Source organism: Streptomyces sp. 3N207 (assembly GCF_052246355.1).
Classification (GTDB): domain Bacteria; phylum Actinomycetota; class Actinomycetes; order Streptomycetales; family Streptomycetaceae; genus Streptomyces.
Window position 1 is genome coordinate 1 of the sequence record NZ_JBQQBV010000011.1, and the last position, 225,975, is coordinate 225,975.

The window sequence follows — 225,975 nt, forward strand, 5'->3', positions numbered from 1 at the left end:
ACAGAGTTTCGGTGGTCATAGCGTGAGGGAAACGCCCGGTTACATTCCGAACCCGGAAGCTAAGCCTTTCAGCGCCGATGGTACTGCATGCGGGAGCGTGTGGGAGAGTAGGACACCGCCGAACAATCTTTATGGCCCTTGGCCTTCAGCGTGCATGCGCTGAAGGCCAAGGGCTTTTTTGTTTTCCTCTCGCTTTCCGAAGAGCGTTGTTCCACCGCCTGCGCGAGAATTGTGCGCAGGCATGCAGACAGGAGTCATCATGTCCCCCAGCTCCTCCGACGACCGCGGCCGAGCCGACCGTCGGCCACGACAGTCCGCCCCGCGTAGCAGCGACGGCCGCGAGCGTTCACGCGCACCCAGGCGGGAGGACGGTGGCCGGGCCGGCGGGGGCTTCCGGCGCGACGATCGAGGCGGCTCCCCGGGCGGTTTCCGTAGGGATGAGCGCCGCGGGGACGAGCGTCGGCGGGACGACCGTCCGCGTGGTGAGCGGGCGCACGACAATGGGCGCGACGACCGTGGACGTGACGACCGTCGTGGGCGCGATGGCCAGCGCGGGCCCGGTTTTCGTCGGGACGAGCGGCGGGATGACCGTCGGGATGAACGGCGGGATGACCGTCGAGATGAACGGCGCGGTGATCGGGGCCGGGACGGTTCCGGTCGCTCGGACCGTCGTCCGGACGAGCGCGGCGGGGATGCCCGGGGCCGTGACTCCCGTGGACGTGGGGAGTTCCGGCGCGATGACCGGGGGCGTGGTGAGCGCAGGGACGATCGGCGTGGCGGGTATCGGGGGGACCGGCCGCAGCGGGACGACCGGGACCGTGAGCGGGCGCCGTACCGTCGGGATGACCGGGACGGCGGGCGGCCGCAGGGTGGCCGGGGGCCGCGTCGGGATGACGAGCGTGCCGGGCGGCGGCCGTACGGGCAGGGCGGTGGCGGCCGGGGACGTGACGACCGGCGCGACGAGCGCGGTGGTGGCGGCTTCCGGCGGGAGGACAGCCGTGGGGGCGGTGGCTTCCGGCGTGGTGGTGACCGCGACCGGCCGTACGGGCGCGGCGACCGGGACCGGGACCGCGGTCGGGAGCGGCCGGAGCGGGAGCCGCTGCGCCGGTTGCCGATCGATGAGGACGTCACCGGCGAGGAGCTGGACAAGGACGTCAGGCAGGAGCTGATGAGCCTGCCGAAGACGCTGGCCGAGGATGTCGCGCGCAACCTGGTGATGGTGGCGCGGCTGCTGGACGAGGACCCCGAGCAGGCGTACGCGTACGCGAAGGTGGCGCTGCGGTTGGCGTCGCGGGTGCCGTCGGTGCGGGAGGCTGCCGGGTTCGCCGCATACGGGGTGCAGAAGTACTCCGAGGCGCTGGCCGAGTTCCGGGCGGCCCGGCGGATGACCGGGCTTCAGCATCTGTGGCCGGTCATGGCCGACTGCGAGCGTGGTCTGGGGCGGCCCGAGAAGGCGCTGGCGATGGCGGGCGAGCCCGAGGTGCAGAAGCTCGACAAGGCGGGGCAGGTCGAGATGCGACTGGTCGCGGCGGGGGCGCGCCGCGACCTGGGGCAGCCGGACGCAGCTGTGGTGACGTTGCAGAGCCCCGAGTTGGCGTCCAACTCTGTGCAGCCCTGGACGGCGCGGCTGCGGTATGCGTACGCCGACGCGCTGTTGGAGGTCGGGCGTGAGGACGAGGCCCGTGAGTGGTTCGCCAAGGCGTTGGAGGCGGATCAGAGCGGGGTGACCGATGCGTCCGACCGGCTCGCCGAGCTGGACGGTGTCGAGTTCATCGACGCCCTCGCGGAGGACGAGGATGAGGAGAAGGACGTCGTCGACGAAGTAGGGGACGGGGGCGAGTCGTCTTCGGAGGGCTGAGCTCTCGTTGGGGCAGTGAGTGAAGGGCGGACCCCCTGCGGGGGTCCGCCCTTTGTGCTGCTTGCTGACTTTTACCTGTGGGCGCTCAGGGGGTTTTTCAGGGTGCCGGTCAGCTGGAGGGCGCCGGCGGGGTCCTGGAGGTCCACCATTTGCTGGTTGTTGCGCAATTGGAGGCGGTTGAGGCAGGAGAGGGCGAACTCGTCGGCGAAGAGGTCGTACTGGGCGTGGCGGGCTGCCAGGTGGGGCGTTGCTTTTTGGTAGTCCTTCGTCACGTCGGCCACGGTCGACCAGAAGCTCGTCTCGTCCAGGACACCTGCCGCGTCGAGGGTGGGGGCCAGGAAGCGGAAGAAGCAGTCGAAGACGTCGGTGAAGAGGGAGAGGATCTTCATGTCCTCGGGGACGTCGGCGCGGATGCGTTCCACCTCGGGCGGCAGTTCGGCGTCTTGGCTCATGACGGCGATTTCCTCGGCCAGGTCCTTGAAGAGTGCGCGACGCGGGACGCCGTGTTCGTCAAGGACGAGGATGACGTTCTCGCCGTGCGGCATGAACACCAGCTCGTAGGCGTAGAAGCAGTGCAGCAGCGGGGTCAGGTATGCGTGCAGATAGGCGCGCAGCCACTCCGTGGGCTCCAGGCCGGAGCTGTGGATGAGGGCTGCGGCCAGCGAGTTGCCTTCGCGGTCGACGTGCAGGAGCGAGGCCATGGTGGCGGGCTTCTCGCCCTCTTCCAGGAACGGTATCGGGCTCTCGCGCCAGAGGGCCGCCAGCATTTTGAGGTAGGCGGAGCCCTTGGGGGCCGCGGCCTCGTAGGGGGCGGGGTGGTAGCCGACGGCGGCGCGTTCGCGGAGGACGCCCAGGCCGGTGTCGCGCAGGACGGCGTCGCCTGCCACCAGGTCGGCCAGCCAGTCGTTGATGGCGGGGGTGGCTTCCATGTAGGCGGCGGACAGACCGCGGACGAAGCCCATGTTGAGGACCGAGAGGGCGGTCTTCACATAGTGCTTGGCGGGGTGGGTGGCGTTGAAGAAGGTGCGGATGGACTGCTGGGCCAGGTGTTCGTCGTCGCCATGGCCGAGGCAGACCAGATGGCGCTGGGCGATCTCGGCGGCGAAGGTCACCGAGAGCTTGTTCCACCACTGCCAGGGGTGGACGGGGATGAGGTAGTAGTCGTCCAGGTCCAGGCCCTGCTCGGTCATGGCGGCCGAGAAGCGGCGCAGCGTGCCGGCGGAGAGCTCGGAGAGCAGCAGCTTGTCGTAGCTGAGGTCCGTGCAGGCGGTGAAGGTGGCACGGTCGCGGCGGGCGGCGACCCAGATGAGGCGTACGGGCGAGCCCGTCTCGGGGGCGTAGGCGCGGTACTCGGCGATGTCGAAGCCGAGCCGGCCATTGTTGGCGACGAAGCACGGGTGGCCCTCGGTCATCCCGGACTCGATGGTCTGGAAGGAGGCTGCGGCCAGCTGCGCCGCAGTGACCGGCGGGGCCGCGAGTTTGTAGGCGGTGCTGGCCAGGGTGGAGCTGATCTCCTCAAGATAGACGGGGAGGATCTCCTCGCCCAGGCCCAGCGTGTCGCGCAGCTCCGTGATGAACGCGAGGGCGTCCAGCGGGAGTTCGGTTCCGTCGCGGTGCCGGGTGACGCTGTCGGCGTCGACCTGCCAGTGGTCGAGGGCGAAGCGGCGGGCCGTGAAGCGGTATTCGGTGGTGCCGTCGTCGGAGCGGACCGCGTACCGGTTCTCGCCGTCGTCCAGTGGGGCCGGTCTCAGCAGCCGCTCGTGGCTGAACTCGGCCAGCGCCTTGCGGACGAGGAGCCGGGTGGCCTGGGCCCAGCGTTCGGGCGTGAGATGGCTGACGGACTCGTGCGGCGGGGTCGGCTGGGGCGTGCTGGGGAGGGTCATGCGGGGGTCACTCCTGTGGCGGTCCGGAACTGCTCGCGGGTGCAGAAGCTGAGCAGGGCTTCCTTCTCCGGTTTGGTGAGGGTGGAGTCGACGCGGAAGCCGACCGCCTCGTTGAGGGCGTGCACGGCGGTGTTGCGGACGTCCGGTTCGACGACGACGCGGCGGGTGTCCGGGTCGGCGAAGAGCATCGCCATGACGGTGGTGATGACCGCGCGGGTGAAGCCGTGCACCGGCTGCTCGGTGGGCGCGCACAGGAAGTGCATGCCGACATCGCCGGGCTGGTGCGGGTAGAGCCCGGCCAGTTCCACGTAGCGGGGGTCGTAGCGTTCCATCAGGAAGGCCGGCTCGCCGTTGTGCAGACCGAGGAAGGCGTCGTGGTGCGGGGAGGCCGCAATACTCATGAACTCCCGCTCCACGTCTGGCAGTGTGGCGTCCTGGAGCAGGTAGAACGCGGACTTGGGGTGGGTCACCCAGCGGTGCAGCAGTTCGGCTTCGGTCAGCGGGTCGACGGGGCGGAGGGCGAAGGTGCCCAGGGCCTCGTCGGGGCGGGTGAAGATGGTGGCGTCGGCGGTCGTCACAGCGCTGCCTCCAGGCCGTCCGTTCCCGTCGCGGCGGCGTCGTCCGTCCTCGCGGCCGTCGGGTCGTCCGTGGGCGCGGTGAACTCCTGGAAGGCGATGGACTTCTCGACCGGGTAGACCTCGCGGCCGAGCAGCTCGCGGATGATGCAGGAGTTGCGGTAGGCGGCCATACCCAGGTCGGGGGCTACGAAGCCGTGTGTGTGCAGCTCCGCGTTCTGAACGTAGATCTCCTGGCCGGCGGTGTCGATGCTGTAGTCGCGGCGTACGGCGAAGCGGCCGCGGGCGTCCCACTCGATGCGGTCGGCGATCGGGTCGAGGAACGCGGGCGGCTGGTAGCGGTAGCCGGTGGCCAGGATCAGTCCCTCGGTGGTGAGGCTGAAGTCACGCTTCTGCTCTTCCTGGCGCAGCCCGAGGGTGTAGGTGCCGCGGGACTCGTCGTACGAGGCGTCGGTGAGCGCGGTGTTGGTCATCAGCCGGGTGGGGCAGGGCGCGAGGCGGTTCTTCTGGTAGAGCAGGTCGAAGATGGAGTCGATCAGCTCGGAGTTGATGCCCTTGTAGAGGTTCTTCTGCGCGGCGACCAGGCTGTCCCGGGTGTCGGGCGGGAGGGAGTGGAAGTAGTCCACGTACTCCGGGGAGGTCATCTCCAGCGTCAGCTTGGTGTATTCGAGGGGGAAGAACCGGGGGGAGCGGGTGAGCCAGGTGAGGGAGTAGCCGTGGCTGTCGATGTCCTGGAGGAGGTCGTAGTAGATCTCCGCCGCGCTCTGGCCGCTGCCGACCAGGGTGATGCTCTGCTTCTTCTGGAGGGCTTCCTTGTGCTCCAGGTAGTGGGAGTTGTGGATCAGGTCGCCGCCGAGATCCTGGCAGGGCTCGGGGAGGTACGGCGGGGTGCCGGTGCCCAGGATCAGTTTCCGGGTGCGGAATGTGCGGGTCACCGGGGGCTCTCCGCCCGGCAGGTGCTCGGCGTGGACGGTGTAGAGGCCCTCGCCCTCGTCGTACTCGACGCTGGTGACGCGGTGGCTGAAGCGTACGGTCTCGCCGAGGCGGTCCGCGGCCCAGCGGCAGTAGTCGCTGAACTCGGCGCGGAGCGGATAGAAGCTCTCGCGTATGTAGAACGAGTACAGCCGGCCGGACTCCTTGAGGTAGTTGAGGAAGGAGAACGGCGAGGTCGGGTCGGCGAGGGTGACCAGGTCGGACAGGAACGGGGTCTGCAGGGTGCTGTCGTCCAGCATCATGCCCGGGTGCCAGCTGAACTCCGGTTTGTCGTCCAGGAAGACGCCGTCGAGCTCCGCGATCGGTGCGGTCAGACAGGCGAGGCCCAGGTTGAAGGGGCCCAGGCCGATGGCGACGAAGTCGTGTACGGGCGCGTCGGCCGGGTGAGCGCTGGAGGGAGTCACGTGCGGGCTCCGTGTGGGGTCGGTCAGCATGCCTGGGCGGCGCTGAGGGCGGACGGGTGGGCGGCGTTGTGCCGGGCTGCCTGCTGCTGGGCGTACTGCTCGGCGTGTGCGGCGATCAGATCGAGGACCGTGGCGATGTCGGCCGGCAAGGTCTCCGGGTTGAGCAGGGTGAACTTGAGGTAGTGGCGGCCGTCGACCACGGTGCCGGCGACGATGGCCTCGCCGGAGGCGAACAGCGCCTCGCGGGCGTACAGATTGGCCCGGTCGGTCAGCGTCCCGTCGTCCGGGTGCCCGTCTCCGGGCAGGTAGCGGAAGACGAGCGTGGAGAGCCGGGGCTCGACGACGACCTCGAACCGTTCGTCGGCGTCCAGCAGCCGCCAGGCGTCGGCGGCGCGGTCCACGACTTCGTCGAACAGTTCGCCGAGCGCGTCGGCTCCCATCACGCGCAACGTCATCCAGAGCTTGAGCGCGTCGAAACGGCGCGTGGTCTGGAGCGATTTGTCCACCTGGTTGGGTATTTCCTGTTCCACGCTGCGGGCCGGGTTGAGGTAGTCGGCGTGGTAGGTGACGTGGCGCAGGGTGTCGCGGTCCCGGACCAGGACGGCGCTGGAACTCACCGGCTGGAAGAAGGACTTGTGGTAGTCGACGGTCACCGAGTCGGCCCGCTCCACACCGTCCAGCAGTGCGCGGCGGCGCTGCGAGATGAGCAGCCCGCAGCCGTAGGCGGCGTCCACATGCAGCCAGGTGCCCGTACGTTCGCACAGGTCGGCGATGGCGGGCAGCGGGTCGATGCTGCCGAAGTCCGTGGTGCCCGCCGTGGCGACGACGGCCATCACCGTCTCTTCGGCACGCTCGCAGCGCGCCAGTTGCTCGGTCAGCGCGTCGATGCGCATCCGGCGCTGCTCGTCGCAGGGGATCGAGAGGACGGCCTCGGGGCCCAGGCCCAGCAGGACGGCGGCCTTCTCGATGCTGAAGTGGCTGCACTCTGAGGTGAGGATGCGCAGCCCGGGCAGGATCTGCGGAGTGGTCAGCGCTGTCTCGGAGTTCTTCCGCACGAGGCGGCAGGTCTCCTCACGGGCGAGCAGCAGCGCCTGGAGGTTGGACTGGGAGCCGCCGCTGGTGAAGATGCCGTCCGCGGCGGTGTCGAAGCCGATGCGCTGTGCCGTCCACTCGATGAGGCGGCGCTCGATCAGGGTGCCGCCCGCGCTCTGGTCCCAGGTGTCCAGCGAGGAGTTGACGGCCGCGATGACGGCTTCGCCGAGCACGGCCGGGATGACCACGGGGCAGTTGAGGTGTGCGAGATAGCGCGGGTGGTGGAAGTAGACGGCGTCGCGGAGGTACACACGCTCCAGTTCGTCCAGTGCCTCGCGTGCGGTGCCCAGCGGTTTCTCCAGGTCCACAGCGGAGACGGTGGGGGCGAGCTCGGCGGGCGAGACGCCGGTGAACGGCCGTTCGGCGCCGGCGAGTTTCGCGGCGACCCGCTCGACGCCGTATGTGAGGGAGCGCCTGTAGTGCTCCGCTGTCCTGTCGTTGAGCAGGTGGGACCTGCTGCTCATCGGGGGCTACCTCCGGGGATGGGGGGTTGCTGTTCACCGGCAAAGGGCCATGGCTCGGGAGGAGTTGGCCTACCGGGAGTGAAGTGATGTCCGGCCGACGGGGGGCTCGGGCCGGCCGGGTCTGCTTGCCGGGCCGGCGGGAGGAGACGTCGGGAGAGAGGTCAGAAGTGTCCTCCTGGCATGGGCGGACGTGACCCACCGCGCGGAGTGCCGCGCAGTGAGGTAAGGCTACCCTAACTTGGACGTCTCGGAGGAGTGCAAGAGGGCTCCCCGGACAGCCGTACGAGGGGAAAAGCAGCCGGAAACGCGACAGAATGCCCCGCCCGGCGCGGGGGCCCGGGCGGGGCACCAAGGGCGCGGCCCAGAGCGGCCGCGCAGGTCAGCGAGGCACGTCGGCGATCGTGCGGAGCACCAGTCCCGTGGCCGGTTTCGGGCCGAACGAGGTTGACTTGCGCGGCATGGTGACGCCCTGTTCGGCCAGCTCCCGCACCGTCGCCTCCGGAACGGCCCGCAGCAGTACCGCCGTACCGCCGTACGCCGCGGCCTGCTCGATGGCCGCTTCGGTGTGGTGCAGATAACTGATGTCCTCGGGACGGTCAGGCACCTGCCAGACAGCGTCCAGCAGCGTCGAGTGCAGCACCGTGGCGTCCAACTCCCGCCATGCCGCGGGCCGCCCAGCGGCGACCGTACGGGCCACCAGCGTGGGCGAGGGCCGGTCGAGCAGATGGAAGACGCCTTCGCCCTCGGTCAGCAGGAAGGCGTTTCCCGCCGTGTCCTCCAGCTCCTCCAGCGCCTCGTCCAGCGGAGCCTCCAGCGTGCGGATGCGGAAAGCGCCCTCCTCCCCGTACTCCGCGCCCGTCCGGTCGAGCAGGTCGAGCGCCCTCTTCAGCGGAAGTCTGGGCAGCACCCGGTGGATGGCGCGCACCTGGAGGGGATAGCGCGCGGTGTCGACCAGCAGCACCAGGCCGTAGTTCCAGGGGGACTCCTGACCGGGGCCGGAGCCGGAGTCGGAGCCGCCCTGCTCGGCGCGCAGTCGCAGATACGTCGCCCACCGGTGGTGGCCGTCGGCGATCAGCGCGCTGTGCCGGGACAGCTCGGCGTCCACCTCGGCGAGTTCGGCCGGGTCCGTGACGGCCCACAGCCGGTGCGCGAAGCCGTTCTCGGTGGTCGTCGCCGCCAGCGGTGTGCCGCACGTGGCCCGTTCGATGACGGCGGTCGCGCCGGTACGGGTGCCGTCGCCGCGGTAGGAGAGCAGCAGCGGCTCGGGGTTGGCGGCCATCTCGCGCATCAGATCGGCGCGATCGGCGACGACATGGTCTATCACGTCTTCGTGCGGCAGGACGACCCCCTCCTCGGGAGCCGAAAGCCGCAGGGCGCCGATGAGGCCGCGTTGCAGCAGTTCGCCTTTGCGCTGCTCGTAGACGTACAGCGCCGGCCGGGGGTCGCGGGCCAGTACTCCGTCGGCCTGCCAGCGGTGCAGTGTCTCGGCAGCCTTGTGGTGCCGGGTCCGGGGGTCCTCGGCCTGCGGGAGGATGAGCCGCACGATGTTGTACGGGTCCGCCGTCTCCAGATCCCGCAGTCCGTCCGGTGTGACCACCACGTCGTACGGCGGCGAGGTCACCGCAGCGAGGCTGCTGACCCTCTCCGGCGCGTAGCGCAGCCCCCGGAACGGGGCGAGTCTCAGTCCTCGGACGGTCATCTGTGCATGGTAAGCCGGTGCCCTGTTCCCGGTGGAGCGGGGCACAGGGGGCGCAGGGGTGCGGAGCGTGCGGCGGTGTACGAGAGGATCGGTACGGCGCGAAGACCCGCGACGGCCCTTTGCGCGCCCCAGGAGAGAGCACAAGGAGCAAGCCCTCATGCACCACAGCCCCGCCGCCGACACCGCCGCGACAGCCCCGCTGTCCAGCCCGCGGGCCAGCGACAGCGCGCTGCACACCGCGTACGACACGGCACTGCTGGACCTGGACGGGGTGGTGTACACCGGGGGAGAGGCGGTGCCGCACGCGGTCGACGCGCTGGCCGCCGCGCGGGAGAGCGGGCTGCGGCTGGCGTATGTGACGAACAACGCGGCCCGCACCCCGCAGACCGTCGCCGCGCAGCTGAGGCAGCTGGGTGTGCCCGCGGCGGCGGACGAGATCATCACGTCCGCGCAGGCGGTCGCCCGGCTCATCGCGGAGCACGTTCCGCAGGGCGCGCGGGTGCTGGCCGTCGGCGCCGAGGGGCTGCGGGTCGCGCTGGAGGAGCGGGGGCTGACCGTTGTCGAGACGGCCGACGAGGAGCCCGCGGCCGTGGTGCAGGGCTACGGCGGACCTTCCATGGAGTGGGGGCGGTTGATCGAGGCGGCGATCGCCGTGCAGCGCGGGGTGCCCTGGTACGCGTCCAACACCGATCTGACCATCCCCAGCGGGCGCGGCATTGCGCCCGGCAACGGCTCGGCCGTCGAAGTCGTCCGCATCGCCACCCGGTGGATGCGCACACCGCCGGAGCCCCGGATCGCGGGCAAGCCGTTGCCGCCGATGCACCGGGAGTCCATCCTGCGGACCGGCGCACGACGGCCGTTGGTGGTCGGCGACCGGCTCGACACCGACATCGAGGGGGCGCACGCGGGGCGCGTGGACTCACTGCTCGTACTGACCGGGGTGACCGACGCGACGCGGCTGCTCGCCGCCCGGCCTGTCCACCGGCCGACCTATGTGGCCCGCGACCTGCGGGGTCTGCTGGCGGCCCAGCCGGATGTGACAGGGGACGCCAAGAAGGGCTTCCGCTGCCGCGGCTGGACCGCGCACGCCGGTGCGGACCGGCTGACGCTGGAGGGCGACGGCGAACCGCTGGACGGGCTGCGCGCCCTGTGCGGGGCGGCCTGGTCGGCGGCGGGGGACGCGGAGTGCCGGTTGGACGCCGGTGACGCGCTGACCCGGCTGGGGCTTTGAGGCCCGGCCGGGTCAGCGCTGCTGCGCCTCAGCCGGCCGCGCCCGCAAGCGCCTCCGCAACCAGCTGCTCCTCGGTCGCGCCCAACCGCCAGTACCCGGTGAACTTGACGGCCCGGCGGTCGAAGCCGCGCTCGGTCACCAGATGCCGCCGCAGCGCCTTGACGGTGCCGGCCTCGCCCGCGAGCCACGCATAAGGCGTGCCCGGGGGAAGCTCGGCGGCGCGCACGGAGGCGACCATCCGCTCCAGCCGGGAACCGGTGGCCGCCTCGTCCCGCACCAGCCAGCTGAACCGCGCGTCCGAGAGGGTCGGCAGGTCCTGGACGTCCTCCCGGTGCGGGACCTCCGCGAACACCCGTACCGGCATCCCCGCGGGCAGCCACTCAAGGATGGCGCCGATGGCGGGCAGTGCCGTCTCGTCGCCGCTCAGCAGCACCCAGTCGGTGCCCTCGGGCGGCCGGAAGTCGACGCCCGCGTTGTCCTCGACGACCGGGCCGAGCAGGGTGACCCGGTCCCCGGGCATCGCCCGCAGCGCCCAGCGCGAGGCGGGGCCGCTCTCGCCGTGCAGGGCGAAATCGACGTCCAGTTCGTCCGCCCCCAGCCCGCGGCCGGCAGGTACCCCTGTGCCGTACTCGCTGCCTCTGCGCAGCGCCCGCACGGTGTAACTGCGCATGATCCCGCGGACGTTCTCGTCCATCGCGCGCCACTCGGTGAACCAGTTCTCGCCCGCGTCCGTGGGCACCACGGGCGCGGTCTGTCCCGGCTGCGGCAGGAAGAGTTTGAATCGCTGGTCCCGGCCGCCGGAGGCGAAACCATCCAGCCCGTCGCCTCCGAAGGTGACCCGCAGCATGGTCGGACCCAGTCGACGGGTCCGTACGACGCGCAGCTCGAAGAACTCGAACGGAACGGTGGAGGGTGCGGGCGGCGCCGTGCTGACCGTGCTGCTCATCGTGTCTGCTCCTCCCGAAAGGGACGGGTTCGGCTGTGCGGGGGTACGGGAACGTGCCGGGCCGTCAGGCGCGGCAGCGGATCAGAGGCTCAACCGACCTTCTTGGCCTTCTCGATCGCTTCCGCGAGGTCCTCCAGCAGGGGTGCGGCACCCGCGTACGAGAAGCGCGGTTCGGCCGCCCACGAAGCGACCTGGCCCTTCTTGACGGCCGGGAGGTCGTTCCAGGACGGCTTCGACTTGAGGGCCTTGGGCTGGAGGGACTGGGTGCGGTTGTCCAGAATGATCAGGTCCGCCTGGTACTTGTCGGCATTCTCCCAGCTCAGCTCCTCGAAGAAGCCCTGCTGGCTGACCTTCTTGGGCTTCACCAAGTCGACACCCAGCTGCTTGAAGTACTGAAGGTCGGAGTTGGCGTCCGGGTCGGAGACATAGAGCAGGTCGGCAGCGCCGGAGGCGGCCATGACGCGGATGCCGCTCTTCGCGGCCTTGCGCAGCCGCTCGGCCGCCTTCTCGAACCGGGCCTTGGCGTCCGTGACGGACTTGGCCTTCACGTTCGCGCCCAGCGACTCGGCGAGCTTCGCGTACTGCTGGATGACCTCGACCATCGGGACTCGCGACGACTTGATGCCCACCTGGGGCGCAAGCTTGGAGATCTTGTCCTTGCTCTCGTCCGGGACGTAGAAGAGCGCGTCCTTGAGGTACATGTTGCTGATCAGCAGCTGGGGACGGAGCTTGGCGTACTTCTCCAGGTCGAACTCGCCGAAGGCGTTTCCGATGATCTTCACCTTGGAGATGTCAACGTCGCCGGCGAGCACATCGGGCTTGCCGTTCTTCTGCTTCGTCGGGCCGAAGACGCCGACGATCTGGTCGCGGACACCGAAGTCCCACAGGGCCGCTGCCGCGCCGATGTAGGCGACGATCCGCTCGGGAGCGGCGTCCAGGGTGACCTTCTTCTTGCGGCCGTCGGTGAAGGACCAGCCGTCGCCCTTGGAGCCGTCACCCGAACCGGATCCGGTCTCGTCGCTTCCGCAGGCGGCGAGCAGCGCTCCGAGACCGACGGCGCCGCCCGCGGCCAGCAGACCGCGGCGCGAAAGGTGAGGGAGTGGGGAAGAGCTGGGCATTTCTCCGGCCTTCTCTCGACGTGCTGAGACGCGCCGCGGGCATGCTGCGGGCGTACATACGGGGCGGCCATGGGGCGGCCGAGTTCGTGGTTAGGTTAACCTAACCAAAGTTGTTGTTGTCCAGTGGCCGGGCGCCCCGATCTCCCGGCCCCGACCGGAGCGCGTACGTGACTCTCACCAAGTCCCCGCAGGTCCAAGGGGGTTCAGCGGCGGTACGCCGTGGACAGGGACAGCCGGCGGCCGGGCAGGAACAGCCCGCACGTGCCCGGGCCCCGCTCGCCCGGGCCACCGGGCTGGCGGCAGCCGTGCTCGTCCTGTTGCTCGTCGTCTTCCTCAGCCTCGCCTTCGGCGCCCGCCCGCTCTCGTTCGGCGAGGCGTGGTCGGGGCTCGTCGACAGCAGCTCGGCGAGTTACACCGTCGTCCACGAGATGCGGCTGCCCCGCACCCTCCTCGGCCTGCTCGCGGGTGTCGCGCTCGGCCTGGCGGGCGGCGTCATGCAGGCGCTCACCCGCAACCCGCTGGCGGACCCGGGGCTGCTGGGCATCAACGCGGGCGCGGCGGCAGCCGTCGTCACCGCCATCTCGTTCTTCGGCGTCGCCGGGTACACCGGCTACATCGGCTTCGCCTTCCTCGGTGCCGCCGCCGTCTCCGTACTCGTCTACGCGGTCGGCGGCGGTCGCGGCGCCACCCCGGCCCGGCTCGCCCTCGCGGGGACCGCACTGAACGCCGCGCTGATCTCGTATGTGAGCGCCGTTCAGCTCCTGGACACCGCCTCGCTGGACCGGATGCGGTTCTGGATGGTCGGCTCGCTCGCCCGCGCCCAGGACTCGACGGTCCTCTCGGCCCTGCCCTTCATCGCCGTCGGCACCCTGCTCGCGCTCGTCCTGTCCCGGCCGCTGAACGCGCTCGCGCTCGGCGACGACGCGGCGCGTTCCCTCGGCTCCCGGCCCGCCCGGACCCGCGCCGCAGCCATCGTGGCCATCACCCTGCTGTGCGGCGCAGCGACCGCCGCCTGCGGGCCGATCGTCTTCGTCGGGCTGATGGTGCCGCACATGGTGCGTGCGCTCACCGGTCCCGACCAGCGCTGGATGCTGCCGTACTGCGCAGTGCTGGCACCCGTGCTGCTGATCGGCGCCGACATCATCGGACGCGTGGTGGGCCGGCCCAGCGAACTCCAGGTCGGCATCGTGACCGTCGTGGTGGGCGGGCCGTTCTTCCTCTACTTCGTACGGAGGCGAAGGGTGGCACACGCATGAGCCTCACCGGAATCCGTACGCGTGTCATACGCACCCCCGGCGGCCTCTCCGTCAACTACCGCCCGCGCGCCCTGCTCGTCGGGGTCGGCTGTGTGGTGCTCGCGCTGGTCGCCGCCGTGTTCGCGATCGGCAGCGGCGAATACCCGATGGCGCCCGACGACGTGATCCGCACGCTGCTCGGAGAGGGCGACCCCGCCGACGCGTTCATCGTCAACGAACTGCGGCTGCCCCGCACCGTGACCGCGCTGCTCGTCGGGGCGAGCCTGGGGCTGTGCGGCGCCGTCTTCCAGGCGGTCGTCCGCAACCCGCTCGGCAGCCCCGACATCCTCGGCTTCACCAACGGGGCTGCGACCGGGGCGCTGTTGGTCATCTTCGCCGCGGGCGGCAGCAGCGCACTGCTGGCGGGCGGCGCCGTCGCCGGAGCCGTCGTCACCGGCACGCTGATCTACGCCCTCGCCTGGAAGCGCGGTATGCACGGCTACCGGCTGGTGCTGGTCGGCGTCGGCGCCACCGCCATCCTGACCGGCGTCAACAGCTACCTCATCACCCGCGCCGGCATCACCGAGGCGTCCCGGGCCGTGCTGTGGATGACCGGCAGCCTGGACGGGCGCGGCTGGGGCGACGTACTGCCGCTGGTCTTCGGCATGGTGGTGATCGTCCCCCTGGTGCTGCTCGGCTGCGGACGCGCCCTGCGGATGCTGGAGATGGGCGACGACGCGGCCGGGGCGCTCGGTGTCCGCGTCGAACGCACCCGGCTCGCGCTGCTGGCCGCCGGAGTACTGCTGGTGGCGCTGTCGGCCGCCGCTGCGGGGCCCGTCTCCTTCGTCGCGCTGACGGCACCGCAACTCGCCCGGCGGCTGACCAAGGCGCCGGGTCCCAATCTGCTGCCCTCGCTGTGCATGGGCGCAGCGCTGCTGGTCTGCGCCGACCTGATGGCCCAGCGGGCCTTCGGAGAACATCAGCTCCCCGTCGGCGTGATCACCGGTGTAGTGGGCGGCGGCTACCTGGTGTGGCTGCTGGAGAGCGAGCGCAGGGCGGGACGGATATGAGGGAGTCGAACGTGGTGGTTGCGGCCGTCCGGCCGGTGATCACGGAAGAACGCAAGCACGTCGAGCAGCCAACGGAGGCGGGGACACGATGAAGACCGCGACGGACAACAAGGAGCCGACCTCCGACGGTGCTGCCACAGCGACTGGCGAGCCCCGGCTGACCGGGCATGGACTCACCCTCGCCTACGACCAGCGCACCATCGCCGCCGAGCTCGACGTCGCCGTGCCCGACCAGTCGTTCACGGTCGTGGTCGGCCCCAACGCCTGCGGCAAGTCGACGCTGCTGCGCGCCCTCTCGCGGATGCTCAAGCCCGCCGAGGGACAGGTGCTGCTGGACGGCAGCGACATCGCGGGCATGCCGGCCAAGGCGCTGGCCCGCACTCTGGGCCTGCTGCCCCAGTCGTCCACGGCCCCCGACGGGATCACCGTCGCCGACCTGGTGGCCCGCGGCCGCTACCCGCACCAGGGGCTGCTGCGCCAGTGGTCGCGGGACGACGAGCGGGTGGTGGCCGAGTCCATGGCGGCCACCGGGGTCGAAGAACTCGGCGACCGGTTCGTCGACGAACTCTCCGGCGGCCAGCGGCAGCGCGTATGGATCGCCATGGCGCTCGCCCAGCAGACGCCGCTGCTGCTGCTGGACGAGCCCACCACCTACCTGGACATCGCCCACCAGATCGAGATCCTCGACCTGTGCGCGCGGCTGCACGAGGAGGAGGGCCGGACGCTCGTCGCCGTACTGCACGATCTCAACCACGCGGCCCGCTACGCCACGCACCTGATCGCCATGCGGGACGGCCGGATCGTCGCGCAGGGGGACCCCGGCGAGGTGGTGACGGCCGAGCTGGTGGAGGAGGTCTTCGGTATGCCCTGCCGCGTCATCGACGACCCGGAGACCGGCACCCCCCTGGTGGTGCCCGCCGCGCGGCGCTGAGCCGTCGGACCCGGGGGTCTGTCAGACCCGGGAGGTAGCGTCGGGGCATGAGCGAGTTCGCGCAGGGACCCGGGCCCGGGCACGCCCCCAACCCCGAGCAGCACCTCTCGGCAAGCGGCACCGAGTGGTACGACGAGACAGCGCAGCCCGAGGAGCCGCACGGGCAGGCCGAGCCGGACCACGAAGCGGGCGCCGGAGCCGCCGAGCCCGACGACGGCCCGCGGCCCCTCGGCGTGGGCGTGCGCCCTACCGGATACGCCCCGGTCGACGCCCAGCTGAGGCGGCTGGAGGACGCCGACCACCTCGCCGTCTCCGGCCATCTGGAGGTGTACGAAGATGTCCACCGCGGCCTGCGCGAGGGCCTGGCCGCGCTGGACCGACCCCACACCCCCCGGAGCTGAGCCGTGGCACGACGCCGACTCGACGCGGAGCTGGTGCGCCGCAACCTTGCCCGTTCCCGGGAGCACGCCGCCCAGTTGATCGCCGCGGGGCGGGTCACGGTCGGGGGCAATGTGGCGGCCAAACCGGCCACCCAGGTCGAGACGAGCGCCGCCCTGGTCGTCAAGGCGGACGAGAGCGATCCGGACTACGTCTCGCGCGGCGGCCACAAGCTCGCCGGGGCACTGGACGCCTTCGTTCCCCGCGGGCTGCGGGTGGCGGGCCGGCGTGCGCTGGATGCGGGCGCCTCCACCGGCGGCTTCACCGATGTGCTGCTGCGCGCCGGCGCGGGCCATGTCGTCGCCGTGGACGTGGGGTACGGGCAGCTGGCCTGGTCCTTGCAGAGCGACTCCAGGGTCACCGTCAAAGACCGTACGAATGTCCGGGAACTGACGCTGGAGGCGATCGGCGGCGAGCCGGTGGAACTCGTCGTCGGTGATCTGTCGTTCATCCCCCTGGGGCTCGTGCTGCCCGCGCTCGTCCGGTGCGCCGTACCCGAGGCGGATCTGGTGCTGATGGTGAAGCCACAGTTCGAAGTGGGCAGAGAACGGCTGGGCAGCGGTGGTGTGGTCCGCAGCCCGAAGCTGCGTGCCGAGGCCGTATGCACGGTCGCGGGACAGGCGGCTGCCCTGGGTCTGGGCGCGCTGGGTGTCACCTCGAGTCCGCTGCCCGGGCCCTCGGGAAACGTCGAATACTTTCTGTGGCTGCGTGCCGGGGCCGACGACCTCGACCCGGCCGAAGTCGAGCGAGCGGTGGCGGAGGGGCCCAAGTGACCGAGGACAGCCGAGCGAACGAGCCCTCCGGGATCCGCCCGGTCAGCGCGGAGGTTCCCGTTGCCGAGACCGGAGACCGTACGGTCTTCCTCCTCGCCCACACCGGCAGACCCGCGGCCGTGCGCAGCGCCGAACTGGTCGTCCAGGGGCTGCTGCGCTGCGGGATCGGGGTGCGGGTGCTCGCGGAGGAGGCGGTCGACCTGCCGCTGCCCGACCGGGTGCAGACTGTGACGGCCAAGCCGGACGCCGCAGAGGGCTGCGAGCTGCTGGTCGTGCTCGGCGGGGACGGGACGCTGCTGCGGGGCGCCGAGTTCGCCCGCGCCTCGGGCGTACCGATGCTGGGCGTCAACCTCGGCCGGGTCGGCTTCCTCGCCGAGGCCGAGCGGGACGACCTGGACAAGGTCGTGGACCGGGTGGTCTCCCGCGCCTACGAGGTCGAGGAGCGGATGACCCTCGACGTACTCGTACGCAACGCGGGCTACAACCCGCAGAGCCCCGGCAGCGGCCACATCGTGCACGCCGACTGGGCGCTCAACGAGGTTTCCGTCGAAAAGGCCGCCAGGGAGCGGATGCTGGAGGTCGTCATCGAGGTCGACGGCCGTCCCGTCTCCAGCTTCGGCGGTGACGGAGTGGTGTGCGCCACCCCCACCGGATCCACCGCGTACGCCTTCTCCGCGGGCGGGCCCGTGGTGTGGCCCGAAGTCGAGGCGCTGCTGATGGTGCCGATCAGCGCGCACGCGCTGTTCGCCAAGCCCCTGGTGACCGCGCCCGATTCGGTGCTGGCCGTCGAGGTGCAGCCGCAGACTCCGCACGGGGTGCTGTGGGCCGACGGACGGCGCAGCGTCGAACTGCCCGCCGGGGCCCGGGTCGAGGTGCGGCGCGGCGCGGTGCCGGTACGGCTGGCGCGGCTGCACCATGCCTCGTTCACGGACCGCCTGGTGGCCAAGTTCGCCCTCCCGGTCACAGGCTGGCGCGGGGCGCCGCGGTAGCCAACGAGGGAGAGGCGGAGGCTACGGCGGGACAGGTGGGAGAAAACGGATAAGACACCGCAACCCCCTGCGGATCGGCACACGGCACCGCCCCACGATCCGGCTACCACCCGGACCACAGGTGTGGCCGACGCAGGCAGACCTCGTATGGTCGTATCCGTGTTGGAGGAGATGCGGATCAAAGCCCTGGGCGTGATCGACGACGCCGTTGTCGAGCTGTCCCCCGGCTTCACCGCGGTGACCGGTGAGACCGGGGCCGGCAAGACCATGGTCGTCACGAGCCTCGGGCTGCTGCTCGGCGGGCGCGCCGACGCCGGGCTCGTCCGGGTCGGCGCCAAGTCGGCCCTCGTCGAGGGCCGGATCGCGCTCGCGCCGGAAGCACCGGCCGCGCGCCGCGCCGAGGAGGCGGGCGCGGAGCTGGACGAGGGGGCGCTGCTGGTCAGCCGCACCGTCTCGGCCGAAGGCCGCTCGCGCGCGCATGTGGGCGGGCGCTCGGTGCCGGTCGGGCTGCTGGCGGAGCTGAGCGACGACCTGGTGGCGGTGCACGGCCAGACCGACCAGCAGGGCCTGCTGCGTGCAGCGCGGCAGCGCGAGGCGCTGGACCGCTACGCGGGTCAGGCCGTGTCCCGGCCGCTGGCCGCCTACCAGGAGGCGTACCGCAGGCTGCGTACCGTCGCCGCCGAGCTGACCGAGCTGACCACCCGCGCCCGCGAACGGGCCCAGGAAGCCGACATGCTGCGGTTCGGCATCCAGGAGGTCGAGGCCGCCGAACCGCAGCCCGGGGAGGACGCCGAACTCGCGGCCGAGGCCGAACGGCTGGGCCACGCCGAGGCGCTGGCCTCCGCGGCCACCACCGCGCACGGCGCCCTGGCCGGCGACCCCACCGACCCGGAGGGCGTCGACGCCGCCACCCTCGTCGGGGGAGCCAACCGCGCCCTGGAGGCGGTGCGCAGGCACGACCCGGCGCTCGCCGCGCTCGCCGACCGGCTGGGCGAGGTGCACATCCTGCTCTCCGACATCGCGGGCGAACTGGCCGGATACGCCGACGACCTGGACGCCGACCCGCTCCGCCTCGCCGCAGTCGAGGAACGCCGCGCCGCACTGGTCCAGCTCACCCGCAAGTACGGCGAGGACATCACCGCCGTGCTGGCCTGGTCCGAGCAGAGCACCGAGCGGCTGGCCGAACTGGAAGGCGACGACGACCGGATCGGCGAGCTGGGCGCCGAACGCGACGCGCTCCGCACCGAACTCGCCTCGCTCGCCCGTACGCTGACCGAGGCGCGCGCGGACGCCGCCAAGCGGTTCGCGGACGCGGTCACCGAGGAGCTGTCCGAGCTGGCCATGCCGCACGCCCGGGTCACCTTCGAACTCAAGCACGCCGAGGACCCCGACGGGCTGGAGATCGACGGGCGCACCCTCGCCTTCGGCCCGCACGGCACCGACGAGGTCGAACTGCTGCTCGCCCCGCACCCCGGCGCCCCGCCCCGGCCCATCGCCAAGGGCGCCTCCGGCGGCGAGCTGTCCCGGGTGATGCTCGCCGTGGAGGTCGTCTTCGCCGACTCCGACCCGGTGCCGACCTACCTCTTCGACGAGGTGGACGCGGGCGTCGGCGGCAAGGCGGCCGTCGAGGTGGGCCGCAGGCTGGCGCGGCTGGCCAAGTCGGCGCAGGTGGTCGTGGTCACGCATCTCCCGCAGGTCGCCGCGTTCGCCGACCGCCACCTGGTGGTGCAGAAGACCGACGACGGCACGGTGACCCGCAGCGGCGTCCAGGCCATGGAGGGCGAGGACCGGGTACGCGAGCTGTCCCGGATGCTCGCCGGTCAAGAGGACTCCGAACTCGCCCGCGCCCACGCCGAGGAACTTCTCGAAGCAGCCCGCACCGGAACGTGACGTTCTGCGGCACGCGCGCTGTCACTCGTGTGAGTGAGAGCGTCGGGCGTGCGCCCCACCGTGGCGGCACTCCGGGCTTTACGGCGGCACGGCGGGCCCCCGCGCCTGGCATCCTGGGCAGACCCCGCCCCCACCGCCAGCCAGGGAGCCCGCCTGTCGTGAGCCCGAGCCGTACCCACGCGCCGCGTCGGCCCGCGGTCGGCGCGCGACCGCCGCACGTCGTCCACGTGCTCGGCGGCGGCCCGGCGGCCGAGGGGGCCGAGGCGCCCTCGGCACGGACGGCAGTCCACGCGTGCTCCCTCGCCCGGGGGCTGACCGCACGCGGGGTACGGGTGACGGTGTGCACCCGGCACGACGGCGCGCTGCGGCACGCCTTCACGGAGACCGGCGCGGAGTTCACCGCCTTGCCGGGCCGTACGGAGACGGACGCTGTGGCCCGGCTGCGTACTGTCTGCGCCGACGCCGACCTCGTCCACGCACACGGCCTGCGCGCGGGGCTGCTGGCGGCCTCCGCGCTCGGCAGGCGGCGCGGTGAGGTGCCGCTCGTCGTCACCTGGCACACGCTGCCCACGGCCCGGCCGGAGCACGTCTCCCGCACGGACGCCGCCCGCGAACTGGTGGCCCGGCTGCTCGCGAGGCGGGTGGCCCGCGCCGCCACCGTGGTGCTCGGTACCACCACCGAACTGGTCGACATGGCGCGCCGCAGCGGCGCCCGCGACGCACGGCTAGCGCCGGCTCCCATCCCGCTGGCCCGCGCCGGGACGAGCCGGCCGGGGGACGAGGGCGAGAGCGAGGCCGAGGCCGAAGCGCTGCGGCACAAGGCACGCGCCGGCATCGGCGCCCTCGACCGCCCGCTGGTCCTCACCATCGGCCGGCTCGACGGGCAGCGCGGCCACGACACCGCGCTGACCGCCTCCCGCGGTTGGCGCCACCTCACCCCGCCGCCGCTGCTCGCCGTCGCCGGGGAAGGCCCGCAGCGGGTGGCGCTCCAGCACCGGATCGACGCGGAGAAACTGCCCGTACGGCTGCTGGGGCGGCGGGACGACGCGTTGCGGCTGCTGGCGAGCGCCGACATCGCGCTGCTGCCCACCCGGTGCCGGGGGCGCTCGCTGGTCGCCCAGGAAGCCCTGCGTGCCGGTGTGCCGCTGGTTGCTGCGGACGGTGGCGGCGTTCCCGAACTGGTCGGCACCGCCGCCGTGCTGGTGCCGAGCGGCGACGCGGACTCCCTCTCCGCCGCCGTCCTCGCCCTCCTCGCCGACCCGGCCCGCCGCGCCGCACTCGCCGCCGCGGGCCGCGAGAGGGCCCGCACCTGGCCGACCGAGGACGACGCCGCGGCCCAAGTGCTCAGCGTCTACGACGAAGTCAGCGGCTCGGCCGCAGGTGCCGGCTGAGCCGGTCGGACTTCGTCTGCCGATCGCGCTTGGACGACTGCGTCCGGAGACGGCTCAGACCCCGTACGCTCCCGACGCCGTCAGACGCAGTGCGGTGTCGATCAGCGGGACATGGCTGAACGCCTGCGGGAAGTTGCCGACCTGCCGCTGGCGCACGGAGTCCCACTCCTCCGCCAGCAGACCCACGTCGTTGCGCAGGACCAGCAGCTTCTCGAACAGCTTCCTGGCCTCGTCCACCCGGCCGATCATCGCCAGGTCGTCGGCCAGCCAGAACGAGCAGGCCAGGAAGGCCCCCTCCTCGCCCGCGAGCCCGTCCACGTTCTCGGCGGTGCCGTGCTCGCCCGCCTCGCTGCTGGTGGGGTAGCGCAGCACGAAGCCGTCCTCGGTGGTCAGCTCGCGCTGGATGGCCTCGATGGTGCCGATGACCCGCTTGTCGTCCGGCGGCAGGAAGCCCATCTGCGGGATCAGCAGCAGCGAGGCGTCCAGCTCCTTGGAGCCGTAGGACTGGGTGAAGGTGTTCCGCTCCTTGTCGTAGCCCTTCTCGCAGACCTGGCGGTGAATCTCGTCACGCAGGGCCCGCCAGCGCTCCAGCGGCCCGTCCACGTCGCCCGACTCGATGAGCTTGACGGTACGGTCGACGGCCACCCACGCCATCACCTTCGAGTGCACGAAGTGCCGGCGCGGGCCGCGCACCTCCCAGATGCCCTCGTCCTTCTCCTCCCAGTGGTTCTCCAGGTAGCCGATCAGCTTGAGCTGGAGCAGCTGGGCGTAGTCGTTGCGCGCCAGGCCCGTCATATGGCCCAGGTGCAGCGCCTCGACCATCTCGCCGTACACATCCAGCTGGAGCTGGCCCGCGGCGCCGTTGCCCACCCGGACCGGCGTGGAGCCCTCGTACCCCGGCAGCCAGCTCAACTCGGCCTCGGACAGCTCACGTTCGCCCGCGATGCCGTACATGATCTGGAGGTTCTCCGGGTCGCCGGCGACCGCGCGCAGCAGCCATTCGCGCCAGGCGCGCGCCTCTTCGCGGTAGCCGGTGCGCAGGAGGGAGGAGAGGGTGATGGCCGCGTCCCTCAGCCAGGTGAAGCGGTAGTCCCAGTTCCGCACCCCGCCGATCTCCTCGGGCAGCGAGGTGGTCGGCGCGGCGACGATCCCGCCGGTGGGCGCGTAGGTCAGCGCCTTGAGCGTGATCAGCGAGCGGACCACGGCCTCCCGGTAGGGCCCGTGGTAGGTGCAGGTCTCGACCCACTCGCGCCAGAAGTCCTCGGTGGTGCGCAGCGCCTCCTCCGGCTCCGGAAGCTCCGGTGCCTCCCGGTGCGACGCCTCCCAGCTGATGGTGAACGCCACCCGGTCGCCCGGGCCGACGGTGAAGTCGGAGTAGGTCGTCAGGTCCTTGCCGTAGGTGTCGGCCTCGGTGTCCAGCCAGACCGAGTCGGGCCCGGCGACGGCCACCGTGCGCTGCCCCACCTTGTGCACCCACGGCACGACCCAGCCGTAGGAGAACCGCATCCGCAGCGCCGAGCGCATCCGCACCCGCCCGCTGACGCCCTCCACGATCCGCACCAGCTGAGGTGCGTGGTTCTCACGCGGAGGCATGAAGTCGATGATCCGGACGGTACCCCGCGGGGTGTCCCACTCCGATTCGAGAACGAGAGAGTCCCCCCGGTAGCGGCGGCGGTCGGCCTGCGGTGGGTCACCGCCGGCCGGGTGGGCCGGGCCCACCCGCCAGAAGCCGTGCTCCTCGGTGCCGAGCAAGCCGGCGAACACCGCATGGGAGTCGAAGCGGGGCAGACAGAGCCAGTCGACCGTGCCGTCCCTGCCGACAAGGGCCGCGGTCTGCATATCCCCGATGAGTGCGTAATCCTCGATGCGCCCAGCCACGTGCATCTCCAGTCGAACGAACTACGACGCCCCCGCGGGACGTGCTGGATGACCTGTGTGTTTCTGCCTGTCCCAGGGCGATTGTCCGTGCTGTCCCAGGCAAGTGTCCGTGAAGGATACGACGCAGTGAACCCTTCCGCTCGACGGTCGGCTTGGCGCAGCTGCGCCGTTGAGGTGACCTTCGCTGCTGCGTTCTGCCGACGCTTACCTGCTGCGACTCCTCCCTCACGCTGGGACGCGCCCAGTCGCTCACCGACCCGGCAGGGGCCCTCGGCAGCCGCACCGCTCCGGAGGCACTGTTACGCTGGTAGCCCGTGGAGCGGTGGGCACGCGAACGCGATCTGTTCGAGACGACAGCCCCCCGAACCGCAGCGAGGCCACCTCGGACACCCGACCCAGGATGCAGCCTCCGCACCCCACCAAGCGACCACGGGAGCCCCCTCTTGGCCATGCCGCCTACGTCCATGACGACCAAGCACCTCTTCGTCACCGGGGGTGTCGCCTCCTCGCTCGGCAAGGGGCTCACCGCCTCCAGCCTGGGCGCGCTCCTGAAGGCGCGCGGCCTGCGGGTCACCATGCAGAAGCTCGACCCCTATCTGAACGTCGACCCGGGCACGATGAACCCCTTCCAGCACGGTGAGGTGTTCGTCACCAACGACGGCGCCGAGACCGACCTGGACATCGGCCACTACGAGCGCTTCCTCGACGTCGACCTCGACGGCAGCGCCAACGTCACCACAGGGCAGGTCTACTCCACGGTCATCGCCAAGGAGCGGCGCGGCGAGTACCTGGGCGACACCGTGCAGGTCATCCCGCACATCACCAACGAGATCAAGCACCGCATCCGCCGGATGGCCACCGACGATGTGGACGTCGTCATCACCGAGGTCGGCGGCACCGTCGGGGACATCGAGTCGCTGCCCTTCCTGGAGGCCGTCCGCCAGGTGCGGCACGAGGTCGGTCGCGACAACGTCTTCGTCGTGCACATCTCGCTGCTGCCCTACATCGGCCCCTCCGGCGAACTGAAGACCAAGCCCACCCAGCACTCCGTCGCCGCGCTGCGCAACATCGGTATCCAGCCGGACGCCATCGTGCTGCGTGCCGACCGCGACGTGCCGATCTCCATCAAGCGGAAGATCGGGCTGATGTGCGACGTGGACGACGCCGCCGTGGTCGCCTGCAAGGACGCCCGCTCCATCTACGACATCCCCAAGGTCCTGCACTCCGAGGGCCTGGACGCCTATGTCGTCCGCAAGCTGGACCTGCCCTTCCGCGACGTGGACTGGACCCAGTGGGACGACCTGCTGCGCCGCGTCCACCAGCCGGACCACGAGGTGACGGTCGCGCTGGTCGGCAAGTACATCGACCTGCCCGACGCCTATCTGTCGGTCACCGAGGCACTGCGCGCAGGCGGCTTCGCCAACAAGGCCCGCGTCAAGATCAAGTGGGTCACCTCCGACGACTGCCGCACCCCGGAGGGCGCCAAGCGCCGGCTCGGTGACTGCGACGCCATCTGCATCCCCGGCGGCTTCGGCGAACGCGGCGTGGACGGCAAGGTCGGTGCCATCACCTACGCCCGCGAGAACCGCGTCCCGCTGCTCGGCCTCTGTCTGGGCCTGCAGTGCATCGTCATCGAGGGCGCCCGCAACCTGGCGGGCATCAAGGACGCGAACTCCACCGAGTTCGACCAGAGCACCGCGCACCCGGTCATCTCCACCATGGAGGAGCAGCTCGACATCGTCGCCGGTGAGGGCGACATGGGCGGCACCATGCGGCTGGGCATGTACCCGGCCAAGCTCGCCGAGGGCTCCATCGTGCGCGAGACCTACGGCGGCGAGCCCTACGTCGAGGAGCGCCACCGCCACCGGTACGAGGTCAACAACCACTACCGCACCGAGCTGGAGAAGAAGGCCGGTCTGGTCTTCTCCGGCACCTCGCCCGACAACAAGCTCGTCGAGTACGTCGAATACCCGCGGGACGTCCACCCCTATCTGGTCGCCACCCAGGCCCACCCCGAGCTGCGCTCCCGCCCGACCCGCCCGCACCCGCTCTTCGCCGGCCTGGTCAAGGCCGCCGTCGAGCGCCGGCAGGGGGAGTGAGCACCATGGCCAGCCGCATTGCCGACACCCCCGAGGAGTGGGAGGTCACCGCGACCTCCGAGCCCTTCCGGGGCAACAAGACCGGGGTCCGTACCGACCAGGTCGTCATGCCCGACGGCTCCGTCGTCAGCCGCGACTACCAGACCCACCCCGGGTCCGTCGCCATCCTGGCCCTCGACGACCAGGACCACGTCCTGGTCCTCAGCCAGTACCGGCACCCGGTCCGCGAGAAGCTGTGGGAGATCCCGGCCGGGCTGCTGGACGTGCCCGGCGAGAACCCGCTGGCGGCGGCCGTGCGGGAGCTGTACGAGGAAGCCCACGTCAAGGCCGAGGACTGGCGGGTACTCGTCGACGTCTACACCACCCCCGGCGGCAGCGAGGAGGCCGTACGGATCTTCCTGGCCCGCCAGCTCTCCGAGATCGAGGGCGAGCGCTTCGAGGTCGCCGAGGAAGAGTCCGAGATGGAGCTGGCCCGGGTGCCGCTGGAGGAGCTGGTGCGGGGCGCGCTGGCCGGGGAGCTGCACAACAACTGCCTCGTGGTGGGGGCCCTGGCGCTGAGCGCCGCGCTGTCGAGCGGTGGCGGGCTGGGCGCTCTGCGGCCCGCCCAAGCGCCATGGCCCGCGCGGCCGTTCGACCCGATGTAACGGCAGCCCACCACCCCGTCCGCCTGTCCCTGTGAAGAGGGCGGGTGGACGGGGACGGTCACCTGAGCCGATGTGGTGATTTTCGGGACGGGCGCGGCAACCAATGGCGGCTGTCCCCCCTACGCGGTGAACTACGCTCGCAACCATTCCTCCGCGCACACACCAGGTGAACAGCGAACGGGAGCGTAGCCCGTGACAGATCAGGCGGTGCAGCCCACGACGGCGGGGCCGGCCCCGCGCCCTTTCACGGGACCCCACCCCTTCACAGGCCGCGACCGCGAACTCCGCGCCCTGCACGAGGACATCGAACGCGCGGGGCTGCACACCATCTCCGGCCGCCCCCTCCCGCAGAGCCGGGTGCTGCTGATCGCCGGGGCGCCCGGCTCCGGCCGTACCGCTCTGGCCGAAGAGTTCGTCCGCCGGATCGCCGACCGCTACCCGGGCGGGGTGCTGCGGGCCCGTCTCACCGATCCCGGCGGCACCCGGGTCCCCGCCGAACGCACCGCGCGCGACCTGCTGGCGGCCCTCGCCCCGCAGGACGGGACAACCGGGACAACCAGGACAGCCGGGGAAACCAGGGCGTCCGTGGCGACGGCTCCTGGCACACCGCCGCCCGGCGCCGACGAATCCGTCGTCACCGAGACGCTGCGCGCCGCTCTCGTCCGCCGTGGCCGCGTCATCCTGCTGCTCGACGACGTGGCCGACTCCGACCAGGTGCTCGACCTGGCGCCGGAGAGCCGGGACTGTCTCGTGGTCGCCGTCTCCTCCGGACCGCTCACCGATGTGCCGGATGTGCGCCCCTGCACTCTGGGCGGTCTCGACCGGGCCGCGGCCGTCGCTCTGCTGGCCCGGTACGCAGGCTCCGCGCCCCGCATCACCGTGGATCCGCGCAGCGCCGAGGCGTTGGCCGAGCTGTGCGGCGATCTCCCCGCGGCGCTCACCCTGATGGGCGGCTGGCTCGGCGCACACCCCAAGCTCTCGGTGCTCGACGCCGCCACGAGGCTGGCCGGGAGCGAACAGGTCGCCCCGGACGGCGAGGAGGCAGCTCAGCCCTCGGCACCCCGGCCCCCGGCGCCGCGAGCCCCGGCGCAGCCCGCATCTCATTCGTCCTCCGCACCCCTCGCGCGGGCCTTCCGGCTCGTTCACGATTCGCTGACCCGCCCGCACGCGCGCCTGCTGCGGCTGCTCTCCCTCGCGCCGGCCGGCGTCGTCGACCCGCAGCTGGCCTCGGCGCTCGGCGGCTGCTCGGTGAGTACCGCGCACGCGGCCCTGGACGCGTACGTACGGCTCGGTCTGCTGCGTCCGCTCGACGGTGAAGGCGATGAAGGCGGCGACGGCGGTGGCAGCAGTGATCGCTATCAGGTGCCGGGCTGCCTGGATCCGCTGCTGCGCACGGAATTGGCGGCGCACGAGCGTCCGGGCGAGGTGCTGCTGGCCCGGGCGCGGATGCTGGAGCGGCTGGTACGTCAGCTCCAGGCGTGCCGCGCGGTGTGCGAACCGGCGGGGTCCGAGGCGCGCAAGGAGCTGGCGGGAATGCCGCGGGCGCTGCGCTTCCTGCACCCGCTGGAGGCGCGGGCCTGGCTGGAGGCACGGCGGCCCGCGCTGCTGTCGGCGGCCCGGATGGCCGTCGCGGAGGGGGAGGGGGAGCTCGACACGCTCGCCCGCCGGCTGGTCTCCGCGCTGGCCCGGGCCTTCGACGCGCACCGCGATCCCGAGGAGGCGGCGCCCGAGCTCTACCGGCTGCACGAGCTGGTGCTGCGGGTCGCCGAGCGTAACCGTATGCACCGGGAGCGTGCCGCGGCGCTGCTCAACCTCGGGGATCTGGACGCCCGGACGGACCGGTTCGAGGGAGCCCTCGTCCGCTACCGCACGGCGCTGGACGCGGCCCGTCAGGGCAACGACGAGCGGGCGGCGGGCCGGGCCCTGGAGTCGCTGGGCGACAGCTATGCGGAACTGGACGACTGCGACCGGGCCGCCGACTGGTACGGCAGGGCGCTCGCGCTGCGGCTGGCCCGGGACGAGCGGGCCGACCGGGAGGCCACGGCACGGCTGCACGGCCGGATCGGCACCGTTCACGCACAGGCGGAGCGCTGGGAGGAGGCGCTGCGGTCCTGGCGGGCCGCGGCGGCGGTCTTCCGCAGGCTCCGGGAACCCGGCGCCCAGGCGCGGGCGCTGGCGGAGGCCGCCCAGGTGCAGGAGCGCGCCGGGTGGCCGCAGGACGCGCTGCGTACCTGGGGGCAGGCGCTGGAGGTCTCCAGGGGAGCGGAGGACGTGGGGCTGGAGACGGCGCTGGAGCTGCGGGCGGCGGACGCCTGTGCGCGGGTGGGCGACCTGCGTGCGGCCCAGCGGCACCGTGCGGCAGCCGCGCGTCTGCGGGGCTCGTCGGCGCGTGCCGCCACGGCGGACCCCGGGCCGGGACGCCGGGAGGAAGCGGAACCGGTTCTTGGGTACCCGGCGGGCAGTGACGAGGGCCACTGAGCGACTGTCCGGAGCCTCATCTGCGGTGCTGGCAGGGGCTTTGTCGCGCCGCACCACCTGCAGCCTGCGAAACGAATAGCAATCTCGGAAAAGATCGACCCTTTGTAAGGCTGGACAGCTCAGCTTCCTTCATTAGACTGGTCGAGCCGCGGTCCCCCCGGTGTGTTCGAGCATGCGCGACCCGGCTTTCTCTGCCTTCTGCACCCTGAGTGAAGGACCGTGATCGACGTGAAGGTCGGTATCCCCCGCGAGGTCAAGAACAACGAGTTCCGTGTCGCCATCACCCCGGCCGGGGTGAACGAGCTGGTGCGGAACGGTCACGAGGTGTTCGTGGAGAAGGACGCCGGAGTCGGCTCCTCCATCCCGGACGCCGAATACACCGGTGCCGGTGCCACCATCCTGGGCACGGCGGACGAGGTGTGGGCCACCGCTGACCTGCTGCTGAAGGTCAAGGAGCCGGTGGCCGAGGAGTACCACAGGCTCCGCAAGGACCAGACACTCTTCACCTATCTCCACCTCGCCGCCTCCCGCGAGTGCACCGACGCGCTGCTGGAGTCGGGCACCACGGCCATCGCCTACGAGACCGTCGAGCCGGCCAACCGGACGCTGCCGCTGCTCGCGCCGATGTCCGAGGTCGCGGGCCGGATCGCCCCGCAGGTCGGTGCCTACCACCTGATGGCCTCCGCGGGTGGCCGCGGCGTGCTGCCCGGCGGTGTGCCCGGCGTGAACCCGGGCCGCGCGGTCGTCATCGGCGGCGGTGTCTCCGGCTGGAACGCCACCCAGATCGCCGTCGGCCTCGGCTTCCACGTCACGCTGCTCGACAAGGACGTCAACAAGCTCCGCGAGGCCGACAAGATCTTCGGCAACCGGGTGCGCACCATCACCTCCAACGCCTTCGAGCTGGAGCGTGCGGTGCTGGAGGCGGACCTGGTCGTCGGCGCCGTCCTCATCCCGGGCGCCAAGGCCCCGAAGCTGATCAGCAACGAGCTGGTCTCCCGGATGAAGCCGGGAAGTGTTCTTGTCGACATCGCGATCGACCAGGGCGGCTGCTTCGAGGACTCGCGGCCGACCACCCACGCCGAACCGACCTTCCGCGTCCACGACTCGGTCTTCTACTGCGTCGCCAACATGCCCGGCGCCGTGCCCAACACCTCCACGCACGCGCTGACCAACGCGACGCTGCCCTACATCGTGGAGCTGGCCAACCGCGGCTGGCGCGAGGCGCTGCGCCGCGACCCCGCGCTGGCCAAGGGCCTCAACGCCCATGACGGGGAGGTCACTTACGGCCCCGTCGGCGAAGCGCACGACCTGCCGGTGCGGGACATCACGACGCTGCTGGGCTGAGCCCGGAACCCACCGGCGAGCTGATGTGCGGGCTGGGACAGAGCCCGCGGCCGGGGTCAACGCCCGGCGTCAACGTCAGCAACATCACGTCACCGTCCGGACCTTGGAGGGAAGGTCCGGACGGTGACGTCGTCGTGTCCGCGGGACGGCGACCCAACTTGCCCTTAACGTAACTGTCCAACCTTTTTGTCCACCCGGGAAACTGCCCGGACGTCACTCGGGAGCCTCTTGACATCAGGGGGCCCGCATACCGACACATCGGGCCGTCTGAGGCGGATTGTGTTGCTGCGGACCGCCGACACGCCATAGAGTCGCCAACCGTCGGCATGGTGTCACGCTGACCTGTTGAGAAATTTCCTGGTCACCAAGGAGGTACGACGACTTGTGAACGAGTCGACATTTTCTCCCGGGGGTGGTCAACCAGGAGCGCCTGTACGAGGCCAGGGGTCCTCAGGTCCCACAGGACCCGAGGGTGTCGGCTCCGTCGCTGTCCGCACCTTCGCAGCCCACCAGAACCCGACGCCCACCATGACAGCCAACCAGAGCACGGACGGCCAACACGTGAACGCCACGGCCGGCGACGCTACGAACGGTCAGTCCGCCGAGCGTTTCGCCGACTACAGTGACCCGCAATACGACCCCACCTACGGCGAACTGCCAGAGGGTCACTTCTACGACCCGGACGCGGAGTACGAACCCGATCCGGAGTACGCGGCCACGCTCGCGCCCGACGCCGCGCGCCAGCGCCGTGAGCGGATCGGCCCGACCGGGCGCCCGCTGCCGTACTTCCCGATCCCCGGCCCGGTGAACGAGCACGGCCCGGCCAAGATCATCGCGATGTGCAACCAGAAGGGCGGGGTCGGCAAGACGACCTCGACCATCAACCTGGGCGCGGCACTCGCGGAGTACGGACGGCGCGTACTGCTCGTCGACTTCGATCCGCAGGGCGCCCTCTCGGTCGGCCTCGGCGTCAACCCGATGGAGCTGGACCTGACGGTCTACAACCTCCTGATGGAGCGCGGACTGGCACCCGACGAGGTGCTGCTGAAGACCGCGGTGGCCGGGATGGATCTGCTGCCCAGCAATATCGATCTGTCGGCAGCCGAGGTGCAGCTCGTCAGCGAGGTGGCCCGCGAGTCGACACTTCAGCGCGCGCTGGGCCCGCTGCTCAACGACTACGACTTCATCGTCATCGACTGCCAGCCCTCGCTGGGACTGCTCACCGTCAATGCGCTCACCGCGGCGCACAAGGTGATCGTTCCGCTGGAGTGCGAGTTCTTCGCGCTGCGCGGTGTCGCGCTGCTGACCGAGACGATCGAGAAGGTCCAGGAACGGCTCAACCCGCAGCTGGAGCTCGACGGCATCCTGGCGACGATGTACGACTCGCGGACCGTGCACAGCCGTGAAGTGCTCGCCCGCGTCGTGGAGGCGTTCGACGACAACGTCTACCACACCGTCATCGGACGCACCGTCCGCTTCCCCGAGACCACCGTCGCGGGCGAGCCGATCACGACGTACGCCTCCAACTCCGTGGGTGCCGCCGCCTATCGCCAGCTCGCCAGGGAGGTGCTCGCCCGGTGCCACGCCGAGTGAGTCTCCCGGCAGCCGACGAATTGTTCCGTACGACCGGCGGTGCCGCCGTACAGCCCTCGGCACCGCAGCAGGAGCCGTCCGCACAGGTCGGCCAGGCGAACGGGGAGCCGCCGTCGGCCCAGCCCGCGGCGGGCCCGCCGCCGGGCGCCTCGCCGTCCCCCGGACCCAAGGTGCCCGCGCCCGCCTCCGAACCCGACCCACAGGCCGACACCGCCGACCAGGCGGCCGCTGCCGAGCTCGGCGAGTTCGGCAGCGAGGCGGTCAACGGCGGCCGTCGTACGGCCCGCGGGACGCGCGCCGGAGCCAAGACGGACGAGCAGCGCACCCCCGCGCCACCCCAACAGGCGGTTCCCGCACCGGCCGAGCGGACCGGCCGGCGCGGCAGCGCCGCCAAGAGCCGTCAGTCGACCGGCTCTTCGGCCGCGACGTCCGCCGCGTCAGCGTCCGCTGCCGCTTCGCAGGGCCGCCGCGGCCGGGCGGCCCGCCGTCCCAGCGGGCGCGAACGGCACGACGAGAAGATCACGGTCTATGTCTCGGCCGAGGAACTGATGGACCTCGAACATGCCCGGCTGGTGCTGCGCGGTGAGCACGGACTCGCCGTCGACCGCGGGCGGATCGTGCGCGAGGCCGTGGCCGTGGTGCTGGCCGATCTCGAATCACGGGGAGACGCGAGCATTCTCGTACGGCGGTTGCGCGGGCGCTGACCTGCTTGCCAGTACGCTGCCTGCGATGCCCACTCCTGACGACGCACTCCGCAGCCGGGGCTCCCGCCGACCGCTGGGGCGGGGGCCCGGAGCGGCGTACGAGTCGGAGTCGGCGCCCGTACCGGAGGCGGAACAGGCCCCGTCGCCACCATCGCCGGTCGCGTCGGTGCCCGTACCGGAACAGCCTGTTGCCGAGCCGCAACCGGCGCCGGACGCGGTCTTCGAGGGCGCACCGGACAAGCCGGCCGAGGCCGAGCCCGAGCAGCACAGCGCCCAAGAAGGCGGCGAAGAGGCCGCGCAGGAGGCCGACGACGGCCGTTTCCGGGTCGTCCTCGACAACTTCGAGGGCCCCTTCGACCTGTTGCTCCAGCTGATCTCCAAGCACAAGCTGGACGTCACCGAAGTCGCGCTCTCCAAGGTCACCGACGAGTTCATGGCCCACATCCGTGCCATGGGCCCGGAGTGGGACCTCGACCAGACCACCGAGTTCCTCGTCGTCGCCGCCACGCTGCTCGACCTGAAGGCGGCGCGGCTGCTGCCGCAGGCCGAGGTGGAGGACGAGGCGGACCTGGCGCTGCTGGAGGCCCGGGACCTGCTCTTCGCGCGGCTGCTCCAGTACCGCGCTTACAAGCAGATCGCGAACATCTTCGCGGCCCGGCTGGAGGAGGAGGCCCGACGCTTCCCCCGTACCGTGGGCCTGGAGGAGCAGCACGCCGAGCTGCTGCCCGAAGTGGCGCTCAGCGTGGGTCCGGAGGGCTTCGCCAAGTTGGCCGTCAAGGCGATGCGGCCCAAGCCCAAACCACAGGTCTACGTCGAGCACATCCACGCCCCGCTGGTCAGCGTCCGCGAACAGGCCGAAGTGGTCGTGGCGCGGCTGCGGGAGCGGGGCGAGGCCAGCTTCCAGGAGCTCACCGAGGACGCGCCCGACACCCTCACGGTCGTCGCCCGCTTCCTCGCGCTGCTGGAGCTCTACCGCGAGCGGGCCGTCGCGCTGGAGCAGGACGAGGCGCTGGGCGCGCTCCTCGTCAGATGGCACGGCACGGCGGACACCGAACCGCTGGTGACCGACGAGTTCGACCAGGAGCCAGGGGAGCGCAAGGATGACTGAGATCACCAGGCCCGACGAGGCACCCGAGAGCTACGAGGTGCAGGAAGCCGCAGCCGAGACGGACCAGGCGTCCCCGGACCCCGCCGGAGCCTCCGAGGTCGCCCAGCTGCCGCTGAAGCCCGCGCTGGAGGCCGTCCTGATGGTCGTCGACGAGCCCGCCACCCCCGAGCACCTGGCCAAGGTGCTCGAACGGCGCCCACGCGAGGTCTCCGACGCGCTGCGTGAACTGGCCGACGAATACACCACCCAGGGCCGCGGCTTCGAGCTACGACTGGTCGCAGGGGGTTGGCGCTTCTACACGCGCGGTGACTACGCGGACGCGGTCGAGCGCTTCGTACTGGACGGGCAGCAGGCCCGGCTGACCCAGGCGGCGCTGGAGACCCTCGCCGTCGTCGCCTACCGGCAGCCGGTCAGCCGCTCACGGGTCTCGGCCGTACGCGGCGTGAACTGCGACGGCGTGATGCGCACCCTGCTCCAGCGGGGTCTGGTGGAGGAGGCGGGCACGGAACCCGAAACAGGTGCGATCCTTTACAGGACGACGCATTACTTTCTGGAGCGGATGGGCCTGCGCGGCCTGGACGAGCTTCCGGAGCTGGCGCCCTTCCTTCCGGAAGCGGAGGCCGTTGAGGGGGAGACCCAGGAAGGTATGCCGTCGTTCGACGTAGACGATCCTTCCCCCGACTCCCAGACGGAACATTGATGCGAAGCAGCGGCAGGAACACCGGCGGAAACCGAGGCGGCAAGCAGGGCGGCGCGGGCCGAGCCGGCCAGGGGGGCCAGCGCGGGCAAGGCGGCCAGCGCGGCCAGGGCGCCCCCCGAGGCCAGCGGGGCCAGGGCGGGCAGCGAGGGCGGCAGCAGTCCTCCGACGCCCGGCCGCTCCGCCCCGAGGAGCGCCGCTACACCCAGGGCGGCGCCAAACCTGGTGGCGGTAAGCCTGGCGGCGCCAAGCCCGCCGGCGGTAAGCCCGCCGGCCCCAAGGCGGGCGGGCCCAAGGCGGGCGGCGGCCGGCCCGGAGCCCCGAAGGGCTCGGGCGGTCAGCCCGGCGGCGCCAAGAGCAACGTCCGCAAGGACGTGACCAAGAGCGGCGCCCCCAAGGCCCGCGACCGTAAAGCCTCGGCGCCCGCGCGCCCCCGCGAGTACGAGGCGAAGATCGAAGAGCGCAACCGGGCCCGGCACAGCAAGCCCCCGGTCAAGCTGCCCAAGACCTTCGGCGAGCAGGAGGGCGAGCGCCTCCAGAAGGTGCTGGCCCGCGCGGGCATGGGCTCACGGCGCGCCTGCGAGGAACTGGTCGAGCAGGCCAGGGTCGAGGTCAATGGCGAGATCGTCCGCGAGCAGGGGCTGCGCGTCGACCCCGAAAAGGACGAGATCAAGGTCGACGGACTGACCATCGCGACCCAGTCGTACCTCTTTTTCGCCCTCAACAAGCCCGCCGGAGTCGTCGCCTCCATGGAGGATCCCGACGGTCGCCAGTGCCTGGGCGACTACGTCCAGAACCGGGAGACCCGGCTCTTCCACGTGGGCCGTCTGGACACCGAGACCGAGGGGCTCATCCTGCTCACCAACCACGGTGAGCTGGCCCATCGCCTCACCCACCCCCGCTACGGCGTCACCAAGACCTATCTCGCCGCCATTCAGGGGCCGCTGCCCCGGGACCTCGGCAAGCAGCTGAAGGCCGGTATCCGGCTGGACGACGGCTATGCGCGGGCCGACCACTTCAAGGTCGTCGAGAACACCGGGAAGAACTACCTCGTGGAAGTCTCGCTGCATGAGGGCCGCAAGCACATTGTGCGGCGCATGTTGGCCGAGGCCGGTTTCCCCGTGGAAAAGCTGGTCCGCACCCGCTTCGGGCCCATCGCACTGGGTGACCAGAAGTCCGGATGGCTCCGCCGGCTCACCAATACGGAGGTCGGCATGCTGATGAAGGAGGTCGGCCTGTAGGGCCGAGGGCCGGCCGGAGCCCTCACGACCACAGGGCGAGCTCCCGAGCTCGCCCTTCGGCGTCGCGGCGAACCTCCAACATGCCGGCCACAGCCGACCGGTTGACCCGCCCATGGATCCGCGGCGCAGGCTCCCAGCAGACGCGAGCGTCCAACCGACGCTCGTCGATCATGAGGGCCATCACAGGACCGACCGCATCCCGGAAATGCGAGTCGGCGACGGCAAGCGCCAACCCCTCGTCGGCCGTACACGGAATGAACCCGTCCTCGGCCAGCGCACGCGGCGCGTACGGGCGGTCCGGGGCGAGCAACCAGTCGTCGAGCGGGACCACGTGGAAGAGCATGTCTTCACTTGTACCGTCTCACTGGGCGGTCGGCCCGGACATCCGCGCGTGCCCGTACCTACCCTGACCGCCGGACACGGGCGACGGTGAGGAGCGGCGGTGGCGGAGCGAGCAGTGCGTGCGGTACGTGCGGTGCGCGGCGCGGTACAGCTGGACCGGGACGAAGCGGAGCACATGAACGAGCGGGTCGGCCGGCTGCTGACCACGGTGCTGGAGCGCAACAACCTCTCCACCGAGGACCTGATCAGCATCTGGTTCACGGCCACCCCGGACCTGCACAGCGACTTCCCGGCCGCCGCGGCCCGCAAGCTGGGCATCGTGGATGTGCCCCTCATCTGTGCGCAGGAGCTCGAGGTCGCGGGTGCGATGCCCCGGGTGGTCCGTATCCTGGCTCACACGGAGACCGAGCTGCCCAGGTCCGGCATCAACCACGTCTATCTGGGCGCAGCCGCAGCGCTCCGCAAGGACATCGCCCAGTAGGCGCAGCAGCCAGGTAAGGACGTCGCTCAGCCATGCGCACCGCCCTCGTGCTCGGCACGGGACTCATCGGCACCTCGGCCGCGCTGGCCCTCTCCGCGCGGGGAGTGAAGGTGCACCTCAGCGACCGTGACCCGGAGCGGGTCCGTACGGCCGCCGCGCTGGGCGCCGGCACGGAGGGGGAGCCCGCGCCGGGCTCGCCCGTGGACCTGGCGATCGTGGCCGTACCGCCCGCACACCTGGCGGCGACCGTGGCCGACGTGCAGCGCCGGGGACTGGCGCGCGGGGTCATCGACGTGGGCAGCGTCAAGGGCGGCCCGCGCCGGGAGCTGATCGAGCGGGGCGGCGATCTGACGACGTACCTGGGCAGTCACCCGATGTCGGGCCGTGAGCAGTCGGGCCCGCTCGCCGCGACGGCCGACCTGTTCGAGGGACGGCCCTGGGTGCTCACCCCCACGCAGGGCACCGACACCACCAGGGGCACCGACACGGAGGTGCTCAACCTCGCACTGGAGCTGATCGCGCTGTGCGGGGCCGTGCCGGTGGTGATGGACGCGGACGCGCACGACCGGGCCGTGGCGCTGGTCTCGCACACCCCGCAGCTGCTCTCCACCCTGGTGGCCGCGCGGCTGGAGGAGGCCGCCGAGACGGACGTACGGCTGTGTGGCCAGGGCATCCGGGACGTGACCCGGATCGCGGGCTCCGACCCGGAAATGTGGGTGGACATCCTGTCCGCCAACCCGGGCCCTGTCGCCGACATCCTCGCGGAGGTGGCCGGCGATCTGGAGACGGCGGTGCGGGCGCTGCGCGAGCTGGACTCGGCGGACGAGGCCAAGCGGGCCGGCGGCGCTGCGGGCGTCGAGGCGCTGCTGCGCCGCGGCAACGCGGGGCGGGCCCGGGTCCCGGGCAAGCACGGTCAGGCACCGGCCGTCTACGAGACGGTGACGGTGCTGATCAGCGACCGTCCGGGCCAGCTGGCCCGGATCTTCGCCGACGCGGGCTCGGTGGGCGTCAACATCGAGGACGTCCGGATCGAGCACGCGACCGGGCAGCAGGCCGGACATATGCAGCTCATGGTGGAGCCGGGCGCCGTGCCGGTGCTGGAGCAGGTGCTGCGGGAGCGCGGCTGGTCCCTGCGGCAGTGACCGCAGACGGGCCGGGCGGGACGCAAAGCGCACCGTGACACCCTGGTGCGCGGCACGCTGGAGGGAAGGGCCCCGGCCCGGACGCGCGGCCTGGCGTGTCCGTGGCAGCCGGTAGCCTTGTGCGGGGACCCGGCCGTCCCGTCCGTCCCCGTGCGCCGCCGCGCGCCGAGAGCCTCAGCCCCACGAAAGGTGCCCACAACCGTGTCTGCAACCCCGGCAGCGTCTTCAGTGATCGTCGCCATCGACGGCCCCTCCGGCACGGGCAAGTCGAGCACCTCCAAGGCCGTCGCGGCCCAGCTGGGGCTGAGCTACCTCGACACCGGCGCGCAGTACCGGGCGATCACCTGGTGGATGCTGAACAACGGCGTCGACGTGGCCGACCCGGACGCCATCGCGGCGGCCGCGGGCAAGCCCAGCATCGTCTCCGGCACCGACCCGCTGGCCCCGGCGATCTCCGCCGACGGCGTGGACGCCTCGGGCCCGATCCGTACCCCGGAGGTCACCGCGGCGGTCAGCGCGGTCAGCGCGGTGCCTCAGGTCCGGGAGCGGATCACCGACCTGCAGCGGACCATCGCGGCCGAGGCACGCGGCATCGTCGTCGAGGGCCGTGACATCGGCACCACCGTGCTGCCCGACGCCGACCTGAAGGTTTTCCTCACCGCCTCGCCCGAGGCCCGGGCCGCCCGCCGCAACGGGGAGCTGAAGGCCACCGACGGCAAGCCCGTCAGCGACCTGGCCGCCACCCAGCAGGCACTGGCCGCCCGGGACAAGGCGGACTCCAGCCGCAAGACCTCCCCGCTGAAGAAGGCCGACGACGCGGTCGAGGTGGACACCACCGAGCTGACCCTGGAGCAGGTCGTCGAGTGCGTCGTCACCCTGGTCGAGAAGGCCGCGGCGGACAAGGCGGGCACCGCGGAGAACGCAGCGGACATGGAGAAGGCAGCCAGGTGACCGGAACCGACGCCGCTGCGAGTGAGCGGGGCGCCGCCGTCGGCCGCCGGATCGGCATCGGGCTGATGTACTCGCTGTGGCGGCCCCGGGTGCTGGGCGCCTGGCGGGTGCCGCCGACGGGGCCGGTGATCCTGGCGGTCAACCATGCGCACAACATCGACGGACCCATGCTGATGGGCACGGCGCCCCGGCCGGTGCACTTCCTGATCAAGAAGGAGGCGTTCATCGGCCCGCTCGACCCGTTCCTGCGCGGCATCGGCCAGCTCAAGGTCGACCGCAGCGCCGCCGACCGTACCGCCGTCACCAGCGCGCTGGCCGTGCTGGAGCAGGGCGGGGTGCTGGGCATCTTCCCGGAGGGCACCCGGGGCGAGGGCGACTTCGCGGCGCTGCGCGGCGGGCTGGCCTACTTCGCGCTGCGCTCCGGTGCGCCCGTCGTCCCGGTCGCGGTGCTCGGGAGCACGGAGCGTCCGGGCCGGATGATACGGGCGCTGCCGCCGCTGCGCAGCCGGGTCGATGTGGTCTTCGGTGACCCGTTCACCGTGGGGGACGGCTCCGGGCGCCGGACCAGAACGGCGCTGGACGAGGCCACCGTACGGCTCCAGGAGCGGCTCGCCGGGCACCTGACCGACGCCAGGCGGTTCACCGGCCGCCCCCAGCATCCGGCCGGGCGGTAACCCCGTCCGTAACCCGCACGGCAGCCGCGGCACCGGCAGCAGCTGAACAGACCCGCTGAACGACGAGGACGAGACGTCATGAACGACCAGATGCACCCCGCCGACTACGGCACCGAGCACGTCCACGGCGAGCTGGGTGACGCCGAGTTCGCCGAGTTCATGGAGCTCGCCGCCGAGGAGGGCTTCGACCAGGAGGAGGTCGAGGGCGCGCTCGGCGAGGCGGGGCACGGGCCGCTGCCGGTCCTCGCCGTCGTCGGCCGTCCCAATGTCGGCAAGTCGACGCTGGTGAACCGGATCATCGGCCGCCGTGAGGCCGTGGTGGAGGACCGTCCGGGCGTCACCCGGGACCGGGTCACGTACGAGGCCGAGTGGGCGGGCCGCCGCTTCAAGGTCGTCGACACCGGCGGCTGGGAGCAGGACGTTCTGGGCATCGACGCCTCCGTCGCGGCGCAGGCCGAGTTCGCCGTCGAGGCCGCCGACGCCGTGGTGTTCGTGGTGGACGCCATGGTGGGCGCCACGGATACCGACGAGGCCGTCGTCAAACTGCTGCGCCGCGCGGGCAAGCCCGTGGTGCTGTGCGCCAACAAGGTCGACGGCCCCTCGGGCGAGGCGGACGCCGCCTATCTGTGGTCGCTGGGCCTGGGCGAGCCGTACCCCGTCTCGGCACTGCACGGGCGCGGTACGGGGGACATGCTGGACGAGGTGCTCAAGGTGCTGCCGGAGGCGCCCCGGCAGACGTTCGAGGGCACCCCGCTGGGCGGGCCGCGCCGGGTCGCCCTCATCGGCCGCCCCAATGTCGGCAAGTCCTCGCTGCTGAACAAGGTGGCGGGCGAGGAGCGCGTCGTCGTCAACGAGCAGGCCGGCACCACCCGTGACCCGGTGGACGAGCTGATCGAACTCGGCGGCAGGACGTGGAAGTTCGTCGACACCGCGGGCATCAGGCGGCGGGTCCACATGACCGAGGGCGCTGACTACTACGCCTCGCTGCGCACCGCGGCGGCGCTGGAGAAGGCCGAGGTCGCAGTTGTACTGATCGACGTCAGCGAGTCGATCAGCGTGCAGGACCTGCGCATCATCACCATGGCCGTCGACTCCGGCCGGGCCGTGGTGCTGGCGTACAACAAGTGGGACACCCTGGACGAGGAGCGCCGCTACTACCTGGAGCGGGAGATCGAGCGGGACCTCGTCCAGGTGCGCTGGGCACCGCGGGTCAACGTCTCGGCGCGCACCGGGCGGCACATGGAGAAGCTGGTCCCGGCGATCGAGACCGCGCTGGAGAGCTGGGAGACGCGGGTTCCGACGGGCAAGCTGAACGCCTTCCTCGGCGAGATCGTCGCCTCGCACCCGCACCCGGTGCGCGGCGGCAAGCAGCCCCGCATCCTCTTCGGCACCCAGGCGGGCACCAGGCCGCCGAGGTTCGTGCTGTTCGCCTCCGGCTTCCTGGAGGCCGGCTACCGGCGCTTCGTGGAACGGCGGCTGCGCGAGGAGTTCGGCTTCGAGGGAACGCCGGTGCAGATCTCGGTGCGGGTCCGCGAGAAGCGCGGCCGCAAGAAGTAGCCCCCGTCATGGCCGCCCGGCCGGGGTGCCGGGCAGCCCGTGCCCCCGCCGGGCCGGCTCAGTGGTGGTGGCCGTGGCGGGGGGCCGGGGGCAGCGCCGGCAGGTGCCAGGCGGGGCTGTGCCAGGTGGCGGCCGACTGCTCCTGGTCGCCCCAGGTTCCCGTCCCCGTGCCGTGTACGGTGCCGAACCCCTCGAAGCGCAGCTCCTCCTCGCCCGTACGGTCGCCGGGCAGCGCTCGGAAGAGTCTGCGGTACTCCGCGTACAGCGAGTCGTAGATCGGTGTGGACCCTTCAGGGGACGAGCTGTGCGGCGTCCGCATCCGGGGGACCGCCGGGGCGCTGGACGCGCTCACGGCACGCCCGTGGGCGAGGTGGGAGTGGTGGGCTCGGAGAGGCTCGTATTGCTGCACGTCTGCCCAACGACCGTGCGGCGCCCCGGATGCGGGCCCGTGCGACGAATGACCTGATCGCACGGGTTGTCCCTGTTCGTACGTGCTCTGCTGGTGGACGCCTTCGCCCCCGGTCGCCCCCTGCGGCCGGGGGCGGTTCGTGCCCGGCCGCTGCGGGTGGCTCATGTGCCCGTCAGCGGCATGGTGCCGGCGACCAGGACGCCGCTTGCCGCCGCCTTCTCCAGTGCCTCGCGCATCAGGTCCTCGCGGGGCTGCGGCCCGATGGAGCCGGCGGGTGCCGCGTAGACCACCACGGTGTGGCTCTTGGCCGCCGCCGTGCGCCAGCCCTCGGTGACGGCGAGCGGCTGGTGCGCCTGCCACCAGGCGACCGGCTGCCCGCCGGGTGAGGCAGGCGGCTGGAAGATTGCGTGCAGCTGCCCCATGGCCACCAGCACCGACCAGCCGATCACCGGTACGGGCAGCCGGGCGACATCGGTGACCGGCATGAAGCCCTGCTCGATCAGCAGCGGGAGGAAGTCGTCACCCGACCCCTCCGACCCGGGGCGCGCGATGGGCCCCGTGGGCTCGACGACGATGGCCGGGTGCGGGGAGCCGTCGATGAGGACCTGCCCGCAGGTGACCCCCAGCACCGCCTGTCGCGGCCCGGTTTCCGGCGTTCCCGCGCGGGAGGGAGCCGCCGGGGCAGGCACAGCGGGCGAGGGGGCGGGCGCTGCCGGAGCGGGGGTGGCAGACGGGGGCGGTGGCCCGGTGTGTCCGGTGGGCGGAGCCGTCTCGTTCGAGAGGGAGCGTACGGCGCCCTGGAGTTGGTCCTCGGCGACGGTCACGACCTGGGAGGCGATGCAGGCCGCGTGCGCGAAGGCGAGGACGGCGGTCTCCTCGCCGACGAACAGTACGGTGCTGGTGCGCTCCCGGGTGGTGTTGCCCCGGGTGCGGCACGAGGTGCAGTCGTAGTCTCCTGGGGCGTTCTCTCCGGCGAGCAGCCTGTCGGCTTCTGCTTCGCCGATCTCTGCGCGTACGGCGTCGCTGACATCGAGCATGGGGGGCACGGGAGCTCCTGGCTTTGGGTTCCTGTTCGCCTGGACAACGGGTGATCTGTGGTCACGGTCACGCGGATGCGCCTGCGCGCGTCCCCGGTTCGTACGCAACCGGTCACACAAGCGGGGGAACAGTTCACCCCCCGTCAATAACTGGCAGCGCCAAGAGAGTTCGAGGGTGAAGTGACTCACAAGAGAGGGGTCGGGCTGTCAACTACTGCCCGGAATAAGGGCGTTTGGGGGGTGTCCTAAAACCGATGTTATACCCGGTAACCGGCGCATGGCCTGCAAAGACATGCTTCTGGTTGAAACTCGGGCGAGGCGCTCTCTACATTCCACGGCGGTGCAACGAGCACCACCCGGGACAGGCGGAGCCGAGCGCGGGCGTCCGATGCGCCGACCAGCACTTGCTCACGCGGGGGAACAACAGGGGGATTCCCGGGTTCGTGGAGAGGGTTTGATTTGTCCAAGCGTCGTACAGCAGTGCTCACGGGTGCCGGTCTCGCCGCCCCGCTCGCCCTGCTCGCCGCCACGGCTCCGACGGCCTCGGCGGCGTCGAACGACGGAGTGTGGGACCGCATCGCGCAGTGCGAGAGCGGAGGGAACTGGCAGACCAACACCGGCAACGGCTACTACGGCGGTCTCCAGTTCTCGTCCAGCACCTGGCGGGCGTACGGCGGAGGCGCCTACGCGCCCACCGCCGACAAGGCCGGCAAGGAGCAGCAGATCGCTGTTGCCACCAAGGTTCAGCAGGCTCAGGGCTGGGGTGCCTGGCCCAACTGCTCGGCAAAGGCCGGAGCTTCCGGCACGCCGCCGCAGACGTCCCAGCCGGCCACCGGGTCGGCGCAGTCCGGACAGGGCGCCGGGCAGCAGTCCGCACCGCAGTCCCGGTCCGGGTCGGACGACCGTCCTGCCTCGCACCCCGACCGTGGCTCCGTGCGCGAGGGCTCCGGCAACTACACCGTCAAGAGCGGTGACACCCTCGGCTCGATCGCGGCAGCGCACGGGAAGAGCTGGAAGGACGTCTACGGCACCAACAAGGACGTCATCGGGGGTGACCCCGACCGGATCCTCGCCGGCCAGAAGCTCAAGGTCTGAGTTCTGCACGGCTCACCCAGGCTGAGCGGCCCCGTCAGGCAAGCACCGCGCCCGACGGGGCCGTCGCCTGTGCTTGTCCGATCCCGAACGTTCCACGCGCGGAGAAAGTTTCCAACACGGGATCACAGAGGTAAAACCATTCAGAACGCTTCTGAAACAAGCTGCTCAACGTGCCCAACCCTTCCCGGTACTTAACGGTCTAGCTCGGTGACAGGCGGACAGAGGGGGACTGACCGCGAGGATGCGTGGGACTCGGGTAAAATGCACATTTCATTTTTGCTCCACAACGGGTACGCCATCGGGGGAACCGTCCGTACCACCTACAACCTGGCTCGCAGTCTGGCCGAACACCACGACGTCGAGGTTGTCTCGGTCTTCCGGACCAGGGAACGCCCCGTCTTCGACCCGGGGCCGGGGGTGAGGCTCCGTCATCTCGTGGACACCCGCGAGGTGCGCTCGCCGGAGGACCTCGGCGCCGAACACACGCTGCCCGCCCGGGTCTTCCCCGAGGCCGACGGCAAGTACCCGATGTACAGCGGCCTGACCGACCGCCTCATCGGGGAACACCTGGGCAGCACCGAGGCGGATGTCGTCATCGGCACCCGGCCGGGACTCAACACCCACATCGCACGCCAGACCAGACGCGGACCCGTACGGCTGGGCCAGGAGCACCTCACCCTCGCGCTCCACTCTCGCCGCCTCAAGCTGGTGCTGCGCAGGGCCTATCCCCAGCTCGACGGGCTGACCACCGTCACCGAGGCCGACGCCGCCGACTACCGCCGACTGCTGCGGCTGCCCGGCGTGCGGATAGACGCCGTGCCCAACAGCGTGCCGGAGCCCGGCGTCACCCCGGCCGACGGCAACAGCAAATGGGTCGTCGCGGCGGGCCGGCTGGCCCCGGCGAAACGGTACGACCTGCTGGTACGGGCCTTCGCCAAGGTGGTGGCCGAGCGGCCCGACTGGCGGCTGCGGATCTACGGGGGAGGGCGGGAGCGGCCGGGGCTGCGTGCTCTCATCGACGAACTCGGCCTCTACAACCATGTCTTCCTGATGGGCCCCACCCATCCCATCGAGCCCGAGTGGGCCAAGGGCTCGATAGCCGCCGTGACCTCCAGCCTGGAGTCGTTCGGCATGACCATCGTCGAGGCCATGCGCTGCGGGCTGCCCGTCGTCGCCACGGACTGCCCGCACGGGCCCGCCGAGATAGTCCGCCCCGGCGTCGACGGCAGGCTCGTCCCCATGGGAGACGAGGACGCCGTCGCCGGAGCGCTCCTCGGACTGATCAACGACGACGAACTGCGCCGCCGCATGGGCCGGGCAGCGCTCGCCGACTCCGCGCGCTTCGACCCGGCCCACGTCGGGGCCCGCTACGAGTCGATACTGCGCGATCTTGTCGGCAAGGGCAGCCGCGGACTGCACCGCACCCGTGGCTCGCTGCTGAGCGGGGCCTACGCCGTCAAGGACGCCCTCATCGGCATCGGGCAGCCGGGAGCGCTCCCAGGAGGAGGTACAGCATGAGCGGAAGCACCACCGAGAACGTCACCCCCGGGGTCGCGGCCCCCGCGGACGGCCCGCTCGCCCCTCTCACCGCCGCAGGGAAGAAGCACCCCCGGACCGCTGGAGACCCCGGAGAGCCCGTGCGCCCGAAGCCCGCCCAGCGTGGCCCGGCAGCCGACTGCACCGCCGACAGCGCAGGGGGCCTCACCTTCGACCTGAGACTTCCGGCAGCCGAAGCACAGGGCGGGGACGCGGGGTTGCTGCTGCGCCGCCGTCCGGGCCCCTCGGGCGAGACGGAAGAGGTCCGGCTGCCACTGGTCCCCGTGCAGGAGGCGGAACCCGGCACGCTGCGCGCCGCTCTGCCCAGCACCGTGCGGCTGACCGAGGGCCGCTGGAACGTCTTCCTCGTACGCGCCGGGTGCGCCCCCCGAAGACTGGCCCCCGGCGTCAACGACCTGCGCTCGCTGGTCGACCGCGTCCCGCACGAGAGCCGCACTTGGCTGGGCGTCCGCATCCCGTACGCCACCAAACACGGCAACCTCAGCGTCCGCGCCTGGGCGCGCTGGCCGCACGCCGAGGCGGGCGTGCTGCGGGTGAGCGACGGCGTACTGGCGCTGAACGGACGGCTGTACGGAGCCGAGATGTCGGACACCGCGCGGGTGGAGGCGTGGCCCCGGCGCGGCGAGAGCGCGCCGGTCGTCGTGGAGGCGGCAGCGGAGGGGCACGAGCAGCGGGGGTTCAGCGCCGTACTGCCGTATCCGCCGCTGGCCGGAAACCGGCTGTGGGACCTGTGGCTGCGTCCCGCGGAGGGGGCGGAGGCGGTGCGGATCGCGCGCATCCTGGACGACGTCCCCGACAAGAAACGGATCTTCACCTACCCCGCGCACGCCGTCGAACCGCGCACCGGCCAACGTCCGGCTGCCGAGCCGCCGATCGCCACCGCGAAGCCCTACTACACGCTCGACAACGACCTGGCAGTACGCGTGGACCGCACGCACTAGTTGTGCTGTTCCGGCGAGGGGGCTGCGCCCCGAAGGGGCGCGGGGCGCCGGCGCAACTGCAGTGAAAGACTCCAGCTCATGCTGGAGACCTCGGCACGCCTGCTACGGCTGCTCTCACTGCTGCAGACCCACCGCGACTGGTCGGGCAACGCCCTCGCCCAGCGGCTCGGCGTCAGCCCCCGCACCGTCCGCCGGGACGTCGACCGGCTGCGCGAGCTGGGCTATCCCGTCCACTCCACCAGCGGCACGGCAGGCGGCTACCAACTCGGCGCCGGGGCCCAGCTGCCCCCGCTGCTGCTGGACGACGAGGAGGCGGTCGCCGTCGCCGTGGGGCTGCGCGGGGCGGCCGGCGGCGGCGTCGAGGGCATCAGTGACGCCTCGGCGCGAGCCCTCGTCAAACTCGAGCAGGTCCTTCCGCACCGGCTGCGCCGCAGGGTGGGCGCGCTCAGCGAGTTCACCGTTCCGATGGTGGGCGGCCACCGCGGGCCCGCCGTCGACGCCGGCACCCTGGCCGAGCTCGCCCACGCCTGCCGCGACCATGAACGGCTGCGCTTCCAGTACGAGAAGCATGACGGCGCCCCCTCCCGCCGCGTCGTGGAGCCGCACCGGCTGGTGACGACCCACCGCCGCTGGTACCTGGTCGGCTGGGACGTGGACCGGGCCGACTGGCGTACTTTCCGGGCGGACCGCATCACGCTCACCCCACCGCACGGTCCCCGCTTCGAGCCCCGTACGCCCCCGGCCGAGGACCTGGCGGCGTGGGTGTCCGAAGGCGTGTCCACCCGCGTCTATCCGGCGCGGGCCACGTTGCTGCTGCACGCGCCCATGGAGCAGGCGGCCGAGCGGATTTCGATGTCGGCCGGGACGCTGGAGGCGGTGGACGACCACAGCTGTCTGCTGCGTACCGGCGCTGTCTCGCTGGACGCGCTGCTGGTCCATGTGCTCATGCTCGGCTTCGACTTCGAGGTACGCGAGCCGGCGGAGCTGACGGAGTACATCGGCCTGCTGCGGGACCGGCTGTCCCGCTCGCTGGCCCCGGCGGCGCGGGGGCGGGAGGGGCGCTAAACAGCCCCGGGGAACCCTTCCGCCAGATTTCAGTTGCTCTTCCCGCGCAGTTCCGGAATTTATAAGACAGTCGTCAACACCGTTAATTGCGGCGCCGGAAGCGGAATATGGAATTCGTCGAATTGTGTGCTGGGTGGATACTCGGAAGCCACGTACGAGTGAAGCGGGCAACGGAGACCGTGCACCGAGCGTTGTGACGCAAGCGTGACGCCGCCGCAGCGAAGGCGGGACTTCCGGCTGTTGTGGCCGTCCGCATACGGTGGCCCCATGGCACCGGAATCCGCAGTACCGCAACCCCCCGACGACGACCCGGAGAGCTATGTGGGCCTCGCCGCTCAGGAGGCCGAACGACGTGCCCGGGAGCGCGGCTGGACCAGTGTGCGTCAACTGGACCCGGACGCGATCATCACCATGGAGTACGTCACAGGACGGCTGAACCTGGCGGTCAAGGACGGTCAGGTGGTGCGCTGCTGGCCCGGCTGAGGGCCGCCGTCAGCGGCGCTCGGCGCAGCGCGTCAGTAGCCGCCCGTCAGTAGCGCGAGGAGGCCGGGGCCCGCGCCTCGTCGGCCGTACGCGGCAGCGCCGTGCGTGCCCCGCCCCCGGAGTCCTGCGCCGGCACCCGCGCCCCGACCAGCGGCTGCCGCGCGTGCACAGGCTGCGCGGCGGGCGGGGCGACAGGACCGGGCCGGGGTGCCGGCGAGGCGCCTGCCGTGCTGAACCGTTCACGCAGCGCGAAGACGAGCGCCTCGACCCGGGCGAGCGCCGGCTCGCACCACGGAAGCCCCAGCAGGATCAGCAGCCCGGCGGCCCAGCCCAGGAGTACGTCGCTCACCCAGTGCGTACCGAGATAGACGGTGGTCGCGCCCACACCGAGCGCGAAGACGGCGGCGACGACCGACAGCCAGCGGCGGGCCCGCGGAGTGGTGGCCAGGTAGGCGAGGATGCCCCAGGTCACCACGGCGTTGGCGGTGTGCCCGGAAGGGAATATATCGCCGCCCGCCCACAGTTCGGCCGAGCCGATCTCGGTCGCGTAGTGCGGCCCGAGGCGGCCGAGACCGATCTTGACGGCGCCGACCGAAACGTTGAGCAGCAGCAGCGCGAACCCCAGCGCCAGCAGCGGCCGCAGCGTGCGCTGCCGCCAGGAGCGCCAGCCCAGCCAGGCCGCGACCAGCACCGCCGTGGGTCCGCGCTGGCCCAGCACCACGAAGGCGTCCAGGAAGCCGTGGATGGCGGGCCACTGCTTGTACGGGCGGAAGAGCATGACCTGCCAGTCGAGCTGCACCAGCCACGTTGTGCCCAGCACGGCGACCACGATCGCCAGATAGAAGGCGACCGTGGCGCTGAACAGGCCCAGCCGGACAGGGCTCATCCGCGGGAAGGGTCCGCGAGGGCGATGAGGCTCCTGCTCCAGCCGGGAGAAGATTCGGTCGGTACGCACCTAATCGAGATTACCGGGCGTGAAGAGTCACTTCGGCGACGACGGCCCTTTCGTGATGGCGATGTGATGTGCAAAAGCGCCCCGCGCAGGCTTAGGTTCTGTTTATCTCCCATGATTCCGGGGCCGATTGATTGGCCGGACGGGACGCCGAAGCGACTTCGGTCACAGGTGGGTTGACGTGAATTTTCTCCATTCCCCGTCAGCGCACCGGGTTTTCCCAGTGCACGCGCTCACGCCCGCGCCCCCGGATCTCACGGCGGGCCCGTGCCGTTGAGCCACCAGGCGCCGTAGCAGGCCGACGCAGCCGACAGCGCGCACAGCGCCGCAGCCGTACGTGCCGTATTCCAGCGCGCCAGTCCGGCCGCCGCGGGGAGCAGCAGCGGGAAGGCGGGCAGCAGCAGCCGCGGCTTCGAGCCGAAGTACCCCTTGGCGCACAGCGCGAGAACCACCACCACGCCCGCGTACACCAGCAACGCGGCGGGCTGCCGCTGCCGTACGCACAGCACGTACAGCCAGATCACCAGCGCGACGCCCGCGAGCAGTCCGAGGCCGCCGACGACGGTGCCCGTCAGGTTCTTCCAGATGAAGCCGGCGAACGCCCAGCCGCCGTCGAAGCCGTTGCCCCACTGCCCCTGAATGTCCAGATATCCAGTGACACTTCCTGTGCGGAATCCCACCCACACGACGTACCCGAACCAGCCCGCCGGTGCCAGCAGCAGTCCCAGCGCCATCCGCGCCCCGGGCCCCCGTCGCTCCCGCCGCAGTTCCAGCAGCGCCGCGATCCACACCGCGGCGACCACCGCGGCCCCCACCGGCCGGGTCAGCCCCGCCAGCGCCGCCAGTGTCCCGGCCCACATCCACCGGCCGGTCAGCACCGACCACAGTGCCCATGCGGCCAGCGCCGTGAACAGTGACTCGCTGTAGGCCATCGACTGCACCACACCGACCGGCACCGCCGCCCACAGCACCGCCAGACAGAGCCCCGCACGGTGCCCGTGCAGCCGCGCACCGGTCAGATACAGCGCCCAGGCCGCCGCCAGCGAGGAGAGCCAGCTCACCGCCATCCCGGCGTCCGGAGCGCTCAGCGGCGAGAGCTCGGCCAGCCCCCGCTCCAGCGCCGGCAGCAGCGGGAAGAACGCCAGGTCCGAGTGGACCCCGCCGTCCGGCAGCCGTATCCGGTAGCCGTACCAGCCGTCGGCGACCCGGACGTACCACAGGGCGTCCCAGCGGGCCGTGAGCAGCGTGTGCGCACTCGTGCCGCGCGCCGTGCTCCAGACCGCCAGCACGACCAGGCCCAGCGCCCGCACGCCCGCGTACGCCAGCAGCGCGGCAGCGGGCCGGCGCCATGCCTTCGTACGGACGTGCGCGGTGGCGGTCCGGGCCTGGGGCTTGCCGGGATCGGCGGCGAGGTCAGTCATTCGGACGATTATTGGCCACCGGCCCGATGCGGCGGTCAGCGGGACGGAAACCGGCGCCGGTGCGGCCGGAGCCGGGAAATGGCTGGAAAACCGCGGTCATGGACTGCCGCGCCTCGGGCAGATGCACCGGCGACGGTCCACCTGTTGAATGGGGGAACGCTGGACGCGCGCGCCGGTTCGCGTACGCTGACCGGCACTCGCCCTCTTCATCGGGGCCGGACGTCGACGCCGACCGGGCCGTGCGCGGACAGGTCGCCGCGACCCGGGCAGCCGTCCCCCACCCCCACGGTCCGCCCCGCGGGTGCGAGAGCAACAGGAGGTGCGTACATGTCCGGGACGACCACGGCCATATCGCGGAAGGCGGCGGACGTCCCCGAAAGCGGAGCGGGAGCGCGGCAGCCGGGCGGAGACGTGAACCGGTGGATCGTGCTCGTCGTGCTGTGCACGAGCCTGCTCCTGGTGGCCGTCGACGCCACCGTGCTGCACGTCGCCGTGCCCGCCGTCTCCGAGGACCTGCGGCCCGGCTCGATCGAGCTGCTGTGGATCGTGGACACCTATCCGCTGGTGTGCGCCTCGCTGCTCATCCTCTTCGGCACGCTCGGCGACCGGATCGGCACCCGCAGGGTGCTGCTGTTCGGCTATGCGCTCTTCGCCGCTGCCTCCGCCGCCGCCGCGTACGCGCACACTCCGGGCGTGCTGATCGCCGCGCGGGGGCTGCTCGGGGTCGGCGGCGCCATGATCATGCCGGCGACGCTCTCGATACTCCGGGAGGTCTTCCCCGACCGCCGGGAGCGGGCGCTGGCCGTCGGCATCTGGAGCGCGGTCGCCGCGGTGGGCGCGGCCGTCGGGCCGCTGGTGGGCGGGGCGCTGCTGGAGCACTTCTGGTGGGGCTCGGTCTTCCTGATCAACATCCCGCTGATGGCGGCCAGCCTTCCGGTGGGACGGTGGCTGCTGCCGGAGTCCGCCAAGGGCAGCGACGGCCCGTGGGACGTGCTGGGCGCCATGATGGCCGCCTTCGGGCTCTTCGGGGTGATACTCGGCGTCAAACAGGCGGGCGGCGGCGAGCTGCTCACCCCGCTGTGCTGGCTGCCGCTGCTGACCGGCGCCGTACTGATCACGCTCTTCGTCCGCCGCCAGCACCGGCGCCCCCACCCGCTGATCGACTTCGGCACCCTCACCCGCGCCGCCTTCGGCACCTCCGTCGGCTGCATCGTGCTGACCGTGCTGGCGCTGGTCGGGCTCGCGCTGATCGCGGCGCAGTACCTCCAGCTCGTCCTCGGGCTCTCCCCGCTGGAGACCGGGCTGCGGCTGCTGCCGCTGTCCGTCGCCGCCATCGCCGCCGGGCTCCTCGGCTCCCGGCTGCTGGCGCTGCTGGGGCCGCGTGTCATGGTCGCGCTCGGCTTCGTGGTCACGGCGCTGGCCGTGCTGTGTCTGACCGGTGTGGGCCAGCACGACCGGCCAGGGCTGCTGATCGGCGGCTTCGTGCTGCTGGGCTTCGGCCTGGAGACGACCCTGTTCGGCTGCTACGAGTCCATGCTGAGCGAGGCGCCGCCCGGCCAGTCCGGCGGCGCGGCGGCCGTCGGCGAGACCGCCTACCAGCTCGGCGCCGGCATCGGCATCGCTCTGCTGGGCAGCGTGATGAACGCCGCATACGGCCCCGGCGTACGCGCCGCAGCGCAGCGCCTCGGCCTTCCCAGCAGCACCGGCGCGGACGCCAGCCACTCGCTGGGGGAGGCGTACGAGGTCGCGGGACACCTCGGCGGCGCCCACGGCGAGGCGCTGCGGTCCGCGGCCCGCTCCTCGTTCGTCACGGGGCTGCATGTGACCCTGCTGGTCAGCGCCTGTCTGCTGCTGTTCGGCGCGCTGGCGGCGCTGCGGCTGCCCCGCAGGATGGACAGCACCTGCAACACCGCGGAGAGCGGTAGGGGGGAGCGGAACAGCACTCCGGAGGACCAGCAGGGACGCTCCGGGCACCCCTTGTCGCGGGGCGTTACCCAGCCGTAGCGTCAGCTCGGTAGCCGTGATCGTGCTCCGCGTGAGTTCTCACCGCGTGAGCTTCACCACCGAAAGGCGCTGCCATGAGCTCGCTGCCCGCGTTCGACGCGCACGACCCGCTGGGGATCGACGACCTGCTCGGCGACGAGGACCGTGCCGTGCGCGACACCGTGCGCTCCTGGGCCGCCGACCGAGTCCTGCCGTATGTCGCCGACTGGTACGAGCGCGGCGAGCTGCCCGGCATCCGGGAGCTCGCCCGCGAACTGGGCTCCCTCGGCGCCCTCGGGATGTCGCTGACCGGCTACGGCTGTGCGGGCGCCGGTGCCGTGCAGTACGGCCTCGCCTGTCTGGAGCTGGAGGCAGCCGACTCCGGCATCCGTTCCCTGGTCTCCGTCCAGGGGTCGCTGGCGATGTACGCCATCCACCGGTTCGGCAGCGAGGAGCAGAAGCAGCGCTGGCTGCCGTCGATGGCCGCCGGCGAGCTGATCGGCTGCTTCGGGCTGACCGAGCCCGACCACGGCTCCGACCCGGGTGGCATGCGCACCTACGCCAAGCGCGACGGCTCGGACTGGGTGCTCACCGGCCGCAAGATGTGGATCACCAACGGCTCGGTTGCCGGGGTCGCGGTGGTCTGGGCCCGTACCGACGAGGGGGTCCGCGGTTTCGTCGTCCCGACCGACACCCCGGGCTTCTCCGCGCCCGAGATCAAGCACAAGTTGTCGCTGCGTGCCTCGGTCACCAGTGAACTCGTGCTCGACGAGGTGCGGTTGCCCGCGGACGCCGTACTGCCCGAAGCGCAGGGTCTGCGCGGCCCGCTGAGCTGTCTGAGCCATGCCCGGTACGGGATCGTGTGGGGCTCGATGGGCGCTGCGCGAACCTGCTTCGAGGCGGCGCTGTCCTACGCCACGGAGCGGGAGCAGTTCGGCAAGCCGCTGGCCGCCTTCCAGCTCACCCAGGCCAAGCTGGCCGACATGGCGGTCGAACTGCACAAGGGGGTGCTGCTCGCGCACCACCTGGGCCGGCGGATGGACGCGGGGCGGCTGCGGCCGGAGCAGATCAGCTTCGGCAAGCTCAACAACACGCGGGAGGCCATCGACATCTGCCGCACCGCACGGACCGTGCTGGGGGCGAACGGGATTTCGCTGGAGTACCCCGTGATGCGGCACAGCACGAACCTGGAGTCCGTGCTGACGTACGAGGGGACGGTGGAGATGCACCAGTTGGTGCTGGGCAAGGCGTTGACCGGGGTCGACGCCTTCCGCGGATAGCGGTTTCCCGGCTCCGGAGGGGCTGTTGGGAAGCCCCTCCGGAGGTCAGCTCTGGTTGAAGAAGCCGCCCGGGTCCCGGCGGTCCTCGTTGGTGACGACGCTGTAGTCGGGCGGCGTCAGCAGGAAGACACGGTTGGCGACCCGCTCGATGGAACCGCGCAGACCGAAGGTCAGCCCCGCCGCGAAGTCGACGACCCGCTTGGCGTCGGCGGACTCCATGGCGGTGAGGTTCACGATCACCGGGACGCCGTCCCGGAACAGTTCGCCGATGCCGCGGGCGTCACGGAAGCAGTCCGGGCTGACCGTCGCGATCTTGGTGCCCTGGTCCTGTGCCGTCTCGGCCGTGACGCGGACTCTGGGGTCGGTGACCCACGGCTCGCGTGCTGCGTCCCCGGGCTCCGGACCGTCGGCGGGGCCGTCCGCACCGTCGGCATAGTCGTAGTACCGCATCTCGCTGTCGTCGACGAGGCCCAGCCAGGCACTCGCCTTGCGCACCGATCCCATGGACGCCTCCTCTCCTCTGCGCGGTGTCCCACCGTTCTTAGCGCTCCGCCGCGGGTCCGCAACCCCTATGGTCGTCCATGATGCTGATGATGCGCCAAGCGGTTACCCGTCCGGCACGGCATTCGTGACGGTTCTGGTGCACAAAAGGGTGGCGCTCTGTCAGGTCCTGAGTGTTCAACGGCTGGTGACGGGGCGCAGGATGCTCCACATTGTCCACGTTCAGACCGGACCGGATTGTCGCCGGTGACATCCGAGTGAGCGACCGCCCCGCCGTGCTCCCAGGTTGACCAGGGGGCCGGCCAGGGATTGGCCAGGTCCGTCTCCTCCCCCCTTCGCCCGGCATCAAACGGCGTTGGCGGCACGCGAACTGGACTCAAGGAGTCCGAAAGACACCCTTGCGGGGCCGGAAAACTACGGCGAATACTCCATTCAGCGTTTGTCAGGAGCACGCTTGGTTTTCCCTGAACGGGAGGAAAAGTGAGGATCAAACGCACAAAAGCCATCGACAACATGGCACGTCGCAGACGCAGCCGGCTGATCGCCGTCGCGTCGGGCATGGCAGCGGCAGGGGCGCTCATCGCGCCGGCCACGGCCTCAGCAGAAGCTCCGTCCCCCCACACCTACACCGCGAGTCAGCTCAACTCGGCAGGCGACGCCGTGCGCGCCGCCGATGTCGCGGGCACGGCGTGGCACGTCGACAAGGAGAGCAACAAGCTCGTCGTCGCGGTCGACAGCCGCGTCTCGCGAGCCGACATCGCGCAGATCCGGCGCGCCGCAGGCAAGAGCGCGGGCGCGGTGGAGATCGAGCACGTCAAGGGCACGTTCCAGAAGTACGTTTCGGGCGGGGACGCCATCTACACCGGTTCCGCCCGCTGCTCGGCCGGCTTCAACGTCCGCAGTGGCAGCACCTACTACCTGCTGACCGCCGGACACTGCACCGAGCTCGGCGGCAACTGGTACACCAACTCCAGCCGCACCACCCTGATCGGTCCCACCGCCGGATCCAGCTTCCCCGGCAACGACTACGGCCTCGTGCGCTACAGCAACTCCTCCGTCCCGCACCCCGGCACCGTGGGCAGCGTCGACATCACCGGCGCGGGCAACGCGTCCGTCGGCCAGAGCGTGACCCGGCGCGGCAGCACCACCGGCACCCACAGCGGTCAGGTGACCGGGCTCAACGCCACGGTCAACTACGGCGGCGGCGACATCGTCTCCGGCCTCATCCGGACCACCGTGTGCGCGGAGCCCGGCGACAGCGGCGGCCCCCTCTACCGGGGCGGCACCGCGCTCGGCCTGACCTCCGGCGGCAGCGGCAACTGCAGCAGCGGCGGAACGACCTTCTTCCAGCCGGTGACCGAGGCACTCAGCGCGTACGGCGTGAGCGTCTACTGACGTACTGCCTCTCCGAGGCGCGCCGGTATCACCAGCATCTGCACTGATACAGCTCGGCCTTGTGCCCGTGCACGCTCCCTGGGTGCGTGTACGGGCACTTCCGTGTGTGTGGGGATGCTTCTTCGTGCGCGGGTGTGTTCGGGTTGCACGCGTGGCGAGGCGCCGTGCACGCGGGTGCGGGCGGCTGCGGAGTGCTTCGATCCGGCGTCGCGATCGGGCCGTTGGGGGATGAATACCGGACAGGTCCATTCCTTACGACGCGAACACGCACTGTCGCCCCGCGTGTTCGCGCTACCGGACGTCGGGGACAGGAAGGGACGTTCGGCACCTTGACGGGCGGACCGAACTTCCGGTCGGCTGACGCGAACTGAACCTTGTGCGGGGATCGGTGGGTCGCAATACTCGGCGCACAAGTTGGCATGGACGCGACTTCCTCTTGGGTAAGAGGCTCGTGTCCGTACATCCTCCGGGACCGCCCCCAACTCGGGCGGGCCCAACCCCCCACTGGAGGTTTCACGTTGTCCAACCACCGACGCGTTCCCAAGCGGCGGATAGTGCTGGCCGGCGCGGGCGCCGCGGCCCTCGCGGCCGGCGCGCTCACGGTCACCACCGCCAACGCCGCTCCGGAAGCACCCACGGCCAAGACCCTCTCGGCCACCTCGGCGGCCGAGCTCGCCTCCAAGCTCACCTCGGACCTCAAGGGTGACGCGGGCTCCTACTACGACGCCAAGGCCAAGCAACTGGTCGTCAACGTCACCGACGACGCGGCCAAGGAGAAGGTCGAGGCGGCGGGAGCCAAGGCCCGGGTCGTCGAGCACACGCTCTCCCAGCTCACGTCCGCCAAGGACGCCCTCACCAAGAACGATGTCACGGGCACGGCCCGCGCCGTCGACGTGAAGACCAACAAGGTTGTCGTCACCGCCGACAGCACGGTCAAGGGCGCCAAGCTGGACAAGCTGAAGAAGCAGCTCAAGGCCCAGGGTGACAAGGCCGAGCTGAAGCGCACCAACGGCAAGTTCACCACCAAGATCGCCGGTGGCGACGCCATCTGGGGCGACGGGAGCCGCTGTTCGCTCGGCTTCAATGTCACCACCAAGGACGGCAAGCCCGGCTTCCTGACCGCGGGCCACTGCACCACCGCGATCGCCTCCTGGTCCGACAAGGAGGGCGGCCAGCCGATCGCCGAGAGCGGCGACGGCAAGTTCCCGGGCGCCGACTACGGCATCGCCACCTACTCCGGCGACACCGAGCACCCGAGCGAGGTCAACCTCTACGACGGTGGCAAGCAGGCCATTTCCGGCGCCGGCGAAGCGGAGGTCGGCCAGAAGGTCACCCGTAGCGGCAGCACCACCCAGGTGCACGACGGCACGGTCAAGGCGCTGGACGCCTCCGTCTCGTACCCGGAGGGCACCGTCGACGGGCTGATCCAGACCGACGTGTGTGCCGAGCCCGGCGACAGCGGCGGCTCGCTCTTCGCGGGCGACAAGGCACTGGGTCTGACCTCCGGCGGCAGCGGTGACTGCTCCTCCGGCGGCGAGACCTACTTCCAGCCGGTGCCCGCCGCGCTCGACGCGCTGGGCGCCAAGATCGGCTGACCCCCCACCGGCTGCTCGCAGCATCCGGCCACCACGCGGGATCCTGGTGAGCCCCTTACGCGGAGGGGCTCGAACCCCCCACAGCGGAACCCCCCGGACCTGGTCCGGGGGGTTCCGTCGTGCCGTGCGCCTCCGGAGGATCCGAAGGCGGGCTGTCAGCTCAGCTCGGCTGCGACCAGCTCGGCGATCTGTACGGCGTTGAGCGCGGCACCCTTGCGGAGGTTGTCGTTGGACAGGAAGAGCGACAGGCCGTGCTCCACCGTCTCATCGGCGCGGATCCGGCCCACGTAGCTGACGTCCTTGCCCGCCGCCTGGAGCGGGGTGGGGATCGGCGACAGCTCCACGCCCGGCGCCTCGGCGAGCAGTTCGGCGGCGCGCTCCGGGCTCAGCGGGCGCGCGAAACGGGCGTTGACCTGGAGCGAGTGGCCGGTGAAGACGGGGACACGCACACAGGTGCCGGAGACCTTCAGCCCGGGGACGTCCAGGATCTTGCGGCTCTCGTTGCGGAGCTTGTGCTCCTCGTCCGTCTCGGCCAGCCCGTCGTCGACGATCGAGCCGGCCAGCGGCAGCACGTTGAAGGCGATGGGGCGCTTGAACTTGTCCGGCTCGGGGAAGTCCACCGCCTCGCCGTCGAAGGTCAGCCGCGCGGCGTCGTTCTCCACCGCCTTGCGGGCCTGGCTCTCCAGCTCGGCGACGCCCGCCAGACCGCTGCCGGAGACCGCCTGGTAGGTGGCGACGACCAGCGCGGTCAGCTCCGCCTCCTCGTGCAGCGGGCGCAGCACCGGCATCGCGGCCATGGTGGTGCAGTTCGGGTTGGCGATGATGCCCTTGGGGCGGCGCTTGGCCGCGTCCGGGTTCACCTCGGAGACGACCAGCGGCACCTCGGGGTCCATCCGCCAGGCCGAGGAGTTGTCGATGACGACCGGGCCCTGCGCCGCGACCTTCTCGGCGATCGCCTTCGAGGTGGCGCCGCCTGCGGAGAACAGGACGATGTCCAGCCCGGTGTAGTCGGCAGCGGCCGCGTCCTCGACGGTCACCTCGCCGTCCTTCCAGGGCAGCGTCCGGCCCGCGGAGCGCGCGGAGGCGAACAGGCGCAGCTCGTCGACCGGGAAATCACGCTCGGCCAGAATCTCGCGCATCACTGTGCCGACCTGACCGGTGGCTCCGACAATCCCGACCTTCATGGGGCTCCTTCTGCCTTTCGCTGAACGCGCGGCTTTGTGAGGCTTGCGCCTTTCGCCGCGCTGGTGTCGTGCGTGCCCCTACCCTGCACGGTGCCGGGTACGGGGTGCCAGTACTTTGATTTCGGTCACAGCCCGGCACCGGGGAGAGAGCTGCACGCGGCGGGCTATGCGCGGGGCGTGCGCAGTCCCGCGGTCAGCCCCTGCAGACAGCGTACGGCGAGTACGGCGGGACCCTGCTCCGTCGGATCGTCGGGCTCCGCCCCCCCAACGGCCTATCCGGGGTGGATGACGGTACCCACTGCTCCAACCCCAGATATGGGCGCCACGTGCGGACAAATGGCGGCAGCTCCCGGGCGGGCTGCTCTTACGTCAATGGCTTCAAGCGGCGGCCCCCTCCCGCGCGGGGGGTGGTAATCGAATACAAGTTCGACTTCCTGGTTTAGGGTGGTGGCCCGGGACAAAGGGAGGGGCACTGAGGCGAGGGCGACAGAGGATGCGGAGGTGACAGACGATGCGGAGGTTCACACACCTGCACGTAGCCTCCGGTTTCTCCATGCGCTACGGCGCCTCCCACCCCGAATCCCTCGCGGAGCGCACCGCCGAGCGGGGAATGGAAGCGGTCGCCCTCACCGACCGGGACACCGTCGCGGGAGCCGTCCGCTTCACGAAGGCATGCACCAGGGCCGGGGTGCGCCCGGTGTACGGGGTCGAGCTCGCCGTCGAACAGGCGGCGAACCAGGACAGCGCACGGGCCGGAGGCCGCCGCCGTACGCCGGTCAGAGGCGGAAGCTTTGTCGATGAGTCGGCCCAGCGGGTCGTCTTCCTCGCCCGGGACGGCGCCCACGGCTGGGCCGAACTGTGCCGGATGATCACCGCGGCGCACGCCGGCACGCAGGGCAACCATGACAAGCCCCTCCTCCCCTGGGCGGCGCTGCGCGGCGAAGCCGTGACCGTGTTGCTGGGCGCCGACTCCGACGTCGGCCGCGCCCTCGCCGCAGGGCGCCCCGACCGTGCCGCGGCCCTGCTCGCCAGGTGGCGGGAGATCTACGGTGCCGCCCTCCGGCTGGCCGTCACGGGCTCCGGGCCGCTGCGGGAGGCGGCCAGGGCGCTGGGGCTGGCGGCCCAGGAGGGAGTGAAGCCCGTACTGACCAACGCCGTGCGCTACGCCGACCCGGCAGCACCGGCAGCCGAGGTGAACGTCGCCGATGTGCTGGACGCCGCGCGCCGCCTCGTCCCCGTCGACCCGCGCAAGGGCCTGGACAACGGTGAACGCTGGCTGAAGGGGTCGGCCGAGATGGCCGAGGCGGCGGAGCGGATCGCGGAGGCCGCCGGATACCGGCGCAGCACCGCACACCGGCTGCTCGCCCTCACCGAAGAGACCGCGGAAGCCTGCCGGGTCGATCCGGAGGAGGACCTGGGGCTGGGCCGGGTGCACTTTCCCGAGCCGCATCTGGCCGGGACCGGCGGTCGTACGGCGGTACGTGCCCTGCGCTCGCGCTGCGCCGCCGCAATGGTCACTCGCCGTTACGACAAGGACGCTGCGCGCTGGCGGCGGCTGGACGAGGAGCTGGCCGTCATCGAGGGGCTTGGTTACTCCTCGTACTTCCTGACCGTCGCGCGCATCGTCGAGGATGCCCGGGAGCTGGGGATCCGGGTCTCGGCGCGCGGGTCGGGGGCCGGGTCGTTCGTCACCCACCTGCTGGGCATCGCGCAAGCCGATCCGGTCGCGCACGGGCTGCTGATGGAGCGGTTCCTCTCGCCGCGCCGGGCCGAGCTGCCGGATATCGACATCGATGTGGAGTCGGCCCGGCGGTTGGAGGTGTACCGCGCCATCTTCGAACGCTTCGGCGAGGAGCGGGTGGCCACCGTCGCGATGCCCGAGACCTACCGGGTACGGCACGCCATCCGCGACGTGGGCGCGGCGCTGGCCCTGGACCCGGCCGAGACCGACCGGCTCGCCAAGGCGTTCCCGCACATCAGGGCGCGGGACGCGCGCGCCGCACTGGCCGAGCTGCCGGAGCTGGAGCAGCTGCGGCGGGAAGGGGTGCCCACGGAGCACGGGGAGCGGTTCTGGGAGCTGGTGGAGGCGCTGGACGGGCTGCCGCGCGGGGTGGCCATGCACCCGTGCGGGGTGCTGCTCTCGGACTCGTCGCTGCGTGCCCGTACGCCCGTCGTGCCCACCAGCGGCGAGGGCTTCGCGATGGCGCAGTTCGACAAGGACGACGTGGAGGATCTCGGGCTGCTCAAGCTGGACGTGCTGGGTGTCCGGCTCCAGTCGGCGATGGCGCACGCGGTTGCCGAGGTGGAGCGGGCGACGGGGGAGCGGATCGAGCTGGATGCCGTTCCGGAGGGCGATCGTGCGACCTATGAGTTGATCCGCGCTTCCGAGACGCTGGGCTGTTTCCAGATCGAGTCGCCGGGCCAGCGCGATCTGGTCGGGCGGCTCCAGCCGGAGACCTTCCACGATCTGGTTGTCGACATCTCCCTCTTCCGGCCCGGGCCGGTCGGTGCCGACATGGTCAACCCCTTCATCGAGGCCCGGCACGGGAGGCGCCGTATCCGTCATCCGCATCCGGCGCTGGAGGAGCCGCTGGCCGAGACGTACGGGGTGGCGATCTTCCATGAACAGGTGATCCGCATCCTCTCCCGGCTGACCGGCTGCGACCGGGGCCGGGCCGACGAGGTGCGGCGGGTGCTCAAGGACGACGAGCAGCGGCCGAGTGCAAAGCTCTGGTTCGAACGTGCGGCCGCGCGGCAGGGGTTCACGGCCGGAGTGATCGCCCACGCCTGGGAGGTGGTGGAGTCCTTCGGCTCGTACGGCTTCTGCAAGGCGCACGCCGTGGCGTTCGCCGTACCGACCTACCAGTCGGCATGGCTCAAGGCGCATCGTCCTGCTGCTTTTTATGCCGGGCTTCTGGAGCACGACCCGGGCATGTACCCCAAGCGGCTGTTGCTGGCGGACGCGCGGCGGCGCGGGGTGCCGGTGCTGCCGCTGGATGTGAACCGGTCCTCGGTTTCCTATCGGATCGAACTGGAGTCCGATTCCGGGGTGTGGGGGCTGCGACTCGCGCTCGCCGAGGTGCAGGGCATCAGCGAGGCCGACGCCGCCCGCATCGAGGCCGGACAGCCCTACGGCTCGCTCAGCGACTTCTGGCGCCGGGCCCGCCCCTCCCGCCCCGTGGCCGAACGCCTTGCGCAGATCGGTGCGCTGGACGCCTTCGCGCCCGGCGGCAACCGCCGCGACCTGCTGCTGCACATCGCCGAACTGCACCGCGCCCAGCGCGCGGCGGGGGCGCGCGAGGGACAGCTGGCACTGGGGGAGTCCCCTGGATCGGGCAGCACAGTGGGTACGACGCAACAGGCCGAGCCCGTCCATCTGCCCGACCTGGACAGCGGCGAACGCCTCGGCGCCGAGCTCGACGTCCTCGGCATGGACACCTCCCGCCATCTGATGGCCGACCATGTCGCCTTCCTGCGGGAGCTGGGCGCCCATTCGGCCCGCACCCTGCGCTCGGCACGGCACGGCGAGACGGTGCTGATCGCGGGCGCCAAGGCCGCCACCCAGACGCCGCCGCTCGCCTCGGGCAAGCGCGTCATCTTCACCACCCTGGACGACGGCACCGGCCTGTCCGATCTCGCCTTCTTCGAGGACTCGCACGCGGCCTGCGCCCACACCGTCTTCCACTCCTGGCTGCTGCTGGTGCGCGGCGTGGTCCAGCGGCGCGGCCCGCGCAGCCTCACCGTCGTCGGCTCCGCGGCCTGGGACCTGGCCGAACTGGTCGAACTGCGCCGCGAGGGTGGCCTGGAGGCGGTCACCGCGTGGCTGGGCGCACCCGCGGAGGGCAGCGGGGAGTCCGCCACCGGGCCCGGCCGCACCATCGAGGTCGCCCCCGGCTACGAGATGCACCCCTGGGCCGACCTCCGCCCCGCGGGCGAGCAGGCGGGCTCGCCCAAGGCGCTCCGCAAGATGTGGCACTCCAGCACAGGGAGCGCGGGATGAACGACAGATCCGCGAACGCGCCGGGCGAACCGCACGTGCTCTATGTGCACTTCGGTGACCCCACAGGTGACCTCACGCCTGAACGGTACGACGCGCTCCTCGCCCTGCTCACCGACATCACCCCCGTCGTCCAGGCCCTCCCGCCGGACGCGGCGCTCGCCGATGTCCGGGGCGCACTGCGGTACTTCGGGCGGGACGCGGCCGAACTGGCGCGGCTCGTACGGCTGCGCGCGCTCGCCCTGTACGGCGTCGACTGCACCATCGGCGTCGCCGCCAGTCCGCTGCTCGCCCGGATGGCCGCGCAGGCGGGCGAGCCGGGACAGGTACGCGAGGTACGCCCCGAGGAGGCCGCCGACTTCCTCGATCGCAGGCCGGTGGCCGCGCTGCACGGGGTCGGCCCGGCGACAGCGCGGGCACTGTGCGCGTACGGGCTTGACAGCGTCGGCAGGCTCGCCGCCGCGCCGCTTGCCACCCTCCAGCGCATCCTCGGCGCCGCACCGGGCCGGCGGCTGCACGAGCGCGCGCGGGGCATCGACCCCACGCCCGTCACCCCCACGGCACCGCCGCGGTCGGCGAGCGCCGAGCACCGCTTCGAGCGGGACGAACTCGATGCCGTACGCCGCCGGGGCGTACTGCTCACCCTCGCCGACGAGTTGGGCTTCCGGCTGCGCGCCGAGGAGCAGGTGGCCCGGGCCCTCACCCTCACCGTCCGCTACGCCGACCGCTCCGCCACCACCCGTACCCGCACGCTCCCCGAACCCACGGCCCACACCCCCGCGTTGGCCACCGTGGCCTACGCGCTGCACGACGCGCTGGCTCTCCAGCGGGCCCGGGTCCGCGAAGTTGCGCTTCGCGCTGAGGAGTTGACTACCACTGAGCTTGCCGCCCATCAGCTCTCGTTCGACGTAAGGGAGGAAAAAGCCCGCCGTGCGGAAGCGGCGGCCGATCGCGCCCGCCGTCGCTTCGGCCCCTACGCGGTCCGCCCGGCGGGCTCGGACCCGCCGCGGGCAGCCTGAGGGTGCCGCTGGCCGCCGTTCCGGACTGCGGGTGTGTTATGGCTGGTCGCGCAGTTCCCCGCGCCCCTTCGGGGCGCGGAAACTCCGCAGACGGAGGCTGTTGCCGACGACGAAGACGGAGGAGAAGGCCATTGCGGCGCCGGCGATCATGGGGCTGAGCAGGCCCGCTGCGGCGAGTGGGAGGGCGGCGACGTTGTAGGCGAAGGCCCAGAAGAGGTTGGACTTGATGGTGGCCAGGGTGCGCCGGGAGAGACGGATGGCATCGGCGGCCACGCGCAGGTCGCCCCGTACCAGGGTGAGATCGCCGGCCTCGATGGCCGCGTCGGTGCCGGTTCCCATCGCCAGGCCCAGATCGGCCTGGGCCAGCGCCGCCGCATCGTTGACGCCGTCACCGACCATCGCGACCGAACGCCCCTGCTCCTGGAGGCGCTTGACAACCTCGACCTTGTCCTCCGGCATGACCTCGGCGATCACGTCGTCGGGCTCGATGCCGACCTCGGCGGCCACCGACTCGGCGACGGTACGGTTGTCCCCGGTCAGCAGCACAGGCCGCAGACCCAGGCCGCGCAGCCGCCCGATGGCCTCGGCGCTGGTGGGCTTGACCGCGTCGGCGATCTCCAGCACGGCACGGGCCTGTCCGTCCCAGGCGACCGCGATGGCCGTACGGCCTGCCTTCTCGGCCTCCTGCCTGGCCGCCGCCAGTTCGGACGGCAGCTCCAGTGACCGGTCTGCGAGGAGCTTCTCGCGCCCTACCAGTACCGCGTGGCCCTCGATGAGGCCCTGGACGCCGAGCCCGGGAATGTTGGCGAAGTCCTCGGGGGCGGGCAGCGTGCCGTACTTGGCCGTGGCGCCCTTGGCCACGGCTTGGGCGATGGGGTGTTCGGAGGCGTTCTCCAGCGCGCCCGCCAGCCGCAGGGCCTCCTGTTGGGTGGTCCCGTCCGCGACGTGAACGTCGAGCAGGGTCATGGTGCCGGTGGTGACGGTGCCGGTCTTGTCCAGCACGATGGTGTCGGCTTTGCGGGTGTTCTCCAGCACCTCGGGTCCCTTGATCAGGATGCCGAGCTGGGCGCCGCGCCCGGTACCGACCATCAGCGCGGTCGGCGTGGCCAGGCCCAGCGCACACGGGCAGGCGATGATCAGCACCGCAACCGCCGCGGTGAAGGCGGCGCTCAGCCCCGCCCCGTTGCCCAGCCAGAAGCCGAGCGTGGCCAGCGCCAGACCGATCACCACGGGCACGAAGACCGCCGAGATACGGTCCGCCAGGCGCTGGGCGGCGGCCTTGCCGTTCTGGGCGTCCTCGACCAGCCGGGCCATCCGCGCCAGCTGGGTGTCGGACCCGACCCGGCCGGCCTCGACCACCAGCCGGCCGCCCGCGTTGAGCGTCGCGCCGGTGACATTGTCACCGGCGCCGACCTCCACCGGCACGGACTCACCGGTCAGCATCGAGGCGTCCACGGCCGAACTGCCCTCGACCACGACCCCGTCCGTGGCGATCTTCTCCCCGGGCCGGACCACGAAACGGTCGCCGACGGCCAGCTCCCCGGTGCCGATCAGCACCTCACGCCCGTCGCGCAGCACCGTGACTTCCTTGGCGCCCAGCTCCAGCAGCGCCGTGAGTGCGGCGCCGGCCTTCCGCTTGGAGCGGGCCTCGAAATACCGACCGGCCAGTATGAACGCGGTCACACCCGCGGCGGCCTCCAGGTAGATGTTCCCCGCACCGTCGCTCCGCCCGATCGTGAACTCGAAGGGATGCCTCATTCCGGGCATGCCCGCCGTGCCGAAGAACAGCGCCCACAGGGACCACAGCATCGCGGCCGAGGTGCCGAGCGAGATGAGGGTGTCCATGGTGGCCGCGCCATGCCGCGCATTCGTCCACGCCGCACGGTGAAAGGGCCAGGCACCCCAGACCACAACCGGCGCAGCCAGCGTGAGAGAGAGCCACTGCCAGTACTCGAACTGCAGGACCGGGACCATCGCCATCGCGATCACGGGCACGGAGAGAACCACCGAGCCGATCAGCCGCTGCCGCAGGAGGAGCAACTCCTCGTCCCGGACGCCCCCTTCGACGGCCGTGCCCGCACCGTCCTCCTCCGACCCCGACCCCGACCCCGACCCCGGCTCCGGCCCAGGTTCCCGGCGCCGCGGTTCGGGCGGGGCCGCCGTGTAGCCGGTGGCCTCGACGGTGGCGATCAGATCGGCGACCTGGACGCCCTCGTCCATGCTGACCTTGGCCTTCTCCGTCGCGTAGTTGACGCTCGCCGTGACGCCGTCCATCCGGTTGAGCTTCTTCTCGACACGGGCGGCGCAAGAGGCACAGGTCATGCCGCCGATCGCCAGCTCGACCTCCGTTCCGGCGGCCGGGCGACCGGCACCCGTGAACTCGGCGCCCGTGGTGCTCTCGGTGCTCTCATGCGTCGCGGACATGGTCCCTCCAGGTCAACAGTCTCGCGTGCCCACTCTGTCATACCCGCAAGGGGTATCGGTAGCGCACGAGTCATGTATACCCCCTAAGGGTATCGCTCGCAAAGCGTGTGCGGCCCGAGGAGGGTGCAGAGGGGGCAAGTGAGCAGAGTGCGCAATCCCCGCGTCACCCGCGCCGGATTTCGTTCGGTACAGCTACTGGTCAGCGACCCTACTCGCGCGTAAGTTGACCGCAATTCAACAACTCTGCTCCCACCACACCCCTCACCGCGCCAGGAGCCGTACATGAAGCTGAAGCTGTCAGCGTCGTCAGCGAAGCGCATACGCAGAGCAGCAGCCGCCGCTGCGGCCATGGCGATCGCCGGCGTGGCCCTGCCCGCCAGTGCCACAGCCGCCGCCCCGTCCGGGGGCGAGCGGCCGACCAGCGGCTGGAACGACTACTCCTGCAAGCCCTCGGCCGCCCATCCCCGCCCCGTCGTCCTGGCCCACGGGACCTTGGGCAACTCCGTGGACAACTGGCTCGGGTTCGCGCCCTACCTGGTCAAGCGCGGCTACTGCGTGTTCTCCCTGGACTACGGACAGCTGCCGGGCAAGCCGTTCTTCCACGGACTCGGCCCCATCGAGGACTCCGCCAAGCAACTGGACGCCTACGTCGACAAGGTGCTCGCCGCCACCGGCACCGACAAGGTCGACATCGTCGGCCACTCACAGGGCGGCGTGATGCCTCGCTACTACCTCAAGTTCCTCGGCGGCGCCTCGAAGGTGAACGCACTCGTCGGTATCGCACCCACCAACCACGGCACAACCCTCAGCGGGCTGACCAAGCTGGTCGACCATTTCCCGCCCGCCGGCGACGTGGTCGAGGAGGTGGGCCCGTCGCTGCTCCAGCAGAAGGAGGGCTCCGACTTCATCAAGAAGCTCAACGAGGGCGGCGACACGGTGCCCGGCGTCAAGTACACCGTGATCGCCACCAAATACGACCAGGTCGCCACGCCCTACAAGACCGGGTTCCTCGACGGCCCGAACGTGAAGAACGTGACGGTCCAGGACCTGTGTCCGGTCGACATCTCCGAGCACGTGGCCATCGCGCTCGTCGACCGGGTGGCATGGCACGAGACGGCGAACGCGCTCGACCCGGCCCACGCCACCCCCACCACCTGCCTCTCCTGAGGACAGGTGGCTGCTTTCGAGGCTCAGCCCTCGGTGTAGATCTTCTCGGCGTACTTCGGGCCGTAGTACTCCTCCAGGAACTCCAGGGAGTCCTCGGTCCGGTCGAGGGCCTTGGCCAGCCGGGCGCGGTTCGGCAGTGCGTCCGGCTGCCAGGTTTCCGGCTGCCAGGTGCCGGAGCGAAGGAACGCCTTGGAGCAGTGGTGGAAGATCTCGTCGATCTCCACCACCAGTGCCAGCTTGGGGCGGTTGCGCCGCGCCACCATCTCGTCGAAGAACGGCGCCTCGCGCACGATCCGCGCCCGTCCGTTGATCCGGAGGGTGTCGCCGCGGCCCGGCAGGAAGAAGATGAGGCCGACGTGCGGGTTGGCCAGGACGTTGCGCAGCCCGTCGATGCGCTTGTTGCCCGGCCGGTCGGGGAGGGCGATCGTACGGTCGTCCAGAACCTTGGTGAAGCCGGGCGGGTCGCCCTTGGGGGAGACGTCGCAGCTTCCGTCGGCCGCCGATGTGGCGACGAGGCAGAGCGGTGAACGGGCCAGCCATTCGCGGTCCAACTGATGCAGCGTGGTGCGGGACTTGTTCACCGCGTGGGAGGCCGGTTCTCCGACGAGGGCGCGCAGCTCCTCCTCGCTGGTGACCTCCACCATGGCTCTCGCCGCTTCGGCCGCTTCCGTTGCCGTCATGAGCACTCCGCTCTGTCGCCGCTGTACGGGGAACGAGCGTACGACGCCGCTTTCCCCGGTGCGACGGGGAAAGCGGCGCCGACCGCGGCGGGTTCCGGTCAGCCGCGGGACTTGGTGGCCCGGCGGCGGGCCGTGGCGAACAGCACCCCGGCACCCGCCGCGAGCACGGCGGCGCCGCCGATGGCGAGCGGTGCGGTGTTGTCGTCGCTGCCGGTCTCAGCAAGCTTTGTCTTGTCCGAACCGCCGTTGGGCACAGGCGCGTTGGCGGAGTTGTCGCTCTTGTCGGCATCGGGCGTCTCGCTGTCGTGCTGCGCGCCCTGGTGCCCGGCGGGGTGCTGGTCGCCGCCGTGGCCGTTGTGGTCCACGGTCGACTTGTCCATGCCCGCCTTGATGTCCCGCTCGTCCGGGGCTTCGGGCGCCTGGGCAGACGCTGCCCCGCCGCCGAAGGTCACGTCCGAGCAGGTGTAGAACGCCTCGGGGCTGTCCGAGCGCTGCCAGATGCTGTAGATCAGGTGGCGTCCCGACTTCTTCGGCACGGTGCCGTCGATGACGTAACTGCCGTCTTTCAGCGTCGGGTTGGTGACCTTGGCGAACGGCTTGGACTCCAGGTCGGACCACTTGAGCGGCTTGGCCGGGTCGTAGCCGTCCTTGGTGACGTACAGCTCGAAGGTGCCCTTGTGCGGCGCCGTGGCCTTGTACCGGAAGGTGTGCTGCCCCGGCTTCATCGCGGTGGCGGGCCAGTCCGCGCGGGGCAGGTCCAGCCCCTTGTACTTGTCGCGGCCCGCGCTGCACAGCTTTCCGTCCGGGATGATCTCCTTGTGCTTGCCCGCGGCGTCGGGGATGTTGACCTCGTTCCAGTCGTAGAACGCCTGGGTCCCGCCGGCGGCGACCGCGGCCTTGCACGCCGCCGACTTCGGGCTCTCGGGTCCCTCGGCGAAACAGGCGGAGACCCGGCTGACGGGGTCCTCCATGGAACCGTGCGCGGCGGCGGGGGTGGCCGCCACCGTGGTGAGCACGAGCGGGGCGAAGCCCAGCGCGACGATCCCTGCGGCCGTGCGGCGAACGGTCATGTGAAGGCTCCTCGTGACGGGGACGTATTGCCACGCGGACGTGGCGAGTGGGGGCCCGGGACGGGCTCGGGACGGCACCGCCTCCCCAGCGGCCCGGCCGAACCCGCCCCGGCGACCAGCACGTTAGCCACGTTGGAGGCTCAGAATCGCCCTACAGCGGCTTCTGAGGCGATCTTTAGGATTCGCTTAAGGAGCGACTAAGCGCCCGAACAGGCTCGGGCTGCGGAGACCCGCCGCGCCGGACGCGCGGCCAGCGCGAGCGCCCCCAGCACGGCGGTCAGCAACAGCCCCGCCCGCAGCCCGTACGCACCGGCGACCGCACCCACGGCACCGGGACCGACGAGGGTGCCCAGACCGAGGAAGAACACGGTCCCGCTGAACCCCGTCGAGGGCTGCTCCGGAAAGACCCGGTGGCTCCATACGGCCAGCAGCCCGGAACCCGCCATGAAGCAGGGGCCGTAGAGCACCGCCGAGCCCAGCACGGCAGGCAGCGAGCCCGGGGCCAGCCCCAGCAGCGCGACGGCGCACGACATGCCCGCGAACAACCCCGCCTGCACCCTGCGCAGCCCGTGCCGGACTATCGCGTGCCCGGTCAGCACCCCCGCCGTGCCCGCCAACCCCATCACCGTCCAGAACAGCGGAGAGAGCGGACTGTGCGCGCCGACGGCCGAGGTGACCGCCTCCACCGCGAACGCCCAGTACACGGCGCCGACAAGGCCGTACAGCAGCGCCGTTGCGAACAGCGGCACTGCGGCCCGCCGGGCGAACCGGCGCAGCCCGCGCGGCGCCGTCCCGTTCCGCGCGTACGGCGCGTCCGCGGGACGTGGCACATGCGGCCCGCTGGGCAGTACGCGCGCGTTGGCGAGGGTGGTGGCCAGTGACAGCACGGCGAACACCAGCCAGGCGAACCGCCATCCGGTGCCCCGCGCGGCCAGCGCGAGGGGCCCCGCGACGGCGACGCCGAACGCGGTGCCTGTCGCTATCGCGCCGGTCACCCGCTCACGCAGCGCGGGCGGCACGACCCGGTCGACCGCGTCCGAGTACGGCGCCCACGCCCACCCCGAACTGCTGCCCGCCAGCACCAGCCCCGCCGTCAGCGTGCCCGGACCGGTGGCGAGGGCGACCAAGGCGGTACCCACCGTCGCGCACATCCCGCCCACCACCACCAGCGGCCGCGGTCCGAAGCGCGCCACCAGCCCGCCGACCAGCAGCAGTGCCACCAGATAGCCGGCGTACGAGGCGCTGCCGACGAGGCCGACGAGCGAGACCGACAGACCGAAGTGCTCCCGGAACTCGGGCAGGAACAGCCCGTATCCGTAGCGCGCGAACCCGAACGTGACGGCGATCGCCGCCATGCCCGTCAGCCCGAGCCGCCAGTGCGGTGCAAGACCGGAGCGGGACGGCGGGGAGGGGAGCCGCGGGGGAGCGGGGACCGGACGGATCGAATGCATGACTCCACCCTCGAAGCCCTGCGCCGACGCCACCACTGGCGCAAATGACAGACAGCCGTATATTTGCGCCATGAACGCAGACGCTGCCACGGGCACCCCGCCGGTCCGGGTCGCGGTCGTCGTGCTGGAGGAGATCGCACTCTTCGAACTCGCCGTCCCCACGGCCGTCTTCCAGTCCCCGGGCTACGAACTGACCCTGTGCGCCGAGTCCGAGGGCGGCTGGGGGCACCTACTGGCCGGCAGCCGGGGGATGGCCGGCGGGCTGCGGCTGGTGGTCGAGCGGGGCCTGGAAGCGCTCGCCGAGGCGGACACCGTGGTCGTCCCGGCCTGTGTGCTCGGCTCCTACGTGCCGTCCCGCGCCCTGCTGGAGGCGTTGCGCGCCGCGCACGCCCGGGGAGCGCGCCTGGTATCCCTGTGCTCCGGTGCGTTCGTACTGGCTGCCGCCGGGCTGCTGGACGGGCGCACGGTGGCCACCCACTGGATGTACGCGGACCAGCTGCGGCGGCTGTATCCGCGGGTGCGGGTGGACGAGCACTCGCTCTACGTGGACGACGGCGACGTGCTCACCAGCGCGGGCACCGCAGCCGCCATCGATCTGTGTCTGCACATCGTCCGCGTCGATCACGGCTCCGCTGCCGCCGCCGCTGTCGGGCGCCGGATGGTCGTGGCGCCGCACCGGGAGGGCGGCCAGGCCCAGTACGTGCCCGCGCCTGACGTGCCCGCCGCTCGGGCCGGCGGACTGGCACCCGTGCTCGACTGGTCGCTGGCCCGGTTGCACGAGCCCCTCACCATCGGCGAGCTCGCCGCCCGTGCGGGGATGAGCACCCGCACCTTCGGCCGGTACTTCGTACGGGAGACCGGCGTCACCCCGCTCAAGTGGCTCAACCAGCAGCGCCTCGCCCGGGCCCGCGAACTGCTGGAGACCACCGACCTGCCGGTCGACTCGGTCGCCGAGCGCACCGGCATGGGTTCGGGCGACGTACTGCGGCAGCACTTCCGCCGCGCTCTGGGCACCACGCCGGCCGCCTATCGCCGGACGTTCCGGCAGCGCGGAGCAGCGTGACCGGAGGCGCGTGACCGGAGGCGCGGGTTCCAGCAGAGGGGAACCGCTAGCTGTGGTTATGCGTTTTTCTCCCTGAACGCCCCGCCTGACCGCACGTGCGCACAGCGGAGCAGGTACAGGACGAACGCGACAAGCAGGGCGACGAGTCGAAGGGAGGGAGCGCGGCCGTGAATCTGCTGGATCTGCTCCTGATCTTCGCAGCGCTCGCCTACGCCGGTTCCGGATACCGCCGGGGACTGGTCGCCGGCCTGGTTTCGCTGGCCGGTTTCGTGGGGGGCGCGGTCCTCGGCGTCTGGCTGCTGCCGTTCGTCCTCGACCTCGCGGAGCGCGGCACGACCACCGCCACCGTCCTCGCGCTGCTGACCGTGCTGGCGCCCGCGCTCGCCGGGCACGCGCTGGCCTCCCCGCTCGGCTGGCGGATACGCGAGGCGCTCAGCCGCACCCCCGCGCGCTGGGTGGACGGAGCGGGCGGTGCCCTCGTCAACATCGTCGCCGTGCTCGTCGTCGGGTGGGTGGCGGGCAGCGCGCTCGCCGCTTCGCCCTCGCCCGCGCTCAACCAGGCCATAAGGGGCTCCTCCCTGCTGGAGGGCGTGCACGAGCGGATGCCCTCCAGCGCCGCGACGTGGTTCAACCGCGCAACCGGCGCGCTCACCACTGCCGGCTTCCCACCCGTCTTCAATCCCTTCGAGCAGGAGCCGGGCGCCTCGGTGCCCCAGCCGTCGGGCGACGCCGTCACCAGGGCGGCGACGGCCGCAGCCCAGCGCAGCACGGTCAAGGTCGAGGGCGTCGCCGACGTGGACGGCGGCGAACAGGGGCAGGAGGGCAGCGGCTTCGTCTACGCCCGCGGCCATGTGATGACCAACGCGCACGTCGTCGCCGGCGTCGACGCGCCGACCGTCCGGGTCGGCGGCGTCGGACGCCCGTACGCGGCGAAGGTCGTCCTCTTCGACCCCGAGAAGGACATCGCCGTCCTCGATGTGCCGGGTCTGACCGCGCCCGCGCTGCACTTCGCAGGCGACGCCGGCCGGGGCGACCAGGGAGTGGTCGCCGGCTACCCGGAGAACGGCGGTCTGGACCTGCGAGCGGCAGCCGTGGCCGCGCGCACCCCGGCGCGGGGCCAGGACATCTACGGCGGTGCGCTGACCACCCGCGACATCTACGCCATACGCTCACAGATCCGGCCGGGCAACTCCGGCGGCCCGCTGCTGACGCCCGGCGGCCGGGTGTACGGCGTCGTGTTCGCCCGCTCCACCACGGACGCCGGAACCGGATACGCGCTCACGGCCGACCAGGTACGGGACGCCGCACGGCAGGCCGCGGATTCCACCGTCGCCGTGGACACCGGGAACCGTTCGGCGCTGTGACACCGGGCCGCGGGCCCCTCACAGCTGTTTGATGCAGCGCCACTCCGTGGCGACCTCCGCATAGCCCAGCCGCCGGTTGACGGCCAGCATCGGCGCGTTGGTCGCGTCGTTGCCGGTGTACGCGTGGGCATAACCGGCGGCGCGGGCACGGCGCAGCGCGGCCAGCTTTGCCAGCCGCGCCAGCCCCCGGCCCCGGAAGGTGCGCCGGGTGCCCGTCATCGCCGACCAGTAGCGCTCCACCCCGTCCGTCTGCGCGACGCTGTACGCCGCGACCTGGCCGTCCACCAGCACCACACTGCTGAGCTCCAGGTCCCAGTCGGGCCGCTGCCAGTTGTGCCGCAGCCACTCGTCGTACGGGGTGCGGCCCACGCTCACATCGCCCGGCTCGTCCGCTGCGCACTCCACGTCCGCCTCGTACAGCGGCCGCAGGTCCTCGGCGAACTCGGCGACCCGGTGCAGGGTGACGCCCGCGGGCAGCGGTTCGGGCAGCCGGGGCAGGGCCCCACGGCGCAGATCGAGCCCGAGGAAGCGGGCCTGCCGGGAGCGGGCGTAACCGCGGCGCCCGGCGAAGCCTCCGGCCCGGTCGTCGCCGGCCACCCAGCTGTGCACCCGCCGCACGCCGATCCCCGCCAGATACGCCTCACCCGCGGCCACCAGCGCCGAGCCCACCCCCTGGCCGGACGTCCCGGGCGGAACCGCCGTGTGCAGAAAACCCTGCCCCGGCTCGGTGCTCCCCGCGACCAGTCCCGCGTCCGCGCAGCCGGCGACCGTACCGTCCGGCCGTTCGGCGACGATCCAGCGCAGCCGCTGCCCGGCCGGGGCGTGCGCCACCTCCCAGCCGAGCGTCTCGGCGGTGCAGACGAGATACGGGACGGTCGCGCGGCGGACAATGGCGACGGCCTCGGCGTCCCGCGGATCGTCGGCGCGCAGGGCGCGGACTGTGAGCGTCATGGCGCGGAGGCTACGTCGGCCGTGCGGCGCGCCGCTTCCCGTTTTCCCCAGGTGGGGGAGAATCGCCCCCGTAAGCCCCTCGCTCCCCGGAGGACCCGTGCCGCGGAACCCAACGAACGCCCTCAGCATCACCCTCGACGCCGACGCGCCGGAGGCGCCGTACGAGCAGGTGCGGGCGCGCATCGCCGCGCTCGCGCGTGGCGGCGACCTGCCCACGGGCTACAAGCTCCCGACCGTGCGGGGTCTCGCGGAGGAGCTGGGACTTGCGGCGAACACGGTCGCCAAGGCGTACCGCGCGCTGGAGACCGACGGCGTCATCGAGACCAGGGGCCGCAACGGGACCTTCATCGCCGCCGCCGGGGGTGTCACCGAGCGCGAACTGGCCGAGGCCGCACAGACCTTCGCGGCCCGGGCCCGGCGGCTGGGCGCCGACCAGGAGGCCGCACTGGCCGCCGCCCGGGATGCGCTACGCGCGCAGTACGGCGCGTAGCGCTCCCCCGATCCGCGCTCCCCCGATCTCCGGCAGGCGGGCCCGGTCCGGCAGTTGTTCCGGACCCGGCAGGGCCCGATCTCCGGCAGGCGGTTCGGCGTCAGAGGCGGGCCGCCGCCATGGTGGTCGTGGTACGGAAAGCCGCCACCGGGGCGTGCGCCAGGGTGCCCATCTCCGCCCAGCGGATCACGGTGACCTTGGCGCCCTTGCGCACCACCGCGAACAGGTTCACGCCGTGCTCGGACTCCGGTGGCGCGGTGTGCACGCCGTAGATGTGCGCGCTGTCCCCCGTGTCGACGGTGCCGTAGTCGTCCCAGGAGGCCGTGCTGCCGGGGTTGTCCCGCAGCCAGTCGGCCGCACAGTTCGCCGCGCGCTTCTCCAGCTTGGCCGCCAGCTTGCCGGCCGCCTTCGGGGACGCGGCCTTGACGCTGACCTGGGAGGCGTGGGTGTCGTAGTCGGTGCCGAAGAGCCGGTGGTAGGTGCCGGCGGTGTTCGGGATCGCACCGGTCATGCAGAAGGGCTCCGGGTCCGGCAGGCCCTTGCTGACCGGGCCCTCGGACCACGGCGATGTCGCGTGCGGGGGCAGGTCGTCGGCGGTCAGGAAACCGGGAGCCGTGGTCCGGGGCGGGGCCGCGGTGGCGGTGGCCGCCGCGGCGGTGAGCAGGGCGACGGTCGCGGCGGCGGTGACGGTGGCCGTGCCGGCGATGGAGCGAGAGCGCATGTGCGGGTCCTCCCCCTGAACGGGCTTTTGCCGGAACAGACCCTCGAACGCGGCCGATGGTTGTCCGGAAGGGCCCCCGCCGGTCACAGCTGAGGGGCTCCCGCCGGTCACAGATACAGGCCCGAGCTCTCCCGCTCCTGGTGGGGGACGTCGGCGGGGCGCTTGCCCTTTTTGAGGGCGTAGAGCTCCGCCAGGGTGGCACCGTCGCGCCCGATGCCCTCCTCGGTGCCGAGCCAGGCGACGGACTCCGCGCGGCTGAGCGAGCCCACCTCGATCCGGGCAAGACAGCGCCCGGGCCGGACCACGGCCGGGTGCAGCCGCTCCAGGTCCTCGTTCGTGGTGACTCCCACCAGCACGTTGCGGCCCTGGCCGAGCAGTCCGTCGGTGAGGTTCAGCAGCCGGGAGAGCGCCTGCCCCGCCGCGTACTTGGCCTCCCCGCGGATCAGTTCGTCGCAGTCCTCCAGAAGCAGCAGCCGCCAGCGGCCGGACTCCGGGTCGGAGTCGTCCGCACCGATGGCGATGTCCATCAGGTAGCCGATGTTGTTGAACAGGTGCTCGGGGTCGAGGACGCAGTCGACCTGGCACCAGTTGCTCCAGGAGCGGGCCAGCGTGCGCAGCGCCGAGGTCTTGCCGGTGCCGGGCGGGCCGTGCAGCAGCAGGAGGCGCCCGGAGATCTCGTCAGGGGTGACCTTCATCAGGTCGTCCATGGCGGTGGCCACCCGCGAGGTGTAGTTCTGCCGCACATCGGCCCAGGACCCGGCGCTGATCGTGCGGGAGGTGCGGCGCGGGCCGCGCATGGGGGAGTGGTACCAGAAACCCATGGAGACCTGGTCCTCCTGGGGCTCGGGCTCGTCCTCCGCGCCGTCCACTGCCTGCTTCAGCCGCTGTTCGGCCAGTTCGTCGGTGACCGCCGTGACCGTGACCTCGGCGCCCCGGTTCCAGCGCGAGACCCGTACCGTCCAGCCGTCCCCCTCGGCGAGCACCGAGCCGGAGTTGTCGTCCTTGGCCTCGCGCAGTACCTGCGCGCCCGGCGGCAGCAGGGTGTGCCCCTTCTTGATGCGGTCGACGGTGTGGCTGCGCGAGTACGGCTGTTCCCCCAGGGTGAAACGGCCCAGGAAGAGGGCGTCGATGATGTCGCCTGCGGAGTCGCTGTCGTCGATGTGCAGCCGGGAGGCCACCGCCCGCTCGGGCGGGGTCGCAGCCTGCGGCGCGGCCTGGTCGGGGCTCGGGACAGGGGTGGTCGGGGGCGTCGTCGGGGTCTCGGAAGCCAGGGCCGCACTCCTGTCATCGGGTCGGCGGTCGGTACACATGACCGCCATGATCCGGCATGATGGCTCCACTCGCACGCGGGTTTCGCGGCGTGCCACCCGCGCACCTGGAGATGCTGTCCGCCCCCTGTGTGCACCGGTCGGCTTTCGAACTCCGGCCGATGTGTCCGTATTTGCGGCGTTTCCCGGGGTGCCCGGCAGGTGCCGGGACGGCGTACCGTGTTCCTCAACAGCCTTGTGGGGCAGGTGAATGCTGTGGCCGGGATACACGCGTGTCGTAGTCGGGAGATAGGGTTACTCTGCCCGGGCCGGGTGCCCTCGTACGGGTGGGGAGTGACATGGAACAGATAACAGTCGGCAGCAGGGCGCGGGTGCCCGCGATCAAATGCGGTACCGGCGCGACGAGTTCGCGCCTCGACCGGCACCTCTCCGTGCTCGCAGGTCCCGCCGTCCCACAGGGCGAGGCGGAGGACGCGACGACGCTGATGCGGGAGATCACGCAGCGCGACGCGGTGCGGAGCCGGGCGAGCAACCGCGGCGCGCGGGTCTCGCTCTTCGCCCCGCTGCGCAAGCTGCGCCGTACCCTCTTCGGCGGCCGCGGCTGAAGACGGCCGCCGGACTGTCCCTCTGCGGGATCCCGCGGAGTGCGGAATCCCCGCGGATTCCGGCAGACCGGCCCGGCGGCCGTTCCCCTTGCCCCTTTGCCACCCGGCCCGGTGGCGTCAGCTGTGCAGTACGTCCGGCCCGTCAGTCCGTCACGTTCTCCAGCGTGACGGAGAAGGCGAAGCGATCGCCCCGGTAGTGGATACGCACCACGTCCACCACCCGTTCCTCCCCGTCGTAGGTCACTCCCGTGTAGTGCAGGATCGGGCTCAGCAGCGGAACCTCCAGCAGCCGGGCCGTCTCCGGATCGGCCAGCCGCGCCTCCACCGTGTCCGTGATCCTGCTGATGCGCACCCCCACGCGATCCCGCAGTACCTTCGTCATCGGCCAGCCGCGGCGCAGATCCGCCGGGTCGATGTGCTCGGCCACGTCCGGGCGGATCAGGTTGAGCGCCCAGTTGGTCGGCTCGCCGCTCTCCCGCTCGCAGCGCAGCCTGCGGTAGGCCATCGCCTCGCTCCGACCCGGGAAGTGCTCCGCCAGCTCGGCGGGGACCGGCTCCGGGCCGTGGCCCAGCAGCGTGGTGGGCTCTCCGGACTGCTGGGCCACGATCGTGTCCACCGAACCCAGCAGCCGCACCGGACGGGAGCGGCGTGCGTCCGGCTCGATGAAGGTGCCACGCCGCCGGTGTCTGCTGATCAGCCCCTCCGCCTCCAGCTCCTTGAGCGCCTGCCGCATGGTCAGCACGCTGACCCCGTAGTGTCCGGCCAGCTGGTCCTCGGGCGGCAGCCGGTCCGGTGCCTGTGGCGGGCGGCCCAGTATGGAGGCGCGGAGCGACTGCGAGACCTGGTACCAGAGCGGCAGCTTCCGGTTCAGTTCGACGGAATCCGGGGTGAACAGCGGCGTCATGGGACGTGCCTCCACAGGTGAGGTCGGCGCCGGGGGTTTCAGGGGGCCGGGAAATGGCGCTCAAGACCCTGCCACACCGCGTCGTAGTCCGACTGCAGATGGGCAGCGCCGGCCGCCTGCTCCGTGAGCGAGACGGGCCAGCGGGTCTCGAACATGAACGCCAGTCCGTCGTCGACCTTCTGCGGCTTCAGCTCGGCGGCCGACGCCCGCTCGAAGGTCTCCCGGTCGGGACCGTGCGCCGACATCATGTTGTGCAGCGAGCCGCCACCGGGGAGGAAACCCTCGGCCTTGGCGTCATAGGCGCCCTCGATCAGGCCCATGTACTCGCTCATCACGTTCCGGTGGAAGTACGGCGGCCGGAAGGTGTCCTCGCCCACCAGCCAGCGGGGCGCGAAGACCACGAAGTCCACGTTCGCCAGCCCCGGGGTGTCCGACGGCGAGGTCAGTACGGTGAAGATCGACGGGTCCGGGTGGTCGTAGCTGATGGTGCCCAGCACATTGAAGCGCCGCAGGTCGTAGACGTAGGGCAGATGATTGCCGTGCCAGGCCACGACATCCAGCGGTGAGTGGTCGTAGACGGCGCTCCAGAGATTCCCGCAGAACTTGTTGACGACCTCGACCGGGCCCTCCACGTCCTCGTACGCGGCCGTGGGCGCCAGGAAGTCCCGGGCGTTGGCCAGTCCGTTGGCGCCGATCGGCCCCAGATCGGGCAGGGTGAAGGGGCGCCCGTAGTTCTCGCAGACATAGCCGCGCGCGCTCTCCTCCAGCAGCTCGACGCGGAAGCGCACCCCGCGCGGGATCAGCGCCACCTGGCTCGGCTCGACCCGCAGCAGCCCGAACTCGGTGCGCAGCAGCAGCCCGCCGCGCTCGGGGACGATCAGCAGTTCGCCGTCGGCGTCGCTGAAGACCCGGTCGGTCATCGACGCGTCGGCGGAGTACAGATGGACGGCCATGCCGCAGCGCTGCCGCGTATCGCCGTTGCCGCCCAGCGTCCACAGGCCCGCCAGGAAGTCGGTGCCCGCGGGTGCTTCGGGCGGCGGGCCCCAGCGCAGCCGATTCGGGTCGGGGATGGTCTCCTCGAAGGGCGCGCCGCGCAGCCCGCCGTTGTCGGTGCGCAGGAAGCGGGGGTGCGCTGCCGAGGGGCGGATCCGGTAGAGCCACGAGCGGCGGTTGTGCGCCCGGGGTTCGGTGAAGGCGCTGCCGCTCAACTGCTCCGCGTACAGGCCGAGGGGCGCGCGCTGGGGGGAGTTACGTCCGACGGGCAGCGCCCCCGGCTCGGCCTCACTGCTGTGCTCGTTGCCGAAGCCGGACAGATAGCTCAGGCGCGCGGCCGTCTTGCGTGCCTGCTCCCGTGCCCGGTCGGTGGAGGTGCTGGTCGTGCTGGTGGTGCTGTCGGTGCCCTGGCCCATCGCCAACTCCCGCCGCCTCATGAATTCCTCTGCAGGACCATAGGAATAACGAAGGCCCCCGTCAACGCACCACGCGTCCGGGTCCCCGGCGCACCACGCGCGCGAGCCCGCGCCCCGCACACCCGGCTGCGCCGCCGCCCGCACGGTGATCCAGGGCACTCGGAGGCCGTGCTGACACCTTGCTGACCCGACAGTAGGTTTGCCCTCATGAAGGCACACGACGGCATGTACATCGACGGCGCCTGGCGCCCCGCAGCGGGCACCGGGACGATCGAGGTCACCAACCCCGCCGACGGAACCCTCCTTGCCACCGTCCCCGCGGGCGGCCCCGAGGACGTCGAGGCGGCCGTGCGCGCCGCCCGCGCCGCGCTGCCCGGCTGGGCCGCCACCCCGCCCGCCGAGCGCGCCGCGCGCCTCGAAGCCCTCCAGCAGATCCTGGCCGACCGGCGCGAGGAGATCGCCGAGACCATCACCGCCGAGCTCGGCTCGCCGCTCACCTTCTCGCAGAAGGTGCACGCCGCCGTGCCGATCGCGGTCTGCGCCGGCTACGCCGAGCTGGCCGCCGAGTACGCCTTCGAGGAGCAGACGGGCAACTCCCGGGTGCTGCGCGAGCCGGTCGGCGTCGTCGGTGCCATCACACCGTGGAACTATCCGCTGCACCAGATCGTCGCCAAGGCCGCCCCGGCGTTCGCCGCCGGCTGCACCATGGTGCTCAAGCCCGCCGAGGACACCCCGCTGGTGGCCCAGTTGTTCGCGGAGGCCGTCCACGAGGCGGGCGTGCCCGCGGGTGTCTTCAACCTCGTCACCGGGCTCGGGCCGGTCGCCGGGCAGGCACTGGCCGAGCACGACGGCATCGATCTGCTCTCCTTCACCGGCTCCACCGCCGTCGGCCGCCGGATAGGCGCGGTGGCTGCGTCCGGTGTCAAGCGCGTCGCACTGGAGCTCGGCGGCAAGTCGGCCAACGTCATCCTCCCCGGCGCCGACCTGAAGAAGGCCGTCAAGGTCGGCGTCGCCAATGTGATGGCCAACTCCGGCCAGACGTGCAGCGCCTGGACCCGGATGCTGGTGGATGCCGAGCGCTACGACGAGGCCGTACGGCTCGCCGCCGAAGCCGCGGCCAAGTACGTCGCCGGGGACCCTCCCCCGGCCTCCGGCCGGGAGGTGCCCCCGGAGAAGACCACCCGCATCGGCCCCGTCGTCAACGCCGAGCAGCGCGAGCGCGTCACCGGCTACATCAGGCGCGGCCAGGAGGAGGGCGCCCGGCTCGTGGTGGGCGGCGCCGAGCCTCCCCAGGGCCAGGAGCGCGGCCACTATGTGCGGCCGACCGTCTTCGCCGATGTCACGCCGGAGATGACCATCGCCCAGGAGGAGATCTTCGGCCCCGTGCTGGCCATCCTCAAGTACGAGGACACCGAGGACGCGCTGCGCATAGCCAACGGCACCGTCTACGGCCTGGCGGGCGCCGTGTGGTCCGAGAACGAGGAGGAGGCCGTCGCCTTCGCGCGCCGGATGGAGACCGGACAGGTCGACATCAACGGCGGCCGGTTCAACCCCCTCGCGCCCTTCGGCGGATACAAGCAGTCGGGCGTCGGGCGGGAGCTGGGGATCCACGGCCTGGAGGAATACCTGCAGACCAAGTCCCTCCAGCTCTGACGTCTCATCCCTACGGCCGAGGCCACCCCCCGTCCCCGCACGCCGCTTGGAGCTCGCATGGTTCGCGCCGCCGTACTGCCCGCCGTCTCGGCACCGCTGGAGGTCACCTCGATAGCCCTGCCGCAACCCGGTCCCGGCCAGGTGCGGGTGCGGCTCGCCGCGGCCGGGGTCTGTCACTCCGACCTCTCCCTCGCCAACGGCACCCTGCGCCAGCCCGTACCGGCCGTCCTCGGGCACGAGGGCGCAGGCACCGTCGTCGCCGTGGGGGAGGAGGTGCTGGATGTCGCGCCCGGTGACCGTGTCGTGCTCAACTGGGCGCCGAACTGCGGCGAGTGCCACTTCTGCGCCCAGCTGTCCGAACCCTGGCTGTGCACCCGCGCCAACGAGGCCACCACCACGCCCTACGCGAGCACCCGCAGCGGCGACGGCCTCTATCCCGGGCTGAGCGTCGCCGCGTTCGCCGAGGAGACGGTCGTCCCCCGGCGCGCGGTCCTCCCGCTGCCGCCCGGAGTGCCGCTGGAGGACGCGGCGCTGCTGGGCTGCGCCATGCTCACCGGGTACGGCGCCGTGCACCACAGCGCCCGGGTGCGGGTGGGGGAGTCGGTCGCCGTGTACGGCGTGGGCGGGGTGGGCCTGGCCACGTTGCAGTCGGCCCGGCTGGCGGGCGCCGGACAGATCATCGCGGTGGACGTCTCCGCGGAGAAGGAGGAGATGGCGCGGGCCGCAGGCGCCACGGACTTCGTCGTGGCCGGCGAGAAGACCGCCAAGGTGGTGCGCGCACTGACGGAGGGCGGATACGGGGCCGACGTGGCCATCGAGTGCGTGGGCCGCGCGGAGACCGTCCGGGCGGCCTGGGACTCCACCAGGCGGGGCGGGCGTACGACCGTCGTCGGTATCGGCGGCAAGGACGAGCGCGTCTCGTTCTCCGCGCTGGAGATCTTCCACTTCGCGCGGGGGCTGCGCGGCTGCGTGTACGGGGACTCCGACCCGGCCCGGGACGTTCCGGTGCTGGCCCAGCACGTGCGGGACGGGCGGCTGGAGCTCGGGGCGCTGGTCACCGAGCGGGTGGGGCTGGAGGGGGTCGGCGACGCCTTCGCCGCGATGCGGGCCGGGCGGGGCGGGCGCACGCTGTTGGTGTTCTGAGCAGGCGCAGCCCCGGCCAGGGGCTGGGGGCTAAGCAGCCGCTCAGCGCACAGTAAGCTGGCCGGATGACGACGGGCGAGATCGACGAATCGTTTGGCGGCGTCACCCCGGATGCCGCCCGCCGCCTTCTCCTGGGCGCCGTCCAGGCGTTCGCGGAGCGGGGTTTCCACGCCACCACCACCCGCGACATCGCCGGGCGTGCCGGGATGAGCCCTGCGGCGCTCTACATCCATTACAAGACCAAGGAAGAACTGCTCTTCCATATCAGCAGGGTCGGTCACGAGTGCTCCGTGGCGGTGCTGGAGAAGGCCGTCGAGGGCGCCGCCGACAGTGCGCAGCGCCTCGCCCGCGCCGTCCGCGCGTTCGTGCGCTGGCACGCGGAGCACCACACCACGGCCCGCGTCGTCCAGTACGAACTCGCAGCACTCGGCGAGGAGCACTATGCCCGGATCGTGGTGCTGCGCCGCCGCAGCGAGGAGATTCTGCGCGGGGTCCTCGAAGAGGGCGTCGCCGCGGGCGAGTTCGACATCCCGGATATCCGTGGCACGGCGCTCGCGGTGATGTCGCTGTGCATCGACGTCGCCCGCTGGTTCAGCCCGGAAGGCCGCAGGACGCCCGACGAGATCGGCGAGCTGTACGCCGATCTCGCCCTGCGGATGGCGGGCCACCGGGCCGTCGGCGTCACCAGTAGTAGCGGCTGAGGCTCTCCGCGACGCACACCGGCTTGTCGCCGCCCTCCAGTTCCACGGTCACCTGCGCGGCGACCTGAACTCCGCCGTCCGACGTCTCGTTGACGTCGGCCAGGGTCGCCCGGGCGCGCAGCCGGGAGCCGACGGGCACGGGGGCCGGGAAGCGCACCTTGTTGGTGCCGTAGTTGACGCCCATCCTCATGCCCTCGACGCGCAGGATTTGCGGGACGAGGGCGGGCAGCAGCGACAGCGTCAGATAGCCGTGCGCGATGGTGCTGCCGAAGGGGCCCTCGGCAGCGCGCTCCGGGTCCACGTGGATCCACTGGTGGTCACCCGTCGCGTCGGCGAACAGGTCGATCCGCTTCTGGTCCACCTCCAGCCAGTCGCTGTGGCCCAGTTCCTGGCCGACCGCGGCGCGCAGCTCGTCGGCCGAGGTGAAGACCCGGGGTTCCGCCATGCGAATGTTCCTCCTATGCGGGGTGCCATGGAGCAGGCGCCGACGCGGAAGAGAGGGCTTCGGCTAAGCGACTGCTCAGCAGGTGCCGTCAGCATGCCAGGAGCCTGCGGCGCTGCGCCACCCCCAACTCGTGCCCGGCACGTATGCGCGGGGCGCGGCAGCCCGCCGTAGGGGTTGCGTCCGGCGGCCGTGTGCAGGCTCTTTGTGGTTGATCGCGCAGTTCCCCGCGCCCCATCGGGCTTGGTCTCAGCCCTGGGAGGGGAGTGGGTTGCTGAAGCCCAGTCGGGAGCCCGTGCCTTGGCGGTGTGCGCGGCGGCCGGAGCCGTCGGTGCGGATCTCCGTCCGTACCCCCCGGTCCATCCGCAGGCCGCGGCGTTGCGGAGGGGTTTCGCACGCGTCGTCCGTCATGGCGATCATGCGGCGCAGCACCTCGGCCAGCCGGGGAGTCGGTGGCTGAGCCGGATCGCACCGCATCAGCGACCGTCCGCCCCACGTCCTGCGGTGCCACTCGTCGAGCGCGGTGGGCTGTCTGATGCCGTTGCGTTTCTCCCGCTTACGGCGGGCCGCGACTTCGGACTCGTAGGCGAGCCAGACCGCGCGTGCCTCCTCCAGCTCTTCCAGCGCCGCGACGAGCAGCGCGGGGTCGGGTTCGCGGTCGTCGGGATGGAACCCGGCGTTTCTGCACAGATGTTGCCACGTGGCGCGGTGGCCGTAGGGGGCGAACCGTTCCAGGCACTTGCGCAGTGCCTGTCGTCGTTGGGACGGGTCTCTGTCTGGGTCACGGACTTGTCGGGCGAGCGCTCTGAAACCGGCCAATCATCCCACCTCCGGCGGAGAGGACCCGTGTCGTCGGGGGTGTGACGTACGACCCCGCACTCCGGATCCGTCTCCGGCGATGCTTTTTCGCGCGGCGAGCGCGCACTTGCTTCGGCGTGGCGGATTACCCCGGATGTGGCCCTCTATTCCTGTAAGGGGCGATTTCCCGCCTCAGCGGACGCAGCCGCTTCCGGGCTCTCCACCTGTCACGCATACGCGACGCCGCGCGCCGCACACAGCTGAAGAACGAGCCTCGCGCCGCGGTCGTTCCCGGGCCGGTCCAGGAACGGGTTCCGGGGTTCGACGGACACCTCTTCCGTAACGACATACCGACTGGTTAGTCTGCCGGGCGGGAGCGGGGCCGGCAGGCCGTTCTGCCGCCCGCGTCCCAACGGGGCCGCAGGAGCACAAGCCCGAAGAGTGGAGGCGCAGTCGATGGAGTCCTTGCGCGACAGTTCCGTTGTCGTCACCGGAGCCGGTGGGGGCATAGGGGCGGCCCTTGCCCGCAGATTCGCCGCCGAGGGCGCGCGGGTCGTCGTCAACGACCTCGATCCGGGCCGGGCCCGGTCGGTCGCGGAGGAGATCGGCGGCATCGCCGTACCCGGCGACGCAGCCACGATCGTGGCCCCCGCATGCGAGGCGCTCGGCGGCGCTGTCGACACGTTCTGCGCCAACGCGGGCGTCGGCACAGTGGGCGACCCCGAGACTCCGGACGCCCAGTGGAACGCGGCCTGGGACGTCAACGTCATGGCGCACGTACGGGCCGCGCGCGAGTTGCTGCCCGGCTGGCTGGAGCGCGGGCGGGGCCGATTCGTTTCGACCGTCTCGGCGGCCGGGCTGCTCACGATGGTCGGCTCGGCGCCCTACAGCGTCACCAAGCACGCGGCCCTGGCCTTCGCGGAGTGGCTGTCGGTCAGTTACCGGCACCGTGGCGTGGATGTGCACGCCATCTGCCCGGAGGGCGTACGTACCGACATGCTGGAGGCCACCGGTGCGGCAGGCGACGTCGTGCTGCGGCCGGGGGCCATCGCACCCGAGGCCGTCGCCGACGCGCTGTTCGCCGCGCTCGCCGACGGGCGTTTCCTCGTCCTGCCGCACACCACCACCCAGGCTCACTACACGGCGCGTGCCACCGGCACGGACAACTGGCTGAGCGCCATGAACCACCTCCAGCAGAAGGTCGAGCGCCGGGCGCGCGCCGGGCTCGACGGCGCACGGCCCGCCCCGGACGGCGCGCGGGAGGGGGAGCCGGCATGACACCGGCAGCCGCCACCAGATACGAGGACAAGCCCTGGCTCGCCCAGCTGACTGCCGCCCAGCGCGCTCCCGTCACCCCGCCCGAGACGGTGCTGCACGCCTTCCGCGCCGCTGCCCGCGAGGTGCCGGGCCGCACCGCCCTCGCCTACTTCGACGGCCGGCTCAGCTACGCGGAGACCGATGCCCTCTCCGACGCGATCGCAGCGCACCTCGCCGAGCGCGGGCTGCGGAAGGGCGACCGGCTCGCCCTCATGCTGCAGAACACCCCGCACCATGTGCTCGCGGTGCTCGGTGCGTGGAAGGCGGGCGCCACCGTCGTACCCGTCAACCCGATGTACAAGGAGCGGGAGGTGGCGCACGTTCTGCAGGACGCAGAGGTCGCCGCGCTGGTGTGCTCCGACCGCGCCTGGGAGGACCGACTGCGCGGGACGGTGGCCGGCAGCAGCGTGCACACCGTGCTGACAGCGTGTGAACTCGACCTCCAGACCCGCGACGACGCCCGCGTACTCGGCTTCGAGCGGTGTGCGCCCGCCGACGACGCGCAGGACCTGCTCGCCGTCGCACGTACCGGCGCACCGGCGCCCGCCGGGCGGGAGCTGACTGCCGGGGACGTCGCGCTGATCAGCTACACCTCCGGCACCAGCGGCGCGCCCAAGGGCGCCATGAACACCCATGGCAACCTCACCTACAACGCCGAGCGGCAGCGCGTCGGTCACGGCTTCCCGGAAGGCTCCTGCATCTTCGCGCTGGCGCCGTTGTTCCACATCACCGGGATGGTGGTGCAGCTGTGCGGGTGCATCGCCAACAAGGGCACGCTCGCGCTCGCCTACCGCTTCGACGCGGGCGTCGTCCTCGATGCCTTCCTGGAGCACCGCCCCGCCTACACCGTCGGCCCCTCCACCGCGTTCATGGCGCTGGCCGCCCACCCGGGTGTGACCCGCGAGCACTTCGCCTCGTTCCGGCACATCTCCTCCGGTGGCGCGCCACTGCCGCCCGCGCTGGTGGAGAAGTTCCGCGCCGCCTACGGCCCCTACATCGCCAACGGCTACGGGCTCACCGAGTGCTCGGCGCCGTGCGCCTCCGTACCGCCCGGGAAAGAGGCGCCCGTCGACCCGGAGTCCGGCACCCTCGCGGTGGGCGTGCCGGGCCCGGACACGGTCGTGCGCATCCTGGACGAAACGGGAGCGCCGGTGCCCTTCGGACAGCAGGGCGAGATCGCCGTCCGCGGCCCACAGGTCGTCCCCGGCTACTGGCGGCGGCCCGAGGAGACGGCCGCCGGTATGCCCGACGGTGAACTGCGCACCGGTGACATCGGGTTCATGGACGAGGACGGCTGGCTGTATGTCGTCGACCGCAAGAAGGACATGATCAACGCCTCCGGGTTCAAGGTCTGGCCCCGCGAGGTCGAGGACGTGCTGTACGCGCACCCCGCCGTCCGCGAGGCCGCGGTGGTCGGCGTCCCGCACGAGTACCGGGGCGAGACCGTCAAGGCGTACGTCAGCCTGCGCGAGGGCACCGATGCCGCGCCTCAGGAGCTGAGCGCGTACTGCAAGGAGCGGCTCGCCGCCTACAAATACCCCCGCGAGGTGGAGATCCTCCCGGAGTTGCCCAAGACCACCAGTGGGAAGATCCTGCGGCGGGAGCTGCGTTCCCGACAGGTGAACGAGGATCGGAGTCGGCCGGGCGACGTCGGCCGATGAACGAGGAGTGAGAGGCAGGTGGCGGCCATGGCGACCAGGGCCGGTTCGGCGGGACATGGGGCACGTTGGGACATGCCGGGCATGATGAGCCGTCAGGACGACGGCTGGGGCGGCGACACCCCCGCGCCCGTACCGCAGCGGTTGCTGGCAGCCGCCACCCGGCTCTTCGCCGAGCAGGGCTACGACCGCACCTCCGTGCAGGAGATCGTGGAGGCGGCAGGCGTCACCAAGGGCGCCCTCTACCACTACTTCGGCTCCAAGGACGATCTGCTGCACGAGATCTACGGCCGCCTGCTGCGGCTCCAGCAGGAGCGACTCGACCTGCTCGCGCAGCGCGAGGCACCCGTCGAGGAGCGGCTGCGCGCGGCTGCCGCCGACGTCGTCGTCACCACCATCGACAACCTCGACGACGCCATGATCTTCTTCCGCTCCATGCACCAGCTCTCGCCCGAGAAGCAGAAGCAGGTGCGCGCGGAGCGGCGCTGCTACCACGAGAGGTTCCGCGCTCTGATCGAAGAGGGCCAGCGCGCCGGGGTGTTCAGCGACGCCACCCCTGCCGACCTCATCGTGGACTACCACTTCGGCTCCGTACACCACCTCGGCAGCTGGTACCGGCCCGACGGCCCGCTCACCCCCCAGCAGGTCGCCGACCACTTGGCCGACCTCCTCCTGCGGGCGCTCAGGCCATGAGCCCGCACTCAATCCCGCCGCGACGGCGAGCAAGCACGACGGCGAGGGTCCGGCGGAAAACAAGACAGGCTCAACCACAACGTTCGGCATGAAAGGACATCCCGTGCAGGCTTGGCGCGTCCACACCAACGGCGAACCGCGTGACGTGATGCGGCTGGAGGAGATACCCGAGCCCGAGCAGGGGCCCGGCCAGCTGCTGGTGCGGGTGCGGGCCGGGAACGTCAACTACCCGGACGCCATGCTGTGCCGGGGCGAGTACCAGATCCGGCCGCCGCTGCCGTTCACCCCCGGCGTGGAGCTGTGCGGCGAGATCGTCGGCGGGCCCCGGGCGGGGGAGCGGGTGCTGGGACAGCCCGTACTGCCCTGCGGCGCCTTCGGCGAACTGGCCGTCATCAGCGAGGAGAGCGCCCGGCCCGCACCGGAGGCGCTGGACGACGCCCAAGCCGCCGCGCTGCACATCGGCTACCAGACGGGCTGGTTCGGCCTCCACCGGCGCGCCCGCCTCCAGAAGGGCGAGACCCTGCTGGTGCACGCCGCCGCGGGGGGTGTCGGCAGCGCCGCCGTCCAGCTCGGCAAGGCCGCCGGGGCGCGGGTGCTGGGCGTCGTCGGCGGTGAGGCGAAGGCGGCGGTTGCCCGCGAGCTGGGCTGCGACGTCGTCATCGACCGGCGGAGCGACGATGTCATCGCCGCCGTGAAGGAGGCCACCGGCGGCAAGGGGGCCGATGTCGTCTACGACCCGGTCGGGGGTGACGCCTACGCGGCGTCCGCCAGATCCGTCGCCTTCGAGGGGCGCATCGTGGTCGTCGGCTTCGCCAGCGGCGCGGTGCCCACACCGGGGCTCAACCACGCGCTGGTGAAGAACTACTCGATCCTCGGGCTGCATTGGGGCCTCTACGCGCAGAAAGAGCCGTCCGCTGTGGACCGCTGCCATGAGGAGCTGACCCGTCTTGCTGCGGAAGGCGCTGTCAGGCCGTTGGTGAGCGAGCGGGTGGCGCTGGACGGCGCCGCGGACGCCGTCCAGCGGGTCTTCGACGGGGTGACCACGGGGCGGGTGGTGGTCGAGCTCGGATGACCCCGCAAGGGCGGTCAGGCGACCGCCCGTGCGGCAGCACGCCCGGCCGTACGGCCCGAGAAGAGGCAGCCGCCCAGGAAGGTGCCCTCCAAGGACCGGTAGCCGTGCACGCCGCCGCCTCCGAAACCGGCGGCTTCGCCGGCCGCGTAGACACCTGGCAGCGGCTCTCCGCCCGCCGTGAGCACGCGCGAGGACAGATCCGTCTCCAGCCCGCCCAGCGTCTTCCGCGTCAGGATGTTGAGGCGTACGGCGATCAGCGGGCCGGCGGCGGGATCGAGCAGCCGGTGCGGGGTCGCGACGCGGATGAGCCGGTCGCCCAGATAGCGCCGGGCGCCGTGCATCGCGGTGATCTGCAGGTCCTTGGTGAAGGGGTTGCGGATCTCGCGGTCCCTGGCGGCGATCTCCCGCCGCAACGCGTCGGCCTCGATCAGCTTGTCCCCCGTCAGTTCGTTCATGCGGCGGGCCAGCGTGGCGACATCGCGCTCGATCACGAAGTCGACGCCGTTGTCCATGAACGCCTGCACCGGCCCGGGCGCGCCGCCGCGTGCCCGGCCGAGGACGTCGCGTACGGACCGCCCGGTCAGGTCCGGATTCTGTTCGGACCCGGAGAGCGTGAACTCCTTCTCGATGATCTTCTGGCTCAGTACGAACCAGGTGTAGCCGTGGCCGGTCCGCATGATGTGGTCGAGGGTGCCCAGGGTGTCGAAGCCGGGGAAGAGCGGGACCGGCAGCCGCTGTCCGGTGGCGTCCAGCCACAGGGAGGAGGGGCCGGGCAGGATACGGATGCCGTGCCGGGCCCAGATCGGGTTCCAGTTCTCGATGCCCTCGGTGTAGTGCCACATCCGGTCGCGGTTGATGAGCCGCCCGCCCGCCTGTTCCGTGATGCCGAGCATCAGCCCGTCCACATGCGCCGGGACGCCCGAGAGCAGCTTCTGGGGCGGAGTGCCCAGCCGCTCGGGCCAGTTGGCGCGCACCAGGTCGTGGTTGCCGCCGATGCCGCCGGAGGTGACGATCACGGCCTGGGCACGCAGCTCGAAGCGGCCGGCGACCTCGCGGCTGCTGGCCGTACCGCGCCGTGCGTCGCTGGGCACCAGTACCTCGCCGGTCACGGTGTCCACCGTCCCCGCCGTACGCGAGAGCCCGGTGACGCGGTGCCGGAAGCGCAGCTCGACCAGGCCCCGCTCCACGCCCGCGCGTACCCGGCGCTCGAACGGCTCGACGAGCCCGGGTCCGGTGCCCCAGGTGATGTGGAAGCGGGGTACCGAGTTGCCGTGGCCGCCCGCGTCGTAACCGCCGCGCTCGGCCCAGCCGACCACGGGGAAGAGCTTCAGCCCCTGGGAGCGGAGCCAGGCCCGCTTCTCACCGGCGGCGAAATCCACGTACGCCTCGGCCCAGCGGCGCGGCCAGTGGTCCTCCGGCCGGTCGAAGCCGGCCGTGCCCAGCCAGTCCTGCCAGGCCAGTTCGCGGCTGTCCTTGATACGCAGCCGGCGCTGTTCGGGGGAGTCGACGAAGAAGAGGCCGCCGAAGGACCAGTGCGCCTGGCCGCCGAGCGCCTGTTCGGGCTCCTGGTCGAGGAGGATGACGCGCCGCCCGGCGTCGGCGAGTTCGGCCGTCGCGGCAAGGCCCGCCAGCCCGGCTCCGACCACGATCACATCGGCGTCGTACGCCATGCTCCCACCTCTCGTACAGCTGCACCCGACCGGTGACCGGAGAGTAACCTTCGGCCGGGCCGTCGGACACCCCTACGGAGCCGTCCGCGTCAACGGTGGTGCTTGGATGGGCGTATGACGGAGCAGGGGCGCGCGGCGGACGAGCTGCTGGACATCGTGGACGAGCAGGACCGGGTCATCGGGCAGCGGCTGCGCGGTGAGGTCTACGCGAAGCGGCTGCGGCACCGCAGCACCTCCATCCGGGTGCGCGACGCCGCGGGCCGGATCTTCGTGCACCGCCGCACCCCGACCAAGCTGATCTTCCCCGGGATGTACGACGTCGTGGTGGGCGGCGTGGTGGGCGCAGGCGAGGACTACGACACGGCGGCGCTCCGGGAGGCCGAGGAGGAGCTGGGCGTCAGCGGGCTGCCGCAGCCCGAGCGGCGGCTGAAGTTCCTCTTCGAGACGCCCGCATTCTCCTGGTTCCTCCAGGTGTACGAGGTGGTGTGCACGCTGCCCGTCCAGCCGCAGCCCGAGGAGGTCGAGTGGTGGGACTTCCTCCCGGCGGACGAGCTGGAGCGGCGGCTGGACGGCTGGGCAGCGGAGGGAGACGTCGTCCCGGACGGGCTGGAATGCCATCGCCGCCTCTCGGCGCTGTGAGGGCCCACCGGACGGCGCTTCGGCGTACCACCGGAAGCGAGCCGCAGGTCACGACGTACGGTTGAGGCATGCGCGACCGGATCTCGGGGACCCTCCGGCTGTGGTTCGCACCTCAGCGGCTCAGGGACGAGGGCACCACACCCGACTACCGCTTCTCCCTCGCCAACGAGCGCACCTTCCTCGCCTGGATACGCACCGCGCTGGCCCTGGTGGCGGGCGGGATTGCGGTCGACCAGTTCCTGACGGACCTGCGCTGGGGTGTGCGGACGGGCGTCGCGATCGTGCTGCTGGCCGGTGCGGCGCTGTGCGCCTTCCGCGCGGTGAACCACTGGGTGCGCTGCGAGCGTGCCATGCGCCGCGGTGAGGACCTGCCGGCCTCGCGCTTCCCGGTGCTGCTGGCGAGCGGTACGGCGCTCGCGGCACTGCTGGTCATCGCCGTCGTCGTGCTCGGCCTGGCGGGCCGGTGACCGGCCGTCCGACGGCCGGCGGACCGGGCGTGGGCGTGCCGCACGACCCGGAGGCGGGCCGCGATCCGGGCGCGCAGCCGGAGCGTACCTGGCTGGCCTGGCGCCGTACGACGCTCACCTGCGCCGTCTCCGTCGCGCTGGCGGCGCGGGTGGCGCTCGCGCAGCCGTCGGGCCCCGCCGTGGCGGCCGCCGCGCTCGGGGCGCTGGCCTGGGTCGGGCTGCTGATCACGGCCCATCGGCGGATCGGCGGACTGTCCCGGGCCCGGCCGGGGACGATGGGTGCTGCCGAGACCCTGGGGACGCTGGTCTGTGTACTGGTACTGGTCGGCGTGGGGGGAATGATGCTGCTGTGAACGGCCGGGAGGGCGCACCGGGGCCGCTCGTCGTCGTGATGGGGGTGTCCGGGTCGGGCAAGAGCACCGTCGGCGAATGGCTGGCGGAGGCGCTCGGCCTGCCGTTCGCCGACGCGGACGACTTCCACCCGGAGCAGAACATCGAGAAGATGTCGGCCGGTATCCCGCTGGACGACGCGGACCGGGCGCCGTGGCTGGACGCGATGGCCGACTGGCTGGCCCGCCGCGCCGACGGCGGTGCCGTACTGGTCTGTTCGGCCCTCAAGCACCGCTACCGCGAGCGGCTGCGCCGGGCGTCGCCGCGGCTGTTCTTCGTGCACCTGGACGGCTCCTACGAGCTGATCGCCGCCCGGCTGGCCCGGCGCAAGGGCCACTTCATGCCACCGAGCCTGCTGCGCTCACAGTTCGACGCCTTGGAGCCGCTCGGCGAGGACGAGTGGGGGGTCACCGTTTCCGTCGCCGGTACGCCGGACGAGACCCGCGCCGAGGTGCGGAGCGCGCTGGCGCGCGCGGGGGTGTTCTGAGGGCTTCGCCGCGAGGGGTGGCCACCTGCCGGGTCAGGCGAGCGTGACGGCGGCCAGGATCAGCACGCCGACCGTGAGAACGATGATCAGCGCGAGTCCGGAAGGGTTGCGGTGGTTGAGGACGTAGCCGTTCCTGTACCGCTCGTCGCGTACGAACAGCGGCTCGTTGTCACCCATGGGCATACCCCGAGGCTAGGGCGCGACCGGTGGGTGTGTCATGGGACTTCGGGCGGAAAGCGGTGCATCACACACCGAGCCAGCCGCATACGGGGCAATCCGGACCTGAGAGGGTCGTCGCGGCGGAAAATCAGGTGCCGTGCACAAAGAGAGGGGCCACCTCTGGACGTACATACCGACTAGTCGGCATGATCGTGCCGAGCGATGTCGAAGGAGCGCGCACGATGAGCGAACAGAATCCGCCCGGTCTCGATCCGGCACGGCTGGCCGCGCACCTGGAGCGGGAGTGTCCGGGGCTGATACGCGGGCCGCTGAGCGCCGAGGTCGTGCAAGGCGGCCGGTCGAACCTGACGTACCGGGTCACGGACGGAACGGGACGGTGGGTGGTGCGGCGTCCGCCGCTCGGTCACGTACTGGCCACCGCGCACGACATGGCCCGCGAGCACCGTGTCATCAGCGCGCTGCGCGACACCGCCGTGCCGGTGCCGGGGACGGTGCTGCTGTGCGAGGACCCGGATGTGATCGGGGCGCCGTTCTATGTGATGGAGCACGTCGACGGCACCCCGTACCGCACGGCAGAGGAGCTCGCCCCGCTCGGACCCGGGCGCACCCGCGAGGTCGTCCTGGCGCTGCCCGACACGCTGGTGGCGCTGCATGCCGTCGATCCGGAGGCGGTGGGGCTGGCCGGCTTCGGGCGGCCCGAAGGTTTTCTGGAGCGGCAACTGCGGCGCTGGGGCAAGCAGCTGGAGGCGTCCCGCAGCCGTGAGCTGGCCGGTATCGACGCACTGCGCACCGCGCTGGGCGAGACGCTGCCCGACTCGCCGCGGCCCACCGTCGTGCACGGCGACTTCCGCCTGGACAACGTGCTGGTGGACGCCGACGACGAGGTTGCCGCGGTGCTCGACTGGGAGATGTCCACCCTCGGCGACCCGCTGACCGACCTCGGGCTGCTGGCGATGTACAGCGAGCGCCAGGCCGTGCCCGACTCGCCGGTCAGCACCACCAGCGGCGCACCGGGCCACCCCTCCGCGGCCGAACTGATCGAGCGGTACGCCGAACTGTCGGGCTGCGACGTGTCCCGGATCAACTGGTACACCGCGTTCGCCTACTTCAAGCTCGCCGTGATCCTCGAGGGCATCCACTACCGCTTCACGCTCGGCCAGACCGTCGGCGCGGGCTTCGACCGGATCGGCGAGCTCGTGCCGGTCTTCATCGACAACGGACTCACCACTTTGCGGAAGGGCTGAGCAGCAGATGGACTTCGCATACGACGCGCGTACCGAGGAACTGCGCGAGCGACTGCTCGCCTTCATGGACGCGCACGTGTACCCGGCCGAGCAGGTGGCCGAGGAGCAGCGCGCCGAGCAGGACTCGCCCTGGTCCACCGTGCCGGTCCAGGAGGAACTCAAGGCCACGGCGCGGAAGCTGGGGCTGTGGAATCTGTTCTTGCCGGACGAGGAGTACGGCGCGGGGCTCACCAACCTCCAGTACGCGCCGCTGGCCGAGATCACCGGCCGCAGCCCCCAGTTGGCGCCGACCGCGCTCAACTGCGCGGCCCCGGACACCGGGAACATGGAGCTGCTGGCCCAGTTCGGCTCGACCGAGCAGCGGGAGTGGTGGCTGGAGCCGCTGTTGGCGGGCGAGATCCGCTCGGCCTTCGCGATGACCGAGCCGGACGTCGCCTCCTCGGACGCCACCAACATCGCCACCCGCATCCGGCGGGAGGGCGACTCCTATGTCATCTCGGGCCGCAAGTGGTACATCTCCGGTGCCATGCATCCGGATTGCGCCATCTTCATCGTCATGGGCAAGACCGACCCGGACGGCGAGGACGTACGCCGCCAGCAGTCCATGGTGCTGGTACCGCGCGACACCCCCGGCGTGGAGGTGCGCCGTGCGATGTCCGTCTACGGCTACGAGGACCACTACCACGGAGGTCACGCCGAGGTGGTCTTCCACGACGTACGCGTCCCGGCGGCCAACCTCGTCGGCGAGGAGGGCGGCGGTTTCGCCATCGCGCAGGCCCGGCTCGGCCCGGGCCGTATCCACCACTGCATGCGGCTGATCGGGATGGCCGAGCGGGCCATCGAGCTGATGTGCCGGCGGGCGCTGGACCGTACGGCCTTCGGCAAGCCGCTGGCCCGGCAGGGCGTGGTGCACGAGTGGATCGCCGACGCGCGGGTGCAGGTCGAGCAGTTGCGGCTGCTGGTGCTGAAAACGGCGTGGCTGATGGACACCGTCGGCAACCGGGGCGCCCACACCGAGATCCAGGCGATCAAGATCGCCACCCCGCGCGCGGTGGTGCGGATCATCGACGATGCCGTACAGCTGCACGGCGCCGGCGGGGTCTCGCAGGACTTCCCGCTCGCCCATCTGTGGGCCTCGGCACGGACGCTGCGGCTGGCCGACGGGCCGGACGAGGTGCATCAGCGTTCGCTGGCCCGCCGGGAGCTGAAGCGCCATTCCGGGTACCCGGCATAGCGGGCTGCGCTTGCCCACCCTGCGCCCTGGGGGTGTCCCCTGCTCGAAGAGCTTGGGGGAGCACCCGCAGTCGGCAAAGCTCGGACGCTACTCCGACGGTCCGGGACCGCCGTGACGGCGAGCCGGCCGGCGGCCCGGTGGCGGGGACGGCTCGGGGCTCGGCGGCGGGCGCCGCACCTGGTGCGTCCGGGGCGTCCCGCAGGACAGCGTGAAGCGCTTGCCGCAGTGGCACAGCTCCAGCGGCTCGCCCTCCAGCAGCGTGTAGGTGGCCGTCGTCCCGGCGAGGTCCACCCGCAGCCGCCGCTCCCGCACCTGCACCGTGAAGGCCAGCCGGCTCAGCTGTTCGGGAAGCAGGGGGGCGAAGTCCAGCGTGCCGCGCCGCAGCCGCATCCCGCCGAACCCGGCGACCAGCGCGATCCAGGCGCCGGCCAGCGAGGCGATGTGCAGCCCGTCGCGGGTGTTGCTCTCCAGGTCCTCCAGGTCCATCAGCGCGGCCTCGCCCACATAGTCGTAGGCGAGCCGCAGATGACCGACCTCGGCGGCCATCACGGCCTGGCAGCAGGCGGAGAGCGAGGAGTCGCGGACCGTCATCTGCTCGTAGTAGGCGAAGTTGCGGGCCTTCTGCTCGGCGTCGAAGGCATCACCGCGCTTGTAGAGGGCCAGCGCCAGGTCGGCCTGTTTGATGACCTGTTTGCGGTACAGGTCGAAGTACGGGTAGTGCAGCATCAGCGGATACTGGTCGGGCCCCGTCGCGGCGAAATCCCACATCTGGTGCCCGGTGAAGCCGGCCGACTGTTCGTGGACCCCCAGCGTCTCGTTGAACGGGAGGGCCGCCGCGTCCGCCGCGTCCCGCCAGGCCGCTGCCTCCTCGTCGTCCACCCCCAGCGCGGCTGCCTCCTCGGTGTACCGCTCCACGGCATCGGCGGCGGCGCGCAGGTTCTGCTGCGCCATCAGGTTGGTGTAGAGGTTGTCGTCCGCGACGGCGCTGTACTCGTCAGGGCCGGTGACGCCGTCGAAGTGGAAGGCGCCGTGGTGGTCGTGGTGGCCCAGCGAGTGCCACAGCCGGGCGGTCTCGACGAGGATCTCCACCGCCGTCTCGCGCTCGAACTCCACGTCGCCGGTGGCGTCGACGTACCGCACGACGGCGTCCGCGATGTCCGCGTTGACATGGAAGGCGGCGGTACCGGCCGGCCAGTAGGCGGAACACTCCGAACCGTCGATCGTCCGCCAGGGGAAGGTGGCTCCGCGCAGGCCGAGCTGGCGGGCCCGCTCGCGCGCGGCGGGCAGCGTCTCCTGCCGCCAGCGCAGCGCTTCGGCGACGGAGTCCGGCGAGGTGTAGGTGAGCACCGGCAGCACGAACTGCTCGCTGTCCCAGAAGGAGTGGCCGTCGTAACCGGAACCGGTCAGCCCCTTCGAGGGGATGGCGCGCTTCTCGGCGCGGGCGCCCGCCTGAAGCACGTGGAAGAGCGCGAAGCGCACCGCCTGCTGGATCTCCGCGTCGCCGTCCACCTCCACATCGGCGCGGGCCCAGAAGCTGTCCAGATACTCCCGCTGCTGCTGCACCAGTCCCTGCCAGCCCTTGCTGCGGGCACCGGCCAGTGCCGCGTCGACCTGGTCGCGTACCGCGGGCAGTGAGCGGGCTCCGGACCAGCCGTAGGCGACCAGCTTCTCCACCCGCAGCGGTGCGCCCGGTTGCAGTTCGGCGGTGACGGTGAGCCGGGCGACGTTCTCCCCGCTCTCGCTGGAGGTGCTGGTCGACGCCGGTCCCTGCACGGTGTGGTCGGCCGCCGCACCGACCCGCAGCCCGCTGCGCTCGGTGCAGTGCACCAGCCGCAGCCGCATCTCGTGGGCGAAGTTCTCCTCCGGCAGCAGCACATCCTCCAGCGCGGCGGCGACCCGCGGGTCCCCGCCGGTCTTCTGCGGCAGCTGCTCGTTGGCGACCAGCTCCGACTGGACGACGATCCGGACGTCGGAGTCCAGCGGTTCCACCTCGTAGGCGACGGCGGCGATGGCGCGCTGGCTGAAGGAGACCAGCCGGGTCGAGGTCACCCGTACGGTGCAGCCGGCCGGTGAGCTCCACTCGCAGACCCGGCGCAGCAGCCCCGTCCGCAGATCCAGTACGCGCTCGTGGAAGCGCAGCTTGCCGTAGCGGACGTCGAACGGCTCGTCGTCGACGAGCAGCCGCATGATCTTGCCGTTGGTGACGTTGATGACGGTCTGTCCGGACTCGGGATAGCCGTAGCCCGCCTCCGCGTACGGCAGCGGGTGCAGCTCGTGCACCCCGTTGAGATAGGTGCCCGGCAGTCCGTGCGGCTCGCCCTCGTCGAGATTGCCGCGCCAGCCGATGTGCCCGTTGGAGAGGGCGAAGACGGACTCGCTCTGCGGGAGGACGTCCAGATGCAGCTCGCTCTCCCGCAAGGACCACGGCTGTACGGCGTAGCAGGAATGGCTGATCACGGGCGCTCCTTCCCCGGCACGTGCTCCAGCTCGCGGTCCGGGAGCAGTTGTTGCAGGTCCTGGACGACGGCGTCGGCGCCGTGTGCGCGCAATGCGTCGGCCTGTCCCGTCCGGTCGACCCCCACGACGTACCCGAAGTGTCCGGCCCGGCCGGCGTCCATCCCGGCCAGTGCGTCCTCGAAGACCGCCGACTCGGCCGCCGGTACGCCCAGTTCCTCGGCGGCGGCGAGAAAGGTGTCGGGATGCGGCTTGCCGGGCAGCCGGCGTTCCCTGGCCACGATGCCGTCGATCGTCACGTCGAACCGGTCCTCGATGCCTGCCGAGGCGAGGACGTCGCGGCAGTTGGCGCTGGAGGAGACCACCGCAGTCCGCAGCCGGGCCGCTCGCACCGCGTACAGATAGCGCAGCGAGCCGTCGTACGCCTCGACGCCGTCCTTGCGGATCTTCTCCAGCAGCAGCTCGTTCTTGCGGTTGCCCAGCCCGTGCACGGTCTCCCGGCCGGGCGGGTCGTCGTCGGTGCCCTCCGGCAGCTGGATGCCGCGTGAGGCGAGGAAGGTGCGTACGCCGTCGGCACGCGGGCGCCCGTCCACGTACGCGTCGTACTCCGCCACCGGGTCGAAGGGGCGGAAGCCGGGCCCTTCGCGGTTGCGCAGATACGCGTCGAACATCTCCTTCCAGGCGGCAGCGTGCACGACGGCCGTCTTGGTGAGCACACCGTCGAGATCGAACAGACATGCGCGGATGCTGTCCGGCAGACCGAGGTTCGTCATGCGTGCCGGGTCCCCTGGCCGCCCGGTCGGCATGCCTTCCTTCCGGCTTTGCCGCCCGGCTGGGCGCGGGGCAGGCGGCCTACGCTCTGGCCGGCTCACCGTCGTGGGGGAGGGGCACCTCCCAGACGATGCGGGTGCCGGGACCTGCCCCGGATGCCGAATCGGTGCCCGGACCCGGCGTCACGGTCAGCGCGCCGCCGAGCAGCTCGGCCCGCGACCGCATGTTGGCGAGCCCTCCGGAGTGCGAGCCGGCACCGCTGACCGCGGCGGCGTCGAGTCCCACACCGTCGTCGACGACGGTCAGTGAGATCGCCGCGCCGACCTGTAGCGTCACGTCCACCCGGCGTGCCCGCGCGTGCCGCACGATGTTGCTCAGCGCCTCGGCCAGCACCGCGCCCACCTGTTCGGCCGCCTCCACGGGCACATTGGTGTCGACCGGTCCCTCCATCCGCAGGGACGGCAGGAAACCGAGCCGCTCGGCGGCGTCGCTGACGGCCTTGGCGAGGGTCCTGCGCAGACTGATGGCGGGGTCCGCTGCGCCCTCCCCGGAGGTACGCAGCGCGAAGATGGTGGAGCGGATGATCTTGATGGTTTCGTCGAGGTCGTCCACGGCCCGGTTCACCCGTTCCGCCGCCTCGGTCCGCTCGATGAGCCGCCCCGCGCTCTGCAGCGTCATCCCGGTGGCGAACAGCCGCTGGATGGCCAGATCGTGGAGGTCGCGGGCGATGCGGTCGCGGTCGTGCAGCAGCGCCAGCTGTTCGGACTCTGCGCGGTGCTGCGCCATCTCCAGCGCGAGTGCCGCCTGCGCCGCGAAGTCCTTGAGCAGCTCCACCTCCGTCTCGTCGAACGGCGGCCGTCCCTTGAGCCGGCTCAGCCGCAGCGCACCCGGCGCGTCCTGCTGCGCCAGCAGCGGCACGGCGACGACGGGGCCGTGCTCGGCCTCCCCGTCGGGAAAGGCATGGGTACGCGGATCGTTGCCGATGTCCGCCGTCACCGCCGACTCCCCGGTACGGGCCGCGAGCCCCGACAGGGTGTCGTCGTAGGGCACGATCACCCCTGTCTGCTCCTTGGCGAGGTCACCGACCGCCGTCACGACTCGCAGCGCGTCCGCGCCGCCCTCGGTGTCCGGCAGCAGCACGCACGAGGTGTCGGACTGCGCCACCTCCAGCGCCCGCTGCGCGATCAGCCGCAACACCTCGTTCGAGGTCGCACCGCTCAGCAGTAGCCGGGTGATCTCGCCCAGCGCCTCCAGCCACTGCTCGCGGCGCCGGCTCTCCGCGTACAGCCGCGCGTTGTCGACGGCGACCCCGGCGGCGACGGCCAGCGTGGTGACGACCGCCTCGTCGTCCGCGTCGAAGTCCGCACCGCCGCGCTTCTGGGTCAGATAGAGATTGCCGAAGACCTCGTCCCGCACCCGCACGGGCACGCCCAGGAACGTGCGCATCGGCGGATGGTGTGCGGGGAAGCCCTGGCTGGCCGGGTGCGCCGCCAGGTCGGTGAGGCGTAACGGCCGTGGATCGCGGATCAGTTCGCCGAGCACGCCGTGCCCCGACGGCAACGGGCCGATGCGCGCGGACTGTTCCGCCGAGATGCCCACGGGCAGGAAGCTCGACAGCCGCTGCCCGTCGCCGATGACGCCCAGCGCGCCGTACTCGGCGTCGGTCAGCGCCAGCGCCGCCTCCACGATGCGGCGCAGCACCTGGGACAGATCCAGCTCCCGCCCGACGCTGAGCACGGCTTCCAGCAGGCTGTGCATCCGGTCCTGGGTCAGGCGTGCGGCGTCCAGCCGCGTCTGGAGCTCGTCCAGCAGCTCGTCCAGCCGGAAGTGGGGCAGCTCCTCGCGGCCCTCCACCCGGTCCCCGCCCCGGTCCGTCCCTCGGTCCGGACGGTGCTGCCCCGCTCTGGCAGCGTCCGACATGCGCACCTCCGTACGCTGTACGACATCCGGGCCCCCGCACGACCCCGGAACCGGCAGTCTACGGCCGAACCGACCTCAGGTCGCCGGTCGTTTCCGGCTCCACCTCGGTACTTCCGTCGCCCGGCCGGGAGTTCGCGTTCCGGTTGCCCGGCTTGACGGGCCGCCCCGTCGGGTACCGAACGGCCCCTACTCTTCGGGCGGTGCGTGCCGCAGGCTGGGAAGGCGTACCGAAGGAGGTCCAGTGCCGGGTTCCGACAGCCTGGGCGGCGTTACCGCCCGCCCCGCAGCACCTGTTCGTGTCTTTCTGCTCGACGATCACGAGGTGGTACGGCGAGGGCTGCGCGACCTGCTGGACGGGGAGCCGGATCTGGAGGTCGTCGGCGAGGCGTCCGACGCCGAGGAAGCGCTCACCCGGGTCCCCGCGGTGCGCCCCGATGTCGCGGTGCTGGATGTGCGGCTGGGCAGCGCCGAACAGGACGGCGACCACTCGGGTATCGAGGTCTGCCGGGAACTGCGCGCCCGAATGCCCGAGTTGGTGTGCCTCATCCTCACCTCCTTCGACGACGACGAGGCGTTGATGGACGCGGTCATGGCGGGCGCCGCGGGCTATGTGCTCAAGCAGATCAAGGGTGCCGACCTGGTCAGCGCGATCCGCACGGTTGCGGACGGCACTCCGCTGCTCGACCCGGGGGCGAGCGGGCGCGTCATGGCGCGTGTCCGGGCCCGGGAGAACCGCGCGGGCCCGCCGGAGCTCGCCCGGCTCACGCCGCGCGAGCGGGAGGTGCTCGCACTGATCGGCGAGGGGCTGACCAATCGCCAGATCGGCGAGCGGCTCTTCCTTGCGGAGAAGACGGTGAAGAACCGGATCTCCGCCATCCTCGGCAAACTCGGCGTCGGCCGCCGCGTCCAGGCAGCGGTCATCGCGGAGCGTTTGCGCGAGCCTTAGTCTCCCGCGCTTCTTGCGTGCCCCGCATGGTTGCGGCCGGCGGGCTGGCCCGAGCCTCATGCCTACCCCGTATTGGGGGGCTGCGCTTGCCCACCCTGCGCCCTGGGGGCACCTCCCGGCCGGAGGCTGGGGGAGCAGACTGTCCAAGCACAGTAGGGGAGACGCGCCCCGTCAGGGGCGCGGGGAACTGCGCGCCAAGCCACGAAGCACCCCGCAGCCTGCGACGGCCGGGAAGGGGCACCCCCTCGTCAGTGGCGAGGAACGCGGAGGCGCTCCAGCTCGCGGCGATCGCGCTTGGTGGGGCGCCCCGCGCCCCTCTCGCGGCGGGCGACGACGGGGACGTCCACCGCGCTCGGCGGCGGCGGACTGTTGTCCTGGTAGCACTCGACGGCGACCGGCGCCCCCACCCGCTTCTTGATCAGCCGCTTGACGATCACGATCCGCTCGCGCCCTGCCTGCCGCACCCGTACCTCGTCCCCCACCCGGAGGGCGTGCGCCGCCTTCACCCGATCACCGTTGACCTTGACGTGTCCGCCGCGGGCCGCGGTCGCCGCCTGGGAGCGGGTCTTCGTCAGCCGTACGGACCAGATCCAGCTGTCGACCCGTACCGACCCCTCGTCTGCCGTCATGCTTCCGACTTTAGGCGAGCGCGCCCGCGTGGGTGCCCCGCTGGGCCTCCCGGGTTGCCCGCCACCCGGCGAAGAAGCGCGGCAAGGCCGACAATGAGCACATATGGACGCCTCATCTGCGGACCTCGCCACCGGAGCCGCCGCAGCTGCTCCGGAAAGCGCGCTCGAGGAGCTCAACCAGCTGGCGCTGCGCACGGTCGCGCGTGCCCGGCACCGTGCGCGCGTCCGGATCGCCGAGGCGAGCCCCGCACACCCCGCACACTCCGGCCACTCCCCGGACGCGGCGGGCCGGCCGACGACCGGGCCGTTCGCCTACGACGGCGCCGAGAGCGCACCGCCCAGCGATGTGGCGGTACTGCCCGGACTGCCGTCCTGGCTGCCCGCCGTGCTGGGCGTGCTGCGGGGCAGCTCGACAGTGCTGCGCCCGGAGTACGCCGCGGACGGTACGATCCGTGACTTCATCGTCGTCGGTGCCAACCACTTCGAGCTGAGCGGGGTGGAGCGCGGCTCCTACGACTTCCTCGGCAAGCGGCTGTCCGAGACCCGGCCGGGCGTCCGTACCAGCGGGATGTACGACGTCTACCGCGCTGCCTTGGACCGCGGCAGCCCCGTCTCCAGCGACACGATCGACTACGTCGACGTCATCGACGGCGTACTCCAGCGGGCCCGGCTGCGCGGCACCGTGACCCTGCTGCCGGACGAGGGGCTGCTGCTGACGAACTGGGAGCCGGTGGGTGAGGCCAGACTCAGCCGCCGTATCCAGGAGCGGGGCCGGATGGGGTGGGCGGAGTGGGATCTGATCACCGGCCGGATGCGCTGGTCGCTGGGGATGCGCGAGCTGCTGGGCCTGACGGCGCCACCGCCGGAAGGCGTCCCGCTGGAGGGAGACAACGAGCTGGAGGACGCCGCCCGCTCGGTGACCTCGGCCAAGGACATCGCCGCCGATCTGTTCACCGTGGGGCGGATGATCGACCCGGCCGACATGCCCGCGTTCGTCGAGGACATGCGGATGCTGCTGGCCGGCGGCGAGGTGCCCGACCGGGAGCTGACCGTCCACGTGGGGGAATCGACGCGGCGGATCCGCTGGCTCGGCCACGCACAGCCGGAGGGCGCCGAGGTGCCGGAGTCGCTGCTGTTCGCCGCGCGGAACGTCACCGGTCAGGAGGAGCTGCTGAGCCGGGCGCTGAGCGAGACCGAACGGCTGCGCGAGGAGGCGGCGGCCGAACACCGCGTCTCCGAGACCTTCCGCAGGGCGCTCACCCCGCCGCTGGGCGCGCTCACCCCGCCGTGGCTCTCCGTCAGCGCCGTCTATGTGCCCTCCGACTCGGGCGTCGGCGGCGACTGGTACAAGTGCCGCGAGCTGCCCGACGGCCGGTTGCTGCTGGCCGTCGGCGACGCCTCAGGACACGGTGTGGACGCGGCCAGCCGGGCAGTGCAGCAGCGCTCCGCGCTGGCCGGGCTCGCCTACACCGACGAGGACGCGGCCGAGCTGACCATGGCGCTGGGGGAGGTCGTCTACTACGGCGGCCTGGACACCACCGCCACCTGCGTGGTGGGGCACCTGCACCCCGAGTCCCGCGTCTTCCGCTGGGCCAGCGCCGGGCACCCCGCGCCGGTGCTCGTCCGGGACGGCGTACCGCGGCTGCTGGAGGCGGAGCACGGCATGATGCCGGGCGTCACGCCGCACACGCCGTACGCCATCAATGACACCCGGCTGCAGTCCGGCGACCTGTTGCTCTGCTACACGGACGGCGTCATCGAACGCCGCGGCATGGACCTGGACGAGGGGGTCGCCGCCCTGCTGGCGGCGGTAGGGGAGTGCGCGGCACGCAGCAGTTCGGCCGAAGCAGCCACTGACTGTCTGGCGGCCTCCACCCTGCTGGCGCAGGAGGCGGAGGACGACGCGACGATCCTCGCTCTGTACCTGTCCTGAGCCCTGTATCTGTCTGTCCTGAGCCCTGTGTCTCTCCCGAGGGCCTGGCCCTCGCGCGCCTACGGCTCAGCGTTCAGCGTGGGTCGGCCCTCCCCCGTTCGTAGCGGCGGACCCTGCGGTAGCCGGTCAGCTCGCCGTCCGGGTCCAGCGTCATCTCGTACGAGCTGAGCATGCTGACGCTGTCCGGGATCCGGCGCAGCTCGACGACTTCGACACACAGCGTCCAGCTGCCGTCGTCGCCTCTGACGACGGAGGAGACCGATTCGGACTCCAGGCCGGTCAGCTCCTCGATGGCCTCCCGGGCCGACCGCAGGACCTGCGCGGTACCGGGGCCCTTCGCCTCGACGGTCGGCTTCTTCTCACTCATCCGCGGTCCTCCTCCCTCCCCGTTCGTGCCGGGGAGCGCCGGTGGACCGGGCGGGTGCCCGCTGTGCGCGGAGTGAACCGGGCGAGGCCGGGTACCGGTGGAGGGCCGAAGCGCGGCCGGTCAGTCCTCGCCGCGGAAGATGTGCGACTCCGGGTCCCGGTCGCCGGACGTGGCGTGCGGTCCGTAGCCCATGGGGCCGTCCGGGCGGCGCGCCGTCCGCGAGACGTTCACCGTCGGGCGGCGGGATTCCCGGGCGTTCTCGTCACGGGTCCTCGTCTGATTCTGCTGCACGTGCGATCACCTCCGTTTCGGCTCACGCAGGCGGGTCCCCACGCGCCACGAGGTGAAACGGCGACCCGGACAAAACGGTCAGCGGGCCGAAGAAGCCGGAAGAAGACCGAGGAGCGCCGATGCCGCACCGCCCGGACGTACTCGAACTGTTCACGGACGCTCACGCGGAGGCCGAACGCCTCGTCACGGCCTACGAGGCGACCCGCGACCCGGAGCGCCGCGCCGCCCTCGCCGAGCAGCTGGCGGCCGGGCTGGAGCGGCACGCCCTCGCGGAGCGCCGCGCGCTGCACCCCGTCGTCCGCCGGGTGCTGCCCGAGGGGGAGCGGCTCGTCGCCGCGGCCCGGCAGCGGTGGGCGGTCGCGTCGGCTACCGCCCGGGAACTTTCGGCGGCCGAGCCTTGCTCGCCGGCCGCCGAGCGCTGGATGAGCACGCTGTTCGAGCAGCTCCGCGAGCACGCCGCCCGCGAGGAGGGCGAGCTTTTCCTCCCGTTGCGGGGCCGGCTGCGCCGCCGGGAGCGCCGCCGACTGGGTGCCGCCGCGGAGCGCTGGCTGAGGGTTTGACCCTTGGGGTGAGGGCTACCCGTCCGTGGCCGCACGGGAGTTCCCCGTGAAGCCAAGCCAGAAAGCGGCGCCAACAGCGAAGGAGGCTCTGCCTCATGACTGTCGCTCCGGCACAGCAACAAGGCGGCGGAACCGGCAATCTCTACGACGTACTGGAACTCGTCCTCGATCGCGGATTGGTGATCGACGCGTTCGTACGGGTGTCCCTGGTCGGCATCGAGATCCTCAAGATCGACGTCCGGGTCGTGGTCGCCAGCGTCGACACGTACCTGAAGTTCGCCGAGGCGTGCAACCGGCTGGACCTGGAGTCGGGCCGCAACAAGAGCCCCGGCCTGCCCGACGTCGTCGGACAGGTCACCGAGTCCGGGGCCCAGGGAAAGACCAAGGGCGCGCTCAGCGGCGCGGCACAGACCGTGTCCGACGCGTTCCAGCAGGCGCGTGACGAGTCCCAGGAGGGCAGTACGCGACGGCGCACCGCCACCCGCAAGAAGGAGGAGCGGGAGTGAGTACCTACGTCTACGGCATCACCCGGACCCCGGCCCCGCCCCTGCGCGACGGCCTGACCGGCGTGGGCGAACCGCCCCGCGCGGTACGGGTACTGGAGCGGGACGGCCTGGTGGCGGTGGTCAGCGACGCCCCCGACGACCTGCGGCCCAAGCGCCGTGAGCTCCTCGCCCACCAGCAGGTCCTGGCGGAGGCGAACGCCGAGCGGGTGGTGCTGCCGATGCGGTTCGGCAGCGTCTCGGAGGACGACGCCACCGTCGGCGAGGTGCTCGTGGAGCGGGCCGAGCACTTCCTGGAACGCCTCGACACGCTCGAAGGCAAGGTCGAGTACAACATCAAGGCCAGCCACCACCAGGAGGCCGTGCTGCACGTCGTGATGGCGGAGCAGCCCGGACTGCGCGCGGAGAGCGAGGCCAACCGCGCGGCAGGCGGCGGCAGTTACGAGCAGAAGCTGGCGCTCGGTGAGAAGGTCGCCCGTGCCGTGCAGGCCCGGGAACCCCTCGACGCGGCACTGCTGCGCCGTGCCCTGGAGCCGCTGGCGGCCGAGGTGAGCGAGGGCCCGCAGAGCGCGGGCTGGCTGGCGAACCTCTCCGTCCTGGTCGACCGGGAAGCGGCCGACGAACTGCTGTCCGCCGTAGAGGAGCTGGGCGTCTCCGCACCGCAGCTGGACCTGAAGGTGAACGGTCCGCTGCCGCCCTACAGCTTCGTCGAGAAGACCGACGCCTCCGCCGATGTGAACACCGGCGCCCGGACCGCACCGGCGACCGGCTGACGCGACCGGCCGACGCACCGAAGGACCGACGGAGGCCAAGGAGGTCGACATGGGGCTGATCAGCGAACTGCTGCTGTTGCCCGCTGCCCCGCTGCGCGGCACCGCCTGGGTGCTGCGGCAGGTACAGGCGGAGGCGGAGCGCCAGTACCGCGACCCGGCCACCGTCCAGCGCGAGCTCGCGGAAGCGGAGCGGCAGCTGCTCGCCGGCGAGATCGACGAAGACGAGTTCGACCGCCGTGAGGACCAGCTCCTCGCGCGGTTGGAGAACAGGAACCCATGGACATGAACGACAGACTGACGATGGCGCTCGCCGTCGCCGGAGGCTACGTCCTGGGCCGGACGAGGAAGACGAAGTCCGCCGTCGGCATCGCCGTCACGCTGGTCTCGGCCGGCGTCGTGCTCGCACAGCTCGCCAGGAACCCGCGGGTGGCGCAGCGGCTACTCGTGGCGTCGGCCCGCACACTGGGACAGGCCGCGGGCAAGCTCGACAGCGTGGCCGGGCGCGGTCCGGCACAGCCGTTCGAGGAGACGTACGCGGACGCGGACGCGGACGCGGACGAGGACGGGCCCGAAGCGGAAGAGGCCGAAGGCGCCGAACGGGCCGAAGGAGCCGAAGACGCCGCCGGAGCCGAAGCGGCCGCCGGAGAGTACGCCGCGGCGGGTGAGCGCCCGTGACGACGCCGAACAGACTGCCCGAGCGGTACGAGGGCGGCAGCAGCGCGAACCTCGCCGACATCCTCGAACGGGTCCTCGACAAGGGCGTGGTGATCGCGGGTGACATCCGCATCAACCTGCTCGACATCGAGCTGCTGACCATCAAGCTCCGGCTGATCGTCGCCTCCGTCGACAAGGCCAAGGAGATGGGCATCGACTGGTGGGAGACCGATCCCGCACTCAGCTCCAACGCCCGGCGGGGCGAACTGTCCGAGGAGAACGACCGGTTGCGGCGGCGTATCGCCGAGCTGGAGCAGCGTCCCCCGGACCGCCCGGAACCGGAGGGAGAACGCCATGAACGCCATGAACCATGAACGCGGCGAGCGCCATGAACGGTGAACTGCGGTACGTCTACGCGGTGACAGCGCCCCTGGAGGCGCCGTTGGCTGACGGTGTACGGGGCGTTTGCGGCTCCGCCCCGTACACCGTCCACCACGCCGGACTGCGGGCCGTCGTCAGCCGCGTCCCCGAGGCGGACTTCGCCGAGGAGCCGCTGCGCGCGCATCTGGAGGACCTCGGGTGGCTGGAGGAGACGGCGAGGGCCCACCAGGCGGTGGTGGACGCGCTCACCGCAGTGACCTGCCCTCTTCCGCTCCGGCTGGCCACCGTCTACCGCGACGACGACGGGGTTCGGCGCGCCCTGGAAGCGGGCAGGGAGCAGTTCTCGCACACCCTCGACCGGCTGGCGGGCCGCGTCGAGTGGGGCGTGAAGGTCCACGCACAGCAAGAGCCCGCACCCGCCGCAGCGTCGGCGCCCGCAGCGAGCAGCGGGCGGGAGTTCCTGCGCCGCCGCAGGCAGGAGGTCACCTCGCGGGAGAACGCGCTGCAGGAGGCCGAGGAGCTCGGCCGCACTCTTCATGCGGCACTCACCGCGCAGGCCGAGGACGCGCGGGTGTACCCCGCGCAGAACCCGCAGCTGTCCCGGACGCCCGGGCAGAACCTGCTCAACGCGGCCTATCTTGTGCCCCGCGAACGGTCGGAGGAGTTCGTCACCCGCGTGGAGCGGCTCGGCGCGCACGACCCCTCCGTCCGGGTCGAGCTGACGGGCCCGTGGGCGCCGTACTCCTTCGCGGCACCGGACACACCGGACCGGCAGCGGGAGGGCAGCCATGACGGCGCCGTCTCCTGAGCCGTACGAGTCCCGCAAGCCACGCGAGCCGTACGAGCCCTACGCGTCCTACGAGCCCTGTGCGCCGCGCGGGCCGGTGGCTGTCGACTCCCAGCAGCCGCTGGCCCGGCGGCAGGTCGCGCTGGTGGATCTGCTGGACCGGCTGCTGGGTACCGGAGCCGTCCTCACCGGGTCGCTCACCCTGGGGATCGCCGACGTGGACCTGGTACGGATCGATCTGCGGGCCCTGATCAGCTCGGTCAACGCACATGTCCCCTCGCCCTGGGAGGGAGGGCAGCCGCTGTGACACGAGTGCCTGAGACCCGGGCCTCCGCGCCCCGCCGGCTCGACTTCGACCCCGACACGGTGGAGCGTGACCTGGCCGCGCTGGTGCTGACCGTCGTCGAACTGCTGCGGCAGCTGGTGGAGCGGCAGGCACTGCGCCGGGTGGAGGTCGGGGACCTGGACGAGGTCCAGGAGGAGCGGATCGGGATGACGCTCATGCTGCTGGAGGACCGTATGGAGCTGTTGCGGGAACGCTTCGGGCTGACGCCGGAGGAGCTGAACCTGGATCTCGGCCCGCTGGGTCCCCTGCTGCCTACCGAACGATGACGCCCGAAGCTGTTAGACCTCGGATATGAACGACGCGTTCTACTCCTCGTTGGGCCAGGGCTGGCCGCAGGTGGCCGACCTCGCCCTCGCTTTCTTCCTGACCTCGCTGATCGGCCTGGAGCGGCGCGCCAAGCACAAGAGCGCGGGGCTGCGCACCCACGCGCTGGTGGGGCTCGGCGCTGCGCTCTTCATGCTGGTCAGCAAGTACGGCTTCGCGGATCTGATGGGCAGGGAGGACATCTCCCTCGACCCGTCCCGGGTCGCGGCCCAGGTGGTCTCCGGCGTCGGGTTCCTCGGCGGCGGCGTCATCTTCCTGCGTCGCGACGTGGTGCGCGGACTGACGACGGCGGCGATCGTATGGGTCTCGGCCGCGGTCGGGATGGCCTGCGGCGCGGGGCTGCCGCTGCTGGCGGTCGCGACGGTGACCATGCACTTCCTCACGGTGTGGGGCTTCACCAAGATCAGCGACCGGCTGCCGGGTGTGGAGCCCGGCCATCTGCGGCTCACTTACGAGGAGGGGCGGGGCGTGCTGCGCAACACGCTGCAGATGTGTACGGAGCGTGGCTTCGTGGTGACCGAGACGAACGTCGAGCAGGTGGGTGAGCCGCGTCCGGAGCTCGCCAAGCTCACCCTCGCCGTGTCCGGGTCCGGCTCGGTGCCGGAGCTGGTGGGCGAGCTGATGACGGTCCCCGGGGTGCTTGCGGTCAACGGCCGCGCGGCGCCGGGTGTGCACGAAGGAGACTGAGCGTTTGGTATCGCTCAGCCGTTCGCCTTCGGGGCCGGCCAGGTTTCCTTTCGTCGGCCACGGAAACCCCGGTTGGTGACACCGCGAGCCGAAGGGGGCTGAGCACATGAACGCGGACGTCATGGGGACGGCCTTGGACGTCGCCGCCCGCGACCACCTGGTGGGCCTGGTGCCGGGGCTCATCGGGCTGTTCATCGTGGCCGCACTGATCGGCGCCGTCTGGCTCGGCATCCGGATCAAGAACCGTGAGCCCGAACTGCCCGACCCCGACCAGCAGCCGCACCTCCCGGACACCGGCCCGACCGACGAGATCACGGAGAACCGCGAGCCGGACGAGATGCCCCGGGACGGGATCCGCCGGCTGCCGCACAGCGGTGTGCACGACTACGGAGATCGAGAGGGTCACCCCGGCGAACCGCCGACGCGCAAGAAGTGGGAGCCCGGCAAGAGCGGGTCCTTCGGCAGCGGTGGGCCGGGCTGATCCCTCACTTGCCGATGCCCAGCGTCATCCCCGTGATGATGCGCCGGGAGAGCCAGCCGTACAGCAGCAGCATGGGAGCCACGATCAGACACAGCCCGGCGAACATCCCGCCCCAGTCGGCGCCCCGGTACTGCTGCTCACCGATGAAGCGGGCCAGCACGAGCGGCAGCGTGAAGTTGTCGTTGCTCTGCATGAGCGAGAGTGCGAACAGGGTCTCGTTCCAGTTGTTGATCAGCTGGAGGAGGAAAGCGGTGATCAGCCCGGAGCGCGCCAGCGGCAGCACGATCTGCCAGAAGGTGCGGGCGGGCGAGGCCCCGTCCAGGGCCGCCGCCTCCTCCAGCTCACCGGGCAGCGAGCGGAAGAATCCGGTCAGCAGGAAGACCGTGAACGGCATCGCCAGCCCCACGTACACCAGGAACAGCCCAGGCAGTGTGTCCACCATGTTCACCTCGGTGAGCATGAAGAACACCGGGATCAGCAGCACCTGCCCCGGCACGCCGAGCCCCAGGACGAACAGCATGGTCAGCGGCCCGGCGAGGGCGTTCAGCCGGCGGCTGAGCGCATAGGCGGCCGGGGCCGCCAGCACCACGGCCACCAGCGCCGCCGAGCCGCTGACCAGCACGCTGTTGAACGCGGCTCGCCCGAAGCCGGAGTCGAACGCCGTGCGGTAGTTGGACAGCTGCCACGGGTCGGGCAGTGCCCAGGGCCGGTCGAAGATCGCCCGGGAGTCCCGCAGCGAGGTCAGCACCATCCATACGAGCAGCAGCAGACCGGCCGCGACGGAGAGCCAGATCAGCCCGAGCCCGACGGCACGCGCGGGGCTCGTACGGGCGGAGCGCGTGAGAGGTGCGGTCACCGGCTCTCCTCGGGTTCGGCGGACTCCGTATGCAGCGGGACTCGGTATGGGGGACTCAGTACTCGACGGGGTCGCGGCGCATCAGACGGCGCAGCAGCGCGGTGAAGACGGCGACCAGCAACAGGCTGGTGATCCCGGCGGCGCAGACGGTGCCGAACTGCGGGACGTCCGAGCCGGTGAACGCGTTGCGGTAGATGTACAGGGCGCTCGTCCAGGTCTCGATGGGCGGGGCACTGGTGGTGAAGGTCCCGCCGAAGACCAGCACCAGCTCGAAGACCTTCACCGAGCTGATCGTCCACAGCACGGCGCACACGGTCACCACGTCCCAGCTCAGCGGCAGTGTGATGTGCCAGAACCTGCGGAAGGCCCCGGCGCCGGCCAGCTCCGCGTCCTCGTACAGATACCCGGGGATGTTGTCGACGGCGGCCATGATGATGGCGACGTAGAAGCCGGTGGAGGTGCACACCATCGTGGCCATGATCAGGAGAAAGACGTTGCCGCTCCCCAGCCACTTGGGCGGATCGTCCACCCCCAGCCCGGCCAGCGCCGAGTTGACCAGCCCGCCCGGGTTGAAGAGGAAGCCCGCCAGCACGCCGAAGACCATCGCGTTGACGATGTGCGGGAAGAAGATGACGGCCCGTACGAACCGCTTGCCCGCCATCTCCCGCAGCACCATCGTCAGCGCGAACGCCAGCACGAAGACGGCCAGCCCGACGAGCACCAGGATCTTGAAGGTGTTCACCATCGAGGTACGGAAGTAGGGATCGTCCACCAGCGCCCGGTAGCTGCCCAGGCCGTTCCACTCCATCGCGGCGTAGCCGTCCCAGCTGTGGAAGCTGGTCCACAGGCCGAACAGCAGCGGACCGAGGTAGAAGACCGCCAGGAACAGCAGCGCCGGGATCACGAACGGCCAGAACAGCCGCCGCCGTCCGAGCGCCAGCGGCGCATCGCGTCCAGCCGCACCCGGCGGCTGCCGCGCCTGCGCCTGCTTACGGCCCGCGGTCAGCACCGTCATCAGCGGTGCGCCTTCGCATAGGAGACGTGCAGTTTCTTCATCTCGGCGACGAACTCCTGCGGACCGGCCTCGCCGAAGAACAGCTTCTTGTACGCCGGGTAGAGGGCCTTGTCGGTGTACGAGGTCACCGAGCCGGGCAGCTGCTCGCGCGAGGGCGTGGACTCCATCTGCTCCTGGACGTCCCGCAGTACGGGCGGCGCCGCGATGTCGGGGCGCGGGGTGATGTTGTCCGCCTTGGTGGCGATACCGCGCAGCCGCTTCTTCGCCATGAAGTACGAGATGAACTTCTCGGCCGCTGCGGCGTTCTTGGCCTGCTTGGGCACCGCGAAGCCGAACACCCGCACGTCGGTGGCTTTCCGCCGGTCGGCCGTGGTGTCCGCGGCGGAGGGGAAGGGCGCTGCCCGGAAGTCGAAGCCCTTCCCGGCGAACTTCCGGGTCTCGGTGGGCAGCCAGCTGCCGTTCAGGTTGAACGCCGCCTTGCCCTGCGCCCAGCGGTTCTGCTGCTCGGGGTACTTGCTGGCGTCGTACCCCTTGAGCAGATAGCCCTTGTCGACCAGTTCGTGGATCTTCTTCGCCGCCTCCTTCACCGCCGGATCGTCCCAGCCCTTGCCGGAGGGGTCGGTGATGGCCTTCTTCATGACGCCGTCGCCGCCGATCCGGTCGGCCAGATAGTCCAGCCACCAGATGATGTAGACGGGCTGGTCGCCGTCGGCCGAGATGCAGGCGCGGCCCTTGGCCTTGAGCTTCGCGCAGACATCCAGCAGTTCGTCCCAGGACTTCGGGGGCCGTACGTCCTTGTCGGCCGCGTTGTACCAGAGGTTGACGGAGGTGACCTCGTAGGGGACGAGCCATCTGTTGCCGCCGCCGGGCAGCTTGCGCAGATAGTCCAGGTAGCTCATCTTCAGCGCCTTGGACAGTGGCTGCTTCTCGCCGGTCGCGGGCCGGTCGAAGACGGCGGACAGATCCTTGGCCCGGCCGGTCCGCACCAGCGTGGGGTAGAGCTTGTCGTCGGACTGGTCCACCAGGTCGGGCACCTTGCCGGTGGTCAGCGTGGGCGCGAGCTTCTCCAACACGGTGCGGCCCTGCCACTGCACGGTCACCTTGATGCCCGTGTCCGCGGTGAAGTCCTTGATGGCGGACTTGAGTACGGCCGCCTGCGGCTCGTTCTCGGTCCACATGGACCAGTACGTCAGGCTCTTGCCGTCGCCGCCGTCCGCGCCGCATCCCGTCAGTGAGCTGAGGACGGCCGTCGCCGCCAGCGCTACGGCGGCCGTGCGAGTTCCGGTGTGCGTCATGGGCCCTCCCGGCGAGGCGCGCGGTCCGTCTCCCCGGCGTCTCGGCCAGGACGCGCGAGATTGATGCGGACAGATCAATTGATCCCGCGCATGACGGCCAGGGTCAAGACACGTGCGGAGAAGTCCAGTTGTGCGGACCGCTTGTCCAGACCGGTGCCACTGGTCGGTGCCAATGGGGGTGCCGGTGCCGCTGCCGGTTGTGGCGCCCGGGGCTCACTTGTCGGGGGTGAGCAGTGCCGCGAGCGGTCCCGTGATGTCGGCGCGGCTCGGCGGAGCCGCCGCGGCGAGGGAGTGCAGCAGCAGACCGTCGAGCACGCGCGAGAGCGCCCGCGCAGTCCGCTCGTCCGTGTGCGCGCCCAGCACCTGGCGCTCGGTCTCCGCGTACAGCAGCGCGGAGTCGCGCAGTTCGGGTCGGCGCATGGCGGCGGCCGAGAGCTCGAAGGTGAGGACCAGTGCGGCGCGGTCCTCGCGCAGCAGCGTCTCCACCAGGTCGGCCAGCGCCTCGACCAACTCGGCGCGGGAGATCTCACCCAGTCCGGCACCCCAGGTGTGCAGTCGGCGTGCGTAGCGCTCGCTGAGCCTGCGGATGGCGGCGTCGAGCAGGTCGTTCAGCGTGGCGAAGTAGTACGTGGTCGAGCCGAGCGGGACGTCCGCCTCGCGGGCGACCGCACGGTGGCTGAGCCCCGCGATGCCGCCTTCCAGCAGAATCCGCTCGGTGGCGGCCATGATCCGCTCCCGGCGCCCGGGATCGGCCGGCCCGCGCTTGGCTCCCATCGGCGTTGCCCGTCCTTCTCCGTTCCGGCGGTTTTTGTGTACCCTAGTACACAGATTTATGTACGCCCGTACACAAATTTCTGTTCGTACACACGGGGACGCGGACCAGACGCGGAAGAACGGAGACATCGAGCCATGGCGCAGGAGATGACCACGAAGGCCGGGGCCCGCGAGTGGGCCGGTCTGCTGATCCTGACCCTGCCCGTGCTGTTGATCGCGATAGACCTCACCGTCCTCGGCTTCGCCGTCCCCGCGCTCAGCGAAGATCTCGCCCCGTCCAGCACCCAACTGCTGTGGCTCGTGGACATCTACTCGTTCGTGCTGGCCGGGCTGCTGGTGACCATGGGCACCCTCGGCGACCGAATAGGCAGGCGCAAGCTGCTGATGGCCGGCTGCGCCGGATTCGGCATCGCCTCAGCGCTCGCCGCCTACGCCCCCAGCGCAGCGGCGCTCATCGCGGCCCGCGTCCTGCTCGGCGTGGCGGGCGCGACGCTGATGCCTTCCACCCTCTCGCTGCTGCGCAGCATGTTCCGTGACGAGCGCCAGCGGCTGGTCGCCGTCGCCGCCTGGGGCTCGGCCTTCAGCGCCGGTTCCGCGCTCGGCCCCGTCGTCGGCGGGCTGCTCCTGGAGCACTTCTGGTGGGGCTCGGTCTTCCTGATCAACCTCCCGCTGGTGCTGCTCGCGCTGATCGGGCTGCCGCTGCTGGTGCCCGAGACGAAGGACCCCGCTCCGGGCCGCTTCGACCTGCCGAGCGCGGCCCTCACCCTGCTGACGGTGCTGCCCGTCGTCTACGCCATCAAGACCTTCGCGCACGGTGACCAGTTGGCGGCCCTGCCGTTCCTCGCCGCCGGACTGGCCTTCGGCACCGTGTTCGTACGCCGTCAGCGCACTCTCGTCGACCCGCTGATCGACATCTCGCTCTTCGGCATCCGCCACTTCTCCGCCGCGATCGTCACCAATGTGCTGGTGGTGTTCGTGATGGCCGGATCGCTGTTCTTCCTCCCGCAGTTCCTCCAGCTCTCTGCGGGCCTGTCGCCGCTGCGCGGCGGGCTGATGCTGCTGCCGGGCGCAGCGCTCTCGGTGGCCTCCGGATTCTTCGCGGCTGCCGCGGCCCGGCGCACCGGCGTACGGCAGCTGATCACCGCGGGGCTGGCGACCGCGGCGCTCGGCTTCGCGGCGCTCACGGCCCTGCCGCTGGGGCACGGGGTGGCCGTGGTCGTACTGGCCTTCTGCCTGGTGAGTGTGGGCGTGGGCACGGTGATGACGCTGACGAACAGCATGGTGCTCAACACCGTTCCCCCCGAGCGTGCGGGCGCCGCCTCCGCCGTTTCCGAGACCGGTATCGAGCTGGGCGGGGCGCTCGGCGTCGCCGTCCTGGGCAGCGTGCTCTCCTCCGCGTACCGGATGAGCCTCGACCCGGTGGACGGGGTGCCCGCGCGGGTGCTGGACGCGGCCCGCGAGACGCTCGGCAACGCCGTGGCCGCCGCCGCGCGACTGGGCGGCGACCCCGGCAGTGCGCTGGTCGCCGAGGCCAGGTCCGCCTTTGCCGGCGGCATCCAGGTTGCCGGACTGGCCGGCGCGGGCCTGCTCGCGGTGGCCGCGGCTCTGGCGTGGGTGCTGTTGGGGCCCCGGCGGATCTCGCGTACCCCGCAAGGGGGCTGCGCTTGCCCACCCTGCGCCCCTGGGGGCACCTCCCGGCCGGAGGCTGGGGGAGCAGACTGCCCAAGCTTCGCAGGGGAACGCGCCCCGTAAGGGGCGCGGGGAACTGCGCGACAAGCCACACGCAAGCCGCAGACTGCGAACGACGGGCAGGGGCCCCCTCCCGCGCATGTGAGGGCCCTCCCGCGGCTGGCGGGAAATGCACCCGTACCGGGGACAGACCGCTGCGTCGAACGGCCCAAGCCGCCCGCGTGCCGCGTCCGCCCGGCCGCTCTCGCGCGGTGCGCGGCCGCACGATCGTGCCATGACTCAGGTCGCACGAAAGAGACGGGCGGCGGCCCCACTGGCCGCGCTGCTGTGTGCCGTGGTGCTCGCCGGTGGCGCCCCGCAGGCGGTGGGGACCGCCCCCGCGAAGGGCGCTGCCGAGACGGCGCAACCGCTGCCGGCCCGGATCGCCTCGCTCTACCGGCAGGCCGCGGCCGCCTCGGCGCGCTACGAGGCCGCCAGCCGCAGGGCGGTGGCACAGCGCGCGGCGGTCGCCCGCTCCGCACGGGCCGTCGCCAGCGGCGAGGACCGGCTGCGGCGGCTGCACGGGCAACTGGGCGCGGTGGCCCGCAGCCAGTACCAGCAGGGCAGCTGGGCGCCCACCACCCGGCTGCTGATGACGGGTTCGCCGGACACCCTGCTCGACAAGCTCCGCTCGCAGCGCCAGGGCGATCACGCCTTCCGGCGGCTGCTGCACACCACCAAGGTCACCCAGCGGCGCCTCGTCCGGGACCGCGCTGACCAGCGGACCCAGTTGGGCAGGCTCAAGGCCGAGGCCGAGCGGCAGCGGCGGGCCAAGCGCGCCGTCGAACACCGGCTGGCGCAGGCCAGGGAGCGGCTGCGGGAGGCACGGGAGGAGCGTGCCGCGCGGGCCGCGGGCCCGATCTCCCGGGCGGCGCTCGAGGCCGAGCCCGGCACCGGCGGCTGCTCGTACAGCCCGCCGCCCGCCCACCGGGCCGGGAGCGGTGCCTCGTGGGTGGCGCCGGTCAAGGACTACACGCTGTCGGCGGGCTTCGCCTCTGCGGGCAAGCGCTGGGCGAACAGCCACACCGGGCAGGACTTCGCGGTCGGCATCGGCACCCCCGTACGGGCTGTCGGAGCGGGCACCGTCGTCAGGACGCGATGCGGCGGCCCTTTCGGCAATCACATCGTCATCAGGCACTCCAACGGCTACTACACCCAGTACGCGCACCTGTCCCGAATCCAGACCAGACCGGGCGACCAGGTACGGGCGGGGGAGCGCATCGGCCTCTCCGGCAACACGGGCAACTCCACCGGCCCGCACCTGCACTTCGAGGTACGCGTCACCCCCGAGGACGGCTCGGGCATCGACCCGCTGCCGTGGCTGCGCAGTCGCGGAGTGGATGTCTGACGACACGCTGACGATCCGCCGCCCGCCCGGCCACGATGCACCGCAGCCGGCAACGCACCCCGCCCGCAATGGCGGGGTGCCCCTCCCCGGGCGGGGCACCGTTCAGCCGGCGCCAACGCTCCCGTCTGCGGCAACCGCGCAGCCCGCACGGCGGGAGCACCCCGCAAGCCCGCCGATCAGTGCGGGACGAGGGTCCGATCGCGGACCTGCCCCTTGGTATGACGCCGCATCAAGCGCGCACGCTTGGCAGGAGTCTCCTGGCCGCCTCTATCGAGGCTGCCAGCAGACGATGACGAGTGATGAACGATGACGAGTGATGCAGCTCCGTTCCCCGATGAACCACCGAACAATCGCGAGGACAGGACGGAGCGTGGTCGCTGTGTATTGGCCAACACCGGCCACGTACGACGGTGCCCCCGACGGTCGGTGCGCTGAGGATCCTGTGCTGGGCTCTCCCACCCGTTGACGGCGGCGCCGTTCTGGTCGGACGGCATTGGGTGCGGACCCTGCTGTGGACAGTGCGGTGAAGGTGCTGCGGAAGCAGGGGTGCTGTGGTGCCGTCCGCGACTTGGAGCAAGCCGAACGCCGCGATAGCGGGGGACGGGCCCCGGGTTCCGACCCTCCCCGGGGCGTGCGGACGGTGTTCGTCACCTGCCGGGCGTCCGCGCCTCTTTCCGTGGTCGTGAACATCCGAGTGGCGTAAACAGTCGCGGCGCCTGCCCAACCGCTGTCGAAACGCCGCTCTGCCCCGGCTGTGACGGAGATCACCACGCTCGCCGTGACCGGAACCGTATTCCCCGACATCCAACAGAGCGAAAGAGCGATCCCCGTACCAGCGCCAAGTTGCCCATCAGTGGATCACTACTGCCACCGGGCGACGTGGTAACTGCCCCCCACCCCCAGAAGCCGGAGGCTTCGCGCCTTCTCGTACATGCCACTCTGGACAAAAGGAACAAAAATGCGCACTACCTTCAAGAAGACAATGGTCGTCGGCGTCGGCCTTCTGACTCTCGCCGGGGTTGCCGGAACAGCCCAGGCGGACGTGGTGCAGTCCGCGCTCGTCGGCACGAAGAAGCCCGAGCACGTCGGCGCGAAGAAAGCCGAGGACGCCGACGCGAAGAAGGGCAACGACGCCGACGCGAAGAGCACCGAGGACATCAGCACGCAGAAGGCCCAGCAAGACACGAAGAAGGGCAAGGACGTCGGCACGAAGAAGGTCGAGCGTCTCCGCACGAAGAAGGCCCAGCACCTCGGCACGAAGAAGCGCAAGGCCGTCGGGGCGAAGAAGGGCCAGGCCGTCGGGGCGAAGAAGGGCCAGGTGAAGGCCAAGAGGGACATCCTTATGCGGACCGATGCTGAAGGCTGCGTGGAATCGGGCAAGGCCATGATGAAGGCGAACATCGTCTCCGACTACGCCTGCATGGAGAGTGAAAAGCCGGGGGTGTGGGAGATCACCCCCTACCTCGAGCGAAGCTGGCTCGTCGGCCCGAAGCGCCTGGTGCAGGGCAAACGGGATATCGCCGTCTACTCGGGTGCTTACGCAGACTGTAAGTTGACGGGCCGCAACTTCAAGCGGGCGGGCGTGATCGCGGCCTATGCCTGCGAGAAGGATGAAAGGCCGGACAGGTGGGAGCTCACCCCCTACTTCAACCGTAAGCGCTGATGTCCCCCGCCCGTTACTGGGGCCCCGGCCGGTCCGGCCTCCCAGCATGACAGAGCAAGGGCCGGGGCCCCACCGAACGTCGTCGGCAGGCCCCGGCCCGAATGCGGAGCGGTCCGTACGCGGTTATCCGTACGGAGCCAGTCCGTTCAGTTCTTGGCTGTGCGGAGGCTCCGAGGTGAAGCCTGGCTCAGCTCGACGGCGGCGGCCTCCTGACCCTCGGACGAGGAAGGCGGAGCAGATCTTCTCCGAGTCACCTGCCTTCACCTTCTTGCTGGTATCGGCGGCGGCGCAGTTCGGCCGCTTGGCCTCGCCCGTGAACAGGATGAGGGCGTTGGTGCGCTTGCCCCTGTCCATCTTGACGAGTCCACGCACACGTTCCGACAGAGCCCGCACCGCCGAGTCCTCCGTCTCCCCCCGGCCGACGCAGCCCGTCGTCCGCTCATCCAGCCCGGCGAACACCGGCACCGAGCCAGCATGGTGCATAAGCGCCTGCTCGTACGGCTGCGCTGTCGGGACCGCCCGCGTCGTTCCCTTCCCCGCGCGTCGGACGCACCGGAGCTGCCGGTCGTGGCGCGGGCGGCGGTGCCGGCTCCCTCTCCCACCAGCAAGCAACCCCACGGCGAGCAGCCGCACCGTATGACTGACACCGCGTCGGGCGACGGGGTACCGTCCTTGATCACGATCCGTACGAACGTGTGCACGGGAGCCGCCACGTGGACCCCACCCACGACGTACGCCCCAGACTGCGGGCGGACGCGCTGTTCACGGCGACCGAGGGCGGGGTCCTGCTCCAGTACTCCGAGGGCCGGTTCGTCCTCAAAGGGCGGACGGCTTACCAGTGGTTGTGCCGCCTCGCCCCCCATCTGACCGGCGCCCACACGGTCGCTGAGCTGTGCAACGGGCTGCCCGAGGAGCGCCGGGCCACCGTCACCGCGATGGTGAGTACGCTGCTGCGGCGTGGCGTGGTGCGCGACGTACGCCCCGACGACTCCGGGGCACAGGACGGGAGTTCGCTGCTCTCCGACGCCGTCCGCGACCGCTTCCGGGACCAACTCGCCTACCTCGACCATCAGCTCGGCGGCGGCTCGGCTACCGCCTTCGCCCGGTTCCGCGACACCCGCGTGCTGATCGCGGGCCGCGGCGAGGCGGCCGAGAGCTGCGCGGTGACTCTGCTGCGCAACGGGCTGCGGACAGTCACCCTCATCGGCGCGTACCAGGAGCCGCCGCGCCAACTCCTGCTGGAGCGGGACGCTTTGCGCGCTGTGCACTGCGATGCCGATGTGGTGTTGCACCCGGCGGGCGAGTACGGCGCCGGTCCGGGCGACGCGGACGGAGCTGCCGACCTGGTCGTGGCATGCGGTATGGGATACGGAGAACTCGTCCGCCGCAACCGCGCGGCGCTCGACGGCGGTCCCGCACTGCTGCCGCTGACCGTACTGGACGGCACGGCCGTGCTCGGGCCGCTGGTGCAGCGTGCGGGGCACGGCGTAACGGGCGGTGGCGACGAGTGGCCGGGGGGCTGCTGGCAGTGCGCCGTGCTGCGGCTCGCGGCCAATCTGGAGCCGCCCGCTGCCGCGGCGCTCCTGCGTGCCGTGCACACGGAGCGGACAGCGGCCGGGCCGGACGCGCAGCTCGGGCGCATGCTCGGTACGACGCTCGCGTTCGAGGTCTTCCGGCACCGCACGGGTGCCCTGCCCGCGGAGTGCGCGGGTGCCCTCGTCACCCAGGACTGCGTGACCTTGGCGACCTCGCGGGAGACCCTGCTCGCGCACCCCGACTGCGGGGCGTGCGGCGGACTGCCCAAGGCGCGGGGCGCTGCGCGCGAGCCGAGTACTCCGGCATCCGGCAAGGCGGAGGAGGAGGTGCTGTTCGGCACGCACGCCGGGGTCTTCCGGCGCTACGCCGACGACGAGCTCCCGCAGTCACCGGTTCGCGCCGCCTGCGTCGAGGTCGCGGCGCCCGGACCGTCCGCCGTACCTCCCCGGGCCGTCACCGCCTTCGCCCTCGACACCCAGACCGACGCCAGAGCCGCAGCGCGCAACGCAGCAGCGCTGGCGTACGAGACGCTGCTGCACGCGCACGGCCTGCCGCGGAGCGCCGCACCGTACCTCGCTGACGCGGCGGAGGAGCGCGTATCCGGCGCCGAGTTGAGCACGTGGAGCGGGACCGGGCAGGACGACGGCCACCCAGCTGAGGGGCCGTGGCTGCGGGCGTGGGTGTGGGATTCCGCGGAGCCCCCGAGCCCCGGTCACGGGCGGACGGTGGCCGTGCCGGCGGCAGCCGTCCACCCCGGCGGCGCGGTCGACCGCGACGGATGCTTCGAACCCGGGAGCGCGGGTGCCGGAGCGGGCGCCACCGTCGAAGCCGCCGCGCGGGCCGGGCTGTTGTCGGTTCTCGCCTACGAGGGTGTCGCCTCCGCTCTGCGCGGGGAGGCCCTCGCGCGGACGCTGCCCGTGGACGCGGCTGCCGAAGGGGACCAGGGGTTTCTCCTCCGTTCTGTCGCGCACTTCGACCAGCGGGTCACCCTGCTCGAACTCCCCGGTGCGGCGCCCGCACACGCCGTGGCCGCGCTCGCCTCCGACGAAGCCCTCGACGAAACCTCCGACGAAGCCCCCGACGGGATCTCCGACAGCACCGCTCAAGCGCTCGGCTACGGCACGACCCGCACAGAGGCCACCGTCCACGCCCTCCGCGATCTGGTCGGCACCCTCCAACTGACGCGGCACGGCCAGGCGGTGGACCTCGGCGATCCCCTGGTGGCCGGGCTCGACGCGCAGGCCCTGGCGGCGACGGCCCAGGAACCGGTGCCGCCTGTCGCACCGGCCGGTCCCGAAGAGCCCTGGCCCGGTCATGGGCCGATGACGGCGGCGGCGTCCGGCAGGGAAGTGCTCGTCGTGGTGACGACGCCGCCGGACCTGCGCGCGGGTGGCGTGGAGACCGTACGGGTGCTGCTGCGCAGCCGCCGGGAGGCACCGGAGTGACGGCCACGACCGAGAAGACGGTGGACAACGACCGGCTCCGCGTGGCGGAGGAGCTGACGCGCCGCCTGCGCGACGTCGGCCTCGCGGAGCCGTTCTCCGTCCACGTACGGCTGCTGGGCGCGAGCGACGCCTACGCAGCGCCGGAGCAGCCGCCCGACTGTTCGGCCGGCACCACGCTCGTCCCCGTACATCTGCACAGCAGATACGCCCTGCTCGGGCCCCTCGGCCCGCAGCAGTCGGCGCCGGGACGCCCGTGCTTCCACTGTGTGGCGACCCGCTGGCAGGCTCTGCGCCCCGCCGTCGAGCGCGACGCCTTGGAGCGCGGGCCGGATTCCCCCCTCCATGCGGCGGCGCCGAACCCGTATCTGACCCCGTTCGCCCTCGACATGCTCGCCCACCTGGCGACGGCCGCACTCGATGCTGAACGCAGGGATGAACGCAGGGAGATGTCGACCGCGCCCCGCACCGGCACCGTGCACCGACTGGCGCTCGACACCCTCCGCGTTGAGCGTGCCCGGCTGCTGGCCGACCCCGCGTGCCCCCGGTGCGGGGCGCGACAGGCCGCCGCCTCGGAAAGTGGCGCTGTCCCGCTGCGGCCCGGCCTCGTCCCGCGCCCCGGCTCCTCCCGGTTGCTGAGTCCCGCAGAGGCCATGCCGGAGTGGGCCTCCGAAGCGCTTGCCAACCCCGTCTGCGGCGCGCTCGGCACGCGCGTACGGCCGGACCGGGAGGCGGCCAACACGGCGCCGGCGAGCGGTCGTTTCGCGGTACGCGGTGCACCCCGACTGATGGATGTCCACTTCAGCGGGCACGCCGACAGCTACCGGGACAGCGCGGCCCTCGCCCTGTGCGAAGGGCTGGAGCGGCTGGCGGGTCTGCGTGAGGGCGGCGCCGAGCGGATCCCGGCCGCCCGGTCGGAACTGCGGCACCCGTCCGTGGACCCGCGCGAATGCGGCCTCCCGGACGCGGCGTTCTTCGAGGGAGCACCCTCGCACTTCGTACCGTACGACGAGGAGTTGGTCCTGCCGTGGGTGTGGGGCTGGTCGCTGCGGGACGAGCGGCCGGTGCTGGTTCCCGAGCAGCTGGTCGACTACCGGCTGGCCGGTCCGGGTCCGTTCTTCGCGGCCGAGACCTCCAGCGGGTATGCGGGCGGCTCCTGCGTGGAAGAGGCCGCGCTGCACGGGCTGCTGGAGGTGGTCGAGCGGGACGCGTTCCTGTTGGCCTGGCTCGGGCGGGCCCGGCTGCCGCGGATCGCGGTGGAGAGCTGCCGGTCCCCTTCGCTGCTGTCCCTCGCCGAACGGATCCGGCGCGGCGGCTACCGGCTGCGGCTTCTGGACAACCGCATCGATCTGCCCGTACCCGTCGTGACCGCAGTCGCGACCCGCGAGGACGGCGGACCGGGGGCGCTGTGCCTGTCGTCCGCCGCCGCGCTCGATCCGGAACGCGCCGCCGAGTCGGCCGTACGCGAGGTCGCCAGCTCTCTGTCCGGCTTTCCCGAACGCACGGCAGAGAACCTCGACCGGCTGCGCGCCATGGCGCGGGACTTCACCTTGGTGCGTGAACTCGCCGACCACGCCGCGCTGTACGGCCTCCCGGAGACGGTGCGGCACGCCGCGTTCCTCCTGGGTCCTGAGGACGAGGCGCGTCCCCTGGCCGAGATCTACCGTGACGGTGGCGAACGCGGTGCCGGACGCGGCAGCGGCGCGCGCGGCGAAGGCGTACCGCCCGCCGGAGACCTGTCCGCCGCCGTACGCCACTGCCGTGACCTGCTCGCCGCGCGCGGCTTCGAGGTGGTCGTCGTCGACCGGACGGGCCCCGAACAGCGGGCGGTCGGGACGAGCGTGGTGCGGGTGCTGGTGCCCGGGCTGCTGCCGATCGACTTCGGTGCGCGGCGGCACCGTGCGCCCGGTATGGCCCGGTCCCGCACCGCGTTGCGGAGCGCCGGGCTGCGTGACCACGACCTGACGGCTGCGGAGCTCAATCCGGCTCCGCATCCGTTCATGTGAGGGGGAGGGAGACGTGTCCGAAAGCGCAGAGCAAGGTGGGGCGGACGACCGCGTGGCGACCGTCACCCGCTATCTGGACGCGGTGCTGCGGCGGGCCTCGGTGCCGATGGAGACCGAGCCCTTCGAGCCGGACTGGCAGGACCAGCCCCGGAGCCACAAGATCTACCGCGGGGTGCCCGGCTTCCCGCTCCCCGACGCCCCGCCGCAGCCCCTCCGTCCGCTGGGGGAGGCCCTGTTCGCCCAGGACCCGGGGGAGAGGGCGGCCTTCACCGTGCCGCTCCTCGCCGGGATGCTCCGGTACTCCTACGGCTGGCTCTCCCGTCGGCTCCAGATCACCGCCGACCCGGGCCAGGGCGGCCGGGAGGCGTACGCGCACGCCGCGTGGGCGCGTGGCAGCGCAGCGGGCGGTGGCCTGTACCCGTGCGAGCTCTACTGGGTGTGCGGCCCGGGCGCGGGCCCCCTGCCGGGCGTCTACCACTACGACCAGCCCGCGCACGCCCTCCGCCGCATCGCCACGGGCGACATCTCGCCCCGGGTACGCGAGGCGCTGGGCGCCGGGCCGACCGCCGGGCGCCAGTTCCTCCTCGTCACCGTGCGGTTCTGGCAGAACGCCTTCAAGTACGGGGAGTTCAGCTACCACTGCGTCACCATGGACCTCGGCTGCCTGCTGCGGACCTGGCAGACCTGGGCGGCGTCCTGCGGCATCGGGCTCCACCCCCTCCTGTGGTACGACGAGCCGGAGCTGGACCGGCTGCTGGGCCTCGACCCCGCCACCGAGAGCGTCCTGGCCGCGGTGCCGCTGCCCTGGCGGGGCGCCACCGGCGATGAGAACGAGGGGACTGGCGATGAGAACGACGGGCCCGTGACCGGCCGTCGCTTCACCCCAGGCGTCGCCACACCCGTCGCCGAACGGTCCCGTACCGTACGGCGATTCCCCGCCGCCGAGGCGGCCCAGCTGGCGGCGGCGTACGACACGGGGCGGGGGCCGGCACCCGGGGCGCTGGTCGAGGCCGCGGCGGGGAAGTCCGGCACGCCCGCGGGCGCCGCCGTCCCGCTGCCCGCGTCGACCCCGCTCACCGGTGGTGTAGCCGAAGCGCTCGCCGCCCGGCGCAGCAGCTTCGGCCGGTTCTCGACGCACCACCCGCTCGCCGCCGAGGACTTGTCCGCGCTGCTGGAGGCAGCCGCGGCCGGGCGCCGACTGCACACCGGGGCGCCCCCGCTCACCCGGCTGGCCGTTTTCGTGCAGCATGTGTCCGGAGTGCGGGCGGGGCTGTACCTCCACGACTCCGCGGCGCACACCCTCGTCCCGCTGCCCGGACCGGCCCCGCACCCGTTCCTCCAGCGGGCCTACACGCTCAACAACTACAACCTCCAGCAGGCCGCCGCCGTCCTCGTCGTCCTCGCCCGCCCGCACGCCGTCGTGGCTGCTGCCGGGCCGCGCGGCTACCGGCTGCTCAACGCCGAGGTGGGAGCGGTCGCGCAGACGGCCTACCTCGCTGCCGCCGCCCTCGGCACCGGCTGCGGCGCAGCGCTCGGCTTCGACTACGAGGCCCTCCACACGGCTCTCGGCCTGGCCCTCGGCCCGGACACCTGGCCGCTGCTGCTGCTCATGACGGGCCACGAGCGCCCCGACCGACCCCGTTTCGACGCCTCCCTCACCCCCAGCCCTCGCACGGACCGGACCGACCATCCATGACCGACACCCCCTCCCGCCCGCTCCCCGCCGCCCTCGAGCTCGCCCCCGACCTCATCCTCCGCGTCGCCGGGCTCCCCCTCGCGGCCCTCGCCCCCCTGCGCGCCCCCGGCACCGTCGCGTGGACGCGGACGGCACTGGAGCTGGAGGACAGCATGGCCGCGCTGGCACCCGCGGCCGAGGACGCCCTCGCCGAGGCCGTCGCACACACCGAGCACCCCGCGACCCGCCGGGCCCTGCTCGCCCTGCGCCGCGATCTCCACAACGCCCGTACGCCGTCCCGCGAAACGCTGCGCACCGCCGAGCCGGTGGCCCCCTCGCCCGCCGCCGACTGGCTCGCCCTGCGGCACCGTTACGAGGCGCACCTGGCCGCCGCCGAGTCCACGCTCGCCGCCGAACTGGCCGCCGGTCGCCACCAGTTGCGCCACCTCGCCCACGATCCCGCCCTCCGTGCCGGTGTCCAGGCCGCCTCTCCCACCCTGGACGCCGCCCTCCCCGGCTACCTCGCGGCCGATGACGTGCCACCGAGCGACAAGCGGGCCCGGAAGACGGAACGGTCGCTGGTGTCGTACGTCTACCGGGCGGCGCTCAAGACCAGCCCCTTCAGCACCCTCACCAGCCTGGCCCGCGGACGTTTCCACGACTCCGGTCCTGCACTGGGGCTCGCCCTCGCGGAAAACGTCCCCCCGCGGCCCCTCCTGCGCGCCCGGCCCAACCTGACCGCACTCCACGAGATCGCCGTCGCCGCGCTCGGCGATCCGGCCACCAGGGCGGCCCTCCCGTTCCACGCGGCCGGCGGGTGGCGCCGTACCGGCGGGCGCGTCCACTACGTACGCCGTCGCTACCGGCCCGTCGATCCCGGCCTCGCCCTCGCCACCCCGGGAGTGCTGGAGGAGGAGCCGTTCCAACTCCCGGCGGGTCCCGTTCTCGACGAGGCGCTGCGGCTCCTCGACGCGGCCGGGGACGCCGGGCTCACCCTGCCGCGGCTCGCCGACGCGCTGCACCGCTCCGACCCGGACGGCAGACCCCGGGAGCGGCTGGACGGCTACCTCGCCAAGCTGGTGGAGCTGGGCCTGCTCACCACACCCGCGCTCGCCCCCGACATCCACCACCCCGACCCGGTGGCCGAGCTGGCCGGCCGGCTGCGTACGCTCGGCCTGCCCTCCCCCGGTCCAGGGCCGTCCCTCACCGACCGGCTGGAGCGGATACGGGAGCTCGCCGACGGCTTCCCCCTCGCGCCGCCCGAGGAGCGCGCCCGTCGTACTGCCGCGCTCCGTACCGAGGTGGCCGAGGCACAGCGGGCGCTCGGCCGCTCGACGCCGGTCGTGCCCAGGACCGCCGTCTACGAGGACGCCGTGCTGGCCGCGCCGGCCACCGCCTCCCTCCCGGCGTGGGAGGACGGGCCGCTGCCCGCGCTGCGGTGCTTCACCCGGCTGCTGCCCGCATTCGATCTGATGCTGCTGGACAGACTGCTGGTGCGCGCCCACTTCCGCTCCCGGTACGGGCCCGGCGGGACCTGCGACGACGTGTCCGGCTTCGCGCAGGAGCTGCACCAGTCGTGCGGCAAGTGGCTGTCGGGCACCGGCACCCGGCTCGGCACGCTCGCGGCGGACGGTACGTACGTGCCGCGCGCGAACCCCTACGACGATCCGCGGGTCGCGACGTTGAGTGCGGCCCACGAGGAGTTCTCCCGCGCGCTGCGCGCCGCGCTCGACGCCCGGCTCCCCGAAGGGGAGCCCCGGCCGCCCGGGGCACCCGAACTCGTCCTGGAGGCGGCGGATCTGGACCGGGCCGCCGCCCTGCTGCCGCCCGACGACCCCGGCATGCCGCGCAGCTACTCCTGCTACCTCCAGTGGGCCGAGCCCGCCGGGGACCGCCGCCCGCTCACCGTCCTCAACTGGGCCTACTCGGGCCTCGGCCAGCCCCTCGCCCGGTTCGCCAGGTCCTTCGGACCGGAGGCCGAACGTGAACTGACGGACGGCATCCGGGCCCGGCATGCCCGGCTGCTACCGCGCGATGCCGTCGCCGCCGACCTGAGCGGCGGCTACGACACCTCCAACCTGGCACTGCGGCCCGCGCCGGCCCCCTACCGGCTGACCGGGCCCGCCGAGGCCCCGCACGGGCCCGCCGAACGCCGGCTCCCCGTCGGCGATCTGGAGCTGGTCGACGATGAGGAGAGCGGCGAACTGCGGCTGGTCTCGCGGCGGCTGGACAAGCGCGTTGTCCCGTTGTGGCTCGGCGGTCTCGTCCCCATGGCGCTGCCCCGCGTCCAGCGCACCCTGCTGGCGCTCTCCCCGGCCGCCATGCCGCTCGTCGCGGACCTGTGGGGGTGCCTGGACGGCGGCGGGCCGACGGACCGCCCCCGGGTGCGGCACGGCTCGCTGGTCCTGGCCCGCCGCAGCCGGCGGTTCGCGGGGTCCGAACTACCCGGCCCGCAGCCGCCCGCCGAAACCGCGCGCGGCTTCCTCGCCCGCCGCCGGTGGTGGCGCGCGACGGGGCTGCCGGAGCGGGTGATGGCCCGTACCGACACCGACCGCAAGCCGCACCCCGTGGACGCCGACAGCCCGCTGTCCCTCGCACTGCTCGACCACCGGCTGCGCGGCGCGGGTGAGGCGGTCTTCACCGAACTGCTGCCCGACGTCACCGAACCGGCCCTGCGCGCGGGCGGCTCCGCGTACGCGTCGGAGGTGTGCGTGGAACTCGACGCGGCTCCCGCCCCCCTCGAACAGGCACAGCACAGCGGAAGGACGAACCCCCAGTGACCGACACCGACCAGGCGCGGCCCCCGGCCGAGCAGCGCAGCACCGGGCCCGCCGCGCCCCTCAACGCCGACGACCGCCCGCCCGCCGAGCTGCGCCCCGGCGAGTGGCTGTCCGCGCACGTCTACTACGCCGGGGACCGCGACCCGCTGCTGGGCGAGTGTGTCGGCCCGCTGTTCGAGCGGCTGCGCGGCGAAGGGCTCGCCGAGTGCTGCTACTTCCTCCGCCACTGGCTGGAGGGCCCGCACGTACGGCTGCGGGTACGGCCCGTGCACACGGACGCGATCCCGGCCCTCACCGCCGCGATCGAGGGGGCCGTCGGCGACTTTCTGGGCCGCCGCCCCTCCGTCTACGATCCCGCGGTCGACCTGACCGACGAGCAGTACCGGGAGCGCTTCCGGCTGGAGTTCTCCGACGCGCAGTGGGACGCCCGCTACGGCCCCGGCACCGTGCGGATGCCTCGCCGCCCCAACGACTCCCTCGCCTACCTCGGCTACGAGCCGGAGCTGGAGCGCTACGGCGGCCCGGCGGGTGTGGCGCTTGCGGAATGGCACGCCGACCGCTCAAGCACTCTCGTCGCGAGCCTGCTGGCTTCCACGAACACCCAGGTCGGCAGCGTCCGGCTGGGCCTGGCCGCGCAGCTGACGGCGACGCTCGCGCTGACCGTGCTGGACGACACCGAACGCACCGTCGCCTTCTTCGAGCAGCGGATGGCCGACTGGGCGCCCCTGTTCAAGGCGCGCTACGGCACCTACGCCGCCGCCTACCAGCGGATGGCGGGCCCGGTGGGCGACAAGGTCGAGGCGCTGCACGCGGGCGTCCTCGGGGGGCAGCCCGAGCTGCTCGCCGGGTTCCTGTGCCGCTGGGCCGAGCACGGCACCGAACTGCGCGCCCGCATCGACGAGGAAGCCCGGCGCGGGGCACTGGTGTTCCCCTCGGGCGACGGAACGGGCGCGCCGGTGGCCGTGGGCGCCGAGACCGCGCGTGCCGCCCTCCTCGCCGGGATCGTGCACATGGGGTGCAACCGGCTCGGGGTGACCGTCGGCAACGAGGACTACCTCGCCTATCTGCTGCACCGGGCGCTCCGGGAGCGGGTGCAGGGACTGCCGGCGGATCGATGACGACCGCACCCCGTCAGCTATTGACCATGGCGAAAACTGATCTCCACAATGGCGGGTGTCCGTATAACTCGCGTAGTGAACAAGGGAGTTGGCACATGCTCGTAGACGAGTTGGAGGCCCTGGAGGCCGAGACCTTCGAGATCGAGGAGATCGAGGAGCCGCCGCAGGTCATCGCCAGCACGACGGCCTCGGGACCGCTCTGCCACTGAGCCGTGCGGCAGCCGCCGCCGGGCACTGTCCGTGCTGTACGCAGTCGGACGGCGCCCGGCGGTGAGCCGTCCACGAGTGACCGAAAGCGAATCGTCCCGGCCAACGGCCGGGCCTGTCGCACCACCACACGACCGGAGAAGACGGTGACCCAGAAGGTGACCCAGGAGAACAAGCGGCCCCGCGGCACGAGCGATATCTGGGAGGCCGCCGACCTGGTCACCCCCATGGCCGTACGCGTCGCCGCCACACTGCGCCTCGCCGATCACATAGGGGAGGGCACCGCCCCCCTCGACCACCTCGCCGAGCGTTCAGGCGCCCCCGCACATCTGCTGGAACGGCTGCTCAACCACCTCGTCGACGCGGAGGTGTTCACCCAGCCGGAGCCGCACCTCTACGGCCTCACCGAACTGGGCACCCAGCTGCGCGCCGACCACCCCGGCAGCCCTCGCGACTGGCTCGACACCGGCAGCGCCTTCGGCCGCGGCGACCTCGCGCTGGTCCACCTGCTGGAGAGCATCCGCACGGGCCGGCCGGGATACGACACCGCCTACGGCCGCTCCTTCTGGGCTGACCTGGAAGACCGGCCGGAACTGTCTGCATCGTTCGACACCTTGCTCGCCTCGCTGCTCGTACCCGGCGAGACGAAGGCCGCCGCCGACGGCTACGACTGGGGCGCGCTCGGCCACCTCGTCGACGTGGGAGGCGGCGACGCCACGCTCCTCACAGCGCTGCTCACCGCGCACCCCGAACTCCGCGGCACCCTGGTGGAGTTGCCAGGCCCGGCCGCGGCGGCCCGCACCAAGCTCGCCGAACAGGGGCTGACCGAGCGGTGCGCCGTCCTGGAGTCCAGCTTCCTGGACCCGCTGCCCGAGGAGTCCCACGGCGCGGGCGGCTATCTGCTCTCCGTCGTGCTGCACGACTGGGACGACGCACACGCGCTGGGCATCCTGCAGAACTGCGCCCGCGCCGCCCGCCCCGGCAGCCGGGTGCTGCTGGTCGAGGGGCTGCGCGACGACCCGCAGGGTGCACGCGTCCGCTCCGAGATGGATCTGCGGATGCTCACCTACTTCTCCGGGCAGGAGCGCACCCGCGAACAGCTCGCCGCGCTCGGCGACCGCGCCGGGTTCGATCTCGGCGCGGTGCGCAAGCTCAGCTACTACCGCTCCCTGGTGGAACTCGTCGCCCGCTGACTCCCGTTGCGCACCGGCGCGGGAAATCCGCGCCACCCGGCCCGGGGCAGGGCAGACGAACGGCAGGTCCGCGCCTATGGATGACCGGCCCGCAGGCGCGGGCCGGTCACCCACTCGTCGGTCAGCGGGTCAAGCTGGAGGCGTCCTCCCCGTGCGGCTCGGCGGCAGCGGGCTCGGCCGCACCATCGGGTGCGGTCTCGGCGGTGATGCGCTCCGCCGCCTTGTTGTGCTGCTCCTCCCAGGTGGAGAGGGCGAGTCCGCAGGCGTGGTCCATATGCCGCAGCTTCTCCAGGCGCAGTTCGACCCGGCGATCTGTTGGCAGTGCCTCCAACTGGTCCTGGAGCTTGGGCAGCCGCAGGAATGTGGCGTTGCCCAGCACCATGACCCGCAGCGGCCGGTCCGCACCCGGGTCCTCCGTCTCCACGTGGATGTGCGAGGTCTCCCAGGCGGTCTTGACCACCGCCATCAGCAGCCCCAGCAGTACGCCCTCGAACATGTTGGTGAGGACGATCGCCAGCGCGGTGACGGCCAGCACCACGGCCTCGGCCCGGTGCTCCCGCCACATGGGGGCCAGCTCGCGCAGCGGAATCAGCTTCCAGCCCGCGTGGACCAGGATGCCCGCCAGTGCGGAGAGCGGGATCATGCCCAGCGCGCCGGGAAGCGCGACGGTGAACACCAGCAGCCACAGACCGTGCAGCACCCGGGCAGCCTTCGTCTTCGCCCCGGCCGACACATTGGCCGAGCTGCGGACGATGACCGCCGTCATGGGCAGCGCACCCAGCGCTCCGCAGACGGTGTTCCCGGCGCCCTGAGCGATCAGCTCCTTGTTGTAGTCGGTACGCGGTCCGTCGTGCAGCCGGTCGACGGCGGCCGCGCTGAACAGCGACTCGGCCGAGGCGATCAGGGTGAACGCCAGCACCGTGCTGAGCATGCCGATCGAGGCCAGTCCGCCGAAGTCGCTCATTCCGGGGGGCTGGATGGAATCCAGCAGGCCCTGCACCTCGACGCGTGCGATGGGCAGGTCGAGGGCGACGGTCGCGGTCGTGGCCAGCAGAACGGCGGCCAGCGGCGCGGGCAGCACCCGTGCCCCGGCCCGCCACTTCGGCCACACCACCAGGACCGCCACCGTGCCTGCGCCGACGGCGAAGGCGGCCAGTGCCGTGCTGTCGCCCACCGTGTCCAGCACGAGCCGGCCCAGGCCCAGGATCTTCTCCGGGCCGCTGCCGGGTGCCTTGGCGTCGGCGAGCGAGTACAGCTGCCCGGCGATCAGCACCAGGCCGATACCGGCGAGCATGCCCTGGACGACGGAGACGGAGATCGCCCGGAACCAGCGGCCCAGCCGCAGCACGCCCATCAGCAGCTGCAGCAGCCCCGCGGCCAGCACCAGGACGCCCAGTCCGCTGAGGCCGTAGGTCTGCACCGCCTCGTACACCAGCACCGTCAGACCGGCGGCCGGACCGCTGACCTGGAGGCTGCTGCCGGGCAGGAACCCGGTGACCAGCCCGCCCACGATGCCGGTGACCAGCCCGAGTTCGGCCGGTACCCCGGAGGCGACGGCGACGCCCACGCACAGCGGCAGGGCGACGAGGAAGACGACGAGCGAGGCGGTGAAGTCCGCCCGCAGCAGGCTTTTCGAGTACGTCATGACGCCACCTCTCAGAGCGGGAGGAACGCGTCGGAACGCGTGTCGAGTTCGAGCACCTGGCCGGTGTCGATGGTGTAGAACCAGCCGCGCAGCGCCAGCTCTCCGGAGGCTTCCCGTTCCGCGACGCACGGGTAGTCCCGCAGTCGCGCGAGCTGGGCCCGTACGTGGCGCTGCACGGCGGCGGCCACATCGGGTTGCTCCCGCTCGGCGTCGTCGGGCGCGAGTTCGACAGGCGAGGGCAGTTGGGTGCTCAGCCAGCCGTGCACGGCGGGCACGGCCGCCAGGTCCTCCTCCCGCACCCGGGCGCCGACCGCGCCGCAGTGCGAGTGCCCGCACACCACGATCTCGGGTACTTCCAGTACCCGGACCGCGTATTCGATGGTGGCGGACTCGCCGCTGGGCCGGCCCGCGGCGCCGTAGGGCGGCACCGCGTTGCCCGCGGTGCGCAGTTCGAACAGCTGGCCAGGGCGGGCGCCGGTGAAGACCGCGGGCTGGACCCGCGAGTCGGAGCAGGTGATGAAGAGTGCTTCTGGCGACTGGCCCTGTGCCAGCCTGCCGTAGCTTTCCCGTTCGTCGGTACGGTCGCTTATCCGTGCGGAAAAGGCGCGTGCGTGAGGGATGAGTGAGCGCATGAGGATTACCTTGCGTTCAGGTGCGTACGGATGTCGGTGAGAAGTCGGATACCCGGCAGGGGCCGGTATCGGCTGGTCACGGACAGGCGCGCCGTTAAGCGGCTGCCGCGGGCGGTATCAGTGCCGCAGCACCTGGTGCAGTACGGGAACCTCGACGGATCTGCGCCACGGCATCCCGGCGCTGCCGTTCCCGGGCAGCGCGGAGGGGTAGTCGTCGGCGAGCGATTGGGTCTGCCGGCCCCCCGCGTACTGCGGGCGCTCGCCGGGGGCCGGCGGTGTGGTGTGGTGGCGTACGGCGCGGCGCGGATGACAGTCGGCGTCACCGTGCTCGGCGTCGTCGGCCACGGGCGGTGAGACGTCCGTGGCGGTCGCGGCTGCGGCCGTCGGTCCGGCGGCAGATGCCGGGAGGGCAGCTGCGGCCTCGGTGGCCAGCAGTACGGAGAGGAGAAGGACGAGGGCGGAGACGCATGCTCGTACGGCGGTCACGCAGCGTCGCATCGTCCTCCCCCCTGTCCATGGCTCCGAGCTGGGCGTATTCAATCGTCGCCCACAGGGTGTGACGAACCCGCACGGCGGAGGTGAACAGCAGGTGAACTAACCTGGGAGATGCGGAGATTTTCGCTCACAGGGTCTTGTTTTCGGCCGCAACGGCGAGAATTGATCGCTGAGAGAGCTCGCTCGTATGATCGATAGTCGAACTCCGACGCCTCTGACCCGGGATGTCAGCCCTTGAAGGCTCCCTGCAACAAGCCGGAAACAAAGCTACGTTGAAATAGCAGGTACACGATTGTGATCGGCAACATCACAAGGATGGTCCCGGCAGCAAGCATTGGCACATCCGTGTTGTTCTGTCCCACGAAGAACCCGAGTCCCGCCGGTGCCGTCCGCTTGGCCGCGTCCTGCATCAACACCAGCACCAGCAGAAACTGGTTCCACGACCACATGAACACCAGCACCCCGAGCGTCGTCAGCGACGGCCGGGCCAGTGGCAGCAGCACCCTGGTGAGGATCGTCCACGACGAGGCGCCGTCGATCCGCGCCGCCTCCACCAGCGAGGCCGGCGTCGTACGGAAGTGGGTCCGCATCCAGAAGACGCTGAACGGCATGAACAGCGCGATCTCCACCAGGACGACGCCCAGGTACGAGTCCGTCAGCCCGATCCCCCGCAGATCGAAGTAGAGCGGTACCACGATCAGTTCGACGGGGATGGTCAGCCCCGCGACGAACAGCGCCGCCACCCCGTCACCGCCCGGCAGCCGCATCGTGCCCAGCGCGTACCCCGCCAGCCCGGCCAGCACCAGCGAGGCGGGCACCACTCCGACGGCGATGACCAGGCTGGAGCGCATCAGCTCGGAGAAGCCCGCGACCGTCCACGCCTGCCGGTAGTTGTCCAGGCTCCACCGCTCGGGCCACGCCATGCCCACCACCGGCTCGCCCGAGGGCTGCATGGAGGCGAGGAAGACGCTGAGGAACGGGATGACGACCGCGATCCCCAGCACGGCCAGCAGCGCCTGCCCCGTCCAACGCTCCGCCCGGGACGCCGTGTTCATGACTGCGACCTCTCAGCGCTCGGTGTCATGGCCGTGACCCCTCCGCGCTCTCCTGCTGCCTCGCCAGCCGGTTGACGATGTAGACGATCACCAGGATCAGCAGACTCAGCAGCACTCCGAGCGCCGAGGCCAGGCCCACCTTCCCGTCGGAGAAGGCCAGCCGGTAGACCAGCAGTCCGGGAACGGTCGTCTCCTCGCCCGGCCCGCCGCCGGTGGTGACGTAGACGATGTCGAAGCTGGCGAGCGCGGCCACGGTGGTGACTGTCAGCGCGACGGCCAGCTCGCCGCGCAGCTGGGGGAGAGTGACCGAGACGAACTCCCGTACCGGCCCTGCGCCGTCCAGCCGCGCCGCCTCGTACAGCTGGGGGTCGATCTTCTGCACCCCGCTCAGGAAGAGCATCATGCACAGCCCGCTGAGCACCCATGTGCCCACCAGGCCGACGGCGACCAGCGCCCAGTCGAAGTCCCCCAGCCATGCCCGCGCCCAGCTGCCGAGCCCGATGCCGCCCAGTGTCTCGTTGATCAGCCCGTCGTCCCCGTACAGCCACCGCCAGGTCACACCCACCGCGACCAGCGGCACCACCTGCGGCAGCATGAACAGCAGCCGGTAGACGCCCATTCCGCGGCGGCGGTGCCGGGCCAGCAGTCCCGTCATCGCCAGCCCCGCCAGGATCGGCAGGAAGGCGAAGAAGACGACGAGCACCAGCGCGTTGACCACCGAGCCGCGCAGCGCCGGATCGGCGAACACCTCCCGGTAGTTGTCGAGCCCCACCCAGCTGCCCAGCGTCACCCCGTCCCACTCGAACAGCGACAGATAGGCGGTGTGCAGCGCGGGCAGCACCGCAAAGGCGAGATAGACGGCCAGCGCGGGCAGCACGTACACGTAGCCGCGGTAGTCGCGCCAGGAGCGTGCGCGGCGCGGCACTGTGCGGGAGGCCGAACGCTTCCCGAGCCGCGTCATGATCCGCTCCCGTAGCGCTCCTGCCACACGTCCTGGAGCGAGTCGAGATACGCCTCGGGTGTGGTGCGGCCCGCGATCAGTTTCTGCACCCCGGCGCGGAGCGGGTCGAGCATGTTGGGCGCGGTGAAGTCGGGGAAGTGGTTCATTCCGTTGTCGGCGGTGACCCGCCGGTGGGCCCGCGCCACCTCGCCCAGTACGCCCTCGGGGACGGGCACGGCGCTCTCGTCGGGCGGCAGGAAACCGTTCTCGCTGACGATCTTGGCTGCCTCCGGGGAGCCGAGGAAGTCGAGAAAGGCTCCGGCGGCCTGCGGATGCTTCGTCCGGGAGGAGACCGCGTACGAGACGCTGAACCCGGAGGAGACGGCGCGGGCGCCGGGGCGCTCCCCAGGCATCAGGAAGAAGCCCGCCTTCTTTCCCATCGCCTCGGACAGCTGCCCGGCCGCCCAGTTGCCGTTGACGAGGAAGACGCTTTCGCCCCGGGTGAACTGTGCCGTGGAGTCGGTCTGGGTGGTGCCGTTGGCCGACTCGTCGAAGTACCCCTCGCGGCTCCACTCCACCAGCTTGCGGGTGGCCGCCAGCGTCTGCCGCGTCTCGACGGTGGCCCCGGCGGCGCCCTTGACCCAGTTCCGGTACTTCTTCGGCGGCATCGCGCTGTTGACCAGCGCCGCCCACAGGTGGAGGCCGCCCGAATCGAGCGCGCCGACGCCCAGCGGCGTCATCCCGGCCTTCTTGACGGCGGCCAGCTGCCGGTCGAACTCGGCCAGCGTGCGGGGCGGCCGGGTGACGCCGGCCTTCCGTGCCAGCTCCTTGTTGTAGTAGATCCCCGTCATCGACAGCCCGGCGGGCACCCCGTACAGCTGCCGCCCCGAAGCGGCGCGCCGGCCGGAGCCGGTGAGCTGGTCCAGGCCGGCCGCCGGGAACTTCTTCCGCCAGCCGTACGCGTCCCGGTACGGCGCCAGATCCAGGATGTCGCCCCGCGCGGCGATGTCGTCCATGCCGACGGCGAACTGCGCGAGGTCGGGCGCGGTGTCCGAGGCCATCGTGAGCTTGATGCTCTTCACGTAGTCGGCGAACTGGGTGTACCGCGGCTCGATGCTGATGCGGGGGTGCTTCTTGTGGAACGCCGCGATGAGAGCGTCCACCATCTGGGGTGCGTCGGCGAAGGTGAGCCTCAGGGTGATGTCGCCCTCGCCCTTCGGCACCGCCGTGGACGACGGCACCCTCCTTGGCCGGTCCGGATCGGCGGCGCTGCCCGGTGTCAGGGCGCCACATGCGGTGACCAGCACGGCGAGGAGCGCGGCGCACAGTGTTGCCGCGCGCGTGGTGGTGCGGCGCGTTCCGATACGGCGCCTCCCCATGGTTACCCCCTCTCGGAGCACTCTCTTCCCATCGCGACGGCGCACAACGCCTCGCCGCGCGCGCCCCTTTTCGCCCCCCATCTCTCCCCGCGCCCCTTCGGGGCGCGGCCGTGTGGGCGCACCCGCGGCGTGCTGCCGGGGTGGGAGGGGGTGCGGTGCCACCATGGAAGAGGGCCCCGACGCTGGAGGAAGAGATGTTCGAGCCGGACGACATCCGGGAGTGGCGAGGGCACGACGTGGTGGACGCGGGTGGGAGCAAGATCGGCTCGCTGGAATCGGTGTATGTGGACACCCGTACCGACCAGCCCTCCTTCGCCACGGTGACCGTCGGTATGCCCACCCGGCAACGGCTCGTCTTCGTTCCGCTGGCGGGAGCCACCGTGGGGCCCAAATATCTGAAGGTCCGGTACCCCAAGAGCCGGGTGAAGGGCGCCCCGTCCATCGGAACCGACGATGTGCTGCCGGCCGCTGACGAGCCGTCCGTCTTCGCGCACTACGAGATCGAGTACACCCCGGGTGCGGGCGGCGAGCGCCGCCTCGCGCGCCGCTGAGACACGGGAGGCCGAGATGGCGCTGTTCCTGTTCCTGGTCCTGGTGGCGATCGTGCTGGGGATCTTCGGCTCGGTCGTCGAGGGAATGTTCTACCTGCTGGTCATCGGCATCTTCGTGGCGCTGCTCGGCTTCCTGTACGCGGCCTACCGGATCACGGCCCGCACCAACCGGCGCCACCCGCGCTGAACGGGCCCCACGGCGGGCCGGCGCAAGATTGTGTCCATGATGTAAATGTAAGGACAACAGCTCTTTACGTCATGTGGGCGCCGTGCCAGTCTTCGGGAACGATCTCTGGCGCAAGGAGGGGCCCGGATGGGAGTCATCGCGCGGCGAACCGCGCTGACCGCCGCCGTCCTCGGGGCTGGCTCGGCGGCGCTCGCAGGGTGCGGGAGCCCGCTCGATCCACGCGGGGGCGAGGGCGGGGACGGGGAGAAATCGCTCACCATCGCCACCAACGCCGTCTCGGGCGGCAAGAACGCCGACGAAGCGGACTGGATCACGCAGTGGGTCATACCCCGATTCGTCGAGCGGCAGCGGGCCGAAGGCATCGATGTCCGCGTCCAGTTCCAGCCCAGCGGCGTCGACGACGAGCAGTACAAGACCAAGCTCGCGCTCGACCTCAAGGCCCAGGCGGGCCCCGACATCATGTCGTTGGACGGCATCTGGGTCGGCGAGTTCGCGCAGGCCGAGTACATCAGGCCGCTCCGCGAGGTCGCCGGACCCGGCGCTGCCGACTGGGAGGGCTGGCGGCAGATCGGCGCCAAGGTACGCTCCCTGGCCCGCTTCGAGGGCAAGCTCTACGGCGTTCCGGCAGGGACCGACGCACGCGTGCTCTACTTCCACAAGCCGCTCTTCCGCAAAGCCGGGCTCCCCGCCGACTGGCAGCCGGGCAGCTGGCAGGACATCCTGGATGCCGCCCGCAAGCTGAAGCGGCTGGAGGGCGTCACCCCGCTCCAGATCAACGCGGGCACTGCGATGGGCGAGGCCACCACCATGCAGGGCGTGCTGCCGCTGCTGGCGGGCGCGGGCGGACGGATCGCCAAGGGGGACCGCTGGTACGGCGACACCCCCGAACTCCGCGCGGTGCTCGGCTTCTACCGCGACGTCTACCGGCACGGCCTGGGTGATCCGAAGCTCCAGCAGGAGGCCAAGGGCCGGGACAAGTCCTTCGAGCGGTTCGCGGAGGGCAGGCTCGGCATCCTCGCCGAGGGCGACTACTTCTGGCGGGACGTGATCTCCCCCAAAACCGGCACCGCACCCATGAAGCAGCGTGACAACGATGTCGGTTTTGCGCTGATCCCCGCCCGCGCCCGCCGTGAGGCCATCGGCGGCCGCGACCACGTCAGCCTCTCCGGCGGCGCGGTCCATGTGCTCAACCCCCATACCCGCCACCCCCGGCAGGCGTTCGCGCTGCTCGCCGCGTTGCACTCGGCAGCCGCGCTCAAGGCGCGGCTCGGTGACGCGGCGATGATCACCGAGCGGGACGACGTCAACGACGTGGTCCTGGACAAGGACCCCATGCTCCGCTTCTGCGCGGACAAGGCGATGCCCGTCACCACCTTCCGGCCCCCGCTCGCCGCCTACACCGCCGTGTCCCTCGCGCTCCAGGAGGCGACGGCGCAGGTGGTGGCGGGTCGGAGCCCGGAGAGAGCCGCACAGGCGTACCGCAAGGAGTTGGAGGAGGTGCTCGGTGGCAGCGACCACATCATCGGCTGAGTCCGGCTCCCCGGCGGAACCCCGGGGCCGGGACGGGGACCAGGGGCAGGGCGGAGCAGCAGCAGGCCGGGAACCGGGACACGACGACGCGGCCGGGCTCGGCAGGCGCCGGGCCGCCGGTTTCGTCGCGCCGGCGCTGGTGCTGATCGCCCTCTTCCTCGTCCTGCCCGCCGTCTGGACGCTCTATCTCGGCGCCACCGACTACCGGTTGACCGGCATTCCCGCCATCGACCCCGGCTTCGTCGGGTTCGACAACATCACCAAGGCGCTCGGCGACGACGGGTTCCTGCGCTCGCTGCGGCTCACCCTGGTCTTCGTCCTCGGCTCCGCAGTCATCGGCCAGGCCGGGCTCGGCTTCGCGCTGGCGTGGTGGATGCGGGAGCGTACCGGCTGGCTCAAGACCACCCTCGAAGCGCTGGTCATGCTCGCCTGGATCCTGCCCAGCTCGGTCGTCGCCTTCCTGTGGATCGCCTTCCTGGACCGGGACGGCGGCACCCTCAACGAACTGCTCCGCACGCCCGGCGCGGCCTGGCTGCTGGACCACCCGATGCTGTCGATCGTCGTCTACAACATCTGGCGCGGCAGTGCCTTCTCGATGATGCTCTACAGCGCGGCGCTCGGGAACGTGCCCGCCTCCCATCTGGAGACCGCTCGGCTGGCCGGGGCGAAAGGATGGCAGCAGCTGCGCGACGTCGTCTTCCCGCGTATCCGCGGCCACATCCTGACGAACCTGCTGCTGATCAGCCTGTGGACGTTCAACGACTTCACGCCGTTCCTCATCACTGCCGGCGGCCCGAACGGGCAGACCGAGACGCTGCCCGTCCACATCTACAAGACGGCCCTCGGCAGCGGCGAGCTGGGCTACGGCGCCGCGATCTCCTTCCTGATGCTGCTGATCAACCTGGTGGTGGCGGTGATCTATCTGCGGCTGCTCGGCCAGAAGAAGACATCCCGTTCGGCACGTAAGAGGGCCCGCAGGAGCAGGCAGGAGGAGACGGCGTGAGAACCGGAGCGAACCCCATCCCGGCGCTGCTGCGCGGTGTCGGCGCCTACGTCCTGGTCGCCCTCGCGCTGGCGTTCTTCGCGCTGCCCATGCTGTGGCTGGCCAGCGCCCCCTTCGACAGACATCCGGGCATCACCGCCTCGCTGCCCGACTTCACCCTCGCCAACTTCGAACGGCTGTGGCACAACCCCAACGCCGTCAACTCACTGGCCAGTTCGCTGATCCTGGCCGTCGGCAGTGCCGTCCTCGTCGTCGGTCTCTCCGCGCTCGCCGCCTATGCGCTCAGCCGCGTCCGCATCCGGGGCCGGGACGGACTGCTGTACGCGCTGCTGCTGCTGTCCTCCATCGTCACCGGTACGGCCGCGATGGTGCCGATCTTCCTGCTGGCCGCCGAACTCGACCTGGTCGACTCCTACCTGGGCGTGATCCTCGTGCTCACCGGCGGACTGCTGCCCGCCGCGATCTTCATCCTCAAGGACTTCATGGACACCACACCGCGCTCCTACGAGGAGTCGGCGCGGGTCTTCGGCGCCTCACCGCTGCGCGTCATGAAGGACGTCGTCGTGCCCGTCGTACGGCCGGGACTCGCCACGGTCGGCGTGTGGACGGTCGCCCAGGTGTGGGGCAACTTCCTCATTCCGTTCCTGCTCCTGCGCTCGCCCGACAAGTCACCAGCCGCCGTGGTCATGTACACCTTCTACACCGAGGGCGGCCAGCCCGACCTGGCGCTCATCTCCACCTTTTCGCTGCTCTACTCCCTGCCGGTCGTGCTGATGTTCCTCTTCGTCAGCCGCCGCTACGGCTTCCGCTTCCACGGAGGGATCAAGGCCTGATGGCAGACATCACCCTGAACCGGCTCGCCAAGGTCTACCCCGGCGGTGTGCGGGCCCTGCACGACCTGGACCTGACCGTTCGCGACGGCGAGTTCTTCGCCCTCCTCGGCCCCTCCGGCTGCGGCAAGTCCACTCTGCTGCGCACCATCGCGGGCCTGGAGACCGCCAGCGGCGGCACCGTCCGCATCGGCGACCGCGATGTGACAGCGCTGCAGCCCGGCGAGCGCGATATCGCCATGGTCTTCCAGGACTACGCCCTCTTCCCGCACATGACCGTCGAGGAGAACATCGCCTACCCCCTGAAGATCAAGAAGGTGAGCAGGGCGGAGCGCGCCGCCAAGGCCCGGGAGACCGCCGAGGAGCTCGGCCTGGGCCATCTGTCGGAGCGCAGGCCCGGCCAGCTCTCCGGCGGCCAGCAGCAGCGCGCCGCACTCGCCCGCGCGATGGCCTGCCACCCGCAGGTCTTCCTCTTCGACGAGCCGCTGTCCAACCTGGACGCGCGGATGCGTCTGGAGGCCCGTACCTTCCTCAAGAAGCTCCAGCGGGAACTGGGCGTGACCACCGTCTTCGTGACCCATGACCAGGCCGAGGCGCTGGCCATGGCCGACCGCCTCGCCGTCATGGAGGGCGGCGAACTGCGGCAGGTCGGAACCCCCACCGAGGTCTTCCGCCGCCCCGCCAGCACCTTCGTCGCCTCGTTCATCGGGTCCACGCCGATGAACCTGGTGGACGGCGAGGTCACGGCGGGCGGCGGCGGGGTCCGCGTGGCCGGCGCCGAGCTGCCGATACCCGACGCCGCCTCCGGACTGACCGCGGCGGGGGAGAAGGTCGTCTACGGCATCCGCCCCGAGTACCTGCGGTGGTCAGGCACGGCCGTGGAAGGCGCCGTCGCGGGCACCGTCTCGGTCGTGGAGAACCTGGGCAGCGCCCAGTTGGTCACCCTGGAGTGCGACGGCGAGGTGAGCGTGCAGGTCGTCGTGGACGAGGACCACGAGCCGGAGCCCGGCGGACGCGGGTGGGCCGTACCCCGCAACGACCGGGCGCTGCTGTACCGCGACGGCAACCTCGTCACGGCGCCCGCCGACGCGGGCAGGGCGGACAGGGCGGACAGGGCGGACGGGGCGGACGGGGCGGACGGAGAACCCGACACGGCCCAGGCAGTGCCCTCGTGACCGCACAGGAACAGACGCACCACGGTACGTGGACGATGGAGCACCGCGCCGAAGAGGTACTGCGGGCGCTCCCCGTCGAGGTGCCCGGCGGCACGGGTGCGCTCACCGTCACCCTCGGCTACCCGCGCCACGCCGGAGTGCTCGACCTCGGACTCCTCGGCCCGTACGGGGAGTTCCGCGGCTGGTCCGGCGGCGCACGCGACACCGTCACCGTGACGGAGAGCTGGGCCACCCCCGGCTATCTGCCCGGCCCGGTCGCCCCCGGCAGCTGGCAGATACTGCTCCGGCTGCACCGCATCCCGCCACAGGGGCTGCCGTACGAGGTGCGGGCACGGTTCGACAGCCAGGTGCCCGCCGCACCGTCGAGTCCGGCGCCACGGCCGCCGGCCCCGGCGGACCGCCGACGGCGGCGCACGGTGCCCTCCCTGGGCGGCGCCCAGTGGCTGGCCGGCGACCTGCACGCCCACACGGTGCACAGCGACGGCGCCCTGACCCTCGACGAACTGGCCCACGCCGCAGCCGCCGAGGGCCTCGACTTCCTCGCCGTCACCGACCACAACACCGTCAGCCATCACCCCCGGCTCGCGGCCGTCGGCAGCCGTCAGGGCATCCGCCTGCTCCCCGGGCAGGAGGTCACCACCGACCTCGGACACGCCAATGTCTTCGGCGACACCGGGTGGATCGACTTCCGGCGCCCCGCCGGGGACTGGCTGGCCCAGACCGACGCCGCGGGCGGTGTGCTGTCCGTCAACCACCCGCTGGCCGACGACTGCGCCTGGCAACTCCCCTTCGCCGGGCGGCGGCCCCGGCACGCCGAGCTGTGGCACCACACCTGGAAGGACCGGCGGCACGGGGCACCGCTCGCCTGGGCGCGGGCCTGGCGGGACGACGTGATCCCACTGGGCGGCAGCGACTTCCACCGGCCCCAGCAGGGCCGCCCCCTCGGCGCGCCCACCACCTGGGTGCTGTGCGCGGACGGCGATGTCCTCGGCGGGCTCGCCGCGGGCCGCACCGCCGTCTCGGCCGCCCCCGACGCGGCCGTGCTGCTGCGCTACGGAGACGAACTGCTCGCCCTCGATGCGGACGGCACCGTACTGGTGCGGCCCGGCGGAGCACGGACGGTCGTACGCGGCGACGCCGTGCGGCTCCCCGCCCGGGAGGGAATGCACCGACTGGAGACCCACACATGCGAGGTCGTGGCCCTCTGCGCCTGACCCCCTGTGCGGGCCACCCACCGAAAGGAACACATGCACGTCCGCCTCGCCAACGCGCCCGTCTCGTACGGGATATACAGCCCCGAGAACGCCCCGCTGCCTCCCGACGAACTGCTCGGCACGTTCCGGGAGCAGGGCTACCAGGGGACGGACAGCGGCCCTCTCGGCTATCTCGGCGAGGGCGAAGCCCTCACCCGCCGCCTGGCCCGGCACGGGCTCGGTCTCGCGGGCGGCTGGGCCGACCTGCGCTACGGCGGCGAGGCCCACGCGTTCGCCGCGGACCTGCGCTTCCTCGACCACACGCTGGACGTCTTCACCTCCGTCCCCGTGGACGACGAGCTGTTCGCCCCGCGCCCCACCCTCGCCTGCCCCGCGGACCCGAAGCGCTTCGCTGCGCCCGGCGCGCCGGTGGATCCGGGCCTGCAACTGGCCGACGGGGAGTGGGAAGCGTTCGCCGCCGATGTGCAGCGAGCCGCGGACCGGTGCCGGGAGCGCGGGCTGGAGCCGGCCTTCCACCACCACTTGGGGACCGCCGTCGAGACCCCGGAGGAGACCCGCCGGCTGCTGTCCCTCACCGACATCTCCCTCTGTCTGGACACCGGGCACTGGTGGCTGGCGGGGGGTGACCCGGTGGCCGCCGTCGCCGAGTTCGGGCCGCGCATCCGCCAGGTGCACCTCAAGGACGCCGACCGCGCGGCGCACGCACGGGCGCGCAACGCGGGCGGGGACCTGTGGACCGTCGTCGCCGAGGGCGGCTTCCGCGCCCTGGGGGAGGGCGACCTCGACTTCGCGGCCGTGCTGACGGCTCTCCGCGACGCGGAGTACACCGGCTGGCTCGTCGTCGAACAGGACGCCCCGCCCGCACCCTCCGTCCGGGACCTGGACCGCATCACCGCCGACCAGCGAGCCAATCGCGAACTGCTCCGTGAGAAAGGGCTGTAACGACCATGACCGCCGCCACCCCCACGCACCCACGGCCGGAGACCCGGCTGCGGGTCGCCGTCGCCGGGCTCGGGGCCATCGCCCGTACCGCGCATCTGCCGCTGCTGGAGCGGCGCCGCGAACTGTTCGAGATCACGGCGCTGTGCGATCTGTCCCCGGGCGCCCTCGCGGAGTTGGGCGCCCGGTACGGCGTGCCGCCGCAGCACCGGCACACCAGCACGGAGGCGCTGCTGGCGCAGGGCGGCTTCGACGCCGTACTGCTGCTGACGTCCGGCTCGCACGGCCCGGCCGCCGAGGCCGCGCTGCGCGCCGGGTACGCCGTGCTGTGCGAGAAGCCGCTCGCCTTCACCCGGGCCGAGGCCGCCCGAATCGCGGAGGCCGAGCGCGCACAGCAGCGCGGGCCGCGGCTGATGGTCGGGTACATGAAGCAGTACGACCCGGCGACGCGCCGGCTGGCGACCCTGCTCGCCGAGGCGGGCGGGCCCTCCCGTATCCGGTCCGCCGAGGTGTGCGTCCTGCATCCCACCGGCCCTGACCAGCTCGCCTTCGCCCAACTGCCCGCCCCCTACGACGACCTGGATGCCGGGGCACTGGCCGCGCTCAAGGCGCACGACGAGGCACTGACGAACGCCGCGCTCGGCAGCGGCGCCACCGAGGCGATGCGCTCGCTCTACCACATCGTCACCGGCTCCATCAGCCACGACCTGTCGCTGCTGCGGACGGCCGTCGGCGCCCCGGAGAGCGTCGAGTTCGCCGCGATGTGGGGGGCCTCCGCCGAGGGGCCCGGCTCGGTCGAGCTGTCGGGAGCGCTTCCGGGCGGGGCGCGGTACGCAATCCGCTGGCACTTCCTGCCGGGACACGCCGCCTACCGCGAGACCTTCGCCGTCCACCACGAGGGCGGAACCCTGGAACTGGCCTTCCCCTCCCCGTACTTGATGAATGCGCCGACGGTACTCACCGAGACGTCGAGCGGCCCGGGACAGGGCCCGCACGCCGAGCGGCGCGCCGAATACCGGTCGGTGATCGAGGCGTTCGAGGAGGAGCTGGTCGCCTTCCACACCATGGTCACCGCCGGCACCCCGCCCCGCACCGGGGTCGACGGCGCCACCGAGGACCTGATCACAGCGCAGCGCGCCGTCGCGGCATACGCGGCCTGCCACCAGCTCCCCTGCGACGGAGAGGCAGCATCCGTATGAGTGCCCCGGACACGGCTCGGCAGCACGCCGACGAGCTCGTCATCGTGCCGCACACCCACTGGGACCGCGAGTGGTATCTGCCCTTCCAGCAGTTCCGTCTCCAGCTGATCGGGCTGCTGGACGAGGTGCTGGAGCGGATGGAGAACGACCCCCGCCAGCGCTTCACCCTCGACGGGCAGGCCGTCGCGGTGGACGACTATCTGGAGGTCAGGCCCGAGCAGCGGGAGCGGCTGACCGCGCTGGTGAAGGCCGGTCGGCTCGCCGTGGGCCCGTGGCAGATCCTGCTGGACGAGTTCCTGTGCTCCGGCGAGAACATCGTCCGCAACCTGGAGTTGGGCCTGCGCCGCAGCAAGGAGATGGGCGGTTCGCTGCCCGTCGGCTATCTCCCCGACATGTTCGGGCACTGCGCACAGATGCCGCAGATCCTGCGCGGCGCCGGTCTCGAACACGCCTGTGTATGGCGTGGGGTCCCGGCCGCCGTGGACAGCCACGTCTTCGCCTGGACCGCGCCCGACGGCACGGCGATCCGCACCGAGTACCTGGCAGCGGGCGGGTACGGCAGCGCCGCGGGGCTGTTCGATGCCACCGGCGACCCCGAGCAGGTCGCCGAGCGGGCCCGCGCCGTCGCGGCCAAGCTGCGCCCGTGGCGCCCGGACGGCTCCCCGATGCTGGCGATGTACGGCTCCGACCACACCGCGCCCGCCGCCGACCTCGCCGAGCTGCTGGAGCGCCACAACGCGCGGTACGCCGCGGAGGGCGGGGTGCGGCTGCGGCTGGCGACCATGGCCGAATACTTCGCCGAGCAGCCCACCGATGTCGCGGGGCTGCGCGCCGTACACGGCGAGCTCCGCAGCCACGCGCGGGCCAACATCCTGCCCGGCGTCTTCTCGGTGCGTGCCCCGCTCAAGCAGGCCATGGCCCGCGCGGAGCGCGCCGTGGAGCGGTACGCCGAACCGCTGGCCGCGCTCTGGTTCGACGGCTCGGCCCGGCGCTTCCTGGACATGGCCTGGCACCGCCTCATCGAGGTCTCCTGCCACGACTCGGTCACCGGCTGCGGCTGCGACGAGACGGCGCAGCAGGTCGCGGCCCGGATCGCCGAGGCCGAGCAACTGGGCCTGGCCGTACGGGACATGGTCGGCAAACAGCTTGCCGCGCACGTCCCGCACGACGCGTATCTGCTGCTCAACCCGACGCCTGCGCCGCGTACCGACCTGGTGGAGCTGGACGTTGCGGGGGACGGCCCGGTCCATCTCGTCGCGGCGGACGGCACCGTCTTCCCGGCGCAGCAGACCGCCACGGCCCCCCGGCTGCTGGCCGACGACACCGTGCCCGCCGACCGGCTGCCCATCGTGCTGGCCCGGGTGCACGGCAGCGAACTGTACGGCCAGGAGATCACCGCCTGGCGCGTCGAGCCCGCAGAGCGGCTGCTGCACTTCACCGTCGCCCGGAAGAGCGAGCTGCCCTTCGACATCGCCGAGGTCGCCTCCGCGCTGGCCGAGGCCGAGGACACCGGAGGCGACGGCGGCGACTGGCGGGTGGTCATCGAGGCGGAGCCACGGCAGCGGGTCGCCGCGCTGGTGTCCGCGCCGGCGCTGGGCCACACCGCCGTGCGCGGGGTCGCGGGCGGAGCCGCGCCCGAGCCCGCGAACCCGGTCCGCACCTGGGATGGCGCGCTCGCCAACGGTCTGCTCACCGCGGAGTTCGCCGAGGACGGCACCTTCGCCGTACGGACAGCGGACGGGGTCGAACTGACCGGCGTCGGCCGGGTGGTGGACGGCGGCGATCTCGGCGACACCTACAACTACGCCCCGCCGGCCCACGACGTGCTGGTCGACCGGCCCACCGAGGTCACCGTCCGTCGTGTCGCCGACGGCCCGCTGACCGGCGCGTACGAGATCGAACGCCGCTACGCCTGGCCGGCGGCCGGTGATTTCGCCGCGGACGGGCGTACCACCGGCACCGAGCCGACGACGGTGACCACGCGCGTGGAGCTGCGCGCAGGTGAACGGTTCCTACGGCTGGCCGTCTCGTTCGACAACCGCAGCGACGACCACCGCGTACGGCTGCACGTGCCGCTGCCCCGGCGTGCCGATGTCTCGCACGGGGAGGGCCAGTTCGCCGTCGTCGAGCGGGGCCTGACGGCGGAGGGCGGCTTCGGTGAGGAGCCGGTGCCGACGTTCCCCGCCTCCGCCTTCGTCGCGGCCGGTGGTGCGGCGGTGCTGCTGGAGCACGCCACCGAGTACGAACTGGTCGCGGACGGCGGTGAGTTGGCGCTGACGCTGCTGCGGCCCACCGGCCGGATGTCCCGCAACCGTCATGTGTGGCGCGACGAGCCCGCGGGTGGCGAGTTCGACACCCCGCAGGCCCAGTGCCGCGGGCTGCGTACGGTGACCTTCGGGCTGCTGCCGTACCCGGGGGAGTGGCACGAGGCAGGGGCGCACACCGCCGCCGAGTCCTTCCGGCACCCGTTCGCAGCGCTGCACGGCACCGCATCCGCCGCCACGCCGCTGCCCGAAGCGTCCGAGGGGCTGTCCGTGACGGGCGCGGGTGTCGTCCTCAGCTCGGTGCGGGAGCGCGAGGGGCGGTTGGAGGTCCGCGTCGTCGCACAGACACCGCAACCGGCGACCGCCCGGCTGGCGCTCCCGGGGCTGCGGGCCGCCGTACGGTGCGATCTGCTCGGCCGGCCGCTGGAGCAGGGCGAGCCGCCGGCGGTGGCGGACGGCGCCGCCGCGGTGCGGCTGCGGCCCTGGGAGATCGCCACCTTCCGGCTGGAGCGCTAGCGCTTCTGGAATCGAAGCCCCAGTCCTTAGCCGGGCCCGGGTCCTGGTTGGTGGCGCCGCGGCCGGGGCGGAGCCCGGGGGCTGCTGTCCGATATGCCTGCTCTGCTCTGCTATGTACCCTGAGTGGAGCACGCACGATGCCCTCGCGGCGGGAAGGCGGACACATGGCTTCGGTCGGCGGAGTGCCCTGCTGGGTGAGCCTGATGACCCCCGATCAACGGGCCGCCGAAGAGTTCTACGGACCGGTGCTGAGCTGGACGTTCGTGTCCTCGGACGCCGGCCCCGACGCGCGGATCGCCACGGTGGACGGCCAGCCCGTGGCCGGAGTCAACCAGCTGACCGCGGGCGCAGGCCCCGAGGCCGAGCGCTGGACCGTGTACTTCCAGGTCGAGGACGCCGACGTGGTCGCGGAGCGCATCTCCGAGCGGGGTGCGACCGTGGCGGTCGGCCCGCTCCGGGCCGGCGGCGGCCGTGCCGTCATCGCGGCCGACCAGTGGGGGGCGCCGTTCGGGCTGTGGCAGGGCGACGGCCCCGCCTCCTGGTGGGTCGGCTCCGGCCCGGCGCCCGCCTGGCTCCAGCTGCACACCTCCGACGCCTTTGCCGCGGCGGTCTTCTACGGCGAGATCTTCGACTGGATGGGGGACCCCAGCCACGGGGTCACCTATGAGGAGCAGTACGACGAGATCGTCGTACGGGTCGACGGTCACCCGGTGGCCGGGCTGCGCGGAGGTGCGCTGGAGGCGCCGCCCGATCCGGCCATCCGGCCGCGATGGGAGCCGTACTTCCGGGTACCCGATCTGGACGTGGCGGTCAGCGCGGTGGAACGGGAGGGCGGCGCGGTCGCCTCCCCGCCCCGAACGGGCCCTCTGGGACGCACGGCAACGCTCCGTGACCCCAAGGGAGCCTCCTTCTGTCTGCTCAGTACGTAAGGAGCACACCATGCAGGAGAACGACAAGACCGGCCCCATCCAGGACGACGAGGCCAAGAAGCGGCTGCGCGGAGATCTGCGCTCCAACCGCGAGGAGGCGCGGGAGATGGAACCCTCGGGCGAGGACCAGCCCGAGCCGTTCCGGGACCCGCAGGCCCTGCGGACCGGCGGCACCCCCGCCGGGATGACCCCTCGCGACGTCGAGCTGCGCTCCGAGATCGCGCAGTACCTGGGCCGCCATCTGTACCCGACCGGGCGCCAGGAGGTGCTGGACGCGCTGCGTGCCGAGCACGCTCCGGACCGGCTCGTGGACATGGCCGAGGGTCTTCCCGCGGACGCCCGCTTCAGCAATGTGCAGGAGCTGGCGCAGGCTCTCGGGCTGCACACCGAGTCCCGCCGCGGTTGAGCCTGTCGGCTCGCGGGGGACGTTGTTGTTGTGGTGAGCGTTCATGCTTCCTCAGCCTCCGGCCGGGAGGTGCCCCCACTCTCGCCGTCGTGGTCGCTCGGCGTTCCGGCGGGCAGAGGTGTGGGGGTCCGCCTCCACGCCCCCGGTCGGCTGGGGCAGTCCCGCCTCCTGACACCACCCGATCGGGGGGACATGCTTGCCGTGGGAGGGGGAAACGGGGAGCGATGACGTTCTTCCATGACCTCGAATCCAGGATGGAGCGCCTCTCCGGCTCCCTGTGGCGGCTGTTCCCCCGCCGTACCGAAGAGCCGGTGGAGGTGCTCGGGGTGCTGCGCCGCGAGTGCGACGCGAAGGCGGTGATCGTGGGCCGGGACCGGACCGTGGTGCCCAACGCCTATGAGCTGGAGCTCCCGGCCGAGAGCTATGCCCGGCTGGCGGGCGAGGCCGGAGCGGTCGGCGAGCGGCTGGCGTCCGAGGTGCGACGGCACGCCGCCGAACGGCACTTCAGCTTCGCGGGCCCGGTCGCGGTCCGGCTGCGGCCCCCGCGCGACGGCCAGGATCTACACCGTTACCGCGTCCACAGCAGCATCACCCCCCGCCCCTGACCCCGGACGACGGGAGTCCTTGAGCATGGGCGACGGGATTCCCCCGACAGCGGGCAACAAGCTCGATCAGTGCCGAGCAACAAGCCGCACAGAAAAGCGCGTCCCGGGCATTGACACCCCTCCTGGGCCTCCTTAGTGTCGCCATCGCTATTTCGAACGTGTGACGAAATATCGAACGGCGAACAGACTTCACAGGAGCGGCTCGTGCGCATCACCGGTATCAGCACCCACGTGGTCGGGACGCCTTGGCGGAACCTGACCTACGTCCAGGTTCACACCGACGAAGGACTCACGGGCGTCGGAGAGACCCGGATGCTGGGCCACACCGATGCGCTGCTCGGCTATCTGCGGGAGGCGGAGGCCAATCACATCGCCGGCTCCGACCCGTTCCGTACCGAGGACCTGGTACGCCGGATGAAGTACGGCGACTACGGGCGCGCCGGCGAGATCGTGATGTCCGGCATCGCCTGCGTCGAAATGGCCTGCTGGGACATCAAAGGGAAGGCGCTGGGCGTACCCGTCTGGCAGCTGCTGGGCGGCAATGTAACCGACACCGTCAAGGCGTACGCCAACGGCTGGTACACCACCGAGCGCACCCCCGAGGCGTACCACCAGGCCGCCAAGGACGTCATGGCGCGCGGCTACCGCGCCCTGAAGATCGACCCGTTCGGCACCGGCCACCTGGAGCTCTCCCACGAGGACACCCGCTACGCGGTCTCCCTCATCGAGGCCGTGCGCGACGCCATCGGCCCGGAGGCGGAGCTGATGCTGGAGATGCACGGCCGCTTCGCGCCCGCCACCGCCGTCCGGCTGGCCCACGAGATGGCGCCGTTCCGGCCGGCCTGGCTGGAGGAGCCGGTGCCGCCGGAGAACCTCAAGGCCCTCGCCAAGGTCGCCGACAAGGTGGACATCCCGGTGGCGACGGGGGAGCGCATCCACGACCGGATCGAGTTCCGGGAGCTGTTCGAGAGCCAGGCCGCCGACATCCTCCAGCCCGACCTCGGGCACCTCGGCGGCATCGCCGAGACCCGCAAGCTGGCGGCCACCGCCGAGACCCACTACATGCTCGTCGCCCCGCACAACGTCGGCGGCCCCGTACTGACCGCCGCCAGCCTCCAGGTGGGCTTCGCCACGCCCAACTTCAAGGTGCTGGAGCACTTCAACGACTTCGCCGACGCCGAGATCAAGAAGGTCGTCAAGGGCGCGCCCCAGGTCGACCCCGAGACCGGCTGCTTCACCCTCTCCCAAGCCCCCGGGCTGGGCGTCGAGCTGGACACCGAAGCGGCGGCCGAATTCCCCCAGCAGCGCGCCCGCTTCGACCTGTGGGCCGAGGGCTGGGAGACCCGCAACCCCGACGGCGGCGACCGGTGAACGCCGCACAGAGCGAGGGCCTCGCCGTCGTCCTGGACGCGCCCGGCGCCGCCCGCCTCGTCCCGCACACCCCGCGCCCGCCGGGCCCGGGAGAGGCGCTGGTGCGGGTGCACGCGGCCGGGATCTGCGGCAGCGACCGGGAGCTGTACCAGGGCAACCGCCCGGCGCCGTACGCGCGCTACCCCGTCACGCCCGGCCACGAGTGGTCGGGCACGGTCGCCGACACCGGCGAAGGGGTCCCCGAGGGGCTGGTGGGCCGCAAGGTGGTGGGGGAGGGATTCCGCAACTGCCAGGTGTGCGAACGCTGCCATGTCGGCGACACCACGCTGTGCACCGCCGGATACGCCGAGACCGGATTCACCGAGCCCGGCGCCATGGCGCCCACCCTCACCCTCCCGGCCCGGCTGCTGCATCCGCTGCCCGACGACGCCGATCTGACCGCCGCCGCGCTGCTGGAGCCCGCCGCCTGTGTCGCGGCTGCCGCGCTGCGGGCCCGGGTGCGGCCCGGTGACCGGGTGGCCGTCGTCGGTGACGGCACGCTGGGGATGCTCGCCGCCCGGCTGCTGGGCCTGGGCTCCCCCGCGGAGCTGCTGCTGGTCGGGGCGCGCCCGGAACGCGCGGCGCTGGCCGCCGGGTTCGGCGCCACCGACTACCGCCACCACCGGGAGACCGAAGGGCTCGGCGGCTACGACACCGTCGTCGAGGCAGCGGGCGCGCCCGGAGCGGCCCGGCAGGCGGCCGGACTGCTGCGGCGCGGCGGACGGCTGGTGCTGACCGGCATCCCGCCCGCCGGAACCGAAGAGCTCGACCCGGCCGCGCTCGTGCTCGGCCAACTGCGGGTGGAGACCGTCTTCGGTGCCCCGCCCGCCGCCTGGGCGCATGCAGTGCGCACCTTCGCCTCCGGGCTGCTGGACCCGCTGCCGCTGGTCACCCACCGGCTGCCGCTGTCCGAGTTCGAGAAGGCCGTCTCCCTGGTCGCCGACGGCGATCCCGCCGTCGGCAAGGTGCTGCTGCACCCCTGACCCCCCCCGCATCCCGCCCGGCCTCCGCCCCGTACCGAAGGAGCCCTGTGACCACCAGCACCACCCCCCGCCTCCCCGGCGAACCAGCGCTCGGAGCGCTGGGCCTGGCCGTACCCCGGCCCGAGCCCGCCGACGGCTCAGCGCACACCTTCCCCGACGGGGGCCTGTGGCGCACCGAGGTGCCCTCCTGCGAGGGACCCGAGGCGCTGGCCGTCGTCCTCAAGGAGTCCGCGCGGCTCGACGTACCGCTGCACCGGATCAGCCAGGGCAGCGGCATCTGGATGCTCACCGACGCCGAGATCACCGAGATGGTCGAGGCGTGTGCCGAACGGGACATCGAACTGTGCCTGTTCACCGGCCCGCGCGGTACCTGGGACACCGGCGCCGCCACCCGCACCGACTCCGGCGGGGCCGGGCTGCGGGCGCGCGGCCACAGCGCGCTCGCCGGCTGCGTCGAGGACGCGGTACGCGCCACCGAACTGGGGGTGCGCTGCCTGCTCGTCGCCGACGAGGGCGTGCTGTGGACCCTGCACCGGGCACGCGCCACCGGCATCCTGCCCGCGGAGACCACGCTGAAGGTGTCCGCGCTGATCGGCCCGGTCAACCCCGCCTCGTACGCCGTCTACGAGCGGCTCGGCGCCGACTCGCTGAACGTGCCCAGCGATCTGACGCTCGACCACCTCACCGAGATCCGGCGGGTCAGCGCAGCGCCCATGGACATGTACATCGAGGCGCCCGACGACCTCGGCGGCTATGTGCGGATGTACGAGCTGGCCGAACTGATCCGGCGCGGCGCCCCGCTCTATCTGAAGTTCGGGCTGGCCAAGGCCCCCGGCATCTACCCCTCCGGGCGGCACATGCGCGACACCGTGCTGGACACAGCGCGTGAACGGGTACGCCGCGGCCGGCTCGCCCTGGACCTGCTGGCCCGGCACGGCGGCGAGGGCGGTATGTCCCCGCTCGGCTCCCGGCTGCCGGGCCCGCTGCACCGCTTCGAGCACACCGAGCCTGAAGGGAACTGACATGCGCACCCGCAGATGCCGTATCGCCGCGTCGGCGGTGCTGGCCGCCGCGCTCCTCGCCGGGCTGACCTCCTGCGGCCAGGAGGCCCGCGGCGGCAGCCGATACCAGCCCGACAAGGGCAAGGGCGGGACCATCGGCCTGGCCATGCCCACCAAGTCGTCCGAGCGGTGGATAGCCGACGGCAAGAACATGGCCGAACAATTCCAGAAGGCCGGGTACAAGACCGACCTCCAGTACGGAGACGACAAGGTCGAGAACCAGGTTGCCCAGCTCGAGAACATGATCACCAAGGGGCACCGGCTGCTGGTCATCGCCGCCATCGACGGCTCGGCCCTCACCGACGTACTCAAGCAGGCCGCCGACGCGAACATCCCCGTCATCTCCTACGACAGGCTCATCCTCGGCACCAAGAACGTCGACTACTACGCCTCCTTCGACAACGAGCGCGTCGGCGAACTCCAGGGCCAGTACATCCTCGACCGGCTCAAGCTGAAGAAGCCGGACAAAGACGCTGACAAGAGCTACAACATCGAGCTGTTCGCGGGCTCGCCCGACGACAACAACACCAAGTACTTCTGGAACGGCGCGATGAAGAAGCTCAAGCCGTATCTGAAGTCCGGCCAGCTCGTCGTGCGCAGCAAGCAGACGAAGATGAACCAGGGCTACACCCCCGCTTGGAACGGCGGTGTGGCGCAGAAGCGCATGGACGACCTGATCAGCAAGAGCTACGGCAGCGAGGACGTGGACGCCGTCCTCTCCCCGTACGACGGGATGTCCATCGGCATCATCTCCGCGCTCAAGAGCGCCGGTTACGACACCAAGGAGCATCCGCTGCCCGTCGTCACCGGGCAGGACGCCGAGCTGGCCTCCGTCAAATCCATCGTCGCCGGCAACCAGACCCAGACCGTCTTCAAGGACACCCGCAAGCTCGCCAAACAGGCCGTCCAGATGGGCGATGCCGTCCTCACCGGCAAGAAGGTCCGGGTCAACAACACCACCGACTACGACAACGGCAAGAAGGTCGTCCCCGCCTACCTCCTCAAGCCGGTCTCCGTCGACAAGAAGAACACCCAGCTCCTCGTCGACGAGGGCTACTTCACCAAGGGGCAGCTCAAGTGAGCCCGGCAGCAGAAGCGGTGGCCGACGCCGTGCCCGACAGCGAGGAACGCCCGGTCCTCCAGATGCGGGGCATCACCAAAACCTTCCCCGGCGTCAAGGCGCTCAGCGACGTCAATCTGGCCGTGCGCTCCGGTGAGATCCATGCGGTCTGCGGCGAGAACGGCGCGGGCAAGTCGACGCTGATGAAGGTGCTCAGCGGCGTCCACCCGCACGGCAGTTACGAGGGCGAGATCCTCTTCCAGGGCGAGCCGGTGGCCTTCAAGGACATCCGCGCCAGCGAACAGCGCGGCATCGTCATCATCCACCAGGAGCTGGCGCTGGTGCCGTTCCTGTCCATCGCCGAGAACATCTTCCTCGGCAACGAGCAGCGCAGCGGCACCCGCGGGCTCGTGGACTGGAACGCCACCATGCAGCGGGCGACCGAACTGCTGCGCCGGGTGGGGCTGCGGGAGAACCCGCAGACCCCCGTCGCCGACATCGGCGTCGGCAAACAGCAGCTGGTGGAGATCGCCAAGGCACTGTCCAAAGAGGTGAAGCTGCTCATCCTGGACGAGCCCACGGCGGCGCTCAACGACGAGGACAGCGCAACCCTCCTGGACCTCATCCTGGAGCTGCGCGAGCAGGGCATCGCCAGCATCGTCATCTCGCACAAGCTGGGCGAGATCCGCCGCATCGCCGACACCGTCACCATCCTGCGCGACGGCCGCACCATCGAGACGCTGACCGTACGCGAACACCCGGGCGACAGCCCCGAGTTGTCCGAGGACCGCATCATCCGTGGCATGGTCGGCCGCGACCTCGACCATCGTTTCCCCGACCGCACCCCCTACGAGGGCGAGCACAGCACAGCCCTGGAGGTGTCCGGCTGGACGGTGCGGCACCCCGTCGACCAGCAGCGCAAGGTCGTCGACGACGCCTCGCTGACCGTGCGCCGCGGCGAGATCGTGGGCATCGCCGGGCTGATGGGCGCGGGCCGTACCGAGCTGGCCATGTCCGTCTTCGGCCGCTCCTACGGGCGCTACGAGTCCGGCACCGTGCGGGTGGACGGGCGCGAGGTACGCACCAAGACGGTGCCGGCGGCGATCGAGGCGGGCATCGCCTATGTCACCGAGGACCGCAAGCAGTACGGGCTCAACCTGCTCGACACCATCAACCGCAACATCTCACTGGCGTCGCTGTCCGGCATGGCGCGGCGCGGTGTCGTCGACGAGCACCACGAGAGCTCCGTCGCCGAGCGCTACCGCAAGTCCATGAACATCAAGGCCCCCACCGTCCACGAGCAGACCGGCCGGCTCTCCGGCGGCAACCAGCAGAAGGTCGTGCTCAGCAAGTGGATCCACGCCGATCCCGAGGTGCTGATCCTCGACGAGCCGACCCGGGGCATCGACGTGGGCGCCAAGTACGAGATCTACACCGTTATCGACGAACTCGCCGCGCAGGGGAAAGCCGTGCTCTTCATCTCCTCCGAGTTGCCCGAGCTGCTGGGGATGTGCGACCGCATCTACACCATGGCCGAGGGCCGCCTCACCGCAGAGATCGACCGTGCGGACGCCACCCAGGAAGTCCTGATGCGCCACATGACCCGGAACAGAAGCTGAGGCCCGCCATGACCACCACGACCAAGCCCAACACTCCGCCCGAGGACGCGCCGCCACCCGTGCAGGCCGCCGTACGGTCGGCGGGAGCCGTGCTGCTGGAGAACATGCGCGGCCATATGCGCCAGTACGGCATGCTCACGGCGCTCGTCTTCATCATCGTGCTGTTCCAGATCTGGACCGAAGGCACGCTGCTGCTGCCGAACAACGTCTCCAACCTGATCCAGCAGAACGGCTACATCCTCATTCTGGCCATGGGCATGATGATCGTCATCATCGCCGGGCATATCGACCTGTCCGTCGGCTCACTGGTGGCCTTCGTCGGCGCCATGTCGGCCGTGATGATGGTCAAACACGATATGCCCTGGGTGGCGGCGCTGGTGCTGTCCCTGCTGATCGGCGCGGTCGCCGGGGCCTGGCAGGGCTTCTTCATCGCCTACGTCGGTATCCCGTCGTTCATCGTGACGCTCGCCGGAATGCTGCTCTTCCGGGGCCTGACGCAGATCGTCCTGGAGGGCCAGTCCCTCTCGCCCTTCCCGGAGGGCTTCCAGAACCTCGCCAAGGGCTTCATCCCCGAGATGGGCCCCTACACCCAGTACCACAATCCCACGCTGCTGATCGGCCTCGTCGCGCTCGTCTTCCTGCTGCTGCGCGAACACCGGGACCGCAAGCGGCAGCTGACGTACGAGCTGGACGTGCTGCCCACCGGGCTGTGGGTCGCCAAGTGTGTGGCCCTCTCGGCCGCGGTCATCGCCTTCACCCTGACGCTCGCCAGCTTCCATGGCATACCCGTCGTCATGCTGGTGATGGGCGCACTGCTCATCGGGCTCGGCTACGTCATGCGCAACGCCGTCATCGGCCGTCACGTCTACGCGCTCGGCGGCAACAAGGCTGCCGCCAAGCTCTCCGGCGTCAAGGATCAGCGGGTCACCTTCCTGGTCTTCGTCAACATGGGCATCCTCGCCGCGCTCGCCGGCTGCGTCTATGCCGCCCGGCTCAACGCGGGCACCCCGCAGGCGGGCCTCAACTTCGAACTGGAAGCCATCGCCGCCTCGTTCATCGGCGGCGCCTCGATGAGCGGCGGCGTCGGAACCGTAATGGGTGCCGTCATCGGCGGCCTCGTCCTCGGCGTCCTCAACAACGGTATGTCCCTCGTCGGCATCGGCACCGACTACCAGCAGGTCATCAAGGGCCTGGTGCTGCTGGCCGCCGTCGGGTTCGACGTCTGGAACAAGCGCAAGGCCGGTCGCTGACCGGCAGTTCTCCCGCTTCAGGGGCGGCCCTCACACCCCCGGCTTTCGCCGGGGAGGGGCTGCCCCGGGCTGCGCGTTGCGGTCTGCGGAGGGCTTGTGGCGGGCCGGGACGGAGGCCAATGCGGCCTCAGCCCGCGAAGGGCGGCTGCGCAAGGCCCGTGCCCGTGTCCGGGAGGACGAGGAGGGAACCGGCCTGCGGTGAGGGCTCGTTCAGGCCGACGCGGGCCGTGGTGATGTAGAGGTCGGCGAGCCCTGCGCCGCCGAACGCACACGCGGTGGGCCGCTGGACAGGCAGTCCGACGACCCGGTCCAGCACCCCCTCCGGCGTATAACGCCGCACTGCGGCGCCGTCCCACAGGGCCACCCACACGCACCCGTCCGCGTCCACGGTCAGCCCGTCCGGATAGCCCGCGCCCTCCTCGATCCCGGCCAGCGGGCGCCGCCCGGCGACGGCGCCGCCCTCGTGGACGTCGAAGATGTCGATGCGCCGCGTGGGGGTGTCGATGTAGTACATCCGCTGCCCGTCCGGGCTCCAGCCGGTGCCGTTGGAGACGGTGACGTCGTCGAGGACGGTGGTGGCCGTCCCGTCCGGGGCCAGCCGCACCAGCGTGCCACCGCCGGGCGTCTCGTCGTAACACATCGTGCCCGCCCACAGCGCGCCGTCGGGGGCGACCGCCGCGTCGTTGCCGCGGCGGCCGGGAGACGGGTCGCGGTGCAGCCAGGAGAAGCCGCCGTCGGCGTCGTACAGCCCCACACCGTCCCGCAGGTTGACCACCAGCCCGCCGCCCGCGCGCGGCTTGGCGGCGCCCACATGCTGTTCGGTGGTCATCAGGGTGCGGTTGCCGGTCGCGGGATCGAAGGTGTGGACCCGGGCGCCGAGGATGTCCACCCAGATCAGCCGGCCGGCCGCCGGATCCCAGGTCGGTCCCTCGCCCAGTTCGGCGGATGCCTGGAGCGCGGTCTCGACTTCCGTCCCTGATCCCATCACAGCCCCCTGTGGCCCAGCCGTTCGGACAACCGTACAGCGCCGCGCTGCGCCAACTCCGACAGCTCCGCGCGGCGTTCCTCGCTCCACCGGATCAACGGTACGGAGATGGACAGCGCCGCCACCACCCGGCCGGAACGGTCCCGTACGGGCGCGGCCACACAGCTCACATCGGGGTTCGACTCGCTCTCCTCGACGGCGAACCCGCGCTCCGCGATCCGCTTCAGCTCTTCGCGCAGCGTCGCCGCGTCGGTGATGCTGTTGGGCGTCATGGCGCGCAGCTCGGCACCGTCCGGCAGCCTGGCCGCGAGCTCCTCGGAGGGCAGCGAGGCGAGCAGCATCTTGCCGACCGCGGTGCAGTGCGCGGGCAGCCGCCGGCCGGCGGCCGAGACCATCCGCACCGCCTGCGTGGAATCCACCTTCGCGACGTAGATGACGTCCGTTCCCTCCAGGATCGCCACATGCACCGTCTCCTCGCAGGTCTCCGCCACCGAGCGGGCCACCTGCTGCCCCTCGGCCGCGAGGTCGAGCTGCTCGGCGTAGCGGCTGCCGAGCTGGTAGGCGCGCACTCCCAGCCGGTAGTGGCCCGCCTTGCCCGGGACGGGCACGAGGTAGGAGCGCGCAGTCAGGGTGCCGACCAGTTCGTGCACCGTGGTGCGGGGCAGCTGCAGCTTGCGCACTATGTCGGGTGCCGAGAGTGTGCCGTCCCCTTCCAGGAACAGCTCCAGAATGTCCAGCGCCCGGGTCACAGCGGGCACGAGCCGTCCCATGGCTCCTCCTGTTCCGTCCTGTTCGAAATCTCAACAAACGATCGAAGCTCCGAACAGTCTATCCGGGGCGCCCCAGGTGTACGAGGGGGCGTCGAGGTCCACCCGGAAGGTATGACGTACCCCAATCCTGACCCCGATCCGGAGCGCACCCCCGGGCTGGAGAAGAGCGGACTGGTCCCGCCCGGCGAGACGCCGCCCGGGGAGGGCTGTCTGTCGGAGGCCGGTCCGCGCGAGACGCACAACCCGACCAAGGGCTGGAGCACGGTGCCGGTCGTTCTGATCGCCCTCGTGGTGGTGGCCGTGCTCCTGTTCTTCGTGGGGTATCTCGTCGGCCTGATGTGAGCGTCGGGGTCCCCTGGTGCGGCTCCGGGGCGCAGCGCGGGGTACTGCCACCCCGCGACGGCCCGCGGCCACCCCGCGGGGGAGGCGCCGCGCAGAGTGCCCGGGTGCCGGTCCCGATCCCGCGCAAACGCCGATTGCCGGGCGGCAACTACGGTGTGTCCGTACTACAGTACCCGCTGCAAACGGCCGTGACCTGCGATGACCTGCGAAGATGCCGTGCGGCGTGGTTTGTGTCACGGTGAAATCGGGCCGCTGGATTTCCGGCGGCAACACCTTCGGATCCTGTCCGGAAGCGGACTGGGGGATCGCTTCTCGCCTGTCTTACACAGCACCCATGTGAGACGTGGGAGTGAGCAGCCCATGAACACCACGCGGTTCCGCACCACCGAGGACGGCACCACCCCTGCCGTCCCGACCGAGGGCACGGACGCCACCGGCGCCACGGAAGCCCCATGCACCACGGACGCCGCAGACCCCGCGGACCCCGCAGATCCTGCGGACACCGGGGGCGCAACGGACGCCGGGGCCACCGCGGCCGCCGGGGACGCCACGGACGCCGTGGAGGGAGCCACCGTGTCCCACGCCCACCGTCGTACCCACCACGACGCCCCCGACACCGCCGCCGACTTCGCCGAGTTGGTGAAGCTGCCCGAAGGCTGCCCCGAGCGCCGGCGGCTCCAGGACTGTGTGGTCACGGCCTGGCTGCCGATGGCGCACCGGCTCGCCCGCAAGTTCCGCAACCGCGGCGAGTCGCTGGAAGATCTCGAACAGGTCGCCGCGCTCGCACTGGTCAAGTCCGTCGAGCGCTACGACCCGGCCCGGGGCAACGCCTTCGAGACCTTCGCCATACCGACGATCTACGGCGAGCTGAAGCGGCACTTCCGGGACAACATGTGGGAGATCCACGTCCCGCGCCGCGTCCAGGACCTGCGCAACCGGGTACGCGCCAGCATGCGGGAGCTGGAGCTGACCTCTTCCGGGCGCTCACCCACCGTCGCCGAGCTGGCGGCGCACAGTGGCCTCTCGGAAGAGGACACCCTCACCGGCATGGAAGCCCTCCAGTGCTTCAACTCCCTCTCGCTGGATGCGCCCGTCTCCTCCGAGGCCGGTGGCGGAGGGGACGGCTCCGGTGACGGGGCGATCTGCCTGATGGACACCCTCAGCTCGGACGAGAACGGCTACGACCATGTGGTCGACCGCGAAGCGGTCCGGTCCTGTCTGTGCCGGCTCCCCGAGCGGGAGCAGCGGCTGCTGTACCTGCGCTTCTTCCGCGAGCTCACGCAGTCGCAGATCGCTCGCCGGCTGGGCGTCTCCCAGATGCACGTCTCCCGCCTCCTCGCCGCGGCCTGCCGCCGTGTGCGGGAGGAGATCGAGGAGGAGCGCGACCAGGAACCCCCCGCCAAGTCGCCGCGCGCCGCCGCCTGAGAGCGCGCCCGAAGGGGTCTCGTCCTCCGCCGGAAGCCCGGGTTCTAGCCTGTGCGCCAGCACGTTCGCGCCAGCTCACCGAGCCCGCTCACAGATCTGACGGAGAGAACGAGAATGACGGCACTGCCGCAGCCTTTCGACGAGTCGTTCCGGGCCATGCCGCACGCTGTGTACAACAAGCTGCGGGACGAGGCCGCCGTACACCGGGTCGCACTGCCCGACGGCGCCGAGGTCTGGCTCGTCACCCGCGACAAGGACGTACGCGCCGGCCTCGCCGACCCCCGGCTGTCCGTCAACAAGGCGCACTCCACCGGTGGCTACCAGGGTTTCTCCCTCCCGCCCGCGCTGGATGCGAACCTCCTCAACCTCGACCACGACGACCACATACGGCTGCGGCGGCTCGTCGCGCAGGGCTTCACCCCGCGGCGCGCCGAGGCGATGCGCGCCGGGATCCAGGCGGTGGCCGACCGGCTCACGGACGGGCTGGCGGAGCGGCTGGAGAGCGACGGAGTGGCCGATCTGGTGCAGGAGTTCGCCGCCCCGCTGCCCCTGACGGTCGTCTGCGACCTGTTCGAGGTGCCCGAGGCGGACCGTCGGCCGTTCGCCTCCTGGGTGACGACGATGCTCGCGATGGAGAGCCCGCAACAGGTCGGCGAGGCGATCTCGCAGATGCACGATTTCCTGCGCCGGCTGGTGGCCGAGCGCAGGAGCGCGCCCGGCGACGATCTCCTCTCCGCGCTCATCGAGGCCCGAGACGAGGGGGACCGGCTCTCCGAGGACGAGCTGTGCTCCCTCGCCTTCCTCGTCCTGGGCGCGGGCATCGAGAACGTGCAGCACCTGCTGAGCGGGGGCTTCCTCGCCCTGCTGCGGCACCCGAGGCAGCTCGCCGCACTGCGGGGCGACTCCTCGCTGCTGCCCGACGCGGTCGAGGAACTGATGCGGTACGCGCATCCGAACCTGACGGCGATCCGGCGGTTCCCCACCGAGCCGGTGGAGTTCGGCGGGGTGCGGATCCCGGCCGGTGACACGGTGCTGTTCGCCCTCGCCGCTGCCCATCGCGATCCCGCCCGCTACGAGGAGCCGGACCGGTTCGACATCCGGCGCCGCACTGGGGGTACCTCCCGGCCGGAGGCTGGGGGAATGCACCTGGCCCTCGGGCAGGGCATGCACTACTGCCTGGGTGCCCCGCTCGCCCGTATGGAGATCGGGCTTGCGCTGGAGGCGCTGCTCAGCCGCTTCCCTGTGCTGCGCTTGGCGGTGGAGCCCGACGAACTCCGCTGGCAGACCTCGTTCCGCTCCCACGCGCTGCGCGCATTGCCGCTCACCCGCTGAGGGGGTGCCCCTTCCCGATGTTTTCGGGCTGCGGCTTGCGTTGTGGCTGGTCGCGCAGTTCCCCGCGCCCCTTACGGGGCGCGTCCCCCCGGCCGGGAGGGCGCTCCCGCAGCAGGGCCACATCCTGCGCGGCCTGCGCCAGCAGCCCCCGCATGGCCTCCTCCGCGGCGTCGGCGTCCCGTGCGCGTACGGCGTCCAGGACCGCGCGGTGGCTGGGCACCGGGTCGAGAGGGTGGTGGCCGGGCCCGTGCACGAGGCGGTCGCGGGCGGCCCGCACGGTGGAGATCACCATCTCCATGCGCTCCAGCAGCTCGTTGTGCGAGGCGGCCAGCAGCGCCCGGTGGAAGGTGAGGTCCGCCTCGACGGCCTCGGGCGCGCCGTCGGCGGCCTCGCACATGGCCTCCAGGGCCCGCTCCAGCGCGGCGAGATCGGCGTCGGTACGGCGCTCGGCGGCCAGCCGTACCGCGGCGGGCTCCACGATGCCGCGCACCTCGTCCAGATCGCGCAGCAGCGGCGGGCCCGCATCGGAGGCGGCGGCGGTGGCGGACTGGAACTGCCAGCGCAGCACGTCCGCGTCCAGCAGGTTCCAGTCGGTGCGCGGGCGTATGAAGGTGCCCCGCTTCTGCCGGGCGTCGACCATGCCCTTGGCCGCCAGCACCTTCAGCGACTCGCGGAGCGCGGTGAGGCTGACGCCCAACTCGGCCTGGAGCGCCCCGAGGTCGAGGGTGGCGCCCTCGCGGAGGGCGCCGCTGAGCACCCGGTGGGCGAGGGCCTCCACGGTCTGCCCGTGTACGCCCCGCGGCGCGTAGCCAGCCATCGGGACCTCCTGTTGTTTCCCCCGGTACGCCTGCTGTTCCTCCGGCGTTCGGGCCGATCTCATCCCGGCGACGACTTTACGACGCCCCCCGACAGTCCACGATCTCGGGCGGATTGCCGTCAAGGAACTATTCATAAATAACGAGTTCTTGTACGGTGCGGCGTCATCACGGTCTCCCGCTCTGCCCGGCATCCGACTCGTCGCAGGGGGCGCAGCATTCATGACGGCAGCCGACCACCGTTCCGGAACCAGCTTTGGCATCCGCACCTTCGAGCCCGCCCGACTGCACTTCGGCGGCGACTACAACCCCGAGCACTGGCCGGAGGAGGTGTGGGCAGAGGACATCCGGCTGATGAAGGAGGCCGGGGTCACCATGGTCACGGCCGGAATCTTCTCCTGGGGACTGGTCGAACCCCGGCCCGGCAGCTACGGCTTCGGCTGGTTCGACCGCGTCATGGGCCGGCTCGGCGACGCCGGCATCCAGGTCTGTCTGGCCACCATGACCGCCTCTCCGCCGCCCTGGCTGAGCCGACAGCACCCGGAGATCCTGCCCGAGACCGCCGACGGCGTCCGCAAGTGGCCCGGCTCCCGGCAGCACTACTGCCCCTCCAGCCCGGTCTACCGCACCCGCGCCGTCCGCCTCGTGGAACAGCTCGCCACCCGCTACGCCGAGCACTCGGCGCTGGCCCTGTGGCACATCGGCAACGAGTACGGGTGCAGCAACCCGGTCTGCTACTGCGAGGTGTCGGCCGCCGACTTCCGCCGCTGGCTTCGCGAGCGCTACGGCACCGTCGAAGCCCTCAACGCGGCCTGGTCCACCACTTTCTGGTCGCAGCGCTACGGCGACTTCGAGGAGGTGCTGCCGCCGCGTACGACGCCGACCCACGCCAACCCCACCCAGCAGCTGGACTACGCCCGCTTCAGCGACGACGCGCTGCTGCAGTGCTATCTGGCCGAGCGCGAAGTACTGCGCCGTATCACCCCCGATGTGCCGGTCACCACCAACCACATGCCGCACCACAAGCCGGTCGACCCGTTCCGCTGGGCGGCGTACGAGGACGTCACAGCGCTGGACTACTACCAGGAGCCGTACGACAGCGAGACGCACATCGACGCCGCTGCCGCGTTCGATGTGACGCGCTGCGCCGGGGGCGGACGGCCGTGGATGCTGATGGAGCAGGCACCCGGCGCCGTCAACTGGCGGGCCCGCAACGGCCCCAAGCCGCCCGGCGCTATGCGGCTGTGGAGCTGGCAGGCCGTCGCACAGGGCGCCGACGCGGTGCTCTACTTCCAGTGGCGCCAGTCCCAGGGCGGCGCCGAGAAGTTCCACTCCGCGATGGTGCCGCACGCCGGGACCGGCACCCGGATCTTCCGCGAGGTCAGCGCGCTGGGCCAGGAACTGGCCACGGTGCCGCAGCTCGCGGGCACCCGCTGCAGTTCCGAAGTGGCGCTGCTGGCCGACTGGAACAGCTGGTGGGCGCTGGAGCAGGGCTCGCACCCCTCCTCGGCCCTCAGCCATCGCGAGACGCTGCTGCGCCACTACAAGCCGCTCTTCGACGCCGGGGTGCCCTGCGACATCGTCCCGCCCGACCGCGCGCTCGGCGGCTACCGGCTGGTGGTCGTCCCCAATCTGTATCTGATGAGCGAGGAGACCGCGGAGCGGCTGACCGCCTACGTACGCGACGGGGGTCACCTGTTCGTGTCGTACTTCACCGGCATCGCCGACGAGTGCGACCGCGTCCACCTGGGCGGCTATCCGGCGCCGCTGCGCGAGGTGCTGGGGCTGCGGGTCGAGGAGTTCTGGCCGCTGGACGAGGGCGCCCGCGTGCTGCTGCGGGGCGAGCTGAGCGGCCAGGCCGATCTGTGGTCGGAGGCCATCGATCTCGCGGGGGCGCGTGCCGTGGCCACATTCGGGGACGGCGAGTTGGCCGGGCGGCCCGCACTGACCCGGCACGCTTTCGGGGACGGCGTGGCCTGGTACGCGGGCACGCGCCCCGAGCCCGCACTGATGCGCGCCCTGATGGACCGCGTACGGGACGAGGCCGGCGCCGCACCCGTGCTCGCGGAGCTGCCCGACGGAGTGCAGGTCACCGTCCGTGAGGGCGCGGCCGGCCGATTCCTGTTCCTGCTCAACCACGGCGCGGCCCCGGCCGCAGTGACGCTCCCGCATCCCGCGCGGAACCTTCTCGACCCCGCTGCGGAGCCCGCCGCCGCCCTCACCCTTCCGGCCCGTGGCGTCGCGGTGCTGGGCACCCCATAAGGGGCGCGGGAACTGCGCGATCAATCACAACGCACCCGCACACAAACGCGTGCCCCGTCGAACAACGGCGGATTGCCGCAGCTCGGCACCGCCGAACACCGCTCACGTGCTTCTCGCCGTCGCGGCGGGAAGGGTTGGTCCCTCTGACAAGGAGGTCGGATGCCCACCCGAAGAAAACTGCTGGCGGCAACCGCTGCCGCAGCCGCCATCCCCGCGATAGCGGCCTGCGGCGAGCAGGCGGGCGCGGCCCGGATGACGAAGCAGACCCGCCGCACCCCCGGGCGGCGGGTGAACCTCGTCTTCTGGACCTGGGTCCCCCTGCAGAAGGCCGCGGCGCTGTGGAACAAGCAGAACCCCGACATCCACGTCACCGTGCAGACGGTCCCCGCCAACACCTCCGGCGGCTACCAGAAGATGCACGCCGCTCTCAAGGCCGGTGACCCGCCCGATCTGGCCCAGATCGAGTACTACGCACTGCCGGAGTTCATGCTGGTCCGCGGCCTGACGGACCTCAGCAAGTACGGTGCCGACCGGCTCAAGGACAGTTACGTCGACTGGCAGTGGCAGCAGGGCGTCTTCGCGGGCCGGACCTATGCCATGCCGCAGGGCTCCGGGCCGATGGGCTTCTTCTACCGCGCCGACCTGTACGACAAGTGGGACCTGGAAGTTCCCCGCACCTGGGACGAGTTCCGGCAGACGGCACTGAAGATCAAGAAGCGTTCCGGCGGCTCCTACATCACCGCATTTCCGCCCGTCAACGCGCAGTGGTTCGCCTCCTTCCCCTGGCAGCGCGGCGCCCACTGGGTGCGTACCGAGGGTGATACCTGGATCGTGGATCTGACCAGCGAGGAGTCGCTGCAGGTGGCCGACTTCTGGGACGGGCTGATCCGGGACAAGCTGGTAGCGACGATCCAGGACTCGCAGGGCTCCTTCTTCAAGGGCCTGCAGACCGGGCAGCTCGCGAGCTGGCTCGGCGCCCAGTGGCAGGACGCCCTCATCCGCGGCAACGCGCCCGGCACCAAGGGCAAGTGGCGGGTGGCGGAGCTGCCCCAGTGGGAGCGGGGTGAGCACGCCTCGGCGAACTGGGGCGGCTCCTCCACCGCGATCCTGCAAGGCACCCGGCACCCCGAGGAAGCGCTGAAGTTCGCCCACTGGCTCAACACCGACCCCGCCAGCATCAAGCTGCTGGTGGAGGCCGGATACGGCTGGCCCTCCGCCGAACTGGACCTGAAAGAGTCCCCGTTGGGCAAGCCGGACCCGTTCTTCGACGGGCAGGTCTACAACGAGGTCTTCCAGGTCTCGGACCGCAATGTGGACACCAGTTGGCGCTTCTCGCCCACCACCACCCAGTCCTACGCACACATCCAGGACAACATCGGCCGGGTCGTCGCGGGCCACGGCACCATCGGGGAAGCGCTCGCGGACGCCCAGACCAAGTTCGTCGACGATCTCAAGGCCAAGGGCCTGGACGCGAGGAGCGCCCGATGACGACGTCCAGCACAGGGAGAAAGCCCGATCGTCACCGCCGCAGCGCGCGCCCCGACCGCAAGGCGTGGGTGTTCCTCGGCCCGTTCCTCGCCGTCTACGTCTTCGCGATGATCCTGCCGATCTGCTACGCGATCTACCAGAGCCTGCTGACCGTGGAACGCTCGGGCCCGCTGGGTCTTGGCGAGCCGTCCGTCGAGTTCGCCGGGCTGGACAACTACGCGCTCGCCCTCGAGCAGACCGCGTTCCTGGAAGGCTTCGGCCGCGTGCTGCTGTTCGGCGTCGTGCAGGTGCCGGTGATGCTGGTGCTGGCCCTCGTCCTGGCGCTGCTGCTCGACCAGGTGAAGGACCGCTGGGCCGGGCTGCTGCGGGCCACCTACTTCCTGCCGTACGGCATTCCCGGTGTCATCGCCACCCTGCTGTGGGGCTTTCTGTATGTGCCGGGGATCAGCCCGATCAACGACCTGCTCGGGGAGTTCGGCTTCCAGCCGGACTTCCTCAGCTACGACAACATCCTGTGGTCCATCGCGAACATCGTCGTCTGGGAGTTCGCGGGCTACAACATGCTGATCATCGTCGCCCAGCTCAAGTCGATCCCCCAGGAGCTGTACGAGGCGGCCAGGATCGACGGCGCGGGGCCGTGGCAGGTCGCGCTGCGCATCAAGCTCCCGCTGGTGCGCCCTGCGCTCATCCTCACCTGCGTCTTCTCCATCATCGGCACCATGCAGCTGTTCGCGGAGCCGCTGGTCCTCAAGAAACTCGCACCTGTCGTCACCAACAACTTCACGCCGAACCTCAGCGCCTACTTCGACGCCTTCGCCAACGCCAACGTCTATCTGGCAGCCGCCAAGTCGGTGCTCCTCGCCGTCGTCGCGATGGTGCTGTCCTTCTCCTTCCTCAGCCTGGTCAGCCGCAAGCGGAAGGATGACCGATGAGAACGCTGCGTCCCGGACGGATCCTGCTCGTCGCCTTCCTCGCGCTGGCCGCCGGCTACTTCCTGCTGCCCGTCTACTGGCTTGTCATCGCGGCCACCAAGTCGAACGAGAGCCTCTACGGCAGCTTCGGGCTGTGGTTCGACAACCCGCGGCTGTGGCACAACCTGTCGCAGATCTTCACCTACAACGGCCACATATACCCCCGCTGGGCACTCAACTCCCTCTTCTACGCGGGCGTCGGCGCCCTCCTGGCCACACTGCTGTCAGCCGCCGCGGGCTTCGCCCTGGCCAAGTACCGCTTCCGGGGGCGCGAGGCCGTCTTCAAGTGTGTGCTCGCCGGTGTGCTGCTGCCGTCCACGGCGCTGGCGCTGCCGCTCTATCTGATGTTCAACAAGATCGGGCTGACCAACACTTACTGGGGTGTGCTCATCCCCAGCATCGTCAGCCCCTTCGGCGTCTATCTGTGCCGCATCTACGCCGAGTCCGCCGTGTCCGACAACCTGCTGGAGGCCGCGCGGGTGGACGGCGCGGGGGAGGAGCGCATCTTCTTCACGGTGGTGCTGCGGCTGATGACCCCGGCGCTGGTGACGGTGTTCCTCTTCCAGTTCGTCCACATCTGGAACAACTATTTCCTGCCCCTGGTGATGCTCTCCGACGAGCGCAAGTACCCGATCACCCTGGGCCTGGTCGCGTGGAAGGAGGCCGCGGACCGGGTTCCCGAACTCACCCAGTACACCGTCGGGGGCGCTTTCGTCTCCGTCATCCCGCTCGCCGTTGCCATGCTCGTCCTCCAGCGGTACTGGCGGACAGGGCTGACCGAGGGAAGCGTGAAGGAGTAGCAATTGCGGATCGCCAGGGTCGAGACCTTTGCTGTGCCGCCGCGCTGGCTGTTCTGTCGCATCGAGACCGACAGCGGACTCGTCGGCTGGGGCGAACCGGTGGTGGAGGGCCGCACCGACACCGTCCGTGCAGCCGTGCACGAACTCGCCGAGCAGTTCCTGCTCGGTGCCGACCCGCTGCGGATCGAGGACCACTGGCAGCTGATGACCAAGGGCTCCTTCTACCGCGGCGGACCCGTCCTCTCCTCCGCCGTCGCCGGCCTCGATCAGGCCCTGTGGGACATCGCGGGCAAGGCGTACGGCGCACCCGTGCACCAGCTCCTCGGCGGGCCGGTGCGCGAGCGGGCCCGCGCCTACTGCTGGGTGGGCGGTGACGAACCGGCCGATGTGCGCGAGCAGGTGGCGGCGCAGATGGCGGCCGGTTTCACCGCCGTCAAGATGAACGCCTCCGGGCGCACCGACCGGCTGCCCACCGCCGCGGCGCTCGACGCCGTCGCGGCCCGCGCCGAGGCGGCCCGCGAAGCCCTCGGGCCCGACGGTGACTTCGCCGTCGACTTCCACGGCCGGTTCTCCGTCGCGGGCGCCATCCGGGCGCTGTCCGTACTGGAGCCGTACGGGCCGATGTTCGCCGAGGAGCCCGTACTGCCCGAGTACACCCATCTGCTCGGCCGGGTGACCGAGGGGACCACCGTTCCGATCGCCACCGGGGAGCGGCTCTTCTCCCGTACGGACGTACTGCCCGCGCTGCAGGCCGGCATCGCAGTGATCCAGCCGGACCTCTCGCACGCGGGCGGGCTCTCCGAGGTACGGCGCATCGCCTCGCTCGCCGAGACCTGGGACGTCGCGGTCGCCCCGCACTGCCCGCTCGGACCGCTGGCGCTGGCGGCCAGTCTCCAACTGGCCTTCTGCACCCCGAACTTCCTGATCCAGGAACAGTCCATCGGCATCCACTACAACACCGGCGCCGAACTGCTCGACTATGTGGTGGACCGCGAGGTGTTCCGCTTCCAGGACGGACATCTGCTCCGCCCCACAGGCCCCGGGCTGGGTGTGACCGTCGACGAGCGGGCCGTGCGCGAGGCCGACAGCAAGGCCGAGAGCTGGCACAACCCCATATGGCGTCACCCGGACGGAGGGTTCGCCGAATGGTGAGCTCACCCTGGGGGGTGGTGCTGCCTCCGGGCCGCGGCTGAAAACCTTCCACTCTGGCAGCCGAGCGTCCAGCGTGGTCCCTGACAGACGTCAGGGCCGATATAGGATGCCCGCGCCGAAGGGGGAGGCTGATCATGGACACGGTCATCGTTCAACTGCCGGACCAGCCGGGAAGCGACGCCGGCGAGTTCGGCGACCGGCCGCGTCTGCTGCACCTGGGGCCCGGGGAGACGGCGGACTTCGGCCGCGGCGGAGCTGACAGCCCGGTAGAGGTCGCGCTGTCCGATCCGGGCGTCTCCCGGCACGCGGGCCAGATCACGGCCGCCGAGGACTACTGGCGGCTCTCCAACTACAGCGGCAACGTCACCTATGTGGTGGAGAACATGGAGGGCGCCGGGGAGCACATCAAGGTGGCGCCGGGCAGGCTGGGCGCACCGGTCCCGTTCGAGTTCTCCCGCGTCGTACTGCCCTCCCGCGACGGCGAGGTGCACTTCAAGGTGTTCGCACCGGAGCACATGTATCTGGACACCGGCGTCGGCGTCCGCTCCGGGGAGCCCACCCAGAGCCCTTTCGCGCTGGACCAGACCTCCAAGTACTTCCTGGTGCTGCTCGCACTGTGCGAGCCCCGGCTGCGCGACCCCTCCAGCGGGGCCATCCCCGGCGTCAGCGAGATCCTGGAGCGGCTGCGCCCCGTGGAGGGCTGCCAGGACCTGACGCGCTCGGCCGTCAACTACCACATCGAGTACCTGGCCACGGTCAAGCTGCGGCTGCGCAACGACGACGAACGCGCCACCGGCACCAACCACAAACGCGCCGAACTCGTCGCCCTCGCCCTCCGCTTCGATCTCGTCCGGGAAGAACACCTCGCGCTGCTGCGGCCCGCGCGGAGTGAACGCAAGGAGCGCAAGGAGCACAAGGAGAACGCAGGGCATGGCTGACGGCGGCGCAACCGGCCGGATCGACCTGCCCGCCGGCTACCGGGTGGGGGACTGGGAGCTGACCGGCGCGATCGGCGCGGGCAGTTGGGGCGTCGTCTACGCGGCGCGCGGGACGGACGGCACCCAGGCGGCGGTGAAGTTCCTGCCGACCCAGCTGTTGCCGCCCGGGCAGCGCGAATCCATGGCCGAACTGGTGCGGCGCGAGGTCCGCTTCAGCCTGGAGACCCGCCACCCGAACGTGGTGCGCACCCACGAAGCGCTCACGGTCCACGACGCCGACCGGCCCGACCTGGACGGTGCGACCGCGCTGGTCATGGACCGCGCCGAGCGCAGCCTCCAGGAGCTGCTGACCCCCGGCTCCGGCGAGGGCCCCGCGCCGCTGCCGGACGCGGCACACATCCTCGCCGGGGTCAGCGCCGGGCTGGCCCACATCCACCAACGCGGCTGGGTGCACGGCGACCTCAAGCCCGGCAACGTACTGCTGGCAGCCGGCGGCGAAGTGTGGCTGGGCGACTTCGGGCTGACCGTCGAGCTGGACGGCACCCACGCCTATGTGCCGCCGCTGGGTTCCCTCGACCACGTACCGCCCGAGTGGTGGTCCGACCGCGAGGGCGGGCACAGCGTGGTGCGCCCCACCGCGGACATCTGGGCTTTCGGGGTGCTGGCCCACCAGGTGCTCACCGGCGGACTGCACCCCTTTCCCGGCAGCACCCCGCGCGCCCGCGCGCTGGGCGCCCAGGCATACGCACGCGGCAACGCCGAACTGCGTCTCGACAACAGCGTCCCGCAGGGCTGGCGGGAACTGATCGCCGACTGCCTCAAGCCCGACCACACCTCCCGCGCGGCGCTGGACGCCGGGGAACTCGCGGCCCGGGTACGGGAACTGGAAGGCACCGGCCGGGCGGGACGGGGCAGCTTCGGCAGCCCGTTCCGCTCCGACCGCGGGGGACGTCCCGGCCGCTCGGGGCACCGCTCGGCCGGAGGCCGGCGGAGCCGCCGCCTCACCGTCGTCGCGGCAGCCGTCGCCGTCCCGCTCGTCGCCGCCGGCTCGGTCGTCCTGCTGCGGGCCGACGACGACCCGACCTCCTCCTCCGGGGGAGAGACGCCCAGCGCCTCGCCTTCCGTGCCCGGCGCCATCCCCGCCGACTCCGACGTGCCCCGCAAGCTGCGCCCGGTCATCACCAAGGCGGCGCTCAAGTGCGCCGAGGACGAGGTCACGCCCGCCTTCCTCGCCGCCATGCTGAAGGCGGAGAGCGGCTTCGACGCGAACGCCAGACGGCCGCAGACCGATGAGTACGGCATTGCCATGTGGACGCCGTCCGTCTTCAAGGGATGGGCCCAGGACGGCGACAAGGACGGCGACAAGAGCTATATGTCGCCGCCGGACGCCATCGCTGCGATGTCCAACTTCGTGTGCTGGCTCGACCAGCAGTACAAGGAGAAGGGCATGCGCGAAGACCTGCCCGCGCTGATGGCCGCCGGCTACCGCACCAGCTCCCGTACGGTCCTCGAGGCGGGCGGCGTCCCGGAGCGGGTGCGGCCGCATGTGAACCGCGTCGAGCGCTATCTGAAGCAGTACACCAGCTGAGCCCGTGAAGCCCTGAAGCCGCCTGCCCACGGGGTGCAGGCGGCTTCAGGGCGGCGACCGCTCACGGGGGACGGGCTCGCGCGAGGCTCCACCGCGCTACCCGGCCCCCATGCCCCCCGGACGCCGACCCGCCTGCTTCCCGCACGTCGGCCATGGGCCAGCACGGCCGCCGCGTTCGGGCCGTTCGGCTCGACGGGTCCCGGCCCTGGCCGCTCGTCAGCGGCCGGGGCCGTTGTGCTCCACCCTAGGAAGAGGCAGGTCCAGCGAGTACCTGACGAATGTCAGGACAACGGGACCGGACGGAGCGACGGAGCAGGAGGATCACAGCGGATGAGTTATCCCGGCCGGCAGGCCCCCCGAGCGCCCGATCTGCGTACGCTCGACGCGGCGCTGACCGAGTGCCGGGCCTGTCCGCGGCTGGTGGAGTGGCGGGAGGAGGCGGCACGCGTCAAACGTCCGGCCTTCCGGGACTGGGAGTACTGGGCGCGGCCCGTGCCCGGGTTCGGCCCGCCGGACGCGCGGATGCTGCTCGTCGGCCTGGCTCCGGCCGCGCACGGAGGCAACCGGACCGGGCGGATGTTCACCGGTGACCGCTCCGGTGATGCCCTCGTCGCCGCGCTGTACGACCTCGGCCTGGCCTCGCAGCCTGCCTCCACCCACCGCGGCGACGGGCTGCGGCTGCACGGGGTGCGGTTCACCTCGCCGGTGCACTGTGCGCCGCCCGCCCACAAGCCCACCCCGGCCGAGCGGGACACCTGCCGCCCCTGGCTGGTACGGGAGCTGGAGCTGCTGCACCCCACGGTGCGTACCGTCGTCGCCCTCGGCGCCTTCGCCTGGCAGGCCCTGCTGCCGGTGTCGGCCGCCGGCGGCCGACATGTCCCCCGTCCCCGCCCCGTGTTCGGACATGGCGTCCGGGTCGAACTTCGCCCTGTCCGGGCGGATACGGCACCGCTGAGCGTGTACGGCTGCTACCACGTCACCCCGCGCAACACCTTCACCGGCAGGCTGACCCCCGCCATGCTGCGGGATGTGCTGCGCACGGCGGCCCGGGAGGCGGGGCTGCCGACCCGTTGAGCGTTCTGGTCGCGGCCCGTGGACGGTTCCGGCGGACCGCAGGCGCCCGGCGGAACCGCGGGGCACGCGTCAAGCGGCGGCTTCGCGCAGCGCGTCCAGTACCGGCCTGATCAGCGGATGCTCCTCGGCCCCGCGGCGCACGGCGGCGAACACCCGCCGCGTGGGCGGGCTGCCCTCCACGGGCTGTACGGCGACCCCGGCCCGGTCGGTACCGAGCAGCGCCGACCGCGGCACCAGGGCGACGCCCACCCCCGCGGAGGCGAGCGCGACGACGGCGCTGAAGTCGTCGGAGAAGTGCTCCATGGCGGGCTCGAAGCCCGCATGTTCGCAGGCGAGCACCACCACGTCGTGGCAGGGGTTGCCGGGGAAGGGCCCGATCCAGGTGTCCTTGGCCAGCTCGTCCAGCGGCACCCGGTCGGCGTCGGCCAGCCGGTGCCCCACGGGCACCACGGCGTCGAACGGCTCCGCGTACAGCGGCAGCCGCGTCAGCCGGGGGTCGTCCGGGCGGGGTGCGCCCCGGTACTCGACGGCCACCGCCACATCCGTCTCGCGGTCCAGCACCATCGGCAGGCTCGCGTCGCCTTCCGCGTCCTGGACCCGCACCCGGATTCCGGGCGCCGTACGGGCCAGCCGGGCGAGTGCGGGCGCGACCACCAGGCCGATGCCGGTGGCGAAGGAGGCCAGGTCCACCCGGCCCGCGGCGCCCGAGCCGTACGCCGCCAGCTCCGCCTCGGCCCGCTCCAGCTGGGCGAGGACCAGATTGGTGTGCGAGAGCAGGATCTCCCCGGCCGGGGTGAGCCGTACGCCCTTGGTGCCGCGCTCGACCAGCCGGTGGCCGGTCTCCTGCTCCAGCGCTGTCAGCTGCTGGGAGACGGCCGAGGGGGTCAGATAGAGCGCGGCGGCAGCGGCGGTCACCGTGCGGTGGTCGGCCACCGCACGGAGGATGTGCAGCCGCCGCGCTTCGATCACGAGACCGATTCTGCCCCAGTCGTCTTCGCGAGCTCTGCCCGGGATGCGACAAACGCGTCGATGGCCCGGTCGACATCCTCCGCGGAGTGCGCCGCCGACAGCTGCACCCGGATCCTGGCCTGCCCCTTCGGCACCACCGGGTAGGAGAACCCGATCACATACACCCCCCGCTCCAGCAGCAGCTCCGCCATCCGGGCCGCCTCGGCGGCGTCACCGATCATGACGGGCGCGATGGCGTGCTCCCCGGGGAGGATCGTGAAGCCCTCCTCGGTCATCCGGCGGCGGAACAGCTCGGTGTTGGCCTTCAGCTTCTCCCGCAGGTCACCGGCCGACTCCAGCAGGTCGAGCACCTTCAGCGAGGCCGCCGCGATCACCGGGGCCAGGCTGTTGGAGAACAGATACGGGCGCGAGCGCTGGCGCAGCAGCGCCGCGATCTCCGCGCGGGCCGCCACATAGCCGCCCGAGGCGCCGCCCAGCGCCTTGCCGAGGGTGCCGGTGATGATGTCGATCCGGTCCATGACGCCGTGCAGCTCCGGCGTTCCGCGCCCGCCCTCGCCGACGAAGCCGACCGCGTGCGAGTCGTCCACCATCACCATCGCGTCGTAGCGCTCGGCCAGGTCGCAGATCTCGGGCAGCGGTGCGAGGTAGCCGTCCATCGAGAAGACGCCGTCGGTGACGATCAGCCGGCGCCGGGCGTCCTGCGCCTGCTTGAGCTGCTGCTCCAGGTCGGCCATGTCGCGGTTGGCGTAGCGCAGGCGGCGGGCCTTGGACAGCCGGATGCCGTCGATGATCGAGGCGTGGTTGAGGGCGTCGGATATGACCGCGTCCTGCGCGTCGAGCAGCGTTTCGAACACGCCGCCGTTCGCGTCGAAACAGGACGAGTAGAGGACGGCGTCCTCCTGGCCGAGGAACGCCGAGAGCCGCGACTCCAGCTCCTTGTGCACCTCCTGGGTGCCGCAGATGAAGCGGACCGAGGCCATCCCGTAGCCCCAGCGGTCCAGCGCCGCGTGCGCAGCGGCGAGCACCTCGGGGTGGTCGGCCAGGCCGAGGTAGTTGTTGGCGCAGAAGTTGAGCACCTCGCCGGGCCGACCGCCCCCGGTCACCTCGACGGTGGCCGACTGCGGGGTGCCGATGACCCGCTCCGGCTTGTGCAGCCCGGCCGCGGTGATCTCGTCGAGGGTGGCGCGCAGCTCGTCGCGTACGGAGTCGAACATGCTGTCAGGTCTCCAGTGGATAGAACGAGAGGGGGCTCAGCTGGTCCAGTCGAGGACGACCTTGCCGCCGCGCCCGCCGGCCGCGTCGTCGAAGGCCGCGTCGAAGTCGCGGTAGTCGTACCGGCCGGTGATCACGGGGCCGAGGTCGAGGCCGCCCTCCAGCAGCACCGACATCGCGTACCAGGTCTCGAACATCTCCCGGCCGTAGATGCCCTTGATGGTGATCATCGAGGTGACGATCCGGGCCCAGTCCACGGCGAACTCCTCGGCGGGCAGCCCGAGCATCGCGATCTTCCCGCCGTGGGTCATGTTGGCGAGCATGTCGCGCAGGGCCACCGGGTTGCCGGACATCTCCAGGCCCACGTCGAAGCCCTCACGCAGCCCCAGGGTGCGCTGGCCGTCGGCGATGCTCGCGCCGGAGACGTTCAGTGCGAGGGAGGCGCCGACCTCGCGGGCCAGCTCCAGGCGCTCCTCGCTGACGTCGGTGACCACGACGTTCCGCGCCCCGGCGTGCTTGGCGACCGCCACCGCCATCAGCCCGATCGGGCCCGCGCCGGTGATCAGTACGTCCTCGCCGACGAGCGGGAAGGAGAGCGCGGTGTGCACGGCGTTGCCGAACGGGTCGAAGATCGCCGCGATGTCCGCGTCCACCGGGGTGCGGTGCACCCATACGTTCTCCGCGGGCAGTGCCACATACTCGGCGAAGGCGCCGTCCCGGCCGACGCCGAGCCCGACCGTGGCCCGGCACAGATGCCGGCGCCCGGCCAGACAGTTGCGGCACTTGCCGCAGACCAGATGGCCCTCGCCGCTCACGCGGTCGCCGGGCTCGATGTCGGTCACGTCCCGGCCGGTCTCCACGACCTCGCCGGTGAACTCGTGCCCCACCACCAGCGGTGCGGTCACCGCCTGCTGGGCCCAGCCGTCCCAGGCGCGGATGTGCAGATCGGTGCCGCAGATACCGGTCCGCTCCACCTTGATCAACACCTCGCCGGGGCCGGTGGCGGGCTCCGGCACATCGGCCAGCCACAGTCCCGGTTCGGCCTTCTCCTTGACCAGCGCCTTCACGCCACGGCTCCTGTCGTCTCGCGCCACGGCAGGGCGAAGCAGGGCCGGCAGGCCCTGTGCCCTGGAACGGGGGTGGGGCGGCGCTTTCCGTGCACACCGCCGCGTCAAACGTGCCGTACGGGGGCTCCAGGGTCCATCGAGGATTTCTTAACCGCGCCCGCAGCTTCCCTTCACACGCCGCTGTCCGCCGCTCGCCCTGGTCGCGCGGGCGCGGGCGCGGGCGCAGTCGCGGTCGCGGGCTTGGGCGTTCCGCGCTATATGTGACGTATGGGCGAGAACGGCAGGCGGCTCGTCCCGCCCATCTCCCCGATGACGGCCCGCACGGTCGATGTGCCGCCCCGCGCGCCCGGCCTCGCGTACGAGGCCAAGTGGGACGGCTACCGCGTACTGCTCTTCGCCCGCCCCGACGCGCCCCACCTCCAGTCGCGGCGTGGGAACGACCTCGGCCCCGGCTTCCCCGACATCCTGCGGGCCGCCGCGGAACTGGGCGAGGAGGCCGTCTTCGACGGGGAGCTGGTGGTGATCGAGGAGGGAGCAGTCAACTTCGCCGCGCTCCAGTCGCGGGCCCAGCGCACCGGGCGCCGCGCCGAGGCCGCAGCCGCCGCGCACCCGGCCCACTTCATCGCCTTCGATCTGCTGCAGCTCGACGACGAACTGACCATGACCCGCCCCTACCGTGAGCGCCGGGCCCTGCTGGAGGAGATCTTCACCCGCCGTGACCTCCAGTCGCCCTGGGCCCTGTGCCCGATGACGACCGACCCGGACCGGGCGAGCGAATGGCTGGACCCGGCCTGGGGCGCGGTCGGCGTCGAGGGCATGGTCGTCAAGGGCCTGGGCCAGCCCTACCGACCCGGCGAACGCGGCTGGCGCAAGCTGCGCGCCCGCGCTACCGCTGACGCGGTGGTCGGCGCGGTGACAGGCCCGGTGACCTCGCCCGACGCCCTGCTCCTGGGCCGTTACGACGCCGAGGGCGAACTCCTCATGGTGGCCCAGAGCGCGCCCGTCACCAACGTCCTGCGCCGCGAACTCGGCCCCCTGCTGACCCCTGCGGGGCCCGACCACCCCTGGACCGATGTGCAGTTCCGCTCCGGCTGGGGCACCCGCGACATCCTCGCCCACCGCTGCGTCGTCCCCGAACTGGTCGTCGAGTTCGAGGCCGACGTCGCCTTCGACGCGGGCCGCTGGCGCCACCCGGTCCAAGCGAGGCGCATCCGCGCGGAGTTGGCGCCGGAAGATGTCCCACACTTCCCCGCGGGCCCGGCCGACTGAAGTCGTGGTGTCGGGGGTCCGGGAGGTGTTCGCCGCCCCCCTTCCCGCCGCAGCGGTGCTCAGCCACGGCGAAGGTGCCCGGCGGTGCCAAGCTCTGCCGCGGTGCGGCTGCTTTTGGCACCGCCGGTCCGACGCGTGGGGCTTCTCGCCGCTGCGGCGGGAAGGGAGGCGGGGAGAAGAGGGGGCGCCGGGAAGAGGGGGAGGCGGCGGGACGAAGCACGCACGGCGGGGAGAAGGAGCCGTGGCGTGCTCGGCAGCCGAGAGCCGAGAGCCGAGAGCCGAGAGCCGGGCAGCCGAGAACCGAGCAGCCGAGAACCGAGCAGCCGAGAGCCCGGCGGCCGAGAGCCCGGCGGCCGGGCTGCCGGGCTAAGGTCGCCGGGGGCCGCGAACGACGCGGCGCACCCCATGGTCCGTCCGCGCAGACAGGGAGGGCAACGAGATGCCGAACTCGCAGTCCGGGACCGCGGTCCCGGACGAGTTGCGGCGGCGGCTCGGCGTACCGGACGCCGTTCTGATCGGCCTCGGCGCCATGATCGGCGCCGGGGTCTTCGCGGCGCTGGCGCCCGCCGCCCGCGCCGCCGGGTCCGGGCTGCTGCTCGGTCTCGCGCTGGCGGCCCGTTACCCGACCTCCGGCGGCACGTATGTGTACGGCCGCGAGCGGCTGGGGGAGTTCTGGGGATATCTGGCGGGGTGGGCGTTCGTCGTCGGAAAGACCGCCTCGTGCGCGGCGATGGCCCTGACGGTCGGCTCGTACGTATGGCCCGCACAGGCGCACGCCGTCGCGGTGGCCGCCGTGGTGGCGCTGACCGCCGTCAACTACGCGGGGGTACAGAAGACGGCCTGGCTGACGCGGGCGATCGTGGCCGTGGTGCTGGCCGTCCTCGCCGCCGTCGTGGTGGCCGCGCTCACCGCGCAGGGTGCGGTGGCCGACCGGCTGGCGCCCGGTGGCGACGTCTCGGCCGGCGGCGTCCTCCAGGCGGCCGGACTGCTGTTCTTCGCCTTCGCCGGGTACGCCCGGATCGCCACGCTGGGCGAGGAGGTACGCGATCCGCGGCGCACCATCCCCCTCGCCGTCCCGCTGGCCCTCTTCCTCACCCTGGTCGTCTACGCGGCCGTCGCGGCTGCCGCGCTGGCGGTGCTGGGCCCGGAGCGGCTGGCCGACGCCACCGCGCCGCTCGTGGACACCGCGCGGGCCGCGGGCGCCGACTGGCTGGCACCTGTGGTGCGGGTGGGGGCCGCGGTCGCCGCGCTCGGCTCGCTGCTCGCCCTCGTCCTCGGCGTCTCCCGTACCACGCTCGCCATGGCCCGCGACCGCCATCTGCCGCCCGTACTCTCCGCGGTCCATCCGCGCTTCGGAGTGCCGCACCGCGCCGAACTCGCGGTCGGCGCCGTGGTGGCCGTGGTCGCGGCGACGGCCGACGTACGCGGCGCCATCGGGTTCTCCTCCTTCGGAGTGCTCCTCTACTACGCCGTTGCCAACGCCTCGGCCTGGACCCTCACTTCCGCCGAGGGCCGTCCGCCCAGGATCGTGCCGGTCGTCGGGCTGGTGGGCTGCCTGGTGCTTGCCTGCGCGCTGCCGCTGTCGTCGGTCGCCTCGGGGGCCGCCGTCCTGGCCCTCGGCGCGGGCGTCTTCGGGCTGCGCCGTCTCCTCGGCACCCGTACGGGGAGCTGACGCGGGTCCGTTCGTACGCAGCGATTGCCCTGTCCGGACCAGCACCGCGCGCACGGTCCGGTCACTCGGGGCAGCGTGGAAGCAGCGTCTCGCAGCAAGCAGCATTCGAACCGAAGGAGCCCCCATGCGTCGCTTCCCCCTCCCGTCACGCACCGCAACCACCATCGCCGCGCTCGCCGTGACAGCGCTGGTCCCGCTCTGCGGAGTCGCCCAGGCCGCACCCTCCGACCACACGCCTGGGACGACCGCGTCCACCCCGGCACCGGGCGCCGATTCCCAGCCCGGCGGCCACTCCGAGGGTGGCTCCCACTCCCAGCCCGGCGGCCACTCCCAGCCGGGCGGCCACTCCGAGGGTGGCTCCCACTCCCAGCCCGGCGGCCACTCCCAGCCGGGCGGCCACTCCGAGGGTGGCTCCCACTCCCAGCCCGGCGGCCACTCCGAGCCCGGCGCCCACTCCGAGGGCGGCTCCCGGCCGCTGAAGATCGGCGGCCGTGACGGCATCTTCGGGCTCGGCTTCCTCGGTCTCCTCTGACACCGGCCCCGGCCCTCACCCCACCCCGCGCCGAACCGCTCGACTGCCGCTGTGCAGCGAGCGGTTCGGCGTGCCCGAGGCCGGTCTGCGGTCTCGTTCTCCCGTCAGCCGATGGCCGGCGGTTGCCAGTCGGCGTGCTGCAGCACGGCCCGGAGCGTGGCGCCCGAAGGTGCGAGCCGCATCGCCGTGTTGCGCAGCGCCACGGCCAGCGGGTGGGACAGCTGCTGTCCCAGTCGGCCGGCCTGCCGGGCGGCGCGGGCCACGGCCTGGCTGCGGGGGCGCCGCTCGGCGTCGTACCGGGTCAGTGCCGCTGCCACGTCCGGTGCTGCGGCGAGCGCGGCGGCCAGCACGACGGCGTCCTCCAGTGCCTGACAGGCACCCTGCCCAAGGTGCGGCGTCATCGCGTGAGCCGCGTCGCCGAGCAGGGCGATGCGGCCGGCGGCGAACCGCGGCAGGGGCGTGACCAGTTCGCTGATGTCGTGGTGCAGCACGGCCTCGGGGCGGGTGGCGGCCAGGAGCCGAGGGATCGGCTCGTGCCAGCGTCCGAACCGGCGGCGCATCGCGGCGAGCGTGTCCTGGTGGCGGACTCCGGGCGGTGCGGTGAGGACCGCATGCCATTCGGCCCGGCCGTCGGCGAACGCGATATGGCCGAACTCCGCGCCGTCGCCCCATGTCAGCTCGAAGTCGGTCCCCGTATCGACCGGGCCGTCGCTGATGGCGCGTACGACTGTCGAGCCGCTGTACACCGGGCCCGGATGGTGTGGGAAGAGGTGGCTGCGCAGCCGGCTGTTGACCCCGTCGGCGGCCACCACGAGGTCCGCTTGCAGGAGGTCCGCTTGCAGGACGGTGTCCCCGAGCGGCAGCCGTACCCGGTCGTGGTCCGGATCGTCCTCGACGGACCGCACCTCCTCGCCGGTCACCAGCGCCGTGGACGGCAGCGCCTCGCGCAGCGCCCGGTGGAGTGCGGTGCGGGGTATGCCGGTGATCGGCGTGCCCAGCTCGCGCTCCAGCGCCGCCCCGTCCATGCGGGCCAGCAGCCGGCCGGCCGGGGTACGGGTGCCGCCCGTGTACTGGGGCCTGGCCGCCTCCCGCACCGAAGCGCCGACCCCCAGCGCGTCCAGGGCGCGCATGCCGTTGGCGTGCAGGGAGATGCCGGCGCCCGCGTCGGCGAGTACCGGGGCGCGCTCGACGACCGTCACCTCCCAGCCGATGCGCCGCAGACCGATGGCGGCAGCCAGTCCCCCGATGCCGCCGCCGACCACGACCGCGCGGTGTCCCATAGGAGCCTCCTTCTACATCTGTAGAAGAAGGCTACATCGGTGCTTCTACAGGTGTAGAAAGAGGGGGTGTCCAACGAGAACCGAGCCGTAGACAGCCGTACCGAAGTCAGCCGCAGCCAAGACGGCCCCGCCCAAGACGGCCCCGCCCAGGACCGCCCCGCCCAGGACCGCCGTACCGACCGCCCGGACCGTCGTACCGTTCTCGCCGACGCGGCCATCGAGGTGCTGGCCGAGAGCGGGATGCGGGGCCTGACCCACCGTGCCGTGGACCGGGCGGCCGGGCTGCCGCCCGGCACCACCTCCGCGTACTGCCGCACCCGGCAAGCCCTGCTGACCGCGCTGGTCGCCCGCCTGGTCGCGCGTGACCAGGCGGAGCTCGAAGAGGGCGGGCGCCGGCTCCCCGTCCTGCGCGACGCGGACGAACTCGCCGGGGCGCTGGCCGGGTTCGTCCGACGACGGCTGACGGGGGAGGGGCGCCGCCGGACGCTCGCCCGGTACGCCTGCACGGTCGAGAGCGTGCACCACCCGGAGCTGCGCGAGATCCTGCTGCCCCGCGAGAACGCCGCCCGGGACGCGGTACGCGCCTTTCTGGCAGCGCACGGGGTCACGGAGCCGGAGGAGCGCACCCTCACCCTGCTGGCCTGCGTGGACGGGCTGGTCTTCGACCGCCTGGTGAACGGCGGGGACATCGCGGAGGAAGAGCTGCGCGGGCTGGTCACGACCGCACTGCGGTAGCCCGGCGGGTCCGGCACGGGATCGGGTACGACTTCCGTCTCCCGGGCCGCGACGTTGGTCGGCGGCGGGGCGGGGAGCCTGTCGCATGCCGGGAGCCCGCCGGGTCCCCCGGAGGAGGGAAGCGGCGCACCGAGCAGCAGGTGACGCTCGTTCCCAGGTCGGCAGCGCTCCGAGCCGAGACCTGGGAGTCACGATGCGCGCGAAGTTCTCAACCACGCTGGCCGCCGGAGTGCTCACCGCCTCCACGATGCTGGGTGCCGCCGTCCCGGGTACCGCCGTCGCGGCCCCCGTCCCGGCCTCCGCCCCGGCCGACTCCGCCGTGCGGGCCGAGGCCGACCGCCTGATGGGGCTCAGCTACCAGGAGTTCGCGAAGGCCCGCCACGTCGCACCGTTCAACTGGACCACCGACGGCTGCTCCGTACCGATCGGCCTCGCCCCCTACAGCGAGGTCTTCCGCCCGGCCTGCGTCCAGCACGACTTCGGATACCGCAACTACGGCCGCGACCACGAGCTGAAGCTGGACCCGACCCGGAAGACGAAGAACTGGATCGACGGCCGCTTCCGCACCGAGATGCGGCGGATCTGCGCCGACCGGTACCCGGAGCAGCGGCGCTTCCACAACTGCCGCAGCGCGGCCGAGACGTACTACCTCGGGGTGCAGATCGGCGGCGACGGAGCCTTCTTCTAGCGCCGCCGGGCCAACCCCGCGAACGTGTTGATGCTCTCCGTGCCCACTGGCGCCCCGCCTTCGGCGGGGCGCCGGTGCTGCATCGGAACGACCCCGGGCTCGACCAACTCGTGGTGCTCGGCGGCGAACAGGGCCGCCACCTCTTCGCGGCAGCGCAGATACATCGGTACGCCGCGGCGGGTGCAGACCGCTCGGCCCGGCCCAAAGTCCCCCCGCCCAGCGGGTGTTCGGGCGTTCGCGGGGTCGCGCGCGGGCGGCTGGGGCATGCTCGGCTGGGGAGCCGGGCACCGGGCCCGCGGCACGGAGGGGGCGTTCATGGGATGGCGGAGCGAGGAGTTCGGCGCGTCGCACGCGGGGTGGGCGGGAGCGCTGCTGGCCGACGGCAGTGAGCCCGGACCGGCGTATCTGGACGTGGGCAGCGGTCCCCGGATGGAGGAGACCGCCGAGTGGTGGGCCTACGACGGCAGGCTGAGCTCCCGGCCGCGGGCCGCCTGGGTGCGGGCGGCGTGCGCGTGCGGCTGGCGGGGCGAGCGCCGGTTCCCCGTCGAGCCGGACCAGTTGGGCGGCCGGGGCGACTTCGACGACTCCGGAGCGCGGCAGGAGTGGAGACGGCACATCCGCGAGGTGGAGCTGCGCTCCGTGCCGCTGCCGGTGGGACTGGCGGAGAAGCTGGAGCAACTGGGCGACGAGTTGTTGGCGCTGGCCGACCAGGCGCCGCTGGCCGCGGTCCGCGCCGTCGGCGAACTGGAGCGCCTCACCGTGGACGTCGGCCATCTGGCGGCCCGGAACATCCACGCCGACGAGATCCCGTGGGACGCGGCGGGGGAGGCGTTGGGCCTGAGCGAACGGGAGGCCAGGTCCCGGATCATCCGCTACAGCCTGCGGCGCTGAGGGGCAGGTGGCGGCCTGCTCCCTCACCGGGCGGCCTGCTCCTGGAGTTCGCCGGACTCCGTGGCCTCCTGGACGGTGTGCCGGAGGATGTCGCAGGAGTGCTGGGCCTCGTCCATCAGCCGGGTGGCCTCCGCCAGGAGGATGCCGTACGGGCGGGAGGGGTCGCCGAGCGGGATCTGCCGGGGGCGCGCGACCAGTTCGCGGTGCTTCTCCTGTGCCGCCTCCGTCGCGCGGCGCAGCTCGTACACCTGGCTGGTGAGCCGCCGGGCTTCGATGTCGCAGAAGTGGCGGACGACCCGGGCGACGGCCTCCAGGAGCGCGGCGTAGTCCCGCAGGAACCCGCGGCACTCCTCGCCGCTCTCGTCCTGCGGCCAGTGGTGCAGCGTCCGTGCCATCGATGTGAGCTGGTAGGTGACGCGTTCCAGCGCGTCGACCAGTTCCTGGTAGCCGGAGAAGTCCTCGTGCCGGGAGCCGGGAAGCAGCAGCCGCGGATTGTAGTACCTGCTCTCCACCGCCATGTGCAGCGCCGAGCGGGCCTGGCCGACCAGCGGTCCCAGTGTGGTGGCGCGCTGCCGCCAGTGCCGGGTGGTCTCCTCGTCCAGGGCGCCTTCGCGCAGTGCCGGGGCGATGTCACCGATGAGATCGCACATCGAGTGGGCCAGGGCGCGAATCCCCTCCTCCGCGCCGCGGTAGCGCATCGGCGGTAGCACCGTGACGTTGATCAGTACGCCGATCCCGCAGCCGATGCCGACCAGTTCGAGGATCTGGCCGAGCTGTTCGACCCGTTGCGGGTTGCCGGTGGCGGAGACGTAGGTGGAGAAGGCGAAGAACGCGGCGGTCGCCACCTGGGTGCCCTGGGAGCCGAGCCGCTGCCAGCGTCCGATGGTCATCGCGATCAGCGCGACCACCACAAAGGTCAGCAGATCGGGCCCGGCCAGAAAACCCAGCACGCCCTGCACGCACACCCCGGCGCAGACGGCGGCCAGATAGCGCAGCGCCTGGAGCAGCGACTGATAGATGGTCACCTGCATGATCAGTACGGCGGAGAACGGCGCGAAGGCCGGGGTCTGCGCCGCCATCAGATCGTGGGCCACGAACCAGGACGCGGCGGCCGCCAGGGTGCTCTTGCCGATGAGCTCCAGGGTGTGCCGCTCGTGTCCCGCCGACGACTTCGCGCGGCTCAGCCATTGCCTGGCCCGTGTCCACCTGCTGTGCTGCGATGCCGCGTGGCCGTCGTCGTGGGACACCTTCGTCTCCTCGGTCATCGGTGGCTCTCCTCACCGCGTCATCGTCGTCCCCTGCGCGCTCCCGGAGGGTTTGCCCGGCAGGTGTCGGAGTGCCCGTTATCGCCCTCGCACCGTGTGTGGCGGCGGTCACTGTGCTGGTTTCCGCCGGTTACGGAACACAGTGCGACGGCGGCCGGTCCGCTCCTCCGGTGCATCTTGGCTGGTGGTATGGGTGGGCGGACCTCTTCACGTCGCCAGATGTTTGCCAACTTGTTCATACAGGTGGCTTCCCTGGGGCTGGTGTTCTTGAAAGACTCTGCCGCGTCCGACGTTTCCGAACACGCCCTGCGAGGTCAGCAGAGACATGCCAGAACTCAACCGGCGCCGGTTCCTCCAGATAGCCGGCGCGACCGCGGGCTTCTCGGCCCTCTCCGGCAGCATCGAACGGGCCGCCGCCATCCCCGCGGCCCGCCGTTCCGGCACGATCGACGACGTCGAGCACATCGTCGTGCTCATGCAGGAGAACCGGTCCTTCGACCACTACTTCGGCACCCTGAAGGGCGTCCGCGGCTTCGGCGACCCGCGCCCGGCCGCGCCGACCGGGAAGCGGACGGTCTGGCAGCAGTCCGACGGCAACAAGGACGTTCTGCCCTACCACCCGGACGCCGAGAACCTGGGCATGCAGTTCATCGCGGGCCTCAACCACGACTGGGCCGGCGGCCACCAGGCATGGCACGAGGGCAAGTACGACCAGTGGATCCCGGCCAAGGGCACCGGCACCATGGCGTATCTGACCCGGAAGGACATCCCCTTCCACTTCGCGCTCGCCGACGCCTTCACCATCTGCGACGCCTACCACTGCTCGATGATCGGCGCCACCGACCCCAACCGCTACTACATGTTCAGCGGCTACTCCGGCAACGACGGCGAGGGCGGCGGCCCGGTACTCGGCAACGAGGAGGCCGGGTACGGCTGGACGACGTATCCGGAGCGGCTGGAGCAGGCCGGTATCTCCTGGAAGATCTACCAGGACATCGGCGACGGCCTGGACGCGGACGGAAAATGGGGCTGGATCGAGGACGCCTACCGGGGCAACTACGGCGACAACTCACTGCTGTACTTCAACAAGTACCGGAACGCCGAGCCCGGCGACCCGCTCTACGACAAGGCCCGCACCGGCACCGACGCCAAGAAGGGCGACGGCTTCTTCGACATCCTCAAGGCCGACGTCAAGGCGGGCAAGCTGCCGCAGATCTCCTGGATCGCGGCGCCCGAGGCGTTCACCGAGCACCCCAACTTCCCCGCCAACTACGGCGCCTGGTACATCTCCCAGGTGCTGGACGCGCTCACCGCCAACCCCGAGGTGTGGGCGAAGACGGCGCTGTTCATCACCTACGACGAGAACGACGGCTACTTCGACCACGTCGTCCCGCCCTACCCGCCGGCCTCCGCGGCCCAGGGCCGGTCCACCGTGGACACCGCGCCGGACTACTACCAGGGCGGCGTCTCCGGCTACGCGCCCGGGCCCTACGGCTTCGGCCAGCGCGTGCCGATGCTGGTCGTCTCGCCCTGGAGCACCGGCGGCTATGTGTGCTCCGAACTGTTCGACCACACCTCCATCCTCCGTTTCATGGAGCGCCGCTTCGGAGTGCACGAGCCCCACATCTCGCCCTGGCGGCGGGCCCTGTGCGGCGATCTGACCTCGGCGTTCGACTTCACCCTCAAGGACACCGACCCGGCCGAACTGCCGGACACCGACGCCTATGAGCCGCCGGACAAGGAGCGGCACGACGACTATGTGCCCAAGCCGCCGGCCAAACCGGTGCTGCCCAAGCAGGAGGCGGGCTCCCGGCCCACCCGTCCGCTGCCGTACGCGCCGCTGGTGGACGGTGCGGCCAAGACGGCGGACGGGAAGTTCACGCTCACCTTCGGCGGCGGCAAGTCAGCGGGCGCCTTCTTCCTCGTCACCTCCGCCAACCGCACCGACGGCCCCTGGACCTACAGCACCGAGGCGGGCAAGCAGCTGTCCGACACCTGGAACACCGCCCACTCCGGCGGCAGCTACGACCTCACGGCGCACGGCCCGAACGGCTTCCTGCGCACCTTCAAGGGCCCGGGCAAGCAGCCGGGCCCGGAGGTGACGGCGCGGCACCTCGCCAAGAGCGGCGACCTCGAGCTGACCCTCACCAACGCGGGCGACACCGACTGCGGTCTCACGGTGGCCAACGCATACGGCGGCGCCAAGGAGACCCACAAGGTGCGCGCGGGAGCCACGGTCGTGCGCACCGTGAGCCTGCGGGACAGCAAGCGCTGGTACGACCTGACCGTCACCTCCGACACGGACGCGGACTGGCAGCGCCGCCTCGTCGGCCACGTCGAGACCGGCGAGGTGGGCGTCAGCGACCCGGCCACGCTGACGGACTGACCTCTCTCGCCGCCCCGCCCCACCCGGAGCCGACCCGCCGCACCCGGAACTCCCCTCCCGCCCGGAACCGCTCCGGGCGGGGAGGGAAAGGGGGAACCCGTGTGCGGCGGTCAGGTGAATCCGCCGGGTTCCGTGCTGCCTGCGCAGCATCGGGGGCAGATGCCCGTGCATGCCACCGAAGAATTTCCCTTTCCCCGCGCGTAAGGCCCAGGTGCCCGCCCTCGCGCTGCTGTTGCTGCTCGGCCTGGCCGAAGCCGCACCCTCCCAGGCGCTCGTCGCCCCGCACTCGGAGGGGGAGGACCAGGGCGAACAACGAGCGTGCTCCATGAGGACCGGCCCGCAACAGCGGCAGGTCGAGAGATATCTGGGTCTCCCGGTGGACGGCCGGCAGTCGCAGCAGGACTGCGCGGCGATCCAGCGGTTCCAGGAGCAGGAGGGCGTGCTGCCCGCGGACGGCTTCGCGTCCCCAGCCACCTATCGGGCGCTGTACGTGCGCTGGGCGGCGGGGCATCCGGAGAAGCTGCTGGCGGACAAGCACTGTCCGCCGGCCCGCGGCCGGGTGGCCTGTCTCGATCTGACCCACCAGGTGATGTGGCTGCTCAAGGGGCGCAAGGTCGTCCTCCGCGCGATGCCGGCCCGCAGCGGCGCCCGAGGGTACGAGACGCGCACCGGCCGGTTCCGTATCGTGCGCCGGGTGCGGTTCGACTACTCGGCCCAGTACCGCCAGAAGATGCCGTTCAGCCAGTACTTCAGCCGCGGCCAGGCTTTCCACGGCACGCACAAGAACATCTACAGCCCGCCCGGCTCCCACGGCTGCGTCAACCTCCGCTACGAGGACGCGGAAAACCTGTGGAGATGGATGCGGATCGGCGACACCGTTCGTATCTGGGGCCGCAAGCCGGCGTCGTGAGGAGCCCTCCACAGGGGCGGGGGCGGATCTGGGTCCGGAAGCGCTCTCACTTGACAGTGGGTGACTCAACTTTTATGCAAGATATAGAGGCACCCGGAGAGCGGCAACGGTGGGGACGCAGGAGAGGAGATTGAGGTGGCACGCGCAGTCGGAATCGATCTCGGTACGACCAACTCGGTGGTCTCCGTCCTGGAGGGTGGCGAGCCCACCGTCGTCACGAATGCGGAAGGCGCCCGGACGACGCCGTCGGTGGTGGCGTTCGCCAAGGGCGGCGAAGTGCTGGTGGGGGAGGTCGCCAAGCGGCAGGCCGTGACCAACGTGGAGCGCACAGCACGCTCGGTGAAGCGGCACGTGGGCGAGCCGGACTGGCGCTTCCCGGCGTCCGGCAGTGTGGACGGCAAGCAGTACACCGCGCAGGAGATCTCCGCGCGGGTGCTGCAGAAGCTCAAGCGGGACGCAGAAGCGTTCCTCGGGGACGAGGTGACGGACGCCGTCATCACCGTGCCCGCCTACTTCAACGACTCCCAGCGCACCGCCACCAAGGAAGCAGGCGAGATCGCCGGGCTGAACGTCCTGCGGATCATCAATGAGCCGACCTCCGCCGCGCTCGCCTACGGACTGGACAAGGAGAACGACCAGACGGTCCTCGTCTTCGACCTGGGCGGTGGCACCTTCGACGTCTCGCTGCTGGAGATCGGCGAGGGCGTCGTCGAGGTGAAGTCCACCTCCGGCGACACCCATCTGGGCGGTGACGACTGGGACCAGCGGGTCGTCGATCATCTGACGAAGCAGTTCAAGAACAACTACGGCGTCGATCTGGCCCAGGACAAGATGGCGGTGCAGCGGCTGCGTGAGGCGGCCGAGAAAGCGAAGATCGAACTGTCCGCCACGACCGAGACGACGATCAACCTGCCGTACATCACCGCCTCGTCCGAGGGGCCGCTGCACCTGGACGAGAGGCTCACCCGCGCGCAGTTCGAGCAGCTGACCTCGGACCTGCTCGAACGGTGCGAAGGCCCGTTCCACAGCGCGGTCCGGGACGCGGGGATCAGCGTCTCCGCCGTCGACCACGTGATCCTGGTCGGCGGTTCGACCAGGATGCCCGCGGTGACGGATCTGGTGAAGAACCTCACCGGCAAGGAACCGCACAAGGGCGTCAACCCGGACGAGGTCGTGGCCATCGGCGCCGCCCTCCAGGCGGGTGTGCTCAAGGGCGAGGTCAAGGACGTCCTGCTGCTGGACGTCACCCCGCTGTCCCTCGGTATCGAGACCAAGGGCGGCGTCATGACCAAGCTGATCGAGCGGAACACCACGATCCCCACCCGGCGCTCGGAGATCTTCACCACCGCCGAGGACAACCAGCCCTCGGTGAACGTGCAGGTCTTCCAGGGCGAGCGGGAGATCGCCGCGTACAACAAGAAGCTCGGCATGTTCGAGCTCACCGGGCTCCCGCCGGCGCCCCGTGGCGTACCGCAGATCGAGGTCGCCTTCGACATCGACGCCAACGGAATCATGCATGTCTCCGCCAAGGACCAGGGGACCGGCAGAGAACAGAAGATGCAGGTCACCGGCGGCTCCAGCCTGCCGAAGGAAGAGATCGACCGCATGATGCGGGAGGCCGAGCAGCACGCCGACGAGGACCGCCGCCGGCGCGAGGCCGCCGAGACCCGCAACCAGGCCGAGACCCTCGTCCACCAGACCGAGAAGTTCCTCGCGGAGAACGAGGACAAGGTCCCCGCGGACACCCGGTCCGAGGTCGAGGCAGCGGTCGGTGACCTCAAGGAGAAGCTGAAGGCGGAGTCCGCCGACAGCGACGACACCGCGGCGATCCGCGCCGCCACCGAGCGCGTCAGTACGGTCAGCCAGAAGCTGGGCCAGGCCATCTACGCAGGCGCCCAGCCCGGCGCCACCCCGGGCCCCGCCGCCCCCGGCCCGGACGGCACCGGTGCGGAGGGCGATGTCGTGGACGCGGAGATTGTCGACGACGACAAGCGCGGCTCGGACTGAGTCTGGAGAGGGGTGCCCCTGCCTGATGTCCGCAGGCTGCGGGTGCGTTGTGGTTCCTCGCGCAGTTCCCCGCGCCCCTTCGGGGCGCGTGCCCCTGCGCTGCCCCATGCCGGGCAAGGTCAGGCGTCGACGGCCAGCCGGATGCCGAGGCCGACCAGGACGGTGCCGGAGATCTGTTCCATCCGGCGCCGTACGGACTGCCGCCGCAGCACTCCGCCGACCCGCCCGGCCAGGGCGATCAACGGCAGGTACCAGATCAGGTCGACCACGACCCAGATCACCGAGAGGGCGAGCAGCGTCGGGAGGACGGGGGCGCCGTCGGGCACGAACTGCGGCAGGAAGGAGACGGCGAACAGGCCCGCCTTGGGATTGGCGAAGTTGGTGACCAGCCCCTGCCAGAACGCCCGCCGGTACGACACCGACGCCGTCTCCACCGGTTCCCCGACCGGCCCCGCGACCCGCCGCGCCTGCCACAGCGCCCGCGCCCCCATCCAGACCAGAACAGCCGCGCCGGTGATCCGTATGACGTCGTAAGCGACCTGCGAGGCCAGCAGCAGGACCGAGAGCCCGCACGCCGCGGCAAGGCCCCACAGCAGCACCCCGCACTCGTTGCCCAGCACCGCGGCCATGCCGGTCCGCCGGCCGTTGACCACCGCACGGCGCAGGATCACCACCGTGCTCGGCCCCGGAACCATGGCGATCAGAAACGCCGCGCCGACGAATGCGGCCAGTGAAGTCAGCATCGAGCCAGCATCGTCAAGCGCCGCCGACCCCCACAAGGCATTTGTCACCTCGGCGAACACGGGCTGATGCAGGTCAGAGCAGTGCCGGGAGCGCAAGGCATTCCGGCTGTCGGCCGAACCCGGCACCTTCCGGAGTCAGGCACTTGACGGCCAGGGCGAGCTGGTCGACGCGGCCGGTGGCCTCGACGGCGATGTCGCACACGTACAGGCCGATGCTGCCGCGGGCGACGATCAGGACGAGTGCTCCGGGGCGGGCCTCGTGCCACTCGACGGTGCGCCGTGCGACATAGGTCAGTTCACGCATCGAGTTGGGCCTGACCCGCGCTCAGTTCTTCTGCAGCGTGCGGGTCACACCCGCGATGACGGCGGTCGTCAGCACCCATCCCAAGGCGATCAGCAGGTAGGCCAGCCACTGGAGGCTGTCGTCCGTCCAGTACCAGGCGGTGCGCTGACCCAGACCACCGATGGGGATCAAGAGGTCGAGCGTGTACACGAGGGGCTGGAACGGGGCACCTTCGTCTCGTTTGACCGGGTTCGGGGAGTGCGCGCCGAAGGACAGCGTGCCCAGCAAGGTCAGCGCGAGGAGCCAGACGCCCGCCAGCCAGGGGCGGTAGCCATAACCGACGGTCGCGTCGAGCAGGTGCCCCCACGCTCGCGCAGCCGCGGGCAACGCGCGGCGCCGGTGACGCTGTTTCGCCAAGAGCACTCGGCGGGCGTCGTCGTCATGGCCGACAGTCCGGTACCAGCTCGCCAACTGCTCGTACGGCTGGGGGCTGTAGCCCGGGCTGCGCCGTATCCACGCCAGGCGGTCGGCCACGGACCGCTGCTGCCCCGCAGCATCGCGGGGCTCGCCTGCCTCGACCACCTTGATGGAGCCGTAGACGAAGCCGTCCAGCTCCACCACATCAGGCCAGCTCTGCTCGCTCTCGTGGAGGTAGGACACCTGCGCGGCCCGCAGGTCCACCGTGCCGGACGGCGGGCGTGCAGGGAGGAAGTCGAAGTCGACGGTCTGCATCAGCAGGGCGACCAAGGCCGGTCGGTCACCGTTGGGTGGCCCGTTGAGGACAGCCCCTTGGAACGACAGATTGTCCGAGACCTGGAGACCGCGCAGATGTACGGTGCCGTTCGCAGTGAATCCCTTGGTGAAGTGGAGTGTTGAGGCCACGGCATTGTCCAGGGCGAGGGCCACGCCGCGCGGGCCAGGGCGCTCCAGTAGTGCGCCCTGCATATGCAGTCCGCCTGGCAGCTGTGCTCCCATGAGACGGAGTTCACCGTGTGCGACGAATCCGTCCTTGCAATAGACGCCGCCCTCCGCGACCAGTCCGCCGGCGGACACGGCCCACTCCTCGGGCGCGATGATCTCGGCGCCGTTGAGGTTGACGGCGCCGCTCACGTGGGCGTTGATGAGCGACAGGGCGGTGATGCTGCGGTGGAAGGGGGAGGCGGAGCCGCCTTCCAGGCGGGAGCGCCGCAGGTCGAGGCGTCCCTCGAGGTGGATCGAGCCCGCTTCCATGCCCGGCACTCGGCTGCCGACGATCGCAATCGACCGGGTCGACGCACCGAAGAGGTCCACGCTTTCCTCGAACCAGCAGTCCTCGAACCAGAGGGGATGGCCGACCTGTACGCCCGCGAGATCGAGGCGTCCGGAAATCCGCGCGCCGGCAAGCCTCAGACACGCCACGGCGCCCGGCTGCACGGTGTTCGCGCCCAGCAGGAGGGCCACGATCACAGCGGCCCTCACCGTCCGCCCCGGGCCCCACTGCCCACCCTCGGCAACACGGTCGTCCTCGGGCACACCCGTGCGTAGGTCCACGCGGCGTCCCTCGGGGAACGCGTCCCACAGCTCACGCTCCGGTGATGTCAACTCATCGTAAGAGAGCACCCATACAGACTAGTGATCTTGCTTCACATTCGCCTCTGCCTGTCGCGAGGGGCCGGCCGGGCTCTGATGTGGGCGCGTTCGCCTTGCCCGCCGAAGAGACTGAGTACCTCGACGCTGCCACGCCCGGTCGAGCCGAACCAATGTGGATGTTGGGTGTCGAACTCGGCGACCTCCCCTGGGCCGAGGAGCACGTCGTAGTCACCGAGAACGAGGCGTAGCCGTCCACTGAGCACGTAGAGCCACTCGTATCCGGCGTGAGTGCGCGGGAACGGCTCGGACTCGCTCGCGGGGATCGTCAACTTGTATGCCTTGGGCTCACCTTGTGTCCTCGACAGCGGGACGATGACGCGGCCGGCTGTTCGCCTCGGTTCCTGTGGCATCCGCGGGTCGACGATGCGCGGGGCGGCGACGATCTCGTCGAGGGGCACCGCCAAGGCGGCAGCGATCGGCAGCAGGAGCTCCAGGCTTGGCTTGCGGTGCCCTGATTCGAGCCGCGACAGGGTGCTCTTGGATACGCCGGTCGTGCGGCTGAGCTCCGCGAGGGAAAGGTTCTTCTTCTCTCGGACCCGGCGCAGGCGGTGCCCGACCTGGCTGAGGGTCGCGTCGATCGCGGGATGAGTCTGCATGGGCCCAGAACACCAGGTCGTTCCAGTTTCAGCAACGCTGGTTGCTGTTCTCGGAGGCGATGGATCACGGTCGTTCATCGGAGGTGACAGTGATGGAAAACCATCGCGATGTTGTGATCATCGGCGCCGGCTCAGCCGGGCTGACTGCGGGGATCGTCCTGGCTCGAGCTCAGGCCGATGTGTTGGTGATCGAGGACGGCAAGCCCAGAAACGCACCGGCCGCGCACATGCACGGATTCGTCTCCCGGGACGGAGTGGCCCCTGCGGAGTTCCTGGCGACCGGGCGAACGGAGGTTGCCCGGTATGGAGGCGAGCTGACGCAGGCACGCGTCGTGGACGCGGCCCGGGGCGACGGGGAGGAGGGATTCGTCGTTGCGCTGGACACCGGGGCGGTGGTGCGTACACGCGCTGTGCTGGTCGCCACGGGGCTGACCGACGAGCTACCCGAACTCGCGGGCATCCGCGAGCTGTGGGGGTCAGCGGTTCACCATTGCCCGCATTGCCACGGGTACGAAGTGCGCGGCCAAGAGCTGGTCGTCATAGGTGGCCCGGTAGCGGCGATGACTCTCCACCAGGCAGCGTTGCTGCGCCGCTACAGCGACCGGGTGACCCTGTGCCCCAACGGCATGGAGGTTTCGGACGTCGACCGCGGCCGACTGCGCGCGTGGGGCGTCCGGATCGTCGACGACACGGTCGCTCGCGTTATCGGCGACAACGGCAGGCTGTCCGGTGTCGAGTTCACCGACGGCAGCGTGCAGCACTGTGACTCGGTGTTCATCGCGCCCCTGCCCCGTCCGAACGACGCGGTCCTTCGTTCACTCGGCTGCGCGTCCGATCCCGCCACGGGACGGGTGGCAGTCGATGCTGCCGGCGCAACCAGCGTGCCCGGCGTCTGGGCAGCCGGCAACGTGACCAACCCGCGCGCACAGGTCATCACGGCTGCCGGTGAGGCATCTGCCGCCGCGATCGCGATGACGGCCTGGCTCCTGGAGCAGGACATCGCCACCGCCGCGGAGCGGGACATCGCCACCGCCGCGGAGCAGGCCGGCACGGAGACGCGGGGTGAGGGCCGATGAACATCGACACCGCCACCCGGCCCGCCGACGCGCGAGCACGTCTCCTGCCGTTCGGGGTGTATCTCCTGGCGTTCAGCCTGTTCGCCATGGGCAGCGCGGAGTTCCTCCTTGCCGGGGTACTTCCTGCGGTAGCCGCCGATATCGAGGTCAGCCTGGCCACTGTGGGTGGGCTGATCACCGCGTTCGCGATCGGGGTCGTCATCGGTGGCCCACCATTCGCGGTCATCAGCCTGCAGTGGCCTCGTCGGACCGCGCTTGTGCTGACCCAACTGGTATTCGCCGGCTGCATCGCCGCGGGGCTGATCCTCGGCAGCTACACCGCGCTGCTGATCACCCGTTTCGTAGCGGGACTCGCCTACGCAGGGTTCTTCGCCGTCGCAGCCGTTACCGCCGTCAGCCTGGTCACCCCCGACCGAGCGGCCCGCGCATCGGGCGTCGTGGTCAGCGGCCTGAGCCTGGCCATGATCCTCGGCGGTCCCGCCGGAACACTCATCGGCTACCGCACCAGCTGGGAAGGCGGATTCTGGCTCGTGGTCGCCCTCACCCTCGTCGCTGCCGCCGCCGTGGCTGTCGCAATGCCCAGAACGGCCGCTGGGCAAGACCCCAGCATCAAACGCGAGCTCCGAACGATGCGCCAGCCCCGCCTGTGGCTCGTTTACGCTGCCACGCTGCTGAGTACGGCGGCGTACATGATCACGTTCAACTACCTCGCCGAGCTTCTCGACCGCGTCACCGGAATCCCCGACACGTGGATCGCGGCCGTCCTCATGCTGTTCGGCCTCGGCGCGTACCTCGGCTTGGCGATCGGTGGCCGCATCTCCGACAGGCGGCCCCACCACGCCCTGGTCGCAGGGTCAGCCGGGATCCTCGTGTGCTCGGTGCTGATCGCCACACTGGCCGAACACGCTGTCGCAGTCATCCCCCTCGTACTGCTTCTCGGCGTGGCCGGATTCGTGCTCAACCCCGCCCTCTACGGTCGGGTTTTCACCATCGCCTCCGACGCGCCCACCCTCGCCGGGGCGACCACGGTGTCCGCCTTCCAACTCGGCATCAGCCTCGTCCCCCTCATGGGCGGCATCGCGCTCAATGCCGACGCGCCCATCACCACCGTCGCGTGGATCGGCGCCGCCCTGGCCGCAGTCACCATCCCCGTCGCACTCTTCGAGCGTGCCACCGCCCACCCGGAGACGCCCCGAATGACCCACACCAATGCGCCTCTCAGCATCGAGGGACGCCGGAGGGTGGTCGAGCGCTGCCGAACCCGGACCTGAAGGTCGGCCGGATCCCTGACGGCGGCGGATGGCGTGCCCACACCCGTGGCTGTCCGGCAGGTCTGCCGAAGCGGGCCTGGTTCCCCGGCAATCCACCCTGCGGGGGATCTCCATGGCGGCGCCTCCGCCGCACGGAGGAAGCGGATCATGCGCCGGCCGGATCCCTGCGCGCTGCGGATCCAGAACAGTCAACCCATGGCAATCAGCGAGACGACGAGTCCAACGACGCCGGTCGAGGGGACCGAGCGGCCTGTGCCGCTCCGGGCAGAGCGCATTGCCCGCGAGATGGGGAGCCACCCCTGTCGGGGGACGTACGACCCTGCCGGGGTGGGTGCCGGAGTGTCCGCGCAAGTGGTCCACGCGCGGACCGATGTCCCGGGCGGGAGTCCCGAGTTCTCCCGGTCCGCACGTCTGATGAGGACGAACCCCACCCGTCCGACGTTTCCCGGCAGTCAACTGTATTGAGGACGATGAGGGACCATCCGTGACGATTTGGCTCATGTCGTTCCCGGCGTTCGCGTGTCTACTGGTCTTGTTCGCTCTGGTGGAGAGCGCGTGGCGATGGTTCACGGGGCTGGGCTTGATGCCGTGGCTACGCAGGCGCACGGGGCGGTCGTTGTCGAACATCGCCTTCGACGAATTCACGGCGGTCGTGAACGGAAACAAGACGGCGGAGCTGGAGCAGCGGCGGGTGGAGCTGCTGCGGCGGGACGACGAGAGCGACGGTGCGCCGCCTCGCTCCAGCATTGACCTGACCAAGGGCACGGCGTTCATCGTGTTGCCGCCGGAAGCGGACGGTCCGTGCGCTGACAGGCGCGACGGCCGTGAGGGCCGGCCGTGAGACGCGAACCGGAGGGCACAGGTGCCCAACCGTCCACGCTGTGGGGGCGTATCGCGTGCTTGTGGGCGGCGGCGTTCGCCGGGTTGCATTTCTACTGGGCCGTCGGCGGTGATGTGGGGCTGAGCATCTCCGCCGGTCCGCTGGCCACCGAGCGCCCGTTGTGGTTCGTCGTAGCCGGTTTGTGGGGTGTGGGCGCGCTCTGCCTCCTCGGCGCCTTGCTGGCATGGCTGCTTGCCGGGTCCAGGCTCCGGGGTGTTCCCGCTCTGCTGGCAAGGTGGCTGGGGTGGGGCGTCAGTGCCCTCCTGCTGGCCCGTGGTATCGGTATCGAGGTGCTGCTGCTGACCAGCACGACGCCCCCGGACGCCTCGGTGAGCGCGGGGCAGCGGGCCTGGACGCTGGCCCTCTGGAACCCCTGGTTCATCGCCGGAGGACTGGCCTTCGGCCTCGCCGCTCTTCGGTCCCGCAGGCATACCGCCGCAGCACCGTCACCCCCGTCCAGACGCTGATCGCTCCGCCAGCCGGCCCACAGCCCTACGCCGTACAGCACGCCCCCGCCCGTACTGGCCCGTACTGAAGTCCTGATCGCCCGAAGCGGTCAACAGCCCCGAGCAAGGGGAACTGTGCCCTGTTCGGCGGGGGTTGGCTGTCGTAACTACGACGAGGTGACTGCCACCGCCGCGGGGACGCTCGACATGGGGGCACAAGGTGCCCCGCGCGGGCACGGTCAGCTGCCGGCGGAGCTTTGCGGCGACCCGGTCGGCCCCGCAGGCGCACTGTGCGGACTCGGCCGACGGGAGCCACTGGGAGGGGGCCTTGCGCGGACCGCAGAATCACCGGAGGGGCTGACCGGCGGTCACCTGTCGCTGCACGCCCTCCCGAACGTAGGGCGGTGGCCGCAGTCGTACTGCGGGACGCACCGAGAACCGCCAGGTCGAGGCGTTCGACGCGTACGCCTCCCGCCGCGGCCGGACGCTGGTGGGCGGCCGGGAGCTATCCGCTGAAGTCCTGGACGTGTGACCGCGAGCGGTGCCGAGCGGCGAAGGTGCCCGACGGTCGTGGTTGCGCCACCAAGACCGAGCTGGCCCGGATCCTGGTCGCCCGGGCACCGGCCTCGCAGCTGCCCAGCTCCAGGGTGACCGCGGATGCTCTCCATGGTCACGATCGGCACTTCCCGGCGCATCGGCGTTTCGCAGACGGCGCAGATGGCGCAGACGGCGCACGCAGCGCCGGGCGGTCCCCGACGACGAACGTCCTCCTGGTACGCAGTCAGTGCTGCCGCGCTCTGAGCTTGGGAATCACGGGCGGTTCACCAACAGCTGCGCCCTGGCCTGGCCTGGCCTGGCCGTATGGCGACTCGCGGGCTGCGGCTCGGCGCTCTGCGATGACCGGTGTCGACTGCGGTTCGCCGGACGTTCCTCCAGTTAGTCGATCGACACCTCGACGGCCCACCGTGTGCCGGTGAACGGCTTGTCGGTGTTGGGGGCGAGACCTACGGTTCCATCTTGAGTGTGACCGTCCAGGAACCGGTTGCCCTCCACATCCCCCAGGCACTTGACGGTGGTAACGCCGTTGCTGTTTCGGACGGCCTTCCACCGGGTGCCGGTGAACAGTTCGATCCGGCGGTCGGGAATCTTCATGGCCACATCATGGGCTACGCGTGACGTTCCGGAACACGCGGCGGCATTCCGCGACGTGAGCGCGGACCGGCACGGCTCGGGCCGCCGCCGAGGGCGACACGACCTCCCGTGCGGGATGGCTACCGATTCGCGGAGGCCGGGGTGCGTTGCGCAGGGAACTCGGCGGAGTGGGTCCGGCCGGATGCGCGAGGTCGCCCAGACGCTGACGGCCGCGGTGGTCGCGAGATATCCGCAGGCGATCCATGGTGTGCCATGGCCCAGAGCCAGGAACGTCGTCATGAGCAGGGGCGTGATGCCGGAGGCGAAGACACCGGACAGCTGGTAGACGACGGACATGCCCGTGTAGCGCACCTCCGGCGGGAAGAGGGCGGCGAAGAGTGTGCCTTGTGCTCCGTAGAAGTAGGCGTGGACCACTCCCAGCGTCACCGCGAGCGTCACGGCGAATCCCCAGCTCCCGGTGGACCGGAACAGCAGAAAGGCGGGGAACACGGAGAGCCCGAACAGGGCGATGCCGGTCATGTACGTCCGGCGCGCGCCCTGCCGGTCCGCCAGGGAACCGGACAGCGGGATCAGCACGGCCATCAGCAGCGCGGCGAAGGTGACGGCGAGCAGGACCGAGGTGCGCGGCAGCTTCAGCGACGAGGTGGCGTAGGAGATTGCGAAAACACCCCAGGTGTTGAACGCGGCGCCCTCACCCCACCTGGCCGCCATCCCGAGCATGGTGTGGCGCCTGGTTCCGCGGTCCCGCAGCAGCTGGGCCAGCGGAATCCGTGCCGCCGCCCGGCGCTGCTCGATCTGCTGGAAGGCCGGGGTCTCGTCGACCTTCAGCCGCACGGCGATACCGAGCACGACGAGCAGCAGGCTCACGAGGAAGGCCACCCGCCAGCCGTAGGCAAGGAACGCCTCGTCGCTGAGCACGTTGCTGAGCAGGGCGAAGGCGCCGGTTCCCAGCGCCAGTCCCAGGGCCAGCCCGATCTGCGGGTAACTGCCGAAGCGACCCTTGCGGCCGGCCGGGCCGTGCTCGACGGCGAGCAGCACAGCGCCTGCCCACTCCCCGCCGAGCGCCACTCCCTGGGCGACGCGGAGGACGAGCAGGAGGGCCGGGGCCCAGATGCCGGCCGTCTCGTAGGTGGGCAGCAGGCCGATGAGTGCGGTGGAGCCGCCCATCACGCCCATGGTGACGGCGAGGGTCCGTTTCCTGCCCATCCTGTCGCCGATGTGTCCGAAGAGCAGGCCACCGACGGGTCGCGCCAGGAAGCCGACCGCGAAGGTGGCGAAGGAGAGGATGGTTCCGACGGTGTCGTTGCCGGTGGGGAAGAACAATTTGCCGAAGACGAGGCCGGCGGCGGTGGAGTAGAGGAAGAAGTCGTACCACTCCACCGTGGTGCCCAGGAGACTGGAGAGCACCACCGTACGAAGGCGCCGCCGGGTGGTGTGCTCGTCGGTGGGGGTCGGGGAGGTGAGCGGAGTTTCGGGCATGGTGGGACTACCGTTTCGTTGCACGCGTGGGCGCGCCGCTGCCGCTGTGACGACGGGGACGGTGCGTGCGGCGCGGGGCTGCGAAGAGGGCTGAGAGAGGGCTGAGGTGGGACGCGGCGCGCGGCTGTGCACGCACCCTTATTCGGCGGGCGCGGCCGGGAGAGAGGGACGAGAACCTGATCCCTGCGGTGGGCGGATGAGCGCGACGGACGGGGACGCGAGGACGCCCCGGGTGAGCGGGCTCATCGCCGCAAAGGTTGTCATGGGACCAGAGGTGGTCATAGGACCGGGGCGGGGCAAACCTGCCTGGAATCCCGGATCAGAGGCGACAACAGGCGCTGCACTGGCGGCACAGATCGACATGGAGCCGTCCCACGAGGTGGAGACGGACCACAAGCCGGCCGACGGCGTCTGACATGGCTGACAGTATGGTCGGCTGCCCTCCGCCGCTCAAGGTGCGACCGGAGCGATCTCATGGACTGGGACAGTGCGGTCGCAGAAGAAGCCGGTCAGTGGTGGCGCCTCTCCGTTGAGGAGGTAGTCGCCCACCACGCGTGCCTTGTGGGCGATCGGATTGTGGCTGTCGTCCACCACCTCACCGACCGGGTGCTGGTGTTCAAGGACGGACAGGTGGCGGAGCGCGGCGATGTGGAGGAGGTCTTCACCGCCCCCGACCACCCCTATACACGTGACCTGTTGGCCTCGCTGCCGGGCCGGTGGCTGCGGAAGGCGTCCTGAACAGGCCGTCCGGGATGTGGAATCGCAACGGGCTCGCCTTGACCGGCCGGACTCCCACTGGTTCTATCGGTCCTATGAAGCAACAGGAATTCACGCGTCGACGCCACGTCGACCTTGCGCGCGTCTCCAGCGCGACCTGTTGCTGAGGGCCTGAACGAGCCCCGGAACCAGCTTTTCCGGGAGTGCTCGGCCCCGACCGGGGCCCTGATCAGACGCCCCCCTGGCGTCCCTTCCTGACATCACCGCCCCCGGGCACTCCGCCACATCACATCCCGGGCATTCCGTTGCCGTGATCCCGGATCATCCGGTCTCCCGCCGCTCCCTCTCGTCTCTTCGCGACTGACATCCCCACGCGCCCGCGGTCATCCCTGCGCGCCCCGTCGTCCGTACGGCAGTGCGGGGGTGACGGCTGCTGATCCGCTCTGCCCGCATGCCCCGTCCCGGGGCTCCGTGCCTTCGGTGCCGACCCCTCCCCGGCGTCGCCCACCCGACTGGTCCACCCGCCCACCGGCTCCTACGCGAGCCTGTCCCTCACCGCAGAAGGGGCCCGCATGGCCACCGTCCTGTCCGTCTCCGGAAGTCCGTCCGCCACGTCCCGCACCGCCCGGCTGCTGCGCCACCTGGACGGTCGGCTCGCGGCCCAGGGGCACGAGGTGATCCCGCTGGACGTCCGCACCCTGCCCGCCGAGCCGCTGCTCGGCGCCGACTTCCAGCACCCCGCCATCGCCCGGGCCGCCGCCCTCTTCGCCGGGGCGGACGGTGTCGTGATCGGCACGCCCGTCTACAAGGCGGCCTACTCCGGTCTGCTGAAGTCCCTGCTCGACCTGCTTCCGCAGTACGCCCTCACGGGCAAGACGGTGCTTCCCCTGGCCACCGGCGGCAGCACGGCCCATGTCCTGGCCATCGACTACGCGCTGCGCCCGGTGCTCAGCTCCATGGGCGCCGCCCACATCGTCCAGGGGTGGTTCACCCTCGACAAGGACATCACGACGAGCGACGACGGCACCCTGACTGTGGCTCAGGGCTCATCGGAGGGCCTCGATCAGGTCGTCGGCCAGTTCTCCGCCGCCCTCGGCGGCCGGGCGTCCGTGCTGGCGGCTGCCGGATGACCGCCGTGGCGCGCATCGCCGACGACGCCCAAGCGCTCGCCGTCGCCGCGGAACTGGCCGCTCAGTTCCGCAAGGACGCCGCGGAACGCGACGCCCGGCGCCGGCTTCCGCGCACCGAACTGGACCGGCTGACCGCCTCCGGCCTGCTGGCCCTGACCGTGCCCGCGGAGTTCGGGGGCGCCGACGTGCGCAGCGTCACGCTCGCCGAGATCTTCCGGCTGCTGGCCGCCGCCGACGCCAGCCTCGCCCAGATACCGCAGAGCCACTTCGTGTATGTGAACGTGCTGCGCCGCCAGGGGACCCCGGACCAGCGGGAGTTCTTCTTCCGCGAGGTCCTGGCAGGGAAGAGGTTCGGCAACGCCCAGTCCGAGGCGGGTACCCGGCACGTCCAGGACATCCGCACCCGCCTCGACCGCCAGGCCGACGGCTCGTACGTGCTGACCGGCGTCAAGCACTACTCCACCGGTGCCCTGTTCGCCGACTGGATTCCCGTGCTGGCCCGGACGGAGGACGACAGTCTGCACGTCGCCTACGTGCCGCGAGACGCGCCCGGAGTGACGGTCGACGACGACTGGGACGGCATGGGCCAGCGCACCACCGCCAGCGGAACGGTCCGCCTGGATGCGGTGGCCGTCCCTGCCGACCGGGTCGTCCCGCACCACCTGACCTTCGCAGGCCCGCAACTCCACGGCGCCGTCGCCCAGCTGCTGCACGCCGCCATCGACACGGGGATCGCCTCCGGGGCACTGGCGGAGGCCGTGGAGTTCGTCCGTACCAAGAGCCGCCCGTGGTTCGAGAGCGGTTTCGAGACCGCTGCCGAGGACCCGCTGCTGATCCAGCGGTTCGGCGAGCTGTCGATCCAGGTTCGGTCCGCCGAGGCGCTGCTCGGCGCCGCCGCGCGCTCCGTTGACGCCGCCCGGGACGACCTGACCGACGACACGGCTGCTGCGGCGTCGGTCGCCGTGGCCACGGCGAAGGTGTCGGCCGCGAACGCCGCGGTGGAGGTCGCGAGCGCCCTCTTCGAGGTCTCCGGCACCCGCTCGGCGCTGGATTCCCTCGGCCTCCACCGCCATTGGCGGGACGCCCGAACGCACACCCTGCACGACCCCTCCCGCTGGAAGGTCCAGCACATCGGCCGTTACGTCCTCAACGGCACCCGGCCGCCCCGCCACGGCCTGCTCTGAAGACCGCAGTCCGACCGTCACGCGCACTGCCCGTCACGCGCACCGTCTCGAATGGAGTCCCACCGTGAGTCTCGTCTTCCACTGGTTCCTGCCCACCAACGGCGACAGCCGCCATGTCGTCGGCGGCGGCCACGGCACCCCGGTCACCGCTGCCGGAGGTGACCGCCCGCCGGAGGTCGGCTACCTCAGCCAGATCGCCCGAGCTGCGGAGGACCTCGGCTTCGTGGGGGCCCTGACCCCCACCGGCGCCTGGTGCGAGGACGCCTGGCTCACCACGGCCATGGTCAGCCAGCGCACCGAGCGGCTGAAGTTCCTCGTCGCCTTCCGGCCGGGTTTCGTCTCGCCCACCCTCGCCGCGCAGATGGCGTCCACCTACCAGCGGCAGACCGGGGGCCGGCTGCTGCTCAACATCGTCACCGGCGGGGAGAGCCATGAGCAGCGCGCGTACGGCGACTTCCTCGACAAGGACGCCCGGTACGCCCGCACAGGAGAGTTCCTGGACGTCGTGACCCGGCTGTGGCAGGGCAAGACGGTCGATCTTGCGGGGCAGCACCTGAGCGTGGAGGACGCGAAGCTGGCCCGGCTCCCCGAACCCGTGCCCGAGGTGTACTTCGGCGGCTCCTCACCCGCAGCGGGCCAGGTGGCGGCCCGCCACGCGGACGTCTACCTCACCTGGGGCGAGCCGCCGGCCGCCGTGGCGGAGAAGATCGCCTGGATCCGGGGGCTCGCCGCCGAGCAGGGCCGGACCATCCGGTTCGGCATCCGGCTGCACGTCATCACCCGGGACCGCTCCGAACAGGCGTGGGCGGAGGCGCAGCGACTGCTGGACGGCTTCGACCCGGAGACCGTACGCAGCGTCCAGGCGGGGCTCGGAAACAGCGAGTCCGAGGGCCAGCAGCGGATGCTCGCCCTGCACGGCGGCAGCAGCCACAACGGCCTGGAGATCCACCCCAACCTCTGGGCCGGGATCGGGCTGGTCCGCGGCGGCGCCGGGACGGCGCTGGTGGGCAGCCACACCGAGGTCGCCGACCTGATCGAGGAGTACCGGTCCGTCGGCATCGAGGAGTTCGTGCTCTCCGGCTACCCGCACCTGGAGGAGGCGTACTGGTTCGGTGAGGGCGTGCTGCCACTGCTGCGCCGGCGGGGCCTGTGGAGCCACCCCTCCCGCACCGACGACCGGCCCGCCGCGCAGGTACCGTTCGCGGGCGCCGGGAGCTCGTGATGGCCCACGTGATCACGAGTGAGGCGGAGGCGATCGCCATCGCCGCAGAGCTGGCCGGCACGTTCGCCCGTGGGTCGGCGCTGCGCGACGCCGGACGCGTCCTCCCGCGCGCCGAACTCGACCAGCTCTCCCAGTCGGGGCTGCTGGGCATCACCGTGCCCCGCGCCCATGGCGGTGCCGAGGTCGGTGCCCGCGCTCTCGGCGAGGTCATCCGCCTGCTGTCGGCCGCCGACGCCAGCATCGGGCAGATCCCGCAGAACCACTTCTTCTTCGTGGAGGTGCTGAAGGAGAACGGGACGGCCGGGCAGCGCGACTTCTTCTACGCGGAACTGCTGGCCGGGCGCAGGTTCGGCAACGCCCTCGCTGAGAAAGGCACCAAGCACGCCCTGGAGTTCGCCACCCGGCTCTCGCCGGATCCCCCGGGCAGCGGCTTCCGGCTGACCGGCGTCAAGAACTACGCCACCGGTGCGCTGTTCGCCCACTGGATCCCGGTCTTCGCCCTCGGCCCCGATGACCGCCTCACCGCCGTGTTCCTGCCGCACGACGCGCCCGGTGTCACGGTCATCGACGACTGGGACGGCATCGGCCAGCGCACCACCGCCAGCGGCACCGTACGGCTCCAGGACGTGTACGTCCCCGAGGACCGGGTGGTGCCGCATCACCTCACCTTCGAGCGGCCCGAAGTGTTCGGCGCATTCGGCCAGTTCATCCACGCGGCCGTCGATACGGGCATTGCCCGCGCCGCGCTGGAGGAGGGCGGACAGCTGGTCCGTGACATCGCCCGGCCCTGGGGGGAGTCAGGGGCCGACCGGGCGAGCGAGGAGCCGCTGGTGATCCAGAAGTTCGGCGAACTCGCCCTGCTCGTACGGGCCGCCGAGGCACTGCTCGACCACGCCGGGGCCGCCATCGACGCGGCCCGCCGCGCGCCGGCCGACGAGCGGCCGGCCGCGGAGGCGTCGGTCGCGGTCACCGCCGCCCGCGCCCAGGCCGACGCGGCAGCCCTCACCGTCTCCAGCGACGTCTTCGCCCTCATCGGCACCCGGTCGGCGCTGCGCGGCGGCAACTTCGACCGGCACTGGCGCAACGCCCGCACCCACACGCTGCACGACCCGCGCCGCTGGAAGATCCAGCACCTCGGGAACCACGCCCTCAACGGCGTCAACCCGCCCGCCAACGGCATTGTCTGAGGAACCACATCCATGACCACGCTTGCACCACCCACCACGCACGACGAATGGGTCGCCACCGCTCAAGTGGTCGCCGCCGACCTCGCCGCGGACGCCGTCCTCCGGGACCAGGCCAACCAGCCGCCCTTCGACGAGGCCGAACGCCTCCGCGAGGCCGGGCTGCTCACCCTTCTCATCCCCACCGAGTGCGGCGGCGGGGGAGCGGACTGGCGCACCGCCTACGCCGTCATCCGCGAGATCGCCGCAGCGGACGGCTCGATCGGCCAGCTCATCGGTTACCACTACCTCCTCTCCTGGAACGTCCGCTTCTTCGGCAGTGCCGCCCACACCGAGCGCGTCGAGCGCGCCGCCGCCGAGGGCCGCTGGCTGTGGGGCGGCGCCTTCAATCCCCGTGACCCCGATGTCGTCCTCACCCCGGACGGGGACGGCTTCCGGCTCGACGGGCACAAGAGCTTCGCCACCGGAGCCCGGGTCGCCGACCGGCTCGTGGCGGGGACCACCCGCGCGGACACGGGGGAGCCCGTGGTCGTCCTCGTCGATCCGGCCCACCAGGGGGTGGTACGCAACGACGACTGGGACAACTTCGGGCAGCGGCTCTCGGCCAGCGGCAGCGTGGAGTTCCACGCCGTGCCGGTCGCTGCCGGTGACATCCTGGGCTCCCTTTCCCAGGACGACGGAGCGCTGTCCCCCTTCGCCACCCTGGTGACCCCGGCCATCCAGCTGGTGTTCGTCCACTTCTACCTCGGCATCGCCGAGGGAGCACTTGCCGCCGCGGCCGACTACACCCGCACCACCACCCGGCCCTGGCTGCTGTCCGGGGTGGAGTCGGCCACCCAGGACCCGTACGTACTCGCCACCTACGGCGAACTCGCCGTCGCTGCCCGCGCCGCCCGCGCCCTGGCCGACCAGGCGGCCGAGACCGTCCAGAGCGGGCTGGACCGTGGCCACGACCTGACCGGGAACGAGCGCGGCGAGATCGCCGCCGCCGTCGCCACCGCCAAGGTCGCCGCAACCAAGGCGGCCCTCGACATCACCGCCCGGATCCTCGAGGTGACCGGTGCACGCTCCACTGCGACCGCGTACGGCTTCGACCGGTTCTGGCGCAACGCCCGCACCCACACGCTGCACGACCCCGTCGCCTACAAGCTCCGCGAAGTCGGCGACCACTTCCTCAACGGCACCCACCCGCCGTTCACCCTGTACACGTAACCCGCCAGGAGAACCTCCCATGTCACCGCTCTCCCGCAGACAGCTCCTCCGTGCCACCACCGGCGCCGCCACCCTCGCCGCCGCCGGTCCCCTCCTCGCCGCCTGCGGATCCGCGGAAGGTGCCGGCCTGGACCCGAACGCCAAGCCCGACTTGGACGGCGTCACCCTGAAGATCCTCGCCAACCAGCCCAACGCCCTGTCGTTCCAGTACCTCAAGAAACCGTTCGAGGAAGCCACCGGCGCCAAGCTCAAGATCACGCCGGTCCCGTACGACAAGCTCACCTCGAAGGCCACCCTCGACGTCCAGTCCGGCGCGGGCCAGTTCGACGTCTTCATGTACTGGTACGCCGCCGTCGGCACCCTCGCGCAGGGCGGCATCATCGAGGACCTGACCGCGTTCATCAAGGCCCACAAGGACATCGACGAGGGCGACTTCCTGCCCTCGCTCTACGACGCGTACACCCGCTACGACGGCAAGCGGTGGGGACTGCCGTACGACGGGGACACCCACATCCTCTTCTACAACACCGAGATCTTCGAGCGGCACAAGGTCGAGCCTCCCAAGACCTGGGACGACTACAACGAGGCCGCCAAGAAGATCACCCGCGACGCCAAAGGCAAGTACTACGGCGCCATCATCGAGGCACAGCAGGTCCCCGTCATCCTCGGCTGTGCCTTCGCCAACCGCCTCGCCGGATACGGCGGCACCTTCCTGGACAAGGGAGTCTCCGGCAACCCCACCCTGGACACCCCCGAGGCGCTCGCCGCTGCGGAAAACCTCCTCCAGGGCGCGCACCACGCCCTGCCCACCCCCTTGCAGATCGGGTTCGACCAGGCGCTGCCCGCCTTCCTGGACGGCAAGGGGGCGATGCTGGACTTCTGGACCGACTTCGCCAAGCGCGCCGAGGACCCCAAGCAGTCCAAGGTCGCCGGCAAATGGGGCGTCACCACACTGCCCGTCGGCGGCGACAACACCAAGCCGCGCACCTCGCTCGACGCGGGGTTCGGACTCGCGGTCTCCAAGGCGTCGAAACAGAAGGAGGCCGCGGCAGCGTTCATCGCGTGGGCGACGGCGGCCAGACAGAACCTCCTCGTGCTCGGCAAGAACGACGCGGGCGCGGACCCGATCCGCACCAGCACCCTCGACGCCGACGTGTTCAAGAAGGCGTCCCCCGACTCGTACGACGTCGTCCGCACCGGACTGGCCTCAGACCCCCTCCCGTGGCCGACCGTGCCGAAGGCACCGCAGCTGCTGCAGCGCCTCGTCGACGAACTCGCCCTCGGACTTCAGGGCAAGCAGAGCGCGAAGACGGCACTGGAGAAGACCCAGGCCGCATGGGCCAAGCAGCTGAAGGGCGGCACGGGATGACCTGGCCCGCACGGCATCCCGGGAAGGAGGGCTTCCGCCGACGGGCCTTCCGCCGACTGCGGCCGGCACCGGCGCCGAGCACCCGCGTACCCCACATCCTCGCTGTACCGTCCGTGCTCTTCCTGGTGACTTTCGCCGGGTATCCGTTGGTCTATCTGCTCGGCGTGGCGTTCAGCACCTCCACGCTCGCCCAGCCGCTCCAGCGGTGGACCGGCTTCGACAACTTCCGCACGGCGCTGGAGAGCGAGTCCTTCACCGGCTCGCTGTGGCGGGCGGCGCTCTTCGCGGTGGCCGCCGCCGCGGTACAGATGGCGCTGGGCGTCGCGCTCGCGCTGCTGCTGCGCGCGCGGGCCCGGTACCCCGGCACCCTCGGCGCCGTTCTGCTGCTGCCGATGGTCACCCCGCCCGTCATGGTCGGGGTGGCCTGGAAGCTGCTGCTCGCCCCGGTCGGCGGCGCACTCAACGGAGCGCTGCACGGCCTCGGGCTGCCCGGCGTCAACCCGCTCGGCGGCAGCACCAGCGCGTTCGTCACCCTGGTCATCATCGACAGCTGGCAGTGGACGCCCTTCGTCATGCTGCTGACATACGCCGCCCTGCTCGGCGTGCCGGACGAGCTGCGCGAGGCCGCCGCCCTGGACGGGGCGGGGCGCTGGCGGACCGTCCGCTCAGTGGTGCTGCCCTACATCGAGCCGACCCTGCTCTCCGTACTGACGCTGAAGCTCGTGATCGGGTTCAAGGTGTTCGACATCGTGTACGTCGTCACCTCGGGCGGCCCCGGCTTCTCCACCACCACCAGCACGTACGACATCCAGCGCACCGCCCTGCAGGACTTCGACGTCGGCAGCGCCGCCGCCGCGACGGTGCTCTTCTCCCTGCTCATCGGCGTGGTCACCAGCGTCGTCGCGCTGCGCCGCACACGCCTTCAGGAGGTGGTCGCATGACCACGGCGCAACTCGCCCGCGCGACGGAGACACCGCGGCCGGCCCGCCCCGAGTCGCCCCCTTCCGGGCCGCACCCCGGGCCGCGCCGCGTTCGCCGCCGCGGGACCCCGGCCACCACGCTGCTGGTGCTCGTCGCCGTCGCAACGATGGTCCCGGTGCTGTACGTGATCTCGCTGTCCGTGCGCTCCCGGGACGATGTACTCAACGGCGGCCTGCTGCCCTCTCGGCTGTTCTGGCAGAACTGGCCCGACGCCTTTCACGCCCTTGGCCTCGGCCGCTACATCGCCAACTCCTGGGCGGTCGCCACCGGTTCCGTCGTACTCACCCTGCTGATCGCCGTTCCGGGCGCCTACTTCACGGCGCGCGCCGGACGCCGCGGCGCGCGGCTCGGCTCCCTGATCCTCTCCAGCTACTGCGCGCCCCCGATCGTGGCCATCCTCCCGCTCTTCTTCCTGCTCCGGGAGCTGCAGCTGAACAACACGGTCACCGGGCTGGTACTCGTCGACGGGCTCGCCAACGTCCCCGTCGCCATCTGGCTGCTCGACGGGTTCGTCCGCGCGGTTCCCAAGGACATCGAAGAGGCGGCCTGGCTCGACGGGCTCGGCACCTGGGCCACCTTGCGCCGTATCGTGCTGCCGCTCATCGGCCCCGGCGTCGCGGCTGCCGCGCTGATCTGCTTCTTCCTCAGCTACAACGAGTTCCTCTTCGCCCTCAGCTTCGCCCAGGACAGCAGTTCCCAGACCCTGCCGGTGGCGCTCTCGCTCTTCCAGGGCGACAAGTCGGTCCAGTTCGGCCAGCAGGCCGTCGTCTCCCTTATCGGTATCGCCCCCGTGTACGTACTCGCCGTGGCCGCCCAGCGCCGGCTGGTGTCCGGCCTGTCCGCTGGAGCCGTCAAATGACCCGCCCCTCCGTTCGCCGGATCCATCTCAACGCCTTCGACATGGCCTGCGTCGGCCATCAGTCGCCCGGTCTGTGGCGCCACCCCGATGACCAGGCCCACCGCTACACAGACCTCGCCTACTGGACCGATCTCGCCCGGCTGCTGGAGCGCGGCGGCTTCGACTCGCTCTTCATCGCCGATGTGCTCGGCGTGTACGACGTCTACCAGGGCTCGCGCGACGCCGCCGTCCGCCAGGGCGCGCAGATTCCGCTGTCGGACCCGCTGCCCGCCGTCTCGGCGATGGCAGCCGTCACCCAGAACCTGGGTTTCGGCATCACCGTGTCGCTCACCTACGAGCAGCCCTACAAGCTCGCCCGCACCCTGAGCACCCTGGACCACCTCACCAAGGGCCGGGTCGCCTGGAACGTCGTCACCTCCTACCTGGCCAGCGCCGCCCGCAATCTCGGGCTCGACCAGCAGATCGGCCACGACGAGCGGTACGAGATGGCCGAGGAGTTCCTGGAGGTCTGCTACAAACTCTGGGAGTACTCATGGGATGACGACGCGGTGGTCCGCGACCGCGAACGCGGCGTCCACACCGACCCCGGCCGTATCCGCGACATCGCCCACAAGGGCAGGTACTTCGCCGTGCCCGGTGTCTTCCTCAGCGAACCCTCGCCGCAGCGCACCCCGGTCATCTTCCAGGCGGGTGCCTCACCGCGCGGGCGGGCCTTCGCCGCCCGGCACGGTGAGGGTGTCTTCATCAACGCGGTCAGCCCGCAGGCCACGCGCCGCGTCGTCGACGACATCCGCGCCAGGGCCGAGGCCGAGGGCCGGGACCCGTACAGCGTGAAGATCTACATCCTGCTGACCGCGATCACGGCACCCACGGACGAGGAGGCTCAGGCCAAGTACGCCGACCTCATCTCGTACGCCTCCTACGAGGGCGCCCTCGCCCTCTACGGCGGCTGGAGCGGTCTTGACCTGTCCGAACTCGCCCCTGAGGAGCGGCTGGAGTACGTCGACACCGATGCCGTCCGCTCGGCTCTGACGATCTTCTCCACAGCGGATCCCTCGCGTGAGTGGACGCCCGAACAGGTCGCCCGCTACCTGGGCATCGGCGGTATCGGACCGGTCGTCGTCGGCTCGCCCGAAACGGTCGCCGACGAACTCGAACGCTGGGTCGAGGAGGCCGACATCGACGGTTTCAACCTCGCGTACGCCATCACCCCCGGCACCTTCGCCGACTTCGTCGACCTGGTGGTCCCCGAGCTGCGGGCGCGTGGTCGCGTACCGCACACCCACCACGGCACGACGCTGCGCGAGCGCGTGAACGGCCGGGGGAGCCCCAGGGTCGCCGCGGACCATCCTGCCGCCCGGCACCGCGAACGTGCCGCCCGAGAACGTCACACGTAGCCGGGCGCCGTCAGCAGCTGTTGTGGCGCCGGGGCCCACGCCGAGACGTCAGGAGGCCCCCGACCGGCAGCCGGTCGGGGGCCTCCCGCGTGCTGGCGTCCTCTACGGTGAGCGAGGTGCGCCCGCAGTGCTCACGAGGGGCGGGAAGAGGCTCACGAGGGGCGGAAGAGCTGCTCGGAATTTCGCAGAGCGTGCTGGGCCACCTGCCTTCCCAGCGTGACTCCGGCCTCGTCGGCGGAGCGGGTGTGGATCCCGGAGAAGATCCGCGCGTCGACGTTCTCGGCCGTGAGCCGGCTCCAGCCGGTGTAGGTGCGTGTCACACCCGGGGCCGTTGGACTGGTCAGATCGAATGGAGCGGTGCGCGGGCCCACGAGTTCCGTGAGCACTTCTTGCGCCGCACCGGAATAAGTGGTGTGACCGCTGGGATAGTCCGGGTGCGCAGGCGTGGTGTGCAGGGGCGCCCAGTCGGGGTCGGGCTCGATGTCACCGGTACGGATGGCAGTGACGGGGCGCCACCGCACATGCGTGTACTTGCTGTCGGAGGTCGCGATCTGCGTGTCCACCAGCGCGACATGGAACAACGCCACCAGCCTGGCCCGCCGTTCGACCGGCTCCAGGAACCGGGCCAGGGCGACCCTCAACGGCTCGGTGTAGAGGGTCAGCGACGAGCCGAACCAGAAGTTGGCCGTCTCGGTCTGGTGCGCTGTCCGCTGTGTGCTGTCCGCCGAGCCGTAAGCGCGGACCTCGGCCAGATCGGACCGGTAGCGGTCGGAGTCCAGCGCGGGCGGCGGGCCGAGGCGGAACTGGCGGGCGCTCTTCAGCAGGAACGGCTGCGCCAGCCGGTTGCCGTACTGCGTGGCCGGGGCGTTGTCGGGCGGCGTCGGCTGCCAGACGCCGGGGGCTGCCTCCGGCACCGGGAAGGGAGCGTTCACGGAGGCGGGATCGAGGCCGTCTCCCTTCCGCGAGTCCAGGACGATCCGGGCCTGGCGCTCACCGGCCGCCACACCCCGGTCCTTGGCGGCGCCGTCCGGTATTCCGTCCAGGGTTCTGCGCAGCGCGGCGTCCAACTGCTCTGTGCGGTCGGGCACCAGGGTGACCAGGGAGTGGTGCACCGCGGAGGCCAGTGCGGCGTTCTGGAACGCGGCCCGGCCGGCCCCTTCAGGCCGCTCGCGGGTGGCCCGGGCTGCCGCGAGCCAAGCGATGGCCCAGGTCCGGCTGTTGGTGACCTGGGTCGGCGCACCGGCCGCCGCTATGGTCTCGGCCGTGGTGTCGTACCAGTCGAGAACCACCTCGGCAGGGGACGGGGCAGCCGCATCAGGGGTAGGCGAGGCCGTGGCCGTGGGGGCGGCCACCAGTGCGGGCGACAGCGCCGTCGCGAGGAGAGCCGCAAGGGCGGGACGGCGTCCGATCTGTCTCATGTGTGTTCCTTCACGGGTCGGTTCTGCCGGGTATAGCGGCTGGCAGGGCGGGACAGCCCGTAGTGGTCTCGCAGGGTCGTGCTGGTGTATTCGGCGCGGAACAGTCCGCGCTCGCGCAGAATCGGCACCACATGGCCGGCGAAGAGGTCGAAGCCTCCGGTCAGCCAGGGCGGCATGATGTTGAAGCCGTCGGCGGCGCCCTGTTCGAACCACCGCTGGATCTCGTCGGCAATCTGTTCCGGTGTGCCGGCGACCACGCGGTGTCCGCGGGCGCCGGCCAGCCGGTGCAGCAGCTGCCGCACGGTCGGCTGCTCCCGGTCGATGATGTCCAGTACGAGCTGGAACCGGCTGCCGTTGCCCCGTTCACCCTGTGTCTCGATGAGCTTGCGCGGCACTGGCCCGTCCAGCGCTTCGGCGTCGAGTTCCAGACCGACGATGCGGCGCAGCAACTGGAGCGAATACTCGGGCTGGGTCAGCTCGTTGAAGTCCTGGTGCAGGCGGCGCGCCTCCGCCTCGGTCGAACCGATGAACGGGCTGATGCCGGGCAGCACCAGCACCTCTCGCGGGTCCCGCCCCCTGGCCGCCGCCCGCTCCTTGATGTCCTGGTAGTACTCCTGGGCGCCGGCCAGCGTCTGTTGCGCGGTGAACACCGCCTCGGCGTACTCGGCGGGGAACGCGCGCCCGTCCTCGGACGAGCCCGCCTGGACGTAAACGGGCCGGCCCTGGGGCGTACGAGGTGTGTTGAGCGGACCGCGGACTGCCAGATGACGCCCTTCGTGGTCGATGGTGTGGATCCGGTCGGTGTCGGCGAACACACCGGTGCGCTGGTCGGCGACGAGCGCGCCGTCCTCCCAGCTGTCCCACAGCTTTGTGACGATGTCGACGAATTCCCGTGCGCGGTCATAGCGCTGCGCGTGTACCGGGTGGGCTTCGAGCCCGAAGTTCTGCGCGGCCTGCGGGGCGCCCGTGGTGACAATGTTCCAGCCCGCGCGCCCCTTGCTGAGGTGGTCGAGGGAAGCGAACAGCCGCGCCAGGTTGTAGGGCTCGTTGTACGTGGTGGAAGCGGTGGCGATCAGGCCGATCCGCTCCGTGGCCGCCGCGAGGGCAGCCAGCCAGGTGAAGGGTTCGAGGCGGAACCGGCTGGCGTATCGGACGTTGTCGGCCAGGGCCGGGCCGTCGGCCAGGAAGATTGCGTCGAACCCGGCAGCCTCCGCCGACCGGGCCAGGTCCTGGTAGTAGCGAATGTCCAGGACCCGTTCGGGTTCCGAGTCCGGGTAGCGCCAGGCGGCCTCGTGGTGACCACCGGGGTAGATGAACAGGTTCAGATGGAGTTGCCGTCGCTCCGTCACGCGGACTCCTCCTGATCGATCGAGTCCACGCCGAGCGTGCTGAGCAGCCGGTCCCGGAGCGCGGCGTACTCGGGACTGCCCTGGCGGCGCGGCCCCGGGAGATCCACGGTGAGGTCGGCCGCCATCCGGCCCTCGTCCAGCACGGCGACCCGGTCGGCGAGCGCGATGGCCTCGTCCACATCGTGTGTCACCAGCAGCACGGCGGGCCGGTGCCGCTCGCACAGCCGCCGCAGCAGAGCATGCATCCGGATCCTGGTCAGCGCGTCCAGCGCGCCGAACGGCTCGTCGGCGAGGAGGAGTTCGGGATCGCGCACCAACGAACGCGCGAGGGAGACCCGCTGCTGCTCGCCGCCGGACAGCTCGATCGGCCAGGCCCTCTCCCGCCCGGCGAGACCGACCTCGGCGAGCGCCTCCCGTCCGCGGCCTTCGGTGTCCGGGCCGGAGAGCCCCAGCACCACGTTGTCCAGGACACGTTTCCACGGCAGCAGCCGGGCGTCCTGGAAGACCACCGAGACGTTACTGGGCGCACTCAGCTCGCCGGCGCCGTCCACCCCGTGGTCGAGCCCGGCCGCCGCCCGCAGCAGAGTGCTCTTGCCGGAGCCACTGCGGCCGAGAAGAGCCACGAACTCGCCGGCGCCGATGTTCAGATCCAGCTCGTCCAGCACGCGCCGGTCGCCGAAGGCACGTACCAGCCCTTGGATGCGGACCGCCGCGCCGGCGTCCTGTGCGGCGGTGGCGGTGGCGGTCAGTCCGCGAGCGTACGTCGCCATGACAGCGCCCTCCTCTGTATCAGCCGTACCAGTGCGTCGGAGATGAGGCCGAGGAGTCCGTACACGACCAGACCGACAATGATGATCTCCGTCTGCCCGTACGTCCGCGCCAACTCCATCATGTAGCCGATGCCGCTGGTGGCGTTGACCTGCTCGACGACCACCAGGGCCAGCCAGGCGTAGGTCACGGCGAACCGCATCCCCAGCAGGAAACTGGGGAGCGCCCCGGGCAGCACCACATGGCGCAGGAACTGCGCTCGACTCAGCCGTACCGTCTCGGCCAGCTCGGCGTACCGGCTGTCGAGGGTGCGCAGCCCGTTGTGGGTGTGGATGTAGACATGGACGAGCACGGCCAGGGCGATCGTGATGACCTTCATGGACTCCCCGATGCCGAACCAGAGGATCAGCAGCGGAATCAGCGCCAGGGAGGGTATGGCACGCTTGATCTGCACGGGCCCGTCGATCACCGCTTCGCCGAGCCTGCTGAGGCCGGAGACCACAGCCAGCACGAGCCCCGCGGCGATTCCGAACGCCAGCCCGATCAGGACCCGTTGGGTCGAGGTCCACAGGTTGGTCTGCAGCCTGCCATCGGCAATGAGGTCCCCTGCCGTGGTGACCACCGTCCATGGCGCTGAGATGTTGCGCGGGTCGATCAGGCCCAGGGCCGAGCCTGCCGACCAGACGACGAGCAGCAGCGCGGGACCGATCGCCCAGCCGTACGGGATGGGGCGACCCGGGCCGAGCCGTCGGCCGTTGTGTCGCCGAGCCGGCCGTGCTGCGGCCGGGGCGGGACCGCCGCGCCCCTGAGCCGCCTCGGGCGCGTCGGCCGTCCCGGACGGCCCGGAGCCTCCGTCCGCCTTGGCCGACGAGAGCCGCTCTGCGGAGATCCCGGTACTCACGATGACGTCCCCTTCTTCCCCGCCTTCGCCTTCTCTGCCTTGTCCTGCTCCGCCTTTTCCTGCTCCGCCTTTTCCTGCTTCGCGATGGCGTCCGCGGCGACCGATTCGTACCGGCGGTCGAAGATGATCTTCGTGTTGAACTTCTTCTTGCCTGTCTCCTTGGCCAGCAGATCGACCGTCTTCTGCTGGCGCGCAATGGCCGGGGACCAGTCCGCCGGGATGTCCGGATGGCCGTTCTGCTTGACGAGGTATGCGCCGTCCTCGCGGGACAGGCCCTGGTCCTTGACGAAGTAGCCCTTGATCCATTCCTCCGGGTGCTTGTCGATCCAGATCTGCGCCCGAGCCCAGAACTTGACCAGCTTCCGGATGGCCGCCGCCTTTTGCGGGTCGTCCACGGACTTGGTCAGCGCCCACAGATGCTCGGGGTCGTCGCGCAGACCGTGCTGGATGGTCTTCGCCCCGTCCTTGCCGTACTTCGCCGGGTAACGCTTGATATTGACGTCACCGATCGGCGCCGCGTCCACCTCGTGGTTGCCCAGCGCGGTCGGGTAGACATCCCCGGTGCTGGGCATTTCGACGAGCTTTACGTCTTCCTTGGTGAGGCCGGCCTTAGCCAGGATCCGCAGAACAAGTGCTCCCTGCGCCTGTCCCGGGCTGTAGGCGATCTTCTTTCCGCGCAGACCTTTGAGGGTGTTGATTTTTGCGCCCGGAGCGATCCCGAGTTCGTACGTGGGGTGGTGGAGCGGGTCCTTGCGGAACTTCGCCGCCACCAGTTTGGTGTCCAAGCCGGTCCAATGAGCGTGGATGGACGGGATTTCCGCCGCCTTGCACACATCGAGGGAATGGGCACGGAATGCCTCCGAGCACTGCGGACCGCCTTTGATATTGGCCCACTTGACCTTGAAAGGCAGCTTGTCGAGCTGACCCGACAGCTTCAGAGCCACCTTGAGATCAGGCGCCCCGACGGTGATCGACGTGCTCGGGGACACCTTCGCCGGGATCTTCTCGTCGGAGAGGTTCTTGCTGGGTGCCGTCGAAGCCGTGTCATTGGCGCAGCCGACCAGCAGCAGAGGACCGGTAAGGGCAGCAAGAAGGGCAGCACGCATTGCTCTGGGCATAGGTATTCCTGTAGTTCCAAGTTCTTTGAGAACTGCGCAAGCGGAAAAGCCATCAGGACACGACGGGGACCATGTCAACTGATGGCGGAAAAGGGGACGGACAGCCCCAGACCGGCCGACGGCACGGGGAAAGCGGTCAGGTCAGCTACACAACGCGGCGGCGACGCGCATCAGATCAACAGCGCGACGTTGCTTTAGCCGCCGGGAATTGTCCATGTCCCGAAGCTAACGACGGCCCCGAACCCGGTCAAGCGGTGCCCCGCGCCAGAGCAACACTGCAATAACAGGTTCGTGCCACGGCCATACGCACGTTACGCGAGCCCCGGAAGAATCCCCACAGCGGCCGAAGCCGTGCTCGCGGCGCGTTGGGACAGTGCCTTGATTGCTTCCCCGGCCGCCGTCCGTCCCGGCAGCCGTTACGCCACCGCTGGCCGACCCGGCGGTTGATACCGACGACCCGGCATGCTTCCGGGGTACTCCCCCTTGCGCCCCCCATCTCATGGTGGTGAACCCTCCAGGGTGGATGACGGCCCGGTGATCGTGGTGCGTCGTCCGCCGCGGTGCTTGTGTTGCGAACCCTCCAGGGTGTCCGCGCGCGACCGTCGTAGGAATGCTCATCGGTCCGGCGTGGCGTGGTCGAAGAGCGCGGTGCGGGCGATCCTGAAGAATCCCCGGTACACCGGACATCAGGTGTGGAATCGGCAGCGGAAGGAAGAGCGGCTGATCAATGTCGAGGACGTCGCTCTCGGTCACGAGACGAGACAGCGTTGGAACACCGAGTCTGAGTGGGTGTGGTCGAAGAGGCCCGTGCACGAGCCGCTCATCAGCTTGGAGACCTATCTGCAGGTCCAGGACCTGATGGGAGCGCAGGGCCGCACCCGCGTTCGTAAGGACCTGGCCGTTACGCGTCATGCCTATGTCTTCCGCGGAAGGCTCATCTGCGGGCTGTGCAGCCGGAAGATGCAGGGGCAGAAGAGTCGTGGGGCTCTCTCCTACCGTTGCCGCTTCCCGGACGAGTACGCCCTGGCGAACGAGATCTGGCACCCGCACAACCGCTACCTGCCGGAGCGGGATCTCGTCCCGCCGGTAGATGCGTGGATCGGGCGGGTCTGTGCGCCGCATCGATTGGCCGAGACCGTGCACGCGCTGTGGGCAGCGCAGGAGGATCTGCCGGAGGACGTCGAGGCGGCGCGGACCCAGGAGAAGATCAAGAAGTGTGACCGGAACCTCGTGCGTTACCGCGAAGCTCTCGAAGCCGGCGCAGACGCCCCTACGGTCGCCTCGTGGATGGCCGAAGCGAGGGCCGAGAAGGCCGAAGCGATGGCCTACCTCTCGGCCCGGGAGTCTTCGCCGCGCCTGTCGGAGGAAGAGAATCGCGAACGGTCTCGTCCACCGACGACCTGCGCACGGCCTTGCGAGGGCGGAACCGCGGCTCAAGGCGGAGCTGTACGCAGCCCTGGGACTTCAGCTGACCTATGACCCCGGAAAAGCAACCGTGCGGGTCGAGGCGAACCTCGACCCGCACGCGTTGGGGAAATAGTACGTGTCGGGAGGGGGACTTGAACCCCCACGCCCTGTAAAGGGCACTAGCACCTCAAGCTAGCGCGTCTGCCATTCCGCCACCCCGACCGGGTGTGCCGCGGGGCCGGTGGGCGGCCTTGCGACGGGTTAAACCTTAGCACCCGATGAGGACTGCGATCACCCGGCTCTTGGGGTGCCGGGGTGTGGGCGGGAGGATGGGGGTCTACCTGCGAGAAGAGGAGGCAGTGTGAGTGCCGATAGCGCCGCTACCGCCGAGAGCGAGGTCGTCGATCTCTGCCGCGAGCTGATCCGGATCGACACCAGCAATTACGGCAACAACGAGGGCCCCGGGGAGCGGGCGGCGGCGGAGTACGTCGCCGAGAAGCTGGCCGAGGTCGGCCTGGAGCCGCAGATCATCGAGTCCCGCCCGGGGCGTGCCTCGACCGTGGCGCGGATCACGGGCGAGGACCCCTCCCGCCCCGCCCTGCTCATCCACGGGCACACCGATGTGGTGCCGGCCAACGCCGACGACTGGACGCATCACCCGTTCTCCGGGGAGATCGCCGACGGCTGCGTGTGGGGACGCGGCGCCGTCGACATGAAGGACATGGACGCCATGACGCTGGCGGTCGTACGCGACCGGATGCGTGCCGGGCGGAAGCCGCCCCGCGACATAGTGCTGGCCTTCCTCGCGGACGAGGAGGCGGGCGGCGTCTACGGGGCGCGGCACCTGGTGGACAACCACGCCGATCTCTTCGAAGGGGTCACCGAGGCCATCGGCGAGGTCGGCGGTTTCTCCTTCACGGTGAACGAGAACCTGCGGCTCTATCTCGTCGAGACGGCCCAGAAGGGCATGCACTGGATGCGGCTCACCGTGGACGGCACCGCGGGCCACGGGTCGATGACCAACAACGACAACGCGATCACCGAACTGTGCGAGGCCGTCGGACGGCTGGGCCGGCACAAGTTTCCGGTCCGGGTGACCAAAACGGTCCGTTCGTTCCTGGACGAGCTCTCCGATGCGCTGGGCGTCGAGCTCGATCCCGAGGACATGGAGGAGACCCTCGCCAGGCTCGGCGGTATCGCGAAGATCATCGGTGCCACGCTGCAGAACACCGCGGCGCCCACCCAGCTCGGCGCCGGCTACAAGGTCAACGTCATCCCCGGTCAGGCCACCGCGCACGTGGACGGGCGGTTCCTACCGGGACACGAGGAGGAGTTCCTGGCCGATCTCGACCGGCTGCTGGGGCCGCGCGTGCGGCGTGAGGACGTGCATGCCGACAAGGCGCTGGAGACGACGTTCGACGGTGCGCTGGTGGACGCCATGCAGTCCTCGCTGCGCGCGGAGGACCCCGTCGCCCGTGCCGTGCCGTACATGCTCTCGGGGGGAACCGACGCGAAGTCCTTCGACGACCTGGGCATCCGCTGCTTCGGCTTCGCACCGCTGAAGCTGCCGCCGGAGCTGGACTTCGCCGGGATGTTCCACGGCGTGGACGAGCGGGTTCCGGTCGAAGGACTGCAGTTCGGGGTCCGGGTGCTGGACCGGTTCCTGGACCAGGCGTAACACCGCCGGGCGCCCGTCGTGCGTCATGCGTCGTTGACCGGTCCGGGGCGGTAATCGGGTAATCGGCCACCTGTGCGGAGGCGACTGGGATGAGTGAATGATCTAGTCAGTTCGTAGCCTGATTCCTCCATCCTCGTTACAGGGAGTGCGGTCCCCGGCTGGGACCGTATTGCCAACAAGGAGGAACAATGATCAAGAAGGTCATCGCCGCCGCGGCTGCCACCAGCGGTCTTGTGCTGGCTGGTGCGGGTATGGCCGTCGCCGACTCCGGTGCGCAGGGTGCCGCTGTGCACTCCCCGGGTGTCGTTTCCGGCAACAACGTGCAGGTCCCCGTCCACGTGCCGGTGAACGCCTGCGGCAACACGATCTCCGTGGTCGGGCTGCTGAACCCCGCGTTCGGCAACACCTGCGTCGCCAACTGACGCCGAGCCTCATCCGACCCGATCGGTGAGCAATGCATCTGAGCGGCCCCGGAGCACGCGCCACGCGCTCCGGGGCCCTCAGGTCTTGAGGGGGGCGGGACGGCGCGCGCGGTGCGCCTCCCCCTGGCCGGTCATAGACAGCCACCACTAGGCAGGGGATTCCACAACCATGCGACAAGGCACCAGAAAGGGCCTGCTCACCATGGCCGCAGCGGGCGGCCTCCTCGCGATGTCAGGGGGGACCGCGCTCGCGGACTCGGGCGCCCATGGAGGCAGCGCGAACTCGCCGGGGGTGCTCTCCGGCAACAACGTCGAGGCACCGGTGAACGTCACGGCCAACGTCTGCGGCAACACCGTCAACGTCGTCGGCCTGCTCAACCCGGCGTCCGGCAACGGCTGCGGCAACGACGGCGCCGGCCCGCAGGGCGGACGCGGGGCCCGCGCGGGAGGTTCCACGCACGACTCGCCCGGCGTCGGTTCGGGCAACAACGCGCAGGTTCCGGTCGATGTGCCGGTGAACGTCTGCGGCAACACCGTCGATGTCGGCGGTGCGCTCAACCCGGCGCACGGCAACGGCTGCGCCGGCCAGCCGGACCCGTCGGAGCCGGGCCCGGGCCCTGTCGACCCCGGGTACCCGGAAGACCCCGGCAAGCCCGGTGATCCGGACCGACCCGGCGACCCGGGTGACCCCGGGAGCCCCGGCGACCCGGATGACCCCGGGGATCCCGGGCGGCCCGGAGACCCCCAGCAGCCGGGGCAGCCCGGTAACCCGCCCGGACCCGGCGGGCCTGGTGAGCCCACAGCCCCGGGCGCGTCCCCCCAGCCCGGCAGCACCGGTGAGGTGCTCGGCGGTTCCGTGCCGGAGGCCGTATCGGGGTCGTCGGTATCCGAGAAGGCCGCGGCGTCCGAGGTCTCCGGGGCACCCTCGGCTTCCCACGACCCCGCTACCGCAGGGGCCGACGGCGAACTGGCGCACACCGGCGCCAGCTCGCAGCTCTGGGTCGCCGCGCCGCTGAGCGCGGGCTTGCTCGCGGGCGGTTATGTGCTCTACCGGCGCTCCCGGGCCGCCATCCGCCGCTGACCTCTGCGGCGGCCGGCCCGGTTCCGGGCCGTGGCCGCACAGGGCACGGCAGAGGGAGCGGTCCCGCAACCGGCGGGCCCGCTCCCTCGCAGCCCCTCACCCGCGAACGGCGGTCACCAGGTGGCGCGCAGCTGGCGGATGATGCGGCGGCGTAGCCGCACCCGACGGCTCCCGTCCGGGTACAGCCGCATCCGGGCCAGCTCCCAGTGCCCGTACTCGGCGTGATCGGTCAGCAGTTGAGTCGCAGCCTTACGGGATACGCCCCGAGGGACGTACACATCGCGAAATTCGTATTCCGGCATCCTCTCTATTGTGCGTGTGGGCCCCGTCTGCCGATAGCGTCTGCACTATGTCTGATGCTGCGCAGCCCACCGCTGCCGACGTACGCGCCGCCGCCGAGGCGGTCAAAGCCGCGCTGGACCGGCACCTCGAGGCCGTCGAGCGCCGCGCGGGGGAGTCCCGGGCGCCTGCCGGAGCGGGCGCCGACGCCGGTGCGGGTGAGCGGGACGCCTCGTCGGCGGGGCAGTACGCCGCCGAACTCGACTCTGCCGTCTATGCCGCCTTCGACGCGCTGGCCGCCGCGGGTGAGACCTACGACGAACTGCTGTACGAGGTCTACGACGAGGTCACCCCGTTCGAGATCCCCAGCAGCGACGGCCTGCCCGCCTACACCGGGCCGGAAGCACCCAGCGCACTGAGCGTTCTGATCCGGCGGGACTACGTCATCTCCGAGCCGCACCGGTTGCAGGCCCAGGCCGAGCGCGTCACCGAGCTGGACCCCGATTCGGCGGAGGACGAGCGGGTCGAGAGCGCCGCCCCGGGCAACAGTGTGCATGCGGCGCTCGGGGTGCTCTTCGGGGAGTACGAACCGGACGAGATCGCCACCCGGCACAAGGAGTTCGGCCTTGAGGAGGGCGATTCCACGATGTGGGTCACGGCGGTCGACGAACCCGCCGAGCCCGGCGAGTGGCTGTCGGCGCCCTTCGACCAGGCGGACCCCCAGCGCGTGATCTGCCGCTTCGACGTCAGCTCCGTCTTCGACGAGGACGAGGAAGACCTGGTCCTCGAAGCCCGGGACGAGGACGAGGACGAGGATGAAGAAGAGGGCGAGGACGAGTAGGCGGAGGAGAGTACGAGGACGGCGCCGAGGGGAGACGCGGGCAACCGAGGGATGCGACGGACTCGGTGGCGCCGATGGGAGGCCACCGGCCCGCCGCTTCCGTCGCGGCGACGCAGCGCGGCGCGGAAGCGGACAGCACAGGTGGCGCGTCGAGCGGCAATCCCCGGCCGCGGCGGGGGTGGCTCAGGCGCCGGGTTCCTCGTCTCCGCCGAACTCTGCCGTCCGCGCTGCCTCCGCCGCGCGGACGGATTCGGTCAGCAGGGTGCGCAGGCGCGTCGTCCGGTCCCCGGCGACGGCCGAGGCCACCGCGCGGGGCAGCGCGTCGCCCGCTCCGTGCACCACCGAAAGATGGCGCTCGCCACGGCTGAAGGCGGTGTAGACCCACTCCCGGGTGAGCGCCCCCGCGGCGTCACCCGGCAGTACCACGACGGCGGCGGGCCAGCGGATGCCCGCTGCCTGGTGGGCCGTCACCGCCCAGCCGTGCCGCACCGTTTCGGGGACCCGCTCGGGCGGGACCGTCACGCTGCGGCCGGCGCAGGTCAGATGGAGACCGCGGTCGTCGGCGGAGGTCACGGCGCCGACGCTCGTACGGCCGGGGGCGGGTGAGTAGGTGACCCGGTCGCCGGGGTCGAAGCCGCCGAAGCGGCCGGGGCCGGGATTGAGCCGTTCCTTGAGGGCGGCGTTCAACGCGCGCGTCCCCGCCGCGCCGCCGTGCCCCGGAGTGATCACCTGGGTCCCGGCGGACGGGATGGAGAGCGCCCGCGGCACCGAGTCCGCGACGAGCTGCACCGTGCGGTGCACGGCCTCGCCCGGGTCGGCGACGGGGACGATCACGACTTCCTTGCCCGGCGCCGCCACCTGGTTCAGCTCCCCGACGCCGATGCCCGAGACCAGCTCGCCCACCGGTCCCGGATCCGGGGTACGCGAGGCGACATGCGGGCAGTACTTGGCGGCCATCAGGTCCCGGAGCACCTGTCCGGGGCCCGCGGCGCCCAGCAGGCCCGGATCTCCGCTGAGCACCAGCCGGACCCCGTCCGGCAGGGATTCCAGCAGTGCGGCGGCCGTCTCCGCGTCGAGTTGCGGTGCGTCGCAGACCGCCACGAGATCGACGGCGAGCGCTCCTTCCCCGTCCCGGCCCGGCCCTTCCGCGTCCGCCAGCACTCCGGCGACGGTGGCGCAGCCCGCGCCCGGCCGTGCGTCCGCGCCCGCGTCAGCCCCCCGCTCCGCGGGGGTGTCGTCCGGGCCGGCGGCCGGGAGCTCCGGGAGGAGGCGTGCCATGCGGTCACGCCCGTCATCCGTATGGGTGAGGGCCCAGGCGCGCAGGCCGAGCCCCTGTGCGGCGGTGACCAGCGCGGCGATCTCGGCGCGGGATGCCTCGCCGCCCGTATGGGTGACCAGCCCGCTCCCGGCCACGGCATGGATCAGTTCGCGTGCGGAGGGGGAGGGGGCAGCCTCGGCCGCTGCCGCCCAGCCGGCGGCAGCCTCCCGATCCGAGGTTCCCTCCGCCTCGTGCGCCGCTCCCTCGTGCGCCGTGCCCGCTGGGCGGAAGGTGCCGGCGATGCGGGTCAGTCCGTCGGCCAGGCTCTCCTCCGCCAGCGCGTACCGGTCCAGCCCCACCAGGACGTTGACCGGGCGCTCCTCCTCCTCGGTGTCGCCTTCCTGCATGGCGGAGGGGGCCGGGCCCGCGTCCAGGGCGTCCTCGAAGACCAGCACCGCTCCCGCGTCGACGGCCTCCCGCACGGCCTCGTCCGGGTCAGGCACCGCGTGCTGGGCCAGGCCCCTGGCCAGCGCGTCCGGCGCCAGCACCGTGTCGCCCCGCAGTGCCGCGCGCTCCAGCAGCCGGACGACCAGCGCGACCGCCCGGCGTGGGTCACCGGGCCCCGCCTCGTCGCCGAGCAGGGCGCGGGCGAAACCGTCGGCCTGCTCGGGGCGCACCTCGGGGACCGCGAGCAGCTGCCATGGGTCGGTGCGCAGCAACTCGGCCGCGCCCTCGCCGAGCGTCTCCACCACGCGCCGCGCCAGCGCCTCGGGCGCCCCGCCCTCGACCAGCAGGGCCCGCACCTCGTCCGGGACGGTGACCGGTCCTGCCGCGCGCCCCTGCCCGGCGATCCCGGCGGGCCGGGCGGCCCCTCCCGGCTCGGCGGTCCGGGCGGGCTTGGCGGGGGCGGCCTTCGGCTCGGCGAAGAAGGAGGCGGCGGAGCGTTCGCCGCTCTCCACCGCGCGGACGGCCGCGAGGAGTTCGGCTGCCTTGTCGTTGCTCACAGCTCGCTCCAGTCTTGGTCGGGGTAGCGGTGCACGGGGGCCGAGACATCGTCCAGCGCCGCGCGGATTTCGTCTGGAAGACTAAGGCCCTCCACTGACAGAGCCTCCGCGAGCTGCTCCGATGTCCGTGCGCCGACGATCGGTGCCACCACCCCGGGCCGGTCGCGCACCCACGCCAGAGCCACCTGGAGCGGGGGCAGGGCGAGCCCGTCGGCTGCTATGGCCACCGCGTCCACGATCCGCCCCGCGGTCTCGTCCAGATACGGCTCGACGAACGGCGCCAGCCGCTCGGAGGCGCCGCGCGATCCGGCCGGCGGCGGGCCGGGCTGGCGGTACTTGCCGGTGAGCACGCCGCGGCCCAGCGGTGAGGACGGCAGCAGGCCGATGCCCAGGTCCCGTGCGGCGGGCAGCACCTCCCGTTCGATGCCGCGCTGGAGCAGCGAGTACTCCATCTGGGTACTGGCCAGCGGCTGCCGTCCCCCCGGTGCCGCAAGCTGCCAGGCGCCGGCCTTGGCGAGCTGCCAGCCGGAGTAGTTGGACACCCCGGCGTACCGGGCGCGACCACTGCTGACAGCCACGTCCAGCGCCTGGAGCGTCTCCTCGATCGGCGTGTACAGGTCGTACGCGTGCACCTGCCACAGGTCCACATGGTCGGTGCCCAGCCGGTCGAGGGAGGCGTCCAGCGCGGCCAGGAGGTGGCCGCGCGAGCAGTCGAAGCGGCGGTCGGGATCGGGCACGCTGCCCGCCTTGGTGGCGACGACCAGGTCGCGGCGCGGTACGTAGTCGCGCATCAGCCGGCCCAGCAGATACTCCGCCTCGCCGTCGCCGTACACGTCGGCCGTGTCCACGAGCGTGCCGCCCGCTTCCCAGAACGTCTTGAGCTGGTCGGCGGCGTTCTGGAAGTGCTGGTCGTGCTGCTCGTAGGTCTCGTGCCTGCCGCCGTGTCCCGTGCGGTCGGCCGCGCCGCTCACGCCGCCGCCGCGCGCCCAGCTGAGAGTGCCCAGTCCGATCCGGGATACGCGCAGGCCAGTGCGGCCGAGGTGCCTTCGCTCCATGGGCGTTGAGCGTAGTTGTGGCAGGCGTTAGAGTCCGGGGGTCAGGGACATTACTGATCAGTAAGGGAAGTGGGTGCGGGATGGGGATGCGACTGGGCATCAACCTCGGCTACTGGGGCGCCGGGATGGATGCGGACAACCTCGCCGTCGCACAGGAGGCCGACCGGCTCGGCTACGACGTGTGCTGGGCGGCCGAGGCGTACGGTTCGGACGCCGCGACCGTGCTCACCTGGGTGGCGGCCCACACCGAACAGATCGACGTGGCCGCCGGGATCTTCCAGATCCCGGCCCGGACCCCCGCCATGACCGCCATGACGGCCGCCACCCTCGACTCGCTCTCCGGCGGGCGCTTCCGACTCGGCCTCGGCGTCTCCGGACCGCAGGTGTCCGAGGGCTGGTACGGGGTGAAGTTCGACAAGCCACTCGCCCGCACCCGCGAGTACGTCGAGATCATCCGCCGTGCCATGTCCCGCGAGCGGCTGTCCTACGAGGGACAGCACTGGACGCTCCCGCTGCCCGGCGGTCCCGGCAAGCCGATCAAGCTGACCGTCCACCCGGAGCGCGAGGAGATCCCGCTCTACATCGCCGCCATCGGCCCCAAGAACCTGGAGCAGACCGGCGAGATCGCCAACGGTGCGCTGCTGGTCTTCTTCTCCCCGGAGCATGCCGAGGAGACCACCCTGCAGCACCTGCGCGCGGGCAGGGAGGCCGCGGGCAAGACCATGGACGGCTTCGATGTGTGCCCCACCGTCCCGATGGCCGTCGGCGACGACATCGACGCGCTCGCCGACCTCTTCCGCCCGTACACCGCGCTCTACGTCGGTGGCATGGGCAGCCGCAAGCAGAACTTCTACAACAAGCTCGCCCAGCGCATGGGCTACGAGAAGGAAGCCGCCGAGATCCAGGAGAAGTACCTGGGAGGCGACAAGGAGGGCGCCGCCGCCGCGATCCCGCGCCAGCTGATCGACTCCACCACCCTGATCGGCCCCGTCGAGCGGATGGCGGACCGGATGCGTGCCTACGCGGACGCCGGGGTGACGACGCTGTCGCTGTCCCCGGCCGGGTTCTCGCTGGAGGAGCGACTGGCCGGCCTGCGCGCCGGAGTCGAGGCGCTGGAGCGGGCCGGGCTCGCTTCCTAGGCGTATTGACTCGGGACGGGCGCGAAGACGGGCGCCCTCACAGAGGGCGCCCGTTAGGCGTAAGGCCCGGCCCGCAAGGCGTAACGCGCCTCGGAAGTCTGCGGCCGTGGTGGGGGCTCGGGGTCAACCCCGCCACGGCCGTCACGGAGCACAACGCGGCCCCGCCCGCCCGGTTACGCGGGCGGGCGGAACGCCTCCTGCTTTCGGCGCATATCGACTGCTCACCTGTTGCCCGTTCGCCTACACGGCATTTGACTCGTTCTTCTCGGATGTCGTGCTGTTCGGAACTCGTGCACGGAGGTGGCAGCGATGCTCTCGGCCAGGAGTCTGTTCCAGGAAATCCTCGACAACGACGAGTCCTTCCGGCTCTTCTGCTCCATCGCCGCCAGCGGCGAGGCCCAAGGCGGCTGGGAGAACGGCCGTATCGCCGCGCTGATCCCCGGGACCCAGCGCCACCTCGCACCCAAGATCGCCCGGCACGGTGCCGACGAGGACAAGCACGGCCGGATCTTCATGGCGCTGCTGAACAAGCGAGGTCTGGAGGCGGCCGAGATCCCCGACGACACCGACTACACGATGATCCTGGAGGGGCTGGGCGTCGGGCTGGCGCACGAGAAGCTGCGCCGCGACGAGCAGCTGACCGAGCACGACGTGCTCACCTACCTCGCCCACAGCCGGGTCACCGAACAGCGGGCCTCCGAGGAGATGATCATGCTCAAGAAGGTGGCGGGAGACCATCCGGAGCTCGGCCGCGCGGTGAAGATGATCTCCAAGGACGAGGACAACCACCTCGCGTACTGCCACGAGGAACTGCTGCACCTCGCCCGCGCCGGACACGCCCGCACCATCCGGGCGCTGCTGCGCGAGAGCGCGCTGGCCGAGATCAAGGTCTACCGCGACGTCAGCCTGGCCGTCATGAGCCGGATGGCCCGCATCCTGGGCTGGTCCGGGGTGAGGTACGGGCTCATCGCGCTGGGCATCCACGGCCGGTACGTAGGGGAGCGGCTGGGCGGCTGGCGCCGGATGGTCCGCCTGCGGATGCCCGAGCGGCGCAACGCGCTGGGCACCGGCCGGGCGGACACGGCGCCGGGGTACGCCTGAGGCCCACGTCGGGGCTCAG

The 225,975-nt window shown here is 71.4% G+C and carries 205 protein-coding genes, 1 tRNA gene, 1 rRNA gene and 2 pseudogenes (1 of these 209 only partly in view); 140 read left to right on the forward strand and 69 right to left on the reverse strand.

What is annotated here, in order from left to right; all coding sequences use genetic code 11:
* The first annotated feature begins 7 nt into the window (after positions 1–7).
* The 3 genes from rrf to ACTWP9_RS18265 all read left to right on the forward strand — a co-directional run bounded on the left by rrf (position 8) and on the right by ACTWP9_RS18265 (position 1,858).
* Positions 8–124 (forward strand): 5S ribosomal RNA (gene rrf, locus ACTWP9_RS18255).
* 358 nt (positions 125–482) lie between these two features.
* The gene (locus tag ACTWP9_RS18260; protein WP_443247258.1) at positions 483–1,169 is read left to right on the forward strand and encodes a hypothetical protein; all 687 of its coding nucleotides are present in this window, start codon (positions 483–485) and stop codon (positions 1,167–1,169) included.
* The gene (locus ACTWP9_RS18265) at positions 1,109–1,858 is read left to right on the forward strand and encodes a hypothetical protein (protein WP_443247259.1); all 750 of its coding nucleotides are present in this window, start codon (positions 1,109–1,111) and stop codon (positions 1,856–1,858) included. The genes ACTWP9_RS18260 and ACTWP9_RS18265 overlap by 61 nt, the downstream gene beginning before the upstream one ends.
* A gap of 71 nt (positions 1,859–1,929) precedes the next feature.
* Here the strand turns inward: ACTWP9_RS18265 and ACTWP9_RS18270 are convergent, their stop codons facing one another.
* The 5 genes from ACTWP9_RS18270 to ACTWP9_RS18290 form a co-directional block, all read right to left on the reverse strand.
* Positions 1,930–3,741, reverse strand: coding sequence for an IucA/IucC family protein (locus ACTWP9_RS18270; RefSeq protein ID WP_443247260.1), 1,812 nt, complete (start codon positions 3,739–3,741; stop codon positions 1,930–1,932).
* Positions 3,738–4,319, reverse strand: a complete 582-nt coding sequence (locus ACTWP9_RS18275) for a GNAT family N-acetyltransferase (RefSeq protein ID WP_443247261.1) — start codon at positions 4,317–4,319, stop codon at positions 3,738–3,740. The genes ACTWP9_RS18270 and ACTWP9_RS18275 overlap by 4 nt, the downstream gene beginning before the upstream one ends.
* Complete coding sequence (locus tag ACTWP9_RS18280; RefSeq protein WP_443247262.1) at positions 4,316–5,743, reverse strand: lysine N(6)-hydroxylase/L-ornithine N(5)-oxygenase family protein; 1,428 nt, start codon at positions 5,741–5,743, stop codon at positions 4,316–4,318. Before ACTWP9_RS18280 ends, ACTWP9_RS18275 begins: the two co-directional genes overlap by 4 nt.
* The gene (locus ACTWP9_RS18285; RefSeq protein WP_443247263.1) at positions 5,737–7,269 is read right to left on the reverse strand and encodes a pyridoxal phosphate-dependent decarboxylase family protein; all 1,533 of its coding nucleotides are present in this window, start codon (positions 7,267–7,269) and stop codon (positions 5,737–5,739) included. The genes ACTWP9_RS18280 and ACTWP9_RS18285 overlap by 7 nt, the downstream gene beginning before the upstream one ends.
* A gap of 379 nt (positions 7,270–7,648) precedes the next feature.
* On the reverse strand, positions 7,649–8,968 hold the full coding sequence (locus ACTWP9_RS18290; RefSeq protein ID WP_443247264.1) for a DUF1015 family protein: 1,320 nt from the start codon (positions 8,966–8,968) through the stop codon (positions 7,649–7,651).
* 157 nt (positions 8,969–9,125) lie between these two features.
* Between ACTWP9_RS18290 and ACTWP9_RS18295 the strand changes: the two genes are divergently transcribed.
* Positions 9,126–10,199, forward strand: a complete 1,074-nt coding sequence (locus ACTWP9_RS18295) for an HAD-IIA family hydrolase (RefSeq protein WP_443247265.1) — start codon at positions 9,126–9,128, stop codon at positions 10,197–10,199.
* Positions 10,200–10,227: 28 nt separating this feature from the next.
* On the opposite strand, the gene ACTWP9_RS18300 is transcribed toward ACTWP9_RS18295, so the two are convergent.
* Positions 10,228–11,145 (reverse strand): siderophore-interacting protein, encoded by a 918-nt coding sequence (locus tag ACTWP9_RS18300; RefSeq protein WP_443247266.1) that lies wholly within the window; start codon positions 11,143–11,145, stop codon positions 10,228–10,230.
* A gap of 89 nt (positions 11,146–11,234) precedes the next feature.
* Complete coding sequence (locus tag ACTWP9_RS18305; protein ID WP_443247267.1) at positions 11,235–12,263, reverse strand: ABC transporter substrate-binding protein; 1,029 nt, start codon at positions 12,261–12,263, stop codon at positions 11,235–11,237.
* 167 nt (positions 12,264–12,430) lie between these two features.
* Here ACTWP9_RS18305 and ACTWP9_RS18310 point away from each other — a divergent pair, with 167 nt between their 5' ends.
* The 8 genes from ACTWP9_RS18310 (at position 12,431) to ACTWP9_RS18345 (ending at position 20,980) form a co-directional block, all read left to right on the forward strand.
* Entirely contained in the window at positions 12,431–13,519 is a 1,089-nt protein-coding gene (locus tag ACTWP9_RS18310; protein WP_443247268.1) for a FecCD family ABC transporter permease, read from the forward strand.
* Complete coding sequence (locus tag ACTWP9_RS18315; protein ID WP_443247269.1) at positions 13,516–14,568, forward strand: FecCD family ABC transporter permease; 1,053 nt, start codon at positions 13,516–13,518, stop codon at positions 14,566–14,568. Before ACTWP9_RS18310 ends, ACTWP9_RS18315 begins: the two co-directional genes overlap by 4 nt.
* An 88-nt stretch (positions 14,569–14,656) precedes the next feature.
* Positions 14,657–15,499 (forward strand): ABC transporter ATP-binding protein, encoded by an 843-nt coding sequence (locus ACTWP9_RS18320; protein WP_443247270.1) that lies wholly within the window; start codon positions 14,657–14,659, stop codon positions 15,497–15,499.
* Between the two features lie 47 nt (positions 15,500–15,546).
* Positions 15,547–15,900, forward strand: a complete 354-nt coding sequence (locus ACTWP9_RS18325; RefSeq protein ID WP_443247271.1) for a hypothetical protein — start codon at positions 15,547–15,549, stop codon at positions 15,898–15,900.
* 3 nt (positions 15,901–15,903) lie between these two features.
* Positions 15,904–16,710: a TlyA family RNA methyltransferase gene (locus ACTWP9_RS18330; protein ID WP_443247272.1), complete on the forward strand. Its 807-nt coding sequence runs from the start codon at positions 15,904–15,906 to the stop codon at positions 16,708–16,710.
* Between the two features lie 32 nt (positions 16,711–16,742).
* Positions 16,743–17,699: an NAD kinase gene (locus ACTWP9_RS18335; protein ID WP_443247485.1), complete on the forward strand. Its 957-nt coding sequence runs from the start codon at positions 16,743–16,745 to the stop codon at positions 17,697–17,699.
* A 147-nt stretch (positions 17,700–17,846) separates the two neighbouring features.
* Entirely contained in the window at positions 17,847–19,589 is a 1,743-nt protein-coding gene (gene recN, locus ACTWP9_RS18340; protein ID WP_443247273.1) for a DNA repair protein RecN, read from the forward strand.
* A gap of 158 nt (positions 19,590–19,747) precedes the next feature.
* On the forward strand, positions 19,748–20,980 hold the full coding sequence (locus ACTWP9_RS18345; RefSeq protein WP_443247274.1) for a glycosyltransferase family 4 protein: 1,233 nt from the start codon (positions 19,748–19,750) through the stop codon (positions 20,978–20,980).
* Positions 20,981–21,034: 54 nt separating this feature from the next.
* Here the strand turns inward: ACTWP9_RS18345 and ACTWP9_RS18350 are convergent, their stop codons facing one another.
* Entirely contained in the window at positions 21,035–22,864 is a 1,830-nt protein-coding gene (locus tag ACTWP9_RS18350) for a glycoside hydrolase family 15 protein (protein ID WP_443247275.1), read from the reverse strand.
* Positions 22,865–23,307: 443 nt separating this feature from the next.
* Here ACTWP9_RS18350 and ACTWP9_RS18355 point away from each other — a divergent pair, with 443 nt between their 5' ends.
* The 9 genes from ACTWP9_RS18355 to ACTWP9_RS18395 all read left to right on the forward strand — a co-directional run bounded on the left by ACTWP9_RS18355 (position 23,308) and on the right by ACTWP9_RS18395 (position 34,766).
* A complete protein-coding gene (locus tag ACTWP9_RS18355) occupies positions 23,308–24,957 on the forward strand; it encodes a CTP synthase (RefSeq protein WP_443247276.1) in 1,650 nt (549 codons plus the stop codon).
* A gap of 5 nt (positions 24,958–24,962) precedes the next feature.
* Positions 24,963–25,601: an NUDIX domain-containing protein gene (locus ACTWP9_RS18360; protein WP_443247277.1), complete on the forward strand. Its 639-nt coding sequence runs from the start codon at positions 24,963–24,965 to the stop codon at positions 25,599–25,601.
* 192 nt (positions 25,602–25,793) lie between these two features.
* The gene (locus tag ACTWP9_RS18365; protein ID WP_443247278.1) at positions 25,794–28,079 is read left to right on the forward strand and encodes a tetratricopeptide repeat protein; all 2,286 of its coding nucleotides are present in this window, start codon (positions 25,794–25,796) and stop codon (positions 28,077–28,079) included.
* Positions 28,080–28,307: 228 nt separating this feature from the next.
* Positions 28,308–29,423 (forward strand): alanine dehydrogenase, encoded by a 1,116-nt coding sequence (gene ald, locus ACTWP9_RS18370; protein WP_443247486.1) that lies wholly within the window; start codon positions 28,308–28,310, stop codon positions 29,421–29,423.
* 384 nt (positions 29,424–29,807) lie between these two features.
* Positions 29,808–31,016 carry a ParA family protein gene (locus ACTWP9_RS18375; RefSeq protein ID WP_443247279.1) on the forward strand — a complete coding sequence of 403 codons (1,209 nt, stop codon included), beginning with the start codon at positions 29,808–29,810 and terminating at the stop codon, positions 31,014–31,016.
* The gene (locus ACTWP9_RS18380) at positions 31,013–31,720 is read left to right on the forward strand and encodes a hypothetical protein (RefSeq protein WP_443247487.1); all 708 of its coding nucleotides are present in this window, start codon (positions 31,013–31,015) and stop codon (positions 31,718–31,720) included. Before ACTWP9_RS18375 ends, ACTWP9_RS18380 begins: the two co-directional genes overlap by 4 nt.
* Before the next feature lie 25 nt (positions 31,721–31,745).
* The gene (locus tag ACTWP9_RS18385) at positions 31,746–32,828 is read left to right on the forward strand and encodes a segregation/condensation protein A (protein WP_443247280.1); all 1,083 of its coding nucleotides are present in this window, start codon (positions 31,746–31,748) and stop codon (positions 32,826–32,828) included.
* Positions 32,821–33,528 carry an SMC-Scp complex subunit ScpB gene (scpB, locus tag ACTWP9_RS18390; protein ID WP_443247281.1) on the forward strand — a complete coding sequence of 236 codons (708 nt, stop codon included), beginning with the start codon at positions 32,821–32,823 and terminating at the stop codon, positions 33,526–33,528. The genes ACTWP9_RS18385 and scpB overlap by 8 nt, the downstream gene beginning before the upstream one ends.
* Positions 33,528–34,766, forward strand: a complete 1,239-nt coding sequence (locus ACTWP9_RS18395; RefSeq protein ID WP_443247282.1) for a pseudouridine synthase — start codon at positions 33,528–33,530, stop codon at positions 34,764–34,766. The genes scpB and ACTWP9_RS18395 overlap by 1 nt, the downstream gene beginning before the upstream one ends.
* Positions 34,767–34,788: 22 nt before the next feature.
* Here the strand turns inward: ACTWP9_RS18395 and ACTWP9_RS18400 are convergent, their stop codons facing one another.
* Complete coding sequence (locus tag ACTWP9_RS18400) at positions 34,789–35,109, reverse strand: DUF952 domain-containing protein (RefSeq protein ID WP_443247283.1); 321 nt, start codon at positions 35,107–35,109, stop codon at positions 34,789–34,791.
* Positions 35,110–35,208: 99 nt separating this feature from the next.
* Between ACTWP9_RS18400 and aroH the strand changes: the two genes are divergently transcribed.
* The 5 genes from aroH (at position 35,209) to der (ending at position 39,913) form a co-directional block, all read left to right on the forward strand.
* Entirely contained in the window at positions 35,209–35,589 is a 381-nt protein-coding gene (aroH, locus tag ACTWP9_RS18405; protein ID WP_443247284.1) for a chorismate mutase, read from the forward strand.
* Between the two features lie 32 nt (positions 35,590–35,621).
* Entirely contained in the window at positions 35,622–36,731 is a 1,110-nt protein-coding gene (locus ACTWP9_RS18410) for a prephenate dehydrogenase (protein ID WP_443247285.1), read from the forward strand.
* A 201-nt stretch (positions 36,732–36,932) separates the two neighbouring features.
* The gene (gene cmk, locus ACTWP9_RS18415) at positions 36,933–37,682 is read left to right on the forward strand and encodes a (d)CMP kinase (RefSeq protein ID WP_443247286.1); all 750 of its coding nucleotides are present in this window, start codon (positions 36,933–36,935) and stop codon (positions 37,680–37,682) included.
* Positions 37,679–38,356 carry a lysophospholipid acyltransferase family protein gene (locus tag ACTWP9_RS18420; RefSeq protein ID WP_443247287.1) on the forward strand — a complete coding sequence of 226 codons (678 nt, stop codon included), beginning with the start codon at positions 37,679–37,681 and terminating at the stop codon, positions 38,354–38,356. The genes cmk and ACTWP9_RS18420 overlap by 4 nt, the downstream gene beginning before the upstream one ends.
* Before the next feature lie 78 nt (positions 38,357–38,434).
* Complete coding sequence (gene der, locus ACTWP9_RS18425) at positions 38,435–39,913, forward strand: ribosome biogenesis GTPase Der (RefSeq protein ID WP_443247288.1); 1,479 nt, start codon at positions 38,435–38,437, stop codon at positions 39,911–39,913.
* 58 nt (positions 39,914–39,971) lie between these two features.
* On the opposite strand, the gene ACTWP9_RS18430 is transcribed toward der, so the two are convergent.
* Positions 39,972–40,232, reverse strand: coding sequence for a hypothetical protein (locus ACTWP9_RS18430; protein WP_443247488.1), 261 nt, complete (start codon positions 40,230–40,232; stop codon positions 39,972–39,974).
* Positions 40,233–40,483: 251 nt separating this feature from the next.
* Complete coding sequence (locus ACTWP9_RS18435; protein ID WP_443247489.1) at positions 40,484–41,359, reverse strand: hypothetical protein; 876 nt, start codon at positions 41,357–41,359, stop codon at positions 40,484–40,486.
* A gap of 459 nt (positions 41,360–41,818) precedes the next feature.
* On the opposite strand from ACTWP9_RS18435, the gene ACTWP9_RS18440 reads away from it, so the two are divergent.
* The 5 genes from ACTWP9_RS18440 (at position 41,819) to ACTWP9_RS18460 (ending at position 46,500) form a co-directional block, all read left to right on the forward strand.
* Positions 41,819–42,454 carry a transglycosylase family protein gene (locus ACTWP9_RS18440; protein ID WP_443247289.1) on the forward strand — a complete coding sequence of 212 codons (636 nt, stop codon included), beginning with the start codon at positions 41,819–41,821 and terminating at the stop codon, positions 42,452–42,454.
* A 261-nt stretch (positions 42,455–42,715) separates the two neighbouring features.
* On the forward strand, positions 42,716–43,972 hold the full coding sequence (locus ACTWP9_RS18445) for a glycosyltransferase family 4 protein (RefSeq protein ID WP_443247290.1): 1,257 nt from the start codon (positions 42,716–42,718) through the stop codon (positions 43,970–43,972).
* Complete coding sequence (locus ACTWP9_RS18450) at positions 43,969–44,952, forward strand: hypothetical protein (RefSeq protein WP_443247291.1); 984 nt, start codon at positions 43,969–43,971, stop codon at positions 44,950–44,952. The genes ACTWP9_RS18445 and ACTWP9_RS18450 overlap by 4 nt, the downstream gene beginning before the upstream one ends.
* A 78-nt stretch (positions 44,953–45,030) precedes the next feature.
* Positions 45,031–46,017 (forward strand): helix-turn-helix transcriptional regulator, encoded by a 987-nt coding sequence (locus ACTWP9_RS18455; RefSeq protein WP_443247292.1) that lies wholly within the window; start codon positions 45,031–45,033, stop codon positions 46,015–46,017.
* Between the two features lie 267 nt (positions 46,018–46,284).
* Entirely contained in the window at positions 46,285–46,500 is a 216-nt protein-coding gene (locus ACTWP9_RS18460) for an I78 family peptidase inhibitor (RefSeq protein WP_443247293.1), read from the forward strand.
* 46 nt (positions 46,501–46,546) lie between these two features.
* Here ACTWP9_RS18460 and ACTWP9_RS18465 read toward each other — a convergent pair whose 3' ends face one another.
* Together ACTWP9_RS18465 and ACTWP9_RS18470 are read right to left on the reverse strand one after the other, a co-directional pair.
* The gene (locus tag ACTWP9_RS18465) at positions 46,547–47,455 is read right to left on the reverse strand and encodes a phosphatase PAP2 family protein (RefSeq protein WP_443247294.1); all 909 of its coding nucleotides are present in this window, start codon (positions 47,453–47,455) and stop codon (positions 46,547–46,549) included.
* Between the two features lie 251 nt (positions 47,456–47,706).
* Positions 47,707–48,873, reverse strand: coding sequence for a glycosyltransferase family 39 protein (locus ACTWP9_RS18470; RefSeq protein WP_443247295.1), 1,167 nt, complete (start codon positions 48,871–48,873; stop codon positions 47,707–47,709).
* A gap of 327 nt (positions 48,874–49,200) precedes the next feature.
* Here ACTWP9_RS18470 and ACTWP9_RS18475 point away from each other — a divergent pair, with 327 nt between their 5' ends.
* Together ACTWP9_RS18475 and ACTWP9_RS18480 are read left to right on the forward strand one after the other, a co-directional pair.
* Entirely contained in the window at positions 49,201–50,877 is a 1,677-nt protein-coding gene (locus tag ACTWP9_RS18475; protein WP_443247296.1) for an MFS transporter, read from the forward strand.
* Positions 50,878–50,951: 74 nt separating this feature from the next.
* Entirely contained in the window at positions 50,952–52,136 is a 1,185-nt protein-coding gene (locus tag ACTWP9_RS18480; protein ID WP_443247297.1) for an acyl-CoA dehydrogenase family protein, read from the forward strand.
* A gap of 45 nt (positions 52,137–52,181) precedes the next feature.
* Here the strand turns inward: ACTWP9_RS18480 and ACTWP9_RS18485 are convergent, their stop codons facing one another.
* Positions 52,182–52,640, reverse strand: coding sequence for a cell division protein SepF (locus ACTWP9_RS18485; protein ID WP_443247298.1), 459 nt, complete (start codon positions 52,638–52,640; stop codon positions 52,182–52,184).
* Positions 52,641–53,117: 477 nt separating this feature from the next.
* On the opposite strand from ACTWP9_RS18485, the gene ACTWP9_RS18490 reads away from it, so the two are divergent.
* Together ACTWP9_RS18490 and ACTWP9_RS18495 are read left to right on the forward strand one after the other, a co-directional pair.
* A complete protein-coding gene (locus tag ACTWP9_RS18490) occupies positions 53,118–54,032 on the forward strand; it encodes a S1 family peptidase (RefSeq protein WP_443247299.1) in 915 nt (304 codons plus the stop codon).
* Between the two features lie 518 nt (positions 54,033–54,550).
* Positions 54,551–55,627, forward strand: coding sequence for a S1 family peptidase (locus tag ACTWP9_RS18495; RefSeq protein ID WP_443247300.1), 1,077 nt, complete (start codon positions 54,551–54,553; stop codon positions 55,625–55,627).
* Positions 55,628–55,782: 155 nt separating this feature from the next.
* On the opposite strand, the gene ACTWP9_RS18500 is transcribed toward ACTWP9_RS18495, so the two are convergent.
* Positions 55,783–56,811: an aspartate-semialdehyde dehydrogenase gene (locus ACTWP9_RS18500; protein ID WP_443247301.1), complete on the reverse strand. Its 1,029-nt coding sequence runs from the start codon at positions 56,809–56,811 to the stop codon at positions 55,783–55,785.
* 511 nt (positions 56,812–57,322) lie between these two features.
* Here ACTWP9_RS18500 and ACTWP9_RS18505 point away from each other — a divergent pair.
* The gene (locus ACTWP9_RS18505; protein WP_443247302.1) at positions 57,323–60,811 is read left to right on the forward strand and encodes a DNA polymerase III subunit alpha; all 3,489 of its coding nucleotides are present in this window, start codon (positions 57,323–57,325) and stop codon (positions 60,809–60,811) included.
* Positions 60,808–61,827: a DNA polymerase Y family protein gene (locus ACTWP9_RS18510; protein ID WP_443247303.1), complete on the forward strand. Its 1,020-nt coding sequence runs from the start codon at positions 60,808–60,810 to the stop codon at positions 61,825–61,827. Before ACTWP9_RS18505 ends, ACTWP9_RS18510 begins: the two co-directional genes overlap by 4 nt.
* Positions 61,828–61,863: 36 nt before the next feature.
* On the opposite strand, the gene ACTWP9_RS18515 is transcribed toward ACTWP9_RS18510, so the two are convergent.
* Positions 61,864–64,251 carry a heavy metal translocating P-type ATPase gene (locus ACTWP9_RS18515; RefSeq protein WP_443247304.1) on the reverse strand — a complete coding sequence of 796 codons (2,388 nt, stop codon included), beginning with the start codon at positions 64,249–64,251 and terminating at the stop codon, positions 61,864–61,866.
* 282 nt (positions 64,252–64,533) lie between these two features.
* On the opposite strand from ACTWP9_RS18515, the gene ACTWP9_RS18520 reads away from it, so the two are divergent.
* Positions 64,534–65,418 carry an alpha/beta fold hydrolase gene (locus tag ACTWP9_RS18520; RefSeq protein WP_443247305.1) on the forward strand — a complete coding sequence of 295 codons (885 nt, stop codon included), beginning with the start codon at positions 64,534–64,536 and terminating at the stop codon, positions 65,416–65,418.
* Between the two features lie 23 nt (positions 65,419–65,441).
* Here ACTWP9_RS18520 and ACTWP9_RS18525 read toward each other — a convergent pair whose 3' ends face one another.
* From ACTWP9_RS18525 to ACTWP9_RS18535, 3 genes are all read right to left on the reverse strand, one after another.
* Positions 65,442–66,098 carry a pyridoxamine 5'-phosphate oxidase family protein gene (locus ACTWP9_RS18525; protein WP_443247306.1) on the reverse strand — a complete coding sequence of 219 codons (657 nt, stop codon included), beginning with the start codon at positions 66,096–66,098 and terminating at the stop codon, positions 65,442–65,444.
* 98 nt (positions 66,099–66,196) lie between these two features.
* The gene (locus ACTWP9_RS18530; RefSeq protein ID WP_443247307.1) at positions 66,197–67,168 is read right to left on the reverse strand and encodes a lytic polysaccharide monooxygenase auxiliary activity family 9 protein; all 972 of its coding nucleotides are present in this window, start codon (positions 67,166–67,168) and stop codon (positions 66,197–66,199) included.
* A 197-nt stretch (positions 67,169–67,365) separates the two neighbouring features.
* The gene (locus ACTWP9_RS18535; RefSeq protein WP_443247308.1) at positions 67,366–68,619 is read right to left on the reverse strand and encodes an MFS transporter; all 1,254 of its coding nucleotides are present in this window, start codon (positions 68,617–68,619) and stop codon (positions 67,366–67,368) included.
* 70 nt (positions 68,620–68,689) lie between these two features.
* Here ACTWP9_RS18535 and ACTWP9_RS18540 point away from each other — a divergent pair, with 70 nt between their 5' ends.
* Positions 68,690–69,682: a helix-turn-helix domain-containing protein gene (locus tag ACTWP9_RS18540; RefSeq protein ID WP_443247309.1), complete on the forward strand. Its 993-nt coding sequence runs from the start codon at positions 68,690–68,692 to the stop codon at positions 69,680–69,682.
* Positions 69,683–69,849: 167 nt separating this feature from the next.
* Positions 69,850–71,046 carry a MarP family serine protease gene (locus ACTWP9_RS18545; RefSeq protein ID WP_443247490.1) on the forward strand — a complete coding sequence of 399 codons (1,197 nt, stop codon included), beginning with the start codon at positions 69,850–69,852 and terminating at the stop codon, positions 71,044–71,046.
* Positions 71,047–71,064: 18 nt separating this feature from the next.
* Here ACTWP9_RS18545 and ACTWP9_RS18550 read toward each other — a convergent pair whose 3' ends face one another.
* Positions 71,065–71,997: a GNAT family N-acetyltransferase gene (locus tag ACTWP9_RS18550; protein WP_443247310.1), complete on the reverse strand. Its 933-nt coding sequence runs from the start codon at positions 71,995–71,997 to the stop codon at positions 71,065–71,067.
* A gap of 97 nt (positions 71,998–72,094) precedes the next feature.
* Here ACTWP9_RS18550 and ACTWP9_RS18555 point away from each other — a divergent pair, with 97 nt between their 5' ends.
* On the forward strand, positions 72,095–72,487 hold the full coding sequence (locus tag ACTWP9_RS18555; protein WP_443247311.1) for a GntR family transcriptional regulator: 393 nt from the start codon (positions 72,095–72,097) through the stop codon (positions 72,485–72,487).
* 100 nt (positions 72,488–72,587) lie between these two features.
* On the opposite strand, the gene ACTWP9_RS18560 is transcribed toward ACTWP9_RS18555, so the two are convergent.
* The gene (locus ACTWP9_RS18560; protein WP_443247312.1) at positions 72,588–73,208 is read right to left on the reverse strand and encodes a hypothetical protein; all 621 of its coding nucleotides are present in this window, start codon (positions 73,206–73,208) and stop codon (positions 72,588–72,590) included.
* Positions 73,209–73,315: 107 nt separating this feature from the next.
* Complete coding sequence (locus tag ACTWP9_RS18565; RefSeq protein WP_443247313.1) at positions 73,316–74,518, reverse strand: DUF5925 domain-containing protein; 1,203 nt, start codon at positions 74,516–74,518, stop codon at positions 73,316–73,318.
* A 296-nt stretch (positions 74,519–74,814) separates the two neighbouring features.
* Here ACTWP9_RS18565 and ACTWP9_RS18570 point away from each other — a divergent pair, with 296 nt between their 5' ends.
* Positions 74,815–75,081, forward strand: coding sequence for a hypothetical protein (locus tag ACTWP9_RS18570; protein WP_443247314.1), 267 nt, complete (start codon positions 74,815–74,817; stop codon positions 75,079–75,081).
* 142 nt (positions 75,082–75,223) lie between these two features.
* Here the strand turns inward: ACTWP9_RS18570 and ACTWP9_RS18575 are convergent, their stop codons facing one another.
* Both ACTWP9_RS18575 and hmgA read right to left on the reverse strand, forming a co-directional pair.
* Positions 75,224–75,985 carry a GntR family transcriptional regulator gene (locus ACTWP9_RS18575; RefSeq protein ID WP_443247315.1) on the reverse strand — a complete coding sequence of 254 codons (762 nt, stop codon included), beginning with the start codon at positions 75,983–75,985 and terminating at the stop codon, positions 75,224–75,226.
* Positions 75,986–76,023: 38 nt separating this feature from the next.
* Positions 76,024–77,394 (reverse strand): homogentisate 1,2-dioxygenase, encoded by a 1,371-nt coding sequence (gene hmgA / locus ACTWP9_RS18580; RefSeq protein WP_443247491.1) that lies wholly within the window; start codon positions 77,392–77,394, stop codon positions 76,024–76,026.
* Between the two features lie 207 nt (positions 77,395–77,601).
* Here hmgA and ACTWP9_RS18585 point away from each other — a divergent pair, with 207 nt between their 5' ends.
* From ACTWP9_RS18585 to ACTWP9_RS18595, 3 genes are all read left to right on the forward strand, one after another.
* Positions 77,602–79,047 (forward strand): aldehyde dehydrogenase family protein, encoded by a 1,446-nt coding sequence (locus ACTWP9_RS18585; RefSeq protein ID WP_443247316.1) that lies wholly within the window; start codon positions 77,602–77,604, stop codon positions 79,045–79,047.
* Between the two features lie 57 nt (positions 79,048–79,104).
* Positions 79,105–80,190 (forward strand): zinc-binding dehydrogenase, encoded by a 1,086-nt coding sequence (locus tag ACTWP9_RS18590; RefSeq protein ID WP_443247317.1) that lies wholly within the window; start codon positions 79,105–79,107, stop codon positions 80,188–80,190.
* Positions 80,191–80,255: 65 nt separating this feature from the next.
* Positions 80,256–80,891 carry a TetR/AcrR family transcriptional regulator gene (locus tag ACTWP9_RS18595; protein ID WP_443247318.1) on the forward strand — a complete coding sequence of 212 codons (636 nt, stop codon included), beginning with the start codon at positions 80,256–80,258 and terminating at the stop codon, positions 80,889–80,891.
* On the opposite strand, the gene ACTWP9_RS18600 is transcribed toward ACTWP9_RS18595, so the two are convergent.
* The gene (locus ACTWP9_RS18600; protein ID WP_443247319.1) at positions 80,872–81,336 is read right to left on the reverse strand and encodes a MaoC family dehydratase; all 465 of its coding nucleotides are present in this window, start codon (positions 81,334–81,336) and stop codon (positions 80,872–80,874) included. The genes ACTWP9_RS18595 and ACTWP9_RS18600 overlap by 20 nt on opposite strands.
* A gap of 246 nt (positions 81,337–81,582) precedes the next feature.
* Complete coding sequence (locus tag ACTWP9_RS18605; protein WP_443247320.1) at positions 81,583–82,152, reverse strand: hypothetical protein; 570 nt, start codon at positions 82,150–82,152, stop codon at positions 81,583–81,585.
* Positions 82,153–82,587: 435 nt separating this feature from the next.
* On the opposite strand from ACTWP9_RS18605, the gene ACTWP9_RS18610 reads away from it, so the two are divergent.
* From ACTWP9_RS18610 to ACTWP9_RS18625, 4 genes are all read left to right on the forward strand, one after another.
* Positions 82,588–83,409: an SDR family oxidoreductase gene (locus tag ACTWP9_RS18610; RefSeq protein ID WP_443247321.1), complete on the forward strand. Its 822-nt coding sequence runs from the start codon at positions 82,588–82,590 to the stop codon at positions 83,407–83,409.
* Positions 83,406–85,109, forward strand: coding sequence for an AMP-binding protein (locus ACTWP9_RS18615; RefSeq protein WP_443247322.1), 1,704 nt, complete (start codon positions 83,406–83,408; stop codon positions 85,107–85,109). The genes ACTWP9_RS18610 and ACTWP9_RS18615 overlap by 4 nt, the downstream gene beginning before the upstream one ends.
* An 84-nt stretch (positions 85,110–85,193) precedes the next feature.
* Positions 85,194–85,799, forward strand: coding sequence for a TetR/AcrR family transcriptional regulator (locus ACTWP9_RS18620; protein ID WP_443247492.1), 606 nt, complete (start codon positions 85,194–85,196; stop codon positions 85,797–85,799).
* Between the two features lie 103 nt (positions 85,800–85,902).
* Entirely contained in the window at positions 85,903–86,871 is a 969-nt protein-coding gene (locus ACTWP9_RS18625) for an NADPH:quinone oxidoreductase family protein (RefSeq protein WP_443247323.1), read from the forward strand.
* A gap of 14 nt (positions 86,872–86,885) precedes the next feature.
* Here the strand turns inward: ACTWP9_RS18625 and ACTWP9_RS18630 are convergent, their stop codons facing one another.
* Positions 86,886–88,541, reverse strand: a complete 1,656-nt coding sequence (locus tag ACTWP9_RS18630) for an FAD-binding dehydrogenase (protein WP_443247324.1) — start codon at positions 88,539–88,541, stop codon at positions 86,886–86,888.
* A 114-nt stretch (positions 88,542–88,655) separates the two neighbouring features.
* Between ACTWP9_RS18630 and ACTWP9_RS18635 the strand changes: the two genes are divergently transcribed.
* The 4 genes from ACTWP9_RS18635 to ACTWP9_RS18650 all read left to right on the forward strand — a co-directional run bounded on the left by ACTWP9_RS18635 (position 88,656) and on the right by ACTWP9_RS18650 (position 90,524).
* Positions 88,656–89,180: an NUDIX domain-containing protein gene (locus ACTWP9_RS18635; RefSeq protein WP_443247325.1), complete on the forward strand. Its 525-nt coding sequence runs from the start codon at positions 88,656–88,658 to the stop codon at positions 89,178–89,180.
* 68 nt (positions 89,181–89,248) lie between these two features.
* The gene (locus tag ACTWP9_RS18640) at positions 89,249–89,647 is read left to right on the forward strand and encodes a YidH family protein (protein WP_443247326.1); all 399 of its coding nucleotides are present in this window, start codon (positions 89,249–89,251) and stop codon (positions 89,645–89,647) included.
* 29 nt (positions 89,648–89,676) lie between these two features.
* On the forward strand, positions 89,677–90,000 hold the full coding sequence (locus ACTWP9_RS18645; protein ID WP_443247327.1) for a DUF202 domain-containing protein: 324 nt from the start codon (positions 89,677–89,679) through the stop codon (positions 89,998–90,000).
* A 38-nt stretch (positions 90,001–90,038) separates the two neighbouring features.
* Entirely contained in the window at positions 90,039–90,524 is a 486-nt protein-coding gene (locus tag ACTWP9_RS18650; protein WP_443247493.1) for a gluconokinase, read from the forward strand.
* Positions 90,525–90,557: 33 nt separating this feature from the next.
* On the opposite strand, the gene ACTWP9_RS18655 is transcribed toward ACTWP9_RS18650, so the two are convergent.
* Positions 90,558–90,707 carry a hypothetical protein gene (locus ACTWP9_RS18655; RefSeq protein ID WP_443247328.1) on the reverse strand — a complete coding sequence of 50 codons (150 nt, stop codon included), beginning with the start codon at positions 90,705–90,707 and terminating at the stop codon, positions 90,558–90,560.
* 218 nt (positions 90,708–90,925) lie between these two features.
* On the opposite strand from ACTWP9_RS18655, the gene ACTWP9_RS18660 reads away from it, so the two are divergent.
* Both ACTWP9_RS18660 and ACTWP9_RS18665 read left to right on the forward strand, forming a co-directional pair.
* Complete coding sequence (locus tag ACTWP9_RS18660) at positions 90,926–91,948, forward strand: phosphotransferase family protein (RefSeq protein WP_443247329.1); 1,023 nt, start codon at positions 90,926–90,928, stop codon at positions 91,946–91,948.
* Positions 91,949–91,955: 7 nt separating this feature from the next.
* Positions 91,956–93,182 (forward strand): acyl-CoA dehydrogenase family protein, encoded by a 1,227-nt coding sequence (locus ACTWP9_RS18665; RefSeq protein ID WP_443247330.1) that lies wholly within the window; start codon positions 91,956–91,958, stop codon positions 93,180–93,182.
* 87 nt (positions 93,183–93,269) lie between these two features.
* On the opposite strand, the gene ACTWP9_RS18670 is transcribed toward ACTWP9_RS18665, so the two are convergent.
* The 3 genes from ACTWP9_RS18670 to ACTWP9_RS18680 form a co-directional block, all read right to left on the reverse strand.
* Complete coding sequence (locus ACTWP9_RS18670) at positions 93,270–95,639, reverse strand: glycoside hydrolase family 65 protein (RefSeq protein WP_443247331.1); 2,370 nt, start codon at positions 95,637–95,639, stop codon at positions 93,270–93,272.
* Positions 95,636–96,409 carry an HAD family hydrolase gene (locus tag ACTWP9_RS18675; RefSeq protein WP_443247332.1) on the reverse strand — a complete coding sequence of 258 codons (774 nt, stop codon included), beginning with the start codon at positions 96,407–96,409 and terminating at the stop codon, positions 95,636–95,638. Before ACTWP9_RS18675 ends, ACTWP9_RS18670 begins: the two co-directional genes overlap by 4 nt.
* Positions 96,410–96,488: 79 nt before the next feature.
* Positions 96,489–98,327: a GAF domain-containing protein gene (locus tag ACTWP9_RS18680; protein WP_443247333.1), complete on the reverse strand. Its 1,839-nt coding sequence runs from the start codon at positions 98,325–98,327 to the stop codon at positions 96,489–96,491.
* A gap of 241 nt (positions 98,328–98,568) precedes the next feature.
* Here ACTWP9_RS18680 and ACTWP9_RS18685 point away from each other — a divergent pair, with 241 nt between their 5' ends.
* Positions 98,569–99,273, forward strand: a complete 705-nt coding sequence (locus tag ACTWP9_RS18685) for a response regulator (protein WP_443247334.1) — start codon at positions 98,569–98,571, stop codon at positions 99,271–99,273.
* A gap of 248 nt (positions 99,274–99,521) precedes the next feature.
* Here the strand turns inward: ACTWP9_RS18685 and ACTWP9_RS18690 are convergent, their stop codons facing one another.
* Positions 99,522–99,902: an RNA-binding S4 domain-containing protein gene (locus ACTWP9_RS18690; RefSeq protein WP_443247335.1), complete on the reverse strand. Its 381-nt coding sequence runs from the start codon at positions 99,900–99,902 to the stop codon at positions 99,522–99,524.
* A 103-nt stretch (positions 99,903–100,005) separates the two neighbouring features.
* On the opposite strand from ACTWP9_RS18690, the gene ACTWP9_RS18695 reads away from it, so the two are divergent.
* Positions 100,006–101,835 carry a PP2C family protein-serine/threonine phosphatase gene (locus tag ACTWP9_RS18695; RefSeq protein WP_443247336.1) on the forward strand — a complete coding sequence of 610 codons (1,830 nt, stop codon included), beginning with the start codon at positions 100,006–100,008 and terminating at the stop codon, positions 101,833–101,835.
* A 73-nt stretch (positions 101,836–101,908) separates the two neighbouring features.
* Here ACTWP9_RS18695 and gvpO read toward each other — a convergent pair whose 3' ends face one another.
* Both gvpO and ACTWP9_RS18705 read right to left on the reverse strand, forming a co-directional pair.
* On the reverse strand, positions 101,909–102,202 hold the full coding sequence (gene gvpO / locus ACTWP9_RS18700) for a gas vesicle protein GvpO (RefSeq protein ID WP_443247337.1): 294 nt from the start codon (positions 102,200–102,202) through the stop codon (positions 101,909–101,911).
* 120 nt (positions 102,203–102,322) lie between these two features.
* The gene (locus ACTWP9_RS18705) at positions 102,323–102,493 is read right to left on the reverse strand and encodes a hypothetical protein (RefSeq protein WP_443247338.1); all 171 of its coding nucleotides are present in this window, start codon (positions 102,491–102,493) and stop codon (positions 102,323–102,325) included.
* A gap of 119 nt (positions 102,494–102,612) precedes the next feature.
* Between ACTWP9_RS18705 and ACTWP9_RS18710 the strand changes: the two genes are divergently transcribed.
* The 11 genes from ACTWP9_RS18710 to ACTWP9_RS18760 all read left to right on the forward strand — a co-directional run bounded on the left by ACTWP9_RS18710 (position 102,613) and on the right by ACTWP9_RS18760 (position 107,989).
* Positions 102,613–103,053, forward strand: a complete 441-nt coding sequence (locus tag ACTWP9_RS18710; protein ID WP_443247339.1) for a hemerythrin domain-containing protein — start codon at positions 102,613–102,615, stop codon at positions 103,051–103,053.
* A 95-nt stretch (positions 103,054–103,148) separates the two neighbouring features.
* Positions 103,149–103,559, forward strand: a complete 411-nt coding sequence (locus tag ACTWP9_RS18715) for a gas vesicle structural protein GvpA (RefSeq protein ID WP_443247340.1) — start codon at positions 103,149–103,151, stop codon at positions 103,557–103,559.
* Positions 103,556–104,329: a GvpL/GvpF family gas vesicle protein gene (locus ACTWP9_RS18720; protein ID WP_443247341.1), complete on the forward strand. Its 774-nt coding sequence runs from the start codon at positions 103,556–103,558 to the stop codon at positions 104,327–104,329. Before ACTWP9_RS18715 ends, ACTWP9_RS18720 begins: the two co-directional genes overlap by 4 nt.
* Before the next feature lie 49 nt (positions 104,330–104,378).
* On the forward strand, positions 104,379–104,615 hold the full coding sequence (locus ACTWP9_RS18725) for a gas vesicle protein GvpG (RefSeq protein ID WP_443247342.1): 237 nt from the start codon (positions 104,379–104,381) through the stop codon (positions 104,613–104,615).
* Entirely contained in the window at positions 104,612–105,004 is a 393-nt protein-coding gene (locus ACTWP9_RS18730; RefSeq protein WP_443247343.1) for a hypothetical protein, read from the forward strand. Before ACTWP9_RS18725 ends, ACTWP9_RS18730 begins: the two co-directional genes overlap by 4 nt.
* Positions 105,001–105,357, forward strand: coding sequence for a gas vesicle protein (locus ACTWP9_RS18735; RefSeq protein ID WP_443247344.1), 357 nt, complete (start codon positions 105,001–105,003; stop codon positions 105,355–105,357). Before ACTWP9_RS18730 ends, ACTWP9_RS18735 begins: the two co-directional genes overlap by 4 nt.
* The gene (locus ACTWP9_RS18740) at positions 105,354–106,172 is read left to right on the forward strand and encodes a GvpL/GvpF family gas vesicle protein (protein WP_443247345.1); all 819 of its coding nucleotides are present in this window, start codon (positions 105,354–105,356) and stop codon (positions 106,170–106,172) included. The genes ACTWP9_RS18735 and ACTWP9_RS18740 overlap by 4 nt, the downstream gene beginning before the upstream one ends.
* A 100-nt stretch (positions 106,173–106,272) precedes the next feature.
* The gene (locus tag ACTWP9_RS18745; RefSeq protein ID WP_443247494.1) at positions 106,273–106,458 is read left to right on the forward strand and encodes a gas vesicle protein; all 186 of its coding nucleotides are present in this window, start codon (positions 106,273–106,275) and stop codon (positions 106,456–106,458) included.
* A 5-nt stretch (positions 106,459–106,463) separates the two neighbouring features.
* Positions 106,464–106,763, forward strand: coding sequence for a gas vesicle protein K (locus ACTWP9_RS18750; RefSeq protein WP_443247495.1), 300 nt, complete (start codon positions 106,464–106,466; stop codon positions 106,761–106,763).
* Positions 106,764–106,788: 25 nt separating this feature from the next.
* Complete coding sequence (locus tag ACTWP9_RS18755; protein ID WP_443247346.1) at positions 106,789–107,508, forward strand: MgtC/SapB family protein; 720 nt, start codon at positions 106,789–106,791, stop codon at positions 107,506–107,508.
* Between the two features lie 106 nt (positions 107,509–107,614).
* Positions 107,615–107,989, forward strand: coding sequence for a DUF6479 family protein (locus ACTWP9_RS18760; RefSeq protein ID WP_443247347.1), 375 nt, complete (start codon positions 107,615–107,617; stop codon positions 107,987–107,989).
* 4 nt (positions 107,990–107,993) lie between these two features.
* On the opposite strand, the gene ACTWP9_RS18765 is transcribed toward ACTWP9_RS18760, so the two are convergent.
* The 4 genes from ACTWP9_RS18765 to ACTWP9_RS18780 all read right to left on the reverse strand — a co-directional run bounded on the left by ACTWP9_RS18765 (position 107,994) and on the right by ACTWP9_RS18780 (position 111,929).
* Positions 107,994–108,845 carry a carbohydrate ABC transporter permease gene (locus ACTWP9_RS18765; protein ID WP_443247348.1) on the reverse strand — a complete coding sequence of 284 codons (852 nt, stop codon included), beginning with the start codon at positions 108,843–108,845 and terminating at the stop codon, positions 107,994–107,996.
* A gap of 55 nt (positions 108,846–108,900) precedes the next feature.
* Entirely contained in the window at positions 108,901–109,860 is a 960-nt protein-coding gene (locus ACTWP9_RS18770) for a carbohydrate ABC transporter permease (protein ID WP_443247349.1), read from the reverse strand.
* On the reverse strand, positions 109,860–111,155 hold the full coding sequence (locus ACTWP9_RS18775) for an ABC transporter substrate-binding protein (RefSeq protein ID WP_443247350.1): 1,296 nt from the start codon (positions 111,153–111,155) through the stop codon (positions 109,860–109,862). Before ACTWP9_RS18775 ends, ACTWP9_RS18770 begins: the two co-directional genes overlap by 1 nt.
* A gap of 213 nt (positions 111,156–111,368) precedes the next feature.
* Complete coding sequence (locus ACTWP9_RS18780) at positions 111,369–111,929, reverse strand: TetR/AcrR family transcriptional regulator (protein WP_443247351.1); 561 nt, start codon at positions 111,927–111,929, stop codon at positions 111,369–111,371.
* 135 nt (positions 111,930–112,064) lie between these two features.
* On the opposite strand from ACTWP9_RS18780, the gene ACTWP9_RS18785 reads away from it, so the two are divergent.
* The 3 genes from ACTWP9_RS18785 to ACTWP9_RS18795 all read left to right on the forward strand — a co-directional run bounded on the left by ACTWP9_RS18785 (position 112,065) and on the right by ACTWP9_RS18795 (position 116,668).
* On the forward strand, positions 112,065–113,681 hold the full coding sequence (locus tag ACTWP9_RS18785) for an MFS transporter (RefSeq protein ID WP_443247352.1): 1,617 nt from the start codon (positions 112,065–112,067) through the stop codon (positions 113,679–113,681).
* A gap of 211 nt (positions 113,682–113,892) precedes the next feature.
* A complete protein-coding gene (locus ACTWP9_RS18790) occupies positions 113,893–115,005 on the forward strand; it encodes a M23 family metallopeptidase (RefSeq protein WP_443247353.1) in 1,113 nt (370 codons plus the stop codon).
* A 931-nt stretch (positions 115,006–115,936) separates the two neighbouring features.
* Positions 115,937–116,668 (forward strand): hypothetical protein, encoded by a 732-nt coding sequence (locus tag ACTWP9_RS18795; RefSeq protein WP_443247354.1) that lies wholly within the window; start codon positions 115,937–115,939, stop codon positions 116,666–116,668.
* Between the two features lie 123 nt (positions 116,669–116,791).
* Here the strand turns inward: ACTWP9_RS18795 and ACTWP9_RS18800 are convergent, their stop codons facing one another.
* The gene (locus ACTWP9_RS18800) at positions 116,792–117,151 is read right to left on the reverse strand and encodes a hypothetical protein (protein WP_443247355.1); all 360 of its coding nucleotides are present in this window, start codon (positions 117,149–117,151) and stop codon (positions 116,792–116,794) included.
* A 230-nt stretch (positions 117,152–117,381) separates the two neighbouring features.
* Between ACTWP9_RS18800 and ACTWP9_RS18805 the strand changes: the two genes are divergently transcribed.
* The 6 genes from ACTWP9_RS18805 (at position 117,382) to ACTWP9_RS18830 (ending at position 128,625) form a co-directional block, all read left to right on the forward strand.
* On the forward strand, positions 117,382–119,649 hold the full coding sequence (locus ACTWP9_RS18805; protein ID WP_443247356.1) for a hypothetical protein: 2,268 nt from the start codon (positions 117,382–117,384) through the stop codon (positions 119,647–119,649).
* Positions 119,646–121,652: a TOMM precursor leader peptide-binding protein gene (locus ACTWP9_RS18810; protein ID WP_443247357.1), complete on the forward strand. Its 2,007-nt coding sequence runs from the start codon at positions 119,646–119,648 to the stop codon at positions 121,650–121,652. The genes ACTWP9_RS18805 and ACTWP9_RS18810 overlap by 4 nt, the downstream gene beginning before the upstream one ends.
* A gap of 13 nt (positions 121,653–121,665) precedes the next feature.
* Positions 121,666–123,348, forward strand: coding sequence for a SagB family peptide dehydrogenase (locus ACTWP9_RS18815; protein ID WP_443247358.1), 1,683 nt, complete (start codon positions 121,666–121,668; stop codon positions 123,346–123,348).
* Positions 123,345–126,107 (forward strand): lantibiotic dehydratase, encoded by a 2,763-nt coding sequence (locus ACTWP9_RS18820; RefSeq protein WP_443247359.1) that lies wholly within the window; start codon positions 123,345–123,347, stop codon positions 126,105–126,107. The genes ACTWP9_RS18815 and ACTWP9_RS18820 overlap by 4 nt, the downstream gene beginning before the upstream one ends.
* Positions 126,104–127,225: a lantibiotic dehydratase C-terminal domain-containing protein gene (locus tag ACTWP9_RS18825; protein WP_443247360.1), complete on the forward strand. Its 1,122-nt coding sequence runs from the start codon at positions 126,104–126,106 to the stop codon at positions 127,223–127,225. The genes ACTWP9_RS18820 and ACTWP9_RS18825 overlap by 4 nt, the downstream gene beginning before the upstream one ends.
* 353 nt (positions 127,226–127,578) lie before the next feature.
* Positions 127,579–128,625 (forward strand): methyltransferase, encoded by a 1,047-nt coding sequence (locus ACTWP9_RS18830; protein ID WP_443247361.1) that lies wholly within the window; start codon positions 127,579–127,581, stop codon positions 128,623–128,625.
* A 121-nt stretch (positions 128,626–128,746) separates the two neighbouring features.
* On the opposite strand, the gene ACTWP9_RS18835 is transcribed toward ACTWP9_RS18830, so the two are convergent.
* The 6 genes from ACTWP9_RS18835 to ACTWP9_RS18860 all read right to left on the reverse strand — a co-directional run bounded on the left by ACTWP9_RS18835 (position 128,747) and on the right by ACTWP9_RS18860 (position 134,771).
* A complete protein-coding gene (locus ACTWP9_RS18835) occupies positions 128,747–130,270 on the reverse strand; it encodes a SulP family inorganic anion transporter (protein ID WP_443247362.1) in 1,524 nt (507 codons plus the stop codon).
* 11 nt (positions 130,271–130,281) lie between these two features.
* A complete protein-coding gene (locus tag ACTWP9_RS18840) occupies positions 130,282–130,902 on the reverse strand; it encodes a carbonic anhydrase (protein ID WP_443247363.1) in 621 nt (206 codons plus the stop codon).
* A 117-nt stretch (positions 130,903–131,019) separates the two neighbouring features.
* Entirely contained in the window at positions 131,020–131,388 is a 369-nt protein-coding gene (locus ACTWP9_RS18845) for a hypothetical protein (protein ID WP_443247364.1), read from the reverse strand.
* A gap of 236 nt (positions 131,389–131,624) precedes the next feature.
* Positions 131,625–132,452 (reverse strand): carbohydrate ABC transporter permease, encoded by an 828-nt coding sequence (locus ACTWP9_RS18850; protein WP_443247365.1) that lies wholly within the window; start codon positions 132,450–132,452, stop codon positions 131,625–131,627.
* A 25-nt stretch (positions 132,453–132,477) separates the two neighbouring features.
* Entirely contained in the window at positions 132,478–133,413 is a 936-nt protein-coding gene (locus tag ACTWP9_RS18855; RefSeq protein WP_443247366.1) for a carbohydrate ABC transporter permease, read from the reverse strand.
* On the reverse strand, positions 133,410–134,771 hold the full coding sequence (locus ACTWP9_RS18860) for an ABC transporter substrate-binding protein (protein WP_443247367.1): 1,362 nt from the start codon (positions 134,769–134,771) through the stop codon (positions 133,410–133,412). Before ACTWP9_RS18860 ends, ACTWP9_RS18855 begins: the two co-directional genes overlap by 4 nt.
* Positions 134,772–134,965: 194 nt before the next feature.
* Here ACTWP9_RS18860 and ACTWP9_RS18865 point away from each other — a divergent pair, with 194 nt between their 5' ends.
* From ACTWP9_RS18865 to mmsB, 19 genes are all read left to right on the forward strand, one after another.
* Positions 134,966–135,322, forward strand: a complete 357-nt coding sequence (locus tag ACTWP9_RS18865; protein WP_443247496.1) for a PRC-barrel domain-containing protein — start codon at positions 134,966–134,968, stop codon at positions 135,320–135,322.
* A 16-nt stretch (positions 135,323–135,338) separates the two neighbouring features.
* A complete protein-coding gene (locus ACTWP9_RS18870; RefSeq protein WP_443247368.1) occupies positions 135,339–135,509 on the forward strand; it encodes a hypothetical protein in 171 nt (56 codons plus the stop codon).
* A gap of 126 nt (positions 135,510–135,635) precedes the next feature.
* Complete coding sequence (locus tag ACTWP9_RS18875; RefSeq protein ID WP_443247369.1) at positions 135,636–137,039, forward strand: extracellular solute-binding protein; 1,404 nt, start codon at positions 135,636–135,638, stop codon at positions 137,037–137,039.
* Positions 137,014–138,042, forward strand: coding sequence for a carbohydrate ABC transporter permease (locus tag ACTWP9_RS18880; protein WP_443247370.1), 1,029 nt, complete (start codon positions 137,014–137,016; stop codon positions 138,040–138,042). The genes ACTWP9_RS18875 and ACTWP9_RS18880 overlap by 26 nt, the downstream gene beginning before the upstream one ends.
* A complete protein-coding gene (locus ACTWP9_RS18885) occupies positions 138,039–138,875 on the forward strand; it encodes a carbohydrate ABC transporter permease (RefSeq protein WP_443247371.1) in 837 nt (278 codons plus the stop codon). Before ACTWP9_RS18880 ends, ACTWP9_RS18885 begins: the two co-directional genes overlap by 4 nt.
* Complete coding sequence (locus ACTWP9_RS18890) at positions 138,875–140,047, forward strand: ABC transporter ATP-binding protein (protein WP_443247372.1); 1,173 nt, start codon at positions 138,875–138,877, stop codon at positions 140,045–140,047. Before ACTWP9_RS18885 ends, ACTWP9_RS18890 begins: the two co-directional genes overlap by 1 nt.
* Complete coding sequence (locus tag ACTWP9_RS18895) at positions 140,044–141,261, forward strand: CehA/McbA family metallohydrolase (protein WP_443247373.1); 1,218 nt, start codon at positions 140,044–140,046, stop codon at positions 141,259–141,261. The genes ACTWP9_RS18890 and ACTWP9_RS18895 overlap by 4 nt, the downstream gene beginning before the upstream one ends.
* A gap of 33 nt (positions 141,262–141,294) precedes the next feature.
* Complete coding sequence (locus ACTWP9_RS18900; RefSeq protein ID WP_443247374.1) at positions 141,295–142,203, forward strand: sugar phosphate isomerase/epimerase family protein; 909 nt, start codon at positions 141,295–141,297, stop codon at positions 142,201–142,203.
* 5 nt (positions 142,204–142,208) lie between these two features.
* Positions 142,209–143,399 (forward strand): Gfo/Idh/MocA family protein, encoded by a 1,191-nt coding sequence (locus tag ACTWP9_RS18905; RefSeq protein ID WP_443247375.1) that lies wholly within the window; start codon positions 142,209–142,211, stop codon positions 143,397–143,399.
* Entirely contained in the window at positions 143,396–146,179 is a 2,784-nt protein-coding gene (locus ACTWP9_RS18910; protein WP_443247376.1) for a glycoside hydrolase family 38 N-terminal domain-containing protein, read from the forward strand. Before ACTWP9_RS18905 ends, ACTWP9_RS18910 begins: the two co-directional genes overlap by 4 nt.
* A gap of 203 nt (positions 146,180–146,382) precedes the next feature.
* Entirely contained in the window at positions 146,383–147,108 is a 726-nt protein-coding gene (locus ACTWP9_RS18915) for a VOC family protein (RefSeq protein WP_443247377.1), read from the forward strand.
* Between the two features lie 10 nt (positions 147,109–147,118).
* Positions 147,119–147,514 carry a DUF2795 domain-containing protein gene (locus ACTWP9_RS18920; protein WP_443247378.1) on the forward strand — a complete coding sequence of 132 codons (396 nt, stop codon included), beginning with the start codon at positions 147,119–147,121 and terminating at the stop codon, positions 147,512–147,514.
* A gap of 224 nt (positions 147,515–147,738) precedes the next feature.
* A complete protein-coding gene (locus ACTWP9_RS18925; RefSeq protein WP_443247379.1) occupies positions 147,739–148,119 on the forward strand; it encodes a DUF3662 domain-containing protein in 381 nt (126 codons plus the stop codon).
* Between the two features lie 204 nt (positions 148,120–148,323).
* On the forward strand, positions 148,324–149,490 hold the full coding sequence (locus tag ACTWP9_RS18930; RefSeq protein ID WP_443247380.1) for a mandelate racemase/muconate lactonizing enzyme family protein: 1,167 nt from the start codon (positions 148,324–148,326) through the stop codon (positions 149,488–149,490).
* Positions 149,487–150,512 carry a zinc-dependent alcohol dehydrogenase gene (locus ACTWP9_RS18935; protein WP_443247381.1) on the forward strand — a complete coding sequence of 342 codons (1,026 nt, stop codon included), beginning with the start codon at positions 149,487–149,489 and terminating at the stop codon, positions 150,510–150,512. Before ACTWP9_RS18930 ends, ACTWP9_RS18935 begins: the two co-directional genes overlap by 4 nt.
* Positions 150,513–150,559: 47 nt before the next feature.
* Positions 150,560–151,534, forward strand: coding sequence for a hypothetical protein (locus ACTWP9_RS18940; protein WP_443247382.1), 975 nt, complete (start codon positions 150,560–150,562; stop codon positions 151,532–151,534).
* Between the two features lies 1 nt (position 151,535).
* Positions 151,536–152,654 (forward strand): multiple monosaccharide ABC transporter substrate-binding protein, encoded by a 1,119-nt coding sequence (gene chvE, locus ACTWP9_RS18945; RefSeq protein ID WP_443247383.1) that lies wholly within the window; start codon positions 151,536–151,538, stop codon positions 152,652–152,654.
* Between the two features lie 62 nt (positions 152,655–152,716).
* A complete protein-coding gene (mmsA, locus tag ACTWP9_RS18950; RefSeq protein ID WP_443247497.1) occupies positions 152,717–154,252 on the forward strand; it encodes a multiple monosaccharide ABC transporter ATP-binding protein in 1,536 nt (511 codons plus the stop codon).
* An 8-nt stretch (positions 154,253–154,260) separates the two neighbouring features.
* Positions 154,261–155,502 (forward strand): multiple monosaccharide ABC transporter permease, encoded by a 1,242-nt coding sequence (gene mmsB, locus ACTWP9_RS18955; protein ID WP_443247384.1) that lies wholly within the window; start codon positions 154,261–154,263, stop codon positions 155,500–155,502.
* Between the two features lie 127 nt (positions 155,503–155,629).
* Here mmsB and ACTWP9_RS18960 read toward each other — a convergent pair whose 3' ends face one another.
* Together ACTWP9_RS18960 and ACTWP9_RS18965 are read right to left on the reverse strand one after the other, a co-directional pair.
* Positions 155,630–156,487, reverse strand: a complete 858-nt coding sequence (locus ACTWP9_RS18960) for an SMP-30/gluconolactonase/LRE family protein (protein WP_443247385.1) — start codon at positions 156,485–156,487, stop codon at positions 155,630–155,632.
* Positions 156,487–157,257: an IclR family transcriptional regulator gene (locus tag ACTWP9_RS18965; protein ID WP_443247386.1), complete on the reverse strand. Its 771-nt coding sequence runs from the start codon at positions 157,255–157,257 to the stop codon at positions 156,487–156,489. Before ACTWP9_RS18965 ends, ACTWP9_RS18960 begins: the two co-directional genes overlap by 1 nt.
* 111 nt (positions 157,258–157,368) lie before the next feature.
* On the opposite strand from ACTWP9_RS18965, the gene ACTWP9_RS18970 reads away from it, so the two are divergent.
* The 3 genes from ACTWP9_RS18970 (at position 157,369) to ACTWP9_RS18980 (ending at position 160,356) form a co-directional block, all read left to right on the forward strand.
* Positions 157,369–157,599 (forward strand): DUF6480 family protein, encoded by a 231-nt coding sequence (locus tag ACTWP9_RS18970; RefSeq protein ID WP_443247387.1) that lies wholly within the window; start codon positions 157,369–157,371, stop codon positions 157,597–157,599.
* Between the two features lie 360 nt (positions 157,600–157,959).
* The gene (locus ACTWP9_RS18975) at positions 157,960–159,024 is read left to right on the forward strand and encodes a SigB/SigF/SigG family RNA polymerase sigma factor (RefSeq protein ID WP_443247388.1); all 1,065 of its coding nucleotides are present in this window, start codon (positions 157,960–157,962) and stop codon (positions 159,022–159,024) included.
* 114 nt (positions 159,025–159,138) lie between these two features.
* Positions 159,139–160,356, forward strand: a complete 1,218-nt coding sequence (locus ACTWP9_RS18980) for a cytochrome P450 family protein (protein WP_443247389.1) — start codon at positions 159,139–159,141, stop codon at positions 160,354–160,356.
* Here ACTWP9_RS18980 and ACTWP9_RS18985 read toward each other — a convergent pair.
* A complete protein-coding gene (locus ACTWP9_RS18985; protein WP_443247390.1) occupies positions 160,346–161,173 on the reverse strand; it encodes a FadR/GntR family transcriptional regulator in 828 nt (275 codons plus the stop codon). The two genes, ACTWP9_RS18980 and ACTWP9_RS18985, sit on opposite strands and share 11 nt — an antisense overlap.
* A gap of 220 nt (positions 161,174–161,393) precedes the next feature.
* Here ACTWP9_RS18985 and ACTWP9_RS18990 point away from each other — a divergent pair, with 220 nt between their 5' ends.
* From ACTWP9_RS18990 to ACTWP9_RS19025, 8 genes are all read left to right on the forward strand, one after another.
* Positions 161,394–163,433 (forward strand): beta-galactosidase, encoded by a 2,040-nt coding sequence (locus tag ACTWP9_RS18990; RefSeq protein WP_443247391.1) that lies wholly within the window; start codon positions 161,394–161,396, stop codon positions 163,431–163,433.
* A 159-nt stretch (positions 163,434–163,592) separates the two neighbouring features.
* Positions 163,593–164,921 (forward strand): ABC transporter substrate-binding protein, encoded by a 1,329-nt coding sequence (locus ACTWP9_RS18995; RefSeq protein WP_443247392.1) that lies wholly within the window; start codon positions 163,593–163,595, stop codon positions 164,919–164,921.
* A complete protein-coding gene (locus ACTWP9_RS19000) occupies positions 164,918–165,853 on the forward strand; it encodes a carbohydrate ABC transporter permease (protein ID WP_443247393.1) in 936 nt (311 codons plus the stop codon). Before ACTWP9_RS18995 ends, ACTWP9_RS19000 begins: the two co-directional genes overlap by 4 nt.
* Positions 165,850–166,692, forward strand: a complete 843-nt coding sequence (locus tag ACTWP9_RS19005) for a carbohydrate ABC transporter permease (protein WP_443247394.1) — start codon at positions 165,850–165,852, stop codon at positions 166,690–166,692. The genes ACTWP9_RS19000 and ACTWP9_RS19005 overlap by 4 nt, the downstream gene beginning before the upstream one ends.
* Positions 166,693–166,695: 3 nt before the next feature.
* On the forward strand, positions 166,696–167,844 hold the full coding sequence (gene dgoD, locus ACTWP9_RS19010; RefSeq protein ID WP_443247395.1) for a galactonate dehydratase: 1,149 nt from the start codon (positions 166,696–166,698) through the stop codon (positions 167,842–167,844).
* A gap of 134 nt (positions 167,845–167,978) precedes the next feature.
* Entirely contained in the window at positions 167,979–168,782 is an 804-nt protein-coding gene (locus tag ACTWP9_RS19015; protein ID WP_443247396.1) for a serine/threonine protein kinase, read from the forward strand.
* Positions 168,775–170,370 carry a serine/threonine-protein kinase gene (locus ACTWP9_RS19020; RefSeq protein WP_443247397.1) on the forward strand — a complete coding sequence of 532 codons (1,596 nt, stop codon included), beginning with the start codon at positions 168,775–168,777 and terminating at the stop codon, positions 170,368–170,370. Before ACTWP9_RS19015 ends, ACTWP9_RS19020 begins: the two co-directional genes overlap by 8 nt.
* A 330-nt stretch (positions 170,371–170,700) precedes the next feature.
* A complete protein-coding gene (locus ACTWP9_RS19025; RefSeq protein WP_443247398.1) occupies positions 170,701–171,444 on the forward strand; it encodes a uracil-DNA glycosylase in 744 nt (247 codons plus the stop codon).
* 69 nt (positions 171,445–171,513) lie between these two features.
* Here the strand turns inward: ACTWP9_RS19025 and ACTWP9_RS19030 are convergent, their stop codons facing one another.
* The 3 genes from ACTWP9_RS19030 to tdh are packed head-to-tail and all read right to left on the reverse strand — an operon-like array spanning position 171,514 to position 174,692.
* Complete coding sequence (locus tag ACTWP9_RS19030; RefSeq protein ID WP_443247399.1) at positions 171,514–172,413, reverse strand: LysR family transcriptional regulator; 900 nt, start codon at positions 172,411–172,413, stop codon at positions 171,514–171,516.
* Complete coding sequence (locus ACTWP9_RS19035; RefSeq protein WP_443247400.1) at positions 172,410–173,627, reverse strand: glycine C-acetyltransferase; 1,218 nt, start codon at positions 173,625–173,627, stop codon at positions 172,410–172,412. Before ACTWP9_RS19035 ends, ACTWP9_RS19030 begins: the two co-directional genes overlap by 4 nt.
* 36 nt (positions 173,628–173,663) lie before the next feature.
* Positions 173,664–174,692, reverse strand: coding sequence for an L-threonine 3-dehydrogenase (gene tdh, locus ACTWP9_RS19040; RefSeq protein WP_443247401.1), 1,029 nt, complete (start codon positions 174,690–174,692; stop codon positions 173,664–173,666).
* Positions 174,693–174,959: 267 nt separating this feature from the next.
* Between tdh and ACTWP9_RS19045 the strand changes: the two genes are divergently transcribed.
* The 3 genes from ACTWP9_RS19045 (at position 174,960) to ACTWP9_RS19055 (ending at position 178,165) form a co-directional block, all read left to right on the forward strand.
* Positions 174,960–175,961 carry an ATP-dependent DNA ligase gene (locus ACTWP9_RS19045; RefSeq protein WP_443247402.1) on the forward strand — a complete coding sequence of 334 codons (1,002 nt, stop codon included), beginning with the start codon at positions 174,960–174,962 and terminating at the stop codon, positions 175,959–175,961.
* A 439-nt stretch (positions 175,962–176,400) separates the two neighbouring features.
* On the forward strand, positions 176,401–177,633 hold the full coding sequence (locus ACTWP9_RS19050; RefSeq protein WP_443247403.1) for an APC family permease: 1,233 nt from the start codon (positions 176,401–176,403) through the stop codon (positions 177,631–177,633).
* A 124-nt stretch (positions 177,634–177,757) separates the two neighbouring features.
* Positions 177,758–178,165 carry a hypothetical protein gene (locus tag ACTWP9_RS19055; protein WP_443247404.1) on the forward strand — a complete coding sequence of 136 codons (408 nt, stop codon included), beginning with the start codon at positions 177,758–177,760 and terminating at the stop codon, positions 178,163–178,165.
* A gap of 104 nt (positions 178,166–178,269) precedes the next feature.
* On the opposite strand, the gene ACTWP9_RS19060 is transcribed toward ACTWP9_RS19055, so the two are convergent.
* Positions 178,270–179,445, reverse strand: coding sequence for an FAD-dependent monooxygenase (locus ACTWP9_RS19060; protein WP_443247405.1), 1,176 nt, complete (start codon positions 179,443–179,445; stop codon positions 178,270–178,272).
* Positions 179,446–179,661: 216 nt separating this feature from the next.
* On the opposite strand from ACTWP9_RS19060, the gene ACTWP9_RS19065 reads away from it, so the two are divergent.
* Both ACTWP9_RS19065 and ACTWP9_RS19070 read left to right on the forward strand, forming a co-directional pair.
* Positions 179,662–180,180 (forward strand): TetR/AcrR family transcriptional regulator, encoded by a 519-nt coding sequence (locus tag ACTWP9_RS19065; protein WP_443247498.1) that lies wholly within the window; start codon positions 179,662–179,664, stop codon positions 180,178–180,180.
* 193 nt (positions 180,181–180,373) lie between these two features.
* The gene (locus ACTWP9_RS19070; protein WP_443247406.1) at positions 180,374–180,868 is read left to right on the forward strand and encodes a phospholipase A2; all 495 of its coding nucleotides are present in this window, start codon (positions 180,374–180,376) and stop codon (positions 180,866–180,868) included.
* On the opposite strand, the gene ACTWP9_RS19075 is transcribed toward ACTWP9_RS19070, so the two are convergent.
* Positions 180,865–181,185 carry an SAM-dependent methyltransferase gene (locus ACTWP9_RS19075; protein ID WP_443247407.1) on the reverse strand — a complete coding sequence of 107 codons (321 nt, stop codon included), beginning with the start codon at positions 181,183–181,185 and terminating at the stop codon, positions 180,865–180,867. The two genes, ACTWP9_RS19070 and ACTWP9_RS19075, sit on opposite strands and share 4 nt — an antisense overlap.
* Here ACTWP9_RS19075 and ACTWP9_RS19080 point away from each other — a divergent pair.
* The gene (locus ACTWP9_RS19080) at positions 181,184–181,759 is read left to right on the forward strand and encodes a hypothetical protein (protein WP_443247408.1); all 576 of its coding nucleotides are present in this window, start codon (positions 181,184–181,186) and stop codon (positions 181,757–181,759) included. The genes ACTWP9_RS19075 and ACTWP9_RS19080 overlap by 2 nt on opposite strands.
* Before the next feature lie 23 nt (positions 181,760–181,782).
* Here the strand turns inward: ACTWP9_RS19080 and ACTWP9_RS19085 are convergent, their stop codons facing one another.
* Complete coding sequence (locus ACTWP9_RS19085) at positions 181,783–183,024, reverse strand: FUSC family protein (protein WP_443247409.1); 1,242 nt, start codon at positions 183,022–183,024, stop codon at positions 181,783–181,785.
* Positions 183,025–183,349: 325 nt separating this feature from the next.
* Between ACTWP9_RS19085 and ACTWP9_RS19090 the strand changes: the two genes are divergently transcribed.
* The 3 genes from ACTWP9_RS19090 (at position 183,350) to dnaK (ending at position 188,327) form a co-directional block, all read left to right on the forward strand.
* Entirely contained in the window at positions 183,350–185,410 is a 2,061-nt protein-coding gene (locus ACTWP9_RS19090; protein ID WP_443247410.1) for a phosphocholine-specific phospholipase C, read from the forward strand.
* Between the two features lie 169 nt (positions 185,411–185,579).
* The gene (locus ACTWP9_RS19095) at positions 185,580–186,320 is read left to right on the forward strand and encodes a L,D-transpeptidase family protein (protein ID WP_443247411.1); all 741 of its coding nucleotides are present in this window, start codon (positions 185,580–185,582) and stop codon (positions 186,318–186,320) included.
* 135 nt (positions 186,321–186,455) lie between these two features.
* Positions 186,456–188,327 carry a molecular chaperone DnaK gene (gene dnaK / locus ACTWP9_RS19100; protein ID WP_443247412.1) on the forward strand — a complete coding sequence of 624 codons (1,872 nt, stop codon included), beginning with the start codon at positions 186,456–186,458 and terminating at the stop codon, positions 188,325–188,327.
* Between the two features lie 119 nt (positions 188,328–188,446).
* Here dnaK and ACTWP9_RS19105 read toward each other — a convergent pair whose 3' ends face one another.
* From ACTWP9_RS19105 to ACTWP9_RS19120, 4 genes and pseudogenes are all read right to left on the reverse strand, one after another.
* On the reverse strand, positions 188,447–189,070 hold the full coding sequence (locus tag ACTWP9_RS19105) for a LysE family translocator (RefSeq protein WP_443247413.1): 624 nt from the start codon (positions 189,068–189,070) through the stop codon (positions 188,447–188,449).
* Positions 189,071–189,194: 124 nt separating this feature from the next.
* Positions 189,195–189,326: pseudogene (locus ACTWP9_RS19110) on the reverse strand (zinc-dependent alcohol dehydrogenase); the annotation flags it as partial.
* 69 nt (positions 189,327–189,395) lie between these two features.
* Positions 189,396–190,952 (reverse strand): oxidoreductase, encoded by a 1,557-nt coding sequence (locus ACTWP9_RS19115; RefSeq protein WP_443247414.1) that lies wholly within the window; start codon positions 190,950–190,952, stop codon positions 189,396–189,398.
* 23 nt (positions 190,953–190,975) lie between these two features.
* Entirely contained in the window at positions 190,976–191,578 is a 603-nt protein-coding gene (locus ACTWP9_RS19120) for a helix-turn-helix domain-containing protein (protein WP_443247415.1), read from the reverse strand.
* Between the two features lie 92 nt (positions 191,579–191,670).
* On the opposite strand from ACTWP9_RS19120, the gene ACTWP9_RS19125 reads away from it, so the two are divergent.
* The 5 genes and pseudogenes from ACTWP9_RS19125 to ACTWP9_RS19145 form a co-directional block, all read left to right on the forward strand.
* Positions 191,671–192,654 carry an NAD(P)/FAD-dependent oxidoreductase gene (locus ACTWP9_RS19125; protein ID WP_443247416.1) on the forward strand — a complete coding sequence of 328 codons (984 nt, stop codon included), beginning with the start codon at positions 191,671–191,673 and terminating at the stop codon, positions 192,652–192,654.
* Positions 192,651–193,925 carry an MFS transporter gene (locus ACTWP9_RS19130; protein WP_443247417.1) on the forward strand — a complete coding sequence of 425 codons (1,275 nt, stop codon included), beginning with the start codon at positions 192,651–192,653 and terminating at the stop codon, positions 193,923–193,925. The genes ACTWP9_RS19125 and ACTWP9_RS19130 overlap by 4 nt, the downstream gene beginning before the upstream one ends.
* Before the next feature lie 499 nt (positions 193,926–194,424).
* Positions 194,425–194,766: a DUF6191 domain-containing protein gene (locus tag ACTWP9_RS19135; RefSeq protein ID WP_443247418.1), complete on the forward strand. Its 342-nt coding sequence runs from the start codon at positions 194,425–194,427 to the stop codon at positions 194,764–194,766.
* A complete protein-coding gene (locus ACTWP9_RS19140) occupies positions 194,763–195,272 on the forward strand; it encodes a DUF3995 domain-containing protein (protein ID WP_443247419.1) in 510 nt (169 codons plus the stop codon). Before ACTWP9_RS19135 ends, ACTWP9_RS19140 begins: the two co-directional genes overlap by 4 nt.
* Before the next feature lie 391 nt (positions 195,273–195,663).
* Positions 195,664–195,937 (forward strand): annotated as a pseudogene (locus ACTWP9_RS19145) (transposase); the annotation flags it as partial.
* 250 nt (positions 195,938–196,187) lie between these two features.
* On the opposite strand, the gene ACTWP9_RS19150 reads toward ACTWP9_RS19145, so the two are convergent.
* A complete protein-coding gene (locus ACTWP9_RS19150) occupies positions 196,188–197,882 on the reverse strand; it encodes an MFS transporter (protein WP_443247420.1) in 1,695 nt (564 codons plus the stop codon).
* 196 nt (positions 197,883–198,078) lie between these two features.
* Here ACTWP9_RS19150 and ACTWP9_RS19155 point away from each other — a divergent pair, with 196 nt between their 5' ends.
* The 12 genes from ACTWP9_RS19155 (at position 198,079) to ACTWP9_RS19210 (ending at position 209,137) form a co-directional block, all read left to right on the forward strand.
* Positions 198,079–198,297: a hypothetical protein gene (locus tag ACTWP9_RS19155; protein WP_443247421.1), complete on the forward strand. Its 219-nt coding sequence runs from the start codon at positions 198,079–198,081 to the stop codon at positions 198,295–198,297.
* 59 nt (positions 198,298–198,356) lie between these two features.
* Positions 198,357–198,620 (forward strand): hypothetical protein, encoded by a 264-nt coding sequence (locus tag ACTWP9_RS19160; protein ID WP_443247422.1) that lies wholly within the window; start codon positions 198,357–198,359, stop codon positions 198,618–198,620.
* A 74-nt stretch (positions 198,621–198,694) separates the two neighbouring features.
* On the forward strand, positions 198,695–198,766 hold the full coding sequence (locus tag ACTWP9_RS19165) for a putative leader peptide (protein WP_443247499.1): 72 nt from the start codon (positions 198,695–198,697) through the stop codon (positions 198,764–198,766).
* Between the two features lie 405 nt (positions 198,767–199,171).
* Positions 199,172–199,729: an NADPH-dependent FMN reductase gene (gene ssuE, locus ACTWP9_RS19170; RefSeq protein WP_443247423.1), complete on the forward strand. Its 558-nt coding sequence runs from the start codon at positions 199,172–199,174 to the stop codon at positions 199,727–199,729.
* Positions 199,726–200,913, forward strand: coding sequence for an SfnB family sulfur acquisition oxidoreductase (locus tag ACTWP9_RS19175; RefSeq protein ID WP_443247424.1), 1,188 nt, complete (start codon positions 199,726–199,728; stop codon positions 200,911–200,913). The genes ssuE and ACTWP9_RS19175 overlap by 4 nt, the downstream gene beginning before the upstream one ends.
* Positions 200,914–200,977: 64 nt before the next feature.
* Positions 200,978–202,135 carry an LLM class flavin-dependent oxidoreductase gene (locus ACTWP9_RS19180; protein ID WP_443247425.1) on the forward strand — a complete coding sequence of 386 codons (1,158 nt, stop codon included), beginning with the start codon at positions 200,978–200,980 and terminating at the stop codon, positions 202,133–202,135.
* A complete protein-coding gene (locus ACTWP9_RS19185; RefSeq protein WP_443247426.1) occupies positions 202,135–203,322 on the forward strand; it encodes an SfnB family sulfur acquisition oxidoreductase in 1,188 nt (395 codons plus the stop codon). The genes ACTWP9_RS19180 and ACTWP9_RS19185 overlap by 1 nt, the downstream gene beginning before the upstream one ends.
* Before the next feature lie 12 nt (positions 203,323–203,334).
* On the forward strand, positions 203,335–204,531 hold the full coding sequence (locus tag ACTWP9_RS19190; RefSeq protein ID WP_443247427.1) for an acyl-CoA dehydrogenase family protein: 1,197 nt from the start codon (positions 203,335–203,337) through the stop codon (positions 204,529–204,531).
* 19 nt (positions 204,532–204,550) lie between these two features.
* Positions 204,551–205,900 (forward strand): ABC transporter substrate-binding protein, encoded by a 1,350-nt coding sequence (locus ACTWP9_RS19195; protein ID WP_443247428.1) that lies wholly within the window; start codon positions 204,551–204,553, stop codon positions 205,898–205,900.
* Positions 205,897–206,841, forward strand: coding sequence for a carbohydrate ABC transporter permease (locus tag ACTWP9_RS19200; RefSeq protein WP_443247429.1), 945 nt, complete (start codon positions 205,897–205,899; stop codon positions 206,839–206,841). The genes ACTWP9_RS19195 and ACTWP9_RS19200 overlap by 4 nt, the downstream gene beginning before the upstream one ends.
* Complete coding sequence (locus tag ACTWP9_RS19205; RefSeq protein ID WP_443247430.1) at positions 206,838–207,740, forward strand: carbohydrate ABC transporter permease; 903 nt, start codon at positions 206,838–206,840, stop codon at positions 207,738–207,740. The genes ACTWP9_RS19200 and ACTWP9_RS19205 overlap by 4 nt, the downstream gene beginning before the upstream one ends.
* The gene (locus tag ACTWP9_RS19210; protein ID WP_443247431.1) at positions 207,737–209,137 is read left to right on the forward strand and encodes an LLM class flavin-dependent oxidoreductase; all 1,401 of its coding nucleotides are present in this window, start codon (positions 207,737–207,739) and stop codon (positions 209,135–209,137) included. The genes ACTWP9_RS19205 and ACTWP9_RS19210 overlap by 4 nt, the downstream gene beginning before the upstream one ends.
* Before the next feature lie 152 nt (positions 209,138–209,289).
* On the opposite strand, the gene ACTWP9_RS19215 is transcribed toward ACTWP9_RS19210, so the two are convergent.
* The 5 genes from ACTWP9_RS19215 to ACTWP9_RS19235 are packed head-to-tail and all read right to left on the reverse strand — an operon-like array spanning position 209,290 to position 214,679.
* Positions 209,290–210,555, reverse strand: coding sequence for a vanadium-dependent haloperoxidase (locus ACTWP9_RS19215; protein ID WP_443247432.1), 1,266 nt, complete (start codon positions 210,553–210,555; stop codon positions 209,290–209,292).
* A complete protein-coding gene (locus tag ACTWP9_RS19220) occupies positions 210,552–211,904 on the reverse strand; it encodes an LLM class flavin-dependent oxidoreductase (RefSeq protein ID WP_443247433.1) in 1,353 nt (450 codons plus the stop codon). The genes ACTWP9_RS19215 and ACTWP9_RS19220 overlap by 4 nt, the downstream gene beginning before the upstream one ends.
* On the reverse strand, positions 211,901–212,674 hold the full coding sequence (locus ACTWP9_RS19225; RefSeq protein ID WP_443247434.1) for an ABC transporter ATP-binding protein: 774 nt from the start codon (positions 212,672–212,674) through the stop codon (positions 211,901–211,903). The genes ACTWP9_RS19220 and ACTWP9_RS19225 overlap by 4 nt, the downstream gene beginning before the upstream one ends.
* Positions 212,650–213,573 (reverse strand): ABC transporter permease, encoded by a 924-nt coding sequence (locus ACTWP9_RS19230; protein WP_443247435.1) that lies wholly within the window; start codon positions 213,571–213,573, stop codon positions 212,650–212,652. The genes ACTWP9_RS19225 and ACTWP9_RS19230 overlap by 25 nt, the downstream gene beginning before the upstream one ends.
* Positions 213,570–214,679: an ABC transporter substrate-binding protein gene (locus tag ACTWP9_RS19235; protein ID WP_443247436.1), complete on the reverse strand. Its 1,110-nt coding sequence runs from the start codon at positions 214,677–214,679 to the stop codon at positions 213,570–213,572. Before ACTWP9_RS19235 ends, ACTWP9_RS19230 begins: the two co-directional genes overlap by 4 nt.
* A gap of 639 nt (positions 214,680–215,318) precedes the next feature.
* Here ACTWP9_RS19235 and ACTWP9_RS19240 point away from each other — a divergent pair.
* A complete protein-coding gene (locus tag ACTWP9_RS19240) occupies positions 215,319–216,170 on the forward strand; it encodes a recombinase family protein (RefSeq protein WP_443247437.1) in 852 nt (283 codons plus the stop codon).
* A gap of 65 nt (positions 216,171–216,235) precedes the next feature.
* On the opposite strand, the gene ACTWP9_RS19245 is transcribed toward ACTWP9_RS19240, so the two are convergent.
* Positions 216,236–216,320, reverse strand: a tRNA-Leu gene (locus ACTWP9_RS19245).
* Positions 216,321–216,459: 139 nt separating this feature from the next.
* On the opposite strand from ACTWP9_RS19245, the gene ACTWP9_RS19250 reads away from it, so the two are divergent.
* The 3 genes from ACTWP9_RS19250 (at position 216,460) to ACTWP9_RS19260 (ending at position 219,279) form a co-directional block, all read left to right on the forward strand.
* On the forward strand, positions 216,460–217,776 hold the full coding sequence (locus ACTWP9_RS19250; protein ID WP_443247438.1) for a M20/M25/M40 family metallo-hydrolase: 1,317 nt from the start codon (positions 216,460–216,462) through the stop codon (positions 217,774–217,776).
* 188 nt (positions 217,777–217,964) lie between these two features.
* Positions 217,965–218,198: a chaplin ChpH gene (gene chpH, locus ACTWP9_RS19255; protein ID WP_443247439.1), complete on the forward strand. Its 234-nt coding sequence runs from the start codon at positions 217,965–217,967 to the stop codon at positions 218,196–218,198.
* 169 nt (positions 218,199–218,367) lie between these two features.
* On the forward strand, positions 218,368–219,279 hold the full coding sequence (locus tag ACTWP9_RS19260) for a chaplin (RefSeq protein WP_443247440.1): 912 nt from the start codon (positions 218,368–218,370) through the stop codon (positions 219,277–219,279).
* A gap of 113 nt (positions 219,280–219,392) precedes the next feature.
* On the opposite strand, the gene ACTWP9_RS19265 is transcribed toward ACTWP9_RS19260, so the two are convergent.
* Complete coding sequence (locus ACTWP9_RS19265; RefSeq protein ID WP_055498790.1) at positions 219,393–219,581, reverse strand: DUF5703 family protein; 189 nt, start codon at positions 219,579–219,581, stop codon at positions 219,393–219,395.
* A 47-nt stretch (positions 219,582–219,628) separates the two neighbouring features.
* Between ACTWP9_RS19265 and ACTWP9_RS19270 the strand changes: the two genes are divergently transcribed.
* Complete coding sequence (locus tag ACTWP9_RS19270) at positions 219,629–220,399, forward strand: hypothetical protein (protein WP_443247441.1); 771 nt, start codon at positions 219,629–219,631, stop codon at positions 220,397–220,399.
* A 183-nt stretch (positions 220,400–220,582) separates the two neighbouring features.
* Here ACTWP9_RS19270 and ACTWP9_RS19275 read toward each other — a convergent pair whose 3' ends face one another.
* Together ACTWP9_RS19275 and ACTWP9_RS19280 are read right to left on the reverse strand one after the other, a co-directional pair.
* Positions 220,583–222,661, reverse strand: coding sequence for a helix-hairpin-helix domain-containing protein (locus ACTWP9_RS19275; RefSeq protein ID WP_443247442.1), 2,079 nt, complete (start codon positions 222,659–222,661; stop codon positions 220,583–220,585).
* Positions 222,658–223,716: an aldo/keto reductase gene (locus ACTWP9_RS19280; RefSeq protein WP_443247443.1), complete on the reverse strand. Its 1,059-nt coding sequence runs from the start codon at positions 223,714–223,716 to the stop codon at positions 222,658–222,660. The genes ACTWP9_RS19275 and ACTWP9_RS19280 overlap by 4 nt, the downstream gene beginning before the upstream one ends.
* Positions 223,717–223,802: 86 nt before the next feature.
* Here ACTWP9_RS19280 and ACTWP9_RS19285 point away from each other — a divergent pair, with 86 nt between their 5' ends.
* Together ACTWP9_RS19285 and ACTWP9_RS19290 are read left to right on the forward strand one after the other, a co-directional pair.
* Positions 223,803–224,855: an LLM class F420-dependent oxidoreductase gene (locus ACTWP9_RS19285; protein ID WP_443247500.1), complete on the forward strand. Its 1,053-nt coding sequence runs from the start codon at positions 223,803–223,805 to the stop codon at positions 224,853–224,855.
* Between the two features lie 309 nt (positions 224,856–225,164).
* Positions 225,165–225,956 (forward strand): ferritin-like domain-containing protein, encoded by a 792-nt coding sequence (locus tag ACTWP9_RS19290; protein WP_443247444.1) that lies wholly within the window; start codon positions 225,165–225,167, stop codon positions 225,954–225,956.
* A 15-nt stretch (positions 225,957–225,971) separates the two neighbouring features.
* On the opposite strand, the gene corA is transcribed toward ACTWP9_RS19290, so the two are convergent.
* On the reverse strand, positions 225,972–225,975 hold the 3' portion of the coding sequence (corA, locus tag ACTWP9_RS19295; RefSeq protein ID WP_443247501.1) for a magnesium/cobalt transporter CorA. Its footprint extends 989 nt past the window's final position; 4 of the gene's 993 nt are visible here — the last part of the coding sequence; its start codon lies off the right edge, out of view; its stop codon occupies positions 225,972–225,974.

Bases quoted from the DNA above. Each gene is read 5' to 3' on its own strand.
- ACTWP9_RS18270 (WP_443247260.1), bottom strand. From the start codon at position 3,741: ATGACCCTCCCCAGCACGCCCCAGCCGACCCCGCCGCACGAGTCCGTC.
- ACTWP9_RS18280 (WP_443247262.1), bottom strand. From the start codon at position 5,743: ATGCTGACCGACCCCACACGGAGCCCGCACGTGACTCCCTCCAGCGCT.
- ACTWP9_RS18285 (WP_443247263.1), bottom strand. From the start codon at position 7,269: ATGAGCAGCAGGTCCCACCTGCTCAACGACAGGACAGCGGAGCACTAC.
- ACTWP9_RS18290 (WP_443247264.1), bottom strand. From the start codon at position 8,968: ATGACCGTCCGAGGACTGAGACTCGCCCCGTTCCGGGGGCTGCGCTAC.
- ACTWP9_RS18295 (WP_443247265.1), top strand. From the start codon at position 9,126: ATGCACCACAGCCCCGCCGCCGACACCGCCGCGACAGCCCCGCTGTCC.
- ACTWP9_RS18300 (WP_443247266.1), bottom strand. From the start codon at position 11,145: ATGAGCAGCACGGTCAGCACGGCGCCGCCCGCACCCTCCACCGTTCCG.
- ACTWP9_RS18305 (WP_443247267.1), bottom strand. From the start codon at position 12,263: ATGCCCAGCTCTTCCCCACTCCCTCACCTTTCGCGCCGCGGTCTGCTG.
- ACTWP9_RS18315 (WP_443247269.1), top strand. From the start codon at position 13,516: ATGAGCCTCACCGGAATCCGTACGCGTGTCATACGCACCCCCGGCGGC.
- ACTWP9_RS18320 (WP_443247270.1), top strand. From the start codon at position 14,657: ATGAAGACCGCGACGGACAACAAGGAGCCGACCTCCGACGGTGCTGCC.
- ACTWP9_RS18325 (WP_443247271.1), top strand. From the start codon at position 15,547: ATGAGCGAGTTCGCGCAGGGACCCGGGCCCGGGCACGCCCCCAACCCC.
- recN (WP_443247273.1), top strand. From the start codon at position 17,847: ATGGTCGTATCCGTGTTGGAGGAGATGCGGATCAAAGCCCTGGGCGTG.
- ACTWP9_RS18350 (WP_443247275.1), bottom strand. From the start codon at position 22,864: ATGCACGTGGCTGGGCGCATCGAGGATTACGCACTCATCGGGGATATG.
- ACTWP9_RS18355 (WP_443247276.1), top strand. From the start codon at position 23,308: ATGCCGCCTACGTCCATGACGACCAAGCACCTCTTCGTCACCGGGGGT.
- ACTWP9_RS18360 (WP_443247277.1), top strand. From the start codon at position 24,963: ATGGCCAGCCGCATTGCCGACACCCCCGAGGAGTGGGAGGTCACCGCG.
- ACTWP9_RS18385 (WP_443247280.1), top strand. From the start codon at position 31,746: ATGCCCACTCCTGACGACGCACTCCGCAGCCGGGGCTCCCGCCGACCG.
- scpB (WP_443247281.1), top strand. From the start codon at position 32,821: ATGACTGAGATCACCAGGCCCGACGAGGCACCCGAGAGCTACGAGGTG.
- ACTWP9_RS18395 (WP_443247282.1), top strand. From the start codon at position 33,528: ATGCGAAGCAGCGGCAGGAACACCGGCGGAAACCGAGGCGGCAAGCAG.
- ACTWP9_RS18400 (WP_443247283.1), bottom strand. From the start codon at position 35,109: ATGCTCTTCCACGTGGTCCCGCTCGACGACTGGTTGCTCGCCCCGGAC.
- ACTWP9_RS18410 (WP_443247285.1), top strand. From the start codon at position 35,622: ATGCGCACCGCCCTCGTGCTCGGCACGGGACTCATCGGCACCTCGGCC.
- der (WP_443247288.1), top strand. From the start codon at position 38,435: ATGAACGACCAGATGCACCCCGCCGACTACGGCACCGAGCACGTCCAC.
- ACTWP9_RS18430 (WP_443247488.1), bottom strand. From the start codon at position 40,232: ATGCGGACGCCGCACAGCTCGTCCCCTGAAGGGTCCACACCGATCTAC.
- ACTWP9_RS18435 (WP_443247489.1), bottom strand. From the start codon at position 41,359: ATGCTCGATGTCAGCGACGCCGTACGCGCAGAGATCGGCGAAGCAGAA.
- ACTWP9_RS18445 (WP_443247290.1), top strand. From the start codon at position 42,716: ATGCACATTTCATTTTTGCTCCACAACGGGTACGCCATCGGGGGAACC.
- ACTWP9_RS18450 (WP_443247291.1), top strand. From the start codon at position 43,969: ATGAGCGGAAGCACCACCGAGAACGTCACCCCCGGGGTCGCGGCCCCC.
- ACTWP9_RS18455 (WP_443247292.1), top strand. From the start codon at position 45,031: ATGCTGGAGACCTCGGCACGCCTGCTACGGCTGCTCTCACTGCTGCAG.
- ACTWP9_RS18460 (WP_443247293.1), top strand. From the start codon at position 46,285: ATGGCACCGGAATCCGCAGTACCGCAACCCCCCGACGACGACCCGGAG.
- ACTWP9_RS18470 (WP_443247295.1), bottom strand. From the start codon at position 48,873: ATGACTGACCTCGCCGCCGATCCCGGCAAGCCCCAGGCCCGGACCGCC.
- ACTWP9_RS18475 (WP_443247296.1), top strand. From the start codon at position 49,201: ATGTCCGGGACGACCACGGCCATATCGCGGAAGGCGGCGGACGTCCCC.
- ACTWP9_RS18480 (WP_443247297.1), top strand. From the start codon at position 50,952: ATGAGCTCGCTGCCCGCGTTCGACGCGCACGACCCGCTGGGGATCGAC.
- ACTWP9_RS18485 (WP_443247298.1), bottom strand. From the start codon at position 52,640: ATGGGATCGGTGCGCAAGGCGAGTGCCTGGCTGGGCCTCGTCGACGAC.
- ACTWP9_RS18500 (WP_443247301.1), bottom strand. From the start codon at position 56,811: ATGAAGGTCGGGATTGTCGGAGCCACCGGTCAGGTCGGCACAGTGATG.
- ACTWP9_RS18505 (WP_443247302.1), top strand. From the start codon at position 57,323: ATGCGGAGGTTCACACACCTGCACGTAGCCTCCGGTTTCTCCATGCGC.
- ACTWP9_RS18510 (WP_443247303.1), top strand. From the start codon at position 60,808: ATGAACGACAGATCCGCGAACGCGCCGGGCGAACCGCACGTGCTCTAT.
- ACTWP9_RS18515 (WP_443247304.1), bottom strand. From the start codon at position 64,251: ATGTCCGCGACGCATGAGAGCACCGAGAGCACCACGGGCGCCGAGTTC.
- ACTWP9_RS18520 (WP_443247305.1), top strand. From the start codon at position 64,534: ATGAAGCTGAAGCTGTCAGCGTCGTCAGCGAAGCGCATACGCAGAGCA.
- ACTWP9_RS18525 (WP_443247306.1), bottom strand. From the start codon at position 66,098: ATGACGGCAACGGAAGCGGCCGAAGCGGCGAGAGCCATGGTGGAGGTC.
- ACTWP9_RS18530 (WP_443247307.1), bottom strand. From the start codon at position 67,168: ATGACCGTTCGCCGCACGGCCGCAGGGATCGTCGCGCTGGGCTTCGCC.
- ACTWP9_RS18535 (WP_443247308.1), bottom strand. From the start codon at position 68,619: ATGCATTCGATCCGTCCGGTCCCCGCTCCCCCGCGGCTCCCCTCCCCG.
- ACTWP9_RS18540 (WP_443247309.1), top strand. From the start codon at position 68,690: ATGAACGCAGACGCTGCCACGGGCACCCCGCCGGTCCGGGTCGCGGTC.
- ACTWP9_RS18550 (WP_443247310.1), bottom strand. From the start codon at position 71,997: ATGACGCTCACAGTCCGCGCCCTGCGCGCCGACGATCCGCGGGACGCC.
- ACTWP9_RS18560 (WP_443247312.1), bottom strand. From the start codon at position 73,208: ATGCGCTCTCGCTCCATCGCCGGCACGGCCACCGTCACCGCCGCCGCG.
- ACTWP9_RS18565 (WP_443247313.1), bottom strand. From the start codon at position 74,518: ATGTGTACCGACCGCCGACCCGATGACAGGAGTGCGGCCCTGGCTTCC.
- ACTWP9_RS18570 (WP_443247314.1), top strand. From the start codon at position 74,815: ATGGAACAGATAACAGTCGGCAGCAGGGCGCGGGTGCCCGCGATCAAA.
- ACTWP9_RS18575 (WP_443247315.1), bottom strand. From the start codon at position 75,985: ATGACGCCGCTGTTCACCCCGGATTCCGTCGAACTGAACCGGAAGCTG.
- hmgA (WP_443247491.1), bottom strand. From the start codon at position 77,394: ATGGGCCAGGGCACCGACAGCACCACCAGCACGACCAGCACCTCCACC.
- ACTWP9_RS18585 (WP_443247316.1), top strand. From the start codon at position 77,602: ATGAAGGCACACGACGGCATGTACATCGACGGCGCCTGGCGCCCCGCA.
- ACTWP9_RS18590 (WP_443247317.1), top strand. From the start codon at position 79,105: ATGGTTCGCGCCGCCGTACTGCCCGCCGTCTCGGCACCGCTGGAGGTC.
- ACTWP9_RS18595 (WP_443247318.1), top strand. From the start codon at position 80,256: ATGACGACGGGCGAGATCGACGAATCGTTTGGCGGCGTCACCCCGGAT.
- ACTWP9_RS18600 (WP_443247319.1), bottom strand. From the start codon at position 81,336: ATGGCGGAACCCCGGGTCTTCACCTCGGCCGACGAGCTGCGCGCCGCG.
- ACTWP9_RS18610 (WP_443247321.1), top strand. From the start codon at position 82,588: ATGGAGTCCTTGCGCGACAGTTCCGTTGTCGTCACCGGAGCCGGTGGG.
- ACTWP9_RS18615 (WP_443247322.1), top strand. From the start codon at position 83,406: ATGACACCGGCAGCCGCCACCAGATACGAGGACAAGCCCTGGCTCGCC.
- ACTWP9_RS18620 (WP_443247492.1), top strand. From the start codon at position 85,194: ATGAGCCGTCAGGACGACGGCTGGGGCGGCGACACCCCCGCGCCCGTA.
- ACTWP9_RS18630 (WP_443247324.1), bottom strand. From the start codon at position 88,541: ATGGCGTACGACGCCGATGTGATCGTGGTCGGAGCCGGGCTGGCGGGC.
- ACTWP9_RS18635 (WP_443247325.1), top strand. From the start codon at position 88,656: ATGACGGAGCAGGGGCGCGCGGCGGACGAGCTGCTGGACATCGTGGAC.
- ACTWP9_RS18640 (WP_443247326.1), top strand. From the start codon at position 89,249: ATGCGCGACCGGATCTCGGGGACCCTCCGGCTGTGGTTCGCACCTCAG.
- ACTWP9_RS18650 (WP_443247493.1), top strand. From the start codon at position 90,039: ATGGGGGTGTCCGGGTCGGGCAAGAGCACCGTCGGCGAATGGCTGGCG.
- ACTWP9_RS18655 (WP_443247328.1), bottom strand. From the start codon at position 90,707: ATGCCCATGGGTGACAACGAGCCGCTGTTCGTACGCGACGAGCGGTAC.
- ACTWP9_RS18660 (WP_443247329.1), top strand. From the start codon at position 90,926: ATGAGCGAACAGAATCCGCCCGGTCTCGATCCGGCACGGCTGGCCGCG.
- ACTWP9_RS18665 (WP_443247330.1), top strand. From the start codon at position 91,956: ATGGACTTCGCATACGACGCGCGTACCGAGGAACTGCGCGAGCGACTG.
- ACTWP9_RS18675 (WP_443247332.1), bottom strand. From the start codon at position 96,409: ATGACGAACCTCGGTCTGCCGGACAGCATCCGCGCATGTCTGTTCGAT.
- ACTWP9_RS18680 (WP_443247333.1), bottom strand. From the start codon at position 98,327: ATGTCGGACGCTGCCAGAGCGGGGCAGCACCGTCCGGACCGAGGGACG.
- ACTWP9_RS18690 (WP_443247335.1), bottom strand. From the start codon at position 99,902: ATGACGGCAGACGAGGGGTCGGTACGGGTCGACAGCTGGATCTGGTCC.
- ACTWP9_RS18695 (WP_443247336.1), top strand. From the start codon at position 100,006: ATGGACGCCTCATCTGCGGACCTCGCCACCGGAGCCGCCGCAGCTGCT.
- gvpO (WP_443247337.1), bottom strand. From the start codon at position 102,202: ATGAGTGAGAAGAAGCCGACCGTCGAGGCGAAGGGCCCCGGTACCGCG.
- ACTWP9_RS18710 (WP_443247339.1), top strand. From the start codon at position 102,613: ATGCCGCACCGCCCGGACGTACTCGAACTGTTCACGGACGCTCACGCG.
- ACTWP9_RS18715 (WP_443247340.1), top strand. From the start codon at position 103,149: ATGACTGTCGCTCCGGCACAGCAACAAGGCGGCGGAACCGGCAATCTC.
- ACTWP9_RS18725 (WP_443247342.1), top strand. From the start codon at position 104,379: ATGGGGCTGATCAGCGAACTGCTGCTGTTGCCCGCTGCCCCGCTGCGC.
- ACTWP9_RS18730 (WP_443247343.1), top strand. From the start codon at position 104,612: ATGAACGACAGACTGACGATGGCGCTCGCCGTCGCCGGAGGCTACGTC.
- ACTWP9_RS18740 (WP_443247345.1), top strand. From the start codon at position 105,354: ATGAACGCGGCGAGCGCCATGAACGGTGAACTGCGGTACGTCTACGCG.
- ACTWP9_RS18755 (WP_443247346.1), top strand. From the start codon at position 106,789: ATGAACGACGCGTTCTACTCCTCGTTGGGCCAGGGCTGGCCGCAGGTG.
- ACTWP9_RS18760 (WP_443247347.1), top strand. From the start codon at position 107,615: ATGAACGCGGACGTCATGGGGACGGCCTTGGACGTCGCCGCCCGCGAC.
- ACTWP9_RS18770 (WP_443247349.1), bottom strand. From the start codon at position 109,860: ATGACGGTGCTGACCGCGGGCCGTAAGCAGGCGCAGGCGCGGCAGCCG.
- ACTWP9_RS18775 (WP_443247350.1), bottom strand. From the start codon at position 111,155: ATGACGCACACCGGAACTCGCACGGCCGCCGTAGCGCTGGCGGCGACG.
- ACTWP9_RS18780 (WP_443247351.1), bottom strand. From the start codon at position 111,929: ATGGGAGCCAAGCGCGGGCCGGCCGATCCCGGGCGCCGGGAGCGGATC.
- ACTWP9_RS18785 (WP_443247352.1), top strand. From the start codon at position 112,065: ATGGCGCAGGAGATGACCACGAAGGCCGGGGCCCGCGAGTGGGCCGGT.
- ACTWP9_RS18790 (WP_443247353.1), top strand. From the start codon at position 113,893: ATGACTCAGGTCGCACGAAAGAGACGGGCGGCGGCCCCACTGGCCGCG.
- ACTWP9_RS18795 (WP_443247354.1), top strand. From the start codon at position 115,937: ATGCCACTCTGGACAAAAGGAACAAAAATGCGCACTACCTTCAAGAAG.
- ACTWP9_RS18800 (WP_443247355.1), bottom strand. From the start codon at position 117,151: ATGCACCATGCTGGCTCGGTGCCGGTGTTCGCCGGGCTGGATGAGCGG.
- ACTWP9_RS18820 (WP_443247359.1), top strand. From the start codon at position 123,345: ATGACCGACACCCCCTCCCGCCCGCTCCCCGCCGCCCTCGAGCTCGCC.
- ACTWP9_RS18835 (WP_443247362.1), bottom strand. From the start codon at position 130,270: ATGACGTACTCGAAAAGCCTGCTGCGGGCGGACTTCACCGCCTCGCTC.
- ACTWP9_RS18840 (WP_443247363.1), bottom strand. From the start codon at position 130,902: ATGCGCTCACTCATCCCTCACGCACGCGCCTTTTCCGCACGGATAAGC.
- ACTWP9_RS18850 (WP_443247365.1), bottom strand. From the start codon at position 132,452: ATGAACACGGCGTCCCGGGCGGAGCGTTGGACGGGGCAGGCGCTGCTG.
- ACTWP9_RS18855 (WP_443247366.1), bottom strand. From the start codon at position 133,413: ATGACGCGGCTCGGGAAGCGTTCGGCCTCCCGCACAGTGCCGCGCCGC.
- ACTWP9_RS18860 (WP_443247367.1), bottom strand. From the start codon at position 134,771: ATGGGGAGGCGCCGTATCGGAACGCGCCGCACCACCACGCGCGCGGCA.
- ACTWP9_RS18865 (WP_443247496.1), top strand. From the start codon at position 134,966: ATGTTCGAGCCGGACGACATCCGGGAGTGGCGAGGGCACGACGTGGTG.
- ACTWP9_RS18870 (WP_443247368.1), top strand. From the start codon at position 135,339: ATGGCGCTGTTCCTGTTCCTGGTCCTGGTGGCGATCGTGCTGGGGATC.
- ACTWP9_RS18875 (WP_443247369.1), top strand. From the start codon at position 135,636: ATGGGAGTCATCGCGCGGCGAACCGCGCTGACCGCCGCCGTCCTCGGG.
- ACTWP9_RS18890 (WP_443247372.1), top strand. From the start codon at position 138,875: ATGGCAGACATCACCCTGAACCGGCTCGCCAAGGTCTACCCCGGCGGT.
- ACTWP9_RS18900 (WP_443247374.1), top strand. From the start codon at position 141,295: ATGCACGTCCGCCTCGCCAACGCGCCCGTCTCGTACGGGATATACAGC.
- ACTWP9_RS18905 (WP_443247375.1), top strand. From the start codon at position 142,209: ATGACCGCCGCCACCCCCACGCACCCACGGCCGGAGACCCGGCTGCGG.
- ACTWP9_RS18910 (WP_443247376.1), top strand. From the start codon at position 143,396: ATGAGTGCCCCGGACACGGCTCGGCAGCACGCCGACGAGCTCGTCATC.
- ACTWP9_RS18915 (WP_443247377.1), top strand. From the start codon at position 146,383: ATGACCCCCGATCAACGGGCCGCCGAAGAGTTCTACGGACCGGTGCTG.
- ACTWP9_RS18920 (WP_443247378.1), top strand. From the start codon at position 147,119: ATGCAGGAGAACGACAAGACCGGCCCCATCCAGGACGACGAGGCCAAG.
- ACTWP9_RS18925 (WP_443247379.1), top strand. From the start codon at position 147,739: ATGACGTTCTTCCATGACCTCGAATCCAGGATGGAGCGCCTCTCCGGC.
- chvE (WP_443247383.1), top strand. From the start codon at position 151,536: ATGCGCACCCGCAGATGCCGTATCGCCGCGTCGGCGGTGCTGGCCGCC.
- mmsA (WP_443247497.1), top strand. From the start codon at position 152,717: ATGCGGGGCATCACCAAAACCTTCCCCGGCGTCAAGGCGCTCAGCGAC.
- mmsB (WP_443247384.1), top strand. From the start codon at position 154,261: ATGACCACCACGACCAAGCCCAACACTCCGCCCGAGGACGCGCCGCCA.
- ACTWP9_RS18960 (WP_443247385.1), bottom strand. From the start codon at position 156,487: ATGGGATCAGGGACGGAAGTCGAGACCGCGCTCCAGGCATCCGCCGAA.
- ACTWP9_RS18965 (WP_443247386.1), bottom strand. From the start codon at position 157,257: ATGGGACGGCTCGTGCCCGCTGTGACCCGGGCGCTGGACATTCTGGAG.
- ACTWP9_RS18970 (WP_443247387.1), top strand. From the start codon at position 157,369: ATGACGTACCCCAATCCTGACCCCGATCCGGAGCGCACCCCCGGGCTG.
- ACTWP9_RS18975 (WP_443247388.1), top strand. From the start codon at position 157,960: ATGAACACCACGCGGTTCCGCACCACCGAGGACGGCACCACCCCTGCC.
- ACTWP9_RS18980 (WP_443247389.1), top strand. From the start codon at position 159,139: ATGACGGCACTGCCGCAGCCTTTCGACGAGTCGTTCCGGGCCATGCCG.
- ACTWP9_RS18985 (WP_443247390.1), bottom strand. From the start codon at position 161,173: ATGGCTGGCTACGCGCCGCGGGGCGTACACGGGCAGACCGTGGAGGCC.
- ACTWP9_RS18990 (WP_443247391.1), top strand. From the start codon at position 161,394: ATGACGGCAGCCGACCACCGTTCCGGAACCAGCTTTGGCATCCGCACC.
- ACTWP9_RS18995 (WP_443247392.1), top strand. From the start codon at position 163,593: ATGCCCACCCGAAGAAAACTGCTGGCGGCAACCGCTGCCGCAGCCGCC.
- ACTWP9_RS19000 (WP_443247393.1), top strand. From the start codon at position 164,918: ATGACGACGTCCAGCACAGGGAGAAAGCCCGATCGTCACCGCCGCAGC.
- ACTWP9_RS19005 (WP_443247394.1), top strand. From the start codon at position 165,850: ATGAGAACGCTGCGTCCCGGACGGATCCTGCTCGTCGCCTTCCTCGCG.
- ACTWP9_RS19015 (WP_443247396.1), top strand. From the start codon at position 167,979: ATGGACACGGTCATCGTTCAACTGCCGGACCAGCCGGGAAGCGACGCC.
- ACTWP9_RS19020 (WP_443247397.1), top strand. From the start codon at position 168,775: ATGGCTGACGGCGGCGCAACCGGCCGGATCGACCTGCCCGCCGGCTAC.
- ACTWP9_RS19025 (WP_443247398.1), top strand. From the start codon at position 170,701: ATGAGTTATCCCGGCCGGCAGGCCCCCCGAGCGCCCGATCTGCGTACG.
- ACTWP9_RS19035 (WP_443247400.1), bottom strand. From the start codon at position 173,627: ATGTTCGACTCCGTACGCGACGAGCTGCGCGCCACCCTCGACGAGATC.
- ACTWP9_RS19045 (WP_443247402.1), top strand. From the start codon at position 174,960: ATGGGCGAGAACGGCAGGCGGCTCGTCCCGCCCATCTCCCCGATGACG.
- ACTWP9_RS19050 (WP_443247403.1), top strand. From the start codon at position 176,401: ATGCCGAACTCGCAGTCCGGGACCGCGGTCCCGGACGAGTTGCGGCGG.
- ACTWP9_RS19055 (WP_443247404.1), top strand. From the start codon at position 177,758: ATGCGTCGCTTCCCCCTCCCGTCACGCACCGCAACCACCATCGCCGCG.
- ACTWP9_RS19060 (WP_443247405.1), bottom strand. From the start codon at position 179,445: ATGGGACACCGCGCGGTCGTGGTCGGCGGCGGCATCGGGGGACTGGCT.
- ACTWP9_RS19070 (WP_443247406.1), top strand. From the start codon at position 180,374: ATGCGCGCGAAGTTCTCAACCACGCTGGCCGCCGGAGTGCTCACCGCC.
- ACTWP9_RS19080 (WP_443247408.1), top strand. From the start codon at position 181,184: ATGGGATGGCGGAGCGAGGAGTTCGGCGCGTCGCACGCGGGGTGGGCG.
- ACTWP9_RS19075 (WP_443247407.1), bottom strand. From the start codon at position 181,185: ATGAACGCCCCCTCCGTGCCGCGGGCCCGGTGCCCGGCTCCCCAGCCG.
- ACTWP9_RS19085 (WP_443247409.1), bottom strand. From the start codon at position 183,024: ATGACCGAGGAGACGAAGGTGTCCCACGACGACGGCCACGCGGCATCG.
- ACTWP9_RS19090 (WP_443247410.1), top strand. From the start codon at position 183,350: ATGCCAGAACTCAACCGGCGCCGGTTCCTCCAGATAGCCGGCGCGACC.
- ACTWP9_RS19095 (WP_443247411.1), top strand. From the start codon at position 185,580: ATGCCACCGAAGAATTTCCCTTTCCCCGCGCGTAAGGCCCAGGTGCCC.
- ACTWP9_RS19105 (WP_443247413.1), bottom strand. From the start codon at position 189,070: ATGCTGACTTCACTGGCCGCATTCGTCGGCGCGGCGTTTCTGATCGCC.
- ACTWP9_RS19120 (WP_443247415.1), bottom strand. From the start codon at position 191,578: ATGCAGACTCATCCCGCGATCGACGCGACCCTCAGCCAGGTCGGGCAC.
- ACTWP9_RS19125 (WP_443247416.1), top strand. From the start codon at position 191,671: ATGGAAAACCATCGCGATGTTGTGATCATCGGCGCCGGCTCAGCCGGG.
- ACTWP9_RS19130 (WP_443247417.1), top strand. From the start codon at position 192,651: ATGAACATCGACACCGCCACCCGGCCCGCCGACGCGCGAGCACGTCTC.
- ACTWP9_RS19135 (WP_443247418.1), top strand. From the start codon at position 194,425: ATGTCGTTCCCGGCGTTCGCGTGTCTACTGGTCTTGTTCGCTCTGGTG.
- ACTWP9_RS19150 (WP_443247420.1), bottom strand. From the start codon at position 197,882: ATGCCCGAAACTCCGCTCACCTCCCCGACCCCCACCGACGAGCACACC.
- ACTWP9_RS19155 (WP_443247421.1), top strand. From the start codon at position 198,079: ATGAGCGCGACGGACGGGGACGCGAGGACGCCCCGGGTGAGCGGGCTC.
- ACTWP9_RS19160 (WP_443247422.1), top strand. From the start codon at position 198,357: ATGGACTGGGACAGTGCGGTCGCAGAAGAAGCCGGTCAGTGGTGGCGC.
- ssuE (WP_443247423.1), top strand. From the start codon at position 199,172: ATGGCCACCGTCCTGTCCGTCTCCGGAAGTCCGTCCGCCACGTCCCGC.
- ACTWP9_RS19175 (WP_443247424.1), top strand. From the start codon at position 199,726: ATGACCGCCGTGGCGCGCATCGCCGACGACGCCCAAGCGCTCGCCGTC.
- ACTWP9_RS19185 (WP_443247426.1), top strand. From the start codon at position 202,135: ATGGCCCACGTGATCACGAGTGAGGCGGAGGCGATCGCCATCGCCGCA.
- ACTWP9_RS19190 (WP_443247427.1), top strand. From the start codon at position 203,335: ATGACCACGCTTGCACCACCCACCACGCACGACGAATGGGTCGCCACC.
- ACTWP9_RS19195 (WP_443247428.1), top strand. From the start codon at position 204,551: ATGTCACCGCTCTCCCGCAGACAGCTCCTCCGTGCCACCACCGGCGCC.
- ACTWP9_RS19200 (WP_443247429.1), top strand. From the start codon at position 205,897: ATGACCTGGCCCGCACGGCATCCCGGGAAGGAGGGCTTCCGCCGACGG.
- ACTWP9_RS19205 (WP_443247430.1), top strand. From the start codon at position 206,838: ATGACCACGGCGCAACTCGCCCGCGCGACGGAGACACCGCGGCCGGCC.
- ACTWP9_RS19210 (WP_443247431.1), top strand. From the start codon at position 207,737: ATGACCCGCCCCTCCGTTCGCCGGATCCATCTCAACGCCTTCGACATG.
- ACTWP9_RS19215 (WP_443247432.1), bottom strand. From the start codon at position 210,555: ATGAGACAGATCGGACGCCGTCCCGCCCTTGCGGCTCTCCTCGCGACG.
- ACTWP9_RS19225 (WP_443247434.1), bottom strand. From the start codon at position 212,674: ATGGCGACGTACGCTCGCGGACTGACCGCCACCGCCACCGCCGCACAG.
- ACTWP9_RS19235 (WP_443247436.1), bottom strand. From the start codon at position 214,679: ATGCGTGCTGCCCTTCTTGCTGCCCTTACCGGTCCTCTGCTGCTGGTC.
- chpH (WP_443247439.1), top strand. From the start codon at position 217,965: ATGATCAAGAAGGTCATCGCCGCCGCGGCTGCCACCAGCGGTCTTGTG.
- ACTWP9_RS19260 (WP_443247440.1), top strand. From the start codon at position 218,368: ATGCGACAAGGCACCAGAAAGGGCCTGCTCACCATGGCCGCAGCGGGC.
- ACTWP9_RS19265 (WP_055498790.1), bottom strand. From the start codon at position 219,581: ATGCCGGAATACGAATTTCGCGATGTGTACGTCCCTCGGGGCGTATCC.
- ACTWP9_RS19270 (WP_443247441.1), top strand. From the start codon at position 219,629: ATGTCTGATGCTGCGCAGCCCACCGCTGCCGACGTACGCGCCGCCGCC.
- ACTWP9_RS19280 (WP_443247443.1), bottom strand. From the start codon at position 223,716: ATGGAGCGAAGGCACCTCGGCCGCACTGGCCTGCGCGTATCCCGGATC.
- ACTWP9_RS19285 (WP_443247500.1), top strand. From the start codon at position 223,803: ATGCGACTGGGCATCAACCTCGGCTACTGGGGCGCCGGGATGGATGCG.
- ACTWP9_RS19290 (WP_443247444.1), top strand. From the start codon at position 225,165: ATGCTCTCGGCCAGGAGTCTGTTCCAGGAAATCCTCGACAACGACGAG.